The organism is Sulfurimonas sp. HSL3-7, assembly GCF_039645985.1.
Lineage (GTDB): Bacteria > Campylobacterota > Campylobacteria > Campylobacterales > Sulfurimonadaceae > Sulfonitrofixus > Sulfonitrofixus jiaomeiensis.
In genome coordinates this window covers 1,487,712-1,718,397 of the sequence record NZ_CP147919.1, presented here as the reverse complement: position 1 = coordinate 1,718,397, position 230,686 = coordinate 1,487,712, and the positions used below count along the sequence as shown (strand labels likewise).

The following is a 230,686-nucleotide window of genomic DNA, read 5'->3' as shown; positions in this document are numbered from 1 at the left end:
GACAGTTCCGGGCTTTGCCGGTGCAGCGGTACCGTATCCCATATTTTTACCGGTTGAAAACGTCCAGACGGGGATGACGTACTTGTTACATACCCTGACAATGGCGATAACTTCTTCTTTTGTCGAGGCCTGCAACGCCAGTGAAGGCATATGATCTTCGATCTTGACTGCCATCATGATTTTTTTGTAAGGGGCTATCTCCTCATCGCCGATCAGTACGTTATCGGCACCCAGGATTTTTACAAATTCTTCAATTGCTTTATTCATTGTTTCAAGAGAAACGGTTTCAGGTAATGCCGTAAGTTTCTTACTCATTTAATGCTCCTTTAGGCTTTAATTACAAACGATACGAAAGCGTTTTTCGTTGTGTGATTGGAAACAAAGTCAATCTGCTTTGCAACGGACAGCGTGTTGTGCGGGCCGAGAGTGTGGTACGATGAAAGCGCCGTTCCGTATTGGCCGTTCGCGATCGAGGAAAATGTATCAAATGCTTTTTTTACGGAGATACTTGCAAATGAGTTTTCTGTGTGACTGGTTCCGTTATGCGACGGGGTGTGTGCCGCTTCTGAAACAATCTTTGCCTTATGTGCTGCTGCGACATGGTGTAAAAGTGTAAAATCGCTATGCACTAGCAAACCACAGAACAGGGTACCCCGGTTTTCTTTCATTGCAGCCGACAGGATATGGAGATTTTTCAATCTGTCTGAGCCAAGAACGACGACGTCATCCACTTTGGTGGAGACGGCGTTGACGTACCCTGTCTCATATGCCGCTTCAGAGACAACCGCTATCTTTTTTTTAGTCGAACCGATACCGAATCCGGCCGCCGATAAAGGGATGCACATCGCGGCTACAGCTGCTGCAGACCCTTGAAGAAATGTTCTTCGAATCATCTGTTCTCTCCCTATTTTTCTGTTAAAGTGATTGTGCCGTCGGCCAGTTTTGTTGCCAAATCCTTCAATACCGCATCATCGATCTCTGATTTTCTAAAAGCAGGCATTGCGTTACTTCCATGTCTGACGGTGTACATAATCCCCTTCGCCCGTGCTTCGATCCCTGCTTGATCATCCATTTTTGTAAATATCGTATGGGGGGCGGTTTTTAGTGTATGACAGTGGGCACATACCTTCTGGTAGGCATGCTCTCCATTCTTAAATGCAAAGTTTTTCCCTAATTCCACCGCAAAGATGGAAGGTGTCACCAATAATAGACCTAAAGCCAACTTCTTCATGTAACCTCCTGGTAAATTTTGAACAAAACAAATATAAAATAAAAAAATCGCATAAAAATCGCATCTAAAGCGTAATGGGACAATTCGGCGTTAAATAGCGTAAAATTGACGATTGACGCTTCGTATAAGGTAAAATAATGCAATGTAAGTGTACAAATTGATTAAAAATGAGAGGAAGATTGTTGATACCCAGACGAGAGAGCGCACTCCTAAAAATATCAAATGAAAATCGGGTCAAACTTCAGGCATTGGGATTCGCTGTTGCCGGGGTGCTCGGCGTTGCTATCGTAGACAGGCTCTCGATGAATCTGGTTCATTCTGGAAATGACAATTTCGGACTGCCGTTTTTACTCGGGGTTGTCTTTTTTGTTCTCAGTGCACTTTTTCTCTATGTACTTCTCAGACGGACGGCCCTGGTCGCGGAAGATGCCCTGGTCAAACTTTCCAAATATCAGCAAAAAGAGAAAGAGAATCTTCAACTTTTTAACTTTGCCCTCGATAACAGTGCCGATGCGATTTATTGGTTTACCTTTGACACCCGTTTCTTTTACGTCAACGATGCGGCTTGTAAAATGTTGGGGTACAGCAAAGAAGAGCTGTTACAGATGAAACTAAGCGATATCGATTCCGATTACAATAAAAATACGGAAAAATTTTTAGAGCAGATCAAGCAGAAACAGTTTATCTGTTTTGAGAGCAGGCAGACGAGAAAAGACGGCAGTACCTTGCCGGTTTCCGTCTCAACGAACTACTTTCGTAACGGTGAAAAAGAGTTCATCTGTGCCTTCGGTCGGGATATAACCGAGCAGAAAGAGAGACGAAGAATTATTACCGCGCAGAATATGGCGTTGAAAAACTCGCTTCAGGATAAAGAAGTTCTTATCAAAGAGATACACCATCGCGTCAAAAACAATCTGGAAGTGATCTCTTCACTCCTTCAGATGCAGAGCCGAAGAGAGACGAATTCGGAAGTAAAAGATGCCCTCTCTAAAAGCCAAAGCCGTATCTACGCTATCGCTCTTGTCCATGAAATGCTCTACCAAAACAGCGACCTGGCAACTATCAACATGCGATCGCATCTCGAACAGCTCTCATCGGCGATGATCGATCTGTATGCTCAAAATAAAAAGATATCGGTATGTCTGGAGGCGGATGATCTCTTTTTGTCAATGGATTATGCAGTTCTCGTCGCCCTAATCGTGCATGAGCTGTTTTTAAACGCTATCAAACACGCCTTTATAAATACTGATACCGGTGTAATTGATATTTTTATTAAAAACGGGGCAGAAGGATCGATTGTGTTCGGTGTCAACGACAACGGCATCGGGATCAACCGTGACAAAGTCAGCACCTCCACATCACTCGGATGCCAGCTGATTAATACGATTACCGAATGTCAGTTAAACGGCGAGATCGAGACCGACTCAGAAAACGGTTTCAAATGCGCTATTACATTCATTCCGAAACAAAAAGGAAAGGCTTGAAAAGAAAAATTTTAATTGTCGAAGATGAAAGTATCATTGCTTTGAACATTAAAGAGACACTTATCCATTTTGATTACGATGTGGTGGGGATCGCTGCCAACGGGGAGAGGGCGCTTCATCTAGCCAAGACGAAAAACCCCGATCTAATCCTGATGGATATCACCCTCCAGGATAGAGAAGACGGCATTGCCGTTGCAGAAGCAATCTCAGGCACCCTCTCCGCCCCCATCGTCTTTTTAACGGCTAACGACAAAAACAAGACGATTGAAAGGGCGATCAATATCAAGCCCTACGGTTATATTCTCAAGCCGTTTAAAGAGATCGAATTGAAAACAGCTGTTGAAATTGCCCTGAAAACATTTTCCGAAAATCAAAAACTCTCTTCTGAAATTACCGATGTCAAGTCAGAAAATATCTCCCTGCAGAATAAGCTCGCCGTTGAGCAACAGGCCAGTGAACGTTTTATTACACTGCGTCACGGATATATTTATGATAATGAAAATTCTGTTTTGCTTTTCAACGGCGCAACGTTCAAATTAAAAGATAAAGAAAATAAACTCCTCAAGCTTCTGATGAAAAATCTCGGCAAAATTGTTACGGTGGAACGGATCGAGGATTTTGTCTGGGACGGTGAACTTGTGGGGGAGGGGGCTTTGCGTTCATTGATGTTCAGGCTTCGACAAAAGCTGCCGAAAGATTTTATTACCTGTCACTCTAAAATCGGGTATAAGATCACCCTGTAGGGCGAGCCGAAACCCGCTTCTCGATACACGACAAAGCAAAAGATCATACGACGGTCGTGCTGTATGATTGACAGGTTTTCTAATGAAGCTCCGAGGCTTCAATCACCACCAAAAAACCTTCTTGATCATGTTCTTTTACGATTTTACGCAAAACACGGATCGTATTGTTCTCGGCTACAAGCATCAAAATTTTACGGGTCTCTCCCGTATTGAATCCAACCCCTTCCATCACAACGTCTTCACTTCCGAGCTTTTCAATGATATTGTGACGCAGGAGGCTGACATTTTTTGAAAAGATATGGACCACTTTTTTCGAGGGCCTTCCCGAGATCAGCATGTCCAGACTTCGTCCTGTTGCATAGACGCTCATCAAGCTTAACAGGGCGTACTCGATACTTGCAAAAGCGATACCGGCAGCCAGGACGATCATCACATCCATTATGATAATGACGTTGTTCTGTCTCCATTCCATCTTATCCGCTATATACCTTGCAACAATAGATGGGCCTCCGGCCGAAGCATTGCCGGCGATGATAAATCCGAGCCCTATGCCGATGGCGATGCCGCCGAACAGACTGCCCAAAATGGGATCGTTCGTCCAGGGGGCGACCTGAATGTATTCGCGTAAAAAATCGACCATCGAAGATGAAACGACAATCGAAAAGACGGTTCGGACCGCAAACCCTTTGCTGATATATTTTATACTCATCAAGACGAGAGGTATGTTGATCAGAAACATCAGCATACCCGCCGGAATACCGGTCAAGTAGTTTAACAATATCGATATGCCGGGTGTTCCTCCGGCTACGATGTGATTTGGGAGTAAAAACAGTACAATGCCCAGGGCCAATGAAGAGGCCCCGATAAAAATAAAAATATATTTTTTCAACGCTTTGTTGATCGGGATACCCGATAATTTATTGATCATTTTGAAACCTATACAGTTAAAGAGTTAAATAGGATCCAGAGAGGCTCGATCCCAAAAGGGGGCAGGATTTTAAAAAGGGTAGTCCCTGTTACCTGCGGCTTCGACGGTTACCCATTTTAGTTCGGTCATCTCTTCGATAGCAAAATGACCTCCCTCGCGCCCCATGCCGCTCTCTTTGACGCCTCCGAACGGAATATGGGCTTCATCCTGGATGGTCGGCCCGTTGATGTGCACCATACCCGATTCGATCTCTTCGGAAAGTTGCAATGCGGCACTCAAATTATCGGTAATAAGTGATGAGCTGAGCCCGTAGAAGCTGTTGTTGGCAAGTTCGATAATGTGATCGATATCGTGTGCTTTGATGATCGCGGCAGCGGGGCCAAAGGCCTCTTCATGAAAGATCAGCATCTCTCCGGTCACATTGGCGACAACAGTCGGTTGATAAAAACATGCTTCATGCTCGCGCCCGGAGAGCAGCGTCGCCCCTTTCTCAACTGCATCATCGATCAATCCGTCTATAAAGTGGCATTGCGCCTCTTCGATAAGAGGCCCGATAATCGTGGTGGGGTCTTCCGGATTGCCCACTTTCAGCGTTTTAACCTTGGCAGTAAACTTTTCGCAAAACGCATCATAGATATTCTCTTCGACGATAATGCGTGAACCTGCCATGCAAATCTGTCCCTGATGGAGAAAAGTGCTGAAGATCGCGGTATTGACGGCATAATCAACATCGGCGTCCCCGAGTACGATGGTCGGCGACTTACCGCCGAGTTCAACGGTACATCTCTTCAGGTGCATCGCCGCCGACGCCGCGACCAATTTTCCGACATGCGTTGAACCGGTCAGGGTGATCATGGCAATACGCGGATCGGTTTGAAAGGTCTCTCCCAGGTCGCCGCTTGAACATGGGATGATGTTCAAAACGCCGTCCGGCAGACCCGCTTCTTTAAAGATCTCACCGAAAACAAGACCGCAGACCGGTGTATGGCTTGACGGCTTCAATACAAATGCATTGCCTGCAGCGATGGCCATGGCAAATTTCTTTGTGCTTAGAATCATCGGTGCATTAAAGGGCGATATCCCGGCGATAACGCCTAATGGACGGCGTGTGCTGTAGGAGAACACACCAGGATCGTTGGAGGTGAATGTCTGGCCGAAAACACGTCTGGCTTCCCCGGCAGCGACACGCAAAATGTCAGCAACGAGCGCGATTTCAAACATCGCTTTTGCATAGACCGAACCGCTTTCTCGCATCAGAATAGTCCTGATCTCATCTTCGCGGCTCTCGAAAATATCGGCGGCTCTTAAAAGTACCGCCTCTTTTTCTCTCGGCGTTGTTTTTGCCCAGAGCTTAGATGCCGCGTAAGCCGTACTGATGGCCTCTTCGATCTCCTCTTTACTTGCCAAATGCACTTTGGCAAAGACCTCTCCGGTCGAAGGGTTGACATCGTCGATTACCTTTCCCGGGTGTGAGGGCTTGTTCTTTCCATTGATAAACGGCATATACTCTTTCATCAGTTGATACTCCTGTATAATTAATGTGCGGCATCTATCTTAAAGAAAATAACTCGTAAAAAAATCGCAAAAGTGTAAAGAAATAAAAGATAATTGTGTCAGACATCATGATAGTAGTGATCAAGAACGCGTTTATACTCTTCATAGACCTGAACAGGGGGCAAGGTATTGCATTACATCTTCAGTACCTGACGGATAAAATCGATGGGATATTCGATGGTCAAACCGATGTTACGTTCGTATAGTTTTTCCAGTGTTCGATTCATTCCTTTGTAAATATCGGGTTCTTCTCTTCGGCCCTGTTTAATGACGCATCGTCAAACTCGCCCCGTTCATGGATCGTTGTTCGTATCTCAATATACTCCTTGAGACTTTTTTGGTGTTTGACATAGTCCGTAAAAATTTCTATGCGTAACATATCTATCTCCGATAAAAATTCATTCAGAAGATTTTATGTTGTAATCATCGCAAAAAAATCGTAAATCATAAAACAGCTGGTTTACAATACAAAAAATAGTGTTTACATCTTTTCCGTAATAATGGTGAGTGTCAGAGACCGCTACGGAAACAGGGATTAGGGAAGAGGGTGTTCAGGCCGAAAGGCCTGAACAGAGAAAGAAGGAATTACTTCCATCCTTTTTTAACGATAGTGTTAGACTCTTTGTAAGGATATTTCTTTACAAGGTCTTTGATCGATAGTTTCTGGTCACCTGAACGCATGAAGTGTGCAAGTGTTACAGAAGCCCAGTAATCTTTCTCGTACGCGGTACCGGTGAGTTGTACCGGAACACCTTTGTCATTGACACTGTGACATGCAGCACATGTTACCGGTCCGGCATATTCGCCATCCGGGCTGTACTGCAGTGCCTGCTCGTGCGTTGTTACATCAACTGAACGTTCAGGCCCGTCGAAGCGTGTACTGTAAAGCCCGTGCGTCGATTCGTGACATGTCTGACATGCCAGGTCGCCGTGTGCTTTAGAGTAACGATACAGCGACAGTTTGTTCGGCTGATCGATCGGGAAGTATTGGCCACCTTCGCTCTCGACAAACGGCGCGATGTGACAATCCGCACAGTGAGGCTCAGATGCACTCAACCACCAGTCGTTACCGCCGGAAGCTGCCGCGTATGGTACTTCACCGCCTTTAGGGTGATTCCACGGTTTAAGGTCAAGACCCTCTTTTGCCACGTTTTTAACCAGTGTCGCCGACTTATGCTCAGAGTAGTATTTCAGTACTTCGTTGTTACCGTCGGTTTTAGGGTCGGCAAGTGCGTTGAAACGTTTCGCATCGCCATCTGTAACGGCTTTGATCATCTCTTTAAGCGTGTTGCCGCGGATAGATTTCCCCTCTAGTTTTTGTGTCGCTTTAAGATCGTCGAGTTCGTACATCTTCTGCGCTACTTTAGTGTGACAGTTTGTACAGTAAAGACCGCGCATCTCTTTAACCGGTTTGCCATGTTCGTCTTTCATAGAGACCTCGTTAAGCTGGTATTTACCGTACTCATTGAGGAAGAAAGGCGGTTTGGCATCCGGGTTGGAGTGGGCGTCACGACGTACGTAACAGCCACCGCCGCTTTGACGGATATCCCCTTTGGAGAAACGGCCTTCGCCGTAACGGTCAGTCACACGGAACGGGTTGGAGTCGTCGTTCATCGCAGGATCCTGGAAGTGTGTCGGGTGACACGATTGACAAGCCTGTGAACGTTTTCCGCCATCCGGCATCGGTACCATTGCAAGGTGGAAACTGTGGATCGCTTCGGTCAGTGTTTTTGCCTTGACTGTTTTGTACCCTGTCGCACCTGGACGCGGCTCCTGGAGGTTACCCGAGACATTGTCACCGTGACAGTCGGCACAGTTGATCTCACCTGTCTTACCAAGGCGTGATGATGAGGCTTTGTCATTATAGTCCGAGAGGAAGGTCGTACCATGGTGCGCATCATGAAGCGAAAGGATATTGATCGAAGCTTCACTCAGGCGTGCCATATACTCACTCTCATCCGGGTAGGTTTTCCAGTATGCGTACTCTTTGTCCGACTGTGTCAGACCTTCGGCACGCGCCATCTCTGCTGCTTTACCCTGGCGGGAGTGACAAGCATAACAGTTCGGGATATCAACCGGGTTGGTACCGAAATACTCAATCAGTTGGCCATTTTTGTCTGTCAGCGGTTTGCCTTCGTTATTATGAAGTTGAACAGTTGATTTTTGAAAAGGTTGGAAGTCTCTCTCGGTCACTGAACGGATACTACCTCTACGGGTAGAGTCATTAAACGCAGTGAGAGGAAGACCCAGTGCATCCCAAAGGTGTGACGCTGTCAGAACAAGCGGAATGTCTGTAACAGCCGGTACCAAGGTATCGGTGAAAACAACGTTGCTGCCGTCTTTTCCAGAGTATTCAAGATAGCCGCCGGCGATGTGTTTTCCGGTCGGGCCTGAATCGATAGGTACTTTGATGTCTTTACCGACATAGAGACGGTTCTCTTTCGTCGCACCTGCCGGTTTAGTCCCTTCAAGGTCTTTATAGATAAAGAGGTGTTTCCAGACATAGTTGGCAACGTTGTCGCCCGGATCGTCCATGCGGCCGTTGCCGTCGACATCTTTCAGGACGCCCCAGTAGCGCATCTTGTTCCCTTCACTGTACGAGTTGTCTTTGGTGTAGTAATACATCTTGACATTATCGTTTGGTGTGAGAAGCTTTGGAAGGTCTCCTTTGGTTCCCGATCTAACCGCTTGTGATTGGATCGAGTTGTATGGAGGGATAACACAGCAGTAGCTCATTTCAAAGCCGACACAGTGCATACCAAGTTCATAGTTGATAAAAAGGTTGACATCATTGACAGGGTTATAGGATTTTACCTTTTTCCCGGCAACGTTAATCGTTTCACTTTTGAGTTTGCTAAGTTTGAATGGCGGATTCTGGTCATAACCTGTAGAAGCCGACGCCATAGACGCAGTTGAGATTGTCAGGGCACCCGCTAAAAAAGCAGAAATCCCCCATGTGTTTCGTTTCATCTTATGCACTCCTTGCATTAAAAATCTTTATATCTTTACATGTTGAGTTTAAATACAGCTTTAAGTGAAATATGTTTGATACCGTTGTGATAAAAAGTTGATATAAATAAGTAAAAATTATACACTACTTATATATGGTATTTTAATTACTTATAATATTACTTATTCATAATATAAGATATGCATATATTACATTGTTGCAGAAGAAAATGATTTGGATGCTAGAGGGGTTTATGCGGAAATTTACGGCTTCTGGCCGTAGACTATACAGCCTGGCGATCACCCGGGAACATGATCGATCCAAGACGAAGCATGTTGGAGCCACAGCTGATTGCAAGCTCAAAATCGGAGCTCATCCCCATGGAACAGATCGTGGCATTGTCGAGCTCTTCATAAATCTTGTAGGTGGTCTCGAAACTTTTTTTGATAACATCCTGATCATCGGTATGCGCACCGATACTCATCACCCCTTTAAGGTTGATGTTGGGGCAGTTCTCTCTGATGTATGCATAGGTATCTTTTGCTTTTTCAGGTGCGACACCGGCCTTTGTCGCTTCGTTGGCAGAGTTGATCTGCAGGAGGCAGTCCATCGTGGTATCCCGGTCAAGAAGACGGCGCTGAAGGGCATTGGCAAGTTCGACAGTATCAAGGGATTGGAAAAGGAAAGGGTCGGCTTTGATAAGGGCGTTGAGCTTGTTGCGCTGCAGATTTCCAATGTAGTGCCACTCCAGTGGAAGCTCATCGAGCACTTCCTGCTTGGCGATAAGGTCCTGTACCCGGTTTTCGCCGAAGGCGCGCTGGCCAATCTCATAGAGCCGCTTGATCGCTTCGGTATCGGAGTATTTGCTTACCGCAACGATCTTGACGATATGGTGCTCGCTTACTTTGATGCGCGCAGCCTCGATCTTTTCGATGATGGCGTCGATGTGACGTTTGTATTCCAGTTGGTTCATGGTCATCCTTTTACACACATAGGTAGATTATTACTGCATTAACCTGTTGATATCATTATAGATACCCAAGGTCATCAGCCCAAGCAGCAGGGCCCAACCCAAAATGGTGAGTTTGTATAAAACAGCTTCGCTCGGCATACGTTTAGTGATCATCTCATAGAGGTTGAACATGATGTGACCGCCATCGAGTGCCGGGATAGGTAGGAGATTCAGCACACCAAGGTTCACGGATATCAGGGCGGCAAAAAAGAAAACGGCCATCCAGCCGTTTTCGCTGGCATCGGCCGTGATCTTGACGATACTGATGGCGCCGCCGAGCTCTTTGGCCGGGACATCGCCGGTAATAAGCTTCTGCACCCCTTTAAAGATGAGTGTTGATGCTTTATAGGTCTCATGTGCCGCATAGCCTATGGACTCGAACAGATTCAGGTCAAGCGTCGTCGCAACGCCGGCCGAGCCGATTCCCACCATGCGCCGATGTACTCTTTCGTTAAAGAGGTTGGTCGTCTCCTGTATTGTCGGCGTGACCTGAAGATGTTGAATGTAATTTCCCCGTTCAATGGTCAGGTCGAGTGTGCCGCTGGACTCTTTGATGATAGTGGACATCTCTTCCCAAGTCGCTATCTCCCGGCCGTTGATAGCTTTGATGGTGTCATTGCTCTCCACACCGCCGACAAAGGCAGGGGAGTCTTTGACAACATCACCGACAACCGGCGCCAGTACCTGCGGTGATCCCAGACCGATAAAGAGGTAGAGAAAAAAGGCGATCACAAAGTTTGCCGCCGGACCGGCCGCCAGGATCATGATACGCTGCCATGGGGCCTTGGCGTTGTAAGAGTCTGAATCGCTGCTGATCGCGGTCGGGTCAAGGTCATCCTGACCCTTCATCCTGACATAGCCGCCAAGCGGGATCATCGCGATGCGCCACTCGGTGTTGAAAAGGCGGAACGAGGCGACCTTTTTGCCAAAACCGACACTGAAGACCTCGACATAGACACCGAAAAAACGGGCTGCTAAATAGTGGCCAAGTTCGTGAAAAAAGATCAGTGCCGAGAGTACGACTAAGGAGACAAGCCAGCCCATCTATACCGCCTTTTGTTTGAATGAGCCCCAGAACCCAATAAGGTACTCCAGGCCGGAATAGATAGTCAGGATGACGGCGATCCAGAGCAGCAGGTTTGCAAACGGCCAGTGCATCAGCAGAAAACCGATCGCGAACATCTGTGAGACGGTCTTGACTTTACCGGCCCATGAAGCGGAGACATCAATACCTTCCGAGACCGCAACGGTACGCAGGCCGGTAATAAAGAGCTCGCGCACGATGATGATGTAGATCGCCCAGACCGAGGCATCGCCGGCGACCATCAGACCTAGAAAGGCCGCCATAACCAACATCTTGTCGGCAAGGGGATCAATAATGGCACCGAGTACCGTCTTCTGGTCGAGTTCGCGTGCGATAAAGCCGTCAAAATAGTCGGTAATGCTCGCCAATACAAAGAGCAGGGAAGCGAAGTAGTAGCTCCAGCTGATGTCGTAGCCGTTGTCTGTGAAGAGTTGGGGATTCAGGATGATCCAAAACATGACCGGAGCGATAGCGAGACGAATAAGTGCCAAAATATTTGGAAGGTTCAAAATAGTCCTTTTATAATTGTCAGAAAATCTATAAATACAGTTCAAAGTAGATCGTTACAATGGTATCTACACTGAACAATAGTTATATCATGAAGATGCTCCAACCTGCATCAGGGCGTACATCTTCGACTTGGCAGCCGCAAGGCTGCTAGCACCTTACGAGGTAAAGGTTGTACCGCCGTCAACAATGATGGTTTGACCTGTCAGCCATGAAGCACCTTTGTCACAGAGGAAAAGGCAGGCGCCAGTAAGGTCTTCGCTCTCGCCCATACGGTTCAGAGGCGAACGTTTTGCGACCTCTGCTTTGACCTCTTCGTAGTTCGGGAAAGCTTTCAAGGCGTCGGTATCGATCGGACCGCCGCTTACGGCATTGACGCGAATACCCATTGAACCCAGCTCCGCGGCAGCATATTTGACCATGGTCTCTACTGCGGCTTTGTTTGTACCGTGACCGGCATAGTTCGGCGTGTAGACGAGGTTGCCCGTCGAGCTCATCGAGATGATCGAGCCGCCGCCTGTCTTCTCCATGCGTCTCGCCGCTTCCTGGGAGCCGACGACAAAGGCGTCTACCGTGGCTGTCCAGATGTTGTTAAGCCCTTTGGGCTTGAGACGCATGAACGGGCCGAACCCGCCGACGACGGCACGGCCCGAGATGATTGCGTTGGAGATGAAGTAGTCCAGACGGTCAAAATCCTCGTCAAAAAGCTTGTAGACATCTTTGTAGGTATCCGGCTGAAGGATGTCCAGTTTGTAGGCACGCGCTTTGATACCGAACTTTGCTTCAACGTCGGCAATGATCTCGTTCGCCGTATCGGCATTAGTTGCATAGGTAAAGGCGACGTTGCACCCTTTTTCCGCAAAAGCGTAGACGATCGCTTTACCGATCCCGCGTGTTCCACCGCTGACAAATAAAGTTTTTCCCTGCATTAATTCATTCCTTTGATAGTGTAGTTTTTCATAATCTCTTCGATCATTTTCATATGCCTGCTGCTTGGCGGTACCAATGGAAGACGGTACTCAAGCGTCTCAGTCAGGCCGGCGATGTACATCGCAGCTTTGATCGGAATAGGATTCGATTCGCAGAAAAGCACTTTGTTGATCGGGAAGAGCAGATCATTGATCTCTTTTGCCCCTTTGTAATCACCCTCCAAAGCATTGTGTACAAGCTCGCTTTTAAGATCCGGCAACAGGTTCGCCGTGACCGAGGTAATCCCCATACCGCCGTTGGCGAGGATAGGGTAGTCGATGGCATCGTCACCGCTGAATACGGCTAGACCGGGACGGCGGGAAAGCAGCTCGACTGTTCTTTCAAGACTCCCCGTCGCCTCTTTGACGCCATAGATGTTGGCGCAGTCATCAAAAAGACGGATTGTCGTATCGGCACTGATATCGACACCGGTACGGCCCGGTACGTTGTAGAGCATGAACGGCAGGTCTGCTACCGCGTCGGCGATCGCCTTGTAGTGCTGATAGAGCCCCTCCTGAGAGGGTTTGTTGTAGTAGGGACTGACGGAGAAGATGGCGTCTACACCGCTTTTTTGCGCATGCTTGGCGATCTCGATCGCTTCGGCTGTGGCGTTTGAACCTGAACCGGCAAGGACCTTGGCTGTTGTCCCCTTGCACACTTCAACGGCAATCTCGATACAGCGTTTATGCTCGTCATGGGTCAGTGTTGCGCTCTCGCCCGTCGTCCCGACCGGGCAGACCGCGTCGATACCGTTGGCGATCTGCCGTTCGATCAGTTTTGCATAGGTCGCTTCGTCAAGTTGTCCGTTTTTGAACGGTGTGATGAGTGCTGTTGTCGCACCTGTAACAATATTCATATTATTCACCTTTTCTTAATATAACTGTCGTTGACTGTGTAAAATCAAAATATTTGTTTGCTGTTTCCTGAATATCTTTTGCACTCAACGCGTTGATAGCGTCTTCATAGTTCAACAGAGGTTCGATGGAACCGCGGGCAAGGTAGCCGCCGAAAAGATCAGCGACAGACGATGAACTGTCCAGTGAGAAGATAAAGTCGGCTTTGGTGCTGATCTTGATCTTTTCAAGCTCCTCTTTGCTCACCTTTTCTTTCTTGATGCGCTCGATCTGCGCGATCAGCTCTTTTTCGACGGTCTCGGCTGTAACCCCCGGGTTACACGAGGCAAGGAAGATGAAGAGGCCCGGATCAATGTTCTCCATGTTGTAGGCATAGATCTGGTTGACCAGCTGTTTTTTGTCCACAAGCTCTTCGTAGAGGCGAGAGCTTTTGCCGGCACTGAGCATTTCCGAGATGGCAGAGAGCTTCGGCTGGTCCGGATGCAAATAGTCAGGAATACGGAAAGTAATGGCGACCATCTCCACTTCGCTCTCTTTGTAGATCATCACACGCTTAGGACCGTCCTGTTTCGGCTCGACGAATTTGACCTCAGGAATATCGGTGCTGTTCTTGATCTTGCCGAACTCTTTCTCCGCTTTGGCAAAGGCCTCTTTCGGCTCGATATCGCCCGTGATGACCAGGATGGCGTTCTGAGGTTGATAATAGGTCTTGTGGAATGAACGGATATCTTCGAGCGTCCAGGTACGGATGTCGTTCATAAACCCGATCGGCGTCCAGTGGTAGGAATGGTAGAGATAGGCGTTGTTGAACATACGGAAGTAGAGGTAACCCAGCGGGTTGTTGTCCGTACGCCAGCGGCGCTCTTCAGTGACGACGTCGCGTTCGGGCTGGAACTCTTCGTCTTTGAGCTTCAGGTTCTGCATAAGTTCTGCAAAAAGAGAAAGCGACTTCGTAAGGTTTTCCGTGCTTGACTTGATGAAGTAGTGGGTGTAGTCAAAACCGGTCGAGGCGTTGCTCAGACCGCCGATGCTCTTGACCTCTTCGTCGAACTGACCCGCTTTGAGGTTCTCGGAAGATTTGAAGTTCATATGCTCGAGCATATGCGCGATGCCGGTCTTGCCCATGATCTCGTTGCGGCTTCCGACCTTGTAGAAGATGTCACTCGAGATGACCTGGGTGTTGTTGTGCATCGGTATGACGACGACCTCAAGTCCGTTCTTGAGGGTCTTGGTCTCGTACTTTGGTAAGCTTGTTGCCATTAAGGCTCCTGACAGTAAAAATAGTAGCGCAAAGAGTCGTATCAACGCGCAGCACCGATCGCTTGGGTTATAGAGCTGTAGCCGTCGGCTTTGATCAGCTCGATCAGTCCGGTGTTGATATCTTTGATCAGCTCCGGTCCCTCGAAGATCAGCGCTGAGTAGACCTGCACCAGTGAAGCGCCTGCTTTGATGCGGCGGTAGGCCTCTTCGGCCGAGGAGATGCCGCCGACCGAGATGAGGATGGTCTTGCCGTAGAGCTCTTTGGCAACCGCATCGAAGATGGCGAAGCTCTTCTCGGTGAGCACGGCACCGCTCAGGCCGCCGATCTCTTTCGGTTCTTTGACCAGCGAGTAGTCGATGGTCGTGTTGGTCGCGATGATGCCGTCGGCACCTTTCTCAACGGCCATTGCCGTCAGATCGACCGCCTGCTGCGCTTCCATATCGGGTGCGATCTTGAGCAGGATAGGCTTCTCGGTCAGCGCCTTTGACTCTTCAAAGAGGCGGGTGATGAACGCTTCGTTCTGGAGGTCGCGAAGGCCCGGGGTGTTCGGCGAAGAGATGTTGATGACGAGGTAGTCACCCAGCTTATGCAGGGCTTTGATCAGCGTCGTGTAGTCGCTGATCGCGTCCTGCTCGCTGGTGGTCTTGTTCTTGCCGATGTTGACGCCGATAGGGGTCGTGAACGGGTAGCGCTCCTGAAGACGGCGCTGCACTGCCAGCATCCCTTCGTTGTTAAAGCCCATGGCGTTCTGGATGGTCTTCTCTTCGATATGGCGGAACATACGGGGCTTCGGGTTGCCCGGCTGCGGCTTCGGTGTGACGGTACCGATCTCGGTATACCCGAAGCCCATCGCCTGAATACCGCGGATCATCGTCGCATTTTTGTCAAACCCCGCGCCGAGACCGACAGGGTTCAAAAAGGTGCGGCCGAAAAGCTCCTGCTCCAGGACCGGATCGGTGATGAAGTGCTTTTGCGTCCAGTAGTTGAAAGCAGAAGGGCAGACATTGGCAAAACGCAGAAACGACGCGGCAAGGTGGTGCGCCGTCTCCGGTTCTAACTTGAATAACCACGGTTTAATGCTGTCGTATGCGATCATTTATCTGCCTTGTTCTGCCTATAGTTTTTGCGATTATACTGAAATTTGCGTAAATGTTTTGTTAGTGGTGAGGATGGGGCATTTTCTAAGTTTGGAATTAGGTTGGGAATACATATTGATGTTTTATAAGTTCACAAATCGTATTTGGGTTTTGAAGTCGATGTAGGCAGTCCCAAGTACAACTTGGAACTGTAGATTTATGTTGTTAAATTCCAATTATAGTTTCTCTTCCTTCATAATTCAAGGCATTGCCTCTTCATTCTGAGCGATGCTTCGGCTGATAGGGTCATAACGATAATAGAAGCTTTGAACAAATACACAGTAAAATGCTGTTACATATTGGACTAAAGGAAAAAAATGAAAACGCCAATGTTGATGTTGACAATGTTAGTAATGTTAAGCGGCTGTACAGCGGCAGGCACCAAACCGGATAATTCGTATGAGAGACAAAATGCGGCAGCTGCCAAAGCGCATAAGGATTTTGACAGGGAGTAGCAGGGCGGCCGGTAGTGATATGGATCTTGCCGACACTGATACCGGTCGGATAGGTTTTTTAGTGCGTTTTTACGATGATGCTTCCAAGGATAATAACTCCGGATATTTTTTATCTTTCCATCCCCCTCATATATTTATTGCTATATACTTTGTTGTATTATAAATTGCAGCCGGTACAGTGGGAAGTAATTTATTATTTCGAAACACTCCCCGAACTGCTTACCGAGCATCCGCCGGTTGTAAGCGTTTTATATGAGAAAATCTTCACTGCCTAAATAATAGGCATTTTTTTTCGTCTCTAATGAAATCATATCCTGTATTATTTCATTATGTTTTTTAATATATAACGATTGAGCAGATTGTGTCGGAACCGTGAGATGCTCGGCGTATACTTCCCGCTCATTCGATGCAACAAGGAGTTGTCATGTCCGAAGCATTGTCCCAAACCACCATTACCGATCAAAAAGAGTTTTTTTACGACGGCCTTCCGATGATCACTGAAACTGACCTGGGCGGTCGAATTACCTTTGTAAACCGGAAGTTCACAGAGATGTCCGGCTATGCCAGAGAGGAACTGCTAGGGCGTCCCCACAGCATCATCCGACATCCGGACATGCCTGCCGCCTGTTTTTCGCTGATGTGGCAGACGCTGCACGACGGGAGAAGCTGGCAGGGGTATGTTAAGAACTGCCGCAAAGATGGCAATTTCTACTGGGTCATCGTCCATGTCACCCCGAAACTCCTTTCAGACCAAATGGTTGGTTATATCGCTGTCCGAAAAAAGCCAGAACTGCCGGCGATCGGACGTATCAAGGAGCTCTACGCCAAGGCAAAACAGCTTGAAGAAGAGGGCGATTATCTCGGTGCCAAAGCCCTTGTCGGCGACACGGCGCGTATTGACGCACAGAGTTTTCCGCAAGAGGAGTATGTCACTTATGGAGCGAACGCTTTAAAAGTAATGTGACACCTCCAGTTTCTAAAAAATAAAAATCCACTTCTTCATCATTGAAATAGAATGCGGAAGAGGGCGGTTATATGCTTTTAGACTCATTTTGACCTCTTAGCGCTTAACAGCCCCAGCCCCAGTGCTCTTATCTCCTCTGTTTTGTGAAAATAAAAGGTCTTGTATGCTTTCGTTTCGGGTTCAAGAAGGGTGATGTTTTTGCTGCTGTGTCCGGTGTGTGAGCGGGTCTGGTTGTAGATGAGCAGCCTTATGGACTTTTCGAACATCTCCAGGACGTTCATCGTCTTGAAGAAGTTGTCGGGCATCTCCTTGTCGAAGGCATTTTTTCCGAGAACGTCCACGGCAAGGACGTTGTCAAACGTCGCTTCGTTGATGCCAAGGTTTTCGCACAGGAAGCCGTCGCCGTAGACCGTGCCGTCGATGAGATGCTCTTCGAATATCCCGGGAATCGCCATCGTCGCAAGTACGGCATCTTTGATGCAGACATCGTCCGAGGCGTCAAAGACTTTCTTGTCGCCGTTGAGAAGGTTCGTCGCGATAAGTTTTAGGGGGATGTCGGTATCTCGCATCTTCTTCTCTTTGAAGATGTTGTCAAAAATCCTGGCAATCTTTTTATTGTCCACTACCGCATTGCCGGAAAAGGAGAACTTCACCCAGTTGAATACTCCGGAAAAACGTCTTATCTGTTCATGTATCTCTTTCTCTTTCATGCCGACGGCCATACAGGCACCGATGATGCCGCCCATGCTGGTCCCGATGATCTCGCCTGGCACGATATGTTGCTGTTCAAGGTCATGCAGAACACCCAGGTGAGCGATGCCCAGGGCACCGCCGCCGGAGAGGACAAGGGTGAAGTCGTTTGCTTTGAGGTTTTTAGTCATGGGATATTATAGTGTAAAGATGTAACAACATGTTGTCATGCGTTCTGCTTTGCGCTGGTCTCATCCAAGGTAATGAGCACTTTTCCTTTTTTGTGTCCTTCTCCAAAATACCGCATCGCATCAGCAGTCTCGCTCAAAGGGTAGACCCTGTCTATGACAGGGACGACTTTGCCGGCTTTGAAAAGTGCCAGCAGTAGAGACATATTCTTGTTGGGTTTGTGCAGCAACAGACGCATCCTCTTGCTCCCGGTCAGGGAGATCAATGGCCCCAGTAAGATGGTCTGAAAAACCCGGGCATTAGTACCTCCGACCAAGAGATAAACACCGTTTGGTGTTAACGATCGTCTGCAATCGATGATGGAATGGTGTGCCTGCATATCCAGAATAAGGTCATAATGGTGTCCGTTTCTGGTGAAGTCTTCCTGCGTGTAATCAATGACATGATCGGCCCCGACGGAACGTACGAACGCCATCTTCTTCGTACTGCAGACACCGGTCACTTCAGCCCCGAAGGATTTGGCGATCTGCACCGCAAAGGTGCCTGCACCTCCGGATGCACCGTTAATCAGGACTTTTTGTCCGGGCTGCAGCTCTCCTTTCTCGCGAAGACCCTGAAGGGCGAGGAGTCCTGCCTGTGGAAGGGTTGCCGCCTGTTCGAATGTCATCTCTTCGGGTTTAAAGGACAGTGCCTTTTCATCGGCACAGACATACTCGGCAAAACCGCCGAAACCGCAACCCGAGAGGTCGCCAAACACATCATCCCCCTCGCGGAACGCTTGGACATTTTTGCCGACCGCTTCGACACGTCCCGCGATGTCACATCCGAGTATCCGGATCTTTGTCGGTTTTAGCAGACCGGCCATCATACGGTTTACAAAGGGTATTCCCTGTAGAAGCTGCCAGTCCCAATCATTGACGGAAACCGCATGGACTTTTACCAGTACCTCGTCGTCATTCGGCATCGGTTTATCGACCTCTTTAAGTTGGAGAACGTCGGTCAAACCGTATTTGTCATAGACAATTGCTTTCATAGACACCTCCATAATTGGCTGATTCAAAAGCAGGTATGTGCCACTACTCGACGTTGACACCTTTAAACAGGAGCCACAAGCTGAATGACAACTCCCCGATGACCCCGGGTACAGCAACGATAAGTAAAAACATCTCTTTGTAGTCGGCATAGTTCGGCAAAAGAATGTTGGCAAAACTGTCTGTCAGGTATCCCAACGATGCGACGATCAGCAAGAGGCCGAGGATGCGGGGGACGATACCTGACTTGACGATCAGATAACCGAGGACAAAGAGATGCAGGCCGAAAAAGATCAAGCCGATAAGCCATGTGTTGTTAAAGGCTTTGAGCAGCAACATCTCCTGGTCTGCCAACTGGCCTGCTGTATAGACCTGCAAGTAGGCCGCACCGCTTAAGAGCGGCAAAACACTGAACAGCTGATACAGGGCGACGGCAAAAATAGCACCGTTGACCAGCCTGAGCCATGCTGCAAACAGTGAAAGAGTCTGGTTTACCGGCCTAAACAGGACGTAGAGCGCCCAGGCCAGCACCAGGTCGAAAATGACCATGATTACAAAGGCGAGCATACCGAAACGAAAGAGCATCTCGTTGGCCATAAGATTGCTGGCGGTTGCTACAGCATCTCCCGGTACAATAAGACTTTCAAGCACAAAAAAGTTTGCGTAGATACCGGAAAAAAATATGATGAGATATCCGACTCCCGCTATTCTTGCCACATTCGGCAGTGTGATGTCTGCGATCTGCTTAGTCATTTCAAATCCTCCTTATTTTTCAGGTGCGTTATGTCCTATCGTGATGACGACGTTTCCCTTTTTGTGCCCTTTTTCAACGTACTTATAGGCTTCTATGATCTGCTCCAGCGGAAACTCTCTGTCTATCACTGCCTTGAATTTTCCCTGCTCAATGAGTTCTCTGACCAAGAGCATGCTCCCTCTAATATTGACGGGATTTGGGAATATTGTTATTTTGTTGCCGGTCAACGGTCTTATGAGCGGTGTTATGAGCGGCAGAAAAATATTCTGCGCCATATAACCCAGGTCTGAGGAGATATAGGCTCCGCCCGGTTGGAGCAGATGTCTGCATTTGAAAAAGGAGCTTTTGCCGACAGTATCGAAAACAAAGGCATATTTATTTTCATCCCTGGTGAAGTCTTCTTTTTTATAATCGATCACTTTTTCGGCTCCCAGTGATTTAACTAATGCTATGCTTTCCGTGGCGCAGACCGCTGTGACACGAATACCAAAAGAATTCAGAAGCTGTACGGCAGCCGAACCGATCGCTCCGGTCGCGCCGTTGACAAGAACGCTTTGTCCTTTTTTCAGAGCTACTTTGTTGATAAAGTTATAGGCATAATGGGCCCCTTCAAAACACCCTGCCGCCTCTCTGTACGAGAGGTCTTCGGGCATTGATATGGCACTCTCTTCATGGATCGTCATGTATTGGGCCTGCGACTCAGTGCCTTTGTCATCAAACCCGAAAACCTTGTCGCCGGCTTTCAGAGAGGTGACCTCTTTGCCAACCGCTTCGACCACACCGGCAAATTCGGTCCCGGGAATCTGTTTTTTGGGTTTGAAAACACCCGTTACTAGGCGCATAAAAAACGGTTTTGCTCTGATGCTTGCGCAGTCTGTTCTGTTGACTGTCGCTGCTTGGACCTGTATGAGGAGTTCATCGTCCCTGGGCGTCGGCTTTTTCACTTCCGCGAGACGAAGAAGGTCCGGAGGTCCGTATCTTGTCCATATGACAGCTTTCATGTCGTGTTGCTCCAAATGTACTTGAGATGCCTATTCCCGTGCGCCGGTAAGCTGGTCGGATCTGTTTTAGTATAGCATTTTTTTTGCACCCTAAAATTAGATATTATTATTAATTATGATGTAACACCTCTTATGAAACAATAGATCTAAATCAATTTACAGGAGTGTGTTATGGACCTTTTTTCACCTATAAAAATTGGTGGGTATGATCTCAAAAACCGTATCTTCATGGCGCCGATGACGCGTTGCCGGAGCGTGCAGGAGAATGTACCCAATGCGATGATGGCCGAATATTATGCGCAGCGGGCATCCGCCGGACTTATCATCACCGAGGGCAGCCAGATCTCGACGCTTGGGATCGGTTATCCGTGCACACCGGGAATACATACGCCGGAACAAGTGGAAGGGTGGAAGCAGGTGACCCGGGCAGTCCATGACAAAGGCGGTCGGATCTTTCTGCAGCTCTGGCACGTGGGACGTATTTCACACTCGGCGTATCACAACGGCGAGCTCCCTGTCTCTGCCTCGGCTGTCAAGCCGGCAGGTGAGACGTACACTCCGGAAGGGATGAAAGCATTTGAAACGCCGCGGGCATTGACGGTCGATGAGATCGCACAGGTTGTTCAGGACTATGTCGCAGGAGCTAAAAATGCTGTCGGAGCCGGTTTTGACGGTGTTGAAATACACGGGGCCAACGGCTACCTTATTGATCAGTTCCTGCGTGACGGCACCAACCGTCGTGATGATGTCTACGGCGGTTCGGTAGCGAACAGGGCACGGTTTCTGCTTGAGATCGTTCAGGGCGTTTGTGATGCTATCGGCGCCGGCAGGACCGCTGTCCGGCTCTCTCCGAGCGGAACTTTTAACGACATGTCCGATTCGGACCCGCAGAAACATTTTGCCTACATATGCAAACAGCTCAACGACTTCGACCTGGCTTACCTGCACATCATCGATGCTTTGGAAGGGGATATCCAGCACGGTGCCAAGGTCGTTGAACTGAGCGTATTGCGAGAAGCCTATAAAGGGGTGCTCGTCACGAACGGCGGGTACGATTTGGAACGTGCAAATGACGTGATCCAAAACGGCGGGGCAGATGCAGTTTCCTTCGGTGCACTGTTTTTGGCAAACCCGGACCTTCCGGAACGTTTCAGAAAACGTGGTGAACTTAATGTGCCTGATCCTGCCACGTTCTATACGCAGGATGAAAAAGGTTATCTGGATTATCCGGCATTGACGTAGCTGCCAGCGTCTGTTACACGTCGTTTTTTTGTTTGAACTCCTGCCGAAACGTTTCGGAAAAAGAGGTCGGCAGGATGGTCCGGTTGATCTTTCTGAAACCGATCTCAAGAAATGCAACAGCGATCGTACCTGTCGGCAAGGCGGCAATGACAAGCACGATACTGATCTTGACGATGTCTGCGGCCTGCTGGCGAATGAAGGCTTTCTCCTTCTCGCTCTTCACCTGCTTATAGAGCAGCCGCAGCATGATGAGCGTCTCTTTGTATTCGTTGTGCGACTGGGCTTTAAGTAGGAGCACCTTCTCTCTGATCTCCTCTTTGTTGAGCGTCGGGCGTTTGATGCGTTTGAGGTAGTGTCTCACCGTGAGACCGCCGTCAGAAAGATATACTCTTTGCCGCTGATGCGGACGGAAAACTTCTTCTGCTGGAGGTAGCGTTTTGCGTAGTCGATGTCGCCAAGCAGGAGCGAGAGGTCGGACTCGCGGTAGTTGCGCATCTTTGCCCCGTAGACCATCTCCCCGTCGATCCAGCGGGAGTTCGGAAAGCCCAGTATGAGGGCGCCGTCGTCGCTGAGGTGGTTCTGTACCAGTTCCATCAGAAAGGGCTTGTAGTTGATGCCCGGGCTCTGGAGGGTGCCGATGGAGATGATGAGGTCGAAACGGCCGAGCTCCAGCTCGCCGAGCGCGTTGATGTCGTGGCTGTAGAAGTGCATGTTAGGCGTCTCAAAACGGCTTTCGGCCTCTTGGATGGCGCTTTTTGAGTGGTCGATGCCGACGAACTCGATGCTCTCGAAGGACTCTTTCGGCAGCAGCTCACGGATGAGGGCAAATTCGTCGCCTCGGTTGATGCCGAGGTTCAAGACTCTCTTTTTAGTTGCTGTTTCGGCAAGGTCCAGGGCGTGGAGGTAGGCCGAGAGAAAGGCGGGCTCTTCGTTTTTGTTGATGGCGGAGAAGCTGGAGTCGGTGCCGTACTTCTCGGACCTCTCTTCGGGGTTCTCCTGATGAAAAGAGTACGTCTCCAGCTTCTGGAAACGGAGGATAACGGTCTCATCGGAGGCGATTCTTGGTGTCATCATTCGGCAGTTGAGGTTTGCGGCCAGATCGAGCCAAGAACGCAGCGATCGGTAAAGGTAGTTCCTGCCGCTTAAGCTCACCTCGCTGCCGGCGTAGCACCCGCTGCAGAGGTCGGGGTTAAGCACTTCGAACTGAACTTCTGTCTGCTCTTTCAACCGCTCTCTCAAAACATTGGTGACGGCAAGCATGCTCTCATCGGTAAAGCGGATGATGGTCTAGCCTTTCTGCTTCAGGAGCTTGTCGTATTTTGCTTTGAGCTCAAAGTAGGCTTGTTTGTAGTCGATGATCTCATCTTCTTTTACTGTTTCGGCCTTGGGTGCCTCGTCGCTCAGGATGAAGATCTCCTCTTTGCCGTTTATTGTACGTGTTTCGGAGGGGATCTGGCCGCTTTTCGCCATCTTCATAACATTGAAAAGGCTGATCTTGTTTTTGACAGCGTACTCTTTCAGTGTGAGTTCTTTCATGCTTTCCCTTTTTGGAAGATAAGGTTCTTGAGGCTGCGTTCGTCATCGCTTGACGGGAAGCTCTCCATGTTTTCCAGCCTCTCTACAAAGGTGAATTCGGGCGCGTTCTCTCTGAAAAGGTCTTTGATGAAGGCCGTGTCCAGCTCAGGGGCGTTGAGAGCCGAAAGAACGGTGCAGTTCTCTGCAGCCAGCTCATTTAGCCTGCGGATGATTTTTACATAGTCGCTGGTCGCGGCAAAGGAGCCTTTCTGGAATGAGGGCGGATCGATGATGATAAGGTCATAAGGGCCAGCTTTTCGAATGCGGCTCCATGACTTGAGGATGTTGTAGGGCATGAAACGGCAGCCGCGGATGTCGAGCCCGTTGTAGCGGTGGTTGTCGCGTCCCGTTGCCAGTGCCCCCTTGGCCATGTCGACATTGACCACGGCACGCGCGCCGCCCGCCATCGCCGCGACGGAGAAGGGGCAGGTGTAGGAAAAGAGGTTCAGGACGTTCTTGCCTTCGGCGTTGTCGCGGACGAATGCCCGGCCTACCTTCATATCGGGGAAAAAGCCGATGTTCTGGTTGCTGTGAAAATTGAGCCTGTACTTGAGCCCGTTCTCGAAGGCAAAGGTCTCCTCCGGCAGTTCGCCGGCAACCACTTCGGAAGGTGCCCCTTTGAGGTAGCGGCGCTGGATGACCATGGCCTGCCATTTCTTATCTGTCCCGTAAAAATCCTGAAGCATGGAAACGATCGCCCGCTCCTCGTCATCGGGGGCGAAGAAGGCGGCGTATAGCACCTTGTCGGCGCTGTCGACGGTGAGGAACTTGTAGTCGCCGTAATAGTGGCCGCGCCCGTGGAAGAGGCGGGTGTACTCCTCTGTTTTGTTCTTGGCATTGGTAATCAAAAGCTGGTGCAGATCTTCTAAGGTCATAAAATATCTTTGGTAATTTTGCTGGAATTATAGCAGTTCTTTAAGGCTTTGTCTCGCGTTGAATAGTGTCGTGATCTGAACTTCTTTTAAATGTTTTTAGATAGATAGGATGTTACTTTTTCTTCTTGCTGGCTCAAGAAGAAAACCTAACGAAAAAGAAGAAGAGCCAGACCCTCCGGCCAAAAGTCAGTGCTGTAACTTTCACCTATCAACCGATGGCATTCCGTCACTTCTGCCGGAATTAATCTTCGGACGAAAACAACACATATTATTCAAGCGTGCTTCTGACCTCTTTGGCGATTTTCTCTTCGTTAACGAAGTAGAGCAGAATACCTCCGGCCACAAAAAAGAGAGAAACCGAAGCGATCCCCAAACGCGAGCTCTCCGTCGTCACCGCGACAAAGCCGATCAACAACGGTCCGAAGATGGTCGCAAACCGCCCCAGAAAGTTGAAGAAGCCGAAGAACTCGGCGGCCTGGTTCTGCGGGATCATTCTCGCGTAGTAGGAGCGGCTGAGTGCCTGGATGCCCCCCTGTACCATTCCGACCATCGCGGCCAGCAGAAAGAACTCGTAAGCCTCCCGCATCATCGAGGCCCAGAGCGTGATAAAGAGGTAGGTGCCGATGGCGACAAAGAGTGCCTTTTTGGTGTCGTACAGCTGTGCCAGTTTGGAAAAGAGAAGGGTGGCCGGAAAGCCGATGAACTGCACGAGCAGCAGAGCAAGGACAAGCGCGTTTGGCTCGAATCCGATCGCCATGGCGTAGTCGACAGCCATGCGGATGATGGTGTCGACCCCGTCGATGTAGAGCCAGTAGGCGGCCAGAAAAAGCAGCAGCCCTCTGAGATGGCGGATCTTCTTAAAGGTGTTGAGCAGCTGTCGATAGCCTGCCAAAACGGTGGCGCTAAGGTTGCGTTTTTGTTGAGGGCGTTCCTCTTTGACAAAGAGCAGCAGCGGAAGCGAAAAAAGGGCCCACCAGAGGGCGACACTTACAAACGAGAGCTTTACCGCTTCGTTCATGTCGTCCAGTCCGAAAAATTCGGGCCTGTGTACCATGAAGACATTGAGGGCAAAGAGCAGCCCGCCGCCGAGATACCCCAGCGAGAAACCGAGACCCGAGACGAAGTCAAAGCTTCTCTCTTTGGCGACCGTGGTCAAAAGGGAGTCGTTGAAGATATTCGACCCCATAAAACCGATGTTGCCGAGGACATAGACAAACGCGGCCAGCTGCCACTCGCCCTGCTGCACCAGAGCGAGCGACCCGCTCATCAGGATGCCCAGATAGGTAAAGAGAAAGAGAAAACGTTTTTTATAGCCGCCGACATCGGCGATGGCCCCGAGAAACGGCGCCAGAAGCACGATGATCATGCTCGACAGTGAATTGGCTACTCCCAGTTGCGCCGTACTGGTGATGACATCGGTCTCGCTGCTGAAATAGCTTTTGAAGAAGAGGGGAAAAAAACCGGCCATGACGGTAGTGGCGTAGGCGGAGTTCGCCCAGTCGTACATGGCCCAGGAGTAGATCTGTTTATTTATCTGCATAACGATTATGATAGCACGGGTTTTGTAAAAGGGAGGCTCTAATGACTTGTGTCATTACTTTTAATTGATCATTTCATAGTGTATAGCCCATAAGCCTTATGGAAAAATGTAGCTTTATCGACTTCTCCCTTACTTTTTTACGACTTGCAATTTAGTTACTCCCTGCATAGTGCTTTAGCACTTATACACCGCAAAAAAAGTAAGCAAAAAAGCTCTCACAACGGCTTCGAGGTCGGTGGCTACCGACTGCTTCGCTTCCACTCTATTTTCCTCTAAAAATCCCTAACTCGCTACGCTCAGACAAAGTGATTTTTTTAACGAGTAAAATAGAGTTCCAGCTCACTCTGCAGATGTTGTGAAAAGAGCCAAGCGGTGACGCATCTATTAAATGTAAAAGCTGAAGCTTTTACAACTCGGCTGTGCCTCTTTGTAAAGAATAATAGACTGTCATACAATTCTATATTTTCAGTGAAGTTTGTATTTCTTTTGCGTATTGGCATCAATTCCGGCAGAAGTGCCGGAATGCCATTGGTTGACAGGTGAAAGTTCGGGTAGTTACTTTTGGCCGGAGGGTATCGCACTTTCTTTTTTGGTTACTTTTTCTTTGTGCGAGCAAAGAAAAAAGTGACATCCCTACTATCAAAAAACATTCAAAAAAAGAGAGTTTCGAAACTGTAAAAAATCGGAATTACAGTTCAGAGAGGTGCCCGGCGACATACCCGCTGGCAAAGGACCACTGGAGGTTGTAGCCCCCGCAGGGGCCGTCGAGGTTCATCACCTCCCCGCAGAAGTAGAGCCCCTTCATCTTCTTGGACTCCATCGTCTCGGGAACGATCTCCTTGAGGGTAACCCCGCCGCGGGTGATCATCGCCATCTTGAACCCTTCGTGGCCGTTGACGGTCAGCGGCGTCCACGCCAGGAGTTTGACGAGTTTGTCGCGGCTCGGACCGCTCTGTTTGTTGAAGCCCAGCTCCGGGTCGGCGTCGGCGAGCTTGCAGAACTCCAGCGAGAGGGCCTCGGGCAGCAGGGTCTGAAGCAGGGTGAGGGTGGTGTGATCCTGGTTTTTAAAGATCTCATCTTTGATATGGGCTCGGATCTGCTCTTCGTTCATCCCCTTGGTCAGATTCATCAGCAGCGGCACCTCGTCGTACTTGCTCAGCAGCGGAGTGATCTCGCGGGAGAAGTCGAGCACGACGGGACCGCGTATGCCGTTCTTGGTGAAGATAAGGTCCCCTTTGGCCTTGAGCTTTTTGTACTTGGGCAGGTTGACGAACATCTCGACTTTGGGGATGGTGTCGGCGCGGCAGTTCCCGACCCAGCTCTCTTTTGTCTTGAGGGGCATCATGGCCGGGTGGAGGGAGGTGACCTTGTGGCCGACACTCTTGGCCAGTTCGAAGCCGTCACCTTCGGCACCGAGCATGGGGTAACCCAGACCGCCGGTGGCGATGATGACGTTGTCGCTTCTATAACTGTTGCTTGCTGTCTCGACGCCTCTGACATGCGCCTCGTCATAGAGCAGGGCTTCGGCCTTCTGCGAACAGATGATTGTCACGCTGAGACGCAGAAGCTCTGCCTCCAGGGCATTGATGATAGTCTGCGATGAGTGGGTCTTGGGGAAGACGCGGAAGCCGTCGGGAAAGTGCGATTCAACGCCAATCTCTTCGAAAAAAGCGATCAGCGCCTTGTAGTCGAGGGCCCTGAGCGCGGGGGTCATAAAACGCCCCTCGCGCCCGAAACGGGCCATGAACGCCTCATTGGAAAGGGTGTTGGTCAGGTTGCAGCGCCCGCCGCCGGTCGCCTTGAGCTTGGCGCCGATCTTAGAGAGCTTTTCCAGAAGGAGAACCTTTTTGCCGCGGCGTGCCGCCGTGATGGCGGCGATCATCCCCGCCGCGCCGCTTCCGATTACGATCACATCATAGTTTTGCATGTCGTATGGTACATTTATTTTGCGCAGAGGCAGCTTTCTTGGGCGGCCGTATCAGCAAAAAGAGTTCGGCGGAATACGAAAGCATGTCGTCCCGCCGGGTAGATCATACCCATCGCTTCTTTTTAAAATAGACCAGCGAGAGTATTGTAAAGAGGATAAAAAAGAGCCAGACGGCTGGATAGCCCCATTTCCATGCCAGTTCCGGCATATACTGGAAGTTCATGCCGTAGACACCGGTGACAAAGGTGAGCGGTATGAAGATGGAGGCAAATACGGTCAGGACCTTCATGATCTCGTTCATCCTGTTGCTGACGCTTGATATATAGATGTCCAGCAGTCCGGTGAGCATATCCCTGTAGGATTCGATCTCGTCCGTGATGTGGAGGATATGGTCGTGGACGTCCCGGAAATAGATCTGGGTCTTTTTCCCGATCAAAGGGGTGTCGCTGCGCATGATCTCCGTCAGCAGCTCCCTGAGAGGGGAGATGGATTTTCGTACACCGATCAACTCCCGCTTGAGTTGCTGAATGCGCACAAGGGTCTGTGAGGTCGGGTTGCTTAGCAACTCGTCTTCGAGCGCATCGGTTGTGATGTCAAGCGCGTCGAGCAGGGCGAAGTTCTTGTCGACGATGATGTCGAGAACAGCGTACGCGAGGTAGTCGGAGCCCTGGCTCCTCAGCCGCGCTTTGTTGTTCTGGAGTCGTTTGTAAAGCGGCAGAAAAAGCGAGTTTCTTTTCTCCTTGAAGGTGAAGAGAAAGTTCTTGAAGACCAGAATACTGATCTGTTCGTAATTGACGGAAAAGGTGCCGTCCTCCATGGAGAGGCTTTTTAAAACGATATAGAGGTAGTCGTCGGCCTCTTCAAACTTGGGTCTGTGGTGGGCATTCAGTATATCTTCGAGGACAAGGGGATGGATGTTGAAAAGCTGCCCGACCGATTCGATGAGAGCAACATTGCTGAGCCCCTCTATGTTGACCCAGGTGAGGGTCTCTTTTTCTTTGTACTCAATGAGCTCGTCGATGCTGTCGATACGCTTTTCGACAAGATGCTCTGTGTTGTAGTCGACCAGCGAGATCGTGGATTCGGTTTCGAGTACATCGCCGACATGGACCAGCGTGCCGGGCGGCATTCCCGATTTTTCAGAGAGGTTGCTTAATGAATCGGCCATCGGTAGCTGCGCTTCGGCACGGTATGCCTAATGTTTGGTAACCGGTCGGACCGGAAACTCTTTGAGCATGGCGGCGACGGTCTTGTCGATGTAGTCGCTGCGGGCCTGCGGTGATTTGAAGTCACGGCGTTTTTTAGTGACTTCGGCGCGCCAAAAGGTCTTTTTGGTCGCGGGGTCGATCATGTTGATGACGAACTTCTCCTCATCGTCTGTGACATTTTGCGTTGTACTGACAGAAGTGCCAACACCGCGGGAGTAGGTGCCGAATCCGAATCCGAAGCTGAAATTGGAAGGGACATCCTCTTCGACGGCGCGCTGAAAGGTAATATGAAAATCTGCCGTATTCATAGCCGTGCTTTCATACCCTTTGGCCTGCATCTGACGATTTATCGCTTGATTGAGCCGTTTTTCATCGAGGGTCTCTACGCCGTCTTGGCTTTTATGGATGACGAAAAACGTCTTCAGCGGCTCGGTTGAAAATGACGGATCGTAGTCGGTATCAACTTTGCTGGAACAGCCGACCATCATAAGTAGAACAAGGGGAAGCAGGTATCGCAACATGTTGGCTCCTTCTAACGTCACAAAGTAACAGGGCTATAGGACGATTATACATAAAAATCCAGTAAATGCGGAACAACAGTTTTTTTAGGAAGCTTTCGATCGGCCCTTATTTCTTGAAGATAAAGAGCAGCAGGGAGAGCAGGATCGAGACCAGTAGCATCGTCGTCACGGGGAAGTAGAACCTTGTGCTGCCACTTTCGATCTTAATATCGCCGGGAAGGTTCCCGAACCATCCGAGAAGACCGAATTTGTAGGCGATACCGGCAAGCAGAAGCAGAAGACCGGCCGCGATCAGCAGATTACCTAGAGACATGGTCAGGACTCCTTTTTGTTTGGTGCGGCGTTTAGATCTTTGCCCTGCTCATAAGAGAGTGTTTTGATCGAGTGGTTGAGCGCATCGTCGAAAGAGTGGAGGATGTTGGCCTCGCCGATCATGGCGGAGAGGTGATGCTCTTTGAGATCTTTCATGACGGTAGGGTTGACGCCGGACAACACGATCTTGACGCCGTACGCCTGCAGTGTTTTGATCATGTTCTGGAGATTGTGCAGGCCGGTAGAGTCGACAAAAGGGACATGGCGCATGCGGATGATCAGGATTCTGCTTTTAAAGCCGATCTCCTTGATAGTCTGGGCATACTGTTTTGCGGAACCGAAGAAGAGGGGTCCGCTGATCTCGTAGATGGCAATGCCTTCTGGAAGGTGGGTGTAGTCTTCGAGGAGGTCGCTGTCGATGCGGGATTCTGTTTTCGCGCCTATGTCGGCCATCCTTTTCATGAAGAGCAGGGCGGAGAGCACAACGCCTACCTCGATAGCGATGGTCAGGTCGACCAGTACGGTCAGAAAAAATGTCGACAGGAGGACAATGACGTCAAAAGGGGAGTCTTTGAGAATGGCGCGGAAAGAGCGCCATTCGCTCATGTTGTAGGCGACGACGATCAGGATTCCCGCCAGGGCCGACATCGGTATGAGTTTGGCAAGGCTGCCGAAAAAAAGCATGATCATCAGCAAGGTCAGCGAGTGGACGATCCCGGCGATAGGGGTCCGCCCGCCGTTTTTGACGTTCGTCGCCGTTCGCGCGATCGCCCCGGTCGCGGGGATGCCGCCGAAAAAAGGCGTGACGATATTGGCAATCCCCTGGCCGATCAGCTCGGTGTTAGAACGGTGGTTACCGCTGATCATACCGTCTGAGACAACGGCTGAAAGAAGGGACTCGATGCTCCCCAACAGCGCAATCGTCAAAGCGGGCGCGATATAGACCGCAAGATTGCCTGGATCAAAATCGGGCAGGACAAATTCGACGGTGTTGGGGATATCACCGAAAAACGACTCGATGGTCGTGACCGGTACGCCGGCGATCTGCACAAGGGTGGTGATAAGAATAATGGCGACAAGAGAGCCCGGAACCTTTTTTAGAAACTTGACGGAAAAGAGCGTGATCAGGACGGTGGCGGCGGTGATGGCAAGGGCATAAACATTAATCTCATGCAGGTGCGTAAAATAGAGTGCCCATTTGTCGATAAACCCGGAAGGGAGTTTGTCGATCGGCAGACCAAGCGCGTCTTTAACCTGGGTCGAGAAGATGACCATCGCGATACCGCTGGTGAAACCGACGACCAGAGGATAGGGAAAATATTTTAACAGCGCCCCCAGCTTCAGCAAGCCGAAAATAACAAGGATGACGCCCGACATGACGGTCGAGATGATGAGCCCGTCAATGCCGTACTGTTCGACAATACCGTAGACAATGATGATAAAGGCGCCGGTTGGACCGCCGATCTGCACCCGGCTGCCGCCGAATACGGAGATGAGAAAACCGGCAATAATAGCGGTGATCAGACCTTTGTCGGGTGAGACCCCGGATGCGACGGCAAAAGCGATGGCGAGAGGGAGGGCGACAATACCGACGACAACACCGGCAAAGAGATCGGCAAGAAGCTGTTCACGGGTCACCCCTTCCTTGAGCACACTGAAAAGTTTAGGTTTATATAGATGCTCCACCTATAGGTTCCTTTGTTGTCTGTTCTATCTTTTTGAAGTGCCCTGAAGTGCTGTCCGCCGAGAATCAGGTACAAGGTGCCTTTTTGGCGGGAGAACCGGTGTCAAGACACAGTGTCCCGATAAGTGAAAGTCTGGGCATAAACCGAATTGCTTAGATAAGGATCGCAACTAGGTGTACTTGTGCTTGATCAAGAATAAACACTGTAAAGCGATCACTCGCACAGCTCGGGATAAATGGGTCTAATACCCTTTGCAGGGGGTATTTTAATATGTCAAAAGATAGTCAACCGAATAATACATCAGGTTCAATAAGTTATTCCATAAAAATGTCGTACTTAAAGTGTTTTTTTCTGGGGCTTGTTATTACTGTTGGATTGCGAAGCCTTGACCGGTATGAGGGCTTCCGCCCCGGGCGACTAGAGCACTATCAGATGGTTGGGAAGCTCATCCGTCTCTTTCGGATCGTAAGGGAAGTGCGGGGTCAGCAGCTCGCCGCTGCGCCCGATCGCCTCAAGGTAGCCCTCCGTGGTATCGCCTGCTTTGACATTGGCTATAAAACGCTGCACAATGGCCTCCCACTCGCTGTCGGGGATCTTGTTGGCGACTTCGATATCGGTGATGATCTCGACATAGTGCTCGGCTTCGCTGACAAAGAGCATGACACCCGCACGTTTTTTGGTGGTATGCAGCTGCAGGGCCATGAAGTGGCTCCTGGCAGCTCCGGCGGCGCGCCTGCGTTTGACGGAACGGGGGATCAGCGCCATCGTGAGACGCTCGAAACGCCCGATCAATACCAGCAGCAGGAAAATAAGAAGCTGCAGGCCGTAAAGCTGGATCAGGGGCAGTGCAACTCCCAGGGCCATCGTAACGGCCGGAACGGCGAGCGCGCCGAGCGCGGCCCACAGTATCGGGATAAAGAGGTAGTCGTCACTCCTTTTGGCGATGACAGTGACGATCTCCGCGCTGCTTTTACGCTCGAAAGCTTTGATCGCTTCGCTGATCTGCTCTCTCTCCTGTTCATTTATCGTGTGTTCCATTACCAACTCCCTGATGCGCCGCCGCCGCCGAAACTGCCGCCGCCCCCGCCAAAACTGCCGCCGCCGAAACTGCCGCTACCGCTTCCCCACGAACCGCCGGAGCTTCCGCCGCTGTAGCCGCCGCTGGGTGTTCTGAAAAATGTCATCAAAAAGACGAAAACGGCGGTAAACAAGGCGAGGATGACCTCATGGGTGAAGACCCAGGCAATGATGCCCGCAATGACAGCCGTGACCGAGCCGAAAACGACTCTGAGTCTCGATGAGACCCCTTCGAAAATATTAGATAATAAGCCGACGATAAAAAGAGCGAACATAAAGAATCCGGCGAAGTTAGATGAGGAGGAACCTTTCTTCTGCACAGGTTTCGGGCCTGTGTAGCTCCCCTCCAGTACGGAGAGGATCGCCTGGGTCCCCTGCAGTATCCCCGCGGTGTAATCCCCCTCTTTAAAGCGTGGGAGGATCACCTCCTGGATGATGTCGTGGGAGAGCTTGTCGGTCAGTGTCCCCTCCAGGCCGTAGCCGACTTCGATGCGCACTTTGCGATCATTGGGGGCGACGATGAGAAGCACGCCGTTGTCCTTTCCCTCCTGTCCGATTCCCCAGTGCCTTCCGAGCTGGTAGCCGTAGTCGGCGATATCGTAGCCCTGCAGGTTCTCAAGCGTGACGATGACGACCTGGTTGGTCGTGTTGGCTTCATGCTGTGACAGGAAGTGGACCAGCATCCCTTCCGATGCGGGGTTTAAGAGGCCGGCATTGTCGACGACCCTGCCGGTGAGCGGCGGAAAAGAGGGTGCCGCTGCGGCTTGTGAGGTAAAAAATAGAAGGAAGAGAAATGTGAACGTTCGGAGTGCTGATCGCATGGTTTAAAAGAATACCTTTGGGGCTTCCTGCTCGGCAGGCGAGGCGCTGAAACTCTCTTTTTGTTTGGCGTCGGGGTAGAAGAGCGCTGCCACCCATCGGCCCGGGACGGTACGGAGCTCGACGTTGTATTTCTGTACCGCCGCGATGTAATCCCTGCGGGCCACAGCAATGCGGTTTTCGGTCCCTTCAAGTTGTGATTGAAGGGCCTGGAAGTTCTTGTCGGCCTTGAGGTCGGGGTAGCGTTCGACAACGAGCAGAAGGCGTGACAGGGCCGAACCGAGGGCATTCTGGTTCGCCTCGAACTGCTTCATCGCGTCGGGACTGCTCAGCATCTCCGGCGAGATCTGCGTCTGCCCCACTTTGGCCCTTGCTTCGACGACGTCTGTGAGAACCTCTTTCTCATGGGAAGCATACCCTTTGACGGTCGCGACCAGGTTGGGGACCAGGTCGGCGCGGCGCTTGTACTGGTTCTGCACCTGGGCCCATGTAGCGTTGACCTCTTCATCGAGTTTTGGAACGTTGTTGATATGGGTCATGACGACCACCGCAAAAAGTATTGCAACAGCGGCAACCGTAATAAGCAGGAGTTTCTTCATTTGATGTATCCTTGATGGCAGCTCTGAGAACCCTGCATAGAGTGCAGAGAAACCTTCCGTATTCTGCGCTATTGTAACAAAAAAAACCGATATATACTATGGAGAGTGAGAATTCAGAGCAAAGAGAGTTTGCCGTTTTTGCCGCCGTCAGCCCGAGAGCGCTGCAAACAGAAACGCAACGCGGCCTGAAGGATGGCCCTGCCGTGAGGCTTCTTACTATGCTACCGACTGTTCAGCTCTATGGCTTTTTTGACACATGACTCGAGGGAGGGGGTGTCGGCTAAAACCGGCGAGATGTATCCGGGGAAATGTTTTGCCGTTGTCTTTCCGATCGCAACAGCTTTGAAAGTATCATCCCAGGCAAAGTTTTTGAGAAAACATTCTATGGTCGAGGGGGAAGAAAATATGATCGTTGCCCCTTTCGGGAGTCTTGTCTTGCGATCGAACGTTCTGCATACGGTCTCATAGACAACCGCCTCTTCGCAGACGATACTGTTGGCATTCAACGTGTTGACCAGGTCAGAGAGGACTTTTGACCCCCGGACATAAAGCACTTTTTTATCTTTCAGTTTTGCCAACAGTTCCATAGCGAAGGCATCCCCGTCGTTTGCTTTCCCGACAAAGGCCAGTCTGCCGCCGAGATCCTTTGCTGTTTTTGCCGTTTGGGGGGCGATAACATAGGCGGGTATGCCCGTCCAGCTTCTGTCGAGAGCATGTAGGGAAGTGACTGCATTTTTGGAAGTAAAGATCAGAGCGTCATAGCCGGAGAGATCAATCTCGGGCATGAGAGGCTTGATCTCAAATACCGGAATGTTTTTTGCCCATTTGACCTTTTTGTCGCTTAAAAGATAGAGGGGCATTCTGCTGTTTCGCATATGGGTGAAAAAGGATCCGAGATATCTTCTGATCTTCGCAGCCAATGTGTCCGAAGCCCCGAGGATAATGGATTTGTTCTCGTCAACAAAAAACGCTATATTGTGTTTACTGAGTGCATAGGTGATGCTTATAAGTTCTGTAAAAATATGCTCTTTCGACCAGTTCCTGTCAAGTCTGAGCAGACCTGCTTTTTTATCATACTCATAATAGATCAGATCCAACGGTTCCAGTAGGTCCTCAATGTGTTTCATTGCATCAACATTCCTTTCAATACTGATTATAAGCGTGTCATGGGCTAGATTGACACTATTATAGCACTTTGAAGTCTTATTTTTAACACAATATAAAGAAATATACTTGATGGTAAAAAACAGATATATTTAAAAAGAAAATAAAAGCGTTTGAAAAGAGGTTGCACGCTATATCGAGAAAGGAATGCGGCGGTTGTATCAGTTGAAAGATACTTGCGTTAGGGCCCAGAGGCCGTAGGCAGAAAAGCGGCAGGTTGACAAAATCGTCAAACGGAGGCGATAACCCGCTTTATTTCTCTTTTTCCGTCGCCTGGTTGATCGTTTTGTAAAAATAGCCCAAGGCAACGAACATGATGGTCGTTCCAAGCAGTAGGTAAAAGGCTGAGGACATCTTGGAATAGTCGTCCAGCGCGATCTTGAAGACCACCATCAGGGTCTCGATTGAGAGGGCGATGATGATGGAGATGATGAATTTCCCCAGCACTTTATACTGTTTGTCTTCGGGATGGTGGAAGGACTCATAGATCACTTCGTGTTCAAAGATCTGTTTTGCCATATCAAAGATCGCCAACCCCAGTGTTATGGCGATGATGGACTTGAAGATATCGTTGAGAAAGTTGGTCTCTGTAAACTCAACAAGAAGTTTGAAGAAGAAGTTGTAGCCGCCGTAGACGATGAGCGCTATCGAGACCAGTGTCAATAGAGATGAACCCAGAAAGTAGACACCCCGCTTGAACTTGTCATGTTTTTTGTTGTATTCGATCAGCTTCAGATCCTGCAGCAGCGCGATAAGATCGATATCGAAGACATAATAGGTGCCGTTCGAGTGATGGACGACCGATACACTCGCTTTACCGGTTCGGTAGTGGATGTAGGGGTTTGAGATATAGAAGCCGTCCTCGTCGAGCTGCATCTTCATGAAGTAGTGGCTTTTGTCGCTGCCTATCTGTTTCTCATCTTTTTCTCGGCGGCACACGATGGGGGTCTGTTGTCTAAAATTCTCATCCACACCGTAGATCAGCTGGATGAAATGGTGGGTTTTAAGGATAGAGTCTGCGTTTGCCAGATAGTCTTTCGGGAAACTCTTTATCAGTGTCTCGATATAACTGTCGACGGTGATTTTGTGCTTTTTGTAGAGATTGATCACTTGTTTCATAAGGGCGCTCTGTTTTGGGAATTAATATATAAGACCTGAGTATAGCATATATGTGAAGATTCGTCGTGTGATAAGAGCCGGTATTTTGATGGGAGAATCCTGTTTTTACGTTAGAGTGGGGTGTTTTCTCTTTACAGGGTTGTGTGCAGTTTTACAGTTCTCTTGTCGGATACTACTCTTTCTCTTCTGAGTCATCTTCTTCTATGAATTGGTTTTGGCTGTTGGTGTTTTTGGCGGCCATGATGAACCAGGCGAAGATGCTGATAACACTGATAATCGCAACGATCTCGAAGCCTGTCATTCAACACGCTCCCAGAAAGTCCCCTGGGCGGTGTCCATGATGCTGACGCCGTAGGCCATGATCTCGTCGCGGAGCGCATCGGATTTTTCGAAATTTTTTGCTTTTTTCGCTTCGCTGCGCTCTTCGACAAGGGCGTCGATCTTCGCTTTGGTCGCTTCGTCGAGGCCGAATTGAAAGTACTCGAAAGGGTTCTTTGTTCCGAAACCGAGTACTCTTTCGATGAAGGCGAGATCGGCAAGGGTCTGGCGTTTGATCAGTTTGTCTTTGGGGTTGGCGTCGAGGGTCTCGTTGGCATGGGCGACCATCTCGTCGATGACGGCAAGGGCCTGGGAGACGTTGAGGTCGTCGCTGAGGGCTTCGAGCAGTTTCGCCTGCGTTTGGGTCTTCTCATCGGTCACCTTCATGCCGAAGAGACGTTTTTTGAGGCGGTAGAGCTTGTCGAGGCGTTTTTTGGCGGCGAGCAGGTCCTTTTCGTTGAAGTTGAAGTTGGCGCGGTAGTGGGTGCTCAGCAGGTAGAAACGCAGCACTTCGCCGTCGTAGACTTTGAGGGCGTCCTTGATGAAAAAGCTGTTGCCGAGGCTCTTGCTCATCTTCTCGCCGTCGATATTGACGAACCCGTTGTGCATCCAGTAGTTGGCCAGCTCGTGGTCGGATGAACAGCGGGTCTGGGCGGCTTCGTTTTCATGGTGCGGAAAGAGGAGATCGGCGCCCCCGCCGTGGATGTCGATGGCGTATTGCCCTTCACCGGCAAGGTGCTTTTCGATCATCGCCGAACACTCGGTGTGCCAGCCCGGACGCCCTTTTCCAAAAGGCGAATCGAAGGTGACGGAGCCGTCGCTGACCGATTTCCAGAGGGCGAAGTCGGCCGGGTTGCGTTTTTCGCTGGAACTCTCAACGCGGTGCTGACGGTCCTCTTCGTTTTGCTGCTGGTGAGAGATACTGAGATACGCCTGGTCGCTTGCCGTGTCGAAGTAGACGTCGCCGTTGGCGGTCTGGTAGGCGTGGCCGTTGTCTATCAGTTTCCGGATCAGCTCGAACATCGCCTCCAGTGACTCGGTTGCCTTGGGTTCGATCGTCGGCCGCTCGACACCGAGCGCTGCCATGTCGCGATGGTAGGCTTCGGTATAGGTATCGGTGATCTCGCTGATGGTCAGCCTCTGTTCGGCCGCCTTCTTGATGATCTTGTCGTCGATGTCGGTGATGTTGCGGGCGTAAACGACGTTGTAGCCGTTGGCCTCGAGCACGCGGCGCAGCAGGTCGAAGACAAGGGCACTTTTGGCATGGCCGAGGTGGGCATCGTCATAGACGGTCGGGCCGCAGACATAGAGGGTGACACGTTCGGGGTTCAGGGGGATGAACTCCCGTTTTGTCTTGGCGACCGAATCAAATATATGCATGTATGAGTTCCTTGGCAAAGAGTAAAAAGAGTGTGAAAACAGCACTGCTCAGCAGCAGGATCACTGTTTTTTTGAGCGAGATTATAGCCAAAAACTCCTGCCTGCTGAAGGTGCGCGCCGTGGCGAAGAAGCCGATGAAACCGCTGATTGTGCTCGCAAGTGCCAATCCTACGCCGCCGAGCGGGGTGATGAGCAGCAGGGAGAAGAGAATGTTGGTCCCCAGTGTCAGGGTGGCGATCTTGGCCGCTTTCATCTGCTGCTGCCGGGCGAAGAGCCACAGCAACAGCAGCTTGTTGAGTCCGAAGGGGAGCAGACCGAGCATGTACATCTGGAGGATGGCGGAAGTGTTGAGCGTATCTTCACGGCTGAAGGCACCGCGCTCGAAGAGCAGCCAGGTGATCTCTTCGCCGAGCACAAAACCGCCGAGGGTGCTGAACGTCAGGATGAAGGCCAGGAACCAGAAGGCCTTGTGCATGTAGGCAAGCGCTTCGGTATGTTTGCCGTTTTTCAGATAACGCGATACCCGCGGGAAGAGGGCGATGGAGGTGGCGATGGCAAAGAGCGCGAGCGGCAGCTGGAAGATACGGTTGGAGTAATACATGTACGAGATCACCCCGGTAGCGAGGAAACTGGCGAGCCAGGTGTCCAGGAAAGCGGAGAACTGCGCCGTCGAATTTCCCCAGATAGCGGGGAAGAATTGGCGGTTGAAGTTTCTCGTCTCCTCTTTGATCCGGAGCGCTTTGACCTTGAAGTATTTGACCCCGCCGAAGAGCAGCCTGTTGAGGCCCAGCCGTTTCACCGCGGCAAGGTGGACAAAGAGCTGCAGAAGCCCGCCGGCAACGACACCGTAGCTCAGGTAGGTGACAATGGTCGCGTCGCTCTCCTCTTTTGAGAGCAGCAGGGCGGCGATCAGCGCGATGTTGAGAAGTCCCGTGGCGAATGCGGTGGTAGCGAAGTGGTGGCGGTATTGCAAAAAGGTGCTCAAAAAGGTGACGGCAAAGATGAGCGGCAGGTAGAAAAAGTTGATCGCGACATAGGGGGCGGCCAGGGTAATGGTCTCCTTTTCAAAGCCGACAGCGATAGCAACGGTGGCCGCTTCGGGGAAGAGGTTGACCGCCAGTGTCAGAAGGGCGATCACCAGAAAAAAGGTGCTGAAGATGTGGATGGAGAAGACCGCCTTGTTCTTGGAGCGGGTGAAGGCGGGGATGAAAGCCTGGGTAAAGGCGCCTTCGGCAAAGATGCGTCGAAAAAGGTTGGGGAGTTTGAAGGCAATGAAAAAGATATCGCTGTAAACATTGGCCCCCAGGACAGAAGCGGTCAGAAGATCGCGGGCAAAGCCGAGGATGCGTGAAAAGAGGATACCGAAACTGTTGGTGAATATATTTTTGAACATTATTACCTGCTAATAGAGCGTCGCGTCGCCGGGAAATTAAAAATAAGTGATGATATAAAGTGTTTGATTGTCTGCCCTTGCGCGAGTTTACGTTATTTTAACCCATCTTAGATTAAAATGTATCTTCTATTTTTTAAAGCTATATCTAAGACGGTTTTGCAGAGAGCACAGGGCGCTATGTGTAGAACTGTCGTAAAGGGCGGGAATGATCGTAGGAATCGAAGGATACCTCTGTACAGAAGTGGGTGAACCTCACTCTGGCTTGAGTAAAGTTGATAAGATGGAGCTTCTATGATCGTAGGCGTAGAAGGAACAATAGAGCATAAAGAGCCGACCTTTGTGCATATTAATGTGAACGGCCTCATCTACGAGGTCTTTATCTCGTTGCAGAGCTACGCTGCGATTACAAAAGAGCGTGTGAAACTGCAGACATCGCATGTCATAAGGGAAGATGCGCAGCTGCTCTACGGTTTTGTCGAGAAGAGTGAAAAGCTTCTCTTCGAACGCCTTGTCAAGATCTCGGGCGTGGGGCCGAAGGTGGCGATGGCGATCTGTTCGACCTTCTCGCCGTCGCAGTTCGGCGAGGTGATCGCAAGCGGCAACATCAACTCTCTCAAAAAAGTGCCGGGTATCGGTCCCAAAAGTGCCGGACGCATTCTGGTCGAGCTCAACGGTTTCGATGCGGTGCTGATGGAACAGGGCGGCGTTTCAGCCAACCCGGCCGTAAGTGAGGCGGCAATGGCGCTTGAGAGCCTGGGCTTCAAAAAAGAGCAGATCTCCAAGGTCTTAAGCCGCTGCAGTGCGACCGATACCGCCGGCCTGGTCAAAGAAGCCCTGAAACAACTACAAAAACTCTAAAGGATTATGGTGAAATTAGCAATACTTTTTGGCGGTGCCAGTTACGAACACGAGATCAGCATTGTCAGTGCGATCACGGTACAAGAGAAGCTGACGAATTTTGAACTCTCTTTTATCTTCTGCGACCAGGACCACCGCTTCTACAAGATCGAAGCCAAAGATATGATCGCCAAAACTTTCGCCTCGGGTGCCCACAAGAAGATGCCGCAGCTTTTCCTGGAGATCGGCGCGTTCAGCCACAAAAAGCTCTTCGGCAGCGAGCGGCTGGAAATGCCGGTGTTGAACCTTATCCACGGTGCGGACGGCGAAGACGGTACTATTGCGGCACTGCTGGAATTTTACAATATCGATTATATCGGGCCGCGCCCGGCCGCATCGGTGTTCAGTTTCGACAAGATGCACACCAAATGGTTCGCCGAAGCGATCGGGGTGAAGACCGTTGCCTACGAGAGCCTTAACGTCAACGACAAACGCGAGATCAAGACGCCGCTGCCGTTCATCATCAAGCCGGCGCGTCTGGGAAGCTCTATCGGGGTAAGCGTCATCAAAAAGGAGATAGAGATCGAATACGCGCTCGATGTCGCGTTTGAATTTGACGACAATCTCATCATCGAACCGTTCATCGAGGGTGTCAAAGAGTACAACTTGGCGGGTTACGGTGCCAACGGCGGTATCCACTTCTCTATCGTGGAAGAGCCGCAGAAGAACGAGTTTCTCGATTTTGACAAAAAATACCTGGACTTCTCCCGCTCTTCGGCTGTGAGCGAAGCGCAGATAGACGGTATCCTGGTGCACAACCTGGAACAGACTTTTACCAAGATATACAGAAATATGTTCGAAGGCGCACTGATCCGTTGTGACTTTTTTGTCGTTGACGGCGAGGTGCTGCTCAATGAGATCAACCCGATCCCGGGTTCGATGGCCAACTACCTTTTTGCCGATTTTCAAAGCGTTATCCATACGTTGCTGGCTAACCTGCCGCAAAAACGCCGTCCCCAGGTGAATTACCAATACATCCACTCCATCAATCAAGCAAAAGGGAAATAGCCGTGGCCATAAAGTCGATTCAATACAAACAGCAGACCTTTCAGATCTCCTATGAGCTTGTCAATCCCGAAAAAAGCAAGACACTTATATTTCTGCATGGCTGGGGTTCCAACAAGGAGCTGATGAAAAAGGCGTTTGAAAAGCAGCTGGATGCGTTCCGTCACGTCTATATCGATCTTCCCGGCTTTGGAAACAGCACCTGCAACCGTCCTCTGGTAACCGAGGATTATGCCAATATCCTGGAACTTTTTCTCGCACAGATCAATGCCAACCAGGACCATATCATCCTGGGCCACTCTTTTGGCGGCAAGGTGGCCCTGCTGCTAAATCCGCAGATTCTTATTTTGGTAGGCAGTGCCGGTATACCTGTACCAAAACCGTTTAAGATCAAGGCGAAGATCGCACTCTTCAAGATGGTCAAGTTTGTCGGTCTCTCTAAACTGCGTTCGCTCTTTGTCGCCGAAGATGCCAAAAAACTTTCCGAGATCATGTATCAGACCTTTAAAAACGTGGTCAATGAAGACTTCAGATCCGAATTCAAAGATTACAGCGGCAAAGCACTGCTGTGCTGGGGAAAAGATGATACGGCGACGCCGCTTTTTACGGCAGAGAAGATCAATAAACTGATCCGTGATTCACGTCTTGTCGTGTTTGAGGGGGACCATTACTTCTTTATGCAGCAGGCTGACGCCGTGGCCAAACAGATAGAGACGACGGTGCTCGCATCGCTGCACCAGTAGGATAGGGTGATGGATATCCTGGATTTAATAACCAATGTCATTTTCGTAATGGCCCTGGGCTTTTACCTTATAACCAATCTGCAGTGGTACGATTACAAGATATCGCGTGTCGTTCTAAAACACCACAAACCGCTTTGGCACTTTACGCTTTTTATCTTCCCTTTCGTACTCTATTATGTTGCGGCAGACTATTTTACGGCTGTGCTGGCTGTCTACCTTCTGGCGCTTGGGTTCTGGTACTATAGACTGGACAAAAAGCTGGTCTTCACCTGGCGTGTAAAACGCTTTTTGATCCTGCTGTTCGTGCTGACCTTCTTTCTCGATATGGTCACTGCTATCAAGGGGATGGCGGGACCATCATTTGTCTTTTTACCGCTTTTTCTGGCTTATGTAGGCTCCAAAGGAATTGAGAGCTTTCTCTTTATGGCGTATAAGAGAGAGGCGCAGAAAAAACTTATGGCCCGTAAAGAGCTCAAGATCGTCTGTGTGACGGGCAGTTACGGCAAGACGAGCATGAAGAACTTCATTTCGCAGGTGCTCTCCAAAAAGTACAAAGTCTACGCCACCCCGCGCAGCGTCAACACCATTGCCGGTCTTGTACGCGACGTCAACATGGAGCTGCCTGACGACTGCGAGGTCTATGTCTGTGAAGCGGGTGCGCGCCTGCGCGGCGACATCTACACGATCGCGCAGTTCCTGCATCCGCATATTGTTGTGGTCGGCAAGGTCGGTCCGCAACACCTTGAGTATTTCAAGACACTCGAGAACATTCAGCGTACCAAGCTTGAGATCATCCAGTCGGACCGTTTGCAAAGAGCCTTCGTGCACAACTCCGTGACATCGGAGCCGCATGAGAAGGTGACCTTTTTCGGTGACGGCGTCAGCAATGTCGAGGCGACACTGGAGGGGCTCTCTTTTGATATGCAGCTGCATGATGAGACGCTGCACCTTCAGACCGATGTTCTGGGCGCTTTTAATACGATCAACCTGGAGGCCACGGTTCTGGTTGCCGATGCTCTCGGTATGGAAGCCGGGGAGATCCAAAAAGGGGTGAGCGGACTTAAAAGCGTCGAACACCGTCTTCAGCGCATCGATGCCGGCGGAAAGATCATTCTCGATGACGGCTATAACGGCAACATCGACGGGATGCTCGAAGACGTCCGTCTTCTCTCTCTGCACCCCGGCCGCAAGGTAATCGTTACGCCGGGGCTGGTTGAAAGCACCAGGGAGCTTAACCTAGAGCTGATCGAAGCGATCAACAAGGTGTGCGATGTGGCCATTGTCACGGGTCAGCTCAACGCCGACCTCTTTGACAAACATCTCACTGTTGCCGAAAAGATCATGCTCGGTGACAAGAGTCAGCTTACCAAAGTGTTGGGTGAGCGTACCAGGGCAGGGGATATCATCCTCTTTGCCAACGATGCGCCGAATTTTATCTGATGGTCGATACGCTTTTCATCGTCAAAAAAATTGCGGGTGAACTTTTAGGACCGCTCTCTATCGGCTTGTTTATTGCCGCAGCCGGGTTTGTCGCACTCTATATCGGACGAATAAAAGCGGCGAAAACACTCTTGCCGCTTGCCTTTGTCTGGATTGCGCTGCTGAGTTATGCGCCTGTCAGTGACCTGCTTTTAAAACCCCTGGAACGACAATACCCGGCATTGATCGAGACACCGGTGAATGTTGACTATATCCTGGTGCTCGGCAGCGGCCATAACAGCGACAAAGCGCTTCCGATCACCTCGCAAGTCACTACAACGGCACTGACCCGTCTGAGTGAGGGAATACGCCATTATAACAGGCTGGCAGACGTAAAACTGGTAGTCTCGGGCTACGGCGGCCAAGACCCTTATAACCACGCTTCGATGCAGAAAAAAGCAGCACGCGCGCTTGGTGTGGAAAGTGATGATATCATCATGCTTGAGACACCAAAAGATACCTACGAAGAGGCGGTGGCAATGAAAAAAATGGCAGGTGAGAAGCCGTTTATTCTGGTGACATCGGCATCCCATATGCCGCGCGCATTCAAGATCTTTAAAGCACAGGGGTTAAATCCGATTGCCGCGCCGACGGGTTATCAGGTACGGGGCGAGAGCGAATGGCTTCAGATGCCAAACGGCAGGAGTCTACGGGGCAGTGACCTCGCTTTTCATGAGTATCTGGGTCTGGCCTGGGAGTGGGTAAAACAGTGATCGTAAAATCGTTTCATTTTCTGGAGTCGCTGATACGGTGGATAGGCTATATCGCCGCGACGGCACTGGCCGCATTGATAGCGCTGGTCGTCTATGACGCCCTGATGCGCTACCTTTTTCAGTCGGGTTCCATCGCCCTGCAGGAGCTGGAGTGGCACCTTTTCGATGTGGTGATCATGCTGGGCATCGCCTATACATTGCAGCGTGCATCGCATGTGCGGGTGGATATCTTTTATGACGGCTTCTCCGACAGGATGCGCCATATCGTCAACATTGTCGGCGCGCTCTTTTTCATCCTCCCTTTTTCACTGCTTATTGTCTATGTAGGGTTTGATTTTGTCCTGATAAGCTTTGAACAGATGGAAGCATCCTCCGATCCGGGCGGTCTGCCGTACCGTTTTATCGTCAAGTCGCTGATGCCGCTCGCCTTTATACTGCTGATCGTTCAGGCACTCAGCGAACTCTACAAAGAGCTGCAGCTGCTAAGGGGTCTGAAATGATCGCCATCGGCATGTTCCTGCTCGCTCTCGCTCTGTTGCTTTTGGGCATACCGGTCGCCTTTGTCTTCGGCGGGGTTGCACTTCTTTTCGCTCTCTTGATCCCCGAACTGGGTCTTGAGATCTTCAACCTCCTGCCGTTCAGGATCTTCGGGATCATGAGCAATTCGACATTGATGGCGGTGCCGCTCTTTATCGCGATGGGGCTGGTAATGGAGAAGTCGCAGATGGCCGAGCGGCTGCTGCTCTCGATGAGCCGGGCATTCCGGAGTGTCAGAGGCGGTCTGGCAATCAGTGTGGTACTTGTCGGTGCGCTGCTGGCCGCCTCAACAGGCATCGTCAGCGCTTCGGTGGTGATGCTGAGCGTCATCGCGCTGCCGCTGATGTTGAAAGCAGGGTACAACAAAGGGCTGGCATCAGGCACGGTGGCGGCCAGCGGTACGCTGGGGCAGATCATTCCGCCGTCCATCATCCTGATCATCCTTGGAGACGTGATGAGCGTAAGTGTTGGTGAGCTCTTTATGGGGGCGGTCCTTCCCGGGCTGCTGCTGGTCGGCCTCTATATCGCCTACATCATTGTCATCTCTTTGATCAACCCGTCGATGGCCCCTTCGAGTGAGGAGATCGAGCCGATCGGTTTACTTGAACTTATGCGTTCGATTTTTCCGCCGCTTCTTTTGATGGTAGCCGTGCTCGGTTCCATCTTCGCGGGCATCGCTTCACCGACCGAGTCGGCGGCCTTCGGCGTGCTGGGTGCAGTGCTTTTAAGTGCTATGAATAAGAGCCTGAACGTGAAGATGGTGCGCTATGCGATGCTGGAGACCGTCAAGCTCAGCGGGATGATCTTCATGATCCTCATCGGTGCGACCGCTTTCAGTCTTGTCTTCAACGAGCTTGGCGGTACCGATCTGGTGCTGGCATTTTTCAGCGAAGATATCGGCGATGTCTGGGTCTTCATTGCCGTTTCGATGGTAGCCATCTTTATTCTCGGCTTTTTTATCGATTTTATCGAGATTTCGTTCATCATCGTCCCGATTCTGGTCCCTGTCATGAACGCTTTCGGAATTGACCCGGTCTGGTTTGCCGTCTTGATCGCTTTGAACCTGCAGGCCTCGTTTCTGACACCGCCTTTCGGTCTGGCGCTCTTCTTCCTGAAAGGCGCGGCGCAAAAGAGCATCACGACGATGCAGATATACAGAGGGATCATCCCTTTTATTGCACTGCAGCTGCTGGCCCTTGGGTGTGTGATCCTCTTTCCGGATCTTGTCTTCGCCTTTTTATAGAGAGTACCGCATGGAGCACTTAGGCTCTTTGCAAAGAGAACTTTTTTCTTTCGATCGCTCATGTTAATATCAATCAAAAAGAGAACTTTGTTATACTTTGCCATTAATAAAAAGGCAGGTTATGCTCGATCAAAAAGATATTTTGTACGCGCCGTGGCGAAGTGACTATGTGAGCGGGGAGAAGATAGAGGGGTGTGTCTTCTGCCACATCAGTTCGCATGCGGACGATGATGAGAGTCTGCACGTGCTCTATCGTGACGACCGCTGTTTTGTAGTAATGAACCGTTATCCCTATACACCGGGACACTTTATGATCATACCGCATCACCATACTGACAGTCTTGAAGAGCTTGACAGTGAGACATGGCTGCACCTTGCCGATCTTGCCCAAAAAGGGGTGCGGCTTTTAAAAGAGTCCTTCAATGCCCAGGGGGTCAATATTGGTATGAATTTGGGCGGTGCTGCCGGTGCGGGGATCGCAGAGCATATCCACCTGCATCTGGTGCCGCGCTGGAGAGGCGATACCAACTTCATCACCTCTATCGGTGGAACAAGGGTCTATTCAAGCGATTTTGAGAAGATCTACCAAAAGATCCTCTCCGAGATACCAAACTATTTTAAGGAATGTTAATGAGTGTTTTACTGGAATTTGCGATGTTCCCGACAAGTGACGACTGCCGCGACGGCGCGTCTGTCTCCGAATATGTGAGTCGTATTATCGACATGATCGACCAGAGCGGGGCAGCCTATCAGCTGACACCGATGGGCACGATAGTAGAGACCGAGACAATGCGCGAGGCGTTGGAGATTGTCGAGAAGTCGTATGAAGCACTGGGTGATTGTGAACGGGTCTATTCTTCATTGAAGTTCGATATCCGTAAGGGAAAATCGAACCGCCTTAAAACGAAGATCGCCTCGGTTGAGCGGGAGATCGGGCGTGAAGTCAGGAAGTAGCGTTACTTCTTCTCTTTTTTCCCTTTTAATATAAAAAAAGCTGCGCCCAGAATTACAACCATTAAAACGATATTCATCGTGGTTGAAGTGACATCTAAATTAGGTAGCATTGTCTATCCTTTAAAAAGTGATATTGTAGCGTTTTTGTCAACAAAAAAATGAGAAGAGCTTTGGTACGACGCACCATTTTCTGAAAAAGATCCCTACGGAAGATATCTGTGTGGAAATGGGTGCGAAAAAGGATGTGAATTTTCAAAGCTGTTAATAAAAAGTCAGCTGCTTTGCTTTTTTAGGCGACGCGACATGATGATATGCGAAGCATCATCATGGCTGGTGACTTTAGTCGCAGGTGGAGTTTTTGAGTTTATAAAGTATTTGTATGAGAATTGTATTGAAGGATTGGTTGCGGAAACAGGATTTGAACCGCAAAAGCCGTTAATAAAAAGTCAACTGCTTGGCTTTTTTAGGCGACGCGACATGATGATATGCGAAGCATCATCATGGCTGGTGACTTTAGTCGCAGGTGGAGTTTTTGAGTTTATAAAGTATTTGTATGAGAATTGTATTGAAGGATTGGTTGCGGAAACAGGATTTGAACCGCAAAAGCCGTTAATAAAAAGTCAACTGCTTGGCTTTTTTAGGCGACGCGACATGATGATATGCGAAGCATCATCATGGCTGGTGACTTTAGTCGCAGGTGGAGTTTTTGAGTTTATAAAGTATTTGTATGAGAATTGTATTGAAGGATTGGTTGCGGAAACAGGATTTGAACCTGTGACCTTCGGGTTATGAGCCCGACGAGCTACCGAACTGCTCTATTCCGCGCCATTTGATTTTTTTGCTTTTTGCCTTATCACGATTCGGCATTTAGTGCTTCACTGTGACTTTGTTTTAACACTTGTCTGCGTTAGCTGTTCTTTCGGATAGCTGATGTATTCCTCAGTTTCAACTGCCTTGCTTAAGACGAAAATCAATAAAATTTAAAAATCTTGAGAAAGATAGATAAAAGTGGATGGGGTAGAGGGATTCGAACCCCCGAATATCGGTACCAAAAACCGAGGCCTTACCGCTTGGCGATACCCCAATATGTAGTAGATTGGTTGCGGAAACAGGATTTGAACCTGTGACCTTCGGGTTATGAGCCCGACGAGCTACCGAACTGCTCTATTCCGCGACACGATTTTGAAAACCAGTTGCTTTCAAAGGCCGAAATTATAGACAAAAACGAGGTGTTTGTCAAGACGCCATCGAAAAAAAGAGGAATTTCAACTAACTCTCCGACTTGAGATGACTTTATGATGAAATTGACTATAATCCACAAATATATTAAAAATATTCTTAGAAAAAGTGATTTGAATGACACCGATACAACGCGTACTAGATGCTATAGATGAGATTAAAAAAGGAAAGATGGTTATTATGGTCGATGACGAAGACAGAGAGAACGAGGGTGATCTTGTTTATGCTTCTGTCTTTTCAACACCGGAACATGTTAATTTTATGGCGAAGGAAGCACGGGGGCTTATCTGTGTGGCTGTCAGTAATGAGATTGCTGAGCGTCTTGAACTCAACCCGATGGTCAGTTCGAACAGCTCTCAGTATGAGACGGCGTTTACGGTTTCTGTCGATGCGGCATCCGCGTTGACGGGTATCTCTGCCGCTGAGAGAGATATGACCATTCAGATCCTGGCCAATCCTTTGAGCAAGCCGCAGGAACTGGCCCGTCCCGGCCATATCTTTCCTCTTATCGCAAAAGACGGGGGCACGCTTGTTCGAACGGGGCATACGGAAGGCTCAGTCGATCTTTGCCGTTTAGCCGGATTGAATGCTTCGGGTGTGATCTGTGAGATCATCAAAGATGACGGGACAATGGCGCGCCGCGATGATCTGGACCTGTTTGCCCAGAAGCACGGCCTTAAAACGGTTTATATCTCTGATATCGTCGAGTATCGTCTCGCCAATGAGATCCTGGTCAAGGCAACGAGCGAAGAGGAGATCGAGTTTTTCGGGATGCACGCCAAAAAGCGGACGTTTGTCGATCATGAAAAGCTGGAACATACGGCGATCTCTTTTCATCATATCGGCGAGACGGCCAATGTCAAAGTCCATAATGTCGTCTCCGATATGGAGCTTCTTCTTGATAAAAAGCGTTATAAACAGCTGATCGACTCCATCGATTACCTCAAACAAAACGGCGGGGTTCTTGTCTTTATCAACAACCCGGACCAGCATCACAGCAACATGAAAGAGTTCGGTGTGGGCGCGCAGATCTTAAAACTGTACGGCATTGAACATATGCGTCTTCTAAGCTGTTCTGCACTTCCTGAATTTGTTGGGTTGAGCGGTTTCGGCCTGGAAGTTTTAGAGACGATCAACCCTTCGGAAGGCTAGTGCTTGACACGTTCGGAGCGTCATCTACTGCGTGAGAGGATCACAAGCGATCTTGAATCGCTCGATAAAGAGCTCAAGGCGCTGGAACTTCAGCTCAGGCCGATAGCTCCTGACTGCTCCCTGGGTGATCTGCTGCGTTGCGAGATGATGCACGATCAGGAAGTTCTGAACAGGGCTTACATGGAAGCAAAAAAACGTTATAGCCGTCTGCTTTATGCCAAAGAGCATTTGGAAGATGAGAAATATGGGATATGCATAGAGTGCGAAGAGCCCATCGCTTTTCAAAGAGTGTTGTTGATTCCAGAATCAAGCTATTGTGTCAACTGTGCGAAGGAGAATAATTTATGATCAACATATTTAAAAATATCTTTTCTTCAGCACCACAAGAGCCCCCTCTCATTAAAACGGATCTGCATTCACACCTGATCCCCGGCATAGATGACGGTTCAAAGAGTATGGATGAGTCCATAGAGATGATCGAAATGTTTGCGGCGCAGGGTTATACAAAACTGATCACGACACCGCACATCATGAGCCACCGCTACCCCAATACAAGCACTGCCATAAAAGAGGGACTGCAAGCGCTCCAAGCGGAACTTCGTGTGCGCAATATTGCTATCGAGATAGAGGCAGCTTCAGAGTACTATCTTGATGAGACGGTAATGGCATTGGTCGACAAACGCGATATCCTAACCTTCGGCGATAACTACATGCTTTTCGAGATGTCCTACGTACAGCCGCTTCTTATGCTCGAAGAGATGCTCTTTGAGATCAAAGTCGCCGGTTACAAGCCGGTACTGGCCCATCCGGAACGTTATATCTATATGTATGAAGAGTTCGGAAAATACGAACGACTTAAAGAGAAAGGGGTGCTGATGCAGGTCAATATTCCTTCTTTCGGCAGTCACTACTCCAAATCTATTCAGCAGATGGCCAAAAAGCTTTCAGAAGCGGGAATGATCGATTTCCTAGGTTCTGATGCCCATAAGACCCCTCATCTTAAGGCTCTTGAACATGTGAAGACGCAGACGGTTTACAGCAGGATCTTTGAGCACAACACCATCTTGAACAATACACTTTAAGTAAGGCTCCCCATGAATTTTCATCAACTTTTTATGCTTTCTGTTTTATCCGTCTCTGTACTTTTTGCTCAGCCTGGCGAGGAAAAAAACGTCACACTTGATCGAAAGATCGCCTCGCTGATCGTTCTCGGTTTTCACGGTACGGCGATCACACCCAAGGGTACGATCGCCAGGGATATTGAAAAGGGTCTCGGCGGGGTGATCTTGTTCGACCAGGACCCGCTGAACAAGATGCAACGCAAAAATATCATTAACGCAAAACAGCTTAGAACACTCAATGCCGATCTTCAAAGCATCTCAGAAGAGAAACTGCTGATCTGTGTGGACGAAGAGGGGGGCAAAGTCGCCCGTCTGAAAGCAAAGGACGGTTTTGAGACTTTTCCAGCGGCGGAAGACGTGGCTAAAGGCAATGTTAAAAAAGCACAGGGATATTATGGCGCGATGGCAAGAATGCTTTCAGACAACGGCATCAATACCAATTTTGCGCCGAGCGTGGACCTGCTGTTTGACTACAACCCTATTATTGCCGGTAAAAAACGTGCTTTTTCAAGTGACCCTAAGGTCGTGAGCAGGTACGCCTCTATCTTCGTGGAAGAGCATCGCAAAAACCGTGTTTTAACGGTGATCAAGCATTTCCCCGGTCACGGCTCGTCAAAAGCCGATTCGCATAAAGGCTTTACCGATGTGACGAATACGTGGAGTGATAAAGAGCTGGAACCCTTTATGCAGATGATCGAAGCGCAGAAGGTCGATATGATCATGACCGCGCACATTTTCAACAGAAACCTTGATGAAAAGTACCCGGCGACCCTCTCTAATGAGGTCAACACCGGACTACTTCGCAGCAAAATGCATTATGAAGGTGTCATCATCACCGATGACCTGCAGATGGCGGCGATCCACAAACACTACACCCTGGAAGATACAGTCACCCTGGCGCTCAATTCCGGTGTTGACATCCTTCTGTTTGCCAACCAGCTTGCCGAACCGCTTGGGCTTGATGCGATCGTGAAGGTGGTAAAAGCACAGGTCCGAACAGGGAAGATCAGTGAAGAGCGCATAGAGGAAGCCTATGGGCGCGTTAAAAAATTAAAAGAGCGGCTGTAAGGGCTTGTTTGCAACCAATTGTACAGATCTGCAAAGTCGATTGAATCTTGCGGAAAGGATTGTTTCAGACCTTTCCTTGCACTAAATTTATTGACAAAAATACGCTTATCAAAACGCAAGTCCCAGGATGTTTTCGATCCCCTCTTTGTCTATCAACCGTTTCAGTTTAATGGCCACATTCTCTTCTGCTACGGCATAGCCCTGAGTCGATTGGCCGGTGATATTAAGCTTGTTGCTGCCTATGGTCGTTCCAAGATGGTCTTGCGTCGTCACACTGATGGCCGTGCGTGCCAGGTCAAACCCCATGCTCTGCACCCGGTCGATCTTCGCGGCGATGAAGACAGTCAGATGGTACCTGTCGTATTTATCCTGAACCAGAAGCTTTTCGGCGCTCAACCCCGCTTTGATCGGTTCAACAAGGTTCAAGGCGTCACGGTTGGCTTTAAAGCCGAAGGTCACCTTTGAACGGAGGTCATTATAGCCGCCCTTGTAACGTTCTGCAGCCTGTATGTAGGGTGCTGAATCAAAACGGTTGTTGAGGACATGCATGACATTGAGGGTATGTCTAACGGACGCGAAGTCGTTGTCAGCCTGTTTATAGAAACGGAGCTGTTCGATCACATTTCCGTTTTTTATACTGTTCTTTTGACCCTCCAAAAGGGCAATGTTCTCATCCAGCTCTTTTTTGAGGCTTTCAAAGAGCTGCTGCTTGTCACTCTTGATTAAAACAAGGTGGCGTCTGAAGCCCTGTTCGGTCGATTCCAGGAGCTGATAGCTGCTGATGCGTATCGGCTTTACATCTGCCTGAATTGCGCTCTCGACATCCTGCTGATAACTGTTGATCGAACCGCTTCGTGCAGTCGTATGGCTTTTGTACTCCGACGCTATTGTTACACTCAGTGTCGATGCCATCAGGTTGAGAGCCTTGGTGATGGCATCTTGCTTATCGACCCCCTCAGCTACTTCATAGAGAAAGCGCTCACTGCTATTGGGCGGGTTGGTATACCATGACGGCAGTGGTTTTGGTTCGTGAACAACCACCTTCTTCCCTGCAGAACAACCGTTAAAGAAAAGCAGGGTGAAAAAAAGGCTTGTCAGAATTTTGTGGGAAGAGGTTTTGTAGCGCATCATCATATCTATCTGGCTATCTGCTGCAGGGCAAGGGTCTCTTTTTCAATCAGACCTTGAATGCGGATAATAGCTTTGTTGATCTCTTTGACCGGCTCGACCGTCAGTGCATCTGCCGCTTCATAATAGTGTTGTGCCTCCAGAAAATCACCGCGTGCCTCATAGATGACGCCGATGTTATAAAAGGGTACATAGCTTTGTGAAGCCGTTGACTCTATAAGTTTGCGAAGCAGTTGTTCCGCCTTATCATAACGGCTCTGTTCGATGTAGAGCAGGGCACTGTCCAAAAGCTTTTCCTGGTAATCGCTGTACTCCATGTCGGGCTCTTCCAGCAGGGTCACGGAGATGTGACGGTAGTGCGGGGTCAGTTTGTAGGCAAAACTCCCGGCAATTGCATTGGCCAACTGCTGTGCCCCTGACTGTTTGGACGGAAGCGTCCTGGTGTCATCTGCACAGTGGTTCCACTGCTGCTGGCGGCTGAGATTGTCGGCATAGATGATCTCGCCGGTTGCGATATTGATCATGCGGATCTGTGCAGAGAGGGCGATAGTGCGTTTCTTACAGGCGACTTTGACCTCCCAGCAGTTCTCTTTTTTGCATTTGGTACGGGTGACATAGTAGAGGTCATCATGCAGAGAAGGAGGATTGACTGAACCCGAAATGATCGCCTGCGCACCTAAAAGATTGCCGACTTCGACAGCAGTCGACTCATCCATAAGACCGCTGTTCTGGATCTTCTGTTCATCAATGATTTTGGCAAGGTCCGTCCGATTGATCACGGTAAAGTAGGGTTTGTTGTCGATACGCTGCTTGGAGATCGAGACTTCGATTTTGTCGGCAAGGTTGACATAATCATGGTGAAAAGGGGTGACCGCGATCTGCTTGGTATCTGCAGCACCGCTGACCTCTGCCGGCTCCAAGGCCTTGACCGTAACTTTTTGGGCGCAGCCGCTGAGGAGAAAAGCTATTGAAACAGGCAGAAGAAGAGGGGATATTTTCATTATATAAGGACCTTGATATGCGTGGAAGTTTTTATGGGTGTAACTTATCATAATAGAGCTAAAAAAAAATGATAGGTCATGCAAGTGATAGTCGTTGGATTTGTAAAGAGTTGACATTAGACAAAAAAAGAAGAAACAATCTGCACTTAACTCAAGCAGGTTCTATCATGAACGCAAACAGACCGCTTTGGCAATACAACTTGTCAGAAGACGCCCAATAAAAAAAATGGTGCTGTTGCTTTTTATCACAATGTTATCACATAATGTACCATTCAGCCCACCTGTTTTTGAATTGATGAAAAAACATTCATATTTTCAGCTCATAAAGGTAGAATAAAAACTAAAATTCAATCTATTATTATTGGTGATTTTTTAAGTCAGGAAAGTCTGTATGCGATCGAAAAAAGTTCTATTGGTTTCTCTTAGTCTGTTAATAGGTATGAACAGCAATGCATTGACACTTAAAGAGAGTGTGATTGAGGTCTTGAACACCAACCCGGTGGTACAGGAGCGGTTGAAAAACTACCGGGCGACACAACAGGACTTGACGGTCTCCGAGTCGGAGTATTATCCGAGAGTAGATTTGAGGGCATCGGCCGGGTTTAACAGTCCGGGCAATCTGAACTCGGATGTCGATTATGATAAAAACTACAACAACTATGAGAGCTCTCTGGTCCTGACACAGAACCTTTTTGACGGTTTTTCCTCAATGCATAAAGTCAACTACCAGGAGACACGGGTTCTGGCGGCAGCGTATAACTATGTTGAAGTGGCCAATGACACGGTGTTTGAGATGACACAGGCCTACCTGAATGTCATGCGGGGCAGGGAACTACTGCAGATCGCCAACGAAAACGTCCAGATCAATATCGGTATCTACAATAAGATCAAAGATCTCTACGACGCCGGACTGACGACAGACTCAGAGGTCAAAAAAATTCAGTCGTTCCTTTCTCTCGCACGTTCAAACCTCACCGTCCAGAAAAACAATGCGCGAGATACCGAGTACATCTTCAAGCGTGTCCTCGGACGTATGCCGGATCCAAGCCAGATGGGGCTGCCTGAAGAAGAACTGCCTATGCCCGAAAGTATTCAGCGTGCGGCGATGTATGCGGTCGAACACAACCCATCCATTCTTGTGAGCAGTTACAATGTCAAGGGGGCGCAGGAACTTTGGAAGCAGCGCAAGAAAGAGTATTTCCCGACTATCGATCTTGAAGTGAGTCAAAACTACAACGATGTCAGCAGGTATCCCAACGGGTTTGACCAGCCGGATGACCGTTTCCGAGCCCGTCTGGTTCTGAACTATAACCTGTTTAGAGGTGGTGCGGACCGTGCTGAGACACGTAAACAGATCAGCAAAATCCACCAGGAGGTCGAGATCAAACGTGATATCAAACGCCAGGTCATCGAAGGACTCAGCCTCTCATGGAATGCGTATGAGATGATTACGGCGCAGCTGCATGATCTCCGTGATTACAAGATGTACAGTGAAAAGACATTGGCGCTTTACAAAGACGAGTATGACCTGGGACAGCGTTCGCTGCTTGACCTTTTGCAGTCGCAAACCGACGTCATCAATGCGCGTATGCAACTGATCAATGCCGAATATGACCTAAAGTTTGCAAAGTACAGGATCCTGGACGCGATGGGGCTGCTTCCTCTTGCCCTTACAGGAGACAGTGAAGAGTACACATCACGCGTTAATCTTTACAGTAACCAGGATGCACACGAGATTCTCGATACATTGCCGATAGAGTATGATGCGGATCATGACAAAATCACCGATAATCTCGATCTGTGCGACAACTCGCCGGAAGGGACCGACATCATGCCGGACGGCTGTCAAAAGCTTAACATCGACAGCGACGGTGACGGTGTCATCGATTCAAAAGATCACTGCCCGTTTACACCTGCCGGAGTCAAAGTACTCGCAAACGGATGTGCACTCGATACGGATGGCGATGGAGTCAAGGACAGCGAAGATATCTGTCCAAATACGCCTGCCGGCCATAAAATAAACAGCGAAGGGTGCAGTATCGGTATGGAAATGCGTGTCGGTTTTAGTAAAAACAGCGCAATATTGCCGTTTCACAGCTTGGCTGAGATCGAACAACTGAGTGCATTTTTAAGCAAGCGGTCCGAGTACAAGGTGACGGTAATCGGTTACAGCAACAGCAGTGACAACGCTGAAGTCAACGGAAAAGTTTCGAAGCAGCGTGCCGATGCCGTGGCCTCGGTACTGACCAAAAACGGTATCGCCAAAATGCGTATAACGACAGAGGGGAGGGGCGCGGAGAGACCTGTTGCCCACGGAGAGACACCTGCGGGATATACCATCAATCAACGTATCGAAATTGAATTGAGTAGGGATTGATTATGAACGGATTGTTAATGAAACTGCTTTTATTACCGCTGCTTTTTAGCGTTTTCGGTTACGCCGGGACGTACGACTACAGCTATTCTCCTCTCTCCTCAGCGCAGGAGAGCGGCAGTACGATGAAAGATCCTTTTCTGTACGGCGATTTTGAGAAGATTATACGTTTTACGGCTCTCCAGTTTGACGGTGAGGCACTTACGGCTGACTCACAAAAGTCCCTTGACACGATTGTTAAAACGATTGAATCGTATCAAGAAGATGGGAAAAAGATGGGTATCACTATCATTGCGCATACTGCCGCAACGACAGACGATCAGAATGAAAACACGATCGAGTCTGATACCTATGCCGGAAAGATCATACGCTGGTTTAGCAAGGATCTGGACCGTAATGCAAGTGTGCGTATCAGCGAAGGTTTTGCCGAGGAGGTGCAAAAGCTCTTAGCCGACAGGGGTGTTGACAAAAACATGACAACTTTGGAAAACCGTAACGGCCGGGACCAGGCCTTTAGTGATGCTACTTCCGAAGGACGCAACCTCTCTAACCGTGTCATGGTGACACTCTACCTCTTCACGCAGGAAGAGGTTGACAGTGACGGCGACGGCGTCTTCGACAGTCAAGATGTATGCCCGAAAACACCTCAGGGGGTGACTGTCAATTCAAAAGGGTGCCCGTTAGATTCTGACGGTGATGGAGTTTATGACTATAAAGACCAATGCCCCGGTACGCCAACAGGTGTCGAAGTCAACAGTGGCGGGTGCCCGTTTGACAGCGACACAGACGGCGTATCTGACTATGCAGACCAATGTCCGGATACCCCGCCATCATTTAAAGTGGATCCGCACGGGTGCCCGCTGAGTAAAAAATTGATGTTGACCTTTACGTTACGCTCATCCGATATCCGAGATGAATCCTACCCGGAAGTCAAGGCGTTTGCCGAGTTCTTGAAAGAGAACACGCAGTATAAGGCGGAGATCGTCGGACATACGGACAGTACCGGAAAAAAGGCATATAATATGGCACTCTCTCAAGCGCGTGCGAACGCTGTCAAAGAGGCCTTGATCAAAGAGGGCGTTGCCGCATCGCGTCTCAAATCACGCGGTCGAGGCGAATTTGATCCAATCGCCGACAACCGGACGCAAGAGGGGCGTCAGGCCAACCGCCGTATTGAGGTAAAACTTTATTATTGATTTTAGCAAGTGGGTAGTATAGTAGTGATGTTAAACCAAGTATCAAGGCCGGAAATTTGAGCGAAAATACTTTATCGATAAAACAAGACGCTCTGTTGGATGCCCTGGTGCTTTATACCAAGCTGTTTCATAAACCTTTCAGCGCCGAAGCATTGATGTCGGGGCTTCCGGTCCATAATATACAGGGTACACAGGAACTCTTCTCTCTGAAACGGTCAAAATCACTTTTTTCCCGTGCGGCAGGGCGTGCCGGACTGAAAAGCACATTGATCGAACGTTCTATTGCCGATATGCTGCAGCTTCAGCTGCCGATGATCCTGCTGCTCAGCCATGAAAATGCCTGTATTTTAGACCGTTTTTCCGATGACCGTTCCCAGGTAAAGATCATTTATCCCGAAGGGGACGGTTTGGAGCAGTGGGTTAGCGTTGAAGAGCTTGAAAAAGAGTACCTCGGCTTTGGTTTCATGCTTAAAAAAGAGTATGAATATAGCGATCAAGCCACGTGTGTTTTGCAACCTGAACGACGTCACTGGTTCTGGAGCACGCTTAAGCTTTCACTTCCCATCTATAGAGATGTTCTATGGGCGTCGTTTCTGATCAACCTCTTTGTCCTGGCGACGCCGCTCTTTACGATGAATGTCTATGACCGTGTCATACCAAACAATGCCGAAGAGACACTGCTGGTTTTTACGATCGGCATCGTCGTTGTCTATCTGCTGGACTCGTTTTTAAAGTTCACCCGTGCCTATATGCTTGAGCTGGCCGGCAAAAAAAGTGACATCATCATGTCCTCGATCATTTTTGAGAAGGTGATGGATTTGAAGATGGCGGTTCATCCGCGTTCTGTCGGTTCCTTTGCCAATAACCTAAAAGATTTCGAGTCGATCCGCTCCTTCTTTACGACGGCAACGATGACGGCCATGATCGATCTGCCGTTTGCCATTATCTTCTTACTGGTGATCTACTATATCGGCGGTCCGCTTGTCCTTGTACCGATCATAACGATTTTTTTAATTCTCTTTTACGCCATGATGATCCGTAAACCTCTGCAGGAGAGCATAGAAAGCTCGCATGAAGCGAGTGCGAAGAAAAACGGTGTTCTGATCGAAACACTGCAGAACATTGAGACGGTCAAAACGATGAACATGGCGGGGAAACGCCAATGGGAGTGGGAAGAGTCGACCGGGGAGATCGCCGAGAAAAACCTGAAGTCGCGTCTGCTCTCCTCGTCAATACCGACGATAACCAACCTGTTTATTCAGTTAAATACGATCTTTGTCGTTGTCTTCGGCGTCTACCTGATCAAAGAGTTTGAACTGACGATGGGCGGGTTGATCGCTGTCGTGATTCTGACGTCGCGTACGGTCGCACCGATGGGGCAGGCTGCCGGACTCATCTCCAACTATGCCGATGCGAGGGCCTCCTATGACACCATCAACAATATCATCTCGCAGCCGGCTGAACGCCCGGCGGGCAAGGCATTTTTGAAGCGTAGCGTATTTACCGGAAAGATCGAGTTCAAAGAGGTGAGTTTTACCTATCCGGATGCCGATATCCTGGCCTTGGACAAGGTCAGTTTTACGATAAATCCAGGAGAAAAAATCGCTCTTATCGGGCGCATCGGTTCCGGAAAAAGTACGATCGCCAAGTTGATACTGCGCTTATATGAGCCCGACAGCGGCAGTATTCTGATTGACGGGATCGATATTAATCAGATCGATCCGGCTGATCTTCGCCGCAATATCAGTTATGTCCCTCAAGATGTCAATCTTTTCAAAGGGACCATAAAAGAGAACATTATCTCTTCAGAGCGGCATCCTCATGATGAAGATGTCATTCATGCTGCCCAGGTGAGCGGTACGGATGCCTTTGTCCACACCCATCCCAAAGGCTATGAGATGCCTATCGGCGAACGCGGTGCAGGGCTTTCCGGCGGTCAGCGCCAGAGTGTCGGTATTGCCAGAGCCTTGATGCAGAACAGTTCCATCGTCTTGATGGACGAGCCGACAAATGCCATGGACCAGACGACGGAAACGGAACTGATCAACCGTTTGAAATCGGAGCTGGAAGAGAAGACGTTGATCTTGGTGACACAAAAGTTCTCAGTACTTGAGATCACGGAGCGTATTATGGTGATGCATCATGGCAAACTCATTATGGATGGACCGAAGCAAAAGGTCATCGCCAAACTTCAGGGAGGTCATGATGGCGATGCCTCCTAAGAAAAACCTCTCCAAACGCGATTATGAGTTTATGCACAGCCTTAGTGCGGCAGTTTTACAGGTGACACCGCGTCGGTCGCGAATAATACTTTTTTTCTGGGTCTTCACTGTTATGACGGCTATAGTATGGGCCTCTTTCGCCCAAATAGACGAGATCGTCAGAGGAGAAGGCGAGATTATTCCCAGCAGTGAAAACCAGATGATCCAAAACCTTGAAGGCGGTATCGTAGAAGAGATCCTGGTCAATGAGGGCGAACACGTCGAGGTCGGGCAGCTGTTGGTCAAGATCGATAACCAAAAGTCGGAATCAAGCTTCAGCTCCAACGAGATAAAGGCAAATGCGCTTGAAGCAAGAATTATCCGTCTCCAGGCTGAAGCCAGCGGCAGGAATTTTGAGGTCAATGCTTCCGTGCGTGAGTGCATGAAGGAGTTGATAGCCAATGAAGAGAGTCTTTACCGGACCAATATGCAGCAGTTGAACTCAAAGATCACCACGCTAAAAGAGCAACTGGTGCAGCGTCAGCAAGAACTTTCGGAAGCTAAAACACATAAGGTGCATCTAAAATCATCGTTGGCGATGATCACCAAAGAGATCCGAATGACGAAACCTATGGTGGCGAAAGGGGTTCGATCGAAAGTCGACTTCTTAAAACTTCAGCGTGAGGGCAATGAGATCGAAGAGCGGTACAATGCGGTCGATCTCTCCATCCCGCGTCTGGAATCCGCCATCAAAGAGGTGCAAAGCAAGATCGAAGAATCAAAGTTTCTTTTTCAGAGTGAAGCAAAGAGTGCTTTGAATGAGGCCGTTGCCGAGCTTCGCGGAATTCGTGCCACCAGTACTGCACTTGAAGATCAGGTAAAACGGACACTCGTCCGTTCGCCGATGAAGGGGATCGTCCAGACTCTCTACGTGCATACAGTCGGTGGTGTCATTAAACCGGGTGCCGATATTGTCGAGATCGTCCCAAGTGACCAGACACTGCTGGTCGAAGTGAAGATCAAGCCCTCAGACATCGCCTTTATCTATTACGGTCAAAAGGCCATAGCAAAGTTTTCAGCTTATGATTTTTCTATCTATGGCGGGCTTGAGGGAAAAGTCGTCCATATCAGTGCCGATACCATCACCGACCAGAATGATAATACCTTTTATACTATTCGTATAAAAACCGACAAAAACTATATTGGAGATGAATCAAAACCACTCAAGATCATTCCGGGGATGACCGTGAATGTTGATATTATTACCGGTAAGAAAAGTGTGATGGATTACATTTTAAAACCAATTTTGAAAACCAAACAATACACCTTTACGGAACGTTGATGAGAGAGATAGTACTCCACAGCGATGATATGGCGTTAACCGATTATTGGCAGAAAGCTTTAGGTAAACCATGCCGGATCGTTGACTCACTAGAGATCCTCAGGATAGTTTCAAATTGTATTGTCATTATAAACTATTCGGCATGCCAAGGGGAGCCACAGACGCTTTTACAACAACTTACACAGAACAGCAACCGTGTTTTGATCCTGCATCGCGTCCCTGATTTTGCAACGGCGAAGCAGCTTTTACGCTGGGGTGCAAAAGGCTATGGCAATACATTGATGCGGGGTCACTTCCTGGTTGCAGCCGTTGAGACACTGCAAGACGATATGGTCTGGCTCTATCCGGAATTTACGACGCAGCTTATTACACAGATGGATGGCGGTTCGAAGAATGATCCTGAACTGTACCTGGAGAAGTTGAGCGATCGTGAACGCGAGGTCGCTCTTTTGCTTAAAGAGGGTGACATCTATAAAACGGTAGCCGACAAACTGAACATCACGCCCAGAACCGTGAAAGCACACGCGCAAAATATATATGCAAAACTCAACGTTAAAGACCGATTAGGGCTTGCGCTGCTTCTAAAATAAACTGCCTTTATACCGCCACTGTCCCTAGGGACAATAGTATTTTAGTCTCTTTTTTACTAAAATATCTAACACTATAAATTAAGGCTGTTTTTATGGCAGAAACTATCGGCACGATCAATATTTCAAGCGGCAAATTTTATATCAAAGATCTTTCTGGCAAAGTGATAGAGCTTCAGCAGGGTGATATTATCAGCAAATGGATGACCGTATTCGGTGATAAAGACAATGCTGCATCAGATTCGATGGTCATCAAAATGTCATCAGGTGTCACTATTGTCCTGAACGGATCATACGAACAGCTTTTTGATGCGTCGACTATTGATGCTGCCGATGCGATAGATGGTGCGGTCGCTCCGGAAAATATAGAAGCGGCACTGGCTTTGACTGAAAATGTCTCAAAAGAGAAAGAAGAAACTGTTGATGAAGACAGTGCTGCGGAAGACGACGATAACGCTGATAACGAATATGAAGGCGAGGTCGTAATCGCTTCTCGAAGCGGCGAACTTGTCGATGTTGAGACTCAGACCCGCGATAGCAGCTTCTCTGAAGAGACGCAAGCCGGTGAAGATGAGACACAAAAAAATACCGATAAAGAAAGCGTACTTCTTGATCGAAATAACCCGACAGTTGACGTTGTCAGTGATCTGCGTGAAGACAGTTATGTACCACCGGTCAGCATAGCCACTGAAACAGTGCAGCCTATCCCGGATGTTGTTAATCCTGTTGTTGTCGATGCAACAGCATCGGATACCACAGCACCGAATGCACCAGTCGTAGCACTGACGACAGATAGCGGCACAGCGGCTGATCTGATTACCAATGATGGGGCCTTAACTGTCACACCAAATGAAGCGACCAGTACAATTGAGTACAGTACAGATGGTGGCACAACGTGGAGCACAACAGCGCCAACAGCCACTGAAGGGGCCAACACCGTCTCTGTAAGAGAAGTCGATCCAGCAGGTAACGCCTCAGCTGCCACCGATATTACCTTTACACTTGATACAACAGCACCAGTCGTCGATGTTAATGATATTCCACTGACTAATGACACAACACCAGAACTGACAGGTACAGTCGATGATGCTAATGCCACAGTCGTTGTAACGATTGGCGGCGTGGAGTACACAGCTGTCAATAATGAGGATGGGACCTGGACCTTAGCTGATAATGCCGTCGCCGCACTGGCAGATGGCACAACAACAGTCGCAGTCAGCGCCACCGATGTCGCTGGCAATGAAGGGACAGGGTCAGGCACTGTCGTGGTCGATACCACTCTTCCAGTCCCAACCATCACTCTAGATGCTAATATCACGGCTGATGATGTGATCAATGCAGCTGAGTCGGGTCAAAACATTGCGATCACTGGTGTAGTGGGCGGCGAGTTCAACACAGGCGATACAGTGACAGTCACTGTCAATGGTGTCGACTCAACTGGCACTGTCGATGCAGCTGGTCACTTCTCAATCAATGTCGCGGGGTCAGACCTAGCAGCTGATACAACTGTCAGTGCCAGTGTGGCAACGACAGATGCCGCTGGTAACCCTGGTAGTGCCACTGATACAGAGACGTACACAGTCGATACCACTCTTCCAGTCCCAACCATCACTCTAGATGCTAATATCACGGCTGATGATGTGATCAATGCAGCTGAGTCGGGTCAAAACATTGCGATCACTGGTGTAGTGGGCGGCGAGTTCAACACAGGCGATACAGTGACAGTCACTGTCAATGGTGTCGACTCAACTGGCACTGTCGATGCAGCTGGTCACTTCTCAATCAATGTCGCGGGGTCAGACCTAGCAGCTGATACAACTGTCAGTGCCAGTGTGGCAACGACAGATGCCGCTGGTAACCCTGGTAGTGCCACTGATACAGAGACGTACACAGTCGATACCACTCTTCCAGTCCCAACCATCACTCTAGATGCTAATATCACGGCTGATGATGTGATCAATGCAGCTGAGTCGGGTCAAAACATTGCGATCACTGGTGTAGTGGGCGGCGAGTTCAACACAGGCGATACAGTGACAGTCACTGTCAATGGTGTCGACTCAACTGGCACTGTCGATGCAGCTGGTCACTTCTCAATCAATGTCGCGGGTCAGACCTAGCAGCTGATACAACTGTCAGTGCCAGTGTGGCAACGACAGATGCCGCTGGTAACCCTGGTAGTGCCACTGATACAGAGACGTACACAGTCGATACCACTCTTCCAGTCCCAACCATCACTCTAGATGCTAATATCACGGCTGATGATGTGATCAATGCAGCTGAGTCGGGTCAAAACATTGCGATCACTGGTGTAGTGGGCGGCGAGTTCAACACAGGCGATACAGTGACAGTCACTGTCAATGGTGTCGACTCAACTGGCACTGTCGATGCAGCTGGTCACTTCTCAATCAATGTCGCGGGGTCAGATAGCAGCTGATACAACTGTCAGTGCCAGTGTGGCAACGACAGATGCCGCTGGTAACCCTGGTAGTGCACTGATACAGAGACGTACACAGTCGATACCACTCTTCCAGTCCCAACCATCACTCTAGATGCTAATATCACGGCTGATGATGTGATCAATGCAGCTGTGTCGGGTCAAAACATTGCGATCACTGGTGTAGTGGGCGGCGAGTTCAACACAGGCGATACAGTGACAGTCACTGTCAATGGTGTCGACTCAATGGCATGTCGATGCAGCTGGTCACTTCTCAATCAATGTCGCGGGGTCAGACCTAGCAGCTGATACAACTGTCAGTGCCAGTGTGGCAACGACAGATGCCGCTGGTAACCCTGGTAGTGCCACTGATACAGAGACGTACACAGTCGATACCACTCTTCCAGTCCCAACCATCTCTAGATGCTAATATCACGGCTGATGATGTGATCAATGCAGCTGAGTGGGTCAAAACATTGCGATCACTGGTGTAGTGGGCGGCGAGTTCAACACAGGCGATACAGTGACAGTCACTGTCAATGGTGTCGACTCAATGCACTGTCGATCAGCTGGTCACTTCTCAATCAATGTCGCGGGGTCAGACCTAGCATGATACAACTGTCAGTGCCAGTGTGGCAACGACAGATGCCGCTGGTAACCCTGGTAGTGCCACTGATACAGAGACGTACACAGTCGATACCACTCTTCCAGTCCCAACCATCACTCTAGATGTTAATATCACGGCTGATGATGTGATCAATGCAGCTGAGTCGGGTCAAAACATTGCGATCACTGGTGTAGTGGGCGGGCGAGTTCAACACAGGCGATACAGTGACAGTCACTGTCAATGGGTGTCGACTCAACTGGCACTGTCGATGCAGCTGGTCACTTCTCAATCAATGTCGCGGGGTCCAGACCTAGCAGCTGATCAAAACTGTCAGTGCCAGTGTGGCAACGACAGATGCCGCTGGTAACCTGGTAGTGCCACTGATACGAGAGACGTACACAGTCGATACCACTCTTCCAGTCCCACACCATCACTCTAGATGCTAATATCACGGCTGATGATGTGATCAATGCAGCTGAGTCGGGTCAAAACATTGCGATCACTGGGTAGTGGGCGGACGAGTTCAACACAGGCGATACAGTGACAGTCACTGTCAATGGTGTCGACTCAACTGGCACTGTCGATGCAGGGTCACTTTCAATCAATGTCGCGGGGTCAGACCTAGCAGTGATACAACTGTCAGTGCCAGTGTGGCAACGACAGATGCCGCTGGTAACCCTGGTAGTGCCACTGATACAGAGACGTACACAGTCGATACCACTCTTCCAGTCCCAACCATCACTCTAGATGCTAATATCACGGCTGATGATGTGATCAATGCAGCTGAGTCGGGTCAAAACATTGCGATCATGTGTAGTGGGCGGCGAGTTCAACACAGGCGATACAGTGAAGTCACTGTCAATGGTGTCGACTCAACTGGCACTGTCGATGCAGCTGGTCACTTCTCAATCAATGTCGCGGGGTCAGACCTAGCAGCTGATACAACTGTCAGTGCCAGAGTGGCAACGACAGATGCCGCTGGTAACCCTGGTAGTGCCACTGATACAGAGACGTACACAGTCGATACCACTCATCCAGTCCCAACCATCACTCTAGATGCTAATATCACGGCTGATGATGTGATCAATGCATGCTGAGTGGAGTCAAACATTGCGATCACTGGTGTAGTGGCGGCGAGTTCAACACAGGGCGATACAGTGACAGTCACTGTCAATGGTGTCGACTCAACTGGCACTGTCGATGCAGCTGGTCACTTCTCAATCAATGTCGCGGGGTCAGACCTAGCAGCTGATACAACTGTCAGTGCCAGTGTGGCAACGACAGATGCCGCTGGTAACCTGGTAGTGCCACTGATACAGAGACGTACACAGTCGATTCCACTCTTCCAGTCCCAACCATCACTCTAGATGCTAATATCACGGCTGATGATGTGATCAATGCAGCTGAGTCGGGTCAAAACATTGCGATCACTGGTGTAGTGGGCGGCGAGTTCAACAAGGCGATACAGTGACAGTCACTGTCAATGGTGTCGACTCAACTGCACTGTCGATGCAGCTGGTCACTTCTCAATCAATGTGGGTCAGACCTAGCAGCTGATACAACTGTCAGTGCCAGTGTGGCAACGACAGATGCCGCTGGTAACCCTGGTAGTGCCACTGATACAGAGACGTACACAGTCGATACCACTCTTCCAGTCCCAACCATCACTCTAGATGCTAATATCACGGCTGATGATGTGATCAATGCAGCTGAGTCGGGTCAAACATTGCGATCACTGGTGTAGTGGGCGGCGTTCACACAGGCGATACAGTGACAGTCACTGTCAAGTGTCGACTCAACTGGCACTGTCGATGCAGCTGGTCACTTCTCAATCAATGTCGCGGGGTCAGACCTAGCAGCTGATACAACTGTCAGTGCCAGTGTGGCAACGACAGATGCCGCTGGTAACCCTGGTAGTGCCACTGATAAGAGACGTACACAGTCGATACCACTTTCCAGTCCCAACCATCACTCTAGATGCTAATAATCACGGCTGATGATGTGATCAATGCAGCTGAGTCGGGTCAAAACATTGCGATCACTGGTGTAGTGGGCGGCGAGTTCAACACAGGCGATACAGTGACAGTCACTGTCAATGGTGTCGACTCAACTGGCACTGTCGATGCAGCTGGTCACTTCTCAATCAATGTCGCGGGGTCAGACCTAGCAGCTGATACAACTGTCAGTGCCAGTGTGGCAACGACAGATGCCGCTGGTAACCCTGGTAGTGCCACTGATACAGAGACGTACACAGTCGATACCACTCTTCCAGTCCCAACCATCACTCTAGATGTAAATCACGGCTGATGAGTGATCAATGCAGCTGAGTCGGGTCAAAACATTGCGATCACTGGTGTAGTGGGCGGCGAGTTCAACACAGGCGAATACAGTGACAGTCACTGTCAATGGTGTCGACTCAACTGGCACTGTCGATGCAGCTGGTCACTTCTCAATCAATGTCGCGGGTCAGACCTAGCAGCTGATACAACTGTCAGTGCCAGTGTGGCAACGACAGATGCCGCTGGTAACCCTGGTAGTGCCACTGATACAGAGACGTACACAGTCGATACCACTCTTCCAGTCCCAACCATCACTCTAGATGCTAATATCACGGCTGATGATGTGATCAATGCAGCTGAGTCGGGTCAAAACATTGCGATCACTGGTGTAGTGGGCGGCGAGTTCAACACAGGCGATACAGTGACAGTCACTGTCAATGGTGTCGACTCAACTGGCACTGTCGATGCAGCTGGTCACTTCTCAATCAATGTCGCGGGGTCAGACCTAGCAGCTGATACAACTGTCAGTGCCAGTGTGGCAACGACAGATGCCGCTGGTAACCCTGGTAGTGCCACTGATACAGAGACGTACACAGTCGATACCACTCTTCCAGTCCCAACCATCACTCTAGATGCTAATATCACGGCTGATGATGTGATCAATGCAGCTGAGTCGGGTCAAAACATTGCGATCACTGGTGTAGTGGGCGGCGAGTTCAACACAGGCGATACAGTGACAGTCACTGTCAATGGTGTCGACTCAACTGGCACTGTCGATGCAGCTGGTCACTTCTCAATCAATGTCGCGGGGTCAGACCTAGCAGCTGATACAACTGTCAGTGCCAGTGTGGCAACGACAGATGCCGCTGGTAACCCTGGTAGTGCCACTGATACAGAGACGTACACAGTCGATACCACTCTTCCAGTCCCAACCATCACTCTAGATGCTAATATCACGGCTGATGATGTGATCAATGCAGCTGAGTCGGGTCAAAACATTGCGATCACTGGTGTAGTGGGCGGCGAGTTCAACACAGGCGATACAGTGACAGTCACTGTCAATGGTGTCGACTCAACTGGCACTGTCGATGCAGCTGGTCACTTCTCAATCAATGTCGCGGGGTCAGACCTAGCAGCTGATACAACTGTCAGTGCCAGTGTGGCAACGACAGATGCCGCTGGTAACCCTGGTAGTGCCACTGATACAGAGACGTACACAGTCGATACCACTCTTCCAGTCCCAACCATCACTCTAGATGCTAATATCACGGCTGATGATGTGATCAATGCAGCTGAGTCGGGTCAAAACATTGCGATCACTGGTGTAGTGGGCGGCGAGTTCAACACAGGCGATACAGTGACAGTCACTGTCAATGGTGTCGACTCAACTGGCACTGTCGATGCAGCTGGTCACTTCTCAATCAATGTCGCGGGGTCAGACCTAGCAGCTGATACAACTGTCAGTGCCAGTGTGGCAACGACAGATGCCGCTGGTAACCCTGGTAGTGCCACTGATACAGAGACGTACACAGTCGATACCACTCTTCCAGTCCCAACCATCACTCTAGATGCTAATATCACGGCTGATGATGTGATCAATGCAGCTGAGTCGGGTCAAAACATTGCGATCACTGGTGTAGTGGGCGGCGAGTTCAACACAGGCGATACAGTGACAGTCACTGTCAATGGTGTCGACTCAACTGGCACTGTCGATGCAGCTGGTCACTTCTCAATCAATGTCGCGGGGTCAGACCTAGCAGCTGATACAACTGTCAGTGCCAGTGTGGCAACGACAGATGCCGCTGGTAACCCTGGTAGTGCCACTGATACAGAGACGTACACAGTCGATACCACTCTTCCAGTCCCAACCATCACTCTAGATGCTAATATCACGGCTGATGATGTGATCAATGCAGCTGAGTCGGGTCAAAACATTGCGATCACTGGTGTAGTGGGCGGCGAGTTCAACACAGGCGATACAGTGACAGTCACTGTCAATGGTGTCGACTCAACTGGCACTGTCGATGCAGCTGGTCACTTCTCAATCAATGTCGCGGGGTCAGACCTAGCAGCTGATACAACTGTCAGTGCCAGTGTGGCAACGACAGATGCCGCTGGTAACCCTGGTAGTGCCACTGATACAGAGACGTACACAGTCGATACCACTCTTCCAGTCCCAACCATCACTCTAGATGCTAATATCACGGCTGATGATGTGATCAATGCAGCTGAGTCGGGTCAAAACATTGCGATCACTGGTGTAGTGGGCGGCGAGTTCAACACAGGCGATACAGTGACAGTCACTGTCAATGGTGTCGACTCAACTGGCACTGTCGATGCAGCTGGTCACTTCTCAATCAATGTCGCGGGGTCAGACCTAGCAGCTGATACAACTGTCAGTGCCAGTGTGGCAACGACAGATGCCGCTGGTAACCCTGGTAGTGCCACTGATACAGAGACGTACACAGTCGATACCACTCTTCCAGTCCCAACCATCACTCTAGATGCTAATATCACGGCTGATGATGTGATCAATGCAGCTGAGTCGGGTCAAAACATTGCGATCACTGGTGTAGTGGGCGGCGAGTTCAACACAGGCGATACAGTGACAGTCACTGTCAATGGTGTCGACTCAACTGGCACTGTCGATGCAGCTGGTCACTTCTCAATCAATGTCGCGGGGTCAGACCTAGCAGCTGATACAACTGTCAGTGCCAGTGTGGCAACGACAGATGCCGCTGGTAACCCTGGTAGTGCCACTGATACAGAGACGTACACAGTCGATACCACTCTTCCAGTCCCAACCATCACTCTAGATGCTAATATCACGGCTGATGATGTGATCAATGCAGCTGAGTCGGGTCAAAACATTGCGATCACTGGTGTAGTGGGCGGCGAGTTCAACACAGGCGATACAGTGACAGTCACTGTCAATGGTGTCGACTCAACTGGCACTGTCGATGCAGCTGGTCACTTCTCAATCAATGTCGCGGGGTCAGACCTAGCAGCTGATACAACTGTCAGTGCCAGTGTGGCAACGACAGATGCCGCTGGTAACCCTGGTAGTGCCACTGATACAGAGACGTACACAGTCGATACCACTCTTCCAGTCCCAACCATCACTCTAGATGCTAATATCACGGCTGATGATGTGATCAATGCAGCTGAGTCGGGTCAAAACATTGCGATCACTGGTGTAGTGGGCGGCGAGTTCAACACAGGCGATACAGTGACAGTCACTGTCAATGGTGTCGACTCAACTGGCACTGTCGATGCAGCTGGTCACTTCTCAATCAATGTCGCGGGGTCAGACCTAGCAGCTGATACAACTGTCAGTGCCAGTGTGGCAACGACAGATGCCGCTGGTAACCCTGGTAGTGCCACTGATACAGAGACGTACACAGTCGATACCACTCTTCCAGTCCCAACCATCACTCTAGATGCTAATATCACGGCTGATGATGTGATCAATGCAGCTGAGTCGGGTCAAAACATTGCGATCACTGGTGTAGTGGGCGGCGAGTTCAACACAGGCGATACAGTGACAGTCACTGTCAATGGTGTCGACTCAACTGGCACTGTCGATGCAGCTGGTCACTTCTCAATCAATGTCGCGGGGTCAGACCTAGCAGCTGATACAACTGTCAGTGCCAGTGTGGCAACGACAGATGCCGCTGGTAACCCTGGTAGTGCCACTGATACAGAGACGACTACACAGTCGATACCACTCTTCCAGTCCCAACCATCACTCTAGATGCTAATATCACGGCTGATGATGTGATCAATGCAGCTGAGTCGGGTCAAAACATTGCGATCACTGGTGTAGTGGGCGGCGAGTTCAACACAGGCGATACAGTGACAGTCACTGTCAATGGTGTCGACTCAACTGGCACTGTCGATGCAGCTGGTCACTTCTCAATCAATGTCGCGGGGTCAGACCTAGCAGCTGATACAACTGTCAGTGCCAGTGTGGCAACGACAGATGCCGCTGGTAACCCTGGTAGTGCCACTGATACAGAGACGTACACAGTCGATACCACTCTTCCAGTCCCAACCATCACTCTAGATGCTAATATCACGGCTGATGATGTGATCAATGCAGCTGAGTCGGGTCAAAACATTGCGATCACTGGTGTAGTGGGCGGCGAGTTCAACACAGGCGATACAGTGACAGTCACTGTCAATGGTGTCGACTCAACTGGCACTGTCGATGCAGCTGGTCACTTCTCAATCAATGTCGCGGGGGGTCAGACCTAGCAGCTGATACAACTGTCAGTGCCAGTGTGGCAACGACAGATGCCGCTGGTAACCCTGGTAGTGCCACTGATACAGAGACGTACACAGTCGATACCACTCTTCCAGTCCCAACCATCACTCTAGATGCTAATATCACGGCTGATGATGTGATCAATGCAGCTGAGTCGGGTCAAAACATTGCGATCACTGGTGTAGTGGGCGGCGAGTTCAACACAGGCGATACAGTGACAGTCACTGTCAATGGTGTCGACTCAACTGGCACTGTCGATGCAGCTGGTCACTTCTCAATCAATGTCGCGGGGTCAGACCTAGCAGCTGATACAACTGTCAGTGCCAGTGTGGCAACGACAGATGCCGCTGGTAACCCTGGTAGCCCTGTATGCATGAGACGTACACAGTCGATACCACTCTTCCAGTCCCAACCATCACTCTAGATGCTAATATCACGGCTGATGATGTGATCAATGCAGCTGAGTCGGGTCAAAACATTGCGATCACTGGTGTAGTGGGCGGCGAGTTCAACACAGGCGATACAGTGACAGTCACTGTCAATGGTGTCGACTCAACTGGCACTGTCGATGCAGCTGGTCACTTCTCAATCAATGTCGCGGGGTCAGACCTAGCAGCTGATACAACTGTCAGTGCCAGTGTGGCAACGACAGATGCCGCTGGTAACCCTGGTAGTGCCACTGATACAGAGACGTACACAGTCGATACCACTCTTCCAGTCCCAACCATCACTCTAGATGCTAATATCACGGCTGATGATGTGATCAATGCAGCTGAGTCGGGTCAAAACATTGCGATCACTGGTGTAGTGGGCGGCGAGTTCAACACAGGCGATACAGTGACAGTCACTGTCAATGGTGTCGACTCAACTGGCACTGTCGATGCAGCTGGTCACTTCTCAATCAATGTCCGGGGTCAGACCTAGCAGCTGATACAACTGTCAGTGCCAGTGTGGCAACGACAGATGCCGCTGGTAACCCTGGTAGTGCCACTGATACAGAGACGTACACAGTCGATACCACTCTTCCAGTCCCAACCATCACTCTAGATGCTAATATCACGGCTGATGATGTGATCAATGCAGCTGAGTCGGGTCAAAACATTGCGATCACTGGTGTAGTGGGCGGCGAGTTCAACACAGGCGATACAGTGACAGTCACTGTCAATGGTGTCGACTCAACTGGCACTGTCGATGCAGCTGGTCACTTCTCAATCAATGTCGCGGGGTCAGACCTAGCAGCTGATACAACTGTCAGTGCCAGTGTGGCAACGACAGATGCCGCTGGTAACCCTGGTAGTGCCACTGATACAGAGACGTACACAGTCGATACCACTCTTCCAGTCCCAACCATCACTCTAGATGCTAATATCACGGCTGATGATGTGATCAATGCAGCTGAGTCGGGTCAAAACATTGCGATCACTGGTGTAGTGGGCGGCGAGTTCAACACAGGCGATACAGTGACAGTCACTGTCAATGGTGTCGACTCAACTGGCACTGTCGATGCAGCTGGTCACTTCTCAATCAATGTCGCGGGGTCAGACCTAGCAGCTGATACAACTGTCAGTGCCAGTGTGGCAACGACAGATGCCGCTGGTAACCCTGGTAGTGCCACTGATACAGAGACGTACACAGTCGATACCACTCTTCCAGTCCCAACCATCACTCTAGATGCTAATATCACGGCTGATGATGTGATCAATGCAGCTGAGTCGGGTCAAAACATTGCGATCACTGGTGTAGTGGCGGCGAGTTCAACACAGGCGATACAGTGACAGTCACTGTCAATGGTGTCGACTCAACTGGCACTGTCGATGCAGCTGGTCACTTCTCAATCAATGTCGCGGGGTCAGACCTAGCAGGATACAACTGTCAGTGCCAGTGTGGCAACGACAGATGCCGCTGGTAACCTGGTAGTGCCACTGATACAGAGACGTACACAGTCGATACCACTCTTCCAGTCCCAACCATCACTCTAGATGCTAATATCACGGCTGATGATGTGATCAATGCAGCTGAGTCGGGTCAAAACATTGCGATCACTGGTGTAGTGGGCGGCGAGTTCAACACAGGCGATACAGTGACAGTCACTGTCAATGGTGTCGACTCAACTGGCACTGTCGATGCAGCTGGTCACTTCTCAATCAATGTCGCGGGGTCAGACCTAGCAGCTGATACAACTGTCAGTGCCAGTGTGGCAACGACAGATGCCGCTGGTAACCCTGGTAGTGCCACTGATACAGAGACGTACACAGTCGATACCACTCTTCCAGTCCCAACCATCACTCTAGATGCTAATATCACGGCTGATGATGTGATCAATGCAGCTGAGTCGGTCAAAACATTGCGATCACTGGTGTAGTGGGCGGCGAGTTCAACACAGGCGATACAGTGACAGTCACTGTCAATGGTGTCGACTCAACTGGCACTGTCGATGCAGCTGGTCACTTCTCAATCAATGTCGCGGGGTCAGACCTAGCAGCTGATACAACTGTCAGTGCCAGTGTGGCAACGACAGATGCCGCTGGTAACCCTGGTAGTGCCACTGATACAGAGACGTACACAGTCGATACCACTCTTCCAGTCCCAACCATCACTCTAGATGCTAATATCACGGCTGATGATGTGATCAATGCAGCTGAGTCGGGTCAAAACATTGCGATCACTGGTGTAGTGGGCGGCGAGTTCAACACAGGCGATACAGTGACAGTCACTGTCAATGGTGTCGACTCAACTGGCACTGTCGATGCAGCTGGTCACTTCTCAATCAATGTCGCGGGGTCAGACCTAGCAGCTGATACAACTGTCAGTGCCAGTGTGGCAACGACAGATGCCGCTGGTAACCCTGGTAGTGCCACTGATACAGAGACGTACACAGTCGATACCACTCTTCCAGTCCCAACCATCACTCTAGATGCTAATATCACGGCTGATGATGTGATCAATGCAGCTGAGTCGGGTCAAAACATTGCGATCACTGGTGTAGTGGGCGGCGAGTTCAACACAGGCGATACAGTGACAGTCACTGTCAATGGTGTCGACTCAACTGGCACTGTCGATGCAGCTGGTCACTTCTCAATCAATGTCGCGGGGTCAGACCTAGCAGCTGATACAACTGTCAGTGCCAGTGTGGCAACGACAGATGCCGCTGGTAACCCTGGTAGTGCCACTGATACAGAGACGTACACAGTCGATACCACTCTTCCAGTCCCAACCATCACTCTAGATGCTAATATCACGGCTGATGATGTGATCAATGCAGCTGAGTCGGGTCAAAACATTGCGATCACTGGTGTAGTGGGCGGCGAGTTCAACACAGGCGATACAGTGACAGTCACTGTCAATGGTGTCGACTCAACTGGCACTGTCGATGCAGCTGGTCACTTCTCAATCAATGTCGCGGGGTCAGACCTAGCAGCTGATACAACTGTCAGTGCCAGTGTGGCAACGACAGATGCCGCTGGTAACCCTGGTAGTGCCACTGATACAGAGACGTACACAGTCGATACCACTCTTCCAGTCCCAACCATCACTCTAGATGCTAATATCACGGCTGATGATGTGATCAATGCAGCTGAGTCGGGTCAAAACATTGCGATCACTGGTGTAGTGGGCGGCGAGTTCAACACAGGCGATACAGTGACAGTCACTGTCAATGGTGTCGACTCAACTGGCACTGTCGATGCAGCTGGTCACTTCTCAATCAATGTCGCGGGGTCAGACCTAGCAGCTGATACAACTGTCAGTGCCAGTGTGGCAACGACAGATGCCGCTGGTAACCCTGGTAGTGCCACTGATACAGAGACGTACACAGTCGATACCACTCTTCCAGTCCCAACCATCACTCTAGATGCTAATATCACGGCTGATGATGTGATCAATGCAGCTGAGTCGGGTCAAAACATTGCGATCACTGGTGTAGTGGGCGGCGAGTTCAACACAGGCGATACAGTGACAGTCACTGTCAATGGTGTCGACTCAACTGGCACTGTCGATGCAGCTGGTCACTTCTCAATCAATGTCGCGGGGTCAGACCTAGCAGCTGATACAACTGTCAGTGCCAGTGTGGCAACGACAGATGCCGCTGGTAACCCTGGTAGTGCCACTGATACAGAGACGTACACAGTCGATACCACTCTTCCAGTCCCAACCATCACTCTAGATGCTAATATCACGGCTGATGATGTGATCAATGCAGCTGAGTCGGGTCAAAACATTGCGATCACTGGTGTAGTGGGCGGCGAGTTCAACACAGGCGATACAGTGACAGTCACTGTCAATGGTGTCGACTCAACTGGCACTGTCGATGCAGCTGGTCACTTCTCAATCAATGTCGCGGGGTCAGACCTAGCAGCTGATACAACTGTCAGTGCCAGTGTGGCAACGACAGATGCCGCTGGTAACCCTGGTAGTGCCACTGATACAGAGACGTACACAGTCGATACCACTCTTCCAGTCCCAACCATCACTCTAGATGCTAATATCACGGCTGATGATGTGATCAATGCAGCTGAGTCGGGTCAAAACATTGCGATCACTGGTGTAGTGGGCGGCGAGTTCAACACAGGCGATACAGTGACAGTCACTGTCAATGGTGTCGACTCAACTGGCACTGTCGATGCAGCTGGTCACTTCTCAATCAATGTCGCGGGGTCAGACCTAGCAGCTGATACAACTGTCAGTGCCAGTGTGGCAACGACAGATGCCGCTGGTAACCCTGGTAGTGCCACTGATACAGAGACGTACACAGTCGATACCACTCTTCCAGTCCCAACCATCACTCTAGATGCTAATATCACGGCTGATGATGTGATCAATGCAGCTGAGTCGGGTCAAAACATTGCGATCACTGGTGTAGTGGGCGGCGAGTTCAACACAGGCGATACAGTGACAGTCACTGTCAATGGTGTCGACTCAACTGGCACTGTCGATGCAGCTGGTCACTTCTCAATCAATGTCGCGGGGTCAGACCTAGCAGCTGATACAACTGTCAGTGCCAGTGTGGCAACGACAGATGCCGCTGGTAACCCTGGTAGTGCCACTGATACAGAGACGTACACAGTCGATACCACTCTTCCAGTCCCAACCATCACTCTAGATGCTAATATCACGGCTGATGATGTGATCAATGCAGCTGAGTCGGGTCAAAACATTGCGATCACTGGTGTAGTGGGCGGCGAGTTCAACACAGGCGATACAGTGACAGTCACTGTCAATGGTGTCGACTCAACTGGCACTGTCGATGCAGCTGGTCACTTCTCAATCAATGTCGCGGGGTCAGACCTAGCAGCTGATACAACTGTCAGTGCCAGTGTGGCAACGACAGATGCCGCTGGTAACCCTGGTAGTGCCACTGATACAGAGACGTACACAGTCGATACCACTCTTCCAGTCCCAACCATCACTCTAGATGCTAATATCACGGCTGATGATGTGATCAATGCAGCTGAGTCGGGTCAAAACATTGCGATCACTGGTGTAGTGGGCGGCGAGTTCAACACAGGCGATACAGTGACAGTCACTGTCAATGGTGTCGACTCAACTGGCACTGTCGATGCAGCTGGTCACTTCTCAATCAATGTCGCGGGGTCAGACCTAGCAGCTGATACAACTGTCAGTGCCAGTGTGGCAACGACAGATGCCGCTGGTAACCCTGGTAGTGCCACTGATACAGAGACGTACACAGTCGATACCACTCTTCCAGTCCCAACCATCACTCTAGATGCTAATATCACGGCTGATGATGTGATCAATGCAGCTGAGTCGGGTCAAAACATTGCGATCACTGGTGTAGTGGGCGGCGAGTTCAACACAGGCGATACAGTGACAGTCACTGTCAATGGTGTCGACTCAACTGGCACTGTCGATGCAGCTGGTCACTTCTCAATCAATGTCGCGGGGTCAGACCTAGCAGCTGATACAACTGTCAGTGCCAGTGTGGCAACGACAGATGCCGCTGGTAACCCTGGTAGTGCCACTGATACAGAGACGTACACAGTCGATACCACTCTTCCAGTCCCAACCATCACTCTAGATGCTAATATCACGGCTGATGATGTGATCAATGCAGCTGAGTCGGGTCAAAACATTGCGATCACTGGTGTAGTGGGCGGCGAGTTCAACACAGGCGATACAGTGACAGTCACTGTCAATGGTGTCGACTCAACTGGCACTGTCGATGCAGCTGGTCACTTCTCAATCAATGTCGCGGGGTCAGACCTAGCAGCTGATACAACTGTCAGTGCCAGTGTGGCAACGACAGATGCCGCTGGTAACCCTGGTAGTGCCACTGATACAGAGACGTACACAGTCGATACCACTCTTCCAGTCCCAACCATCACTCTAGATGCTAATATCACGGCTGATGATGTGATCAATGCAGCTGAGTCGGGTCAAAACATTGCGATCACTGGTGTAGTGGGCGGCGAGTTCAACACAGGCGATACAGTGACAGTCACTGTCAATGGTGTCGACTCAACTGGCACTGTCGATGCAGCTGGTCACTTCTCAATCAATGTCGCGGGGTCAGACCTAGCAGCTGATACAACTGTCAGTGCCAGTGTGGCAACGACAGATGCCGCTGGTAACCCTGGTAGTGCCACTGATACAGAGACGTACACAGTCGATACCACTCTTCCAGTCCCAACCATCACTCTAGATGCTAATATCACGGCTGATGATGTGATCAATGCAGCTGAGTCGGGTCAAAACATTGCGATCACTGGTGTAGTGGGCGGCGAGTTCAACACAGGCGATACAGTGACAGTCACTGTCAATGGTGTCGACTCAACTGGCACTGTCGATGCAGCTGGTCACTTCTCAATCAATGTCGCGGGGTCAGACCTAGCAGCTGATACAACTGTCAGTGCCAGTGTGGCAACGACAGATGCCGCTGGTAACCCTGGTAGTGCCACTGATACAGAGACGTACACAGTCGATACCACTCTTCCAGTCCCAACCATCACTCTAGATGCTAATATCACGGCTGATGATGTGATCAATGCAGCTGAGTCGGGTCAAAACATTGCGATCACTGGTGTAGTGGGCGGCGAGTTCAACACAGGCGATACAGTGACAGTCACTGTCAATGGTGTCGACTCAACTGGCACTGTCGATGCAGCTGGTCACTTCTCAATCAATGTCGCGGGGTCAGACCTAGCAGCTGATACAACTGTCAGTGCCAGTGTGGCAACGACAGATGCCGCTGGTAACCCTGGTAGTGCCACTGATACAGAGACGTACACAGTCGATACCACTCTTCCAGTCCCAACCATCACTCTAGATGCTAATATCACGGCTGATGATGTGATCAATGCAGCTGAGTCGGGTCAAAACATTGCGATCACTGGTGTAGTGGGCGGCGAGTTCAACACAGGCGATACAGTGACAGTCACTGTCAATGGTGTCGACTCAACTGGCACTGTCGATGCAGCTGGTCACTTCTCAATCAATGTCGCGGGGTCAGACCTAGCAGCTGATACAACTGTCAGTGCCAGTGTGGCAACGACAGATGCCGCTGGTAACCCTGGTAGTGCCACTGATACAGAGACGTACACAGTCGATACCACTCTTCCAGTAGTGACAGATCAAACATTTACTTATGTTGAGAACCAAGTAACGAATGCAATAGTAGCCACTGTAGTGGGAACAGATAATGTCGCTGTAACAGGGTACACCTTCGCTGCAACGGGTACACAACTTTCAGCAGATGGCTTCTATGCCATTAATAATACCGGTGAGATCTCAATCACAGCAGCTGGCGCGGCTTCAGGAATCAATGATTACGAAACAGCGCCAAACAGCAGTACATATGATGTCGTTGCTACTGATGCAGCAGGTAATGAGACAACCGCTGCTATTACACTCAATGAGAGTAATAGTAATGATAATGCACCGGTCGCCGTCGATGATGCCATTACAGCCACTGAAGATACATCATTTACTTCAACCATTGATTTAGATGCTAACGATACAGACTTAGACGGCGATGCGTTAACTGTTGTAGCCGGTACCTTCACAACAGCTCAAGGCGGAGAGATCGTTATTGCCACTGATGGCTCTTACACTTATACACCGGCGCTCAATTTTAGCGGTACAGATACAGTGGATTACACGGTAACTGATGGCACACTGACAGATATTGGTACATTAACGATAACAGTTACTCCGGTCGATGATGCTACCACGACAGTTTCAGATACTGGTAGCACAAACGAAGATACGACATTGACAATTACAGCTGCAAACGGTGTGTTGAGTAATGATAGTGATGTCGATACTGCACTATCGGTAGCGACCTTTACAGTGGCAGGGGATACAACAGTTTATACCGCCGGTACAGATACGGCGACAATCGCTGGTGTAGGTACATTGACAATGGGTACAGATGGCTCGTATGAGTTTATTCCAGCAGCCGACTATAGCGGTTCAGTACCTGAAGTAACGTACACCTTAAATTCAGGAAGTTCGGATACGTTGGACATCACTGTAACAGCTGTTGCAGATACACCAGTGATTACGATTGGTACTGCGATTGAAAGTACGTATGTTCCACCTGTAAGTGTGGGTCTCACCAAAGAGATATATCTAAATCAAACTTTCGGTACAGTCGACAGTAACCAATTAGAGACTATCACGGATGGCTTGACAGCTGATTCTACTGTCACAGTGACTCAGCCGTATAGCACAGGTATGGATGCTGCAGCAGCTGATGATCTTGCAACTGACAGTATAGAAGTCACTACCGGGCTGATCTACCTGGAAGCTGGAACAACGATATCTTTAGAGGGGTACTATGATGATTCGTTATATATTGAACTCGGTGGCCAGGTGTTGGTTGAGACGACAGGCGATTCCTGGGGAACGTACGATACAAGTGCTGTTGTAACTGGTGCAGCTCAAGGTAGCGGCACGATTACAACAACAGGTACATTTACTGCGACACAATCTGGATATTACACTCTGGAAACATATGTTTATAATGACAGTGGACAGGGTGACATGTCTATCAATGTCAGCGTGAACGGCGGTGCTACGGTACCATTGGATACTACGAATTTCAACATTTATTCAAGTACAGCCGATATTTCAGATTATGAAGCATTTGAGATGACCGCAGGCAGTGATGGCGGTGTGTACCCTGTCGTGACTACTATCGATATGGCACTCAATGTTGATTTGGCAGACACAGATGGTTCAGAATCCTTGACTATCGTTCTTTCTGCTTTCCCAGAAGGAACTACGTTCTCAAGAGGTGCATTGGATACCGCTAGCGGAAACTGGATCATTGCTTTAGCTGCGGGCGATAACTTAACTGATCTTCAAGCTGTTCTTCCTGAAGGCTATACCGGTGACTTTAACTACAGTGTAACTGCCACAGCCACAGAAAGCAGTAATGGCGATACGGCCAGTGCAACGGCTCATGTTGTAAACTCTACCCCTGTTGATGTGTTCATCAGTATGGATGAAGGGAATTTAGCTAATGGAACAGCTCCGGATGCAACGGCATTGGTCTCTAGCGGTATTTTAGAATCAAGTGTCGTCTCTGTTAATGGTGTCGTTGCTGATGCAGGTGGTCTGATTACCGTAACATCGGCACATGGTGAACTTGTGGTCGATACGGCAGATAACTCATATACGTATACATTGACGGGTGCAACGACTGAAGGGGTAGATGACAGCGATATCTTTGAGTACAGTGATGGTACGACAACTGGATATATAGGTGTTGCTATAGCTGACGATGCTCCTGTGACATCTGATGCCACTAATGAGATCGTCCTTCCATCAGTCGATACCAATATCCAGCTGATTCTTGATTTTTCAGGTTCAATGGCCTTTGCTATTGATGACGGAAATGGCGGAACGACAACGGCATTGGCCATTATGCAAACAGCAGTTACTGACATGCTAAACAAGTATGCGAACCTTGGAGATGTAAAAGTCAGTATAGTGACCTTCTCGGACAGTGCAACGACTTATCAGAGCAACGGTGAAGTATGGATGACGGTTGCTGAAGCTACTGCCTACGTCAACGGTTTGACAGATGCTGATATGGGTGGTGGTACATATTATGACACTGCCTTGACCCAAACCATGAGTACTTATGATACGGCAGGAAAAATAGTCGACGGACAAAATGTTACCTATTTCTTAACAGATGGCGCTCCTACATGGGGGCATGAAATTGGAACAGCAGAGGAGTCTATCTGGACGACTTTCTTGGATCTAAATGATGTGAACGCCTTTGTTTATGGAATGGGAACAGGTGCTTCGCAGGCCAATATTGATCCAATAGCATACGACGGCGTTACACCTGTTGATACAGACGGGGTCGTTGTGGCAAATGCAAATGACCTTCCACCTGTGTTACGTGATTCGGTCATTGATGCTTCGAGCGGTGGAATCGTTTCAGGCGGTGGCATTGGAACGAATGTCGGTTTTGGTGCCGACGGCGGTTATATTGAGTCCATTACAATAGATGGAAGTACGTATACTTACGACAGTGTTGCCAACACTATATCAGTTACAGGTGTTGATAACAGTACCTATGACAGTGTTACATACGAATTGACTATTGAAACTGCTTTGAACGGAAAATTTGTCATCAATGTCGATACGGGTGACTACACGTATACGGCATCAGGCGAACAGACGGTCAGAGAGACTGAAAGTATTGAATACAGTGTCATCGATGCCGACGGTGACACCAGCAGTTCGACATTGACCATCGGTATTAACCCTCCGGGAGGAATGCCATACATCTTAGAAACAGATACAACTGTGGTTGAAAACACGACCCAAGTCATCGGTACTGCTAAAGATGTCGACGGTACGATCGACAGCTCAACCTTGACAGCAACACACGGTACCGTTATACTCGAAACAAACGGCGATATTATCTATACGCCGGACAGCGGCTATCTGGGCAGTGATACGATCAGCGTATCGGTTACGGATAATGATGGCAATACCACAACTAAAGATATCGCTGTCTCAGTTCTTACGATTGCTGATAATGCTTTGACGATGAGTATCGATAATGGAACAGTTCTTACGGATACGGTTATTTATCAGGACACAACTGACTATGCATACAGTAATAATGGCGATACGCATACTTATAGCTCTTTTGGGGCAGATGGAAAAACAGTAACAATTGAAATTGATAATTATAGAGATAACAGAGATGAAGGTAGAATCATTTTTAGACAGGGGACGACAGTTGTCTATACAATAGAACTAGATGCTGCCACTACTGGTGGAAATAATCAACAACATTCATTTACTGTTGATCCCGGTGTTGCATTTGACAGTGTTGAAATTATTTCTGACGCAGATAGAAGTTTTGACATTTTAGATTTTAAAGTAAATGCAGATCTCTATAAATACGACTTGGCTTTAAATGCAGAGTTGCTGGGCAACAGCGGAACACTGTCAGATGTCACGCTTACAAATATTCCAACAGGTGTGACACTTCAAGACAGTAACGGAATCGAAATCGTGCAGAATGGCGATGGAAGCTATTCTGCGACACTTGATGAAAACGGTGCGGCCGTTGTTTCGATAACCTCTACGGATATGTTGACTACGGCAGAGAAAGATGCGATAACATCTTCGGTTACATCGACAGACAGTCTTGGGAATGAAGTCACTACAACGATAGGTGGTTCATTAGACGATAGCGTAGTATACGGTACAGGCGATATTGTAGATGGCGGTCTGGGCAGTGACACCATCACCATTGAAGCCGATATAAATCTCGACTTCTCCGATGCCAATATAGCCAATCATTTGTCAAATATTGAGCAGATCGATCTAACCAGTGGTGATCATGCGATTGTGAACCTGTCACTCGATGATATCTTGACCATGACAGACAGTAACAATACGTTGACTATTACCGGCGATGCTTCTGACAGTGTCGCAGCAGTAGATAAGAGTGGATGGACGCAAGATGCAATTAATGTTGGGAATGAAGATAACGGCGACGGTACAGCGACGTACGTCTACTCAAATGACACAACATCAGACAGTATCACCTTGACTATTGACGATAATGTGAACAATACTGCTCTTTAAGAGTTTCTCTTAGAGGCTCTTTTGAGCCTCTTCTCTCTCTTATATAGCAATGAGAACAGAAGAGACACTCTACTATAATCACCGTACATTTAAGAAACAGGAAAATGAATTGAAAATACGCGTTTACTACGAAGATACCGATCTCGGCGGGGTGGTTTACCACTCTAACTATCTGAACTTCTGCGAGAGGGCGCGCAGCGAGCTCTTTTTTTCCAAGGGGCTTTCGCCGGTCCTGGAGGAGGGGCACTTTGTCGCGAAGTCGCTGGAGGCCGACTATGTCAAGCCGGCGCTTTTTGCCGATCTCCTGGAGGTGAAGACGGAGCTGCTCTCGCTGAAGTATGCTTCGTTCACGCTGCAGCAGACGATCTATCGCGGTCAAGAGAAGCTTTTTGTTATGAAAATCAAGCTGGCTTATCTGACCCATGACGGTCAGGTGGGGCGCTTCAGTGACGAGACGCGCGGGATGTTGAGTACGCTTCTTTCGTAGGAACCTGCCGCCATCAGCGTTACTCTAAGGCAGGACCCCTTCTTCAACGACTTTAAAGCGGGAGCCGGAAGGTTTGACGATAGAGACCGGGTAGATGATCTGGTTGTTTACCATCGGAAGCTGGAAGGTGCGTTCTTCACCGGTAAGCTCATGGAAAAAATAGTCGGCGCCCACAGCAGAGGCATAGTTGATCCAGTCATAGGCGATATCATTGCTCAGCAGCGAATTGGTCTCGACAAGGAGGTCGCTGTTGCTGCTGATGGAGTTTGCAATGTAAAGTTTTTCGCGGTCCTCTTCCTGGGTCATGGTGAGCATCAGCGGGTCATAATTGGTCTGAGTCGAGAGGATATTGGCTGCATTGACTTGATAGAATGAAAGTTGCGAGACGATCATGGTGCTTTTAATGACCGGCGTGTTAAGAAAAAATGTTCCCGACTGGATCTCCTCGTTCTTTTCGAGAAGGTGTTTAAGATTGGTCGTCTCCCTGTCAATAGCATAGGCGATGACCTTTTCATTTCCAGCGCCCAGATAACTCTCTTGTGTCTCTTTTAGCAGCTGTTCGCCTCTGGGCGATTTGTCATACATGATGACAAGCGGTGAATCGGCGAAGGGGATAAGTCTTTCGATCTGTGCTTTGTGGTCAATGGCCCCGAAATAGATGTTCTGAGCAGTGGTGGTAAGATCATTTTTGTTGATGGTCGGGAAAAAGATATTGAGTTCACCTTCACTTTGTGTGATGACCCGTGCACCTTTTTGCGTCAAAGGCGCAATGACATAACGGAACCCTTCTGCTCTGATCGCACTTAGAACGCGTTCTATCTCTTCGGGGCTTTCATCATCGATCTGAAAGTTTTTAAGCGCAAAGGGGCATTCTTTCGCCAGAAAATAGGCAAAGACTGCATTTGAAGTAGTATGGGCATAGCGGCCGATCTGCTTGTAGGGCAGGATCATGGCGATCTTTATCTCTTTATCGGTCAGCTCGGGCAAGATGGCATGGGGCCTTGGCGCACAACTGCTGATGAACAAGGCAACTGAAAGAATTAGGAAGAGGTGGAGTCGTTTCATTAACAGAGACCTTGGTTTATATCGGCGTACTTTTTTAGTCGAAAGGAACTAAAAAAAACAGATGTGCAGCAACTATATAGTATAAAATTTTAGAAAAAACAGTGACATTGTAACATAAGGCGAATAATGTCAAGGGGAATCTGTATAGGTAGAGAGATCTCGTCAAAGGTATCGCACAGTTTAGAAGAGGGCGTTTTTTCGTGTCTCAGAGCTGCTTTTTACCCCGGAAAAGAGGCAGGTGAAAGCTTTTCTAAGGGCTCTTCAGCAGTAGCATTGCTGTCTAGCTGCGGCAGTTCCCCTTTTTCTACGACCTCAAAACGTGCGCCGGAAGGTTTAACGATCGAGACCGGGTAGATGACCTGGTTGTTGATCATCGGGAGCGGGTAGGTACGCTCTGCATTGGTGATTCTGTGGTAGAAGTAGTCTGCACCGATAGTGGAGGCGTAGTTGATCCAGTCATAGGCGATATCATTGCTCAGCAGCGAATTGGTCTCAACGAGGGTGTTGTTATTGACGCTGATAGAGTTGGCGATATAGAAATTGTTACGATCTTTTGTCTGGGTCATAGAGAGGATCAGCGGGTCATAGCTTATCTGCGTCGAGAGGACATTGGTCGCATTCGTATCATAGAGTGAGAGCTGGGAGAGGATCATCGTACTTTTGATGACCGGCGTATTAAGAAAAAAGCTGCCGAACTGGATCTTTTTGTTATTTTCAAAATGGTACTGCAGGTTGCTGGTTTTTCTGTCGATGCCATAGGCGATGACCTGCTTCTTTGTCGGCTCCAGTTCCGGGTCGTAAGGGAGATCCACTGTTAGTGAGGCTTCGCGGCGTGTTGTCGGCTGGAAAGGTTCGTCACTTCCAAGATAGCTCTCTTTTGTCATCTGCAACAGTTTTTTGCCTTTAGGCGATTTGTCGTACATGATGACCAGAGGGGAGCTGGCGCGGGGTGTCAGTCTGTCTATCTGTGTCTGGTAATCGATCGCACCGAAAGAGATGTTTTCTGCCGAGGTGTTGAGATCGTTCTTGTTGATGGTCGGGAAAAAGACCTTGAGCTCCTCTTCATTTTCTACGATGAACCGCGCCCCTTCCGGCGTCAGCGGTGCGATGACATAATGAAAATTTTCATCTCTGATCTCGTTTAAGACACGTGCCATTTCGTCTGGACCCTCATCATTGATCTGAAAGTTTTTGAGCACAAAGGGGTGGTTGCGTGTCAAGAGGTAGGCAAAGACGGCATTGGATGTCGAGTAGGCATAGCGGCCTATCAGTTTATAGGGAAGGATCATGGCGATCTTGAGCTCTCTGTCGACCATGTAGGAAGAGCCGATGTTAAAGAGACCGACGTAGACCATCCGTGCGTCATCCAGTGCTTCATTGTCCAGTTTGTCATGGGCAATTGCCAGAAAGGTAAAGATCTGGCCATCGTCGAGATAGGCCTGCAGACAATCATCATCACAATCCTCATCATAGTCGATAAGCTGAATATAGGTCGTCGGAAGCGGGATCGTCGAGACCTGAATGCCCCCGGCAGTGAGGAAAAAGGGAATAAGAAGCAATAAGAAATGTTTTATCATAGACAACTCTTTATGGTTTTAAGATCATTGAGTGTTTCACTTTTGAGTGAAGGGTTTCGCAATAAAAATTGCGGATGGAAGATAGGTACGATGGTGTAGTCGCCAAAGTTTATCTGATGCCCGCGGACCTGCTCAAAAGGGGTGTCGTCGCCGCTTAGTAGACGATAGGCATCCGGACCGAGTGTCATAACGACCTTGGGCCTGACGGCCTCCAGCTGTTTATAGAGGTAGGGCTTACAGCTCGTAAATTCGGATGAAGAAGGGGTGTTGGTGCCCAGCGGTTTGCACTTGACGGCATGGGTGATGTAAACATCTTCTATCTTCAATCCAAGGACGTTCTCTATCATCTTGACAAGCGATTCGCCGGAACGGCCGACATAGTGACTGTTGGAGGCATCTTCATTAACGGAGACATAGGCGTCGACAATCATCAGCTCGGCATTGGGATTACCCTGACCGCTCATGCTCTGCCTGCGCGATTTGCTCAGGTCGCAGAGATGGCATTCGCTGATCACAGCATGCAGCTGGGCCAGGTCGTCGGGCAGCTGCTGCGAAGCTGTCGCCCTGTTTGTCACAAAAGGGTCGCTATAGGTAAATCCGACTGCTTTTAACCGGTAGAGGTTCTGAAGCATGACAAGGTTTTGATAGGATTTCAGCATAGCTCCTTATTATGGGCACCTCTAAAAACCCTAGTTAGCTTCAGCAACACAGAGAAATTCATAATCAAGGCGGTACTTTGACAGCCTAGCCATAGCTAAGGTGAGAAGTACCAACGAAGAGTATGTGTTTCTCTGTGCTGCCCGCAGGGAGGGAAAAAGAGGAGCAATCTTGCACAAAATTTTCTATCGCCGTAGCTTCGGCTATGACTCAAGAAAAGTTTTGCACAATCTCACCCCTCTTTTTCCCTCTGAGGCAGACTAGGGCTTTTAGAGGTGCCCATATGTTTTGGTAAGTGTAATTAATGATGTGTTAATTTCTGATAAATCTGCGTGAAAGTGGTCGCATATGAGGCGGGTATATTGAGATTGCCGAACGATTGAAAAGGTTTTGAAAATGCTAAAATGAAAGAAGGGGCAGAAGCCCCTTGATTATAGAAGGTGTTGAATTACTCAGCAACTTCTACGACAACAGGAGTTGATTCCCAGATGCCGTGTTTTGTACAGTAACCATGCGCTACAAGGTTGAGTTTTTTACCCATTGGGCGGATGTTAAACGTTACTTCAGCGTGTGATTTTTCATTCCCAAGTGTACCGGGTACGAATGATGCTGATGCAAGCTTAGTCTCACCGTTGAAAAGAGTGATGCTTTCGATATAGTGGTCGAAATCATCCGGGTGTGTATACTCTTGACCCATTTTAACGTTTACAGCAAGCATCTCGCCTTTTTTAGCTTCACCTTCGACAGTGATAAATGGAGAGTGACGATCGATAAGATCTTTCTTTGCTTCGCGTTCTACTGTGTCGATATCAACGTATTTGTTAATCTTAGGCATGGTATTCCTTTTGTTTTTTTGATTTATATCGGGCATTCTACACCGAATATGTTTTAATGAAACATAATTGAGAGTAATAGTGTCTTAATTAAAATTTTTCTCAGTTACAAGTGAGAATGATTCTTAAATAAGAGCTGTTTTGCAAGAGCGAGAGAAGATCACCACCCGGTACCCGGCCGTTGCCGATGGCCGGAACTCTCCTGTGATAAGTAAAAACCGTCAGAAAACTATTGTATAATCCTACACATTAATATCCGGAGTTTGCGCCCATGACGAAACGCGTCCCATTCGCCAACCAGACAGCCGGCAAAAAAGAGGCTGTTTTTCTTGCCATCTATGTCGAAGCGATCTCACCGTGGAAATATTTCAAAGACGAAATTCTGAAGATCCAGTGTCCTGCGGTGATCATGATCGACCGTTGGGACGGGCGCATGGGGTTTCCGGGCGGAACACGCAATGAAGGCGAGTCCATTATGGAGACGCTGGTGCGCGAGATCAAAGAAGAGATCGGCATCACCGTCAAACCCGACAAAGTCCATCCCATCGCTTCGCACGAAGCGAAGATCGTTACCCATCTATACGGTCTCAAGGTCATGGAAATCGAGTTCCTGCATATTTACTACCACATTCTCAACAACTTCTCCCGCTCGATCCTGCTGCATGCCTATGAAGAAGGAGATGAATCGCACTTTATGTCGGAGATCACGGGTATCAAGATCGTTCCGCTTGTGGAACATGCGGGCAAGGGGATCAATCACTTTATCGGCAACCATTTTGCCGGTTCGTCAAGAGAAGAGCTGCTGATCCTGATGGACGAGTTCCTCAACATGGATATCTCGCCCTACTGCTGACGCCAACTACCCGGCTACGTTTTAACATGTCAAGGTGATGGTTACGCTTTTACAAAAGCGGCATTTAACCCGCAAAGCGCTAAAATCGCGTACTATAATTTATCAAATCAGGTGTTACGTATGATCCAACCTCTTTTAATTGAAATCGGTGTCGAAGAGCTTCCGGCTGTTCCGCTTTTAAACGAACTGAAAAATATCGAGACAAAATGGGCGGCTGTTCTGGAAGAGAACGCACTTTTGGCCGAGTTCGAGTTCTACTATACGCCGCGCCGTCTGGTGTTGTGGCATCCGGAGTTCAAGATGCGCCAGGACGACAGCGAAGAGGAGTTCTTCGGTGCACCGATCGCTATCGCCTATAAAGACGGTGAACCGACGAAGGCGGCAGAAGGATTTGCCCGTAAGTGCGGCGTAAGCGTCGATGCGATCTCAAAAGCGGAGAAGGGCGGCAAAGATGTCCTCTACTTCAAAAAGAGTGTTGAAGGTCAAGAGAGTGCCGAACTGCTTCCGGCGATGATCGAGAAGTGGATCAAGTCGCTCAGTTTCGGCAAGTCGATGCGATGGGGCTCCAACACGGAGAGCTTTATCCGTCCGATCCGCTGGGTAAATGTGCTGCTGGCCGAGAAAGAGGTCGAGATGAGCCTCTTCGGCGTTGCGTCTGCGAAGAAGACCTATGTGCACCGCATGGAGAGTTTTGAACCTCAGGATTTCGCGGGCACAAAAGACTATTTCGACAAGCTCAAAGCGGGTGCGGTGACACTGTTTCAAGATGAGCGCCGCGAGGCTATTCTGGCGGCATTTCAGAACATTGAAAAAGAGCACGGCGTCTTTGTACAGCTGGATGATGAACTGCTCGAGGAGGTCGTGGCGATCACGGAACACCCGACACCGCTTCTCGGCAGCTTCGACGAGGCTTTCCTGCGTCTTCCTCCGGAAGTGATTGTCACCTCGATGAAAGAGCATCAGCGTTATTTCCCTGTCTTTAAAGAGGGGAGACTGATCAACAAGTTTGTTGTTGTCAGCAATGCCCTGACGGACGACTTTTCAAAAGTGATCGAAGGTAATGAACGCGTGCTCCGTCCACGACTTGCCGACGGACTGTTCTTTTACGACAACGACCTTCGTAACGGCCTGAGTACTGACGGCCTGGAAAAAGTCGTCTTTATGAACGGACTCGGCAGTCTGCGCGACAAGATCGACCGCGAACACGACATCGCCGATTACCTTTATGAGCTTTACGGCGACGCCGTCTGCGAAGAGAACGGCAAGCACTACGAGATGAACCAGGAGCTTCTGCAGCGTGCTGTCGAACTGGCAAAAGCGGATTTAAGCAGCGAGATGGTCTACGAGTTTACCGAACTCCAGGGTTTGATGGGGTACTACTACGCCGAAGCCCTCGGAGAAGAGCCTGAAGTCGCCATCGCGATCAGGGAGCAGTACCTTCCGGATGGTGAAGACTCTGCGGTGCCGTCGACGAAGATGAGTGCCATTGTCGCGATGGCGATCAAGCTTGACACCCTGCTTGGACTCTTCAGCATCAACCAGATCCCGACCGGTTCGCGCGACCCTTTTGCGCTTCGCCGTGCGGTCGTCGGGCTGATCCGTATTACGAAAGAGCATGACCTGGCCTTTGATATCAATGCGGTGCTTCAAAGCCTTGGTCAAAAATATAAAGCGATCGATTTTGAGAAACTTGAGGCCTTCTTTTTGGAACGTCTCAACCAGTACTATAAAGTCAACCCATCCATCGTCAAAGCGGTCCTCTCAACGGGCGAACGCGAACTGCGTGCCATCGATAAAAAGATCGAAGCCGTTACGACGATCGCAGAGAGTGATGACTTTCCGACGATTTTCTCAACCTTTAAGCGTGTCGCCAACATCACTAAAGATGTCGATCTTGATGCTCTTGCCGATGTTGATACGTCACTGTTCGAAGAAGAGGCTGAAACAGCACTTTTTGCTGCCTATAACGAGGTCAGTGTCAAAGCCTTTGAAAACCTGACCGAACGTCTTGACCAGCTTTTCAGTCTGAAACCGCAGCTCGACACCTTCTTTGACAAGGTGATGGTCAACGCGGAGGACGAAGCCGTCAGAAACAACCGTAAAGCGCTTGTCGGTACAATCTACAAAGCGATCTTTGATATTGCGGACATTAAAGAGATCACCCTTTAAGGCCCGGTTGTAAGGCCATGCAGATCTACGACACAGCGGTCATCGGCGCCGGTATCAACGGCTGCAGCTGCGCCTACTTTCTCAAAGAAGCCGGACAAAAGGTTGTTTTGATCGACCGCGAAGGGATCGCTTCAGGCGGTTCCGGAGCAGCCGGTGCCTTCATCTCCCCCAAGTTCACCAAGGGCGGACCCCTTAAAGAGCTCCTCGAAGAGGCGTATCGTTTCTCTCTGGACTTTTATACGCAGAATTTTCCCGGACAGATCCAACGGGCAAGGCTTTTACAGATCGCCAACTCAGACGAAAACGCCCTCCGCCTCAATGCTTTCAAAGAGACAACGACCCTCCCGTTTTCCGAAGATATTTCCGACGTCGAACCGTTGCTGACACCCTACGCCAAAGCCTGCGCTTCGATCGTGTTGGAAGAGGGGGGCGTCGTCGATGCGCAGGCAATGTGCAAAGCGCTGGCAGCGGGGATAGACCTTAAAAACGAGCAGGTTGGAACCCTCGCTTACAGCGACGGCATCTGGCAGGCGGGCTCCGTCAAAGCGAAACGGGTTATCCTGGCGACAGGCTCTTACGACTTTGTCGTCGAGATGCCCTACCTGAAACTGCGCCGGGTCTGGGGACACCGGATCGATGTGAAGACAAGCACGAAGGTGCCGTTCAGCATCCATCACCATCTTTCCGTCTCGCCTTCGTCCGACGACGGGACGGTCGCCATCGGTGCAACGCACGACCTCCGTTTCGACCCTTTCGGCGACGAATCGTATGATTATGAAGCGGGGCGAGAAGAGCTGCTGCAGAAGGCGCTCAAAAGCGTGAGGCTGGAAGATGTCGAGGTGCTCAGAGACTACACCGGACTGCGTTCAGGCAGCAACGACTACCTCCCCATCGCGGGCAGGGTGGTGGACGCCTCCGGCAGCCTCGCACGGGGCCTTGACCTTATTAACATCAAGAAGATAGGTGACGAGCAGTTCGTCTACTATCCGGAGCTCTACATGATCAACGGCTCCGGCGGTTACGGCTTTGTCTTCGCTCCTTATCTGGCCAAGCAGCTCAGCGACCATATCTGCAAAGGCCAAGCCCTGGATCCCGAACTCTCCCCGAGCCGTTTTTTCAAGCGCTGGGCGAAGAAGAGGGCGCAGGCGTGATAACCGAACTGGTTGTGCTGGGACTCCTTCTTCTCTTTGTGATACCCTCCGTGCTTGTCTACCGGCTGCAGCACAAGATCATCTTTGCACCCCAATACTATAACAGACGCCGTCTTTTTGCCGAGTTCCCCGACCTTTACCGCCCGCTTGAACTGCAGGTTGAAAAGGGTATTGTTCTTGAAGGCGTCGTCTATGAGCCCGAAGAGAGATCAGCGACGACGATGCTCTATTTCGGCGGACGGGAGCAGGACAGCGTGACGCTGATCGGCAAGCTGTCGCTGCATTATCCCAGCGTTCGGATTATCGCCTTTAACTACCGCGCCTACGGTAAGAGCGGCGGAGAGCCGAGCGAAGCCGCTTATCACGGGGATGCGCTGAAGATCTACGACTATGTTGCCGGGCATTACGGAGACCCCGTACTTCTGGGATACAGCCTGGGATCCAATATCGCCGTCCACACTGCGGCACGACGTTTCCCGAAAGAGCTGATTCTGGTAGCGGTATTCGAGTCGGTGAAGGCACTCTCCTGGGCGAGATTCAAACCGGTGCCCCGTATGTTTATCAAACACCGTTTTGAGACGATTAGCGAGATCCCCGGGGTGAAGGTGCCTTTCTATATGTATGTGACAAGGGATGACGGCTTTGTCCCTATCGCCCAGCCGCGTAAGCTTAAGGCGAGGGCGAAAGAGGGAATGGTGGTTGACTATAAAGAGTATCAAGGTTATAATCACGCCCAATTACTCTTCAGCGAAGAGGTGACAAAAGAGATAGAAAAGGTATTGGCGAAGTGAAAGAAGCGATTATCCTACTGAACATGGGCGGGCCGAATAACCTCCATGAGGTCGAGATGTTTTTGAAGAACATGTTTAACGACCCCAACATTCTGACGATGAAAAGCAGCCTGCTTCGCAAGTTCATCGGCGGTATGATCACGCTGACGAGAACAGAGTCTTCGCAGGAGATCTACCGCCAGCTTGGCGGCAAGTCACCGATCGTCGGGCATACTAAAAACCTTGTCGCATCCCTGCAGGAGAAGCTCGCCGACGAGAACGTGACCGTCGATTTTGTGATGCGCTATACGCCGCCGTTCGCACCCGAGGTCATAGAACGTCTCAAGGAGCAGCAGGTCGAAAAGATCTATCTGATCCCCCTCTATCCGCAATACTCGACAACGACGACAAAGTCTTCACTGGAGGATTTTGAAGAGGCGTTCCATAACAGCGGGATGGATGCTGTTCTGGTCGAAGTCAAACACTATTATGAGAACGACCTCTATAACGAAGCGGTGATCGAACGGATCAAAGAGAAGATGGGTGACGGGGTCTATACCGATTTTGATATTATCTTCTCCGCCCACGGTCTGCCGCAGAAGATCGTCGATGCCGGAGACCCGTACCAGCGTCATGTCGAACGTCATGTCGAACTGCTCAAGAAAAAACTTCAGGAGCACAAGATGGACTTTCACCAGGTCCATCTGGCCTACCAGTCCAAAGTCGGGCCGATGAAGTGGCTTGAACCCTCGCTCGAAGACGCTCTGCAGCGTGTGCGAAACCGCGGGGTCATCATCTATCCTATCGCCTTTACGATCGACAACTCGGAGACGGATTTTGAACTTGAGATCGAGTACAGAGAGATCGCCGAAGAGATGGGTTTCAAGGCGTACCGCGTCTGCCGCTGCGTCAATGACAGCCCGAAGTTTGTCGAAGCCCTGATCGAGATCTATTCGAAGATGAAAAGTTAATTCCTCTCTCCGCTGTTGCAGCGGAAAACAGGCTATTAAGCCGCACTGCACAAGACAAAGACCTTCTATTTATTAGACTATTTGATATCAAAATTTTGATGTCACTGCTGCTGCTTTTTACTTTTTCTGTTTTCGGTGTAAACCGTTTTATCGGCGCTTCGACCTATGTTCCGTACTTCTCCGGCATTCTTTTCGGACTGGATCCAAAGAAATACACTTATCTGCAGGAGATCAATAACGCCGGTGCCTGGGAAGGGGTGATGCTTCTGGGTGCGCTGATGGGCGGTTTTTTCACGTCGGTCTTTATCACGAAAAGCTTCCGTCTGAGCGTGCTGCCGACCGCCTGGAAAAAGTTAAAAACAACTCGGTGAAATCGCGTCTGATCTGGAGCTTCGTCTCCGGTTTTTTCATGATCATCGGTGCCCGTCTTGCCGACGGTTGTTATCACCGGACGTCTCTTCTACCGCCGTGGGGAGATAAAATGATCGATCGTTTTGCAGGGATGTTCGAGACCGTTGCCAATCTCGGGCAGGGCTCGGTGTTGATGGTCTTCATCATCGGGATCTTCTTCGGCGGTATCATCCAGTACACCCGTGTGGACAAGTTTGAGAAGATCGCCGGTTTTGCGATGCTCAAAGACACCATTGATGCTCGACGGGCTTGTCGTGGGCGGGCTTCTCTTCGGTGTGGCCATGGCGATCATGGGAAAATGCCCGGGTACCGGTCCGATCTCTATCGCGGAAGGGCGTATCGACGTGTTTGTGGGCGCGATCGGCGGACTGGTCTTCACCCTCTATTACGAGCAGTTCACAGTCGTTATGGGCGAGAGCCTTGGCAAGATGAACCTTGCCAGCCTGGTGGAAGGCGACGCGACCGTCGCCGTGCTCATCTTCGGGATTGCCCTGGTGATTGTCAGTATCCTTATTCCGAAACTGGAACTGTTGGATGACGCCGACCTGAAGCAGCTGGAGAAGTAGCCCCCTTTGATGGGCTCTCTGATGCCGAAACGATGCCGTTTCCTTTCGCTTTCGGTCAACACACCGCTTCCCCTCTTTTTTTTCTTTTCTGTCTCTTAAAAACATCGCCGACATGCGAATGTGTATCCGTTCTGTTGCTTTAGTTGGTTAGAATACGCTCTATCTTACATCATGAAGCAAAGTGACACTATGACCGTAGTAATTTTTGATATGGACGGCACCCTCATCGACTCCCAGTACGACATCACTGTCTCAATCAACCATGTCCGCGAGACAAACCATGGACTGGCACCCTTGACCTGCGACTTTGTCGTTGAGGCGATCAACCGCGATAAGCGTAACCTGGCCCAGCTCTTCTACGGGACCGAACTCTACGAAGACCGCGACCGCATCTTGTTCGAGGCCCACTACCACAAGCAGTGTACGGAGTCCGCACGCCTCTATGACGGGGTTCATGAGCTGATCGTCGAGCTGAACGAACGCGGTGTGAAGATGGGTGTTGCGACCAATGCGCCCAGCCGCTTCGCCAACCGTATGCTGGAGCATGTCGGCGTGGCGGGTTATTTTGAACGTATCGTCGGGGCCGACATGGTGGCGCTGCCGAAGCCTGATCCGGAGATGCTGCATATCACCCTGGAACACTGTCAATATAAGAGCAGTGCGGACAGGGCCTTTATGGTCGGGGACAACTCCAAAGACATGGAAGCGGCTTTCCGTGCGGGGGTGACCTCTGTCTTCGCGACCTGGGGTTTCAGCCCGCAGGGCCACGGCGACCATATTCTCAGCACGCCCCAAGAGCTGCTCGACATCATCGTATGAGACACGCGCCTCTTTTCCTCTCCCTTATCTTTGTATTGTTACTGAACGCTTCCGAGCTGCTCGAGCGCACGCAGGTGATGATGGGCACCTTCGCGACAATATCGTTGCCGCAAGAGAAGACAAAAGAGCTGCAAAAAAGTTTTGAGATCTTGCGCGCTGTTGAAGCGTCGCTTTCGAGTTACGATGCCAACGCCGACATTTACAAGCTCAACCATGACCGTGTCGCCACTCTCTCCTCTTACAGTTATGAAGCGCTTCTTTTCTCGCAACGGTACTATGAAAAAAGCAACGGCTATTTCGACATTACGGTCGGCTCCGTCACCAAGGGGCTCTACCGTTTCGGGGAGGATGAACGCCTTGCCGATAGCGGTGCATTGAAAAATGCCAGGATCGGTTTTCAGGGGCTGCATTTCGATACCGAGCAGGCGCGGCTCGACGAAGGCACGGTCATCGACCTCGGCGGTATGGGGAAGGGTTTTGGGGTTGATAAGGCGGCGGCCTATCTGAGAGAGCAGAACGTTACCCGCGGTACGATCGCATTGAGCGGCGATATTCGCTGTCTGGACATCTGCAAAATGGGCATCCAAGACCCTTTCGGCGAGGGGACGCTTGCCGAATTCACGACGAAACATCCCGGCACGGCTGTCTCCACCAGCGGCAACTACCGTCGGTATGTGGAAAGCAGAGCGCACAACCATCTGATCGATCCCAAAAAGAAGCGGTCACAGCAGGAATTTGCCTCGATCACCTTGATCTCTCTGGGCAAGAACAGCGACATTGACGCCTATGCGACAGCCGCCTCGGTGATGCCTGTCGAAGAGGCCATCCGGTTTTTAAAGACGCTTGATGTCGCCTATCTCCTCGTCACCGCCAGCGGCGAACGGCACAGAAGCGATAACCTCGAACGGTATGTCAGTCACTTCACCTATTTGAAACAGCAGTAAATCGAACATAAAGTACCCTTAAGTATCAATATTGCCTGCGATGGCAAAGAGCGTCTCCAACTGTATTGGTATAAGATTTTCATATGACCGGTAACAGGAGGTGTACGATGAACAAGTATATAATTCATCGGGATATTCCGGGTGTCGGGTCGTTCAGTCCCGACGAGTATCGTGCGGCAGCGCAAAAATCCAACGAGGTGATAGCGGCGATGCAGGCAGAGCATAAAGCGATTCAGTGGGTCCATTCGTATGCTACGGCAGACGTCATGTTCTGTATCTATATCGTTGATGATGAGGCACTGATCTATGAACACAGCGAACGCAGCGGGTTCCCGGCAAACATTGTGCGCAAGGTCACGCATGTCGTCGATCCGGTAACAGCCGAAGGGGAATGAATTGCAGTGGTTAAACAAAAAAGCCTTTGATGCCGAGAAATACAGGGAAATGGTCCGTTCCCACCAGGAGAGCAATGATCCGACCGGGTGGTTTGACCACATCTACCGCAGTGCAGAAGGCGACCACAGTGCCGTCTTCTGGGCGGATCTTGCTCCAAACCCGTGCTTGGTCGAGTGGCTGAAAGTCAACCCAGACATTGGTCTGGGTAAAAAGGCGATCGCTGTCGGCTGCGGCGTCGGTGATGATGCGGAGATCATGACGAAGTACGGCTATAAAGTGACCGCTTTTGATATTGCGCCGAGCGCGATCGAACTGTGCAAAAACCGTTATCCGGAGAGTAAAGTCGATTACCTTGTCGCTGATCTTTTTGATTACCCGTCTGCGTGGTCTGAAGCCTTTGACCTTGTCTACGAGTGCAACACCATACAGGTTCTTCCGGGAAAATACCGAATACAGGCGCGCGACGCGATGATTAGTCTGTTGGCAAAGCAGGGCGACCTGCTCGTCTCCTGCCGTTCACGTCTGGCGGGGGAGCAGGAGAACGACATCCCGCTGCCGCTGGACCGCTACGAGATCGACGGCTTTGTCCGCAGCGGCCTGAGCGAGAAGAACTTCCTTGCCTACGACGATGACCAGGAGCCGCCGGTGCCGCACTTTTGGGCCTGGTACCGAAAAGCGTAGCGGGGCGGACAAGGCGCCGGCCGATGCCCGCACTCTACTTCATTCATGTGTCGGCAAACAGTCGGACAGCGGGTAAACTGCTACAATAGTAACAGCATAGTTTGAGAGGCGGCAGATGGTATCATCGACAGAGTTGAAAAAGGCGCTGATCCAGCAGCAGAACGAGATCAATGACCACGCGCTTTACCTGGCGCTTGCGCAGCGGGAAAAAGAGCCGCAGAACCGTGAAGTGTTTGTTAAGATCGCCGAAGAGGAACTTGAACATTACCGTTTCTGGGAGAAGATCACGGGTCAGAAACGCAAAGCGTCACCGCTTCTGATACGCTTTTATCTGCTGCTGGTGACGATCTTCGGCACGTCGTTCGCACTCAAGTGGGTGGAGCGGCGCGAAAAATGGGCGGAGGCGTTTTACTGTTCGCTCTTCGACGCGTATCCCGAGGCACGTAAGATCTACACGCAGGAGCAGCTGCACGAGCAGAAACTCGTCGGCATGCTGCAGGACAAAAAGTTGCTCTATGCCGGGGCGATCGTACTGGGGATGAATGACGCGCTTGTCGAACTGACCGGGACGCTCAGCGGGATCGCACTGGCGTTCGAGCATACGCAGACCGTCGGGATCACGGGCGCGATCATGGGGGTCGCCGCTTCGCTCTCCATGGCGGGCTCCTCCTATCTGGAAGCGCGGGAGAATCCCGACAAGACCATCCGTGCAACGGTCTACGCGGCCTATACAGGCATCTCTTACATCCTGACGACGGCGGTGCTGGTCCTGCCTTTTTTCCTCTTCTCCCGCATTGCGACGGCGCTGGCCGTGATGTTCGCCGGTGCCGTTGTTGCCATCATGGCCTATAACTTTTATATTGCGGTGGCCAAAGGGCAGTCGTTTGCACGGCGTACATCACAGATGCTGCTGATCACGCTGGGGGTGGCGCTCATCTCGTTTGCCATCGGGTACGGCGTGCACCGTTATTTCGGTATTGAGATCTAAAACGGCAAAAGGGGTCGGCATGGCGAAAAAGATCGGTTTTATCGAAGCGTTCAGCATCGGGGTCGGCGGCATGGTCGGCGGCGGCATCTTTGCGGTGCTGGGGCTGACGATCGTACTCGCAAAAGGCGCCGCACCCCTCGCTTTCGTTCTGGCCGGGCTTATCGCCCTGGTCACGGTCTACTCGTACGTCAAACTCTCTTTGCGCTACCCCAGCGAGGGCGGGACCATCGAGTTTATCGTACAAGCCTTCGGCAACGGGCTCTTCTCTTCGATGGTCAACACCCTGATGCTGATGAGTTATGTCGTTATGCTGGCGCTTTACGCTTACGCTTTCGGCAGCTACGGTTCGGCGCTGATACTGGGCAAAGACGTTGCCTGGCTTCACGATGCGCTTGCCGCCGGGGTGATCGTTCTCTTTACGGTGATCAACCTGCTCGGCGCCGTGATGACGGGCAAGACGGAAGACCTGATGGTCTTCGTCAAACTGGCAATCCTGCTTCTCTTCGCTGCGGCGGGCTATCTGAGCATAGACTGGGGGCATATGGCGCCGGTAGACTGGATGCCGCTCCCCTCTGTTGCGGCCGGCGGGCTGATCATCTTTCTCGCCTATGAGGGGTTTGAGCTGATCGCCAATACGGCACAGGATATCGAAGAGCGGGAGAAGAACCTGCCGCGTGCCTACTATGCCGCCGTGCTCTTTGTGATCGTCTTGTATGTCCTGATTGCCGCAGTTGCCGTTGGCAACCTTGGGTTTGAAGAGGCCAAAAATGCCAAGGATTACGCGCTGGCCGAAGCGGCTAGACCGTTCTTCGGCCAGGCCGGGTTCGTGCTGATCGGCGTCGCCGCGCTGCTTTCGACAGCATCGGCGATCAATGCGACCCTCTACGGCGGCGGCCGTACCGGCTACCTGATCGCCAAACTGGGGGAATTGCCGGAAGCCTTCGAGATGAAGGTCCGCCACGGGTACGAGGGGATGATCTTCCTCGGACTCTTCGGCATACTTTTTACCGTTGTGTTCGACCTGGACAACATCTCGGTAGCCGGAAGCCTAGGCTTCCTGATCGTTTTCATGCTGGTCAACCTGGCCAACTTCCTGCTCCATAAAGAGACGGGTGGCAACCGATTGATCTCGGGCTCGGGGACCCTGTTGTGCCTCGGTGCGGCAGTCGTTCTCATCGGCTACAACGTCCTGCACGATCCGACAGCATTGATCAGCAGCTTCATCCTCATATTGGCGACGGCGCTCTTTACCTTTGTCTATGTCCGCTTCAACAAAAAACTGTCGCTCTTTATGGACAAACGTCTTGAGCGCGATGAGGGTAAAGGCCGTACCAGACAATAGCCCCGCCGCATAGGGACTTGGCATTTCGACGTTTCACAATGTATAATAGACAAAAAAAGGAGTATGCCATGAAGTTTTTCATCACACTGATCGCCTTTGGTTCGCTTGCCTTCGGCGGCAACTTTACCCTCGAGAGCGACACCCTGAAGGGGCAGCTGACAAAAGCCGAAGAGTTCGGCGGGTTCGGCTGCAGCGGGAAGAACATCTCCCCTGAACTGCACTGGACAAACGCGCCCAAGGGGACGAAAAGTTTCGCGATCACCGTCTATGACCCCGATGCGCCGACCGGCAGCGGCTGGTGGCACTGGCAGGTCGTGAACATCCCTGCCGATGCGAAAGGCATCGCCGCCAACGCGTCGGCGGAGCATAAACTGCCCAAGGGGGCGGTCGAGACGATGACCGACTACGGTTTCAGCGGCTTCGGCGGCGCCTGCCCGCCTAAAGGGCACGGTCCGCATATGTATATCTTTACGGTCTATGCTCTCGACACGGACAAGCTGGATCTCAATGACAAGAGCGACAGCGCAGTGGTCGGATACAACATCAACGCCCACACCATCCAGAAGGCGACGGTCGTCTCGTATTATCAAAGAGACTGAGTCAAAAGAACCGAAGGTCAGGCTATTTTATGACAGTGAGGTAAACGAAGGGAGAAAAGATGACGAATACAGGACGCATCGTATTGATCGTCATAACACTTTTGGCGCTCGTACTGTTATGGGCGAAGGTGAGCTGGTACCAGTACACCTCGGCCCTCTTTGAAAAGGTCTACGCCGAAACGTCCGGGCAGCGTCACTACTTCGAAACAGAGGAGATAGATAATCTTCCTGACCCGGTACAGCGGTATTTTCGTTTGGTACTCCGAGAGGGTGCCCCGATGATCTCCCACGCCTTTGTCTCACAAAAGGGCGGGTTCCGTGCCGATCCCGAGATGGAGGGGTGGTCCGACATGGAAGCGGAGCAGTACTACTCCGTCCGGCCCATCGGTTTTGTCTGGAGCGCTTCCATAGCGATGCTGCCGCTTCTTTCGGTCAATGTCTGCGACAGCTACATCGAAGGGAAGGGGCATGTCAAAGGGCGGTTCATGTCACTCTTTCGCATTGTTGACGCCCACGGTCCAAAAGAGCTTGACAGCGGGGGGCTTCAACGCTACCTTGCCGAGGCCGTCTGGTTCCCGACGGCGCTTCTGCCGAGTCAGGGGGTTTCGTGGCAGGCCATCGACGACCATAAGGCAAAAGCCACCCTGTCGGACGGTAATAACAGTGTCTCACTGGAGTTCGGTTTCAACGATGAAGGCGAGATCGTCTCGGTGTACGCACCGGACCGCTACCGCGAGGTCTCGGGAGACTACATACCGACGCCGTGGCAGGGACGCTACGGAAAATATATCGATGTAGAAGGCTACCGCATCCCCTCGGAAGCCGAGGTCGAATGGCAGCTTAAAGAGCAGACCTACCCCTACTGGAGAGCAACGATAGCGCAGGTAAAATACGACTGAATAGTTGTGTTCTTTTCCTCGTTCCCACGGTTTCAGTGGGAATGCCTATATCAATCCCAACAAGTCACGACAAATTTCTCTGAGCGCTTCGTCCTTGCAGTAAGCGAAACCAACAGTAATAACGCGGTTTTGCTGAACATGCAAGCACCTTTACTGATGTTGGATTTTGATATGCAATTTCTGTTTGATACGAAAATGTTTGTATCTCATTTGCTATGGTTGCTGATTTTCACTTAAGAGCGTATTGTCAACTATTACCATCCCAATATGAAAAAAGTGCAGAGACTAGCAGGCAACGAGTAAAAAGGTATATGGTGACAAATGGAGAAGGGGAAAGAAAAATTGTCAGACTGCCGCTTAGTTAGACGACAGCCTTATTTGCTATAGATATCGCTTTTCTATGTATGAAGGCGTGTATCGGACACGGATGCTGTAACTGAAAAGCCTGGCATAGACAGAGATAGATTCAATGTCTTAGGCTGGGGTCTCTTCGACTTCCTCTAGATAGAGAAGATCGGGCACCCCTATTACACCTGCTTTCTGCATTACGGCATGCAGGTCCGGGGAATTGCTAAAAGCCTGTGCATGTTGGAAGTCCGGCCAACTTATAATGGCAACGACCTCGTTGCCGTCATTCGTATTACGCAGCAGCCGTGCTCCCTGAGACCCGGCGGCTTTACGGGCAGCCGCATGCTCGTCATACATGGATTTCCATGTATCATAATCTTCTACTTTATGGCGTATAAGCAGATAAACCATGGTCAACTCCTTTTCTAAGGTAGATCATAGAGAGGAATGGGACCTGGTTGCCGACTCTCTGGTCGCTACCTGTGATAAGCGGCAGGGAAGATTCTCCTGCCGTTGGTTGAGTTCGTTTCATACAAGATGCACGTTTATACCCATTCAAAACCGACACAATCCGCACATCCATGTTTAACTTTATTGTATCAGACCTGTCTGTACTGAAGCGATTAAAAAATAGAGGTTGCGATGATAAGAAAGGGAAATATTATAAAGCCGATCTGAAACCGGTGTGCACATAAGCCTTGTTTGCAGTGCGTTGTCGGGTGCGACGCACTTTGATGCTGCAGGCTAGGTGACAGTCGGTCCGCTGGGCACGATGACCTTGACCCCTTTTACGAAGAGCCATAGATAAAATGAGAGCTCCGCAACGAATGGGACGATTTATATTTGAAACAAATTATGTGGCACCAAGATCTTCAATTTAATTGGTACACTGTACCCGGAATTTCATTGGCATAGGTACACCTCACTACTGTTTTTTAGACAATCTACACATGTTGATATAATGCATTTTTGGCGCTAATCGAAGACTTTTTTTGTTGATCTGTTGATGAACTCGTTACAACACAAAAGGTGTTTGTATTGTTTTCCGCTGTCATGTCTTGCGTGGGCAGGGACGCCGGTACACGCAGAGGTGATTCTACGGTGCTTTTGTCTGCTTATTGTAGATCTTCCCATGGTTTGCTTGTACTGAAGTCAGTGACACCGTCGGCATCGGTGTCCACCGTGATGGCTGCGGTGCCGTCTGTGACCGTGAGATGGAGCGTACTGTTGTCATCGGCGGTCGTAGTGAAGGCGCCCGAAAGAGGGGAGTCAATGGCACTGCCTGCGATGGCAGTTTCAACAGCCAGTGTCAATGTCCCGTCGATACCGGTTACCGTAAAGTCGGCACTGTTGCCGTTCTGCCCGATGCTGTAGGTCGCAGCCGTTACTGTGTCGTTGATCACATAGGCGTTGAGCGAGACGGTGCTGTTGCCTTCTGTCTGCGACAACGGCGAAGCGGCCTGCTGCGAAAACTCGCTGAAGGTTCCGCCGGCAGCAGTCCGTGCGAACTGCGTTGCTCCGGCAATTGATAGTGAACCTGCCGAGTCGCTGAAGGTGATGGCGATGTCGTGCAGTGTAAAGCCGACACCGTAGTCAGCGGTACCGAGAGTTCCCGTAGTGTCTTGAGCAAAGGTCAACGTCGTGTTGCCGTTAAAAATCAACTGATCGATACCGCTGCCGCTGACACAGGCTGCCATCGTCAGGGTGTATGTCGCGCCATTAGCCGGGACTGCCTCCGTTACAGCCGGATTCCAGCTGTAGCTGCCGCCGCCATCACAGAACTCGGCCGGCGAGTCGCCGTTAAGTGCGTCGATGTAGCGCTGCAGGGCGAAGCTCCCGACCTCCTGCGGCAGCGTCAGGACTGTTTTCGCGCTTCCGGCAACATCGGCCGCGTTGGCATAGCTGATGGCAGTCAGCGTTTCGGGGACGGTCAGCGTAAAGTCCTTGTCCCCCAGGGTGATCGTGTCGCCGTTGGCATCGAATTTTGCCGCCATTATCCGTCCGTAGCCGCTGCCGGTGACGACAAAGCCGCCGTCGGAGGTGAGTGTCGCCGTTTGGGCGTTTTCATCGCTCTGAAACATCCCTTTCACCTTCTGCCAGACGGTGTTGCCTTCCGGGTCGAGCTTGATGAGGTAGATGTCCTGTCGCAGATGCGGCAGATCCCCGCTGCTAAAAGAGAGGGTGGTCCCCACGATGAGATAGTTGCCGTCATCGCTCAGCAGCACTTTTTTGCCGACATCGATATCTGCACCGCCGAAGGTCCTGCGCCACTCTTCGTTGCCGGCGGCGTCTGTCTTGATGACGAGCAGATCGTTGGTAGAGTGCGGCTCTCCCTCCCAGGGGGCGTTGATCCCGGTCAGAACGTAGCCGTCGTCTTCCGTCTGCTGAAGGGAGTGGATGCGGCCGATGCCGTAGCTTTTATGCCACTCTTCATTGCCCGAAGCGTCTGTCTTTACCAGATAGGCGGCCAAGGTGACCCCTTCGCCAGTATCCTCTACATTGCCGCCGGCGATGGCGTAACCGCCGTCCGATGTCGCAACGACATCATGCCCGACGCTCTCCTCCAGGCCCCCGTAGAGGCGTTCGGAACCGGGCAGAAAGGTTCCGTTATCATCCGTTTTAAAGCGCCAGATATACTGCCGGGGCGGGTCGTTGCGAAGGGATGAACCGACCATCAGGTACCCGTCCTGCGCTTTCAGCAGTGCATACCCCGCATCGTTTCCCAAACCTCCGCCGAAGTGTTTCAGCCACTTTTGCACGAAATCGGCATCGGTTGACAGGAGCACCAGGTCAATCAGCGCATCGCTGCCGGCGTAGCCTACGGCAGTCACATCCCCGTTAGCTGTTTCGACGATATCGTTAGCGACGGACCCGCCGGGCAGGTCGACCGTTTTTTCATGTGTGCTGATGCCGCTGCTGTCGGTCCGGATAAGGTGGATGTCCTGATGTGCAAAATCAAAATCATCCCCCTGACTGCCGGCGATGAGAAAGTCGTTGCCGGAGGTCTCCAAAACAGCCTTGGCTGTACCCACCGCACCCTCTGCAGATGGATAGTAGCGCCAGAAGGTGACGACTCCGTTGGCCCCGACGCCGGAGCCGCCTGTAAAGTCGCCGTTATCATCATCCACATCATTACCGCCGCCTCCGCCGCTGCAGCTGACGTAAGAGACCGAAAAAACAATGGCTAAGAGGACAAAAAGAGACTGAAAAGTGTTGGTTTCGAATTTTTTACTGACCTTTTTCATATGATACTCCTCTGTTTGAACGGGTAAAGAAAAAAGATTGGCTCCGACTTCAGTAATAGAGACCGGAGACTCTTCTTGACTGTTTTAAGAATATCAAAAATCAGGTTTTTGCTTTCTTAGCAATGACAAGATATGGTTTTGGAGGCGTCTCAACCTGGCAAGCCGCTTTCTCTTCTGGTCCGGATATTGATGCGTTGTCACATGATCCTAAAGTGTAAAGTTATCATTGCTCCCCTATGCGGACTAAAATGCGCTATACTGTCGACATGCGTTCGTGGTGAAACTGGTAGACACGCTAGATTCAGGTTCTAGTGGCTTAACGGCTGTGGAGGTTCAAGTCCTCTCGGACGCACCATCTTTCTTTCAAAAATTTTCCAAAACATATTACAGATTCTTTTGTTCTTCCCACCCGATCTACAATGTATGCATTCACACAACTTACCGACGCATCAGACACCCTCCGGCAGTTTCGAGCGCATCATCTTCTTTCGATCCAGCTTGTCACCGTCTATTATGAAAGTACCGTCACCGACTGCATGAAGCGTCCGCTTCTCTTTTTTTGAATTGTCGAAGTAGGCAGCGATGCCTTCGAGTACAACAATATTGTGCTTTTCGATGATATCGACAACCTTGCACTCAATATTTGCCAGGCACTCCTTGATTAAAGGAGCTCCGACCCGTTCCCCCTTTACGGGAGTCAGCCCGAACTTTTCAAATTTGTCCGTGTCGGCGCCGGAACATGTTCCCACGCCGACGACCTGGTCGATCATTTCGACAGTGGGAATGGCAATGACGCATTCCCCGGTTTCCTGAAGTGCGGTATAGGAGTAGTTCCAGGGACCCGTGGTTATGGCAAATATCGGCGTAAAGTCCATGACCATGGTCCAGGAGATGGTCATGATATTGCTCTTCTCTCCGTCGGCTGTCGTAATGAAGACAACAGGCCCTGATTCCATCAGCGTAAATGCTTTGGCGATCTGCATCTTTTTCATCATCGAATGTGTTCCCTTCTTGTTATTTAACGAATATAGTAGCATTTAATCAAAGGCTTTTTAGGTGTTGTTGAAGAGTTCGGGATGTCAAGAGACCGTATAAGAGAAGAGATGAGCGATGTTTTATTTCGTAGTGATCCCCTGCCAGACCGCGCTGAAAAGCAGCCAAAGCAGGTAGAGCCCCAATAGCTGAAGTATGCCAAAAGCCAGCAGTTTGACCCAGACAAAAAAGATCCACCCTCCGACGATCAGAAAGCCGCTGAAGATGTCAAGCAGTGCGGCGAGGAAGAGGAGGACGACCGTTTTTTTGGCAAGCCGCTTTTTCTCTTTGGTCGAAAAGAGGAGGAAGTGGCCGGTGACCATGATGAAGAGCCCCATCGAACCGAGGTGGGGAAGGGCGGTTTCGAGCAGGCCGTAACTGCTTTTCGGTGAGCTGAAGAGGGCTTCGCTGCCGAGGTAGTAGCTCTTCACTGCCTCGTAGGAGAAGCCGATCTTGCTGAAGAAAAGCACCATACCGCTTGAGAGCAGCAGTGCGCCGAAGAGGGTAAAGTAAGCAATGGAGATGCGGTAGCTCTGGTGCATCAGTTCAGATCGCTTTTCTGGGGCACGAAGAGGTAGAAGAGGGAGGCCAGCGTCATCATCAGTGCCATGAGGTGCCAGAGATAAAAAGCGGCGATGTAGGGCAGGATGAAGTGTGCCGAAAGGTAGTAGGCCAAAGGCAGAAAGAGAATCGCCAGCAGTGCCGCGATCATCGTCACATTGATGTTGACCAGGCGCAGCGTGTTGTTCTGACAGAGTCTGGCATAGACGGCACTGAGGGTCAGCAGCGTCATCATCATAAAAAAAATGTCGCTGTGCATCAGTTCAAGCAGGAAGTGTTCGCTGGCAGGTTCGATGAACTCCTCTTCGTTGCCGAAAAGTGTCTGCGAAAGGGTGGTCGGCGTCAGGCCGATATGGTCGTTTTTGAGAAAAATATCGGCTGTCAGAAAGAGGAAGATAAAGAGCAGCAGTCCGCCCAGAAGCGGGCGCATCAGGCTGTCGTGTTTGACATCTTTGACCAGGGTGAATTTCATCTACTGCTCTTTAAAGAGAAGCTCGAAGACCGCGAGGGCAAGGCGGGCACCGTCGGTGACGTTGCGTGCCCCCATGGTCGCGCCGGTCACGGTCGGGATATCCTTGCCGACACGGAGGGTGTCTTTGGACGATTTGCCTTTGAACTGGTCGACATAGGCCTTGGTCGGGGTGTACTCCGGCGGCTCGTTAAAGGCGATCACTTCGACGGCGTCGATAACACCTTCGGGCGAGATCATATAGAGGACCGCAGCATCTTTGGTTCGCACGACACGCGAGATCAGGATCGCATAGGCAAGGGGCTTGCCCTCTCTGGTGACCGTATAGGTACGAAAGATCTTGGAACCCTTCTTCATCTGGGCCTGTTTGTAGATACGTTCTGCTTTCTCGACTGTCAAAAGGACATTTTTCTTCTCGATCTTGACCTCTTTGCCGTAGACGGCGTGAAGGGCGTCAAAAGGCGAGACAAGGAGTTTGGCCTGCAGTGAAGCGATAAGAAGCAGGGGGAACAGAATATAGCGCATGGATGTCGTCTCTCTTTTTTCTTGGAAGTATAACATTTCCAGAGAGCGCATCCGGCTCTCTGGGAGGAGAAGGGTTTTGCCCGCTCCCTAGTCAGCAGGTATGAGGTGTTCGTACTGCTTGTCGGTCAACGTCTTCATAAAAGCGACGAGGGCATCTTCCTCTTCGTCAGTCAAGCCGAGGTCACCGAGTTCGTTGACGTTCTTGGTCGCGTCGACTTCCCCTTCTTCCCAAGCCTCCCCGGTCTCGGGGTTGATGGCACCCTCAACGTCGCGGGTGTTGTAGAAGTGGACGACGGTCTTGAGGTCTTTGAAAAGACCGTTGTGCATGTAAGGCCCGGTGACGGCGATGTTTCGCAGCGTCGCCACTTTGAAGGCACCGTTGAGGGCAGGGTCGTTGATCTCTTCGCGTCCGCCCAGACCGTTGTCGATGACCCCTTCGCCCAGGCCGTTGACCGCGCGCAGCTGGTGGTTGACCGGTACGCCCAGATTATCGTAGGTGTGGTCGGTAAAGAGCGGACGGCTGCCGTCCGCTGTCGTTGCCGGGTGGCAGGCCGAACACATCGCCTTGCCCTCAAAGAGTCTGAGCCCCTCCGCCTCGAGAGGGGTCAGGCTCTCCTCTCCTGAGAGAAAACGGTCATATTTGGAGTCGAACGGCGCGAAAACGTCGCTCATCTCGAAGATGGCAATGCTGTCGGCAAGCGCATCATAGGCTTTCAGGTCGTCATCGAAGATGTTTTCGCCGTAGATCGTCTTGAACTGTTCGACTCTTTCGCTGTTCTCTTTGACGCGCTCGATCACGGAACTCTCGTCCGGCATCATCATCTCGACCGGGTTCAAAAAAGGTCCCTTCGCTTGCGCCTTGAGATCTTTCGCGCGCCCGTCATGGAACTGTCCGCCGATGTAGAGCCCCTCGCCGCTGTCGAAGTGGAAGCTCGGCGTAAAAGCGGCGTAGGCCGCCGTCGGTGCATTCCTGTCGCTGCGGGAGAAGTCGTCATCGCCAAGCGAAGCGCCTACTGCGGCAGATTCGCGTGTGTCGATCATCGCACTGCCTGTCTGGTGGCAGGTGGCGCAGGCCATCGTTCTGTTAAGCGAGAGATTCGTGTCATGAAAAAGTGCCTCGCCCAGAGCGACCTTCTTCTGGTTTTGTGTAGCGTTGTCAACCTCGGGATCGGCCGGCGTTTCACAGCCCGAGAGGCCGAAAAGGACCGCCGTGAGGGCCAAGAGTCCCGATATGCTATGACGTGGATTCATCGTTTTGCTCCTGTTTTCCGTATCTGTTGTCTGTCTCAAAAAGCGCATTAGAAGATAAATCCAAGCCCCATGCTGAAGGTGTTGTAATCTTTGCCGGCATCGATGTCTGTCATCGCGTAATCCATCTTCAGCACCACCTGCTCATGCGGGAAGAAGTTGAGACCGACGGTCGTGGTCGCCTCTTTGGTGTTGGTACTTGCTGTCTTCACCAGGCCTGTAGTGTCGTCGATGTAGTCATAGCCGGCGACGGCATCGCCGTTTTTATCGACCACGTTCTGTGTCGGGTCGATGGCGTCGTACTGGACGAAGAGAGGGAGTCTGTAGCTTGTCCCTGCCTGTGCCAGCACATCATACTCTAGGTTGATGTAGTAGCCGTTGGCATCCTGCATGGAGAGGCCGTTCTGGTTGAGCGGGTCGTAGTTCGCACTGAGCGGGTTGCTCTGTCCTGCGGCGATCTTGTCGGCGTTTTCGATATGGGCGGCACTGTAGAGCGCCTTCGCTTTGAAACCGGCAATCTCATAGGTAGCATGAAGGTCGTAGATCAGGGCATCGGCACCGGAGATGCTCCCCTGCGTTGCGTCGCCGTAGTAGACCGAAGCGCCCAACAGAAGGCCGTTGATGCCCCGGTAGTCCAGGCGGCCGACAAGGGCGGCTTTGTTATAGGCTGTCTTACCCGTAGAGCCGGCAGGCGCTTCGTAGATCTGGTAGGCGGTCCCTGCAAATTCGTTATCGAGGTTGATGGCCTGGATGACGCCGGCGTTATAGCTGATGCCGCTCTCGCCCAGCGTACCGTAGGCCAGTGCACCGGTCGAGTGCCATGTTGACGGGATGATGTACTTCTCTGTCTTCGGTTTTTGGACCGTGTTGTAGAGTGTCGGTTCGTGGCGCATGTTAATGAGTCCCATCGGTACAAGGAGGTGACCCAGCTGTACATTGAAGGCCTGCTGCATCAAAAAGTCAAGGTACATGAACTCGACGATCGCATACCCCTCGGGCTCATCCATCTCGGGATTGGCCCCGCCGTGTTCGAACTCGAGCTCGGTGTTGAGGATGATGCTGTCGGTAAACTTGTAGCCGATGTACGGGACGAAGTGGTAAACGTCGGCGATGTTGTCGGCGCCTTTTTTGTCGCTGCTTTCGAAATACATGTCGCCGTATCCGCCGATGGAGAGTGGTGATGAGGATTTGTAGACCTTGGATGCCGCAGCCCCCATGCCGTTATGCGAGAAACTTGTGTCGACCGTCGTAAAACCGACCTGGGCATTGGATGTCTCATCGACGAGGGCTTCCTGGTTGGCTTGGAGTTCAGCGACCAGTTTTTTCAATTCGGCAATATCAGAGGCGTCGTCCGCCTGAACAATGGTCGAACACAGAGCAGCCGCGCTAAGTGCCAATACAATTTTTTTATTCATTTTCAGATCCTTAATTATTCTAATAATCGTTTTCACAATCATTTATATGGCGGTATGGTAGCAAATTGGAAACAGGCTGTCAATAGTTTTGAAACTTATTATCATTATTTAAATAAAAAACGTCCGGTTGATGTTACCTTATGTTACAATATTGATAATTACTTTCATAATTGATCAGGTGCCGTTTACTTGGAGTTATGCATAATACATTCTTTCTTTCTTTGCATGACTCTTTGAAAAAAGTATTTAAGATAGAAAATTGACCAGAAGGTTTTTGAACTGTCATTGAACAGGAAAAAAAAAGGGGGGGGGTATGATGACCTGCAAAGGGCAGATCATCGGTAAGAAGTGCTGGAAGCTGTTTAGATGTCACACTTTTTAGTGATGATGCAAAGCGGACAGAAGTTGACCATTCCCGCGATCAAAGGGGCGATACCAAGATAGAACCACGGGTTTCCTGTTACGACGGCTGTCGTGATCAATGCCAGACCGACGACGATACGGATAGGACGGCAGACTGCTCTTATTTTCATAATATTCATTTGGATGCTCCATAAGGATGTAAAGTTCCGGAATTATAGCAAAACCTCCAATTACATACAATGGAGTTATGAAGGTTATTATATTTAATTAAGCTACAAATCAAAATAGCTGAATCGGAGAGAGTGCGAAATAGACCAGTGGGGTATAGACCAGCACCGATAAATAGGGCATTAGAGGGTGCAACGGTGTGATCAGCATGGCCGACATCTCCGCGGTAAGTTCTCTCTTTTCAAAGACCTGCTGGATCAAAAGTATCTTGGTGGCGATGTCGACCGTCTTGATAAAGAGCAGGGCAATGGCACTGAACGCAAAGTCGGTGAGCATCACCAGGCCGATGCCAAAATAGAAGGTCGGGTGCATCAACAGAAAGAGGATGATGTTTTTGCTGTAGTAGCGGTACATCCTGCTTAACATGGCAAGCAGGTTCGCACCTTTTTGCCACTGCACCTCAAAGAGTTCCAGCGCAATATAAAAGATAATAAGCAGATAGATCGTTTCCATGACACTATTATAGCCGCTTTGTCCCATTATTTAGCGGGAATATACTCTCAAAAAGATAAAATACCGCACCTATAAACAAAGAAAAATATTATGATCGAATACTATATTGCAAACGATGAAGCGTCTTCCGTTATGACGGAAGTCGAGATGGACTATATTGAGACGGCGCCTCAGGAGGAACGTCCCTGGCTGCTGTGGGCTTTTTTCAAGATGAACGAGGTCGATGAGAAGGGGTTTCCGACCGCTTCGGAACTGAGCGGGCTTCAGGAGGCTGCAATGTCTCTCGAAGAGGCGTTGACCAAGGAGCTCGACGCCGTCTATGTCGGGCAAAGGTATGCGGAAGGGTGGATGGAACTCTACTTCTATGCGCCGACGGCCAAAAGGTTTCAAACCATTGTGACCGAACACGCTTCTGCGCGGTATGTCTTTGATTCAGGCTCTTCCAGAGACGCCAAGTGGGAACACTACCGCTACATGCTCTATCCCGACGCCTTGATGCTACAGCAGATACAGAGCCGCGATATAATCGCCGAGCTCAAAGAGGCCGGTGACGATCTTACCAAGAGCCGTGAAGTCGAGCATTACCTGCAGTTCCAAACCGAGGCAAATGCAAAACGGGCCGGTGAAAAGCTGGCCCTTGAGGGCTTTGCCGTCAAAGAGATAAGCTATGACAGCAGCGAAGAATATGCCCATGTGCTGACGCTGACCAAAGAACATCTCATCGATGAGGCGCTTTTGGAAAAGCTTGCCAGAATGCTTATCGAGGCGGCATCCAAAGAGCACGGCCTTTATGCCGGTTGGAGCACGGCGCTGGCTTCATGAAAGAGATGTTCAAAATCAGGGGTACCTACGCCTATATCATCGCCCTTTTTTTAAATGCCTTTACCGATCTCGGCCACAAAATCATCATCCAGAACACGGTCTTCAAGATCTACGACAACCAGGAGCAGATCATCCTCACGGCGATCGTCAACGCCCTGATCCTGCTGCCGTTCATCATGGTCTTTACCCCGGCAGGGTTTATTTCCGACAAATTTCCCAAGAACCGTGTCATGGCCTATGCGGCGGCGGTCGCTGTTGTTCTGACACTTGCGATCACCTTCTCCTACTATATGGGATGGTTTGAAGTGGCCTTCGGCTTTACTTTTCTGCTGGCGATGCAGAGTGCATTTTATTCGCCGGCAAAGTACGGCTATATCAAAGAGCTGGTGGGTAACAGGTTCATTTCGGCGGGTAATGCGGCGGTACAGGCGGCAACGACGGTCGCGATTCTTTCGGGGATCGTCGTCTATACCCTGTTTTTTGAGAGTATGCTCGGCACCTTTGAAACGGCGGACGACATCGTACGCGAGATAGCACCGCTCGGGTGGATGCTGGTCGCCGGTTCGGTCGTCGAGCTGCTGTTGATGTTGCGACTGCCAAACAGACAGCGCGTGCCCTCCGAACGCAGGTTTCATGCAGGAAAATACTTTTCGGGCTATTATCTGCGTAAAAATATGAAGACCATCACCCGTAAACGCCCGATACTCGATGCCATCATCGCGCTTTCGATTTTCTGGGGCGTTTCGCAGGTGGCGCTGGCGATCTTCGGGGCGTATGCCAAAGAGCAGCTTGGCATTACCAATACGATCTATGTGCAGGGTATTTTGGGACTTACCGCAATCGGCATCATCATCGGTTCGGTCATAGCGGCGCGTTTTTCGAAGTTCTATATCCATATGGGGCTGGTGCCGTTCAGTGCTGCCGGTATGGCACTCAGTCTCTTTCTTATTCCGACCCTGTTGCAGATCGAGCTGATTGCCGCTCTCTTTTTTCTTTTCGGTCTCTCTTCGGGGATGTTCATTGTGCCGCTTAACGCCTTTATCCAGAAACATGCCCCCGGTGTTCACCTGGGAACGATACTGGCGGGAAACAATTTTATCCAGAACATCTTCATGGTCTTCTTCCTGGGGCTTACGACACTCTTCGCCTACAAAGGGTTGAATGCGGAGGGGCTTTTTTATGCCATCGCCGCGCTGACATCCGCGATGGCAGTGTATATGATCAAAAAACACGATCTCATACTGACCTGGTTCATCGTCGAACTGGTGCTTTCGCTGCGCTATAAATTTGTCTATGAGGGGAGCGAGAACGTTCCGCCGAGCCGTGCGGTACTGCTGCTGGGCAACCATGTGAGCTGGATAGACTGGGTCATCGTCCAGTTGGCAGTAGAACGCCGTACGGTCTTTATGATGGACCGCGATATCTATAATTGGCCGCTGCTGCACCATTTTTTCAAATGGGGCAGTGCCATTCCTGTCTCGGCAAGAGCGTCCAAAGATGCTTTCAGACAGGCCAAAGAGCACCTCGATCACAGCGAACTGGTGACGCTGTTTCCGGAGGGTTCTATCAACCGCGGCGAAGAGCTCCAACCGTTTCTACGCGGTTTTGAACTGGTCGCGAGGGATGCCCATGGTGTGATCGTCCCGTTTTATATCGGCGGCATGTGGGGCAGCCGATATTCGCGTTCACCCAAAAAATATGTCGAAAGACGGTCCCGCTCCTTGCGCCGCAAAGTGACGGTACTGTATGGCGAACCGATGCCTATGCATTCGTCGGCAGACGAGGTCAAAACGGCCGTACAAAAACTCAAGGATGATTACTATGCACAATAAACCCAAATACACGCTGTTTAAAAACACTACCTATGCACTGGCCGGTCTTGTCGACGTTACGAAGCATGAGAGCTCATTCAAGCTTCAGCTGCTGCTTTTTCTCGTGGCGAGTGTGGCCGCATGGCTCTTGCCGATCGATATCGTCTATAAGTTTATTCTGAATATTTCGCTTTTCCTTCCTATTATGGCGGAACTTGCCAACAGTGCGGTCGAACGTGTCGTCGATCTGGTGACCAAGGAGTATCATCTCCTGGCGAAACAGGCCAAAGATGCCGGGGCGGCACTGGTCTTTGTCTCTTTGGTTACGACCGGCGCCGTGTGGATATGCACCCTTCTTTTAGCCTTTAAACTGGTATAATATCTGACAAAAACTTTTTTAAAAGGAAGCAGCATGGCAACTGTTTTAATTATCGGAGCCGGCGGTGTCGGCGGGGTCGTTACCCACAAATGTGTTTTGAACAAAGAGACGTTTACAAAGATCGTATTGGCGAGTAGACGTCTGGAGAGTTGTGAAAAGATCCAAAAACAGCTGCCTGAAGGTGCGATCGATATCGCCCAGGTGGATGCGGACAATGTAGAGGAGACCGCAGCCCTTATCGAGAAGGTCGGCGCAGACATCGTCATCAACGTGGCGCTGCCGTACCAGGATCTCAGCATCATGGACGCCTGTCTGCTGACCAAGGTCGACTATCTGGACACGGCCAACTATGAACACCCGGACGAGGCGAAGTTCGAGTACAAGCTGCAGTGGGCCAAAGACGATGCGTTTAAAGAAGCCGACATCATGGGCCTTCTTGGAAGCGGCTTCGATCCGGGTGCGACCAATGTCTTCTGCGCTTATGCGCAGAAACACTACTTCGACGAGATCCATACGATCGACATCCTCGACTGTAACGCCGGCGACCACGGCTACCCGTTCGCAACCAACTTCAACCCGGAGATCAACCTCCGCGAGGTGAGTGCAAAAGGGCGCTATTGGGAGAACGGCGAGTGGATCGAGACCGAGCCGATGGAGATCAAGATGGTCTGGGACTACCCTGAAGTCGGTCCGAAAGACAGCTATCTTCTCTACCACGAGGAGATGGAGTCGCTGGTCAAACATATAAAGGGGCTCAAACGTATCCGTTTTTTCATGACCTTCGGCGAGAGCTACCTGACCCATATGCGTTGCCTCGAAAACGTCGGGATGCTCGGCATCGAGCCGGTGATGCACAAAGGTCAGGAGATCGTCCCTATCGAGTTTCTGAAGACACTGCTGCCTGACCCGGCTTCATTGGGCCCTCGCACCAAAGGCAAGACCAACATCGGTATTGTCGCCGAAGGGATCAAGGACGGTCAGAAGAAGAAGATCTACATCTACCAGGTGAGCGACCACGAGAAGTGCTACGCCGAGGTCCAGTCGCAGGCGGTCTCATACACGACCGGCGTTCCGGCAATGATCGGGGCGAAACTGATGCTTGAGGGCAAATGGCAGGCCAAAGGGGTCTACAACATGGAGCAGTTTGATCCGGACCCGTTCATGGAAGAGCTGAACAAGCAGGGTCTTCCTTGGAAGGTCATCGAACTTAACTAAAGGGGTGCAAAGTCTGAGTAATCAGACTTTGCTTTTCAATTTTCAAACGTTTTCTACTCTCTCACTTATGACACGTATCTAAGCGATGTTTTATCTGTTTTTTACACTTCCGCCGTATTGACCTCTTGTACCTTTATCGGGACATCTTTTGAACGGTTTTGCTCTTTGGTATTATTGCGATCTTGAACCTTGTCATGGGAATGAGGAACATTCGTGATATGGGTGACGGTTGCGCTCTCTTTAGCTTTTTTAGGCAACACTGTTATATCCGGCACTCGCGAGCTGTTCCGCTCGCTGTTCTCAAGAGCGGGGGTGATGTCTTTTTTACATTTGTCGGCGACTTTGGCTGCAGGTTCCTCTTTTTCAGGAATCAGGTATTCGGCTCTGGCCGGTTCGATGTTTTTCCAGCCCGGCGGCTGATAAACCGGCGTATCGAGCTCATTGAACCTGTTGGACTTGATGACATAATAGAGACGTTTGACATACTCATGGCGCAGTTCGGAGTAGTGGTCGAGATAAGCGATGATCTCAAAAGGGTTGTTGGTGTGTAGGCGCGCTGTTCTGAACTGTTCAAAAGCACGTCCTCTGGCCATCATGCGGTAATAGCTTTCGATGGAAGCTTCCAGGTTTTTGTATTTTTTGACATAGATGGTCTTTTGCCCCTCTCGCGGTATGCCTGCCGCGATACGCGGTTCGTTGGGATTAAAAGACCAGACGCCGAAGATGTTGTTGGCTTCGCGGTAGAAGCGTGAACTTCCCCAGCCTGATTCCAGTGCCGCCTGGGCGATGACGATACTGATAGGGTGGGTATGCATACGTTTCAGCAGACAGGGAAAACCGCTGACTTTATAGCGTTTTTTAAGCCGTTCAATCTTTGCCTGCTCTTTTGGGGTAAGCTTCTCTTTGAGGCTGAGTTCATAAACAGCCTGGTATTCGGCATCGAGGCGCGCTTTTACCTTTCTGATGGCCGCGATCGTCTTCTTTAAAAAGAGACGCTTGGACTCCGGAGTGGAAGCAGGGGTCTTATAGCGTTTTCTTTCTGTATTGCTTGTGGCGGTTTTTTTCCCGGAACTGTTATGGGCCACGTCTGTATCACTATCTTCAACTGTTTTTGAGCTGTTCTGATCGAAAAACGGTATTATTTTGTTTAATTCGTTATAGACGGCATACATGCTTGCTAGCAAAAGGAGTGCGATTACGGCCAATACTATCTGTTTCATTTAACTCGCTTTTTAGATCAAACCCCCTGAATTTAGGGTAAAATTTGATATTAATGTTACGCCGTAAGAGCACTTATCGGGGTAATAATAAAGCGTTATAATAACAAAAAAGTCTGATAATGATAAATTACGATACTCTTCCCAGCCCTTCCTATGTCTGTGATCTGACCCGCTTGGAGAACAATTTGAAACTTTTGGCACGTGTCAAAAAAGAGACCGGCGCCAAGATCATACTCGCGCTTAAAGGCTTTGCAATGTGGTCGACGTTCGACCTTGTGCGTCAATATCTTGACGGAGCGACTGCGAGCGGTCTGCATGAAGCACTGCTTGCCTTTGAGGAGATGCGGGGCGAAGTGCACACCTATTCGCCCGCCTTCAAAGAGGAGGAGATAGAGCAGATCGCCTCTATCTCCGACCACCTGGTCTTTAACTCGCCTTCGCAGCTAAAACGGTTCAGCGCGATGGCCAAAAAGGTCAATCCGAGACTTTCTATCTCCCTGCGCGTCAACCCGGAGTTCTCCTCCTCTCCTGTCGACCTCTACAATCCCTGCGGGCTCTACAGCCGTCTGGGGACCACGCTTGCCAATTTTGACGAGAGCATCCTCGAGGAGCTCGACGGTCTGAACTTCCATGCGCTTTGCGAGCAGAATGTCGATGCGCTGGAGGGAGTGCTGGCGGCATTCGAGGAGAAGTTCGGCGACTATATCGACCAGATGAACTACATCAACTTCGGCGGCGGTCACCACATTACCCGTAAAGACTACGACGTCGACAGACTGATTGAGGTGATCAGGGCATTCAGGGCGCGACATAACAATATTGCCGTCTACCTGGAGCCGGGCGAGGCGGTCGGCTGGCAGACAGGCGAGCTGGTGGCAACCGTGCTGGACACCTTCCATAACGGTATGGACCTTGCGATCCTGGACACCTCTGCCGAGGCGCATATGCCCGACACGCTGGCGATGCCCTACCGTGCAGAAGTGAGAGGGGCAGGTGAAGCCGGCGAAAAGGCCTATACCTACCGTTTAGGCGGCAATACCTGTCTGGCGGGCGACATCATGGGGGACTACTCGTTTGATCAGCCATTGAAAACCGGCGACAGGATTATCTTCGAAGATCAGATCCATTACACTTTTGTCAAAAACACCACCTTTAACGGTATCAAGCTCCCTTCGCTTGTACTGGTGACGCAAGAGGGCGAGATAAAAGTGGTCAAAGAGTTTGGCTATGCCGACTACAAGATGCGTTTGTCATAAGAAAACCGTTCTCTAAATAACTGTTCTAGATAAAGATCTCTGCAGGAAAAGCGACAGGGATCGGATTGTGCAGCTGCATTGTGACGTCGTCAGATCCCGCATTTTTGTAGAGCGCATAGGGTACATACAAAAAGCGTGCACCGACCTTGCTGTCTGTTTTGTGGCGTTCTTCAAGATGGACGCGGATACCGTCGCTGACCGGCGGTTTGAAGTGGGCCGGAATAGTGACCCGGGCGATGATCGCAAGTGCCGTGATCCTGGGATCATCGGCGACTTTTTGTTTCAGCCTTGCCATCAGCGTTTCGTACTGCTCTTCATGTGCAGATGGGTCTGCCTTAAGGCTCTCTACGTTCCCGTCTTCAAAAAGTATCATGGCAAAAGGTCGCAGCGTCTGCTCCGACTCGAGCTCCGCTTTGGCAAATTCTACGGCTTCATTGACCATCTCAAATAGTTGTTCTTCGTGCATAATTATCCTTACTGGCGTTATTTTAACAAAACGCGGAGTGATAAAGAAGTAACAGTTGTTAAAAATTAAAATTAAGAAGTATAGAAGTCAGATTTAATTCCATCTTTTTTAAGTCTCAGCACCCTATACTTACAGCACTATGTAAAGGATAATCATGCAAAAAATAGATATGAGTTCACCTGAGTTTCTTAATGAGATGGAGAAAACAAAAAAATTCACAGACAAGGTCAACAAACAGTTCGGCTGGGTCTACAATCCGAATGAAGATGTAAACGAAGGTGTCCTCATGGGGCTTGCACGTCACAAGATGCTTTACGGCAAACGTTTCTGCCCATGTTTTATGGTCATAGAAGAGGACGGCAAGCATGTCAGTGCCGACAACCGTATCTGTCCGTGTCCGCCGGCAATCGAAAAAGAGATCCCTGAAGAGGGTAAATGCCACTGCGGTATCTTCTGTACACCGGAATACGCTGCCAACAACGACCAGTAACCCTTATAAGAGCCGCACCGAAGTGCAGCTCTCTTTCTGACTACCGATACCCTGATTTGATTTTACTACCGTAATCTGTTATGGAAAAAGGGATCGGTAGATCTTTCTGTTCCTCTTTTCGTTCTTATCGCCGACCTGCGACCAGAAGTGCGCTTCGTTGTCGCCGTCGTCAAAAATGAGATTGCCGATATCGTCCCACTCTATTGTTATTAACAGCATGTCGATATCGATCTCATACTGTGCTTTTTCATCATTGCTTGAGAGATGGAAGCTCTCCGGCAGGGGTGCGGTTTCGGCCAGAGAGGCATAGATCTCTTCCAGGCAGTACTCTCGGTTTTCCTCATCATTGAGTCCGGACCACTGTTTGGTGATAATACGGGTAATCTCATCTGTGTTGGCGTGTTGGAGAAGTTCTTGTTTTGTCATACGCAATTATACTCGCTTCTTCTCATCTGACGCTTATATCTGAGTATAGCCGCCATCTCTTTTTCAAAGTTAAGCATTTGATTTACGGGCCACTGTCGGGCATAAACATCTATGCCTGGATCGAAATGTAAAGAGAAGCATGACGATTGTTTTGCCGTTGCTGAAGGCTAAAGCGGAGAGGTGGAACAGGCCCTCTATAATCCTTTTGAAAATTATAGACAACCCGGGTTTAGGCGCGGCGCCTATGTTGCCGGAATAAACTTGATCGAGGTGTAGTTGACGCAGTGGCGCGTGTTCTTGGGTGTCATATGCTCGCCGACAAAGACATGCCCCAGGTGGCCGCCGCAGTTGCTGCAGACGATCTCGACACGGCGTCCGTCGGCATCGGGAACGCGCTTGACCGCTCCCGGGATCTCGTCGTCAAAACTCGGCCAGCCGCAGTGGGAATCGAACTTTTCCTTGGAGGTGTAGAGCGGGGTATTGCATCGGCGGCAGACGTAGGTGCCGGCCCCTTCGTTTTTAAACTTCTCGTAGTTCTCGCCGAAAGGACGTTCGGTCCCTTTGCGCAGGATGATATACTCTTCTTCAGGGGTGAGGGTGTTGTATTCGATAGGGAGTTCTTTCAATGTTTTTCCTTCATCTGCATGGGATATCAGGGCCCCCAGCAATAGTAGAAAAGATAATACAATGCGTTTCATAATAGATCCTTTTGCTTATCTGTCTGTTCGCATTATAGAAGGTTTTCATAAACAAACGGCGCGATACGTTGCTCTCCCGTATCAATCTTTACTTCGGTAGATCTCCGGATAATCCGTCTTCCAGCGCCGGTGCATCCAAAACCAGTATTTGGGATCATCGTAGATGACCTCTGTCAGCCAATCCGTCATCTTCTGGGTCGCGTCATTGATGTCCGCTTTTTCATCTTCCGTCTTCTGCATCTCTATCTCCGGAAAGAACTTGATGGTGTAGTGCTCATGATCGTCCGTGTAGGCTATCCCCGGGATCAAAGCAGCATTGAACTTCCGTCCCAAAAAGGCCGGTGTCGTGATCTGGCGGGTCGGCTTGCCCAAAAAGTCGACGATGGTGCCGTCACGCTTGCGAATATTGGTGTCGATAAGCAGGGCGGTCGATTTTTTCGCACGCATCTGTTTGACAAGCGCTTTAAGCGCACCGTGGCGCTCGGCATAACTCATTCGGAATTTCGCGCGTGAGCCTAAAAGGTACTCCTGGAAATCGGGATTGGCCATCTCCTTGTAGATGATCATGATGGGTTCGAGAAAGGCGCTTGTGGCACTGCCGATCAGTTCCCACTCCCCGTAATGGGCCGTCACAAAGACAATTGGCCGTCCTTCGGCCTGGGCTTTCTCAACGTACTCGATATTTTCAAATGTGACTTTTTTTCTCAGCTCCTCAAGGGTGATATAGCGCCCCTCGATGGTATAGAGAAAATTGAGGGCCAGGCTTTGAAAGCCATACAATCCCACCTCGTTGACGAATGTCTTATCAACATCATCACCGTAGACAAACCGCATGTTCTGTCTGATGATGCGGCGATGCTTTCTGTCGATGTGAAAAGCGACTCTTGCAAGTCCGAGAAAGAGTGCTTTGCGCCAGGAGTGGGGCAGCAGCATCAATAATTTTTCAAAGCCGAGAAAAAGATAAAAACTGATCATAAGTGACAGCGCCTTGGATATAAAGTGTATGATTATAACGATTTAATGATTAGTCCTCTGTTTAGCTATAATTGCGCTATTAAACGCTACCGAGGCAGTGATTTGAGGAGATATGATGAGCTTTGATACACTTGGCTTGAACAGTAACATTTTAGACGCGGTGAAAGCACAGGGTTACGAAAAGCCGACCGCCGTACAGTCCCAGGCCATTCCGGTAGCATTGGACAAAAAAGATATTCTGGTGAGCGCACAGACGGGCACGGGCAAGACGGCTGCTTTCGTCCTACCGATGCTGCAGCGTCTCTCCCAGGACAAGAAAAATGCAGGTACGCATCTGCTGCGTGCGCTGATCCTGGTACCGACGCGTGAACTGGCGATGCAGGTGGGTGAGAGCGTAGACGCGTACGGCAAAGGGCTACCTTTCAAGTCCGTCAAGCTTTACGGCGGTAAGAAGATCTCGACCGAGACCGAGCAGCTTGAACGCGGTGTGGATATCATCATCGCAACACCGGGGCGTTTGGCAGAGCACATACAAAAAGAGAGCGTCAGACTCGCCAACATCAACTATATGGTGCTGGATGAAGCGGACCGGATGCTCGATATGGGCTTTATCAACGAGATCAGAGCGATCGCCGAACTGACGCCCAAAGGGCGGCAGACCTTTATGTTTTCGGCAACGTTCACACCCAAAGTGGTCAATCTCGGGAAATCGCTGCTGAGAAAACCCAAGATCATAGAGGTCGCGCGCCAGAACAAAACGGCCGACACGGTCGAGCAGAAGGTCCATTTTGTCAACAGTGCCGACAAGAGCGACCTCCTGGCTTACATGATCGGGGCCAACAACTACAATCAGGTCATTGTCTTCACCCGTACCAAAGATGTGACGGACAAGCTCGCAGAGGAGTTGACGGCAGCGGGACTACCGGCAACGGCGATACACGGTGACATCACACAGGCAAAGCGCACCAAGGCGCTCAAGCAGTTCAAAGAGGGCAAGTTCAGGGTCCTGGTCGCAACCGATGTGGCGGGACGCGGGCTCGATATCAAAGATATGGACTATGTCATCAACTACGAGCTTCCGAGCGTGGCCGAAGACTATGTCCACCGTATCGGCCGGACGGGGAGGGCCGGAAAAAAAGGGCTGGCGATATCGCTTGTCTCTGCCTATGATGTTGCCTACCTTCTTGAGATAGAGAAGCTTATCGGGCTTAAGATGACCGAGATCAAGACGAAAGGGTATGAATTTACCGAACGTATCCCCGACCGTTCAGAGCAGCACAACCAGCGTGACCGACGCAAAAGCGCTTCGATCCGCAAGCATACCCCCAAGAAAGAGAAACCCAAAAGTGCGGCTGCTGCGCCTAAAAAGGTCAAGCAGACCAAACGCAACCGTTTTGGATCATAAAGGAGAGATATGAATCGTACATCAGCCGCTTCGGCAACGGCCAAAGAGGCCAATGCCATAGTTGAACATCTGCAGCTTTACTTTGTGGAGCGTCTGAACGCGCTGAGCAGGGAGTTCGGTGATGACAAGGCATTTGACGCCGTTGAGTGGTTCAGAGACGGGGGACGCCACGGCGGCGGTCTGCGATATATGGCAACGGACGACAGCCTGTTTAACCGCGGCTCAGTCAACGTCTCACAGGTCCATTACGATGACGACGCCGAGAAAAAGCTGGGTTCAGCTACGGCCCTTTCGACGATCATTCACCCCTTCAACCCCCTGGTGCCCTCTATCCACATGCACATCAGCTGGACGGAGATGAAGAGCGGCAAAGGTTACTGGCGTGTCATGGCCGACCTTAACCCCGCTATTGAGATCAAAAGCGCGACGCAGCAGTTTACGGCGTGTCTGAAAACGGCGGCGCCGGAACAGTTCGAAGCGGGTGCTGCCCAGGGGGACCGCTATTTCAACATACCGGCGCTTGGACGTCACCGCGGCGTGTCGCACTTCTATCTGGAAAGTTTTTCCAGCGGCGATGCGGCGGCGGACAAAGCGCTGGCCAGACATTTCGGTGAGAAGATGGTGGATTGCTATATCGACATTGTACGCAAAGCGCTTGCAGAAAACCCGAAACCGGCTAAAGAGGATTTTGAAAAGCAGCTTGCCTACCATACCCTCTATCTTTTTCAGGTCCTGACACTTGACAGAGGGACAACGTCGGGGCTTCTGGTTCATGACCAAAACGATGTGGGCATTATGGGCTCGATCCCCCGCTATGTGGATAAGTCGCTGCTCGCGTCGTGGAAAGCGCTGGTCCCGCCGCCGCAGGAGAAACTGGTGCAGGGGCTTGTTGATGCGCTCGAAGGCGAGGGCAGGGTTTTGGTCGACGATGCTGCGAAGCAGCGTCTTGCAAAGGTGGTGCGCGCGCACTACAAGGCACATCCCGAGGCCTTGAGCATGCAGGCCAGCGGCGACATCGTTCCTCCCACAGTCGACAACCACAAATAAATAAAAGTTCCAGCTTCGGCGCATCTTGCGTCCAACTCAGACTCTCTACGCACAGCAGTGCGCTATCGGTCTGAGTTAAACACAATCTACACCTAATCTGAAACTTTTGTAAGTTCAGTTTGTTGGAAGGTGAGCTATCGCCACCTTCTTTTTTCTTTTTTCTTTTTTCTTTTTTCTTTTTTCTTTTTTCTTTTTTCTTTTTTCTTTTTACGAATTCGGATCGAAGATCGAAAAGTCGACGTCCTCTTCTTCTATCGAATCATCCAGCTGTCTGAAGTTCCCCAGTGTTTCGCCCGCTCCTGTGATCGTTTTGAGATGGTAGAGGTTTGCCTTGTCCAGCAGGAACTCTTTTACTAGCTTGAAGCCGCCTTTGTCGAGGAGGGCGGAAGAGGTCTTCTGTTCAAGGTAGAGAAACATCAGACAGGTCGTGGATGAGGCGAATTCGGGTATAAAGGCATTTTCCGATTTGATGACATCCTCCTCCCACGCCTCAAGCTTTTCAACGCCTGTTGCCGTGACAAGCAGCGGCAGGTCACACCACCGTGCGATAAGACTGCTCAGTTCGTCTCTGCTCATCGGGCGTATGTAGTCCGTGTCATCGAGTTTTGCGGCCAGCATATAGCGTGCGATAGTGTTCATCACATAGGGAAGCACGTTCTCCTCGACGACCTGCGGGTTGGCATCGGCGAGGCTGAGCATGGTGATCTCGATATTGAGCGCCTCTTTGATCTGGTAGTTAAGCAGACTGGCCAGCCCTTCGATCCGGTCATTGATCGGGACGTTGGTGACCACGGCGGCCATGCGTAAAAAGGCGTCCGATTCGATGATATTCATACCCGGGTACATCGTTTGGTCAAAATGGAGGCGGTGATAGAGACTGAAATAGCGCTCACCCTCTTCTTCGGTGGTGATCAGCATCGCTTCAAGCGTGACGCCGGGTGAGACTGTCGGCAGCAGGAGGGCAAAATAGTGCGCTTTCTGGATCAGCTCAAGCGAAGGGTAGTTCTCCTGCAAAACCTTGAAAGCGAGGACGACGTCCGGGTTAAAGACCGTCGGGCGCGAGAGGATCAGTTTTTTTATAAAACTCCCCTCATCAGGGATCTGGAAAAGTCCGTTAATAATGTTTGTGCTGTTGTCGATCTGCATGCGTTTCCTTGTGTTCGAAATTATAGCAAAGCTTCATTAGCACCGCAGATAAAAGCAAATCATTAAACAGATACAAAGAAAAGCAGACGCTATGTGGAAACAGACTATATAAAATACTCAATAGTCTATTGCTGCCAAAAACGTTTAGCTACACTCTCTTTGCCAACCGTCCGACTTCGCGTTCGACGCAGCGCAGTGCGCCTTCAAGATACCCGCCTTCCTCAAAAGAGGACTCCGTCCCCAAAAAGATGAGTCTGTCGTCATAGCAACGGGTGTCATGCCCGTAGTCGGGGTGGGCCGAAAGCGGTCGACGGTCAGAGATGACGGAGGTATAGCGCTCTTGGCTCCAGTCCGTAATGTAGATCTTCGTTATCTTCTGCGCATCATCCCCGAAGAGTCTTCGCATCTGTCTCCTGACGGCCTGCTCGCTCTTGTCGGCTGCATTGGTGTTAAAAAAACCGAAGAGCGCGGCACCTGTTTGCGTACAGGCATCATGGATCTCGCCCAAGGGTCCGACCGGACTGAAGGCAAAACCGCTCAGCCCCTTTTTGCGCCAAAAGGCCTCTTCAAACACGACGGTACACTTTGCGGCGTAGCCCATCCAGGTCGGAATAGCAGAGAGTTTCTGTGTTAGTTTGGTCGGCAATTCGGGTGAATAGCTTATGCTTTCCATCGCAAGACGCGGCGGCAGGGTGTTTATGACGAGGTCTGCCTGATACGTCTGATTCTCCGTCTTCACAAGCAGGTGATCTGCACCGCTTTCGATGCCGATAACCGCAGAATTCAGTTTGATAGTGTCAGATATCAACTTTCTCTTCAAGGCCTCGAGAAGTGCGATGACACCGCCTTTAATGCGGCCTGATGGAGGCGATGGCGGCGGTGTGAACCGTTCAACACCTTGCGGTGCGTCATAGAGGGCATCCCCTTCGCCGTATTGGCCAAAAAGTTCAAGACCGTTTTCCAGAACGCATGACAGAATCTGTTTTTGATGCTGCCAGACCCAGGAAGGGCCCATGTCAAAACCGTCAACGGTCAAGACACGGCCGCCGATCCGCTCCCGTGCTTCCAGGACCGTGACGTCGTAGTTTTTTTGAAGGAGGGAGGCCGCGTAGATGCCGCTGAGCCCCGCACCGATAATCACAACTTTTTTCATGGTGTAGGTCTGGTGGGATTGTGTGAAGCACATAAGGTAAAAAGAGTTAGCTCAATCAGCTAAAAAATCTTTTTCCCAAAAAAATTCGATCCAGTCATCGGCTTCATGGAGTGCAAAATCGGGCTGGATGGTCGCGCTTTTTTTATAGTAGATCGACGCGATCTTGAATATGACATTGGGAAAGCTGGCCTGAAGATGTTCGAGTACCTCTTTGATGGTCTGTCCGCTGTCAACGATGTCGTCGAGCAGCAGTACTTTGTTTGCATGCTGCAGTTCGGGGACATTGAAGATCTCGCAGCTTGTACCGCGTTGGTCGCCTTCGTAAAGTATCGAGTTGACTGTCAAGAGCTGACGGTTCCCGGTGGCACTGGCATAGGCATGGCCGAGCGTGAGACCGCCTCGGGCAATAGCGATCAGGGTGTCGGGTTGATAGCTCTCTGTCAGTTTGACAAGGGCTTTGACATCGTTTACAAATTGTTCGTAGGGATAATAGATCATACTTTTCCTAGTTTTCTTTTTGAAAAACAGCACGTACCTTGAGTGAGGAGAGGTGCGACTGTTCTTCGTAGATGCTGAATTCGAGTTCTTTGCACTCTTTCATGGTAAAGAGGCGCAGTTCGTTGGTCGTCAGCGGCCACGGCGGTCCGTCAAAGTACTCGTCGTCGCGTTTGGCATTACAGACGGCGAGGACTTTCGCATAGGGTGCCATAAGCGAAGCGATAGCCGTGATGACACTGTCGCGAAGCGAGAGGGGCAGGGCCTGAATGGTAAAGGCTTCGAATACAAAGTCGAACTTGCCGAGCAGTTCCTGCGGAAGGTCGAAAAGATCGGCTACTCTGAAATCGATTGTGGTCTCACCGAAACGCTCTTTGGCCCATTTGATCGCTTCAGGCGAGATGTCGATGGCCGTGACGTCAAAGCCGGCCTCATAGAGGGCGTTGGCATCATCGCCAAGTCCGCATCCTATCACGATCGCTTTCGAAGGGACGGGATAAGAGGTCTCCAGATACTCCTGAAGCAGAGGGTTGGTTCTGCCCTTTGCCCAGGCAACAGCACTCAGCTCTTTGTTGGCCTCTTTATAGTGGTCGTCAAACCAGCTTGTTGCCTCTTGCCGGGCTTTTTGATGGTCGAATGGTTTTTGTTCCGTTTTTTTCATTCTGTGATTATGGCATTTTACAGAGAAAAACGGGTTGATATTTCACATTAATATCAAGATTTCAGTAACAAATCTGTATTATTAGTTGGCTTACTCAAGAGGTGAGTTAAAACAGGGCATGTAGAGTGTCCCTCAGGAGTTCCCTATTTTTAGCATGCCAGACGAGATATACAATCTCGAAAAAGACGATATTCACGATAATCTTCTCTATTATCAGTACGGTATCAAACATCTTCTCTCCCTTCAAAAAAAGGGAATGGCTGAAGACGAACCGCAATACATAAGCTCATACCGCTCTTTTGAGGGCGAAGCGTTTGAAAACTTTATTTATGAGCGACTTCTGCGCTGGGCTGTTACCCAGGATGATATCGCCAAGTTTATCTCAAAGGGACCCAACGCCCCCAAGACACACTCGCTCTCAAACACGCTCTCGGTCAATGCAAAAGGTCAGATCGTCTACCGCACAAACCGCAATGAGATCGGCGAGTTCGATGCGCTTTTCATCACCAAAGACAATACGCTCTATATGGTCGAGATGACCCTGACCAAATCGGTGACCAACCTGAAACGCCGTCTGCGCAAGAAGAAAGCGCTACTGGAGACGATATTCCCGCATTACAAGGTCAAAGCACTCCTGATCCTTAACGAGGGGGTGACGGGGACCAAGCAGCTGCAGGACTTTTGTACCGTCTGGATCACAAAGCCTTTTACCGCCAAAGATATTCTCAGTTGGCTCAGTGACATGAAAAACACCAAGCGCAAACCCTACCGTAAGGTCAATGACAAGCGTGTTATAGGGACCGACAAGCTTGAGATCCGTCCTTTTAAATACTACAATACCCTGACATGGCTGCTGAAACGTTCCCGCAGTGCTAAAAATGTCTGTCTGGACATGAACTTTTTGAACAAAAGCGATGTCGTGCGCAAGATCGATCTCTTTACAAAGTTTTATATCGGTTATATGAGTGCGGGGGATTTCAAGAAGATAGCACCTGCTGTAACACGGGAGATTCCCAAACGCGTGGTCGTTGCGTTGGAGAAAGAGCATACGGGCGAATTGGGGCTGATCTACTTTTTACAGCACAGCAGACGTAATATCGATATGGTCCATATATTGGATGATGAACGGGTGAAGATCGAGAAGAAAGACCCCTACGGCATCACTGTCAATGAGGTGCACCATATCCTGCGTGCGATGAAAGAGAGCGAGAGGATCACACCTCAGGAAAATACGATCATCAAAAATCTGATAAAACACGACTTTCACCACCAGGTCAAAAAAGACTGACCCCGCCTTTAGAGCAGTGCATCATGCCACTGTACCAGCGTAAGCCGATAGCCCTCGGTGACTGTTTTGACTTCATGGGTATAGATAGGGTTGCTAGCAAAGACGATCAGCGTCCCCATCTTCGGTCTAAACATAACCGTATTGTTTTCTTTGTCTTTAAAATAGTTGAATGTCAGCTCGCCGCCGCTGAACTGGTAGGGAGTATGAACATCGTCACTGTGTTCGCTTGTAAACAGTACGCTGCTGATCTTTCTCTGCGGCGCGACCTGTTTAAAACCCACAACCTTTCCGTCAGGATCGACCAGCATGTTTGAGTCGTCTGCATGCGCTTTGTAGAAAGAGCCGGGGGTGTATTCGAGTACCTGCACATCTGTTGATGTTGTCAGTGAGAGTGAAAAGAAGTGTTCTATCTGCGGACGGGCCCGGTTGAAAGACTGGGTATAGAGCTTTTTATGTGCGGGAGAGAGGGTGAGGATCTTCGTCTTTCGAATCTTCTGATTTAACTTTTTCCTTCTGCTCAGCAGCGCGGCATGTTTGGCATTTTTAGCTTTTTGCGCTGCATCGAGTATCGCTTTACAGCTTAACTCATCCATAAACCCCTCGATGACCAGAAACGGGAATTCCGCATAGGGTGAAGGGAGCAGGGGCGCTGCGATATCAAGGTCAAAGAGAAACGCTTCGGCGAATATCTTGTCACTGATCTGACGTACTTTAGGGGCAGATACTTCATGGTTTAACAGGGCGTTCATCATTTAGACCTTCAACAGGATTTTGTCGAGCCACGATGTCGGCAGTAAACGTTTGAACGTGCCTAAAAGGTGTGTTGCCGCGGTAATATAGTAGCGCGGCTTCGGTTGAGGCTTTTCAAGCGCCAGAACCACTTTTCTGATGACCTCGATAGGCTCTTTGGTAAAGGGGTCGTTCTCGCTTTTTTTCGCTTTGCGTGCCAGGACCTCTTCATGGTACTCTTTAGCAAAACAGCTCTTGTCGATGTCGACATAGTGCAGAAACTTCTCGGTCGCATTGTCGCGGAACCTGGAGTGGATAGGACCCGTGTTAAGCGTGACGACATGGATGTCGGTATCGTCAAGTTCCAGCCGGAGGGTATCGCAAAGCCCTTCAATGGCATATTTGCTGGCATTATAGGCACCGCGAAAACGCAGTGAGATGAGGCCGAGTACGGAGGAGTGCTGAATAATGCGCCCGTAGCCCTGTTGCCGCATCACAGGGATGATGCGTCTTGTCATCTCATGCAGACCGATGACATTGGTCTCAAACTGTTCGCGAAGGGCCTCTGCCGGTACATCCTCCAGGGCGCCGGGCTGCCCGTAGCCGGCATTGTTGAAAAGGGCATAGAGCGTGCCGCCCGTCTGCTCCAAGACGGCGGCCAGGGCGCTGTCGATGGAAGCGGTGTCGGTCACATCGAGTTGAAAGGCGTTGAACCCCTCCTCACGGAGTGTTTTGACATCATCCGCTTTACGTGCCGTGGCAAAAACCTCGTAGCCGTTGTTATGCAGAAAGTGTGCTGCCGCATAGCCGATGCCGCTGGAACAGCCTGTAATTAAAATGGATTTTTTCATAAACGAATTTTAGCCTAATAGAGATATGTTTGAGGCATAAAAATACGGTTAATTTTCCATTCGTCTCTTCATCCTACAATAGGGTAAGATATAGTGATATGACAAAAGGATGAAGAATGGGAAAGATACTCTTGATATTATTGACATTGGCAACGTCACTGCTGCTGCATGCAGAGGATAAAGAAGGACTCCAGAAGGCCTATTTTGCGGGCGGCTGCTTTTGGGGCGTTGAGTACTACATGGAGAAACTGCCCGGTGTTAACGATGTGGTCTCCGGGTTTATGGGCGGGCATCTTGCGAACCCCTCCTACCGGGATGTCGTCTTCAAAAAGACCGGCCATCTAGAGACGGTAGAGGTGATCTATGATCCGAAAAAGATCAGCTACGAGACCCTTGCCAAAAATTTCTTCGAGATCCACGACTTTACGCAGACCGACGGGCAGGGCCCCGATATCGGCGAGCAGTACCTATCTGTCATTTTTTACAGCGATGCGGATGAGAAGGCGGTTGCCGAGAAACTGGTCTCTATTTTGACGAAGAAGGGCTACAAGGTGGCGACAGCGATCCGCAAGGCCGAGACCTTCTACAAGGCAGAGGGGTATCACCAGGATTATTACGAACGTCACGGGAAACTGCCTTACTGCCACGGGTACAAAAAAATATTTGATTGAATGCAATGGGCTTTTGGCCTATAATATAGAGTGGCTGAATAGGCTTTATAAAGAGAAGGAGAGAAAAGATGGAGACCAATGCTTTACCCAGATACGATATGAGCGACAACCCTACAAACTGCTGCCCAAGGTTCAAGCCTGAAGGGTGGGATGAACAGGAGCTGCACTTTAAAGACAAACTTTTTCTCAAGGCGACAACCCGAAGTCTCTTCCACATCCCGCTGAACATGGGCTCTGTTTTCCCAAAAACCTTTGAAGCCATAGAAAAAGCAGAGGCGCAGGAGATGGAACAGTTTATTGTCCTCTCCTATGACCCCTCTGCCTGGCGGGGCGAACACTATTTCGCCGTCACCAAAGCAGTGCCGGGGCAGGAGATGGTAAAGATGAACGGCGATTTTCTGACAAAGGTCTTTGAAGGGCCCTACAAAGATGCTCCGAAGTTCGAAAAAGAGATGGAGATCTTTGTCAAAAGCCGGGGGAAAGAGGCCAAGAAAACGTACTTCTTCTACACGACATGCCCGAAGTGTGCGAAATTCTACGGCAAAAACTATATGGTTGCTGTCACCGAGGTCGAATAATCCGCGCACTGTATACAGACTGCAAAAAAATTGACAGATATAAAAAGATCTTTGATTGAAGTTAACAACCTTAAACACCCTTTCTGTAAAACAGACTCAACAACGCAGGCAACAACAACAGGTCCAACAACAGCGCAATATTTAAAGCGCTGACCGTCACGATTGAAAAATTGACGTTCGGAATAAAGCTGCTGACACCGAAGAGGGCAAATGTCAACGATAAGATAAAGGTGGTCAAAATCATTGCGTTGCCGCTGTGACTGATGACGTAATCGATGCTCTCTTCAAAACTTTTAGTTTTGATCGCATCCAGGTACTTGCTGAAAAAGTGAATAGTGTCGTCGACAGCTATGCCCAGAATAACAGCGGCCGAGATGGCTATGCCCAAATCTATATTTATCCCCAAATACCCCATGACGCCGGCTACCAATAGTACGGGTGCTATGTTCGGCAGGATGAAAAGCCAGAGCATCTTGATGTTTTTAAAAATGATCAGCATACACAACAGCACGATCAAAAGCGTAACGGAGATAGAGATCAAGAGCGTATCGGTTACACTCGACTGCATGTAGGCGAAAATAGCTGTCTGCCCCTGTACATCAGCGCTGTACCGACCGTTTTTCAGCCACCACTTTTTTATCCACGCTATCATTTGCAGATCTTTTGACGTATCCACAATATCGGTATGGATAGAGAGTCTTAGAAACCGTTCTGTCGTGTCGATCTTATCGTTGAGTTCCATCCCCTGAGGCAGGCTCATTGAGTACAGCAGCAGGTACTGCGCGACCAACTCCTGCTCTTGTGGCAGAATGCTCGGGGAGTCTTCGTTTAGTACCTTTTGCATGCGGACAACAATATCTTTCAGTGAGGTGCTGAACCGTACATTCGAAAATTTGGACTTAAGTGCTTTTTCAAACCTTGCTACCGTGTTCAAAAACTCCGGGTTTTTTACACCTTCTTTCTCTTTCGAATCCAAAATGATCTCATAGACTATCGATCCGGTCAGGTTTTTCTCTATAAAGTCGCTGCCGCTCCGCACGACGGTATCGGACGAAAAGAACTTGATACTGTTGCTGTCCACTTTGACAAAACTTATGCCGAAACCCAGTGTCAGGAGTACAACGGCAAAACCATAGATGATCTTTCTGTCATGTCTGACGACAAAAGCACCGTAGCCTTTTGTGCTCAACAGGTTTAAAAATGTTATCGGCTTGACCGCATAATCATCTTTCAGGGTCAGCAGAATAGCCGGAACAAGGGTGATACTGAAAACAAACGCCAGAACAGCCCCCGTTGTTATGGCAATACCCAAGGTCGAGATCGGTTCAATGGCGCTTAACCCCAGTGAGGCAAATCCGGCGGCTGTCGTGAAAGATGTCAAGGCTATCGGCAGAATATTCGTTTTTAACGCAATAGAGACGGCCTCTCTGTTGGCCATCTCTTTCATCTTGTAATAGACCCATGCAAGATAGAGGTGCATGGAATCGGCAATAGCTATGGCCGTAATAAAAGAGGGGATGTTTACTGTAAAGTTATTGAGTTTGTATCCCAGTATCATCTGCATACTGAGCACGGTCAAAAAAGTAAAAACGATTACGACTGACGGAACCAACACCCCGACGACACTTCTAAAAAGGATCGATAAGATACTCAATACCATAACAACGGCAAGCGGCATAAGGACCATGGCATCACTGCGTGAGACAGTCACAAGCGAAGCGGTGATCGCAGGGGCACCGGTGATATGGAATGTATAGCCGTTTTTCTTGGAAACGCTGCCGGTTATCTCTTCGAGCTTCTTCATCACATAGATATTGACCGCTTCATCTCCGCCCGTTGTATCGGAAAGCCTGACAGCTATCATGGTGGTAAGGGCATCACCGCTTATCAGTTGGTTCAGGATCAGCGTGTCCTGCAAAGCCAGCCGCTTTTTTTCTTGCAGGTGTTCCGGGGTGCTTATGAAATCTTCTACGATGATCTCATCATCTTCTGAGCGGATATACTGATAATTTGTCAGGCTGTCGACCTTTCTGACACCGTCAATATTTTTGAACTGTTCCGTTAAGGTCAAAATAGTATTGACGGCCTTTTCGGAAAATATTCCCTCCTCATCTTTAAAAGCGACGATGAATGTGTCATCGCCGCTGAAGGATGTCCTGAAATGCTCATAATCGTGTATGATCTTTGACTCTTTATCAAACCAGATTCGGTAGCTCCCCTCATATGCCAGATCTTTTAAAGAGATCGACAACAAGGCGACAGTGAGAGTCGCTAAAACTAAAAGCTTATATTTTTGCCGATCTAAAAAGTGCAGGTATCCATCCATCTTGCTCTCCTTTAAAATGTATAGGTCAAGCCAAGAACAACTCTTCTTGTCTCACCTAGTTGTGACAGAAGAGTGTTTTCAGAAGGCAATGGCTGTAAATATTCGCAATTCAGAACGAGGTTATCAACAATCCTTGATCTGCCTTCGGCTTTAATAATTTGCTCACCACTCTTGATGTCATACAAAACACCGCCCTTGAGCTGACTGCCGCTTGGATCGTTAAGATCCAATCTAAACGCTATAAAGATATCATTGTCATAGATCTCGGATATATCAACGTTCTCTATTTTCTCCTGTCTGTAGAGATAACGGTAGTACTCGGCATACACACTTATATCGGCACCAAAAATGTCATAAAAACCGTTTTCAGCCCCGAAAGAGAGTTGGGTATAGTCACTTATATCGTCATCGCGGATCACATCCGTGTAGCCCGCTTCACACTTGAAAATAGCACTCTTATAGACGACGTTTGAAAGCAACAGCACCTTGTTGACCCTGTAGGCATACTGTGAGAGGCTGTTTTGGCTGATCATCTTGAAATATCGTTTGTTGTCGTATCCATGAAGAAGGATGATCTTTGTTTCGCTGTCGGCAACGGTATCATCGGTAAAACTGTACATAAGATGCAGAGTAGGGGTGTAGCGCCCATCGCTAAAGAGCAAGGTGTCGTCATAATCCAGAAGAAACGGGGAATATGGTTCATCTACAGACGGATATTTTTGATCTTCTTCATAAAACCTCACACCGAATTCCAAACGGCTTTCATCAAAGTATTTCGATACGAAGAAGCCCCATGAACCCAGTTTGGCACTCTTGTCAAAGGGGTCAAGCAGATAGTTCTTTTGATTGTAGACGTCAGCTATATTGAACCCCTCTAATTCGCCCCAGTACCTGATCACTTTTCCGAGCGTAAAACTGTACTCTTCATACGCTTTGCTCACATAGAACTCATTGAGCAGAATGTATCTTCTATCTTTATACTCGCTGCTATAGAGGTACTCCAGCAACACGTTCGTCGTAAACAGATCATTCTGCAGTGTCAGTTTTGTATTGCCTGAAAGCACGGCTTCATCAGAAAATTCATCGTAGTTTATATACTCTAAAGAGAGATCGGATCTATAATCTGCGGCATGTGCATATATCACAACCATCAAAATCAATAGAACCCTTGTCATTTAAGTGCTCTTTTTGAAAAGTCGTAAGGCTTCAGTCCCGCTTTGATCTCATCCTGATCCCAGATCAGCAGACTGCTTTTGCCGCTCTGAACATTGTGCATGTTGATCTTTTGGATGCGATAGAGATTGTCAAGCTTTCGATACTCTGAAAAGGTCACTTCTTTCAGCAGTCTGTTCTGCTTGTCGTAATACTCTCCGAATCTTGCCAGGTAACTTTTGGTATCGATGTAGACAACCTGTCTGGAGTACCCGCTGTTTTTGTCTTTTGGAACTCTTGTGATCTGAAAATACTCGAGCCCGTCTTTGTTGATTTTTTGGGCTTCGCCCTCATAGGTATAGTTTTTATAGTTTTGCGAGGCGATGTCTTCGTAGCTGAACTCACTCGCCATAAAAGAGCCGGATCGGTTGCTTGCGCTGATCCGTTTCACCCTTTTAAGGGCAGGCAGGTAGAGCCACTGCCTGTCGTCTCCTCCTATCTGTTCGAAACTCAGCAGTTTGGTATTTTTAATATCAAGCGGGTATAAAAAACTTATCAGCGATCTATCCCCGTCATCTGTCTCCAGCTTTTTGATCTCCAGTTTCCTGGTATTCTCAACGCCTTGCGCATTTTTGAGAATCATCGTGGTCTTAGAGACACTGCTTCCATATCCCGATATCGCTTCGTACGACTTTCTGGCAATATCTGCAGAACTTTGGGCAAACAAGCCCACACTCAGTACCGACACTAGTAGTATGTTTTTCATATTTCCACCTCCAGAATTTAAATGTGAACAATGTTAACATAATAAAATTTAAATGTAAACACTGTTCACATTGGGTATTGTGATAAAATACTTTCATGATAAAAAACGACTACCATCATGGAAATCTGAGAGAAGAGTTTTTACGGACAGCTTTTGATTTTATTGCAGAAGAGGATGTCGAAAAACTGACGTTGAAAGTATTGTCTGATGCTACCGGTACTTCAAGGTCAGCAATCTATAGGCATTTCCGTTCGAAAGACGCGCTTATGGAAACTGTCATCGAAAAGGGCTTTGAAGAGTTCGATGACACGATATCGCCTATATTGGGCCTAAAAAGCAGACCTCTGATTGAGAGGTTCCATGAAAGCGGAAAAGCGTATATCGGTTTTGCAAAGAAAAATCCGAATCTTTACAGATTGCTTTTCGGACACAAGTACGCTGCAATCAGAGAAAGTATCATCAGTATAAAAGATGATGACTGCAGCGGTTTCGGCGCCTTGAAACTTGCCATAGAAGAGGGGCAGCAAAGCGGGGTGTTAAAGAAGGAGAGCAGTTTTAACAGAGCTATTGCCATCTGGTCATCGCTTCACGGATTGTCCCTGCTGATCATTGACGGTTTCATGGATGTCAGCAGTATCTCTGATGAGCTCTATGAGAATGTGTTTCAGGACATGCTAAGTGTTTCGGTTGCGAACAAAGTAAAACTTTTATCCGGCATACCCTTCGGTGAAAAAATTCTAAACCCCAAAAACAGATAGAATGGCAGAATGAGATGAAGAAATCCAAAAACAGATCAGGCGGTATAGTATGAAAAAGATAACCTCGTTGAGCCTGGGGCTCTCCTTTCTGATCATGAGCTACACCGGCATCATGCTCTTTCTAACGCCGCACGGGCGTGTCGCCTACTGGAGTGACTGGCATCTGTGGGGATTGACGAAGACACAGTATGCAGAGCTTCACACGACCTCGATGCTGACTTTCCTTTTCTTCGGTGCCTGGCATATCTACTATAACTGGAAGCCGATTATCAGTTACCTCAAAGATGCCAACAGAAAGATCTCTTTTACCAAAAGGGAGTTTGTGATCGCGCTTTTGATCAACCTCTTTTTCGTTGCCGGTACACTCTACCCGGTCCACCCGATGAAGGCCTTTCTTCAGATGGGGGACAAGATCAAAGAGTCCTGGGCCAAGCAGTACGGTGAGCCGCCTTACGGCCATGCAGAGGAGACGAAACTGCGAGTGTTATGTCAGAAACTGAACATAGACCTTGACCAGGCAAAAGAGATCCTGCAAAAAAACAACATTGTCTTTAAGGAAGACGAATCACTGCTGACCATTGCCGAAAACAACCATATGAGCCCCAGTGATATCTTCAAGCTGATCAGAACAGAGAAGCCGCATGGCGAAGATGAGAATATCCCCTCCGGGCTGGGCCGAAAAACCCTGCAGGAATTAAGCGACATGAAAAAGATCGATCTCAACCGCTCGATTGAACTTTTAAAGGCAAAAGGGATTGATGAGGTTACCCCCGACAGCAAGATAAAGAACATTGCCGACGAGTTGGGTGTGATGCCTGTGGAAGTGTACAAGTTGCTGGCTGATCAGAGCAGATGACAGAGGTTTTTGATAAGGACGTTGCAAAAAGTGCTTTAAGGGAAGATGGCCTACAATAGCCAGAGTGGCAGATGTGAGAAGCCAGGAAAGGAATACCCATTAAATATCTTTGGATCACTGTTTTCACTGCCGTCTTTGTCTGGTCGGGTATAGAGCCGAAAGACCGTCTTACCTGGGTTTTGGAGGTTCTTCCCGCCGTTATCGCGGTGGTTGTATTGGCATTTACCTACAGACCGTTCAGGCTGACTCCGCTGCTTTACCTGTTGATACTGCTTCATTGCATCATCCTGATGGTCGGCGGCCACTACACCTATGCGGAAGTCCCTCTGTTTGACGACCTGAAAGAGGTGTTCGGTTTTACACGCAACAACTACGATAAACTCGGCCACATCGCGCAGGGGTTTGTTCCGGCGCTGGTCGCACGGGAGATCCTCATACGAAAACAGGTGATAAACGGTGCTGCCTGGCGGACTTTCTTCATCGTAAGTGTCTGTCTGGCCATCAGTGCTTTCTATGAGATCATTGAGTGGTGGGTGGCGCTGGCCACAGGCGACAATGCCGAAGCCTTCCTGGCCTTGCAGGGGTACACTTGGGACACGCAGTCGGATATGTGGTTTGCGGTGGTCGGGGCTGTCGCCGGACTGCTCCTTTTAAGCAGGGTTCACGACCGGCAGCTTGCTGATATTGAGCATTAATGATCCTGGTTGAGAGAGTTAAGGGCATCTCTATAAACCCCAGTTATCCTCAGCGCTAGAGAAGTACACAATCAAGGCAACTCTTTGCACCCGAGGCAGGCTAACGCACAAGCCCTGGCCATTGCTATGGATATCTCCTAATAGAGTACTAAACGTACTCTTATTAAAAGTTAAGTCGTATATAGAATGTGTCTGCTTCTCCCTAGTGCCCACGGGAGAGATAAAGAGAGCGACCTTGTACATTAAGCGCAATGCAGGGCGGCACTAAATGCCGTATCGTAGAATTTTCTATCCTCATAGCTACGGCTATGACTCAAAAAAGTTCTGCACCATCTCATCTCTCTTTCTCCCCTCTGAGGCGGACTAGGGTTTCTAGAGGTGCCCATAAGCTTTCTTCGTTAAAATACAACGACTATTTTACAAGGCTTTTTATGTCTAAGACCATAACGATTATTGATACTTTCGGCTTCTTTTTCAGAAGTTTTTATGCGCTTCCGCCGCTCTCCAACAAAAAAGGGTTTCCGACCGGGCTGTTGACCGGTTTTACCCACTTCATCGACCGTATCGAAAAAGAGCATACGACCGATTATCTTGTTTTTGCTCTCGACTCGAAAGGGCCGACCTTCCGCAACGAAATCGATCCCAACTACAAAGCGAACCGTTCCGCACCACCCGAAGAGCTCTCGATGCAGCTTCCGATTGCGATCGAGTGGATAGAGAAGATGGGCTTTCACGCCATTGCAAAAGATGGCTTTGAGGCAGACGATATCATTGCATCGCTGACGATTGAGGCGAAGAAAAGAGGCTACACCGTACGGGTGGTCTCGCACGACAAAGACCTCTATCAGCTTATCGACGATGAGAAGGTGGTGCTTGTCGATGCGATAAAGCGTAAAGATATCAACGAAGACGAGTGTTTTCAGAAGTACGGCATTCATCCCTGTCAGTTCACCGACTACCAGGCGATACTCGGTGACAGCGCGGATAACGTGCCGGGTGTCAAGGGGATAGGAAAAGTCGGGGCGCAAAAGCTTCTCAGCCAATACGGCACCCTGCAAAACGTCTACGATCACATCGACGAGATTAAACCGCCTGGTATCCAAAAGAAGCTGCGCGAGTTTGAGACCGATGCCTGGATGTCGCAAAAGCTCGTCACCCTTCGCACGGACATTTTGGAGGGGATCGACTTTACCCCGTTCGCCCTGCCTGAAGAGAACCCTTTTATTCCGATCTATGACGAACTGGTCGAGTACGAGATGAACGGGATCCTGCGCACCCTGCATGCCAAAAAACTGGTCGATCCAGAAGCGCCTCCCGTCTCGCCGAAGCCCAAAACAGCCGACGAGGTGATGGCGGCGGCTAAACCCAAAAAGCTGGATCTCGACACCCGTCTTGTCACCGATGAAAAGGAGCTGATGGCACTGCTCGGCGGCCTTAAAAGCGATGATATCGTCGCCTTCGACACCGAGACCACGGGACTGGAACACACCAGAGACCACCTTGTCGGCTTCAGTTTCGCGCTGAACGACGAGGTCGCCTACTATGTGCCGGTCGCCCACTTCTACCTCGGTGTTCCCGACCAGGTCTGCAAAGAGACGGCGCAGAAGGCGCTGCGCAAGATCTTCGCTTCACGCGTTGTCGGTCACAATATCAAGTTCGATCTCCATTTTGTCGCGGATTTTCTCGGGGTCGAGACGCTCGACATTTACGGTGACAGCATTGTGCTCTCCTGGCTGGTGAACCCCGAGAGCAAACATTCGCTCGACCATCTGGCCCAGGAGTGGCTCGATCATGAGATGATCGCCTTCAAGGACACGGTCAAGAAAGGGGAGACCTTCGCTTCTGTCGAGCTGGAAGACGCGGCGAAGTATGCGGCGGAAGATGCCCTTATTACGCGCAGACTTTTTAACATTCTGCTCGAAAAACTCAAGCTGCAGGGTGCGGAACATCTTATCGATCTCGCCCACAGCCTTGAATTTCCGTTTATCACGACGCTTCTTGAGATGGAACGCGCCGGGATCATGAGCGATGCCAAAAGTCTTGAAAAGTTCAAAGAGGAGGCGAAAGAGAAACTCTCCGAACTGACCGCGGCGATCTACGAAGCCGCCGGCGGCGAGTTCAACATCAACTCGCCGAAGCAGCTCGGCGATATTCTCTTCGACAAACTGCAGCTGCCGGTGGGCAAAAAACGGAGTACCGACGTGAAGGTGCTGACTGCCCTGGCTGACGAGCACCCGATTATCGGCCTTATCCTGCAGTACCGGGAGATGTTCAAGCTCTACTCGACCTACATCGAACCGCTGCTGGAACTGAACCGTCAGAGCGAAGACGGGCGCATCCACACCTCGTTTGTTCAGACGGGAACCGCGACGGGGCGTTTGAGCTCCAAAAACCCGAACCTACAGAACATCCCGACCCGTTCGGAACTCGGCGCACGCATCCGCGAGGCCTTTGTCGCGCCGGAAGGCAAGGTGCTGATCGGCATCGACTATTCGCAGATCGAGCTGCGTCTGCTGGCCCACTTCTCGCAGGACAGCGTTCTGGTCAACGCCTTTAAAGAGGACAAAGACATTCACATGCAGACCGCTATCGTCCTCTTCGGCGAAGAGGATGCCCCGGCCAAGCGCAATATCGCTAAAACGGTTAACTTCGGGCTGCTCTACGGCATGGGGCAGAAAAAACTCTCCGACACCCTCGGCATCACGACAAAAGAGGCAAAAAGCATTATCGAGAAGTACTTTGAGAGCTTTCCGACGGTCAAAAGCTATTTTGCCTCCATTGTCGAACTCTCTAAAGAGCAGGGGTACGTTGAGACACTGCTGGGGCGCCGCCGCTATTTCGACTATGCAAAAGCGGTACCGATGGTAAGAGCGGCTTATGAAAGGGAATCGGTCAACACCGTATTCCAGGGCTCGGCTGCCGACCTGATCAAACTCTCCATGAACAAGATCGCCGATGTGATAAAAAAGAGACGACTTCCTGCAAAAATGTTGCTGCAGATACACGATGAGTTGATCTTTGAAGCCGATGCGGCAGAGGCCGAAGCCGTTGCGAAGGAGTTCAAAGCGATCATGGAGTCGATCGTGCCGCTCAATATCCCTTTGAAGACATCGCTTAACCTCGGCAGACATTGGGGTGAGCTCAAGTAGGGCGCGCAGTCAGGATCTCCCTGAAATACCACTTTTTTGGGGAGTTTCTTTACTTTGAGTTAACAAAAAAAATATAGAATGTGCAAACCAATTATCAGGGTGTTTTTAGAGCTCTTATCCGAAAGATCTCTAAAGATGCCCATCTAAGGAATATAATGAAAAAAATCATAGCAATAGTCGGGTCGATGAAGACGATGGCTATACTGATGCTGGTCTTTGCGGTCAGCGTCGGTTATGCCACCTTTATCGAGAACGACTACGGTACACCAACGGCCCAGGCTGTCGTCTACAAAGCGCAGTGGTTCGAGGCGCTGCTGATCATTCTGGCGATCAACCTGATGATCAATATCGTCCGTTTCAGGATGATACAGCAGAAAAAGATCCTTATCCTGCTTTTTCACGTCTCGTTTCTGGTCATCCTGGCCGGTGCCGCGGTGACGCGCTTTTTCGGTTTTGAAGGGATGATGCATATCCGTGAAGGGCAGGCCTCAAACCTCCTGACCTCTTCCGATACCTATCTGAAAGCAGTCTTTACCGATAAAGAGGGGAACAGAAGCCAATACAAGCAGCCGTTTTTACTCTCCAAGATGACGGAGAACAGTTTTGATGAGACCGTTGATCTTGACAGCGGCAAAGCGGTAGCGATCAAACTTCTGGAGTATATCCCCAACGCGACCTACTCGATCAAGGAGGACCCAAATGGCAAGCCTATTATCAACATGATGGTGACAAACGGCAGCCAGGGGCAACCGGTACAGCTGGAGCAGGGCGACTACTTCGAGAGCAACTCGGTCATTTTGAACTTCGGCTCAAAAGCGAGTTTCAGCAAGCCTGTCATCTCCTTCTATGTCGAAGACGGCACACTCTTTATGGACAACCCGATGGACCTCGCCTATCTGAAGATGGATGACCAGAGCCGGGGCGAGCTGAAAGCGTCGACCAGGGCCGAAGCGGCGAAACGAACCCTCTTTACGGCAGGGACAAGCAACTTCGTCATAAGAGATTTCTATCCTAAAGCATCGCGCACGCTGGTCTCCTCCGAATCGAAAAAGGGACCGATGATGCGCGCCAGCAACCGCGACGCCCTCCGTTTCGAAGTGCGTGTCGGTGACGCGCGCCATGAAGGCGTTGTCTTCGGCCAGAACGGTGTTGTCGGCGAACCGCTGAACCTCTCGTTTGACGGGCTCGAGGTGGCTCTGACCTACGGCGCCGAGTACATCAAGCTGCCGTTCGCGCTGAAACTGGTCGACTTCGACCTTGAGCGTTACCCGGGTTCAAACTCGCCGGCATCCTACGCCAGTGACGTCGTCCTGATCGATAAAGAGCAGGGGATCGAAGAGCCGTTCCGCATCTACATGAACCATGTCCTCGACCACCGCGGCTACCGCTTCTTCCAGTCGTCGTACGACCAGGATGAGAAAGGAACCGTACTCTCCGTTAACAACGACCCGGGAACCCTCCCGACCTACATCGGCTACCTGATGCTTGCCATCGGTATGTTCGGATCGCTCTTTGCCAAAGGGCGTTTTTCGAGACTGATGAAGCTTGCACGCGATGCAAGCGAAGCGCAGAAGGCTGCCGCCGCCGTTGCCCTGATGCTGGGTCTGATGTACACGCCGACTCTTCATGCCGAAGAGAACCCGCTGGTCACCGAGATCAAGAAATTCGACAAGACGCACGCCGCCAACTTCGGCCGACTGATTATCCAGGACAGTGCAGGGCGTATGAAACCGGTCGACACCCTCAGCACCGAGATCATGCACAAGATGAACCGCAAAGGTTCGATCCTCGGGCTCAATCCGAATCAGATTATTCTCGGTATGATGACCCGTCCGGAGGCGTGGCGCGAGATCAAACTGATCCGTACCTCGCATAAGGATGTCAACAAGCTGCTCGGACTCGGCGAGAAAGAGAAACTGGCGGCATTCTCGCAGTTTTTCGAATTTCCTGACGAGATGGCCGGTTACAAGCTGACCGAAGCGGTCAACGAGGCGATCCGCAAAGCGCCGGGCAAACGCGACAAGTTTGACAAGGCGGTCCTGCAGGTCGACGAACGCGTCAATGTCGCCTATATGGTCTTCTCGGGAGCACTGCTGCGCATGTGGCCTGTACCGAACGACGAGAACAACAAGTGGCTCGACACCATGGGCGCTCTGCAGGGAATGCAGGGCGGCGACGCCTATAAGGTGCGCGAGCTGGCAGTCAACTACTTTACCGCGGTCGACACGGGCCTGGCAACAGGGCACTGGGGCGAAGCGGACAATGCTCTGGTCGCGATCAGTGAATATCAACATGATGTCGGTGCCGCTGTCTATCCCGACAATTCGAAAGTTGCTCTGGAAATCTGGCATAACCATGCCAATATCTTTGAGCGCCTTTGGCCGCTCTACTTTCTGGTCGGTTTCACACTGCTGGTGCTCTCGTTCGTCAAGATCATCAAACCGCGTTTCGGATTGACCTTCTTTACGAAGGCAAGTTTCGCGCTGCTTGTGCTCTTTTTGATCTTCCATACGATCGGTCTGGCGATCCGCTGGTACATTTCGGGCCACGCCCCGTGGTCGAACGGGTATGAGTCGATGGTCTACATCGCCTGGGCAACGGTACTGGCCGGGTTCATCTTCTCGAAACGCTCGCCGATCACCCTGGCGGCGACGTCGATCCTGACAGGGCTTATTCTCTTCGTGGCCCACCTGAACTGGATGGACCCGCAGGTGACCAACCTTGTGCCGGTCCTTCAGTCCTACTGGCTGAGTATCCACGTTTCGATGATCACGGCGAGCTACGGCTTCCTCGGTCTGGGCGCACTGCTTGGCTTCATCACCCTTGTGCTCTTCATCCTCAAGAACAGCAGCAACGAGCGTCAGATCTCCCTCTCCATCAGAGAGCTTAACGCCATCAACGAGATGAGCCTGATGATCGGGCTGGCGATGCTGACGGTCGGTAACTTCCTCGGCGGCGTCTGGGCGAACGAGTCGTGGGGGCGTTACTGGGGCTGGGATCCTAAAGAGACATGGGCGCTTGTGACGATCCTGGTCTATGCGGTGGTGATCCACCTGCGCTTTATCAAGACGCTCTATACGCCGTACCTCTACTCAGTCATCTCGCTGCTCTCCTTTACGTCGGTGCTGATGACCTATTTCGGCGTCAACTACTACCTCGCGGGGATGCACTCCTACGCCAAAGGCGACCCGGTGCCGATCCCGGATTTCGTGCCGGTGACCTACGCGATCGTCTTCATCATCATCGCGTTGGCCTACCGCAAGCGCAAGCTCTTCGACCCGAAGAACTGCTAGACCTCTCCCTGCGAAAGCAGGGAACCTCCTACTACCTTTCATTCTGCTAGCTTTTTTGGCCCTTTTCGGCTCTTTCTGTATAATACCCCTATTGCAATCCAAAAGGGTACCCCTAAAAAAGGCTAAGAATGAAGGGAAAGATGATAATCACCTACAAAGTCCTCTGTCAAAAAGACACGAACCTGGAGATCACTGTTGAGATGCTCTTAAACAACGAGAAAGTGGCCAAGGCGATCAAAAGCGAGTTCGCCAATGGGGTACGCAACCTCGTGCTCAACAGCGACGATAAAGAGGCACTATTGACCCTCGCCACAGAGAAAGAGCTCTACCAGTTCGAAGTGAGCAAAAACGACTTCGCCGATATCCTAGACCTGGCCGAAGAGAACGCCAGAAGCCGCAAGCTGTTTAAGAAAGAGTGTGACAGGGTGGAGATCGTCGATATAGAGACGGTGTAGAATTCAGAGAGCAGACCTGTTTAGCCTTTAAACAACTTTGAGAGTCATTTAGAGCCTAAAACTCCGTACGATCAATGGCTGTACAGATTAATGATCTTTAAATTCCAAATAGCTTCATTACTTGTTTTTCCTGTCCAGAATGCTTGTCTTTGTGCCAGGTAATCATACGCTTCCTTCGTTCCCAGGTCCCCGATACTTTTTAAAGCCATCGCTCTATCTTGCCATAGTGTGGCATTCTTATTGATTGAGACCAGAAATGAAAACTGCGTTTTCTCCCCCAGTGTCCCAATGCCGGAAATGGCTGCCAGTCTAATGTACTCATCGGGGTCGGTCGTGAGTGTTTTAAGATAGTCTATGCTGTTTTTGTTGTTGGAAAATCCCAGTTCATACACATCCATATAGGTTGACCGGCCATGTGCTTTTGTCGCGATACTCTGTTTTAATCTTTCAACAGACTGATCACTCAGTTTATGGCCGAAATACGCTTGGTTGATCTTTGCAACAACCTCTTTGATCAACAAGGTAGTCGCTTCATTATAGCAAGGCTCAAAGACTTCGTTCATACTCCAGACCGGTGTCTTCGCTCTTTTTATTAAGGAAACAAAGCTTTTGGTCTCGTCACCGACCTTCATTTCTACTTTCAATGTTGATACGGTGACCAGCGGTGAAAATCCTGTTGCCCTGTGTGTGATGATCTCGAAATGGTCCAAGGTCAATTTATCGTCGGCAGGGCTTACAAACTTGAGGGGAATCTTTCGTGCGGCTATCTCATTTTGCAGTCCGGATTTTATAAAGTCACCGGCATCTATTTTTTCATGATTATGCTCAAGAATAAAGACCGTTGTTCTGTCTCCTGCAGCGACTTCATGGTCTTCATTTAGATCACTTTCAAACTCCACCTTCATTTCACTGCTGTTGGCATCCTGGTAACTTGTTTCTGACGGCTTGGGTGAGTCAACCGGAATTTTGATACTACATGCCTGCAAGAAAACAAGCACAAGGCTTACTGGCAGTAATGTAGTAAATCTTTTTATCTGTCCATTCATAACAGTTCCTTTTATTTACATCGTGATACAAGATATATAGCTATATTTACATATTTACTATAGCAAAATAGAATTTGTTTTTCTTGATGAATGTTGTGTGAAATAGAAGGTCTGCTCCTTTAAAAGAGGGGATAAAGGAAGTGTTGACGTAGGTTCGACTGCTGTTGGCCGAGGAGGTCGTACTGTTCATCTTCTCGCTTCCACCGTTCATGGACAAGTGGGAAGGAGGAAGCATCAATAATAACCGAATATCTCTTTTGACCTGCACAATATAGTGCTTGACGTACGGAAGTAGAATTGAAATTGCATTTGATGAATATATATATTTTTTTGAGTCATTATTACTGTTTCAGTCCGTACTCGAATATATTTAAATATAGTTCATGAGGTGTATAAATGGATACTCTAAAGATAGTCTGTCCCCATTGTGAAGCAACCAATGCCATAAAAATCGAAGAGTCAAAAGCCGATATCGCCTGTCAGGTCTGTACGCGATCAATGCTTGAAACAAAACCGGTAGATTGTGATCCGGAAATGTTTTATACGCATTTGAATGAAAATGATATTCCGGTCTTGGTGGACTTTTACTCGCCGTTATGCGCCCCCTGCATGAAGATGGCACCCGACTATGAAAGCGCTGCCGCTTCACTCGCGCTCGAAGTACGTTTTATTAAAGTCAACACGCTGGAGTACCCTGATCTTGCCTTGAAGTACGGTGTCAATACCTTGCCCACCCTGATCGCCTTCAAGCAGTCCAAAGAGCTGAACAGGTTTACAAGTGCACTGCCCGAATATCAATTGAAGATGTGGGGAGAGAGTCTGATACAGATGGTGATCTGAAATTTTTTAAGCACTTTTTCTTCTGTTTTCATCGCGGAGGGTGAGAACGGAATTACACCCCAGGGGTTGGAATTACACCCCAGGGGTTGAATCTCCACTTTTTATGGCAATACGGCATAGTCTACCTGTAGTAGTTTAAAATTATTGTAATCTATTTTATTTGTGACAGGAGATTGCATGCCTACACGTCCACGAATAGATCTAGCGGGTTACCATCACATCATTAACAGAGGGGTAAACCGTTGCGACGTTTTTAATACTCCGACAGACAAAGAGATGTTTTTAAAGATCTTTAATAAAATGGCACAAATACATCACGTAACGCTGCATGACTACTGCCTTATGGATAATCACTACCATCTGCTTGTCGAAACCCAAAAAGAGAATCTCTCGACATGCATGCGGATAGTCAATGCCAACTATGCCCAGTATTTCAACAAAAGGTATCAGCGAAGCGGTCACCTCTGGCAAGATCGCTATAAATCCAAATATATAACATCCGAAGCGTATCTCTATACACTTATACGCTGTATAGAGAATAACCCTATTGAAGCGGGCAAATGTGGAAGAGTAGGTGAATACCCTTTTACCTTGGCGGCATCTCTTCTAAATGCCAAAGCGTATCATCCCTGTTCCAAAGCATCGATCCTCATAAAAGAATTCGACATGCAAACACTCACAGAGCTGCTGGATGTGCCGATATCAGAAGAAGAGATGAATGTTCTCAAAAAAATGCAGAAGGAAAAAATAGAGAAAACCGACAAGGGCTTTAGGGTAAGCTGTTCCATAGCTTTTGAAGAACATTTTTATGAAGTTCAGAGCAATTAGGAAAGGAACACAGCGATTGTCAATGCCTATCTGGACGGATATACCCAGGCAGACATCGCACGCTATCTAAACCTTTCGAAATCGCTCATCTCCAAAGTCATCAAAAGTGGAGATTCAACCCCTGGGGTGTAATTTGATGATCTTCGTTGATTCCACTTATTTTGATTTTTGGGTGTATAGAAAAAATATGGTTATAGATTTGATTCATTGTTAAAGGTAAACCTTCAAACTTTGATGGTATATCTTTGACTTCTATACATTTTAGTTCCGTAATATAATTACTTGGTTTACGATTTACGAGTTTTACAGGGGCAGTTACAAACTTTATTTCATGGTTGAATATCTTTTGCAATTCGGAAAAATCTTTGATGTCCTCAGCTACAAAAATTTGAAATTCATGATCATTTAATTTGAATATTCTTGTATTTATATATGGATATCTAGATCTAAAACTAAGATCAATTCTTCTACACCATCCATCGTATTGCAAAGACATTTAATCCCTTTATGAACTTAACGGCCGGGCTGAGCACCAGTAAGTCACTTTTCATAAATCAGCTTGCTGATTTCTGGATAGTGGCTTGGTGTGTGACTCCTGCCAATTGTTGTTCGTAGCGTAGCGGAGAACGACAATTGGTTGGTGGCACGTTCAGTGCTCAGCCCGGCCGTTGTACGTTTTCGCTGCGCGGAAACGTACAACGTTTGTCGTGAGCGATAATTTTCCGCTCGTGGTAAATTATTGCGTTCCTCGTATTTGTTATGAAGCTTTCTATTTTATAATCAATGCATTTTACACTTTATATGTTTTATTGAAAGAGTTGGTTTTATCTCAGATATTAATAATTTAATAACTTCAAACAACTCATCTTCATCTTGTTCTGCAATTATCATTGCCCGAAGAAAATAGTAATATATTAATTCATCTCCATGAAAACTATAAGAAGACTTTCTACTAAGATGTGTGGCATCTGGCATTTCTACTGAATTTAAATTAAATCTATTTGACTCATAAGATAAGTCAAATAATATTCCTTTATTATAACTCTTATCAGTAATTAGTAGCTCACAACTTTTTATTTTTTTTGACTCTACACTGTTTATTAATAAATCAGCTACCTCAATAGCTCTTATTACATCTTCTCTTTTTGGTAATTTATATTCATGTTCAATAACGTTTCGGAGAAACCTTACTTCAGTAATTAAAATTGATGGAGCTAAACCGAGAGCATTGAATAACTTTAATGTATTAGGCATAATACCTTTATCTTTTCCATTAAGAACTTTATTACAAAAATTTAAAGCTTCTGGAGAAATATTATTTTCAATATTAATTGATAAGCCTTTTAAGGTACTTTCAATTAAACAATCTATAGATCTTTTTGCATTTGATAATGCATTGATTAATGCTCTGTTACTATTATCTTTTAAATCTTCTTTTGCAAACTTTAAATATTCTTTTGGAGTAATTTGAAAATTAAAATACTCAAAATTTACTAAATCAATCAATTCAATTGTTAAGTTTGTATAATCAAGTTCTGCTGCTTCAATTAATTCTAGTATTGATTTAGTTTCTTTGTCTATTTTTTATCCTTTGATTCATAACGTTTGGTTTGTTATATTGCATTTGCAAACCATGCCGCCGTGGATATAAATAATAAAAACAAAACTGATTGTATTAATGTCCAACGCAGCTGTGATGTATAGGCTTTGATAGCTATATGAAAACCTGCTTGGCGCTCACCAGAGGATTTATTGATCTTGCGAGCTATAAGCCACTTTACCCAAAATGGAAATGGTTTTGAGATTTCATTGATTACGTTTTCAAAATTAATTTCTGTTTGAATCTCAATACCCCTTTGATTGGCATATTCTAGAATTTTATCTTTATCTTCTTTATGCTTGTCAAAGACCGGCTTCGACAACTCAGAAAGCTTCGCTTGCACATTGTTCTGTATATTGCATCGGAGTGAATAATACTTCGCAATGAAGCCTGTGACCGCTGATATGACTAGTATAATTAAGCATGCTTTGTAGCCATGAACAGACAAGTAAGGCAGTATAGATTTGATCTGTGTAATGAGTAGAGCCCCAGTTGCACCGGTGCCTGCGAGTAGCCAAATTGAAAATTTATCAACTAACGGAGAAGTTTCAGCAAGGCTATGAAACAAAGCGGATGTGAAGCCTTGTTCGGTATTTTCTATATTTAAGCGATTCCACTCTAATAAAGGATCGTCCGATGTTGTTTTACTCATGCATTCTCCTAGGCAATATAACGTTTGTCGTGAGTGATAATTTGCCTTATTTATATTAGTTTTTATCTAGTTTTTTGCACTGATACTTCATTTTTATTAATGGAGATATCATTACAAGGTCTCCATTTGGCAAAAGTCCATAAGTAAAGGGATCTTTAGTATTAGGTTTTTTTATTGGAAAAAATATATCTACATAACCCCTTGGGCTAACAATATGAGCCTCTAGTTTTTCACCTTTTTTAGGAACAACAGTTATAGTATCATCCATATTACCAGTTCCTTTACCATCATTAAATATAAGCGTCAAATCATATTGTGAGTTTTTAGCATACTTAGTATTTACTTCATCTGTATAATGATCAGTTATATTTAACAATTGGCACTTTGCAACATATGATGGATTCCCTATAGCTGATGTAATCATAATAAATAAGCCTACGAATAAGATTTTCAAGAACAACTCCTTTTTATTTTGTCAACTAACGGCCGGGCTGAGCACCAGTAAGTCACTTTTCATAAATCAGCTTGCTGATTTCTGGATAGTGGCTTGGTGTGTGACTCCTGCCAATTGTTGTTCGTAGCGTAGCGGAGAACGACAATTGGTTGGTGGCACGTTCAGTGCTCAGCCCGGCCGTTGTACGTTTTCGCTGCGCGGAAACGTACAACGTTTGAAATGAGCAATAAGTCGCCGTAGGTGACTTATTGGCTCCTCTGCTTTGTTAGGCCATCTTTTCAATATACTTTGGCCATGTTTTGCCATATGGCATTAATTCATCTGCACACGAAACAATAGTTAAGTAACTTCCCTCTGTGTGTTTTTTCAAACGTGTTAATCCAGTATAAATAAGAGCCAATGATTTCTTGTCTGCTGATTGTCCAATAAAAATCACAATGGCTCTTGACTCCCAACCTTTAAAACTATGAAGTGTCGTTGCCTTGATACGCGCATCTCCCATATAAAAGCCCATTTTTTTTCTTCTTGACTCACTAGCCTCTTCAGAAAATGTATGGCATGATTTAACTCCCTTGGCTCCTAGTTCGGAAACTACAGCGATACCTCGTTTATTGGTGTCAGCTAGAAATGTTAAATCAGGTATAGATAAGAGGTCTGGTTCTGCATTGATTGCTAGTGAAAACAACTCTTCTTGACATACTTTAGCTGCAAATTCCATTTTTGTATGTACCCATTTGAGTGTGCAAGGAAAAAGATCTAATTCATCTTGTGGTGGCATGGGTAAATTTACACTTTCTTTTGGCAAAAACTGTTCTGCAAATTTTCGACAATATTCAAGAGCCAGCGTCGGTAGTCGATAACTAATTTTAAGTTCAGCCCATTTACCACCTGGAAACCCCGCTCCGATCATTGCCTCATCTGTCCATGAATTTGCAGTACCATAAACGTCCTGAGTTGCATCTGCAACAAGGAGCATTTCGCCATCTTCTTTGCAGACCTTTCTCAAAACATTCCACCAACCAGGCATGAAGTCCTGGCCTTCATCAACTAATACTGCATCATATTTTTTTGTGACGCAATAAGGGTCATCGAGAATTAAAGTGACAAGATTTGGTAAATCAATGCTTAGAACTTTATTTACATTCTTATCGTCTGACCAAAGAGCTTTATACTCTTCTTCACAATCATTTTCCTGACATACTCTTTTGCACCAGAAATGGAAATTGAGCCATGTAATATCTTTACGTGTCTTCCCACCTGATTGTGGCCAACGAACTGAAACATCCATCAGATAATGAAGTAGTGTAATATTAAATGTTACAACAAGTACCTCTTTTCCTTCACCGAGCAACTCAGCAGCTCTTGAAGCTAATATGAGAGATTTTCCTGACCCTGCAGGCCCCTTTATCCGACGATAACCTGATTCAGTTCTTGATTTAACAAATGATAGTTGTGTTCGATCAAGCTCAAGTGACTGTCTCTGTGTTGTAGCAAAATCAGGTTCAACTAACCAATTTCTCAAATCCTTTGCTAGATCATCGTTCATGAATTTTGAGTATTTTCTGACACTTTCAGGAAATATAGATTTTATATTTCCAGATTGGACAGAATCTACACCTGTTAATGGATTGTATTGTGGCCATTGATCCATTCCTCGGTAACTTAAACTCATAGAAAAAAGATTTCTTATCGAACTTTCTGAACTAAAAGGAAATATGACCCCGGCTGTGATAGCAGCGAATCCAGCTTTACCGTCAATTCTAGGACAGTACAATTCGTGAATTTCCTGTTTGTACCTATATATTTTTTCTATTGGGTTTTCACTCTGTAATGAGAATTGCTTTCCATCCTTTTCGCCAACTAGTACGGGTGATTTGCCCATACGTTCAATAACACTGTATTTCATTGCTTGTAGATTCCAGTCTTTTACTTCAAAAACAGCAATTCCTACTTTTGGGTGTAAAAGAACAAAGTCAGGACGTAGCCCATTAAGATGGGGCTGTACATAGATTTCCCATTCAATTGGTAAGTGATCATTAAAAAGATTAAATACAATTCGTTCACCATCAGTAAGTGGTTGACGCAGTTTTTCAAATTGATTTATTGGAGGTGATATAAATCTTGACAAGATATATTACTCCTTCATTGGCCTAACGTTTAAGTTCATAAATACATGCCGGTTGGCATCTATTTATGTGAGATGAGTTGTTAGTTGTCCATTCATTTAATTTTCTATAGGAGCTATTTGATCTTATAGTCCAGTTTGTTTGATAGCCCTTTTTCTTTTTTGAAGCTGTCTACTATTTCTTTTTCGCTTGTACAAATATTTTTATTTTTTATACAATAGATCTTTTGGGAATGGTTGTCTCTTTTTTGAACGAGATCAGATGTCTTCCATAAAATCTTTCCTTCGGAAGAAGTCTCATACTCATCCCCAAGAATTTGGTAAGCGTATGAATCAAAGATATCCTGATTAATATATACTTCGCCCGTTTTTGTATCCACTCTATAATTGAAAGAAAGTTTTTGCTTGCATGGGAGATTTTTATCACTCTCTACTCCCCATTCATCACACTTATTTCTGATTTTACCCGTCTCATCTACCCATAGCACTGCATCAGCTATAAATGAGTAATTTTCAATAACCGATTCATATTTACCAGTGTAATATGAGCTACATCCAAATACACCACAATTTCCTAAGTCGATATCGCTATTTCCTTTGATTTCAATATATTCTTGTGTGCCATTCCCACCCGAAAAGTTAAAGGTGGCTTTACCAATAAAAGGAAGAGTATTTGATTTTAGTTGCTTAAAAAAATTGTCTAAATCAATTTCTTTTTTCCTCGAACAATTATAATATTCAACAGAATCATATAAAAGTCCTTCCTCTACAATATTTATACGAAAGTCTTGCGGGAAACTATCATATGAGTAATTAGTAACATATGCAATCTTATGATCAGAAGTATGCATTTTTGCATCATATTCATAAGCATTTGGCTTTTTATTGATTAATTTCAGTTCAGAACCATTAAAGAAATATTTTTTCTCTCCAACATTTTTACCTTCTTCACTCCCAATAAAGAGATGAACAGTTTCACCTTCATAAACTTCTTTGTACTTTTGAGTTATTCCATTGGTTCCAACATGTAAACATTCATAGTTGAATCCCAAAAGTTCTGACTTAGATTGAGATTCAAAAAACAAAACAAAAACTATTATTAAGATGATGTTTTTCATTAATTTCCTTTTGCATAACGTTTAAAATGAGCCAATAAATTTCCCGTAGGGTAATTTATTGGCTCCACTGATTTGTTAAGTGCTTTATATTTCTTCATAAGTCCATTCTCCTGTTGCACTGGAATATACTTGCCCCGGTCCAAATGGGAACTCTATGAAGTATATAATGTATTTACCACCCAAAGGCTTATATATTATTTCGCTTGTTGGGAACAGATAAAATAACTTATCCATTTTATGTGGATTGGCAATGTCCTTAATGCTGCTTGGATAGTGTCCCTCCCTTTTTTTGTAAGCTGTTAATTCTTTTACGTAAAATTTCATTGATTCTTCTGCATTTGTATTTCGTGATTTTCCGTAATACAAAGCACTCTGAAAACATAGAAGCCCAAGTAGAATTAATCCAAGAAAGAGTTTTGCTAATAATCTGTATTTTTTCATTTTGTGAACTTAACGGCCGGGCTGAGCACCAGTAAGTCACTTTTCATAAATCAGCTTGCTGATTTCTGGATAGTGGCTTGGTGTGTGACTCCTGCCAATTGTTGTTCGTAGCGTAGCGGAGAACGACAATTGGTTGGTGGCACGTTCAGTGCTCAGCCCGGCCGTTGTACGTTTTCGCTGCGCGGAAACGTACAACTATTTATTGGTGCACATTTTATACGACTAAGGCTTAAAATAGGACTTAGCAGAACATATGAAAAATTGTAAAAAAATATGATTTTAATGCTGGTTGCGGTATTTGAAGTAGAATCAATGCGGAATTGTAGGTATGAACAATGTGTACTAAGTAATGGAAATGGACTTATTTGAACGAAAATGTGCTGCTAAGTCCGGTTTTAGGACTTAGTCAGCATTGTGAAGAGGGAAGTGCTAAGATTTAGCGGTTACTTGAACCAGCCCTTGACACGGTCGAAAGCGGACTCGAAGAGGCTTTCGTGCGGTTTTGACTCCACGCCGAAGCTCTCCTGGAGCTGGTCGAGGAGATCGTACTGGTCGTCCGTCAGCTTTTTAGGGTAGGTGAGGCTGACCTGTGCGATCAGCGAGCCTTTGCCGTGGCCGTGGACATCTTCGATACCCTCGCCGCGGAAAGTGAACTGCTGCTTGTCGCGCGTGCCGATGTCGAGCTTGAGCTCGAGTTCGCCGGTCAGTGACGGTATCTTGATCGTCTCGCCCATCACCGCCTGGGTGAAGAAGACCGGTACTTCGACATAGACGTCGTTGCCGTTACGGATGAAGGTCTTGTCCTCTTCGACGATGAAGGTGACGTAGAGGTCGCCGCGGCTGCCACTTCGGCCGATGTTCCCTTTGCCCGAGACTCGAAGACGGTTCTCGGTGTCGACGCCGGCCGGGACCTTGACGGTGACGGTCTCTTTGATCTCTTCGTACCCTTTGCCGTTACAGTCGGGGCACTTCTCGCCCGGCATCGTCCCTTCGCCGTGACAGACCGGACAGGTCTGCGAGAAGGTCATGAAGCCCTGGCGGACATAGACCTGGCCCTTGCCGCCGCACTGGCTACAGGTCTTGACGTTGCCGTCTTTCGCACCGGTCCCGTTACAGCTTTCGCACGCTTTTTTATAGGTAAACTTGACCTCTTTTTCGCAGCCGAAGATCGCCTCTTTGAAGCTCAGACGGATCTCGACCGCCATATCGAGCGGGTACTTCTCCTGCGGTCCGCGCGAACGGCGTCCGCCGCCGGCACCGCCGCCGAACATCTCCTCGAAGATGCTGCCGAGGTCTTCGAAGCCGCCGAAGCCGCCGCCATGTCTTGCGCCGCCTGCACCGCCCTGGAGCCCCTCTTTGCCGTAACGGTCATAGATGGCGCGCTGGTTGTCGTCGCTTAGAACCTGGTACGCCTCGTTGCAGTACTTGAACTTTGCCTCGGCTTCCGCATCGTCGGGATTGCGGTCGGGGTGGTATTGTTTTGCCAGTTTTCGATAGGCTTTTTTAATCGTTGATTTGTCCGCATTTTGTGAAACTTCTAAAATTTCATAATAACTTAGATCTTCCAATATGTTGCCTTTCTGATATTTGGTAAAATATTTTCGGAATTATACCATCTGATAGGTCGAAACAGTAAATGGCGATCGCCGGAAGGAGAGAGATGTCAGCTTCTTTGATAAAAAGCCTCTTTTTTGCTGCTGCAGTGATGCTGATAAGCGGCTGTGCGGAACGGTTGCAGAGTATCTCGCCGCAGAAGTGGAGCCGTGTCAATGGGACGTTTGTCACCTTCGGCGATCTTGCAGGGTGGCAGGAGGAGGCGCACGGTAAGGCGCTGCAACTTTTCCGGCAGCAGTGCCGCACTGTCAAGCCTGTGCCGGGGCTTGAAAAGCTCTGTTCAGAGGCAGAGGAAGCGGCGGACGGGCGCGCCTTTTTCGAAGAACACTTCCGTCCTTTCCTGCTGCATGGAGGCAAGGATGAAGAGCAGCTGCTGACGGGCTACTACGAACCGCAGTTCAAAGGCTCGCTGCAGCGGAGCGGGCGTTACCGCTACCCGCTCTACAGCCGGCCTGCCGACCTGCTTGACGTCAAGCTGGACGCACTCTATCCCGATCTGAAGAACCAAAGGGTGCAGGGGCGTCTGGAAGGGAATAGGGTAGTGCCTTACTATTCGCGCCGCCAGATCAACGCCGGGGCCATCAGGGAGAGGCCGCTCTTCTATCTTGAGAGCGACGTCGACCGCTTTTTTCTGCAGGTACAGGGGTCGGGGAGGATCCTGCTGGAGAACAACGAGACCCTTTATGTCGGTTACGGCGGTACAAACGGCCACCCCTACCGCTCCGTCGGCAAGGCGCTGGTGGCAAGCGGGGAGATAGCACAGGAGAAGATCTCGCTGCAGAACATACGGCGATGGCTGGAGGCACATCCGGAGGAGGCCCGGGCCACGCTGGAGAGCAACCCGAGCTTTGTCTTCTTTGAGAAGCGCCGTAAGGGGGCAACGGGTTCGCTGGGCATTGAGCTCACGCCGATGCGATCCGTTGCAGTCGACCGTTCGAAGATTCCGCTGGGGTATCCGCTCTTTCTCTCTGCGGCCGATCCGCTGATGCAGCGCATCGTCTTCGCACAAGATACCGGCGGCGCCATTAAGGGGACGGTACGGGCCGATCTCTTCTGCGGTTTCGGCAGGGAGGCGGAGCTCTTGGCGGGCGAGTTGAAGTCGCCGCTCCGGCTCTACCTGCTGGTGCCGAAATATGATGGCGAAAAGATGGACTCTTCATCCATACTGCGCTAAAATAGCAGTAATGAATAATACACTTGATAAATTTAACCGACTGGTCGATGCCCTGGAAGAGTTGCCGACCATCGGACAGAAATCGGCGACCCGCCTGGCCTACCACATGGTCATGAATGACAACTTCTCGGCGCTCAAGATCGCCCATGCCATCGAAGATGCGCTCGGCAGCCTTAAAAAGTGCCGCTCCTGCGGCGGTATGAGTGAAGACGAGCTCTGCTACATCTGCTCGGACGAGAGCCGGAACCATGAGCTGCTCTGCGTTGTCGAAAATGCCAAGGATATATTGACCCTTGAAGAGAACGGTCTCTTCGACGGACGCTACTTTGTCCTGGACTCCATGGAAGATCTGACAATAACGCACCTTCAGGAGATGGTGGAGAGCGGCATCACCGAGGTGGTCTTCGCTTTGACCCCCTCCATCGCCAATGACGCGGTCATCCTCTACATCGAAGACAAGCTGAGTGATTACGATGTCTTCTTTACCCGCATCGCCCAGGGCGTCCCGACCGGCGTGAGTCTGGAGAACATCGACATGCTTTCGCTTGCACGGGCACTCGAGGACCGAGTCAAAGTATGATCCGTTATTTGGAAACGGCTTTTCGGGCCTGTCAGCTTCAGGCTGTAAAAAGGGGAATGGTCCCCTTTGAAAGCGTTGACGCATGCGAACAGCACGGTCACTGCTGAGAAAAGAGGGGCAAGGGTGTTTGGTTTGATCAGAGGGCTTTTTCAGAAAGAAGAGCATATCGTGTATATCCGTTTTCGAAGAGGAAAGGTCACCCTCCACCATCTGCCAGGCGGGATACGCTATGAGGACGAGCCTATACTCGCGATCAAAAAAAAGGGCGCTGCCGACGTTATTACAGCGGTCGGCAGGGAGATCCAAGAGCTGAAACCCGAAGACCCCTCGGTGGTCGTGGCACCGTTTGATTCCTTGGAACATGACCCCGACAGCTTTTTACTGGCGTCAAAAGTGCTCAGTGCGCTTATACGAAAAAGCGCCCCCTCCGGACACAAACTCGCCGCCCCGCGGGTCATCATCCACCCTGAGAAAAGCTATGTCAGCGAGAATGAGGCAGAGGCCTACCGCGAGCTGGTACTCAATGCCGGGGCGGCAGAAGCGGTGGTCTACGTCGGCGATACACTGCATCCCGATGCCTTTGAAGCTATTCTACAAAAAAGCTGATCCCCGCTGGGAACCTTCTTCAGACCTTCTTTTTACCGATGGTGATGCTGCACAATGCGGCAAATCATACTAGTCTTTTTTTTGACAGAAAAGGGTAGTTGGAAATGTAAAAAGCTGAGGGGATGAAAGGGGTGTATCACCGAAGTGATACAAAACGCAGATTATACGAAATCTACGTTGGAGACGTGGTGTTGCAGACCAAGCTCTGCCGGCGTACAGCCGAGAGCAAGACCAACCATCTGCTGCATGTGCAGTACCGGCATTTTGACGTCGCGGCCGATCGCTACGGAAGCGTGGTGGTACTGTGTGTCAAGTTTGAGATGACAAAGCGGACAAGGCGTGACCATCCAGTCTGCATTTTGGTCCATTGCACCGGCAAGTGCATTCCCTGTCAGGGTTGCTGCTGTTTTAGGTGACTGAAGCTCTGCATGGAAGCCACAGCACTTGTTCTTCTCTTCATAATCAACATTAGTGCCGCCGCAAGCGATGATAAGGTCATCAAGAGAGGTCGGTCTGTAAGAGCTCTCAGGTGTCTTGTGCGTCTCGTTCTGAAGTTCAGAAGGGCGGATATTGTGACAGCCGTAGAACGGTGCGATGTTGAACTGGCTCAGCGGCTTTACGACCATCTCTTTGATCTTGTCAAGACCGAAGTCATCGATGATCGCGTAGAGGAAGTGGGTGATCTGTGACGTCCCTTTGTACTCAAGACCGACTTCGCCGAGTTTCTCGTTGACACGCGCTTTAAGCTCGGCGTTGTTGTCAAGACGGTGTTTTGTCATCGCCGTGTTAAGCTGACAGGTGTTACAGATGGTCACCATCGTAAGACCGTGCTTTTCAGCATAGGCGATGTTACGGGCATTCAAAACCAATGAAAGGAAATCATCATAGTCTTGAAGGTGGGAAGCACCGCAGCAAGAGGCTTCTGTAAGTTCGACAAGTTCGATACCGAGTTTGTCGGCAACGGCCAGGGTCGACATCATCTGTTCAGGTGTCGACTCTTTGGCAGTACAACCGGTAAATAGGGCATATTTTAATTTAGACATACCAGCTCCTAGAATTTCGTTGTTGAAGATGATTTGATGAGTTTCTGGATCTCATCAAGGTTATCCGATTTCGGCATGTTCCAAGGAAGGACGATCTTCCCTTTTTTGAACATCTGCAGGGCGACCGGAACATGTTTCAGGACGCCGATGTTGCCTTCTGAGTAACGTACGAGTTCACCTTCGTCAAGAAGACCGTGTTTCTTGATAGAGTGGGCAAAACCGACGGCATGGCGCGATGCGACGTTCTTGCGTACTTTGCCGCTTTCAAAGACCATATTGTGCAGTTTGGTGATCTTGTCGATCGGGTTGATCTCTTTCGGACAGGCGTCTGCACATTCGTAACATTTGACACAGTCCCAGACACCCTGTGCAGGTGTGTCGACTGTATCGAGGCGTTCACCCTGTGCATCGTCACGCGTGTCGATACCGAAACGGTAGGCGGCGACAAAGGCAGCCGGCCCCATAAACTGTTCGTTGATCTCTACCGCTGGGCATGAGTAGTGGCAGGCACCACACTGAATACAGAGATCGGCATCTTCGATCTTGTCGTTGTCTTCGATAGATACGAGGTTCTCCATGGTCGGTGTTTCGTCGATCTCGGCTTCGAGGTAAGGTTTTGCCTGCGCATGTTTTTCCCAGAAGTCGGACTTGTCGATGATGAAGTCTTTGACCGAACGTTTGATGCTTGAAGGCTCAAGCGTGATCTCATTGCCGAAAAGCTCGACCATCTCGTGCATGTTGACTTTACAGGCCAGTGTTGCTTTACCGTTGACTTTCATCGCACATGCCCCGCAGATACCGTGACGGCAGCTGCGACGGTATGAGAACGAGCCGTCGAAATCCCACTTGATGCGGTTCAGGATGTCAAGAACGACCTCTTCAGAGGTGACCTCCATCTTGTACTCTTTGTACGTCGGAAGATAATCCGTCTCGGAATTGAAACGAAAGACTTTGAACGTGACATCTTTGGTTGTAATAGAGTTGTTATTCACGTCGTCTCCTTAGTATGATCTTGCTTTAAGTTCATGTTTGCCGAGTACGACATCCATGTAGTCAAGTGTGATATTGCCTTCTTCGTCCATGTAGGCCATGGTGTGTTTAAGGAAATTTTCGTCATCACGTGTAGTGAAGTCTTCACGGTAGTGGGCACCGCGGCTCTCTTTACGTGCCAATGCACTCTCTACGATAAAGAGAGAGTAGTCAAGCATGTGGCCGAATTCGATCGCTTCCTGAAGCTCCGTGTTGTAGATCTTGGACTTGTCGTCAATACGGATGTTTTTGTAGCGCTTACGCAGTTCCTTGAGAATCTTGACCTGTTCTGTCAACGTCTCTTCCGTACGGAAAACACCGGCATTGTCCGTCATGCTCTGTTGAAGCTCTTCACGAAGACCCGGAACAGTCTCTGTACCGTTGTTGTTAAGAACCCATTCGATCTCGGCGTTCATACGCGCGGCATCTGCTTCCGTCGCCACTTTAAGCTCGATACCGTCAAGGTCTTTGACCATAGACTTACCGACGAAACGGCCGAAAAGCATCGCTTCGAGTACCGAGTTGGCACCGAGACGGTTCGCACCGTGTACACTTACACACGAACATTCACCGGCAGCGTAGAAACCTTCTACGAACTCGGTATTGTTTTTGCGGACATGACCGTCGATGTCGCAAGGAATACCGCCCATCGAGTAGTGCGCTGTCGCAGAGATAAGGATCGGCTCTTTGATCATGTCAAGTCCAAGGAAGGTGATCGCAAGATCGCGAAGTTCCGGCAGACGTTCCATAATAAGATCGGCACCAAGGTGGGTAAGATCGATATAGACCGCATCTTTACGCGGACCGACACCACGGCCTTCACGGATCTCCTGGATGATCGCACGCGCAACGACATCGCGTGAAGCAAGCTCCATCGCGTTAGGCGCATATTTCTCCATAAAACGTTCGCCCTCTGAGTTGAAAAGACGACCGCCTTCTCCGCGAGCCGCTTCAGAGATGAGAACACCGTTGCCCGAAAGGCCCGACGGGTGAAACTGTACAAACTCCATATCTTCCAAAGGAAGGCCGTGACGTGCAACGATAGAGAGGCCGTCACCGGTATTGGCGTGGGCATTTGAATTGATCTTGAATGAACGGGCGTAACCGCCTGTGGCGAACATGACCGATTTGGCATTGAAGATCACTTTTTCCATATTGCGGATATTGAAAGCGACAACACCGTACGCTTTGCCGTCTTCATAAAGGATATCGGCTGCGTAGTACTCATCCCAGAACTCAACGCCCTCGCGGTACGCCTGCTCATACATCGTCTGCAGCAGTGTCAGACCGGTACGGTCTTTTGCGTAACAGGCGCGCGGCGATGACTGTCCGCCGAAAGGACGCTGTGCGATCATGCCGTTTTCCTGGCGGCTGAACACGGCACCCATACGCTCTGCCCAGCGGATCGTCTCCGGTGCGTTCTTACACATGAACTCAACTGCATCCTGGTCTGCCAGGTAGTCAGCACCTTTGACCGTGTCAAATTCATGCAGCTCAACACTGTCTTCATCGCTGAAAGCAGCATTGACACCGCCTTGCGCAGCACCTGAGTGCGAGCGAAGCGGGTGGAGTTTAGTAATGACTGCAACTTTTTTGCCAGCTTTTTGTAGTTCGCGGGCAGCCGCGTTACCGGCTAAACCGGCCCCGACAATTACTGCATCATAGGTATGAATGGTAATACTCATTAACCGTCCTTCAATAGAGTGTACATAATAAAAATCGATTATAGCGTTTCAAATTCTTTTCTATGGTTAAAGAGAAAAATAGTGACGTAAAGTTACACTTTTTTGCGGGAAGTTTAGGCGGAGTGGGAAAAAATGTAGCAATAACAGCCGTACTCATACGGCTGAGCGCTACTTTAACGAAGTGCTTTTGTCACGCAGCTGCGCGATACGGTTGCCGCCATGCTGAATAGACATGCCGAGTACTTTGTTTGCTTTGGTGATTACTTCTTCAAGGCTCTGTGTTGAAAGCTTTTGAACAAATCCGCCGCTTAGCGTGATGGCAAGATTTTGACCGTCAGAGGTTTTGAACGGTGTATCTTCCACGCTTTTTCGTATGAGCTCACAGTCGCCAAACGCAGCTGCTTTGCTCTGGCGGGAGAGTATGATGGCAAACTGGTTGTGGTCCAAACGGCCGATTACGTCATTATGCTGGCGATATAGCGAGAGCATAAAACCCACTTTTTTCAAAACAGCTTCCAGAAAATCTTGCGAGTATTGCAGTTCGATTTCATTTAACCTGTCAATGGCAAAAATACAGATAGCCGTGTAATTACCGATTTTTTGAGATTTTTTCTCTGAAAATTCATGTATCAGACCCTTGTGGTTGTTTATCCCGGTCACGGCATCAAGGTAAGCAGGATTCTGGGTGGTGGAAGGTTTGGTGTTCCGGCTGATACGTTTGGCAATTGCATCGGCTTCGATGCTCTGAAATTTTTTCTCTTCAACGTTCTCGAGCGTAAAAAGTGCATTAATGTCACCTTGAGCTTGCGTCAGACGACGAAACATCGAGAAAAAGATATAGAGGATTAAACCGAGAAGGGCAAGAATAAGCGCTTGCTGTATGTAAAATCGTTTCTTTTCATACAACATATTCTGCGATATGATCGAGTTGATCTGCGCTATGAGGAGGTCATGTTTTCGTGTCAGATCTGATTGACGTACCTGAAGCTCCTCGTCAGACAGAAGTTCTTGGGTGTACCATTGTTCTGCGCTTTTGTTGAAGTTTTTAACTGCATTGTCGAGTTTGGCGACTTCATTGTGATAGTTCCCGCTTTGCACAAACTGACCGATGAAATCGTACGCATAAAGGTCTAGAAGCGACGCCTGCTCATGTTTAAGCATGCTGCTTTGCCCGCGATACTGAATAATAGAAAGGTCAAGGTCGTCTCGCCCCAGGGTATAGATCGTCGTTGCCAGCTCTTTTTCTTTTTGCAGGTTTTCTAATTTATAGAAAGAAGAGTATTCACTCAGGATAGCGGCGGTAAGAAGAATCGCTAAAAAGAGCAGTACCAAAAAAAAAGATTTTAGCATGGCAAAAATCTTGATAATCGATATTCGCATTGTGAACCTTTGTTATTAAGTGATAGTGTTACTTTGTGTTTATGGGCATTTTATTGTTAATGGGGTTAATAGCGACTTAAAAAAAAGTCATATTATCCTTGAAAAACAAGACCCCCTGGTTATGAACGTGCCGATTTTGGATAAAATACGAATAAAAAGATAAAGATGTGAACACTGAAAGTTATTTTATTAAACTTTTTTCAAACCATTCCCATCGTATTGGTGATGACGGTGCACTGATAGGCAAGCGGGTCTATACGAACGATGCTTTTTGCGAAAATATTCATTTTAAACGAAGTTGGATGACCTTGCGACAGATTGCCTACAAGTCGATGTTGATCAACATCTCTGATGCTGTGGCAATGAACGCAACGCCCCAATACGCGCTTTTGAGTATCGCTATTCCGTCACACTATACCCTGCATGATATGCGCGAGCTGCATGCCGGTTTTCAGGCTGCGGCAAGCGAATACGGCCTAGAGATCATCGGCGGTGATACCGTCTCTAACAGCAGGCTCGACATCTCTATCACTATTATTTCACATGCCGATCGTCCTCTGCACCGCAAGGGGCTTAAAAAAGGGGACCTGATCGCCTATACCGGTGAAGTGGGTAAAAGTGCGAGGGACCTGCGCTACCTGCTTAGCGGCGGCAAGGTCCATTCGCGCTCAAAATTTGTCCATTTCAGTCTTCGCCGCACGTTTATCGAAGAGACCGCGCCGTCGCTGACATGCGGTATGGACATATCTGACGGACTGGGCAGTGATCTTGAGCGGCTTCATAGCTTAAATAGGGTAGGATTTCTCTTTACTAAACCGATAGATAAGAGACTGTTTTGCAGCGGTGAAGAGTATGAGATGCTGATAGGGTTCGATCCGCGTCAGCGTAAGAAGATCGTACGGCTTGCCGCTAAAAACCGTACCCCTTTACAAATTATTGCCAAAGCGGCACGTCGAAGTTATAAAAACTGCTGTAAAGCACACCATTTTTAAACCGTATTCAGGACATTATGAACAGATTTTACTCCCTTTCCCACACGCCCATCGCTTTTCACTTCAGACAGACTCCCCGAGACTTTGTCGTTGACGAGATTCCACTTTATGACTTTAGCGGCGAGGGTGAGCACCTTGTATTGCACATGCGCAAGAAAAATCTCTCTACCTGGGATGCCTTGGGCCGGATCGCCAATCATCTCGGCATCAATGCCAGAGAGATCGGCTATGCCGGGCTCAAAGATAAAAATGCTTTGACCAAGCAATATATCTCTATTTTAAAAAAACATGAAGAGAAGCTTGAAAGTTTCAACCATGAAGATATCAAGTTCCTTGATCGGACCTATCATAACAATAAGATACGTCTGGGGCATCTGAAAGGCAACCGTTTCTTCATCCGCCTGAAAAAAGTGAACCCGACCGCAGCCAAAAAACTCTCGGAAGCCCTTAAGCAGATCAAAAAAGAGGGGATGCCCAACTTTTTCGGTTATCAACGTTTCGGCAGCGACGGTGCCAACTACAAACTCGGCGAGGCTATTCTGCTCGGCAAGCGAAAAGAGCGCAATGTCAAGCTCAAACGCCTCTATATCAATGCCTACCAGAGCCACATGTTCAATCTGTGGCTCAGCCGCCGTCTGGAGATCAATTCTCTTGTCTCCAGTTTCGAGGCAAAGGCACTGTGTGATGTTCTGAACATGCCAGAAGATGTCATCACGGCACTACAGGCACAGGCGCACCCTTTCAAAATATTCAAAGGCGATATCCTGAAACACTACCCGCACGGCGCTCCTTTCGAGTATGAAGGCGAAGCAGCGGATATCGAACGTATAAACAGTAAAGAGGTCGTTCCGACAGGTCTGTTGCTGGGCAAGCGTTCCCGCCGTGCGAGCGGCCTGGCCGGCGAGATCGAAAAAGAGTTCGACATGGATTATAAGCAAGTTGACGGCGACCGACGTTATGCCTGGGTCTATCCGGAAGATGTCGAATATGAGTATAAAGAGAATGAAGCGTGGTTTGAGATGCACTTTACACTGCCAAAAGGGTGTTACGCTACGGTACTCGTCGAAGAGCTGGCGAAACGTCCGTTGCAAGTCGAAAATTTTAGCAAGGAGTCATAATGGCACGACATCTAACAAGTCTGTTTTCTCAAGGGTTCGGCAAATTTGCCAATACCCGTTTCCCAAAACCGGTTCAGGACCTTATCAATAACGGTTACGTTAAGCTGATGGGTTTGGACATGAGCGAGTTTCGTGATCCGTCGACGTACGAGACACTTAACGCTCTCTTTACGCGTCGTCTTGAAACGCCGAGAGCGTTTTCCGAAGACCCGAAAGATTTTATTTCACCATGCGACTCCCTGATCACCGAATGCGGCCGTCTGCATGAAGATATTGCCCTGCATATCAAGGGGATGTACTACAATATCAACGATCTTCTAGGCGATAAAATCGAAGACGACAGGAAGCAGAAGCTGGTCGATGGCGACTTTGTCAACTTCTATCTTTCACCCAGCGATTACCACCGTTACCATGTTCCATGTGACCTGAGTGTTAAAAAAGCGGTGCATATTCCGGGCAAACTCTACCCCGTCAACATGCGCTATCTGAACAAACAGCCTAACCTGTTTGTAGAAAACGAACGTGTAGTATTGGAGTGTGAGAACAGCGAGGGTAAACTTTTTTACATGGTGCTCGTCGGAGCCTTGAATGTCGGTGTAATGCAGGTCTCTTTTGAACCGGCTATTCAGACCAATGCAAGCAGTACCGAGGTAAGTGTCTACGAGTATGAAGAGGGCGTTGCACTGGCCAAGAACGATGACCTTGGCTGTTTTGAGATGGGCTCGACAATCGTCATCATTGCTGAACCGGACATGTTGGCACTTTCAGTAGAACCGGGTGCAAAAGTCGCTTACGCACAGACGATAGCGACTGTAAAAGAGTAGCCTCAGCGCAATTATCAACAGATATGCAAACGCCTATCTGTTTTTAACTTCCAGCTTTGCCATCAGCTTCCCATCTTCTTCGTAGATACTCATCTTGGTGTCAATAGGTATCTTATGCTGGGCAATTTCGTTTTGTATCGAATGTAATATAGATGCAAAACGTTGAAACATCGGCACAATAATATAATCGATATGCGCTTTTTGTACCTGAAGCGTAAGGTTCTTGACAGCACTGTTGTAGAGCGTTTCATTTGTGATATATTGTAAGCGATAGTTTCGCATCAGTTCAATATTATTGATCAATGCATCCTGTTCGCTTTGCGAAAGTGCTTTATTCTCTTTTGCCTCTTTGATCTCATTGTCTATACGCTTGTTTTCTTTTCCAATATTTTCTTTTACTTTCGTGTCCAAATCGCCGCAATAGTCCCGTATACCGGCTAAGATCTCGTTGTCGTCAAGGCGTTTGGTATCGGCGGGATATTGGTAGGTGTTCTCTTCGAAAGAGTCACTGCCCAGCGCTTGCAAAAGCTGAACGATAATATTGAGGTAGGTATACCTGTCATCATGCTCAGGATCGAAAGTGATCCCGCTTTTTGAAATGATCGGTTTAGGACCAACATAGTTTATCTGCATCTCTGTACCTTAAAATAAGATCTATCCAATAAGCTCCTTATCAGGCTCTTATTGACGTTTTCTTTAAATATATGTGACTCTATTGTAACATAAGAGTTTTCTATAATTAGAATAATGTATAAAAAAATAGACTATTTCGGCGGAGTTGTTGAATATATTAACAGCGTGTCAAGATTACTTATACGATTTTATGTTACTCTAATTTTTCATAGTCTCTAGAGAGGCTTTATACTTTATGAAAGCAAGGATATACGTTTGAAAAAAAGTCAACTTCTTTTACTGGCAATGTTGATGGGTACATTTTCAACACTCTCTTCGTCGCCGCTGGATACGCCGCTGCAGGTACAGACGCAAACCCAAAAAGTCGAAAATCTCAAAGATGGGAAAAATATTGTTATAGGGAGTTTTGATAACAGGCAGGATGCTGATGTCCAGTTGAGCACCTTGTTGGATGTCATGGACAGCAGTTCAAAAATAGTCAATCTGGAATTGCTTCACGGGTTTGATTATGCTGTCAAAGATCAAAACGGCACCTACCTTGTAAGTATCGAACCTTTTGTGGAGGATAAGGTACTGTACGAAGTCCTTGCGATTGTCAAAGAACACTATCCGAAAGCGTATGCGGCGGAGTGTAAAGGGTGCGTTCGTGAAGAATTTATGCAGTGGAGTCTGCAGCAGAGAGAGGCTAAAGAACGCGAACTTCTAGAAAACGCGGTCGCGCAGGAGCATATGGGCGAACCGGTAAAGGTACGTGTGGAGAATGAGTCTGTCGAGGAAAAGCCTGCGCCTGTAGTGAAGCCTGCGGCGGCAAAAGAAGAAGCTTTCAGCCTGCCGTTTAAAACCGAATACCTCTTATACGGGGTAGGGGGATTGGCGCTTCTAATACTAGTCTATCTATTAATGCGAAAGCCGAAAAAACCTTCAGGCGAAGCGTTGAAAGAACTTTATGTCCAGGCTGAAGCACTTGAAAAAGAGATGGGTGCCGAAGCTGAACCGGCGGCCGCCACGGAAGAACCGGCGGTTGTCTCAGAAGAGCCTGAAGTTCAGCTAGAGAGTGATCTCACTGTTACCGAAGAAGCACCTGAAACCCTGCCGGTCGAAAAAGAGGTTGTTCCGGCAGTCAAAGAGGGCAAAGCGCTCAATCACAAGCTTCGCGAACCCAACAGTGCTGTCACAGAGATAAGCAAAGAGAACTTTAAAGAGTTTGCAGGGCTGCATCTGTTGATCGCGGAAGACAACCTGATCAATCAAAAAGTGATCGTCGGTCTGCTCAAAGAGTCCGGCATCAATATTAAAATCGCCAATGACGGTCAAGAGTGTCTGGATATTCTGCAAGAGGATTCGAATTATCAGATCATCCTGATGGACGCGCACATGCCGCGTGTTGACGGGCTGGAAGCGACCAGGCAGATCCGTGCAAATCCGGCCTACGATCACATCACGGTGATGGCGCTCAGCGGTGATACCGGTGTCGATGATATTAGAAAGATGCGTGATGCCGGTATGGAAGAGCAGTTGGAAAAACCGCTTAAAATCGCGGCACTTTACCAAGCGCTTTATTGTTACTTTGATCCGAATGCAACAACTGCTGCTGAAGAAGAGGCAGCGATCCATCTTGACAACTCTTTGGGCTTGGAGATGCTGGGCGGTGATGTCGAACTTTACCATGAGGTTCTTGCCGAGTTCCAGTCGCTCTATCATGACTCCGATGAAAAGATCGAAATATGGCTTAAGCATGGCGACTTTGACAAAGCAAAAGCACTGCTGCTCGATGTCAAAGGAATCGCTGAAAGTGTCGGTGCAGCTGCACTGACACAGACGGCTGAGGAGTTTAGAGAGGCGATCATTGCAGGGCAGAGTGATCAATACCCGAAATTGATGAAGCGTTATCAAACACAACTGCAATCTATTCTATCGGACATGGCAGAGGTGTAACGCCCCTGCAAACATAATCTTAACTAGGCAATTCCACTATGAACTATTTTTTATTACTTTTTTTGTCTCTATCCCTGACCCCTCTGTTTGCAGCGGATGAAGCAGTGCCTACACCGTATATCGTGACAGCATTTAGTGTCCTTCTCCTGCTTTTGATCTACTTCTTTGTACGTCATCGCAAAGAGGCGATCCATGCAAAAGAGGTGGAGGTAGAAAACAGCACTTTAAGCAGTGACAATGTAACGCTCAGTTCCGAAAACAGAGAGTACCGGCAGTCGATAGAGGAACACAGAGAACTGCTGGAGGGGATGACGAACAAGTTAAAAGATCCGACAAATGATATCCTTGGCAAGACAAAGAAGGTCCTGACGACGCAGCTCAATGACAAACAATCGATAGAGTTGCGCAATATTCAAGATTCGGGTCAAGTTCTTTTTGCTATCGTGGATGATCTTCTCGACTTTATGAAGATCCGTTCGAATAAGCTGGAGATCGAAGAGAAAGCTTTCGATATCAATGAGTTGCTTGATCTCATCGTCCATTCTGTCGTAGAACGCATTGAGAAGAAAGATGTTGAAGTGATCTTTGACATTGACAAAAGTGTGCCGCCGCGCATCATAGGCGATCCTATCCGAATCGGTCAGATCTTGACCAACCTGCTTGAGAACGGGATCAAGTTTACCCACTCAGGTGAAGTCAGACTTCACGTCAAGCGTTTGGGCCAAGAAGCTGAGAAGTTGCAGTTGATGTTTGAGGTGGTCGATACGGGTATCGGCATTCCCGAATCGAAGCTCGATGACATTTTTACCCCGTTTTATCAGATCAAAAACAACAATAATGCCGGTCTGGGGCTTTCCATTTCCAAGGCGCTGGTAGAGATGATGGGCGGAGAGATTCTGGTCTCTACCGAATTGAACAGAGGCTCGACCTTTACCTTCGTGTTGGGGCTGCAAGAGCTTGATGCCGATGAGCAGCGCCATTACCACTTGCCGGACAAGGCCTACAGCAGACGCCGTGTCTTGATCATTGATTATCACGACAGTGCGGCGGCGGCCATGAAAAAACTGTTGGAGTATTTTCATAATGATGTGGATATGATCCCGCAAGCCGATCTCGATACTATGGCACCGGATCTGGGGCGTTATGACATGCTTTTCATTTCTGAAAAGCTTTTGGGGTTTGATCTGGTCAAGAAGGTGGATGCTTTAAAAGCGGAAAAAGAGATCAAACTTGTTGTTGTCGGCAGTATGCTGCATAAATCGGTCAACAGCAATGTGGTTGGAAAACTGGCGGACAAGCGTATTATGAAGCCGGTCAATCAGCAAAATATTTTTGATCTCCTGGTTGACTTTTACGGTCAGGATGAAACGATCGTTTCACCAGAGATACCTGGCAAGACAACGCTTTCAATGCCGCGCATCGTCATTGAACGTACGCAAAAGAAGAATGTGACGAAAGAGGACTTCAAATCTTTCAGCGGGGCAAATATCCTTCTGGCCGAAGACAATATTATTAACCAGAAAGTTCTGTCGAGCCTGTTGAAAGACAGCGGGATCCATATTGATATGGCAGAGCACGGTAAGACGGCTCTTGAGATGGTCAAAGACAAAGAGTATGATCTTATCTTAATGGATGTCAATATGCCGGTCATGGACGGATACGAGGCAACCGAACGGCTGAAGGCATCGACACATACGGCACATATTCCGATAGTCGCTCTCTCCGGCAACACGATGCCAGAAGAGATCGCAGAGATGAAAGCATGCGGCATGGATGACCGCCTTGAAAAACCGATCAAAGTGCATTCGATCTACTCTGTTTTCAGCAAGTATCTTGAGTTCCATCCGCTTCTGGAAGAGCCGGTTGACACCTCACTGCCGGACAGGCTCTACCTTTTTGAAGAGGGGTTAGAGCGCGTCGGCGGCGACAAAGCGCTCTATAAAGAGATCGTCAATGAGTTCATAAAACTCTACGGGGATTCGGACAAGATGCTTGAGCAGTATCATGTCCAAAAAGAGAGTGCAAAGCTCAAAGCTTTGAGCCTCGATATTAAAGGGGTCAGTGCCAATATCGGGGTATATGCACTTGCCAGCGCTGCCAAAAAGATCAATGAGTCAAGTTTATCGAGTACCAGCATGCCAAAATTTCTCGATACGTATAAAAAAACACTCTACAAGACAATGGAAGTCCTGACGACAAAAGTAAATAGTCTGTGATTGGGTTCCTCTTTCACATCCTTTTTAGCTCACTTTTTCTACAATACCGGTACAAAATCCATACGCTTTATAGTGAACAGAAGTGTTTAAAAAGTAAGAAAAATGCGAATAGACAAATATTTAAATGCTGTCAACATTACCAAACGCCGGAGCGTGGCTCAGGATATGATCAGTTCGGGCGTTGTTTATATTAATGATAAAGCCGTCAAAGCAAGCAAAAACGTAGAGATAGGCAATATTATCACGATCGCCTATCTTAAAGGGGCCAAGCGTTATGAGGTCCTGGCGATACCGACGACAAAATCGACACCCAAGTCGGAACAAGAGAAATATATCAAGGAGCTTTCATGAACTATGAAGAGGCTTTCAGCGCTTTTACCTCACTCTTTAACCATGAGATGAGTGATGAACAGATGCGGGACTTCCTGGTCTCGATGAAACTTGACAGTGAGACATCGGTGGATGCGCTGGCAGCCGCAGCCGCGGTGATGCGCTCCCATGCTGTTGCGCTGCCGGTAGCCGAGGAGCTGCGTCCTAAACTGCTTGATATCGTGGGTACGGGCGGCGACAAGATCGGAAGTTTCAACATCTCTTCGACTGTCGCGCTGCTCTGCGCGTCGATGGGCTCTTATGTGGCCAAACACGGCAGCCGCTCCGTTACGTCAAAATCGGGCAGTGCCGATATGTTTGAATCGCTCGGTGTGCGTCTGGACCTCAGTATAGAACAGAGTGCACGGCTGCTTGAAGAGTGCGGCTTCACTTTTATGTTTGCTCAAAACCATCACCCTGCGATGAAGTTCATTATGCCGATACGCAAGACCATCAGCGAAAAGACGGTCTTCAATGTCCTTGGCCCGTTGACGAATCCCGCCGGTGTCCAGAAGATCATGCTGGGCGTGTTCGACAGGTCGTTCGTTCCCAAGATCGCCAAAGCCCTTCAGATCAACAATGTCAAGTCGGCGATCGTTGTCAGTTCCAAAGAGCATATGGATGAGATCAGTATCTCTGATATCACCTATGCGGCGCGTCTGTCGGAAGAGGGGATCAACGAGTACGAGATCGATCCGACTGCGTACGGCATAGAACGCCAGCCGCTTGAGACGATCGTCGGCGGTGATGCTAAAGAGAACGCGCAGATCCTGCACAACATTTTCAATAATCGTGCGACGACAGCGCAGCGCGATATCGTCATGATCAATGCGGCAAACGCCTTTATCGTCGACGGCAAAGCACGCGATATCCAGGATGGGCTGGAGATGGCTAGCGAAGCGCTGCTCAGCGGAAAAGCAAAGGCAAAACTCGAAGAGATCATTAAAGTGAGCCAGAAACTGTGACCGAGTTAACATGCTCCCTTGAACAGCTGCAGGATGTCTGTCAGGCTATCGTCGATCTGCTGCCCGAAGGCGGGGTTGTCATACTGAGGGGTGACCTGGCTGCCGGAAAGACAACACTCACACAGGCCTTTGCAAAACATCTGGGGCTGAGTGAAGCGGTAACATCGCCGACGTTCTCTTTGCAGCAGTGTTACGGCGACAGGCTGTTCCATTACGATATCTACAATCAGGGGATGGACCATTTTCTCTCTTTGGGTATGCTTGAGGAGCTGGAACGCGAAGGATACCATCTCGTCGAATGGGGTGATGAGTCGCTTGCACGACTTTTAAAAACGGCAGGGATACCGATGATTACCGTGGTAATCGATAAAGCAGATAAGAACAGACGAACCTATAGGATAGAGGATGCATAAGTTAATAGCCAAAGATCTTGTCAAGACGATAAAGGGGACGGAGATCGTCCGCGGCATGTCGCTTGAGGTTAATTCGGGCGAGGTCGTCGGACTGCTCGGTCCAAACGGTGCGGGGAAGACGACCAGCTTCTATATGATCTGCGGGCTTGTCGAGATGACAAGCGGCGAGGTCTTTCTTGACGGCGAAGACATCTCCCATATGCCGCTGCACCAGCGTGCGGTCAAAGGGATCGGCTATCTGCCGCAGGAAGCGTCGATCTTCAAAGACCTGACGGTGGAAGAGAACCTGATGGTTGCGGCCCAGGTCAACATCAAAGATGAAAAAGCGCAGTACGAACGGATTGAAGAGCTGCTGGACATGTTCAACATCGAACCGATCCGCTACCGTAAAGGGATCTCCCTCTCCGGGGGTGAACGCCGCCGCGCGGAGATCGCCCGTGCACTGATCAATTCGCCGCGGTTTTTACTGTTGGACGAGCCGTTCGCCGGGGTTGACCCGCTGGCGGTCAGCGATATTCAGGAGGTCATCCATCAGCTGGTCCAATATGATATCGGCGTTTTGATCACCGACCACAACGTGCGCGAGACTCTGGACGTATGCGACCGTGCCTATGTCATCAAAAGCGGTTCGCTGTTGGCCTCGGGAACAAGCGACGAGATCGGCCAAAACGAAGATGTCCGTAAACACTATCTCGGAGAGTCGTTTAAGCTTTGACCGACTTGCCGTCAGGAAGTAGAACGTATGAAGAGCTCCCTTGAATAACCGTCTTCAAACAGTCAAGATGCGCTTGGATTTGGAAGTCGCTAAACGCAATTCCCTCGATGAACTGCATTCGAGCCGTCCCGACCCCATCATGCCGGCCCGCGAACACAGAGAGGAGTACCGTGCACTGATCTGTGCTCTTTTTGGCTACGGCAGGGCTGACAGCATCATTAAATTTCTCTATTCCCTGGACCTCTCTCTGCTCGAAAGCTCGGAGAGCGAGATCGGAAAAGCTCTCTCAGCCTACTATTACCGTTTTCAAAACAGCCAGGATGTCATTGAGATATTCAGAACCTTGCATCGCCTTAAAAAAGAGGGGAGCCTGGAATCCTTTTTTTATGAAGGATATCGCAAAGAACAGAACGTATTGACGGGGCTCAATACCCTGATCGGTGCCATGTCAAAAGTCAACACCTATAAGAGCAGAGGGTATGACTTCCTGGTCGGAAAGCCCATTGTCAAGAGCAGGGGGAACTCGGCGATGAAGCGCTGGATGATGTACCTGCGCTGGATGGTCCGAAAAGACAATATCGATATGGGGCTGTGGACAACGGTCGATAAAAAAGACTTGATCATGCCGCTGGACACCCACACCTTCAATATCTCGAGAAGACTCGGTCTTCTGCAGCGAAAGAGTTATGACCTTGAAGCCGCCCTCGAACTGACAGAGACGCTGCGGGGTTTTGATAAAGAGGACCCGGTCAAGTATGACTTTGCCCTCTACCGTATCGGACAGGAAAAAATGCTATAATCGCGACAATAGAATACCGAGGAGCCAATTATGGAGTGCGAATTCCCGACGGTCAATGCCGATGACGACCAGGTGAAAGAGATATTTGAGAGTGTCAAGACAATTGCCGTGTTAGGTCTTTCTCCGGATGAGAGTAAAGACAGCAACATGGTGGCGCGTTACCTTCAAAACAAAGGCTACAAGATCATTCCTGTCTACCCGAAAGATAACGAGGATATATTGGGAGAGAAGGTCTATACCTCTTTGGCTGATATACCGCAGAAGGTGGATATGATCAATATCTTTCGTAAACCGAGTGCCCTCGGTGCGATCGCTGATGCCGCGATAGCGCGTGGTGATGTCAAAGTCTTTTGGTCGCAACAGGGGATTGTCAACAATGCCGCAGCACAAAAAGCTGAAGATGCCGGAATGACAGTGGTCCAGAACCGCTGTTCGATGGTCGAACATCGTAAATTGATAGGTTGAATATTGTTTCCATTAGAAAAGATCAAACAAGCGCAAAAGCGTATTAGTGAAGTCGTCGTACACACACCTTTCTCTTATGCCCCGTTTTTAAGCGAGCAGAGCGGTGTCACTGTTTACCTGAAAAAAGAGAACCTGCAGATGACGGGTGCCTTCAAACTGCGCGGCGCTTTCAACAAGATCGCATCGCTCAGTGAGGCCGAACGCTCAAAAGGGGTCGTAGCGGCAAGCGCAGGAAACCATGCACAGGGGGTTGCCTACTCGGCCCAGCATTTCGGCATTAAAGCCGTCATCGTCATGCCTGACTCGACCCCACTGACCAAGATCAACGGGGTCCGTTATTTCGGTGCGGAAGTGATCCTCGCCGGAAGCAACTATGATGAGGCCTACGCCTATGCGACAAAATACGGCGAGGAGAACGGGCTTGTCTTTGTCCACCCGTTTGAAGACGACGAGGTCATCGCCGGGCAGGGGACCGTTGCCCTGGAGATACTCGAAGCGGCATCGGACCTGGATGCCGTCATCGTGCCTGTCGGAGGCGGCGGTCTGATCTCGGGTATCGCAGCCGCGGTCAAAGGGATCAACCCGGAGATCGAAGTCATCGGCGTCAGTGCGTCCGGTGCACCGGCACTGAAAAACTCCTTTGACGCCAAGACACCGATCGATTCACTTTCGGTACGTACTATCGCCGATGGTATCGCCGTACGCGACTGTTCGCCTGTCACACTGAACTATATGCTCGAGACAGTCGACACCTTCATAACGGTGGACGACAACGAGATCGCAAGCGGTATTCTTTTTCTGCTGGAGAAACAGAAACTTGTGGTTGAAGGTGCAGGTGCGGTCGGCATCGCTGCGCTTCTGCACAAGAAGCTTCCGCACCTTACCGGTAAGAAAGTGGCCGTTGTACTGAGCGGCGGTAATGTCGATGTGACACTGTTGTCGGTCATTATCGAAAAAGGTCTTATCAAGTCCAACCGCAAGATCAAACTGACGGTGACACTGGTGGACAAGCCGGGCTCACTGATGCAGCTTACAGGTCTGCTCAGAGATCTCAATGCCAACATTGTCCATATCGCCTATGACCGTACGTCGACCGATCTTGATTACGGTGATGCCAATGTGACCATCCACCTGGAGACCAAAGGCAAAGAGCATCAAAGCGAAATCATCAAGGTCCTGCACGACAACGGCTATCTGAGCAACGAATTCCATTAAGTCGGCTTCCGTGACGGCTTTTGCCGTCGACTCCCATAAAAGGTGTATATCATGATAGCGATTGACTTGGGTTCCAACAGCTGTCGCTGCATCGAATATGACTGCGACACAAAAAAGTTCGGCCGCAGTTTTGAACGTATTGTCAAAACGGCTGATCAGATGCATGAAACAGGCAAGATTTCCGAAGAGGCACTTGAACGTGTTGTCAAGGCACTTAGAGCGGCAGATCTTGAACTCGGCTTGCGAAGTGATGCCGTTCGGGCGGTGACGACCCATGCGATGCGTATGGCATCGAATTCGGAACAGATCCTCAAAAGTATCAAAGAGCAGAGCGGTGTCGAGTTTACGATCATCTCATCCGACGATGAGGCCTATTACACACTGATCGCGGTTGAGGCAAGGCTCAAAGCCCTGCAGATCGAAAGCAGACATTTTGTACTTATCGATGTCGGCGGCGGTTCGACAGAGATCATCTTTTATAAAAACGGGAAGATGGAGAGCAGAAGCTTTCCGATCGGTATTGTCACCACCGCGCAGATCTGTGATGAACACAGAGATATCAACCGTTACCTGGATCTGCAGTTCAGAGAATTGGTCGCCTATGTAGAGGAGTACTATACAAACAACGGCAAACCCGACTCCTTTGTGACAACGGCCGGAACACCGACAACAATGGCAGCTTTTTTGCTGGGGATGAACTACAAAACTTATGATGTCGAGAAGATCAACGGCTACTGTCTGACCTATGAAAATACACAGAAAGTACTCGATGAACTCATCATCATGTCGCCGCAGCAGAGAGCAGAGATTGTCGGTGTCGGGCGTGAAAGCTTGATCATTGCCGGGATCGTCATCATACAAAAACTCTATAATGTTTTAGGCTTTGAAGAGGCAACCGTTGTTGATGACGGTGTTCGAGAAGGTGTGGCAATCGCGTATTGTAAAGGGTACCTCTAAAGAAATCCATAACGGCGATCTGCCTGGTTAAAGTTAAAGTAATTTGAAAGATGGATTCAGGCGAATTTTTAACAAAAAATATAGTTAAAGTTGCCTATAATAGGCGAATTTTTTTCTCTAAGGCTCTTAGAGAAAGCCCATAAAGAGTTGGGATTTTATTAGAGGAGACGCTATGCAGATCAGCGGAGCGCAGATGGTCATCGAGGCATTGATCGCCGAAAATGTTACAACCGTTTTTGGATACCCGGGCGGAGCGATCATGAATGTTTATGATGAGATCTATAAGCAAGAGGGTTTTGAACATATCTTGACGCGTCATGAACAGGCTGCTATTCACGCAGCAGAGGGATATGCAAAGGTCACCGGCAAGGTCGGTGTCGCCATGATCACTTCAGGCCCCGGTTTTACCAATGCGGTAACCGGTCTTGCCGATGCTTATATGGATTCGATCCCTTTGGTCGTTATCAGCGGACAGGTGCCAATGTCCCTGATCGGAACGGATGCATTTCAAGAGATCGATGCCGTCGGTATCAGTCGGGCATGTACGAAACACAACTACCTTGTAACCGATGCAAAAGATCTTCCCCGTATCTTAAAAGAGGCGTTCTACATCGCTGCATCAGGACGTCCCGGTCCGGTGCATGTGGATATTCCGAAAGATGTGACCGCTCAGATCGAAGAGTTCGTCTATCCTGAAAATGTGGATATCCCAACCTACAAGCCTACAGTCAAAGGCAACAAGCGTCAGATCAAAAAAGCGGTTGAGGCGATCGCCGAGGCCAAGCGACCGCTTTTTTATCTCGGCGGGGGTGTTATCAACTCCAATGCTGCCGAGGAAGTACGTGCATTTGTAAAACAGACGGGGATTCCTGCCGTTGAGACCTTTATGGCGCGCGGAACACTTCGCTATGACGATCCGTTGCTTATTTCGATGCTTGGAATGCACGGTTCATACGCAGCCAACATGGCGATGAGCGAGACGGACCTTGTTATCGCCTTGGGTGCCCGTTTTGACGACCGTGTAACAGGTAAACTGTCCGAGTTCGCTAAACATGCCGGTATTATCCATGTCGACATCGATCCGGCGAGCATCTCAAAACTGGTCAATGCCGACTATCCGATCGTCGGGGATGTCAAAGGTGTTGTGGCCGAGATGATCGAGTTGGCCAAAGAACAGGTTGATCCGAAGCGTTATCTGCCTTGGCTGGAAACGGTCGATCATTTCGATAAACTCCACCCTCTGCGTTATATAGAGGATACGGATCGTATCAAGCCGCAGTGGGTCATTGAGCGTGTCGGCGAGCTTCTCGGTGATGATGCCAATATCTCAACCGATGTCGGACAGCACCAGATGTGGACAGCACAATTCTATCCGTTCACGCGCCCACGTCAGTGGGTCAGCTCCGGCGGTCTGGGAACGATGGGCTTCGGTTTTCCTGCAGCGCTGGGTGTAAAACGCGGCGCAATGGACAAGATCAGTATCAACTTTACCGGTGACGGTTCGATCCTGATGAACATTCAGGAACTGATGACAGCGGTTGAGAAGAAGCTGCCGGTCATTAACATTATCCTGAACAACAACTATCTGGGGATGGTACGCCAGTGGCAGACACTCTTTTACAACAAACGCCACTCTGAGACAGACCTCTCCATGCAGCCAGACTTTGTGATGCTGGCTGAGAGTTTCGGCGGCGTCGGTTATCGCGTCTCGACAAAAGAGGAGTTTGATGCTGCGCTTAAAGATGCCGTTGAAAAAAATGTCGTCGCCATCATCGATGTGAAAGTGGAACGCTTGGAAAACGTTCTGCCTATGGTGCCGTCGGGCGGATCGCTGTTTAATATGATGCTATTAGAGAACAAGGAGTCGTAATGCAGGAAGAAAGAAGAGTAATCTCCGTTATTGTTGCAAATGAAGCGAGTGCCCTTTCTCGTATCTCCGGGCTCTTTTCCGCCCGTGGTTATAATGTTGTTTCATTGACAGTGGCACCGATTCCAGAGAGTGACTATTCGCGTTTGACGATCGTTACTGTCGGTTCTGTACGCGTCATCGAGCAGATCACGAAGCAGCTGCACAAACTTATTCCGGTACTGCGTGTAAGCGATACCCAGGAGATGATCGAAAAAGAGATGGTTCTTACCAAGTTTCCTATTACGGAAGATCTGAACAACATCTCGGTACTGGCAAACGCCTATAACGGCAAGATCGTCAATGTCGGCACCGACACCATTATTGTTATGATAGCGGATGAACCAAAACGTGTTGAGCACTTTTTGACGGCGATTAGACGTTACCACCCGCTTGAGATCGTTCGCGGCGGTACGGTTGCCGTTGACCGTTAAACAGAGTAGGGAGGCAATGGCGATGATAGAACTAAACGACCTGTTACAGGCAATCGGCGTTGACTATAGAGGGCGCTCTTTCGCTGTCTCCGGACTCAATACCCTGGGTGATGCCAGTGCCACCGAAGTAAGCTTTCTTCAAAACAAAAGCTATGTCGCACAGCTTAAAACAACAAAGGCGGGTGCCGTCTTTGTGACGTCAGATATGGCGGAACATGTACCCGCGTCATCTGCTGCGATTGTTGTTGATGAACCTTATCTGAGTCTGGCCCTCAGCAGCAAACTTTTTGCACCGGCGTTGATCGATACGGCTGCCTCCGATGCCGTCGTAGGTGAGGGCAGTTATATTGCCGAAGGTGCGCATCTGGCAAAAGGGGCGATAATCGGTAAAAACTGTACTGTTATGCCGGGTGCCTATGTGGGCAGAGGTGCTGTTATCGGTGATAATACCATCTTGCATTCAAACGTCTCTGTCTATCATGACTGCAAGGTCGGCTCCGACTGTATCATCCACGCCTCAGCCGTGATCGGCAGTGACGGGTTCGGTTTTGCCACGACGAAGACGGGGACGCATGTCAAGATCTATCAAAACGGCAATGTCGTCATTGACGATGACGTCGAGATAGGTTCCGCTACAACGATAGACAGGGCGGCTTTCGGTTCGACGCATATCAAGGAAGGTGTGCGCATTGATAATCTTGTGCATGTCGGTCACAACTGTGTCATCGGCGAATATTCGGTTTTGGTCGCCCAGTCCGGTATTGCCGGTTCGACGACATTTGGACGCAACGTCGTTCTCGGTGCACAGGGCGGTACGGTAGGGCATATCTCCATCGCCCCTTTTACAACCCTGGCGGCGCGTTCGGGTGTGACCAAAAGCATTACGGAGAGCGGAAAGACCTTTGCGGGGTTCCCGCTGATGGAGCACAAGCTGTGGCTGAAGCTTCAAGGCAAACTTGCGCGTTTACTCAAGTCGTAACCGCTTTGTCATTTTTCTTATTCGTTTGAAGCTGTCAAGTTAAATACTATTTCTTCAAGAAAAAAGAGATACACTACTTTGTATTCTAACTATAAGGAAATAAAATGAGTTCAAAAGCGACACTCGAGACAAGTATCCCTTTATCAGGCACTAAAAACGGTGTGATCTCAATCTCCAAAATAGAAGAACCGTATGGGACAGGCTCCAATACCGTTGCCAGTATCGGTATCTCTCTTGCGGGCAATGCAGAAGAACCGGAATGGAAAGTACATCTTCCTTTAGATAATTTAGATGATGTTATAGAAGCCCTTCAAAAACTACAATAACAAGAGGATGCACCGTGAAGGTGTATTTTCTTTTGACTTTCAACCGCTATTTTTGGCATCAACAAAAATATTTCAACCTTTTTCTGACATAGAAGAGGCGTGATACAGATTAAACAACGCAGAATATCATCACAGAAATTAGATATTACCTTACAGCTATTTTACAGATTAACTGTCTTATACTGAATAAAATAACTATTTGGAAATGTTATGAAACTTTGGTTAGCTATGGTTATATTAATCGCTATTATCCTCTCGACGACGATGTATTGTGTCCTCCCTCGTTCGCAAGGCGAACACGTCATGGTATTTCCAAAATGGAAAAAGTATTATAACCTGACGCCGGAGATCATTGACTCGGATGCCCATAATGCCTATATCGAGATCTATCTTAACGATATAGCGAAAGATGCCTATATCAACGTTGATCCGGTCTTCAAGGAAGGTGCGAAGGTCTTTAAACCTCTTTATGCCGACCCTGACGGCAAAGAGTTCGCCCGTCTTGTCATAATGGTGAAGATGGAGGCGGGTTATGACAGTGAAAACGGTGATTGGTGGTACGGTGTGTATGATGAGAGCGGCATGAAGATGTGGTATGAAGGACGGATACCTGAGTGCATAGCATGTCATGCTATGGCCAAAGAGACGGACTATATGTTTTCCCGCAGTGTGATGAAAAGGATAACGGGGATAGATACGAACGAGTTTGAAGAGTATTTAAAAGAGTAAAGGCGCTAAAAGGCGGGACCTTTTAGCAAAAAAATATCTATTTCTTGTAGTTTTTGACAAAGGCCTCAATACGATTGATTCCCTTTGTGATGTTTTCAAGACTGGTTGCAAACGAGAAGCGGAAATAGCCTTCTGCACCAAAACCGACACCCGGAACGACAGCGACCTCACTCTCCTCCAGCAGACGTTTACAGAACTCCAATGAGTCGTTTGAAAGTGCTTTGATGTTGACAAAAAGGTAGAAGGCACCGTCGGGTGAAAGCACCGAGAGACCGTCAATGTCATTAAACATCTTGACCGCTGCATCACGGCGCTCTTTAAAGGCTTTGCGCATCATCTCGATGTCTGCGTCAGCGCTGCCGTCCAGACCAGCAATAGCTGCGATCTGTGTAATCGAATTGATGTTGGATGTGCTTTGGCTCTGGAGTTTTTTCGTCGCTTTGATGAGCTCGGTGTCGGCTGCCGCCATGTAGCCGAAACGCCAACCTGTCATCGCGACAGACTTGCTTAGTCCGTTGATCGTTATCGTGCGTTTATACATATCGTCACTGATCGCAGCTGCGGAGGTAAACGTGCCTTCATAGACCAGTTTCTCATACATCTCATCACTTGCCACCAGGATATCGGTTCCTTTCAGGACTTCGGCAAGTGCAGTAAGCTCCTCTTTCGAATAGACAGCACCGGTCGGGTTTGAAGGTGTTGTCAGGATCAGCATCTTTGTTTTCGGTGTGATTGCCGCTTTAAGCTGTTCGGCAGTGATCTTGAATCCGCTTGCATCATCGGTCGTGATCTCGACCGGTGTGCCGCCGCTGTAAAGGACAAGTTCCGGGTAGGTGACCCAGAACGGCGCAGGGATGATCACTTCGTCTCCCTCTTCAATGGTCGCTTGCATCAGGTTGAAAAGAGAGTGCTTGGCGCCGTTGTTAACGATGACCTGGTTTGGCGTATAATCGAGACCGTTATCGCGTTTGAGTTTTTCGCAAACCGCTTTTTTAAGCGCAGGAATACCGTCAACAGCCGTGTATTTTGTGAAGTCGTCGTTGATCGCTTTTATTGCAGCATCTTTGATGACCTGCGGCGTTCCGAAGTCAGGTTCGCCTGCGGAAAAACTAAGTACATCTCTACCCTGTGCGCGTAACTCCTGGGCCAGAGCCGTAACAGCGATGGTGATGGACTCTGAAAGTACATTGATACGTTTGGTTAACATAGAGCGATCCCTTGATATATCTATCGGTCCGGGCTGAGAGGCCGCGGGGTAACAGAAACAAAAATAATGGCGAAATTATAGCATCTATTGCATGTTAAATTTTTAAAAATTTCTGACGAATATTATATTTTTGCAGAAATGTCTATTCGGTAAAGATATCTTTCGTGATTGATAGTTTATTGAGAAGAATCATAAGAAGGTAGCCCGTCAGTAAGCCTGCTGCATCGGCTCCCAGATCACGCCAGGAAGCAGAGCGGGTCGGAAGAAAATACTGAACTGCTTCAATTCCCAGCGCATAGGCAAAGAGGAGAATGAATGCTCTGTTTACTGCAAGAGAAGGGTAGGTACCTTTCAGGAGCACAAAGAGTATACAAAAAGCGATAAGATGGTTAATTAGATAGCTAAACGAGACAATGGCGGGCAGGGCACTGTAATCAGGTATAAAAGCAAGGAGGGCACCGGCCGGCAGTGCAATAGAAAAAAACAGTTTAAAGACAATGTTTTTGCTAAGTGGCTTCATTTTGGTCTGCTAAAACAGAGTGCAAGCGCACTGTTTTTATGTTTTGATCGCTTTCAGGAAGGAGTCGTAGATCTGCTCGAGTTTTAGATCTTCATCTAGAAGTTCCTGATTGTCTTTCATCAGGATATGTTCCAGGACGGCAACACGTTTGATCAGGTATTCAAAAAGTTCTTTATTGATGTCGGGGAGTTTATTGTGGCTGAACTGATCTTTATCGCGTCCTTTTTCAATAACATGTGCCGGTATACCGATGGCAGTCGAACCGTCCGGCACTTCCCGTACGACAACAGAGTTGGCACCGACCTTGGCATACTCGCCGATGACAATATTGCCTAGTATTTTGGATCCGGCCCCGATAACAGCGCCTTTTCTCACGGTTGGGTGGCGTTTGCCTTCCGTTAGACTGACCCCGCCAAGCGTTACTCCCTGATAGATAACGACATCGTCTTCAATAATGGTTGTTTCACCGATGACAACGCCGATGCCATGATCGATAAAGACGCGGCGGCCGATACGGGCAGCCGGATGAATGTCAATATTGGAGAAAAACTGGCTGATACCCATGATCAGACGGGCAGTTATCTTCCAGTTGGCACGGTGCAGCCGATGCGCAAGACGGTACCATGCAATAGCCCACACACCGGGATAGTTGAATATAAATTCAAATTTACTGCGAATGGCGGGGTCGTTTCTATATACGTTGTCAAAATCTTCTTTTATTTCAGAAAAGAGTCCCAAGTTCTGCCTTTTAGTGTTATCTTGCTGAAAGCCCATAGCGAGATAGTAAAAAATTTAATTTGTCGTACGCAAATATCCGTTCTGATAGAGGTACAATTCTAGTTGTTGAAGTGTATCACTTTTTTCTTCTTCTGTCGTAAAGGGGCTATTTGCCAAATTATTTTTAAGTTGGATTAATATTTGTGACTTATCGTACCCGATATCATCGAGAATATCCAGAATATTGTCCGACTCTTCAATATCATGAAGTTCATACCCCTCTTCAGTAATTTCGATACTGCACTCACTCGGATGGGTAAAGAGGTTGTGGCTCATGCCGAGGGTTTCCTGGTAGGCACCGATATTGAAAAAGGCGAGGAAATACTCCTCTTCATCCAGATCGACATCATGCAGGTAGAGCGGTGCGTTCGGATTGAACAGTATTTCGCCGTCACTGTCGCAGGTGATATCCCAGAGCGAAGCGGCACGAATCGCCGGCTCGTCGAGCTTGTTCAACGGCATGACCGGGAACTGCTGTCGAAGACCCCAGTAATCCGGCATACTCTGAAAGATCGAACTGTTAATAAGGTAGCGCTCCTGAAGACGCTCCTGAAGACGGTTCAGTTCGGCGGTACGCGACCCCTTCATCATGCGAAGTGACTTTTTGATGATCTGGTGAACCAGTATCTCTGCATTGGAGCGGTCCTGAAGGGTAATATAACCCAGATCAAAGAGAGTAAAAAGAGATTCGAGGTGATCCAGCGCATCGTGGATATACTCAATACAGTTCTCTTGTTTCAGAAGGTTGTTCAGTTCGCGAAGCTCTTCTATAAGCGGGGCATTCGTATCTGAAAACTTGAGCGACTTCTCCTGATAGTCCTGTGAAAAGAGCTCAAGAACGGGGGTGATAAGTATGGCATGCGATGCAATGATAAAACGTCCCGATTCGGTGTAGATATTTGGGTGTTCTACCCCTTTGGCGTTCATGATCTCCCGCAGTACATAGACGACGTCATTGGCAAACTCTTTAAGCGAGTAGTTGCGAAGACGATGCTGCTCATGCTGGGAATACTCAACGGCCAGTCCCCCGCCTATATTGATAGAATTGAGCGCATCAGAACCCATTCTTTTGAGCTCTGCATAGATGTTCCCGGCTTCACGAAGCGCTTTCTTCAAAGGGGCGATATCTTCCATCTGCGAGCCGATATGAAAGTGGATCATGGTAAAGTGGTCGATCAGTTGCTGCTCCTGGAGCATGGTGATCGCTTCAAGCAGTTCCGTCGCTGTCAGACCGAACTTGGCGTCCATACCGCCGCTTTTCGCCCATGAGCCTGAACCGCTGCTGTGCAGGCGGACACGGATACCGATATTCGGCGCTTTGAGATTCGAGGTGTTCGCCACTTCGATGATAGATTCGAGCTCGCCGAGCCCCTCTATGGTGATCGTAATGTTGTGTCCCATCTGTGCCGCCATAAAGCAGAGCGTCGTCATCTCGGTATCTTTAAAACCGTTGACCGTGATCGGCGAACCGATCGGGGTGTGGGCTATGGCCAATACAAGTTCCGCTTTGGAACCGGCTTCAAGACCGTAGTTGTAGGATGCGCCATACTTGATGATTGACTTGACGGCTTGCGGGTACTGGTTGACCTTGAGCGGAAAGACGGCATTAAAGGAACCGGTGTAGTTGTTCTCTTCAATGACACGTTCGAAGTTGGCATAGAGACTCTCGATCTGTTTGCCGATAAGGTGAGGAAAACGCAAGATGATCGGCCCTCGCAGACCGCTGTTTCGGATATCTTGCGTAATTTCCATGAGAGAGGGCTTAGAACCTCTGTTGATACAGACTTCGCCCTCTTTGATGATAAAGTTTTCGTTGCCCCAGATTCCAAGACCATAGTCTTTCATAGTCCAACCTCCGTGTTGGTATTGTTGTCGCCGGGTTGCGGCACTGCGAAGACCCTGCTCTCTGCGTTGATCTGCAATGCTGTAAAACCGGTCATAAGATTCCAGACAAAATGCATTCTTCTCTCCATGTCAGATGGCATCAAGCGGCAGGGTCTCTTCCGTTTTTGAAACGAGATCCTTGATCCAGATGGTCCCTTCATTGCGTTCGTTTTCACCGATGACAGCGCAGTAGCGTGCATTCACTTTGTCCGCACCCTTGAGGTGGTTTTTTAGGTTTTTGGACTTGTATTCGACAATGACCTTGTCGCTTTTTCGCTTGGCCTGTGCCGCCTTCATAATGATCGGCAGCCCCTCGTCATCCATGGTCCCCATATAGTAGCCGCTGCGCTCTACTTCCGGCATCTTGATCAACTCCAGCAGACGCTCGATGCCGATCGCAAAACCGACAGCCGGCGTCTCTTTGCCGTCCAGGAACTCGACCAGTCTGTCGTAGCGGCCGCCGCCTGCGATTGCAGACTGGGCGCCGATCTCGTCACTGACAAACTCGAAAGCGGTCTTGGAGTAGTAGTCCAGGCCGCGTACAAGGTGGGTGTCGATCTCGAAGTCGATACCGTTTTCGCTTAGCATCTTTTGCAGCACGCTGAAATCGACATCACAGCATGAACAGAGGTTGTCTATCAGTTTCGGTGCTTCGATATAGCGCTCCTGGCAGCTGCCGTTCTTGCAGTCGAGGACACGGATCGGGTTTGTGCCCTTGCGGCGGACACAGTCTTCGCAGATCTCCTCTTCTACTGCTTCGAGGAAGCTGACGAGTTTGCTACGGTAGGGCGGCATGCACTCCTGGCACCCGAGTGAGTTGAGTTTTAGTTTGTAGCTGATCCCCAGGGTGTCGAGGATATCGGCAAGCATCATGATCAGCGTAGCATCCTCAACAACCGATGCAACACCGAAACTCTCGATACCGAACTGGTGAAACTCTCTCAAACGTCCTTTCTGCGGCCGTTCATAACGGAACATCGGCCCGTGATAAAAGAAACGGTGAATGCCGCCCTGTTTGTCCAGTTTTTTCTGGATAAAAGCGCGTACGACGCCGGCAGTACCTTCCGGACGGAGGCAGATATCGTTGTCGCCTTTATCCAAAAACTGGTACATCTCTTTGCCGACAATGTCACTTGATTCGCCGACCGAGCGTTTGAAAAGGGCGGTCTCTTCCAGAAGCGGCGACTCGAAGTAGCTGAAACCGTAACGCTTTGCGATGGTCGTCGCTGTCTCAATAAAATATTCGAATCGTTCGGAATCCGGGGCGAAAATATCATTCATACCGCGAAGGGATTGAATCATTTGGTCTCCTTAATAGTGTTAATAATTTCTTGCGTGATGGCTTCTATCGGCTTGGAAGCATTGATAATGATCAGTTCTATCTCAAGTAGTCTTGCCGCCTCGATCAAAGCCTCCTGAATACCCAGCAGGTAGGCTGTACCGCGAGCTTCAATGCCGTCAAGCTCTTTTTGGGAGAGTCTGAAAGCGAGCGCTTCTTCCGATAACTGCAGCAAAAACAGTTTTTGCGGGTAGATACCGTCCGTGGCAAAGGCGTTCAGAGCAAGAATCTCTTCTTTTGAGATACTCTTTTGGACAAGAGCGTAGGCGACGCCCGAGACGACGCTGCGATCGGAGATGATCAGCTTGTCGAGATTGGGTTTGATGACCTCTTGCATATGTTCGGCGCGGTCCGCCAAAAAGAGCAGAAACTCCGCCTTGGCGCTTTGAACGCCGCCGTTTAAAACGATATCACGAATGCGCTCGCCGATCCTGGTCGCACCGGGCTCTTTGGTGATGACGGCATCCCGGCAGGCCTCTTTGAGACGCGCTATCTGCGTACTTTTGCCGGCGGTGTCGATCCCCTCTATTGCAACGTACATGATCGCATCTCTCCGATGATGGCCTGGACCGCTTCAGGCAGAAGATGGTCTGTCCTTCCGTTGAACTTCAGCAGGTTCCGTACGATAGATGAGCTGACAAAAGCGTGCTTGAGATTCGGCATAAGATAGACCGTTTCAAGGCTTTTGTCGAGCGAGTTGTTCAGGTATCCGAGCTGAAGTTCATACTCAAAATCACTGACGGCGCGCAGCCCTCGGATAATGATCTTTGCCTCAAGGGATGCCGCAAGATCGACGGTAAGGTTATCGAAACCGACCACCCGGACATTAGCCAGCTCCTCTACGGACGCTTTGACCATCCTGACGCGCTCGTTCAGCGTGAACATCGGCTTTTTATCGCGTGAGTCGGCTACCGCGACGATCACTTCGTCAAAGAGGTCGCATGCACGTTTGATGATATCGAGATGTCCGTTGGTAATGGGATCGAATGTACCGGGGTAGAGGGCAATTTTAGGATTCGTCATGATCACTCCAACGTTTATATAAATTATTTTCAATCCCGATCAGGTCAAACCACTTCCCGATCATGAAATCCTCCATCTGATCCAGGCTGTCCTGTTCGGAGTAGTAGGCCAGTACAGGCGGTGCGATAATGATGCCAAGTTTTGAAAGCTTAAGCATGTTCTCTAAAGCGATAGGCGAAAACGGCATCTCCCTTGGGGCTAAAAGCAGTTTTTTCTGCTCTTTGATCATGACGCTTGCCGCCCGTGTTGTGAGGTTGTCTGCAATACCGACGCTGATCTTCGCCAGGGTGTTCATGCTGCAAGGTATGATCAGCATCGCATCAATGCCGAAAGATCCCGAGGCTACAGAAGCCCAAATGGCTTCGTCATGGTGGCGTATAACTCGTTCTTCTTTTTCCAACACGATCTGGGCATGATCTGAAACAATAAGATGTTTTTCAACATCTGCCGGGAGAGCACGAAGCGCTTTTAGTCCAAGACTCGCACCGCTCGCACCGCTGATAGCTATAAGAACTTTCATCACACCTCGAAATCCGTCTATTGATTTTATCTGCAATAATAGCATTTTAAGCTTGATTTCCGGGCTTATTCACAATGCTAACACGATTTTTTTCTACTCTTTGCAAAAAGGAGAAAATATGGAGATGTTTCTTGAAATATGGCTGCCATTATTTCTGGTAATCGTAATGCTGATCGGGTTCATGTGGGTCGCGCAAGGTGGAAAAGGGAAGAGCCGCTAGGGTGATGCTTGTTCAGCCTGCTCCTGCAGTATCTCCAAAAAAGCCTTGATATAGTGGGCAGGGATGCTGATGTCAGATGTCAGATTATGTCGATTGACAAGTAAAAGGTCAAGACCGGAGTCCTTGACACCCGTAAGCTGCTCATAAGTAAAATCGATAGTGTACTCTTCGTAGAACTTTCCGTGACGGATAGCAGAATAGTGGGCGTCTATGTCCAATGATGCCTCTATGGCGGAGTGGACCGCTGTAAAATCCCGCCAATTATCCGACATCCTCTCCAGCCAGAGATAGTAAACCGGTTGAGCCGACTTGAAAACAGAGGCGCCGTTTTTGTCCGGCAGACGAGCAACCAGATAGAGAAGATAGCTCTCTTCAAAGCGTTTGATCTCATAGGGGAGGGTGGTGACTGTTTTTTCCTGGAACTTAGGTGCATAAGATATAATGCGATGCTCTAAAAGATAGGCTGTTGTGATCTCAGGCAGTGGCGTTGTCGTCGCCGGTTCAGGCGTCTTCTCAGCCGTGCATCCAAGCAGGAGCGGCAGGATAAGAAAGAACAGAAGTTTCTGTACGTGAGAGTGAAACGTTTTAGCCACAACACCATCCCTGCTTTAAGTGCCAAATCATACCATATCAAGAGAAAGCGACGAAATCAAATGAATAGAACCATAAGTCAGTATGTGGCGATCCTGCTGCTTGCGTCTATGCTGCATGTCACGCTTCATGCGGAATCGATCAGCAACAAGGTGTACGGCTCGGCTGTTGTCTCGGAGGTGACCAGTATCTATGACGGTGACACTTTCCGGGCTAACCTGAAGGAGTACCCCGAAATTATCGGTTATCGAATCGGGGTGCGCATCAACGGCATAGATACCCCCGAGATGCGCGGTCAGTGTCAAAAAGAGAAAGATCTGGCCCGCCAGGCAAAAGAGCTGACCGTGACACAACTGCGCGGCGCCAAAAAGATCGAACTGCGCAATATGAAACGCGGCAAGTATTTTCGTATTGTGGCGGATGTCTATGTGGATGGGAAGAGTTTGGGTGATATGCTCATCAAGCGTTCCCTTGCTGTTCCGTATGACGGCGGTCATAAAGGTAAAGACTGGTGCCAATAGGGCACTATATAGTAATCTATATACCCGGTATATTTTTTTTGAAAAATTTACACAACTTTAAGTAAAGTGTCTCTATACTTTCGTCCTCTTAAACAAGCCTGCGTGATGGAATGGTAGACATGACGGATTCAAAATCCGTTGGCGCAAGCCGTGGCGGTTCAAGTCCGCCCGCAGGTACCACCCCATAATTTTCAAGCAAATTTATATTATTGTGCAGTTTAGTAACATCTTAATCTACAGTTCTGTTCGATGTAACTACAGTGTACATTTGCCTATAAAAGCCACTTTAAGCACTCTTTTTGCTATACTCATACGAATATTAAAACAGACATTGTAGGGCACCTCTAAAAACCCCAGTCTGCCTCAGAGGGAAGAAAGAGAGATGAGATGGTGCAGAACTTTTCTTGAGTCATAGCCGTAGCTATGAGGATAGAAAATTGTGTGCAAGATCGCTCTCTTTATCCCTCCCGTAGGGCGATAGAGAGAAATCCACACTCCGCGTTGCCCCTTTTCGCCTTAGCTATGGCTAGGGCTTCAAAGGAGCGCCTTGATTGTGAACTTCTCTTTATCGCTGAGGCTAACTGGGGTTTTTAGAGGTGCCCTATACTTTAAAAGGACCTTCCCATTTTACGCGACGCACTTTTTATTACACTTTTTGGGGTTGTTTTCTATTTGGCGATGGCAACCATTCTTGGCGATTCCGGCATAATCGGCCGTTTTGGCGCTGATTTTGCCAGTTTAAATCAGGATCTTTTCGGCTACCTCTCTTATGTCTATCTGTTTGTTGCCGGTATCGGACTCTACTTCCTCTATCGTCGTCCAGGATTTGACGTAAGACGCGCGGAGATCACGGTTGCTTACATCCTTCTTTTTTTCTCTCTGCAGATCTTTCAGGCGATGGTCAGTTTCGGCGAACTCCGTGGCATTCTTGGCGCCAGCTTTGTTGATTTTACGGTTGAGTACATCGGTTTTTTCGGGGTATGGGTCTTCTTTTTGATGTCGTTTATCCTTTCGCTTGTCATGATCTTTGATAAAAGTGTCGGTGAAATGGCGCAGCCGTTGACGAGTGTACGTTTTCGCATTCCTGTACCGAGCCTTCCTGCACCGTCACATAAAGAGAAGGAAGAGGAAGAGGCGATCGATGTCAAACCTGTGCGCAAAAAAAGGACAAAGGCCGTAAAAGCAACCGAAGAGGCTATTGAAGTAGAGGCGTTTGAAGATGACCTTGATATGCCTGCTTATCTGCGAAACAGAAGCGAAGAGGAGAATGCGGTCGAACCGGTTATCCGCCGGATCAAACGTGATGAGGCCAATGACGTTCAAACGGAAGAAACAGAGCCGGAAACAGATGCGGCAGTTGACGACGGGCACCCCCACACGATAGTCGAAGCAGCGAAAAAAGTAAAAGAGCAGAAACAGGCGGTCGTTGTCAGTGAGCTTGAAGAGAACAAAAAACTGCTTGAGCAGATCGAGACAGGCAAGACGGAAAAACCGAAAAACTTCAAACTGCCGTCACTGAACTTTCTGCAAAAAGCGCCGAAGCAGGGCAATAAGGTCGATGAAGCCGAACTTGATGCCAAGATCAGCGATCTTATCGACAAGCTCCAGCACTTCAAGATCGAAGGGGATGTGACCCGCACCTATGCGGGACCGGTCGTCTCGACATTTGAGTTCAAACCGGCCGCCAATATCAAAGTCTCAAAGATCCTGAATCTCCAGGATGACCTTGCCATGGCCCTGCGGGCCGAGACGATCCGTATCCAGGCACCGATCCCGGGCAAAGATGTCGTGGGTATAGAGATTCCCAACCGTACGGTGGAGACGATCTACCTGCGGGACCTTCTTGAGAGCAAGATCTTTCAGGAAGCCTCGTCACCGCTGACGATCGTACTGGGCAAGGATATCGTCGGCAAGCCGTTTGTCACCGATCTCAAAAAGCTGCCGCACCTGCTGATCGCCGGGACAACGGGTTCGGGCAAGTCGGTTGGTATCAATGCGATGATCCTCAGCCTGCTCTATCGCAATTCGCCCGATCAGCTGCGTCTGATGATGATAGACCCCAAGATGCTCGAGTTCTCTATCTATAATGATATTCCGCATCTCCTGACACCGGTCATCACCAAAGCCAAACAGGCGATCGCTGCATTGAACAATATGGTCGCGGAGATGGAACGCCGTTACCGCATGATGAGCGAAACACGTACCAAAAATATCGAAAACTATAATGAAAAGGCGAAGAGAGAGGGGTTTGAAAGCTTCCCGTACATCGTCGTTATCATCGATGAGCTGGCTGACCTGATGATGACCAGCGGCAAGGAGGTCGAATTTTCCATCGGCCGTCTTGCACAGATGGCACGGGCTTCGGGTATCCACCTTATCGTTGCGACACAGCGCCCTTCAGTGGATGTCGTCACGGGTCTTATCAAGGCGAACCTGCCGTCGCGTATCTCCTACCGCGTGGGACAGCGCATCGACTCGAAGATCATCCTTGACCAGCAGGGCGCCGAATCGCTCCTTGGACGCGGCGATATGCTCTTTACCCCTCCGGGTGCGACCGGTCTTGTACGGCTGCATGCCCCGTGGAGTACGGAAGAGGAGATCGAGAAGATCGTCGACTTTCTGAAGATGCAGCGTGAACCGCAGTACGATAACCGCTTCCTGGCCGAAGAGGGCGCCTCCGGTGCCAAAGGCGACATCAGTGCAGAAAGTGACGAGAAGGATGAGCTTTTCGAAGAGGCCAAACAGATCGTTCTGACAGACCGCAAGACCTCGATCTCCTACCTTCAGCGCAAACTTCAGATCGGATACAACCGTTCTGCCCGTCTGATCGAACAGCTAGAGTCCCGCGGCATCCTCTCCGAACCCAACGCAAAAGGCAACCGCGAGATCGTCGGCGGCTGAGATGGTCATCCTTGAACTGCGCCAAAAGGCCACGATGGCCGACTTCTTTATTAAGAACTTCAACGACCTTGACGAAAACGCCATTCAGGAGCTGATAGAGTTCGCCGAGACACGCGGAGGGTTCTTCCGCGAGGACCTGAAGCGGTTTTCGATACGCAAGCGCGCTTCAATCGAGTATCTTGAAGAGATATTCAAGCGTTCAGGCATCGATGTCCGTATTATGGAACCGCAACATGTGTTCAGGTCAGCCGGAAATATGCCGCCGAAAGAACTTGATGAGACAATCAACTTCGGCAAATACAAAGGGGAGAAGTGGGGTGACCTGCCTCCCGATTACCTGATGTGGATCAAAGGTGCGATGCAGGGTCATAATGCGGATATCGCTACATCAATTATCCTTTACCGAAAAGAGCAGGAAAAGAGAGAGAAAACAGATCAGAGCTAATATTGCAGCCGTTTGAAAAATCTTGTTTTGCCGCTTTTTGTATGTGTAGAAAAGTTACAATTGCCTTTCTCTAATATCTTCTTTACATCTTTTACAGCCCCATACCACAGTGTGCGGCTTGAGTGTATCAAAAATACACAATGACCGAAATTAGTGTGTTTAGATTTGTAACATAAGCTTTTATATTGTGTAAAGGTTCGATATACTTATTCAAATTTTGAAAAGAGGGGTCTTTTATGTCTTTTATGGAAGAGTATAAAGCACACATCGCTGAGCGTGAATCACTTGGCGTTCCACCACTACCACTATCGGCTGAGCAGACAGCAGCTTTGATCGAGATGATCAAAGCTGGTGAAGGTAACATGGATGAAAATATTGATCTTTTAACAAACCGTGTTTCCCCGGGTGTTGATGATGCAGCGTATGTCAAAGCGGCATTTTTAAATGATGTAGCAGCTGAAAATGTAAAAGTTGACGCTATCGCTCCGGAAAAAGCGGTTGAGATCATGGGGATGATGCTTGGCGGCTACAACGTCAAGCCAATGGTCGACGCACTAAGTTCTGGCAATACAGCTGTTGTCGAAGCGGCCAAAGAAGCGCTTAAACACACATTGCTTGTTTACGATGCGTTCAATGACGTAGAAGAACTTCACAAAGCTGGCAACGCGGCAGCGACTGAAGTGATGACTTCTTGGGCAAATGCAGAGTGGTTCACTTCCAAGCCGGCGCTTGCTGAAGAGATCACGATCACTGTCTATAAAGTTCCGGGTGAGACAAACACGGATGACCTTTCACCGGCTTCTGAAGCATTTACACGTTCTGATATCCCGCTTCACGCAAACTCTATGCTGGGCGCGAAGATGGACGATCCTATCAACACGATTAAAGCCCTGAAAGAGAAAGGTCACCCGATCGCATACGTCGGTGACGTTGTCGGTACCGGTTCATCTCGTAAGTCCGGTGTGAACTCTGTGCAGTGGCACATGGGTGAAGATATCCCGGGTGTTCCTAACAAGCGTACGGGCGGTGTTGTCATCGGCGGTATCATCGCGCCGATCTTCTTCGCAACTGCTGAAGACTCAGGAGCACTTCCACTTGAGATGGACGTAACGGCTATGGAGACAGGTGACGTTGTCACTATCTATCCTTACAAAGGTGAAGCGCACAAAGACGGTCAGTGTATCGCGACTTTCAACCTTCGCCCGAACACGATCACTGACGAAGTGCGTGCCGGCGGCCGTATTCCGTTGATCATCGGTCGCGGTCTGACGACAAAAGCACGTGCCGTTCTTGGCATGGGTGCTACCGATACTTTCCTGACACCAGAGCAACCTGCCGATACAGGCAAAGGTTACACGCTTGCTCAGAAAATGGTCGGTAAAGCATGTGGTATGGAGGGTGTACGTCCGGGCATGTACGTTGAGCCGGTTACATCGACTGTCGGTTCTCAGGATACAACGGGTCCAATGACGCGTGACGAGATCAAAGAACTTGCGGCACTCGGTTTCTCTGCAGACCTTGTTATGCAGTCTTTCTGTCACACAGCGGCGTATCCGAAACCTTCTGACGTTACAATGCACCACACACTGCCGGACTTCATCTCTAACCGTTCGGGTGTTGCACTCCGTCCTGGTGACGGGGTTATCCACTCATGGTTGAACCGTATGGTCCTTCCGGACACTGTCGGTACGGGTGCGGACAGCCATACACGTTTCCCTATCGGTATCTCTTTCCCTGGCGGTTCGGGTATCGTTGCGTTCGCAGCAGTTACAGGTTCTATGCCGTTAACAATGCCAGAGTCTGTTCTTGTCCGTTTCTCGGGTGAGTTGCAGCCGGGTATCACACTGCGTGACCTTGTCAATGCGATCCCTTACCAGGCGATCCAGGACGGTCTTCTTACGGTTGAGAAAAAAGGTAAGAAAAACATCTTCGCCGGCCGTGTTCTTGAGATCGAAGGTCTACCGGATCTTAAAGCAGAGCAGGCATTCGAGCTTTCTGATGCCTCTGCCGAGCGTTCTGCAGCAGCTTGTACTGTTCTTCTTAACGAAGCGCCGGTTGTTGAGTACCTGAAATCAAACGTCGTTCTTCTTGAAGCGATGATCGAAGACGGTTACGAGGACAAGCGTACACTACAGCGCCGTGTTGACAAGATGAACGAGTGGTTGGCGAAGCCGTCACTTATGAAACCGGATGCAGACGCTGAGTATGCAGCGGTCATCAACATCGATCTTAACGCGATCACAGAGCCGATCCTTGCATGTCCGAATGATCCGGATGATGTCAAGAAACTGAGCGAAGTTGCCGGTACGAAGATCGACGAGGTCTTCCTTGGTTCTTGTATGACAAACATCGGTCACTACCGTGCGGCGGGTGAAGTTATGCGCGGCGAGTCTGACATCAACGTCGAGAAGTTCTGGATCGTTCCGCCGACCCGTATGGACGAGCGCCAGCTGATGAACGAAGGGTACTACGATGTCTACAAAGGTATCCACGCGCAGACTGAGGTCCCGGGATGTTCACTCTGTATGGGTAACCAGGCAAGTGCACGTGAGAACGCAACAGTCTTCTCAACATCGACACGTAACTTCGACAACCGTCTAGGTAAGGGAACTCAGGTCTACCTTGGTTCTGCAGAGCTTGCAGCCGTATGTGCCAAACTTGGCCGCATCCCGACGGTAGAAGAGTACATGAGCATCGTTCCTGAGAAACTTGCAGGTAAGACAGACGATGTTTACAAATACCTGAACTTCAACGAGATCGCGAACTACCACCTTGAAGCTCGTGACGAAGCGGAAGACAAATACGGCGTAACAATCAAGCCGGTATAATTCCACACCTTCTAACAGTGCCTTTGGGCGCTGTTTCTCACTTCAATATTTTCTAACATCACACTCTTTTTTACATATAACTAGCTTCTTAGTTTCCCATTTTCATTTAGACAAACCCATTTCTGTACTTAAACAGCTCGAGCTATACGGTAAAACCCGTGTATGTTTTTCCAGTAAATTGGTCACGGTGCAATAGAATAATATTTTTAAATAAATATTAACCTGTTCGGATAAGTCCACATTTAAGCCTTAGTTGTATAAAATGAGCACCAATAAATAGTATGTGTCGAAAAATTCTAAGTAGGACGTGCAATGATTATAGGGACATTCATAAGATTCTTTAAAACTTATCAAGGAATCAATTTTATACCAATTACAGATAATGATCAATTTTGTGGTTTGGTCGGTGAAAATGGAATAGGTAAAAGTTCAGTCTTAGAAGCTTTGGATACCTTTTTTAATAGTAAAAGTTGGAATTTCAATATTGCCGCTAAGAGAAGTGGGCTTACATCTTCAAACCCATATATTGTTCCTATTTTTTTGATAAAAAGAAGTGAATTTACAGGGGATCTTTTTGACAAGGCTAGTATGCTTAACGATGTGGCATTGAGCCTGCAAGAATCAGAAGTAAATTTATCTCATAGACCTCATTTAAAATCCTTCAATTCTTTAGCATCAAGAGTAAAAGAAAATATAGATCTTGAAAATTATTTTGTGTTACCAATAGGCAATAATTACAATATGGAAATAAATATTTCAATATTTAACTGTGAGAAACTTGTCAGAAAAGTCCTATCACAGGGAACAGGAGAAGTTGCATCATCCCTGACACAAGAAGAACTAGAACAGTTTGTTCCTTTGTTAAACCACATAAAGAAAATAATAGACTATATATATATTCCCAGGGAAATTGATCCGGAGCAGTTTACAAATTTAGAGACGAAAGAAATTCAAATATTAATGGGGGAAACACTAACTCAAATTTTGAGCCAACGAGTTCCGCAAAGTCAAATTTCAGAAATAAATACTAGTCTTAATGCATTTATAGATACTTTGGCAGAAGAACTAGATATATACTCTTACCGAACACCTACTGACAGACAACAAAACCTAAAAAAAGCGGATGTTTACAATCTTATCATTCAAGCTTTCTTCAATATTCGTAAATTGCACAAAAAACAAGGGGATAGCTGGCTCGAAATAAACGCACTAAGTTCTGGAGAAAAGCAAAAAGCCATTATTGATGTTGCACATAGTTTACTAAGTCAACATAGAGAAAGTGGATCAAATCTAATTATTGCTGTTGACGAACCAGAGTCTTCACTGCATATGTCAGCATGTTTTGATCAGTTTGACGCACTATATGATATTAGTCGAGATTGTATGCAAATTATTTTTTCATCACATTGGTATGGTTTTTTGCCGACAATTGAATCTGGAAGTGCCACTGTAATATCCCGACAGGATACGAATCATATATTTGATCAGATTGACTTAGCTAGATATCGAGAACAAATTAAACAGATGGGTGCTGAATCACGGGGGAAATTGCCTTACGATATTAGGCTAAAGAGCATCAATGATTTTGTGCAATCAATTATAACGAGTGCAATAGGAGATAGCCCATACAACTGGCTCATTTGTGAAGGGTCTTCTGAAAAAATTTATTTTAGTAAGTATTACGAAGATCTTCTAGAAAGCAAAAAGCTTAGAATTGTACCAGTTGGTGGGGCAAAAGAAATAAAAAGACTATACAAGCATCTATCTACATCATATGAAGATTTTAAAGATGAGATTAACGGAAAAATTATTTTAATTTCAGACACGGATTCAGAACTTGTAAGATATGAAGTAAACAATTATGATAATTTAATCTGTAAACGAATTGTAAATTGCAGTAATAAAGCCACAACTACACTAGTAAATATTCAGTCGAATCCAGTCTCTCCTGCTACTGAAATAGAGCATTCCCTAAATGGACGTCTATTTTTGACAACGTTAAGGACTTTTCAGGAAAATTATCCAGAGTTACTTTCTTTTTTAGATGAAATCACTGAAGAAGTCACAGAGAACAGTACTCATTTTTCTCTCGATCTAAAAACGAGTCAATGGACACAAATAGAACAGTTTTTCGATACAGACAATAATAAATTTCTTTTTGCAAAAAAATATGTTGAAAATATGGATGACTCTTATGCAATCCCAGCATGGATACAAGAAATTCGGATATGGATAGAATAGCTTATAACAAATCAGAGGATCCAATCAAAAACCCGTGGGCGGCTTTTTGATTGCTCATTTTAAACGTTAAATATAAATGACTTTAAGTAGACATGCAATAAGTATAAGGTGTTCAATATGGAAAATGATTTACTCAAGGAACAAGCAATGTTTTTTGAGTTCATACAAAACTATGAATATATAAATGAACAAGGCCGCTTAGATCTCGAAGCATTTTGCACGTATTTATCCATATCTTTCTCTTGTGATGGGATACAAGAAATATCTCCGCACCCAAAAGATATGTACAACTTATTGATTGATATCCTTAAATCGTATGCAAAAAATGACGAGATGAGCCTATGGGTTCAGACACAAAATCTGATTGATTGGACCCCTGAGATGGCTTATATGTATCCAGACAAATATAGAACATATATCCACATAGCAGGATTGCTTTATGCAATGCCTGATTGGATATATCAAATTGGACATTTTTTGATTCAAATTCCTGAATCAGAAACAACTGGAAAATATTTTGACTGGGTCAAGGATGAATGGAAATTTGTATATACGTTTGTTGACAGTAATCACAAGTTTTTCCATAAATTTTTAAAAGATTTTGATAGTAAAGATATTAAGAACAAAGGATATTCGAATTTCGAAGCTCTCCATTTAGCAATAAACAATTCTATGGACTATGATGATGCTGTCGACAATTTGATTTCAAGATATGAGATTTACAATCAAGCACTATCAAGAATTTCAAATGCAATAAATGATGGCTGTTTTTTAGAAGCAATTACATTGGAGGAGTCTTTGATTACACATTGTTTTTATAATTTTTTGAAAGCAAAAAAAGTCAAAAAAGTCGATACGTCATTTTTTAAATTACTAGAAACATATAAAAAAGGTAGATTTACTACTAAAATATCTATAGCTACTCTGGTTGATGATTTAAATACATGGCGAAAAAATCGAAACACTTCAATACATGGTTTTGTGACATCACGCGACAATACCTTTGCAAAATCTCAAGAACAATTTATTTCTTTTTCTGAAGAGACAGCGAAGAAAGGATACTTATTAACACTAAAAGTTATTGACTGGTACCGAGAAGAATCTGTAAATTTCATACAAACTGATTTTCCTAAAAATATTTAACAAACCAAAGGAAACCAATCATTTTAGAAGTTATTCGTAATGAAGAAGTTAAATTACGAGGAACAACTCACATGCAAGATCCCGGCAATATCAAAGAACTGCGACGGCTTTTTCACATAATATTTTGCATCTATTTCTTGTGATTTAATTATTTGACAGAACATCCCTTGAATGTGGTGCCGTAATAACAGCCTTGTACTTTCAGTCGATCCATCGCCTGTTCATAATTCAGGTCAGCGTCCTTGGTCAGTTCAAAGGTTTCAACAAAACCTTTGATGTCATAGCCATCGGGCATTTCAAATTTCTCTATATCAGTACCGTGTTCAACGATAACCCATATGGAAGCACCTGACTCTGCTGAAACATCATATTTATCGACTTTCATGTATTACCTTGTGATAATTTTATATAGTTAGAGAATTGTATCAGAAAAAGGGACGACACGTTCATCATAAGGGGTGCGTCATCACTTCCTGCAGCTCTTTAATGAGGGTATAGTTGCTTTTTTCTAACTCATAGACCAACTTTTGCATACCTCCTTTTATGTGATGCAGGAGGATGCTGATGCAACTGGATAGACTGGAACGATATTTTAATGACTACACCTACATAAAAAAAGGCCATTATGCAGTGACTGACATGGTCGTCTACTGGTACATGGGTGAAGCGTGGACCGTAGCAAACAAAGAAGAGCAGATCGCTGTCAGCGAAGGACTGCTGCGGTCCATCGAAGCAAAAGGTTTCGAACTTAAGCAAGAAGATGTTGCACGTCTTTTTGAGCTCTACGACCTTCGGAGCAGAGCAGAGCGCGGTGCGCTCCCGGACGAAGCAGTGCTCCAGGCGGCGTTTACCGAGATCATCGAAAAACACCGCTTGTCGCACTAAAAAGTAAAAATTACGATGAACAGCTTACGTGGGAGATCCCGGCAATGTCGAAGAACTCCGACGGCTTTTTCGCGTAGTATTTTGCTTCTGTCTCTTTCGACTGCTCATCATAGGGGTGCGTCATCACTTCCTGCAGCTCTTTGATAAGGCTATAGTCGCCTTTTTCGGCCGCTTTGTAGGCAGGGACGAGGAACCACTCCCGCAGGGTGTATTTCGGGTTCACCTTCGTCATCTGCTCCGATAGCTTTGCTCGGGACTCGACTGTCGTCACATCGATGTTTGATTGCCACTTCTCCAGCCACTCTGACCAGCGTTTTAGCAGTTCCTCATCGTTGGCGGCGTCACCGTAGAAGCTTTTCAGAAGAGGCGTGATCTCTTCGGGAAGGTGCGAGAGCTCGCGGAAGAAGATCGTGTAGTCGACCTGCGTCTTGATCATCAGCATCATCAGCTCATTGTAGAGCTCGTTATCAAAGCTCTCCAGTCCGAGTTTCGATGCCCACATTGCTTCCACCTGCTTTTGCATGGCTTTGGGAAAGCCGTTTAGAACCTTCTCCAGCTCTTGTACCGCCATCGTGTCGGACTTGATCAGCGGTAGAACCGCTGTGGTGAACATGTAGAAGTTCTGCATGGCCGCCTGGGGCTGGTTGAAAAAGGAGAAGTGGTCGCCGCCGCCCGTCCACGGCTGGTATTTGGGGTCGAACCTGTCCATAAACCCGAACGGCCCGTAGTCGAGGGTAAAACCGCCGAGGGCGGTGTTGTCGCTGTTGAAGTTCCCCTGGCAGTAACCCATGCGGACCCAGTCGGCGACGAGCGCGGTGAGACGGCTGCGGAAAGCCTGAGCCAGCAGCAGCACCTTTTCCATCAGCGGCAGGCTCCGGTCGATCTCGTCGCTGTACTCGCGGTCGATGATGTGCAGTACGATCTTCTCCAGCTCCTCTAACGCTAGCGGGTGTTCGTTTTTACGGGCGCGGCGGCCGAAAAGTTCGATCTGACCTACGCGAAGAAAGGAAGGTGCCACGCGTGTCGTGATGGCGACGTTCTCCTCGATCATCACTTCGGGGTCTCGTGAGTGGGAGCCCGGGTTAAACCAGGGGCGTCGGACGGTCTCCGTTTTGGAGGTGTAGAGCGTCAACGAACGTGAGGTCGGTATGCCGAGGGCGTGCATGTGCTCCTGTGCCAGAAACTCTCTTATGCTCGAACGCAGTACCGCCCGTCCGTCGGCGCCGCGGCAGTAGGGGGTCTGGCCGCCGCCCTTGAGCTGCATCTCCCAGCGTTTGCCGTTCAGGACACCTTCGAAGATGGAGACGGCGCGGCCGTCGCCGTAGCCGTTGCCGGTCTGGAAGGGGCACTGGTTGTAGTATTCGGTCCCGTAGATGGAGAGGGCGTAGCCCGTTGCCCAGCCATGCGTTTTAAGCGGCTCCGGCAGCGCCGAGGCGTCGCCCGAGAACATCCGCATAAACGCTTCGTCGGTTGCCAGGCTGTCGGCGAGACCGAGCTCCTTAAAGAAGGTCTTGCTGTGGGCGATGTAGTGGGGCGCCTCGATCGGGGTCGGGTTGACGGGGACATAGTGGCCGCTGAAGACCTGCCGAGGGGCGTGGTCGACACCGTCCTTGGTTGCTTCGGGGTCGGCGTTAAGCGTCTCCATGAGCGAGTAGTCCGCCAGGCCGGCAAGATCGCCCAGCGTCTCGACCATGCTAGAACTCTCTTCTGTCGTGTTCATGTATCTTCCTCGTTTTAGAAGCGAATATCACTGTTATAAGTTTTCGTGTATTGTATAGAAGTTTGGTCAAAGAAGGGACAGGGAAAGAAGTTAATAGTTTTGTGCAAGATTCGCATGGGGTTACATCGGCAGCGGTTGAATGTCTACCTGTTTCAATCGTCATAATCTTCTATATCCTGCGGCGTTATGTCATCACTTCCCAGTATATGTTCGAGCTCCTCCAGACAATCCTCAAGTACCTCTATTTTATATTCTAACTCCTGGCGGGTGACCTCTATCTCTTCCGATTCCGACCATACTCTTACGCGCGATATTCTGCCGTACCAGGCATTATAGGTGTTGAGATAGTCATCGCATGTATATATCTGTCCTAACAGCGTTACATTGTAGTCCGTCCATTCACTGAAGGCACTTTTTAATGCTGTAAGTTCTACCTGTTTACCGCTGCTTTTGAGTAGCGCATGACCCAGTTGGATGCGCAATTCCAGTTGTTCTTCCGCTTCAGCCCGTGCTACAGCAAGTGCACAGAGTGTGTCTGTATTCGCAGGTGTTTGGCTTTGTTGCATAGGCTCCCTTTGTTGAATTCTCAATTGCATTTTAGATGATATACAAATTTTGTTCGCTTTATTATAAGGGCGCTTGTGAACGTAGAGTGCACTCTGTTTAAAAAGGAGTTGCCGTGGTTATTAAAGCTAAGGTCCGTTTATATAGCTTTACGCCGAAAGCAGCGGAAGAGAAATACGGCGTTACAATCAGCTGCTATTCACCCTCTTTATGAGGGTGTGTCCTCCATCTTTACCTACTCAGACTAATTAATATAAATCCCTGTATTTCTACGGAACAAGCTTTTCCTAAATAAGCGGACAACAATTAACATATTCATTGCAAAGTTATTCGGAAGTGCCTGCGCGATACGCTCTTTTTCTATTGATGTCCAATATAATTCTTTTCCTGCTGACTTGACAAAAATATGATAGACTGGGAGTATATTTTTATCGTACAGGTATTGTGTCTTTGGCCGGTAATGCCAAAGCGCCTGATCTCAGATTCATAGTAGGGGATAAAAGATGGATAAGTTTCTGGAAGCAGCAATAGAGGAAGCAAAAAAGGGGATGGCCGAGGGCGGTATCCCCATCGGATCGGTTCTGGTCCTTGACGGCCAGATAGTCGGGCGCGGTCACAACCGGCGGGTTCAGAAAGGAAGTGCGATACTGCATGCAGAGATGGACTGCCTGGAAAATGCGGGACGCATGCAGGCTTCCGATTACCGCAGGGCAACGCTCTACTCGACCCTGTCCCCCTGTGATATGTGCAGCGGCGCGGTGCTGCTCTACGGGATAGGGAAGGTGGTCGTCGGAGAGAACCGCACCTTCCGCGGGCCGGAGGATCATCTGCGATCGCGGGGCGTCGAGGTCGAGATTGTTGATAATCATGAATGCCAAGAGCTGATGGAGGCATTTATCGAAAAAAATCCGGAACTCTGGAATGAAGATATCGGCGTGTAAAATGCCGTGTAGCAGGATTTTTAACAGGATATTAGAGCGTAGAAAACGAGAAAAAGATGCGTCTTTTTAATCAGTTGTTTTGGCTGACGGTATGGGGCATTGCCTTCGCCTATATCGAAGCATCGGTCGTTGTCTATCTGCGAAAGATCTACTATCCGGAAGGATTTGCCTTTCCAGTTGTTATTGCTGAAACAGGTATGGTTATTGTTGAAATAATCAGGGAGCTGGCGACATTGATCATAATGTGGGCAACCGTCAGCCTGGCTTATGAAAGGCTGCAAAGCAGGATGGCAGCCTATATGGTGCTTTTTGGAATCTGGGATATTTTTTACTATATTTTTCTCAAACTGATTCTGAACTGGCCGGAGGGGGTCGGAAGCTGGGACCTTCTCTTTTTGATTCCCATGCCGTGGGTCGGCCCTGTCTGGGCGCCTGTCGTTGTTTCCCTGGGGCTTGTCTATGCGGGCACAGCTATTCTGCTGCGTAACAGAGAGGACAGTTTTTTCCATTTTAGCAAGAGGTTTATCTGGCTCGAACTCATGGCTGGTGCCGTCATTATCCTCTCCTTTCTGATCCCGGGCTATGCCGTTATAGAACAGGGCATACCGGACCATTTTCCATACTATCTCTTTTGGACAGGTTTTATAGCGGGTTTTGGTGCATTTTTAAACCAACTTCACCATTCCTGATAGCGAGTGGCAGAGGTTTGGAAACTTGATGATTGGCTGATTGGCATTAGGCGATGCTAAAGCCGAACACTCTTGTTCCCGTACTCTGTTACCCCTTTTGTAAAGAGTAAAGGCGTGTTTGATGCTATTGTCTCGATTCTCTCTTGTCAGCCTGCTGCAGTTTGCCGGGTGCGCATCGCAAAATTCGCCATCCGAGTCGGGATGCGTAAAAAAGAGGGGTGTGCAGACGGCATCTGCGTATGAATCGGCATTGGTCACCATTTTTAGATGCTGTCTACCCTAACGTGTCCGACTTTTGACCTGCACGTTTAAGGTATAATGGATTTAGATTATCAACGGGATTTCAGAATGGACAGAAACATACTGGATGTGGCAGGGCTGCATGTCGCTGTCGCCGACAAAGAGATCATCAAAGGGGTCGATCTTACGATCAAAAAAGGGGAGGTCCATGTCCTCTTCGGTCCCAACGGGTCCGGAAAGTCGACGCTGCTATGCGCTCTGATGCAGCTGCCGGGCTATGCCGTTACTTCAGGCAGCGTACGACTTCATGATACCGATACCGGTGGTCTGACGACGGATGCCATAGCCAATCTGGGTGTCGGCATCTCCTTTCAGCACCCGCCCACAATCAAGGGGGTGACGCTCCGCCGTTTCCTTGACAACATCAATCGTTCCAGCGACCTTGAGAGGGCGATAGATGCGCTCAACATGGAGCCTTTCCTTGACAGGGAGCTCAACGTCGGCTTCTCGGGCGGCGAGCTCAAGCGGGCCGAGATCCTTAAACTTTATGCCCAGAGTCCGGATCTGCTTCTGATCGATGAACCCGAGTCCGGGGTCGATTTTGAGAACATCGCCGTCATCTCCAATGCCATCAATGTCATGCTGCAAAAAGAGTCGCCGATAAGCAGCCGCGAACGTTCGGCGCTTATCATTACCCATACCGGCCATATCCTCAACTATATTCATGCCGACGTCGGACACGTCTTTATGGACGGGAAGATCGTCTGTACGGGCAACCCGATGGATATCATGGAAGATATTAGAAAGAAAGGTTTTGCCGGCTGCGTACAGTGTATCAACGAACAGAAGGAGAGCAGATGAGCCGTTATGATGAGAGTACCTTGCAGACACTGAAAAATGTTGCCTTTGACCCTTCTCATGAGAAATCGGCGAGTTTTCTTGCCAGCGATATGGAGGTACTCGATGCCCACTCGGCAAACGAAGCGATAGAGGTGCTTCCGATCGCGGTCGCCCTCGAAAAGCATGAATGGCTCGCAAAGCTGATGTATACGCTTGTACCGGCTGACAAGGACGAGTATGTCAAAGAGGTGGCCCGAAGCAGCCCGAAGCTTGGTTACTTCATCCGCGTAAGGGCGGGAGAGAAGGTCTCTCTTCCCGTCTATACCTGTTATATGATCAACAGCAACGACTTCACCCAGTGCACCCACAACATCGTCATCGCCGAAGAGGGTGCCGAACTGCATCTAATCAGCGGTTGTACGAGCAGTGCCCATGCGCTCTCAGGCCGCCACCTCGGCGTCACGGAATATTTCATCAAAGAGGGTGCTACGGTGACCAGTACGATGATCCACAGCTGGGGCAAAGAGGTCGAGGTCTATCCGCGTAGCGCCGCGCATGTCGGAAAAGATGCCAAGTTCGTCTCCAACTATGTAGCGCTCAGCAGCGTCAAAAGATTGCAGATGGACCCGCTTGCTATTATAGAAGAGGACGCTCTCGGCGAGTTCTATTCGGTCGTCTATGCTCCCGAAGGCTCCTCTTTTGATGTCGGTTCGACGGCGATATTGAGCGGGAAGCGGGCCTCTTCGGAAATCGTCAGCCGCGTTGTTTCGAGCGGCGGCGAGGTGGTGACACGGGGGAAAATCGTCGGCAAAAAAGCCGGTGGGCGGGGAACGATGGCCTGCAACGGGCTCCTGTTGGATAAAAAAGGGATGATCCACGCCATCCCGGAACTCCAGGGCGAGGACCCGCTGCTTGAGCTTTCGCACGAAGCGAGCGTCGGCATGATCTCCCGAGAAGAGCTCGCCTATCTGATGGCGTCGGGCATCGAGGAGGAGAAAGCGAAGTCGCTCATCATAGAGGGATTTCTGGACCTGCACATCCCCTCGCTGCCGGATCACCTGCAGCGCCAGATCAATGCCATCGTCAAAAAGACAAAGGCCTATGAGACGATTTAGCCGTTTGCAGCCATGATCTGGACTGGGAGTGACGTCGGGGCAATCATCTGAATTTTACATTTTTTTTACACTCTTTCATTATCATTGCGCAAAAAAGCAGGGAAAGGAAAAAATTGTACAATACAGATGATTTTGAACTTTATCACACCGTTAATGTTTTTGCACTCATTATCGGTTTGGCTTACGGAATGATTGCCCAAAAAACACAATTTTGCTTTAACGGTTCGATCAAAGATTATGTGCTCAGCAGGTCCACACGAAGAGGGGCCTCTATCTTGACCGCGATGATCGCGGCTATCTTCTCTTCCCAACTGTTCTCTTATCTCTATGCGATAGACTTTAGCACAAGTATCTATCTGCAACCCGATATAAACTTTTTTGCGATCATCTTCGGGGGGCTCCTCTTTGGGGCAGGTATGATGAGAGCTGACGGATGCAGCAGTCGTCATCTTGTCAAGTTTTCACAAGGTGATCTGCACTCTTTGGTGACCCTGCTGTGTATCGCTATCTTTGCGTATATGACCTCAAAGGGTCTTTTTTCGTATGGCGCGGCACTGCTTCAGACGAACCCGGTTTTATTGGATATATCATCATTTATACCAAACAGCCCGATGTCGATCCCTATCGTCATCGGGCTGTTGCTGCTTGCCCTATGGAAAGCCGTTCCAAAGGTCAAAAATCTTTTAGCCTGCAGCGACGGTCTTGTTGTCGGTACGCTTATCGGCCTCTCCTGGTTTGTGACCGGTGTGGTAGGGTTCGATGCCTTCGATGCCACTCCTTTGGAGAGTCTGAGTTTTGTCTATCCATCCGGTAAAACTCTGGAGTACCTCATGTTTTTCAGCGGCAGTACCTTGTCGTTTAGTATCACCGTGATTTTTGGCATTGTAGCAGGTGGATTTATCATGTCGCTTTTTAATAAAAAGTTCCGGTTTAATTGTGCCGCACCGCAGAACAGCAATAAATTGAAAAACAGTATTTTAGGCGGTGCCATGATGGGCATTGGCGGAATACTGGCTATGGGATGTACCATAGGCCAAGGCCTCAGCGGTATCTCCACCCTGGCCGTAAGCTCTTTTGTCGCTCTGCTCTCCATTGCCGTTTCGGCCTATATCACCGCGTTATATATGGCAAAAAAAGAGGATTTGCCCAGCTGTTTCAATTTTGACTGGGATCGATAGGGATCTGTAGAGTGTATCCAATGGACACCACCCAGTGCGGGCACAACCGCTTTTTTATCTGGATGGGGCAGATGTGATTTATGCCAGAGATAAAAAGAAGAGGTTGATCAGTTACTCCTGTTCGAGGAGCAGTGCTTCAAACGCTTTTGCAGAGACAGGTTCGCTCTGTAAAAAACCTTGATAAATAGTACACCCGATGGATTTGAGGTACTCAAGCTGTCTGCTGTTTTCTACCCCTTCGGCAATGACTTTGAGATTGAAGTTCTGTGCTACCGATACGATGGTATCAGTGATCATCTTGTCATCTTTATCATTCATCATATCACTTATAAACGATTGATCGATCTTCACATAGTCGACAGGAAGGCGTTTCAGGTAGGCGAGAGATGAATACCCGGTTCCGAAATCATCCAAAGCAAAGGTGATTCCCAGCTTTTTAAGGTCTTCGATCTTCTGAATGGTCTCTTCGATGCTGTAGAGAGCGACACTTTCGGTTAGCTCCAGTTCAAGATACGCCGGATTGATCCCATATTTTGCAATAATGGATGAGATCTGTGCGACGAAGTTTATCTGTGCAAAATGAATGGCACTGATGTTGATGGCGATGCGGTCGATTTTCAGCGGGTTATTTCGTTCTTTCCACTCCAGCATCTGTATGATCGAGGCCTCAAAAATCCATTCACTTATAGGAAGAATAAGGCCGCTTGTTTCGGCAACGGGTATGAAGGTTTTAGGCATAATATAGCTACCGTCGCTATTACGCCATCGGATAAGGACTTCTGCTGACACGATGGTGTCATTGGCAATATCGACCTGTGGCTGAAAAAACAGTTCGAACTCATTCTGTTTGATAGCCGCGCGCAATCTGTTCTCGATATCGAGAATGGCAGATATCTCTTTGTCCATGCTTTCGCTATGCAACTCGATGCGGTTTCTTCCCAGTTTTTTTGCATGGTACATGGCTGTTTCGGCTCGTTTGAGTACATCATAAGCTGACTCTTTAGCGTTTGGAAAAAATGAGATGCCCAGACTGACACTGATATGGTACTCTTTGCTGCCGATCGAAAAAGGTTGTAAAAACTGATCTTTATAACTTCTTGCGATGAGCATAACAAGTTCAATGGCACTCTCCATTTTATAGGGGAGGTCCGCGACCAATATTACAAAATCATCACCGCTGAGTCTTGCCACGGTATTTTCTCTTCTACCGAGGTCACCGATTCTCTTTGCAATTTGTTTGAGAAGGATGTCGCCGTTCTGGTGACCGAGGGTATCGTTAAACGATTTGAAATTGTCGATATCGATGTAAATGACTGCACCTCTGGTGTGTTTGTCTTGCGATGTCAGCAATGCGCGCGCAAGGCGGTCCATGAAGAGTGTTCTGTTGGGAATGTTGGTCAAGATATCATAATAGGCCTGGCGGATCATCTCATCTTTGGCATTCACCTCTTCGGTGATATCTTCCAATATGCATATGCCGCCGTTGACCTTTCCGGAGTTGTCCATCAAGGGAACGGTACTGAATTCAACATAGAGCTTATCTTTGGACTCCAAGGGTGTAAAAGGACCCCGATAGTGCCCGGTACCGTCTGTAAAAACGGTGTTGAGCTGATCGATGATCTCCTGATTTTTAAGCTGATGAAGATCTTTTTGAATGAGAGACGATTTATCGATATCATGCAATTTTATAAAACGGGTGTTGGCATCGAGCAAAAGGAGTTTTTCATCATAATAGAAGATACCGACCGGTGCTCGGTCAAAAAGCGAAAAAAACCGCTCTTTAAGCGTATTATGCTCATGTTGGATCTGAACAAAATATTGGTGGTTGGACAAGGAGTTGTTGATAATCGATCCAAAGATCTTGGCGACAAAGAACAGCAGGACGACCAGGGCTAAAACAATCATGATTAGATTAAAAACATACGGTTCATCCATAATTATCAACCGGAAGAGCAGGGGAGCAAATGTGACGCTGATATATAGAAGAAGAAGGTTGAACTTGGATGCCAGAGAACTGATGGTGGCAAAACTGATGGCAAAGATGAAGATAATAACGATGATCTGGCCCATAAAATTATCTTTTGGGAACAAGAGCAGGGCGCTGAAACCCCAAATTGCACCGGTGGCAATGACATCGATGTAGTAATGATGCAGCCAGGTTTGGGCCTGTTTGAGTTTATAGATCTCCTTTAGGCCTTTGAACTTCAGGTAGTGGTAGAAACGCCATGAAATTACAATGGTACTTAGCGAAAGCCAAACGGTAATCGAAGAGCTGTCAACAACCTGGTACTGCAGTGCACCGAAAAGCAGGGAACTGAAAAAATGGCCTGTCATTACAAACGGCAGGGACATATATAAAAACGTTAATTTGTCATAGTCAATGCGCTGTTCCAGTGTTAAGGAGAAATCTTCAACAGCTTGATTGAGTTCGCTATATTCACTTTTTTGCATAATAACCTACGTAATAGTCGTATATGTATTGATTATACAGCAGAAAGTGTCGTAATGTCTTAAAATTATGCAATCTGCAGTTAACAGTAAGACTTTATATTCGCGGCTTTGACTAAATGCAGTTCAGTGTAGCTTCAGATTTGGATAAAACAGGTCAAACGTCTGCACGATGAACCTGATCGGTGAGCGTGTCAACCGTTAACACGACAACTGTCGCCGGTACAGAAACGGCTCTCTATGCCGTCACTGCAGCTAAAACCGCTCCAGTCTATCTTTGAAAGTCGGGCCCGGCGTTTGTTGTACATCTCTTCGGTTATTCCCTCGTAAGGCATCTGTGCGTAAGCACCTTTCTTGGTGTGCGGCAGCATGGAGACGGACTTGATGACGGGTGCGAATTGGGCGAGCATATGTTCTATTTGGCTGCCTTCGGTCTCAGGGTCGAAATAGACGGTGCAGCTGACCATGTTGTCGCTCCACTCGCGTTGAAGCATGGCCAAAAAGGCGAACTGTTCCCAGGCAGAGACCGTCGTTGCTTTTCTAGTTTTTCCCTGATCAATGGGAAACTCAAAAACGGTTGTATTGGGACTGTAGTGATCCGGCTCATCAGGGATGCCTGCCGCTTTGAGAACAGCACAGATAGGGGAGCTGTTACCTACGCGCATGCGGCGGATAGCATACTGGAAGGTTGGAAAATGCATTCCGGAACTGACACCGACAAGCTGGCTGATAGTGCCCGAAGGTTTTATTGTGGTGACCCTTACCGAAGCGGGTACGCCTGCCTTGGCGGCAAGGTCCCGGTTGGTCGATCGCACCAGTTCATAGCCTTTTCGCAGGCGCCGTGTCAACTCTGTTGCTCCGAAGGCATCGAGCATCTCTGCCACGCCAGAGAGGCTCACGCCGATCCGACGGTTACGTACGGTAATCGCATTGGTCTCCGGACGATGGGTCGGCAGCAGTGCCACGGTAGACGCGTAAAAAGTAGCGAACTCCAGTGCTTCATAGAACGCCGTTTCACTCGGACAGCGTGCATCGAAGACTTCGGCAAGGTTGCATAGCTCAAAACTTTCCAAAGGGATCTCAGAGCAGGGGTTTGCCAGTGAAGCCTTGTCGTCCGATCTGTCGCCGTAGCGGGCGTATTTCTGAACGTTGATAAGGTTCATGATGCCGGGTTCGCCATTGTCTCGGATATGCTCGGCAATGACGGGAAGTTTCTGAAAGTCTTCGCTTTTTTTCAGTATCACCGTGTTATTGGATATCCAACCGATCTCGGTACGCTCCGGGTGCTTTTGATAGTCTTTGAGTTCAAGGAAGCTTTGGTCATCTGCAGAGCCAAGTGCGATCTCCGCACTGCGGCGCACATTGCCTGCAACGACACAGGCCCCAATGGCATTCATAATATCGGCTACGGTACGGGTTTGGTCGGTTATGCCCTGACAGTAGGCGTCGAGATAGCTTTCAATACGTTTATGCAGCTCTTTTAGAGGATCCGGGCCGGAGGCTGTGCCGCCAAAACCTCTGATCGGTGAACCTTCTGGGCGGATCTGCGTATAATCGAAAATGAACCAGCTGCCGCCTTTTGTATAGCTCTCGATGAGCAAACGCACCGAGGCGACCCAACCTTCACGGCTGTCCGGGATAATAAAGGGGCGGGGGTGCGATTTGTCGGGCATGAAAACGTTCTCGCCTTTCCATACCGTATTGAAGCCCACGCCGACCCCGCACATCAGCATATCCATCGTCCAGTCCGCTGCCAAAGCAAGCTCTGTCGTATCGACCGCACCACAGTTGTTGAGTGCCGCACTGCCACGCTCAAAGACATAGTCGGTTCCCATGACCCACAATCCGCGTCCCGGCGGCAGCCACTTCATATCAAACATAGCCAGGGCGAGACGCCGTGCATAGCGCTGCCACTTTGCATCATCCCACTCCAGGCTCTCGACCGCGTAGTGGTGTTTGCGTACGGACATGACGCCGTTGATGACGCGAATCACCGTGTCGGGCCAATGCTCCTGTGTACCGTCGGGTTTAATTCGGCTGTACGTGCGGTAATATGTCGCCTCCCCGAAGCCTCCGAAACCAAAACGCACGGTTTTTGCACGGAGCTCGTCGCAAAACGCCTCTTCGAGCGCAAACCGCTCTGTTACCAGCATCTTTTGGTCTTTCTGCGTGTCAGCTTCAGTCATAGGGAGCCTTTCTATAAGTAGTGCATAAGCTATTATAGATTTTTCAGAGCAATAAGTCCATGTTGCAGATTAAAACCTCATGCGAGGTCAGGCCAGAAAGGGATTTTATTTAGGCTTGTTTAAGCATCCGAAAGCTGTCAATAGGATGAAGTCTGTAAGGAGGATGATAGGATTTCAGGGACAGTCTCTACTCAGAGATGATGTCGAAATCCTGAGGGATGGTCGCTTTAAAGCGGCTGTCTTCTATTTTTTGATTGATCTGTTGTTTATCAAAAACGATGCTGACCCGGTTATCAAAAGCATCGGTATAGCTGATGGTATCGATCTTGTCGTCTTTGATACTGATAAGGTACTCTTTGCCGCTGTAGTAGGCTCTGTAACTGTTCTTGCCCACATGCTCTGCAGCGCCAAGAATAGCAAGGATGTCGACGCTTCCATTTAGTTTTTTTATAATGACCTGTTCGAGTTCGGGTTCGATGACGGTGACATTCCGCGCCGTGATATAGACACTTTTCTGGACAGGCTCTTTATAGTGCCATAGTGCCATATTCGGGCGTTTTGCAAGCATATCGCCTCTGTAGGTGATCGTGCTGTTCTTATCATCTGTAATGGTCTGAACAAAATCGGCTTGCATGGTGTCGGTCTTTTCACTGATAGCAAAAAGTGACGTGATAGAGAGCAGGGCAGCAAAGAGAAGACGCATTGAGTTCCTTCGGATAATGATTGCGGTATTATAGCAATAAAGCTGTAACATCGGTAATTAATATTAATTAATATTTCAATATCTTTTTCACGTAGACAAAGGGTTTCATCTAAAGCATAGATTTGCTGGGCTATAATCCCTTAACTTTACAGATAAATGGATATAGACAGCCCATGATTCAAACGACCTTCGGAAAGATTTTCGGTACAAAAAACGACCGTGAACTTAAAAAATATAATAAACGCGTCAAGCAGATCAACAGTTTGGAAGAGAAGTATGCCGCTCTTGGTGATGAGGAACTTAAAGCGGCTTTTGAGGCGATCAGGCAAGAGGTGCTCTCAGAGCAGAAAAGTCTCGACAATGTGCTGGTCGATTCGTTTGCAATAACACGCGAAGCGAGTAAGCGTGTGCTTGGCATGCGCCATTACGATGTCCAGCTTATCGGCGGTATGACGCTGCATGAAGGGCGTATTGCCGAGATGAAAACAGGTGAGGGGAAAACGCTTGTTGCGACCCTTCCGGTTGTCCTGAACGCGATTACAGGCAAGGGTGTCCATGTCGTCACAGTCAACGACTATCTTGCATCGCGAGATGCACGTGATCTTGAGCCGCTCTACAACTTTTTGGGGCTGAGTGTCGGTACGATCCTCGAGAAAAGTCATGATCCGGCTTTGAAAATTGCCGGTTATGAGGCAGACATCACCTACGGCACCAACAATGAATTTGGTTTTGACTACCTGCGCGACAATATGAGCTTTTCAAAAGAGCAGATGGCGCAGCGCGGCCACCATTTTGTCATCGTCGATGAAGTGGATTCGATCCTCATCGATGAGGCACGTACACCGCTTATCATCTCCGGCCCTGTCAGCCGCACGCTTGAGAACTATGCGCGTGCCAATGAAGTCGCCCTGAAGATGGAAAAAGATGTCGACTTTACCGTTGATGAGAAAGACAAGGTCGTCCTGACAACCGAAGAGGGGATCGCCAAAGCGGAGGAGCTGTTCGGTGTAGAGAACCTCTACGCGATTGAAAACTCGGCACTGTCGCACCATATGGACCAGGCGCTCAAGGCAAACTATCTCTTCGTCAAAGATGTTGACTACGTGGTCAAAGAGGGTGAAGTGGTTATTGTTGATGAGTTTACGGGCCGTCTGAGCGAAGGGCGCCGTTTCTCCGAGGGGCTTCACCAGGCGCTTGAGGCGAAAGAGGGCGTCTCCGTAAAAGAGGAGACGCAGACCCTTGCGGACATTACTTTCCAGAACTATTTCAGGATGTATGAGAAGCTTGCCGGTATGACGGGTACGGCTCAGACCGAAGCGACGGAGTTCTCACAGATCTATAAGCTGGATGTCGTCTCCATTCCGACCAATGTACCTGTTCAGCGTATTGACCAAAACGACCTTATCTATAAAACGGAACAAGAGAAGTTCGACGCTGTTATCGCCGAGATCAAAGCCCTGGCAAAAATCGGCCGCCCGGTACTGGTGGGTACGGCATCGATAGAGAAGTCCGAAGTGCTCCACGAACTTCTGAAAAAAGAGAAGATCGCGCACACGGTCCTGAATGCGAAGAACCACGAGCAAGAGGGTGAGATTATTAAAAATGCCGGTGCAAAAGGGGCTGTTACGATTGCGACCAACATGGCCGGACGCGGGGTCGACATCAAGATCTCGGATGAGATCAAAGCGCTCGGCGGACTCTGTATCATCGGTACGGAGCGTCACGAGAACCGCCGGATTGACAACCAGCTGCGCGGCCGGGCCGGGCGTCAGGGTGATCCGGGAAGCTCACGCTTCTACCTTTCACTCGAAGACAACCTGCTGCGCATCTTCGGAAGCGACCGTATCAAAACGATCATGGAACGCCTCGGTGTCGAAGACGGTGAGTACATCGAATCGAAAATGGTGACACGTGCCGTTGAAAAAGCGCAGAAAAAAGTAGAGAATCTGCACTATGAAGGGCGTAAAAGTATCGTCGAATACGATGATGTCGCCAATGAACAGCGCAAGATTGTCTACAGGTTCAGAAATGAGCTTCTGGACCAGAATTTCGATATCAAGTCCAAGGTCGAACAGATCAGAAGCGAATATGTCGAAGTGGCACTCAACCGCATTGAGATCTTTGACGGCGGTACGCGTGAGGATTTTGATCTTGAACGTTTAGTGCTTGCTATCAAAGAAGAGTGTAATTTTGATCTTGATCTCAATGCCTTGGAAAACAGAGAGTACGATGAGCTACTTGAGAATGTCGAAGAGCAGCTTAAAGCGGATTATGAGAAGAAGATGGCACAGGTGCCTGACGACGTACAGCGTGCTATTGAACGAGAGATCTATCTTAAAACGCTGGACAGATCATGGCGTGACCACCTCTACCAGATGGACAGCATGAAAACCGGTATCCGTCTGCGTGCCTATAATCAAAAAGATCCGCTTGTGGAGTTCAAAAAAGAGAGTTTCAACCTCTTTACCGAACTGGTTGAAGTGATCAAGTATGAAACGATCAAGACACTTCAGATTATTCAGTTCTCAATGCAGGACCCGGAAGAAGAGGCGGCTGCACTGGCCAGACAGCAGGAGATCGAGCAGAAACAGCTGGAGATGAGCATGGAGCTTAACCTTCATGAAGATGATGCGCCGCTTGTAGAGAAGAAAGTTGCACGTAATGACCCTTGCCCGTGCGGTTCGGGTAAAAAATATAAAAACTGCTGCGGCCAGAGCGGTCCGAAAAAAGGTGCTTTCGCAACAGTCTGATGAATAAAACATCCATTGTTCCCTACCTTGTCAAACGTTTTCTGCGTTTTGACATAGATCAACCCTTTATCTTTCTATCGGCTCTCTTGGCTTTTACAGGCATTGCTATCGGCGTGATGGTGCTTATCATTGCGATGGCATTGATGAACGGCTTTGACAACGAGTTCAAGAAAAAACTGACGGTGATGAACTATCCGCTTACGGTCTATCCGCGTTTTTACGGCTCTGTCAACGAAGGGCTGCTGCTTGATCTTGAACAGAAATTTCCTGACCTCGCAATGAGCCCTTATATCACCTCTTCAGTGATCGCACGCAGCGGAAGCGTCCTGGAAGGCGGCTATCTGTTCGGCGTTGATTTTAAACATGAGGTGAAGGTCAATGCTGTACTCAAAGAGGCGTTGCAGGACAGAGAGGTTAAAAAGTTCCAGGTGGTTATCGGCAAGTCGCTCAAAGATGAGTTTGATCTCTACGTCGATGACAAGCTGACCTATATCTTTACGGAGATGGACCCGGGCGGCCTTGCAGTGACACCTAAACTCAAGCGCTTCACCATCAAAGGGGTCTTTGATTCCGGTCTCAGCGCCTATGACAAGGCCTACGCCTATACGACGATGGAGTCGATGCAGCGCATCATGCATCTGCCGTCAAATCAATATGACGGCATCCATATCTATACGGAACATCCGCAAGAGCTGATCGAGGTGATCCGGGAGGCATTGCCGGTAGGTGCGACGATCAAAGGGTGGTGGCAGGACAATATGAACTTTTTTGCCGCACTTGAACTTGAAAAGCGCTCCCTTTTTATTGTGCTGATGCTGATCATCCTGATCGCTGCTATCAACATCATCTCATCGCTTCTGATGACGGTGATGAACCGCCGCAGCGAGATCGCACTTTTGATCTCTCTCGGCACTTCTGCGGGTGAGATACGAATGGTCTTCTTATATCTGGGCATCGTCATAGGTATCAGCGGTATCTTTATCGGTTCGATCCTCGGATTGAGCGGCTTATGGGTTTTGAGCACGTTCGATATTGTCACACTACCGAAAGATGTCTATCCGACATCAAAGTTGGCTTTGGATCTCAGCCTGGTTGACTTTTTCTCCATTTTGGGAGGCGCCTTTGTCATCGTGTTGCTTTCAGCATGGTACCCGGCTAAGAAGGCGAGTGAAGTGGACGTACTAACAGTGCTTCGTAACGAATAGTGCGCTAAATCTTTCTTTCGTGAGTCAGCTGATGGCGTGTTTCGCCTTCGCTGCACTTCTGATGCTGATCAGTTCGAACTTCGTTCGTTTGATTAGTACGTCAGCGTTAAGGTAGTTTTGATCATCTTTTTATAATCGCTTCACGCTTCACGCTTCACGCTTCACGCTTCACGCTTCACGCTTCACGCTTCACGCTTCACTGTTCGCTTTTCTTTTCATCGATCGCTTGTTGGGCCTTGTCGATATAGTGTGCCGGAAAAGTAAGGGCGCGTTTAAGAATATTGAACGGGGCTATGCCGATATCTTTAGCCAGGGTATTTTCAATTTTCGGATCTGTTATAGCGCCTGTCAATGTGATCGTTGTGGTCGCTTTGTTGTCTTCTTTACCGACAAGAATATAGCCCAGAAATGGGATTCTGGCGAGATTTTTAGTCGCATCCGTCACGAGGGAGGTCTCCACATCGAGTGTCCTGGTATTAAGGTCGACAGTGCCTTTACCATTAAAGGCGAGTTCTTCTGCATTGACATGAAAGCCTTTGATCGTCAACATGTTCTCTTTCAGAGAAAATCCCGCATAGGCATCATTGACCTTGAGCCCTTTTGTTGTGTAGTGCGGAACGGAAAACGTGACCAGGGCCGGGATGGTGTTGATGAAAGCAAAGATGTTGCTTATGATCTTGTAATCTTTTACAATCGTTTTTTTGATCTGTATTACACCTTCAAGATCATCCGTACTGCCCGAGATATAAAAACTGAGTTCGCCGCCTTTAAAATCAGAAAACTCTGCAAGTTCGTTCATAAAGGCGTCGTTAAGGCCATCCCCGTAAATAAAGAGCTTTTTGTTGCTGTATTCAAGTGCTATACCGCCTTTTTCGCCATGCAGCAATTGTGTATTCAGATCTTTGTTTGCATACTGTAAAAGAAGTCTGTCCGCCGGTATGCGACGTGCTTCGTTAAGATAGAGATAACTGTTGTCCGCTTCTATTTTGACCCTGAAACGGCTCTTCGTAGTGTTGGTGTCTACGACAGGATGGTCTTTGATCAGGTCAGAGATAGCAAAGAGATCAAACCCGATATCCTTGGCTTTAATAGCCAACCGGTTATTTCGCAAATTTGCCTGGATATCGTCATTGATCGTCAAGGCAAGCTGATCGTTGTCATAGGTACCGCTAAAGCTGAACGTATTGAGGGGTACATTGTTTTTGACGAGGATGCTGTAGGGGTAAGGGAGATTGCCATGAAGATTGATCGTATCGGAATCGGTACGTGAACGAAGATGCATCTCTCCTTTAGTCATGTTGTACTCTGTCAGAAAAGGGGATAGTGCTGATAGATTATTGATATTGTTGATGTCCACGCTCCAGCCGGCTTTGTCTTTTTGATAGTTAAGGTCAAGGGCCGGGATTGTGACTAAATGTTCGTTGCCTTTTTTTTTCAGGAAGACTTTCAGATCTCTTCGTGTCGCAAGCAAGACCGTATCATCCGTTTTTGCCTGCAGTCCTTTAAGGGTGAACGTTCCTCTATCATCGAGAGTGTTGTAGGCACCGCTAAGATAGGAATCCAGAATGTTGTTGAGAGAGAAATGGGCATCCTGGATATAGAGGAGATCCTCTTTGTAGGATAAGATGGACGGAAAGAGAGTGAACCTATTGTTGCCAAGTTTCCACTCCGACTGCTTTTTGACATTAATATAGAGACCGTCCTTATACTTTATTTCAAGTGGAATATAGGTCTGCTGCAAAGAGAGTAAAGGCGTTTTCAATGTTAAAAGATCGACAGTAAGATCGGTTTGAAGTTTTTTAATATTGAATTGCCCTGTAACATAGCTTTTAAAAAGATTCCCACTGCTGACTAAAACGGTCGGTACATGACCGCTGAGGCTTGAAAAATCGAAAGGGGCATGAAGAGGATTGATCGTGATAGGGCTTTGGTTGAAAAGCCAATAGCTTTTTGGAATAGTCAGTCTGTCCTTGTTTGGTTTAATAAGATACGAAAAATTCAGCGGTGCATATTGCGGGTCCATCTCAAATACATTGCCGCCATTTTGAAAATGAAGTCTGTGCAGTGCAATAGTGAATTTTCCTGTCTGCTTCACCGGGTTGATTTTTCCTTTGAATTCGGCATTGATGGCATTGTCAAGCAGTGATGCATTGAGCTTTTGAATATCAACATCTGTATCTTTTAGATTGACAAGGACATTTTTGACATCAATATCGGTATTAGAGAAGTTAAACGTTGCTTCATCTGTCTTGAAATACCCTTCGGCGTTGACATGAATGTGATTTAATGCAACAGCTATGGCAAGTTTGACGGTGGTTGTCCCTTTTGTCTGATAAAAAGGGAGGGTGATACCATAGCCTTTGAGCCACGGGAGCATCTCCTTTGTCAATTGTGCGTTTGTATCGACATCAACCGTCAAAACAGGATGGGAAGGATCGGTAAAGTCAATCTTCAACCAGGTCTTTTCACCAGGCTGACCATAATAGGTCGCTTCCCTGGGATAGATGTTCAAGACACGGTCTTTGAAAGTGACATCGGTATATTTGGCGTAAACAGGAGCATATCCTGGTGCAAAGGTGTATTGCATATCATCATAGCGCAGTCTGGCATCAAGTGTATCAAGTAGGGTAATTGGATCGTCATAGACGAGGGTACCTTTAAAATACTCCAGAGTAACCGTTTTGCCGCTATGGTAGTCTGCAACCCACGGTTCGACTTTTGGATGCAGATGTGCGATACGAATAGCCGGCTTGATGGGTTTTGTAAAAGGTTGCGCCCCTTTCCCCCACAATCGGACTTTTTCCTGGTCTGCCAGAAGATAGAGTTTAAGCGGCATCACATCGCCGGCATTGATATTGAGATCGCCGTAGAGTTTACGTTCGTTAGTGTCGATCAAAATTTTGCCGTTCATACTGCTCTTATTCGATAACTCCTGAAGGTCTTTGATGTTGATAAGCAGATGATCGTCATTCATAGTGACAGCAGTCGTTAGTTTTAACATCGGGCCGTCAATGTTGACATAGCCCGCATCGTGCTCTATGTAACGAAAAGTAGCATTTATATCATTGTAATGGATGTTTTTGATGGTTATGTCTGAGAAGAGACTGTCCAGAATTCTAGACTGTTTTAATAGGCTTTGCGGGTCAATGCTTTTAATATTGAATGTACTTCTTGTGTTACTTTTTGTAATCTTTATCGATTCGATATCGACAACTATCTTTTCATCCCACTTTATGTATAATTGCTCAATATTAATGCCGGGTAGGATGAAATTGTCCATTTTTAGCCCGATGTGCAGTGTAAAATAGATTGTAAAAAGAGCAGCGAAGATGAAAATAAGCAGATCAATGATGGTGGAGTGGATCTTGGAGATGGCTCTGATAATAGCGCTGTCGTTCATGTACTACCTAAATCTGGGCCTCACGACCTCGAAAGTGCTTTATGTTCCCCAAGGATCAATTACCAAAATTATAGCACATATGCAACATAAAAATATCGACGTTTCTCCTCTGGACGCCTTTTTTATGCGCTTTGTCGGTATGCCGCAGCAAGGTTGGATCAACATGGGCAGGACGCACTTGACGCATGCCGATTTTCTTTATCGGCTCTCAACAGCCAAAGCAGCGATGATCAACGTTACATTGATACCCGGGGAGACGACTTATATCTTTTTACAAGAGATGGCGAAAGAGTTGTCCCTTGATCATAAAACGCTCATGCTGGAGTTCGGAAAACAGTCCCGCTTTAAAGAGGGCGCTTTTGTACCTGATACCTATAAACTACCGCTTGGCATAACAGAGGAGGCGGTGATCGAACTTCTTTTGAACCGTTCGCAGAAAAAGATGCGGGAGTGGTCGAAGAAGATCTTCGGCACCTATAATGAGGCCAAGTGGTATAAGTATCTCATATTGGCTTCAGTGATACAGAAGGAAGCTGCATCAATAGATGAGATGCCGATCGTGAGTTCCGTTATACAGAACCGTCTCAATAAAAAGATGAAACTGCAGATGGACGGCGCTCTGAACTACGGCAAGTATTCGCATATTAAGATCACACCGGCGCGTATTCGAAATGACAAAACCACCTATAATACGTATAAATATAAGGGTATTCCAAATGACCCTGTTTGCAATGTCAGCTTGCCGGCTGTTCGTGCTGCCATCTTTCCAGCCAAGACCGATTACCTCTATTTTATGAAAAACAAGAAGGGTAAACACGATTTCACACGTTACTATTCTACACATATTGGCAACATAAAGCGTGCTACCAAATGAAACAGTGTGTTTGATTTGAGTCTGAAAAGGGTGCGAAGAGGTAATGATTTACCTTTTGTAGTGTTAGAATGTTCTATCTCAAAAAAACAGAGGACTTAACATGTCAAAAATCATTTGGTCGAAAATTGACGAAGCCCCGGCTTTAGCTACGTATTCTTTCTTCCCAATCGCAGCAAAATTTTGTGCAGCGGGTGGCGTAGAACTTGAGCAAAGTGATATCTCCCTTGCAGGTCGTGTACTTGCAGCGATGGGTAAAGCAGAAGATGAACTATCAAAACTAGGTGAAGTAGTACTTCAACCAGAAGGTAACATTATTAAGCTACCAAACATCTCTGCTTCAGTTGGTCAGCTTAAAGATTGTATCGCTGAACTTCAGGGACAAGGTTACGATATCCCTAACTATCCTGAAAACCCGGCAAACGATGAAGAAAAAGCGCTTCAGGCTAAATACAGTTCATGTCTTGGTTCAGCGGTTAACCCGGTACTTCGTGAAGGTAACTCTGACCGCCGTGCAGCAAAAGCTGTTAAGAACTTTGCACAGAAAAACCCGCACAGACTTAAGCCTTTTGCTGAAAACTCAAAAGCGTATGTTGCTCACATGGAAGGTAAAGGCGATTTCTACGGCAATGAGAAGTCTGTGACTATGGACAAAGGTCAAAAAGTTACTATCGCTCTTAACGGTAACGAGCTGGCAACTATCGATGCACTTGATGGTGAAGTACTTGACGGCACATTCATGTCAGTTAAAGCACTTCGTGCATTCTACAAACAGACAATCGAAGATGCAAAAGCAAAAGGTGTGATCTGGTCGGTTCACCTCAAAGCAACGATGATGAAAATCTCTGACCCGATCATGTTCGGCCACGGATTTGAAATCTTCTTCGAAGACGTATTCAAGAAGTATGCTGATACTTTTGCAGGACTTGGTGTCAACCCTAATCTTGGTATGTCTGATCTTGAGAAAAAGATTGCGGGTCATGCACAAGAAGCTGAGATCAAAGCGGCATTCCAAGCAGTTGTTGAGGCAGACAGCCCGAAAATCGCAATGGTTGATTCCGATAAAGGAACGACGAACTTCAACGCGCCAAACGACATCATCATCGATGCTTCTATGCCGGTAGTTGTACGTGAAGGCGGTAAGCAGTGGGATCGTAACGGTGATGCATTAGAGTGTGTGGCTGTTATCCCTGACAGTACTTACGGAATGTTCCACCAGGAGATGGTTGCTGACTGTGTTAAAAACGGTCAGTATGATGTAACGACTATGGGTACAATGCAGAACGTCGGTCTTATGGCACAAAAAGCGGAAGAGTACGGTTCTCACCCGACGACTTTCGAACTTGCTGAAGCTGGTAAAGTAACTGTAACAGCTGAAGACGGTACAGAGCTTATGAGCTTTGAGTGTGAAGCAGGTGATATCTGGCGTATGTCTCGTGCAAAAGACATCCCGATTAAAGACTGGATCCGTCTTGCATTCGAACGTGGCCAAATCGAGCAGATCCCTGTCGTCTTCTGGTTGGATGAAAACCGTGCGCACGATGCTCAAATGATCGCAAAAGTAAACAAGTATATGCCGGAGTTCAACACTGAGGGTCTTGAAATCCACATCATGGATGTCGCAGCTGCTACACGTTTCACTAACGAGCGCATCCGTAAAGGTGAAAACACGATCGCTGTAACAGGTAACGTCCTTCGTGACCACCTGACAGACATGTACCCGATCCTTGAGCTTGGTACATCGGCTAAAATGCTTTCGATCGTTCCACTTCTTGCAGGCGGCGGTCTGTTCGAAACGGGTGCGGGCGGTTCTGCTCCTAAACACGTTGACCAGTTCCTTGCAGAGGGTCACCTTCGCTGGGATTCACTGGGTGAATTCCTTGCGCTTGCAGAGTCTATGCGTTATATCGAGCAAAAACATCCAAGTGCTGCACTAAAAGCGGTTACTGCGGCATTGGATACAGCAAACCATGGTTACCTGGATAACAATAAAGCGCCTGGCCGTAAAGCCGGTGAGCCAGATAACAAAGCATCTCACTTCTTCGTTGCACAGTACTGGGCGAATGCACTTGCAACGTGTGGTGATGCAGCACTTGAAGCGAAATTTGCTCCTGTTGCTAAAGAGCTGACTGAGAAAGAAGATCAGATCATGTCTGAACTTATGGCAGCGGAAGGGAAACCTCAGGATATCGGTGGTTACTTCCACCCGGATGATGCAAAAGCAGAAGCTGCTATGCGTCCATCTGCGACACTTAACGCGATTATCGATGCTATCTAAGTAAGTTGGAACTCTCCGTAGGAGGGTTTCTCCTTTCCTCTTTTTTATGAAGCTTTCGAGTTTTATACAAAAGACGAAAGTCTTTATTGTTGATCGGCGTTTTCTTAGCAGTTATACTTAATAATTACGTGTTCGCACCTGGTGTTTAAGTGTATTGCTTGAAGGGACGCTAACTATCTTATACCTTAGGAGTCCTAATGAATCAAGGAAAACGTGTTGGTATTGTCGGCGCCGGCAATGTCGGGGCCACTGTAGCTTATTCTCTAGCAATGCAAGGTGCGTGCCATGAGATTATATTGCGTGACAATAAGATTGATGTAGCGAAAGGCAAAGCGCTTGACATGTCCCAGGCAGCTTCAGCGGTACGTTCACATACGGTTGTAAAAGTCGCAGAAGAGATGTCAGATCTTAAAGACTGCGATGTTGTTGTTATTACGGCAGGTAGTCCTCGCCTCCCGGGCATGAGTCGTGATGACCTTTTGATGATCAATGCCAATATCACTAAAGATGTGATTGAAGGGGTTGCCAAATACTCTCCTGACGCAATCATTATTATGGTTTCCAACCCTCTTGACGCAATGACTTATGTTGCCCTCAAAGAGTCAGGTTTCGATAGAAGCCGTGTCATCGGTATGGCGGGTATTTTGGACTCATCACGTATGGCTTCGTTCATTCAAGAAAAACTGGGTTACGGCGGCGGTCAGATCCGTGCTTCCGTTATGGGCGGTCACGGTGACGATATGGTCCCATTGGCGCGTTACTCTACCGTGGCCGGTGTACCGCTTACGGATGTGCTCTCTGATGAAGAGATTGAAGAGATCGTTACTCGTACACGTCATGGCGGTGCCGAGATCGTCGGTCACCTTAAAACGGGTTCAGCTTATTATGGTCCTGCAAAATCGACAGCGATCATGGTTGATGCTATTTTGAAAGATACGAAGCAGATCCATCCTTGTGCCGTATTGCTGGAAGGCGAATACGGTTATTCCGACGTGGTTTGCGGTGTACCGGTAATGCTGGGTGCAAACGGTGCTGAGAAGATCATCGAAGTAACCCTTGACGACAAAGAGAAAGAGATGTTTGCGGGTTCATGTGCATCGGTACAGACATTGATCGATACGCTAAATACTAACAACTTTTTTGAAGGAGAATAAGATGGCGACACGTATTGAAAAAGATACTATGGGTGAGATCAAAGTCCCTGTAGACGCTTATTGGGCGGCACAGACACAACGTTCTATTCAAAACTTTGCGATCGGTGAAGAGACGATGCCGTATGAGATTACACGTGCATTCTCATATCTTAAAAAAGCAGTTGCTCTAGTCAATAAAGACCTGGGCAAACTTGATGCTGTGAAAGCCGATGCAATCGCACAGGCTGCTGATGACATGCTTGCCGGCAGACTTGACGGAAATTATCCTCTGGTCGTTTGGCAGACAGGTTCAGGAACACAGTCGAATATGAATAACAACGAAGTACTCGCCAACCGTGCAACTGAGATTCTCGGCGGCGATTTCAGAACAGAGAAGTTGGTCCATCCAAATGATGACGTTAACAAATCACAGTCATCTAATGACACCTATCCGACGGCACTGCATGTCGCTTCTGTCATCGCGGTTGAAGAGAGACTTCTGCCGGCGATAGCCAAACTGAAAGCGACGCTGCAGGCAAAAAGTGATGCCTTCTCTGATATCGTGAAGATCGGCCGTACGCACCTTCAGGATGCGACACCGTTGACACTTGGTCAGGAGATCAGCGGCTGGGTCGAGATGCTAAACAAATCTGAAAAGATGGCAAAAGATTCACTTGATGCCGTACGTGAACTGGCACTTGGCGGAACAGCCGTAGGTACAGGTCTTAATGCTCACCCCGAACTTGGAGAACGTGTTGCCGCAAAACTGTCAGAGCTTACAGGGCATGATTTTGTGACCGCACCAAATAAATTTCATGCATTAACATCGCACGATGCGCTTGTATTTGCACACGGTGCGCTTAAGGCATTGGCAGCTGACATGATGAAAATTGCCAACGACGTGCGCTGGTTGGCGAGTGGTCCACGCTGTGGATTGGGAGAGATCACTATTCCGGAAAATGAGCCGGGTTCGTCGATCATGCCGGGTAAAGTCAATCCGACACAGTCTGAAGCAGTGACAATGGTAGCCTGCCAGGTAATGGGTAATGACGCAACAATCGGTTTTGCTGCGAGTCAAGGGAACTTTGAACTTAACGTGTTTAAGCCGGTTATTGCGTATAACTTTTTGCAATCAGTCAGACTGCTTAGTGACTCTATCGTATCCTTCAATGATAATGCAGCGGTTGGTATTCAGCCTGTCAATGCGAAAATCGATCATTATCTGCATGACTCATTGATGTTGGTAACAGCGCTTAACCCGTATATCGGATACGAAAATGCGGCTAAAATTGCGAAAACAGCGCATAAGAACAACTCTACACTCAAAGAGACGGCAATAGAGCTGGGCCTTTTGACTGCAGAAGAGTTCGATAATTACGTTAAACCAGAAGAGATGATTTCGCCGAAGGCGTAGTCTGTTCATTTTAAATTAAGGAGAGTAGATGAATATTCATGAATATCAGGCAAAGCAGATCTTTGCTAAGTATGGTGTTCCGACACCTAGAGGAATCGTTGCCAATACCCCGGCTCAGGCTGCAACTAATGCACAAGAGCTTGGTGGGAACATCTGGGTAGTAAAAGCACAGATTCACGCAGGTGGTCGTGGTCTTGGCGGCGGTGTCAAGCTTGCCAAATCAATTGATGAAGTCAAAGAGCTTGCTTCTGAGATCCTAGGTATGACCCTGGTAACACACCAGACAGGCCCTGAAGGTAAACTGGTTCAAAAGGTTTACATCGAAGAGGGTGCGGATATTAAAGACGAGTATTACCTTGGTGTGGTTCTTGACCGTGCTAAAGAGATGCCTGTTATTATGGCATCTACAGAGGGTGGTATGGAGATTGAGAAGGTTGCTGAAGAGTCTCCAGAGAAGATTGTTAAAGTAGCGGTTGATCCGGCTATCGGTTTCCAGGGCTTCCACGGACGCGAACTCGCATTCGGTCTCGGTCTTGCTAAAGAAGAGCAGGGCAAGTTCATCAAGTTTGCTTCGGCACTTTACCGTTGCTACATGGAAAATGACGCTGAGATGATCGAGATCAACCCGTTGATTAAGACAGGTGCAGGTGACTTCCTTGCGCTTGACGGTAAAATGGGCTTTGATGATTCGGCTCTTGGCCGTCATCCGGATATTGAAGATATGCGTGATATCTCTGAAGAAGATGCTGATGAGCGTGAAGCAAGCCGATACGGTCTTTCATACATCTCACTTGACGGAGAGATCGGTTGTATGGTAAACGGTGCCGGTCTTGCAATGGGTACGATGGATACGATCAATTACATGGGCGGTACTCCGGCCAACTTCCTGGATGTCGGTGGATCTGCGAACGCGGAAACCGTTGCAAAAGGTTTTGAGATCATTCTTAAAAACCCAAATGTCAAAGCGATCTTCGTGAATATCTTCGGTGGTATTGTTCGTTGTGACCGTATTGCCAACGGTATTTTGGAAGCAACTAAACTTGTTGATGTTCATGTACCTGTTATCGTCCGTCTTGACGGTACAAATGCACCTGAAGCAGCTGAGATCTTGAAGAATGCAAATATCCCTAATGTCATTGCGGCAACAGATCTTGCAGATGGCGCAGCAAAAGCAGTTGCAGCAGCGAAAGGAGAGTAATTAATGTCTATTTTAGTAAATAAAGATACAAAAGTCATCGTTCAAGGTTTTACCGGTAAAGAGGGTTCTTTTCACGCTGAGCAGTGTATCGCTTACGGTACAAATATCGTAGGCGGTGTGACACCGAACAAAGGTGGGCAAGAACATCTTGGCAAGCCTGTTTTCAACACGGTCAAAGATGCGGTGGCACAAACAGGCGCTACTGTCTCTATGATCTTTGTTCCGCCTGCTTTTGTTGCTGATGCGGTCATGGAAGCGGCTGATGCAGGTATCGAACTTTCTGTTATCATTACAGAAGGTGCGCCGGTTCGTGATATGCAGGCGGCTAAAGCCTATGCTGTCAAACACGGCATGATGACAATCGGGCCGAACTGTCCGGGTATCATCACGGCTGAAGAGTGCAAGATCGGGATTATGCCGGGTATGATCTTCAAAAAAGGAAATGTCGGTCTTATCTCTAAGTCCGGTACATTGACTTATGAAGGTGCTAACCAGGTTGTTAAAGAGGGTTACGGTATTACGACAGCTGTCGGTATCGGCGGGGACCCGATTATCGGTCTTTCGTACAAGCAGCTTCTTCCAATGTTTGAAGCAGATCCGGAAACGGAAGCGATCGTCATGATCGGTGAGATCGGTGGCGATCTGGAGATTCAGGCAGCTGCCTACATCAAAGAGAACATCACCAAACCGGTTGTAGCTTTTATCGCAGGTCAGACAGCACCTGCCGGTAAACGTATGGGTCACGCGGGTGCGATCATCTCCGGTTCTGCCGGTACAGCAGCTGAGAAGATGGCGGCATTGGAAGCGGCAGGCGTTAAGGTTGTTGTCTCCCCGGCCGATATCGGTAAAGCGGTAGCCGAGGTTCTTTCCAAGTAATGCTGGAGACAATAGAGGTAGCCAATGTTCGTTGCAGCGGTTGTGCAGCAACGATAACCAAAGCTTTGAAAGAGGAGGGTTTTACAGATATCTCTGTGGACCTTTCGTGTGAGCCTCGTAAAGTAACAGTTAATGTTACGGATGAAGCGCCATCAGCACAGTTCAAAGCAGTCTTAAGAAAACTTGGTTATCCTCTATATAATAAGGAATCTAGTTTAATCGAGTCGGCTGGATTAAAGGCTAAGAGCATTGTCTCTTGTGCTGTCGGCAAGTTTGTGGTTAACAATGACACTAAATAATTTAACTTTAACGAGGAGAACAGATGTTTAAAACTGAAAACCCTGGCGATCAACCAGTATGGGTAAATACTAGTAACTGTAAAGCGTGCGATATTTGTGTATCAGTATGTCCTTCAGGTGTACTTGGGATGCGTTATGATTCAACATCAACGCTTGGTGCGATGATCTCTATTGATCATCCGGAAGCTTGTATCGGTTGTAACGAATGTGAACTTACATGTCCAGACTTTGCTATTTACGTAGCTGATAAAAAAGATTATAAGTTTGCTAAATTGACTGACGAGTCGAAAGCACGTCAAGAGGCAATTGTTGCAAACAACTATATGTCACTAGATAATTAAGGAAGGATGAAAATGAGAGAAGTAATTTCTACAGGTAACGAACTGGCTGCAAAAGCAGCAGTCGAAGCTGGTGCGATGTTCTTTGGTGGGTATCCAATTACACCATCATCAGAAGTAATGCACGAAGCATCTGACTTGCTTCCGGCAGTCGGCGGTACAGCAATTCAAATGGAAGACGAGATCGCCGGTATCTCTGCTGCACTGGGTGCATCAATGACTGGCGTCAAATCTTTTACAGCGACTTCAGGTCCTGGTATTTCACTAAAAGCTGAGCAGATCGGTCTTGGTTTTATCGCGGAGATCCCGTTGGTTATTATCAACGTTATGCGTGGCGGTCCGTCAACAGGTCTTCCGACGCGTGTATCCCAGGCAGATATCGGTCAGGCACAGTACCCGACACACGGTGACTTTGCTTCGATCACACTATGTGCAGGTTCACTGACAGAGTGTTATACGCAGACAGTTCGTGCTTTCAACCTTGCTGAAACATACATGACACCGGTCTTCATGCTTCTGGATGAAACAATCGGTCACATGCACGGTAAAGCAGAGCTTCCTGACCTCGAAGAGATCCAGGCGAACAACGTAACACGTGCTACAAACTACTGCGATCCGAAAGATTACCTTCCGTACGAGGCAGAGATGAACAAACCTGCGGTACTAAACCCAATGTTCAAAGGGTACAGATACCACGTAACAGGTCTTCACCACGGACCAACCGGTTTCCCGACAGAAGATGCACAGCAGTGTGATTTCAACATTAAACGTCTTGTCGGTAAGATCAACGCGGTTTCTCAGGAGAAGGGCGGTCTTGACGATCACGCTGACTATGAAGAAGTCTTGTTGGATGATGCTGAAGTATGTATCATCGCCTACGGTTCGATCGCACTTGGTGCTTACGAAGCGGTTCAAAAACTTCGTGCAGAAGGGATCAAAGCAGGTCTTTTCCGTCCGATCATGATCTGGCCAAGTCCGGCATACAGATTGAAAGAGATCGGCGAGCGTTTCAAAGACAAGATCATGGTAACTGAGTTGAACATGGGTCAATACTCAAAAGAGATCGAGAGAGTTATTAAAAGAGATGACTTTACAACGCTACTTAAAGCTAATGGTCGTCCAATCGCGCCATCTGAAATGGTAGAAACAGTTAAAGGAATGATGTAATGGCATTTAATTATGATGAATATCTACGTGTAGAGAAGATGCCGACACTTTGGTGTTGGGGTTGTGGTGATGGTGTTATCCTTAAAGCAACGATCCGTGCTATCAAGAAGATGGGATGGGACATGGATGAAGTCTGTGTCATTTCTGGTATCGGTTGTTCAGGGCGTTTCTCGTCATATATTGACTGTAATACGATCCATACGACGCACGGTCGTACCGTTGCGTATGCTACCGGTGTAAAGCTTGCTAATCCGAATGCAAAAGTGATCGTTGTCGCCGGTGACGGTGATGGTCTTGCTATCGGCGGTAACCACACGATTCACGGATGTCGCCGTAACATTGATATGAACTTTATTCTAATCAATAACTTCATTTACGGTCTTACCAACTCTCAAACGTCACCAACGACACCGCAGGGTATGTGGACGGTTTCTCAAAAAGCCGGTAACATCGACCCAACGTTTGATGCATGTAAATTGGCAATGGGTGCCGGTGCGTCATTTGTTGCACGTGAGAGTATGCTTGATCCTAAGAAGCTTGAGAAGATCCTTGTCAAAGGTTTCCAGCACAAAGGTTTCTCATTTTTTGACATTATGTCAAACTGTCATATCAACCTTGGCCGTAAGAACAAGATGCTATCGGCAATGGATAACCTTAAATGGATCGACAGCATTACTATGCCACTGAAAAAATGGGAAGCGCTTTCTGAAGAAGAGCAGCTTAACATTTTCCCGACAGGTGTACTTCGCCAGGTCGAGCAGGAAGAGTATACAGAGATGTATGCAAAAATCATTGCTGCGCATAGAGACGGTGCTCCTAAGATCACTCAAGATGATTTCGCGAAAAAAATATAAAGGTTTGATAATATGAGAAATTCTTTACGTTTTACCGGTGTAGGTGGTCAAGGGGTTCTACTAGCAGGCGAGATCATGGCTGCATGTAAAATTAAAAATGGTGGTTTCGGTCTTAAGACCGCTACCTACACATCACAAGTGCGTGGTGGTGCAACGGTTGTTGATATTACACTTGACGATAATGAGATCCGTTACCCGTACGCGAATGAGGGTGAGATCGATTTCATGCTTTCGGTTGCCAACGTAAGTTACAACCAGTTCAAAAACGGTGTTAAGCCAGGCGGGATCATCGTTGTTGACCCCAACCTTGTTCACCCGACTGATGAAGATCGAAAAAAATGGGTAATCCACGAGATTCCTATCATTACGATCGCAAAAGAAGAGGTTGGTAATGTTATTACACAATCGGTTGTTGCATTGGGTATTACCAATACAATGACTGAGGTACTTCCTGAGCAGTCTCTAATCGACGTAATGCTTTCAAAAGTACCGCCAAAAGTTCACGAAGCGAATAAAAAAGCATATGCGCTTGG

Annotated in this window: 216 protein-coding genes, 5 tRNA genes and 2 pseudogenes (2 of these 223 only partly in view); 124 read left to right on the top strand and 99 right to left on the bottom strand. The window is 48.7% G+C overall.

What is annotated here, in order from left to right; all coding sequences use genetic code 11:
• The 3 genes in view from WCY20_RS08635 to WCY20_RS08625 are tightly spaced (at most 11 nt apart) and all read right to left on the bottom strand, a layout consistent with a single transcriptional unit that may run on beyond the window.
• Positions 1–315: the 5' portion of an FAD-binding oxidoreductase gene (locus WCY20_RS08635; RefSeq protein WP_345974381.1), read on the bottom strand. Its footprint begins 1,233 nt before the window's first position; 315 of the gene's 1,548 nt are visible here — the first part of the coding sequence; it begins with the start codon at positions 313–315; its stop codon lies beyond the left edge, outside the window.
• An 11-nt stretch (positions 316–326) separates the two neighbouring features.
• Positions 327–893, bottom strand: a complete 567-nt coding sequence (locus WCY20_RS08630) for a hypothetical protein (protein WP_345974379.1) — start codon at positions 891–893, stop codon at positions 327–329.
• Positions 894–904: 11 nt separating this feature from the next.
• On the bottom strand, positions 905–1,231 hold the full coding sequence (locus WCY20_RS08625; protein ID WP_345974377.1) for a cytochrome c: 327 nt from the start codon (positions 1,229–1,231) through the stop codon (positions 905–907).
• A gap of 182 nt (positions 1,232–1,413) precedes the next feature.
• On the opposite strand from WCY20_RS08625, the gene WCY20_RS08620 reads away from it, so the two are divergent.
• Positions 1,414–2,715 (top strand): histidine kinase dimerization/phosphoacceptor domain -containing protein, encoded by a 1,302-nt coding sequence (locus WCY20_RS08620; RefSeq protein WP_345974375.1) that lies wholly within the window; start codon positions 1,414–1,416, stop codon positions 2,713–2,715.
• Positions 2,712–3,458 (top strand): response regulator, encoded by a 747-nt coding sequence (locus tag WCY20_RS08615; RefSeq protein WP_345974373.1) that lies wholly within the window; start codon positions 2,712–2,714, stop codon positions 3,456–3,458. The genes WCY20_RS08620 and WCY20_RS08615 overlap by 4 nt, the downstream gene beginning before the upstream one ends.
• A gap of 79 nt (positions 3,459–3,537) precedes the next feature.
• Here the strand turns inward: WCY20_RS08615 and WCY20_RS08610 are convergent, their stop codons facing one another.
• The 11 genes from WCY20_RS08610 to WCY20_RS08560 all read right to left on the bottom strand — a co-directional run bounded on the left by WCY20_RS08610 (position 3,538) and on the right by WCY20_RS08560 (position 15,673).
• A complete protein-coding gene (locus WCY20_RS08610; RefSeq protein ID WP_345974371.1) occupies positions 3,538–4,386 on the bottom strand; it encodes a YitT family protein in 849 nt (282 codons plus the stop codon).
• A gap of 69 nt (positions 4,387–4,455) precedes the next feature.
• The gene (locus tag WCY20_RS08605) at positions 4,456–5,901 is read right to left on the bottom strand and encodes an aldehyde dehydrogenase family protein (RefSeq protein WP_345974369.1); all 1,446 of its coding nucleotides are present in this window, start codon (positions 5,899–5,901) and stop codon (positions 4,456–4,458) included.
• A gap of 262 nt (positions 5,902–6,163) precedes the next feature.
• Positions 6,164–6,319 carry a hypothetical protein gene (locus WCY20_RS08600; protein WP_345974367.1) on the bottom strand — a complete coding sequence of 52 codons (156 nt, stop codon included), beginning with the start codon at positions 6,317–6,319 and terminating at the stop codon, positions 6,164–6,166.
• Positions 6,320–6,525: 206 nt separating this feature from the next.
• On the bottom strand, positions 6,526–8,910 hold the full coding sequence (locus WCY20_RS08595; RefSeq protein ID WP_345974365.1) for a hypothetical protein: 2,385 nt from the start codon (positions 8,908–8,910) through the stop codon (positions 6,526–6,528).
• A 263-nt stretch (positions 8,911–9,173) separates the two neighbouring features.
• Positions 9,174–9,863, bottom strand: coding sequence for a YggS family pyridoxal phosphate-dependent enzyme (locus WCY20_RS08590; RefSeq protein ID WP_345974363.1), 690 nt, complete (start codon positions 9,861–9,863; stop codon positions 9,174–9,176).
• A gap of 30 nt (positions 9,864–9,893) precedes the next feature.
• Positions 9,894–10,946: an RIP metalloprotease RseP gene (gene rseP / locus WCY20_RS08585; RefSeq protein ID WP_345974361.1), complete on the bottom strand. Its 1,053-nt coding sequence runs from the start codon at positions 10,944–10,946 to the stop codon at positions 9,894–9,896.
• The gene (pgsA, locus tag WCY20_RS08580; RefSeq protein ID WP_345978240.1) at positions 10,947–11,498 is read right to left on the bottom strand and encodes a CDP-diacylglycerol--glycerol-3-phosphate 3-phosphatidyltransferase; all 552 of its coding nucleotides are present in this window, start codon (positions 11,496–11,498) and stop codon (positions 10,947–10,949) included.
• Positions 11,499–11,651: 153 nt separating this feature from the next.
• Positions 11,652–12,422, bottom strand: coding sequence for an enoyl-ACP reductase (locus WCY20_RS08575; RefSeq protein ID WP_345974359.1), 771 nt, complete (start codon positions 12,420–12,422; stop codon positions 11,652–11,654).
• The gene (gene dapA, locus WCY20_RS08570; RefSeq protein ID WP_345974357.1) at positions 12,422–13,318 is read right to left on the bottom strand and encodes a 4-hydroxy-tetrahydrodipicolinate synthase; all 897 of its coding nucleotides are present in this window, start codon (positions 13,316–13,318) and stop codon (positions 12,422–12,424) included. Before dapA ends, WCY20_RS08575 begins: the two co-directional genes overlap by 1 nt.
• A gap of 1 nt (position 13,319) precedes the next feature.
• Entirely contained in the window at positions 13,320–14,576 is a 1,257-nt protein-coding gene (locus tag WCY20_RS08565; RefSeq protein WP_345974356.1) for a pitrilysin family protein, read from the bottom strand.
• A 41-nt stretch (positions 14,577–14,617) separates the two neighbouring features.
• On the bottom strand, positions 14,618–15,673 hold the full coding sequence (locus WCY20_RS08560; RefSeq protein ID WP_345974354.1) for a quinone-dependent dihydroorotate dehydrogenase: 1,056 nt from the start codon (positions 15,671–15,673) through the stop codon (positions 14,618–14,620).
• A 357-nt stretch (positions 15,674–16,030) separates the two neighbouring features.
• On the opposite strand from WCY20_RS08560, the gene WCY20_RS08555 reads away from it, so the two are divergent.
• The gene (locus WCY20_RS08555) at positions 16,031–16,168 is read left to right on the top strand and encodes a hypothetical protein (RefSeq protein WP_345974352.1); all 138 of its coding nucleotides are present in this window, start codon (positions 16,031–16,033) and stop codon (positions 16,166–16,168) included.
• A gap of 424 nt (positions 16,169–16,592) precedes the next feature.
• The gene (locus tag WCY20_RS08550; protein ID WP_345974350.1) at positions 16,593–17,132 is read left to right on the top strand and encodes a PAS domain S-box protein; all 540 of its coding nucleotides are present in this window, start codon (positions 16,593–16,595) and stop codon (positions 17,130–17,132) included.
• A gap of 83 nt (positions 17,133–17,215) precedes the next feature.
• Here the strand turns inward: WCY20_RS08550 and WCY20_RS08545 are convergent, their stop codons facing one another.
• From WCY20_RS08545 to WCY20_RS08530, 4 genes are read right to left on the bottom strand one after another with little or no spacing between them, the layout of a single operon-like run.
• On the bottom strand, positions 17,216–18,013 hold the full coding sequence (locus WCY20_RS08545) for a patatin-like phospholipase family protein (protein WP_345974348.1): 798 nt from the start codon (positions 18,011–18,013) through the stop codon (positions 17,216–17,218).
• 35 nt (positions 18,014–18,048) lie between these two features.
• Complete coding sequence (locus WCY20_RS08540; RefSeq protein WP_345974346.1) at positions 18,049–19,044, bottom strand: NAD(P)-dependent alcohol dehydrogenase; 996 nt, start codon at positions 19,042–19,044, stop codon at positions 18,049–18,051.
• A 43-nt stretch (positions 19,045–19,087) separates the two neighbouring features.
• A complete protein-coding gene (locus WCY20_RS08535; RefSeq protein ID WP_345974344.1) occupies positions 19,088–19,795 on the bottom strand; it encodes a DUF4386 domain-containing protein in 708 nt (235 codons plus the stop codon).
• Positions 19,796–19,807: 12 nt separating this feature from the next.
• Positions 19,808–20,797: an NAD(P)-dependent alcohol dehydrogenase gene (locus tag WCY20_RS08530; RefSeq protein WP_345974342.1), complete on the bottom strand. Its 990-nt coding sequence runs from the start codon at positions 20,795–20,797 to the stop codon at positions 19,808–19,810.
• 171 nt (positions 20,798–20,968) lie between these two features.
• Here WCY20_RS08530 and WCY20_RS08525 point away from each other — a divergent pair, with 171 nt between their 5' ends.
• On the top strand, positions 20,969–22,039 hold the full coding sequence (locus WCY20_RS08525; protein WP_345974340.1) for an alkene reductase: 1,071 nt from the start codon (positions 20,969–20,971) through the stop codon (positions 22,037–22,039).
• 13 nt (positions 22,040–22,052) lie between these two features.
• Here the strand turns inward: WCY20_RS08525 and WCY20_RS08520 are convergent, their stop codons facing one another.
• From WCY20_RS08520 to murJ, 18 genes are all read right to left on the bottom strand, one after another.
• Positions 22,053–22,400, bottom strand: a complete 348-nt coding sequence (locus WCY20_RS08520) for a hypothetical protein (RefSeq protein WP_345974338.1) — start codon at positions 22,398–22,400, stop codon at positions 22,053–22,055.
• Positions 22,397–23,299, bottom strand: coding sequence for a methyltransferase domain-containing protein (locus WCY20_RS08515; RefSeq protein WP_345974337.1), 903 nt, complete (start codon positions 23,297–23,299; stop codon positions 22,397–22,399). The genes WCY20_RS08520 and WCY20_RS08515 overlap by 4 nt, the downstream gene beginning before the upstream one ends.
• Before the next feature lie 27 nt (positions 23,300–23,326).
• Entirely contained in the window at positions 23,327–23,575 is a 249-nt protein-coding gene (locus tag WCY20_RS08510) for a hypothetical protein (RefSeq protein ID WP_345974335.1), read from the bottom strand.
• A complete protein-coding gene (locus WCY20_RS08505; RefSeq protein ID WP_345974333.1) occupies positions 23,572–24,489 on the bottom strand; it encodes a class I SAM-dependent methyltransferase in 918 nt (305 codons plus the stop codon). The genes WCY20_RS08510 and WCY20_RS08505 overlap by 4 nt, the downstream gene beginning before the upstream one ends.
• Before the next feature lie 268 nt (positions 24,490–24,757).
• Positions 24,758–26,029 (bottom strand): MFS transporter, encoded by a 1,272-nt coding sequence (locus tag WCY20_RS08500; protein WP_345974331.1) that lies wholly within the window; start codon positions 26,027–26,029, stop codon positions 24,758–24,760.
• Between the two features lie 688 nt (positions 26,030–26,717).
• A complete protein-coding gene (locus WCY20_RS08495; RefSeq protein WP_345974330.1) occupies positions 26,718–27,956 on the bottom strand; it encodes an NAD(P)/FAD-dependent oxidoreductase in 1,239 nt (412 codons plus the stop codon).
• A gap of 103 nt (positions 27,957–28,059) precedes the next feature.
• Positions 28,060–29,124, bottom strand: coding sequence for a magnesium/cobalt transporter CorA (gene corA, locus WCY20_RS08490; protein WP_345974328.1), 1,065 nt, complete (start codon positions 29,122–29,124; stop codon positions 28,060–28,062).
• Positions 29,125–29,151: 27 nt separating this feature from the next.
• Positions 29,152–29,685 (bottom strand): DUF4136 domain-containing protein, encoded by a 534-nt coding sequence (locus tag WCY20_RS08485; RefSeq protein ID WP_345974326.1) that lies wholly within the window; start codon positions 29,683–29,685, stop codon positions 29,152–29,154.
• A 106-nt stretch (positions 29,686–29,791) separates the two neighbouring features.
• On the bottom strand, positions 29,792–29,998 hold the full coding sequence (locus WCY20_RS08480) for a DUF2905 domain-containing protein (protein WP_345974324.1): 207 nt from the start codon (positions 29,996–29,998) through the stop codon (positions 29,792–29,794).
• 2 nt (positions 29,999–30,000) lie between these two features.
• Positions 30,001–31,683 carry a SulP family inorganic anion transporter gene (locus WCY20_RS08475; RefSeq protein ID WP_345974322.1) on the bottom strand — a complete coding sequence of 561 codons (1,683 nt, stop codon included), beginning with the start codon at positions 31,681–31,683 and terminating at the stop codon, positions 30,001–30,003.
• 416 nt (positions 31,684–32,099) lie between these two features.
• Complete coding sequence (locus tag WCY20_RS08470; RefSeq protein WP_345974320.1) at positions 32,100–32,720, bottom strand: TPM domain-containing protein; 621 nt, start codon at positions 32,718–32,720, stop codon at positions 32,100–32,102.
• Positions 32,720–33,580, bottom strand: a complete 861-nt coding sequence (locus tag WCY20_RS08465) for a TPM domain-containing protein (RefSeq protein WP_345974318.1) — start codon at positions 33,578–33,580, stop codon at positions 32,720–32,722. Before WCY20_RS08465 ends, WCY20_RS08470 begins: the two co-directional genes overlap by 1 nt.
• Before the next feature lie 3 nt (positions 33,581–33,583).
• A complete protein-coding gene (locus WCY20_RS08460; RefSeq protein WP_345974316.1) occupies positions 33,584–34,177 on the bottom strand; it encodes a LemA family protein in 594 nt (197 codons plus the stop codon).
• 221 nt (positions 34,178–34,398) lie between these two features.
• Positions 34,399–35,304 (bottom strand): uroporphyrinogen-III synthase, encoded by a 906-nt coding sequence (locus tag WCY20_RS08455; RefSeq protein ID WP_345974314.1) that lies wholly within the window; start codon positions 35,302–35,304, stop codon positions 34,399–34,401.
• Between the two features lie 289 nt (positions 35,305–35,593).
• Positions 35,594–36,460: a hypothetical protein gene (locus tag WCY20_RS08450; RefSeq protein WP_345974312.1), complete on the bottom strand. Its 867-nt coding sequence runs from the start codon at positions 36,458–36,460 to the stop codon at positions 35,594–35,596.
• A 172-nt stretch (positions 36,461–36,632) separates the two neighbouring features.
• On the bottom strand, positions 36,633–36,761 hold the full coding sequence (locus WCY20_RS08445; protein ID WP_345974310.1) for a hypothetical protein: 129 nt from the start codon (positions 36,759–36,761) through the stop codon (positions 36,633–36,635).
• Positions 36,758–38,158, bottom strand: coding sequence for a cysteine--tRNA ligase (gene cysS / locus WCY20_RS08440; protein WP_345974308.1), 1,401 nt, complete (start codon positions 38,156–38,158; stop codon positions 36,758–36,760). The genes WCY20_RS08445 and cysS overlap by 4 nt, the downstream gene beginning before the upstream one ends.
• Positions 38,145–39,551, bottom strand: coding sequence for a murein biosynthesis integral membrane protein MurJ (gene murJ, locus WCY20_RS08435; protein ID WP_345974306.1), 1,407 nt, complete (start codon positions 39,549–39,551; stop codon positions 38,145–38,147). Before murJ ends, cysS begins: the two co-directional genes overlap by 14 nt.
• Before the next feature lie 291 nt (positions 39,552–39,842).
• Between murJ and ruvA the strand changes: the two genes are divergently transcribed.
• From ruvA to WCY20_RS08390, 9 genes are all read left to right on the top strand, one after another.
• The gene (gene ruvA, locus WCY20_RS08430; protein WP_345974304.1) at positions 39,843–40,409 is read left to right on the top strand and encodes a Holliday junction branch migration protein RuvA; all 567 of its coding nucleotides are present in this window, start codon (positions 39,843–39,845) and stop codon (positions 40,407–40,409) included.
• A gap of 9 nt (positions 40,410–40,418) precedes the next feature.
• Entirely contained in the window at positions 40,419–41,456 is a 1,038-nt protein-coding gene (locus WCY20_RS08425; protein WP_345974302.1) for a D-alanine--D-alanine ligase, read from the top strand.
• 2 nt (positions 41,457–41,458) lie between these two features.
• Positions 41,459–42,196: an alpha/beta hydrolase gene (locus tag WCY20_RS08420; RefSeq protein WP_345974300.1), complete on the top strand. Its 738-nt coding sequence runs from the start codon at positions 41,459–41,461 to the stop codon at positions 42,194–42,196.
• Between the two features lie 9 nt (positions 42,197–42,205).
• Complete coding sequence (gene murF, locus WCY20_RS08415) at positions 42,206–43,636, top strand: UDP-N-acetylmuramoyl-tripeptide--D-alanyl-D-alanine ligase (protein WP_345974298.1); 1,431 nt, start codon at positions 42,206–42,208, stop codon at positions 43,634–43,636.
• A complete protein-coding gene (locus tag WCY20_RS08410; RefSeq protein WP_345974296.1) occupies positions 43,636–44,388 on the top strand; it encodes an ElyC/SanA/YdcF family protein in 753 nt (250 codons plus the stop codon). Before murF ends, WCY20_RS08410 begins: the two co-directional genes overlap by 1 nt.
• Positions 44,385–44,888, top strand: coding sequence for a TRAP transporter small permease subunit (locus tag WCY20_RS08405; protein WP_345974294.1), 504 nt, complete (start codon positions 44,385–44,387; stop codon positions 44,886–44,888). Before WCY20_RS08410 ends, WCY20_RS08405 begins: the two co-directional genes overlap by 4 nt.
• Positions 44,885–46,168: a TRAP transporter large permease subunit gene (locus WCY20_RS08400; protein WP_345974292.1), complete on the top strand. Its 1,284-nt coding sequence runs from the start codon at positions 44,885–44,887 to the stop codon at positions 46,166–46,168. The genes WCY20_RS08405 and WCY20_RS08400 overlap by 4 nt, the downstream gene beginning before the upstream one ends.
• Before the next feature lie 121 nt (positions 46,169–46,289).
• Positions 46,290–46,799, top strand: a complete 510-nt coding sequence (locus WCY20_RS08395; protein WP_345974291.1) for an HIT domain-containing protein — start codon at positions 46,290–46,292, stop codon at positions 46,797–46,799.
• Complete coding sequence (locus tag WCY20_RS08390) at positions 46,799–47,122, top strand: MTH1187 family thiamine-binding protein (protein WP_345974290.1); 324 nt, start codon at positions 46,799–46,801, stop codon at positions 47,120–47,122. The genes WCY20_RS08395 and WCY20_RS08390 overlap by 1 nt, the downstream gene beginning before the upstream one ends.
• Positions 47,123–47,870: 748 nt before the next feature.
• On the opposite strand, the gene WCY20_RS08385 is transcribed toward WCY20_RS08390, so the two are convergent.
• From WCY20_RS08385 to WCY20_RS08375, 3 genes are all read right to left on the bottom strand, one after another.
• Positions 47,871–47,947: transfer RNA gene (locus tag WCY20_RS08385), tRNA-Met, on the bottom strand.
• A gap of 184 nt (positions 47,948–48,131) precedes the next feature.
• Positions 48,132–48,206: transfer RNA gene (locus tag WCY20_RS08380), tRNA-Gln, on the bottom strand.
• 13 nt (positions 48,207–48,219) lie between these two features.
• A tRNA-Met gene (locus WCY20_RS08375) sits at positions 48,220–48,296 on the bottom strand.
• 182 nt (positions 48,297–48,478) lie between these two features.
• Here WCY20_RS08375 and WCY20_RS08370 point away from each other — a divergent pair.
• From WCY20_RS08370 to WCY20_RS08355, 4 genes are read left to right on the top strand one after another with little or no spacing between them, the layout of a single operon-like run.
• On the top strand, positions 48,479–49,513 hold the full coding sequence (locus WCY20_RS08370) for a bifunctional 3,4-dihydroxy-2-butanone 4-phosphate synthase/GTP cyclohydrolase II (RefSeq protein ID WP_345974288.1): 1,035 nt from the start codon (positions 48,479–48,481) through the stop codon (positions 49,511–49,513).
• A gap of 3 nt (positions 49,514–49,516) precedes the next feature.
• The gene (locus WCY20_RS08365) at positions 49,517–49,861 is read left to right on the top strand and encodes a TraR/DksA C4-type zinc finger protein (protein ID WP_345974286.1); all 345 of its coding nucleotides are present in this window, start codon (positions 49,517–49,519) and stop codon (positions 49,859–49,861) included.
• Positions 49,858–50,595 (top strand): CpsB/CapC family capsule biosynthesis tyrosine phosphatase, encoded by a 738-nt coding sequence (locus tag WCY20_RS08360; RefSeq protein ID WP_345974284.1) that lies wholly within the window; start codon positions 49,858–49,860, stop codon positions 50,593–50,595. The genes WCY20_RS08365 and WCY20_RS08360 overlap by 4 nt, the downstream gene beginning before the upstream one ends.
• A 12-nt stretch (positions 50,596–50,607) precedes the next feature.
• Complete coding sequence (locus WCY20_RS08355) at positions 50,608–51,702, top strand: glycoside hydrolase family 3 N-terminal domain-containing protein (protein WP_345974282.1); 1,095 nt, start codon at positions 50,608–50,610, stop codon at positions 51,700–51,702.
• 108 nt (positions 51,703–51,810) lie between these two features.
• Here WCY20_RS08355 and WCY20_RS08350 read toward each other — a convergent pair whose 3' ends face one another.
• Both WCY20_RS08350 and WCY20_RS08345 read right to left on the bottom strand, forming a co-directional pair.
• Positions 51,811–52,836, bottom strand: a complete 1,026-nt coding sequence (locus tag WCY20_RS08350; protein ID WP_345974281.1) for an LPP20 family lipoprotein — start codon at positions 52,834–52,836, stop codon at positions 51,811–51,813.
• A gap of 2 nt (positions 52,837–52,838) precedes the next feature.
• On the bottom strand, positions 52,839–53,831 hold the full coding sequence (locus tag WCY20_RS08345; RefSeq protein ID WP_345974279.1) for a CsgG/HfaB family protein: 993 nt from the start codon (positions 53,829–53,831) through the stop codon (positions 52,839–52,841).
• A 391-nt stretch (positions 53,832–54,222) separates the two neighbouring features.
• Here WCY20_RS08345 and WCY20_RS08340 point away from each other — a divergent pair, with 391 nt between their 5' ends.
• The 24 genes and pseudogenes from WCY20_RS08340 (at position 54,223) to WCY20_RS08225 (ending at position 83,686) form a co-directional block, all read left to right on the top strand.
• Positions 54,223–56,208, top strand: coding sequence for a TolC family outer membrane protein (locus WCY20_RS08340; RefSeq protein WP_345974278.1), 1,986 nt, complete (start codon positions 54,223–54,225; stop codon positions 56,206–56,208).
• A gap of 2 nt (positions 56,209–56,210) precedes the next feature.
• Complete coding sequence (locus WCY20_RS08335; RefSeq protein WP_345974276.1) at positions 56,211–57,401, top strand: OmpA family protein; 1,191 nt, start codon at positions 56,211–56,213, stop codon at positions 57,399–57,401.
• Positions 57,402–57,457: 56 nt separating this feature from the next.
• Positions 57,458–59,623 (top strand): type I secretion system permease/ATPase, encoded by a 2,166-nt coding sequence (locus WCY20_RS08330; protein ID WP_345974274.1) that lies wholly within the window; start codon positions 57,458–57,460, stop codon positions 59,621–59,623.
• Positions 59,604–60,944 (top strand): HlyD family type I secretion periplasmic adaptor subunit, encoded by a 1,341-nt coding sequence (locus tag WCY20_RS08325; protein ID WP_345974273.1) that lies wholly within the window; start codon positions 59,604–59,606, stop codon positions 60,942–60,944. Before WCY20_RS08330 ends, WCY20_RS08325 begins: the two co-directional genes overlap by 20 nt.
• Entirely contained in the window at positions 60,944–61,534 is a 591-nt protein-coding gene (locus tag WCY20_RS08320; protein WP_345974271.1) for a response regulator transcription factor, read from the top strand. Before WCY20_RS08325 ends, WCY20_RS08320 begins: the two co-directional genes overlap by 1 nt.
• Before the next feature lie 92 nt (positions 61,535–61,626).
• Positions 61,627–63,648 carry an Ig-like domain-containing protein gene (locus WCY20_RS08315; RefSeq protein ID WP_345974269.1) on the top strand — a complete coding sequence of 674 codons (2,022 nt, stop codon included), beginning with the start codon at positions 61,627–61,629 and terminating at the stop codon, positions 63,646–63,648.
• Positions 63,649–63,674: 26 nt separating this feature from the next.
• Entirely contained in the window at positions 63,675–63,965 is a 291-nt protein-coding gene (locus WCY20_RS08310; RefSeq protein WP_345974267.1) for an Ig-like domain-containing protein, read from the top strand.
• A complete protein-coding gene (locus WCY20_RS08305) occupies positions 63,889–64,080 on the top strand; it encodes a hypothetical protein (RefSeq protein ID WP_345978288.1) in 192 nt (63 codons plus the stop codon). The genes WCY20_RS08310 and WCY20_RS08305 overlap by 77 nt, the downstream gene beginning before the upstream one ends.
• 117 nt (positions 64,081–64,197) lie before the next feature.
• Positions 64,198–64,395, top strand: a complete 198-nt coding sequence (locus WCY20_RS08300) for a hypothetical protein (protein WP_345974265.1) — start codon at positions 64,198–64,200, stop codon at positions 64,393–64,395.
• A 33-nt stretch (positions 64,396–64,428) separates the two neighbouring features.
• A complete protein-coding gene (locus WCY20_RS08295) occupies positions 64,429–64,578 on the top strand; it encodes a hypothetical protein (RefSeq protein WP_345974263.1) in 150 nt (49 codons plus the stop codon).
• A gap of 19 nt (positions 64,579–64,597) precedes the next feature.
• On the top strand, positions 64,598–64,939 hold the full coding sequence (locus WCY20_RS08290) for a hypothetical protein (RefSeq protein WP_345974261.1): 342 nt from the start codon (positions 64,598–64,600) through the stop codon (positions 64,937–64,939).
• Between the two features lie 283 nt (positions 64,940–65,222).
• Complete coding sequence (locus tag WCY20_RS08285; protein ID WP_345974260.1) at positions 65,223–65,669, top strand: Ig-like domain-containing protein; 447 nt, start codon at positions 65,223–65,225, stop codon at positions 65,667–65,669.
• Complete coding sequence (locus tag WCY20_RS08280) at positions 65,670–65,939, top strand: hypothetical protein (protein WP_345974258.1); 270 nt, start codon at positions 65,670–65,672, stop codon at positions 65,937–65,939.
• 116 nt (positions 65,940–66,055) lie between these two features.
• Positions 66,056–66,316, top strand: coding sequence for a hypothetical protein (locus tag WCY20_RS08275; RefSeq protein ID WP_345974256.1), 261 nt, complete (start codon positions 66,056–66,058; stop codon positions 66,314–66,316).
• A 233-nt stretch (positions 66,317–66,549) separates the two neighbouring features.
• Positions 66,550–66,879 carry an Ig-like domain-containing protein gene (locus WCY20_RS08270; RefSeq protein ID WP_345974254.1) on the top strand — a complete coding sequence of 110 codons (330 nt, stop codon included), beginning with the start codon at positions 66,550–66,552 and terminating at the stop codon, positions 66,877–66,879.
• Positions 66,880–66,882: 3 nt separating this feature from the next.
• The gene (locus WCY20_RS08265; RefSeq protein WP_345974253.1) at positions 66,883–70,605 is read left to right on the top strand and encodes an Ig-like domain-containing protein; all 3,723 of its coding nucleotides are present in this window, start codon (positions 66,883–66,885) and stop codon (positions 70,603–70,605) included.
• Positions 70,596–71,108 (top strand): Ig-like domain-containing protein, encoded by a 513-nt coding sequence (locus WCY20_RS08260; RefSeq protein WP_345978239.1) that lies wholly within the window; start codon positions 70,596–70,598, stop codon positions 71,106–71,108. The genes WCY20_RS08265 and WCY20_RS08260 overlap by 10 nt, the downstream gene beginning before the upstream one ends.
• A gap of 26 nt (positions 71,109–71,134) precedes the next feature.
• Positions 71,135–71,542, top strand: coding sequence for an Ig-like domain-containing protein (locus WCY20_RS08255; protein WP_345974251.1), 408 nt, complete (start codon positions 71,135–71,137; stop codon positions 71,540–71,542).
• Positions 71,488–72,042, top strand: a complete 555-nt coding sequence (locus tag WCY20_RS08250; RefSeq protein ID WP_345974249.1) for an Ig-like domain-containing protein — start codon at positions 71,488–71,490, stop codon at positions 72,040–72,042. The genes WCY20_RS08255 and WCY20_RS08250 overlap by 55 nt, the downstream gene beginning before the upstream one ends.
• A gap of 26 nt (positions 72,043–72,068) precedes the next feature.
• Positions 72,069–72,893, top strand: coding sequence for an Ig-like domain-containing protein (locus WCY20_RS08245; RefSeq protein WP_345974248.1), 825 nt, complete (start codon positions 72,069–72,071; stop codon positions 72,891–72,893).
• Positions 72,890–73,027: a hypothetical protein gene (locus WCY20_RS08240; protein ID WP_345974246.1), complete on the top strand. Its 138-nt coding sequence runs from the start codon at positions 72,890–72,892 to the stop codon at positions 73,025–73,027. The genes WCY20_RS08245 and WCY20_RS08240 overlap by 4 nt, the downstream gene beginning before the upstream one ends.
• 18 nt (positions 73,028–73,045) lie before the next feature.
• Positions 73,046–73,480: pseudogene (locus tag WCY20_RS08235) on the top strand (Ig-like domain-containing protein); the annotation flags it as partial.
• Positions 73,480–83,199, top strand: a complete 9,720-nt coding sequence (locus tag WCY20_RS08230) for an Ig-like domain-containing protein (RefSeq protein ID WP_345974244.1) — start codon at positions 73,480–73,482, stop codon at positions 83,197–83,199. The pseudogene WCY20_RS08235 and the gene WCY20_RS08230, both read left to right, overlap by 1 nt.
• 109 nt (positions 83,200–83,308) lie before the next feature.
• Positions 83,309–83,686 (top strand): YbgC/FadM family acyl-CoA thioesterase, encoded by a 378-nt coding sequence (locus WCY20_RS08225; RefSeq protein WP_345974242.1) that lies wholly within the window; start codon positions 83,309–83,311, stop codon positions 83,684–83,686.
• A 24-nt stretch (positions 83,687–83,710) separates the two neighbouring features.
• Here the strand turns inward: WCY20_RS08225 and WCY20_RS08220 are convergent, their stop codons facing one another.
• The 4 genes from WCY20_RS08220 to WCY20_RS08205 form a co-directional block, all read right to left on the bottom strand.
• Positions 83,711–84,751: a hypothetical protein gene (locus WCY20_RS08220; RefSeq protein WP_345974241.1), complete on the bottom strand. Its 1,041-nt coding sequence runs from the start codon at positions 84,749–84,751 to the stop codon at positions 83,711–83,713.
• A 218-nt stretch (positions 84,752–84,969) separates the two neighbouring features.
• Positions 84,970–86,328, bottom strand: coding sequence for a hypothetical protein (locus WCY20_RS08215; RefSeq protein WP_345974239.1), 1,359 nt, complete (start codon positions 86,326–86,328; stop codon positions 84,970–84,972).
• Positions 86,325–86,987, bottom strand: a complete 663-nt coding sequence (locus tag WCY20_RS08210; RefSeq protein ID WP_345974238.1) for a uracil-DNA glycosylase — start codon at positions 86,985–86,987, stop codon at positions 86,325–86,327. The genes WCY20_RS08215 and WCY20_RS08210 overlap by 4 nt, the downstream gene beginning before the upstream one ends.
• A gap of 446 nt (positions 86,988–87,433) precedes the next feature.
• Complete coding sequence (locus WCY20_RS08205; RefSeq protein WP_345974237.1) at positions 87,434–87,820, bottom strand: class II SORL domain-containing protein; 387 nt, start codon at positions 87,818–87,820, stop codon at positions 87,434–87,436.
• Positions 87,821–88,089: 269 nt separating this feature from the next.
• Between WCY20_RS08205 and WCY20_RS08200 the strand changes: the two genes are divergently transcribed.
• The 15 genes from WCY20_RS08200 (at position 88,090) to WCY20_RS08130 (ending at position 101,377) form a co-directional block, all read left to right on the top strand.
• Positions 88,090–88,671: an NUDIX hydrolase gene (locus tag WCY20_RS08200; protein ID WP_345974236.1), complete on the top strand. Its 582-nt coding sequence runs from the start codon at positions 88,090–88,092 to the stop codon at positions 88,669–88,671.
• Between the two features lie 120 nt (positions 88,672–88,791).
• On the top strand, positions 88,792–90,840 hold the full coding sequence (gene glyS, locus WCY20_RS08195) for a glycine--tRNA ligase subunit beta (protein ID WP_345974235.1): 2,049 nt from the start codon (positions 88,792–88,794) through the stop codon (positions 90,838–90,840).
• Between the two features lie 17 nt (positions 90,841–90,857).
• A complete protein-coding gene (locus tag WCY20_RS08190) occupies positions 90,858–91,991 on the top strand; it encodes an FAD-dependent oxidoreductase (protein ID WP_345974233.1) in 1,134 nt (377 codons plus the stop codon).
• Positions 91,988–92,782 (top strand): hypothetical protein, encoded by a 795-nt coding sequence (locus WCY20_RS08185; protein ID WP_345974231.1) that lies wholly within the window; start codon positions 91,988–91,990, stop codon positions 92,780–92,782. Before WCY20_RS08190 ends, WCY20_RS08185 begins: the two co-directional genes overlap by 4 nt.
• The gene (hemH, locus tag WCY20_RS08180; RefSeq protein ID WP_345978238.1) at positions 92,770–93,732 is read left to right on the top strand and encodes a ferrochelatase; all 963 of its coding nucleotides are present in this window, start codon (positions 92,770–92,772) and stop codon (positions 93,730–93,732) included. The genes WCY20_RS08185 and hemH overlap by 13 nt, the downstream gene beginning before the upstream one ends.
• A gap of 98 nt (positions 93,733–93,830) precedes the next feature.
• Positions 93,831–94,103, top strand: coding sequence for a hypothetical protein (locus tag WCY20_RS08175; RefSeq protein ID WP_345974229.1), 273 nt, complete (start codon positions 93,831–93,833; stop codon positions 94,101–94,103).
• A 234-nt stretch (positions 94,104–94,337) separates the two neighbouring features.
• The gene (locus WCY20_RS08170) at positions 94,338–94,709 is read left to right on the top strand and encodes a YeeE/YedE thiosulfate transporter family protein (protein WP_345974227.1); all 372 of its coding nucleotides are present in this window, start codon (positions 94,338–94,340) and stop codon (positions 94,707–94,709) included.
• 189 nt (positions 94,710–94,898) lie between these two features.
• Entirely contained in the window at positions 94,899–95,528 is a 630-nt protein-coding gene (locus WCY20_RS08165; protein WP_345974225.1) for an HAD family hydrolase, read from the top strand.
• Positions 95,525–96,472, top strand: a complete 948-nt coding sequence (locus tag WCY20_RS08160; protein ID WP_345974223.1) for an FAD:protein FMN transferase — start codon at positions 95,525–95,527, stop codon at positions 96,470–96,472. The genes WCY20_RS08165 and WCY20_RS08160 overlap by 4 nt, the downstream gene beginning before the upstream one ends.
• A gap of 107 nt (positions 96,473–96,579) precedes the next feature.
• On the top strand, positions 96,580–96,867 hold the full coding sequence (locus WCY20_RS08155) for a DUF4242 domain-containing protein (protein WP_345974221.1): 288 nt from the start codon (positions 96,580–96,582) through the stop codon (positions 96,865–96,867).
• A gap of 1 nt (position 96,868) precedes the next feature.
• Positions 96,869–97,549 carry a class I SAM-dependent methyltransferase gene (locus WCY20_RS08150; protein ID WP_345974219.1) on the top strand — a complete coding sequence of 227 codons (681 nt, stop codon included), beginning with the start codon at positions 96,869–96,871 and terminating at the stop codon, positions 97,547–97,549.
• 115 nt (positions 97,550–97,664) lie between these two features.
• Positions 97,665–98,537: a VIT1/CCC1 family protein gene (locus tag WCY20_RS08145; RefSeq protein ID WP_345974217.1), complete on the top strand. Its 873-nt coding sequence runs from the start codon at positions 97,665–97,667 to the stop codon at positions 98,535–98,537.
• Between the two features lie 19 nt (positions 98,538–98,556).
• On the top strand, positions 98,557–99,879 hold the full coding sequence (locus tag WCY20_RS08140; protein ID WP_345974216.1) for an APC family permease: 1,323 nt from the start codon (positions 98,557–98,559) through the stop codon (positions 99,877–99,879).
• Between the two features lie 68 nt (positions 99,880–99,947).
• Positions 99,948–100,478 carry a YbhB/YbcL family Raf kinase inhibitor-like protein gene (locus WCY20_RS08135; protein ID WP_345974214.1) on the top strand — a complete coding sequence of 177 codons (531 nt, stop codon included), beginning with the start codon at positions 99,948–99,950 and terminating at the stop codon, positions 100,476–100,478.
• A 59-nt stretch (positions 100,479–100,537) separates the two neighbouring features.
• Entirely contained in the window at positions 100,538–101,377 is an 840-nt protein-coding gene (locus WCY20_RS08130; RefSeq protein ID WP_345974212.1) for a DUF6544 family protein, read from the top strand.
• A 474-nt stretch (positions 101,378–101,851) separates the two neighbouring features.
• On the opposite strand, the gene WCY20_RS08125 is transcribed toward WCY20_RS08130, so the two are convergent.
• Together WCY20_RS08125 and WCY20_RS08120 are read right to left on the bottom strand one after the other, a co-directional pair.
• Positions 101,852–102,136, bottom strand: a complete 285-nt coding sequence (locus tag WCY20_RS08125; protein WP_345974210.1) for an antibiotic biosynthesis monooxygenase — start codon at positions 102,134–102,136, stop codon at positions 101,852–101,854.
• A 704-nt stretch (positions 102,137–102,840) separates the two neighbouring features.
• Positions 102,841–104,970 (bottom strand): hypothetical protein, encoded by a 2,130-nt coding sequence (locus WCY20_RS08120; RefSeq protein ID WP_345974208.1) that lies wholly within the window; start codon positions 104,968–104,970, stop codon positions 102,841–102,843.
• Positions 104,971–105,238: 268 nt separating this feature from the next.
• On the opposite strand from WCY20_RS08120, the gene WCY20_RS08115 reads away from it, so the two are divergent.
• Positions 105,239–105,325, top strand: a tRNA-Leu gene (locus WCY20_RS08115).
• Positions 105,326–105,419: 94 nt separating this feature from the next.
• Here the strand turns inward: WCY20_RS08115 and WCY20_RS08110 are convergent.
• From WCY20_RS08110 to WCY20_RS08075, 8 genes are all read right to left on the bottom strand, one after another.
• On the bottom strand, positions 105,420–105,965 hold the full coding sequence (locus WCY20_RS08110; protein ID WP_345974207.1) for a flavin reductase family protein: 546 nt from the start codon (positions 105,963–105,965) through the stop codon (positions 105,420–105,422).
• 120 nt (positions 105,966–106,085) lie between these two features.
• Complete coding sequence (locus WCY20_RS08105) at positions 106,086–106,544, bottom strand: hypothetical protein (protein WP_345974206.1); 459 nt, start codon at positions 106,542–106,544, stop codon at positions 106,086–106,088.
• Positions 106,544–107,035 (bottom strand): hypothetical protein, encoded by a 492-nt coding sequence (locus tag WCY20_RS08100; RefSeq protein ID WP_345974204.1) that lies wholly within the window; start codon positions 107,033–107,035, stop codon positions 106,544–106,546. The genes WCY20_RS08105 and WCY20_RS08100 overlap by 1 nt, the downstream gene beginning before the upstream one ends.
• Complete coding sequence (locus tag WCY20_RS08095) at positions 107,036–107,557, bottom strand: FMN-binding protein (protein ID WP_345974202.1); 522 nt, start codon at positions 107,555–107,557, stop codon at positions 107,036–107,038.
• A gap of 87 nt (positions 107,558–107,644) precedes the next feature.
• The gene (locus WCY20_RS08090; RefSeq protein ID WP_345974200.1) at positions 107,645–108,808 is read right to left on the bottom strand and encodes a cytochrome c peroxidase; all 1,164 of its coding nucleotides are present in this window, start codon (positions 108,806–108,808) and stop codon (positions 107,645–107,647) included.
• Between the two features lie 47 nt (positions 108,809–108,855).
• On the bottom strand, positions 108,856–110,220 hold the full coding sequence (locus WCY20_RS08085; protein WP_345974198.1) for a hypothetical protein: 1,365 nt from the start codon (positions 110,218–110,220) through the stop codon (positions 108,856–108,858).
• 362 nt (positions 110,221–110,582) lie between these two features.
• Complete coding sequence (locus tag WCY20_RS08080; protein ID WP_345974196.1) at positions 110,583–110,762, bottom strand: DUF2892 domain-containing protein; 180 nt, start codon at positions 110,760–110,762, stop codon at positions 110,583–110,585.
• Between the two features lie 100 nt (positions 110,763–110,862).
• Positions 110,863–111,264 (bottom strand): hypothetical protein, encoded by a 402-nt coding sequence (locus tag WCY20_RS08075; RefSeq protein ID WP_345974194.1) that lies wholly within the window; start codon positions 111,262–111,264, stop codon positions 110,863–110,865.
• 90 nt (positions 111,265–111,354) lie between these two features.
• On the opposite strand from WCY20_RS08075, the gene WCY20_RS08070 reads away from it, so the two are divergent.
• From WCY20_RS08070 to WCY20_RS08055, 4 genes are read left to right on the top strand one after another with little or no spacing between them, the layout of a single operon-like run.
• The gene (locus WCY20_RS08070; protein WP_345974192.1) at positions 111,355–112,086 is read left to right on the top strand and encodes a DUF695 domain-containing protein; all 732 of its coding nucleotides are present in this window, start codon (positions 111,355–111,357) and stop codon (positions 112,084–112,086) included.
• Positions 112,087–112,091: 5 nt separating this feature from the next.
• Complete coding sequence (locus WCY20_RS08065) at positions 112,092–113,918, top strand: MFS transporter (RefSeq protein WP_345974190.1); 1,827 nt, start codon at positions 112,092–112,094, stop codon at positions 113,916–113,918.
• Positions 113,908–114,276 (top strand): diacylglycerol kinase, encoded by a 369-nt coding sequence (locus tag WCY20_RS08060; protein ID WP_345974188.1) that lies wholly within the window; start codon positions 113,908–113,910, stop codon positions 114,274–114,276. Before WCY20_RS08065 ends, WCY20_RS08060 begins: the two co-directional genes overlap by 11 nt.
• A gap of 33 nt (positions 114,277–114,309) precedes the next feature.
• Positions 114,310–115,491, top strand: a complete 1,182-nt coding sequence (locus WCY20_RS08055; protein ID WP_345974186.1) for a saccharopine dehydrogenase family protein — start codon at positions 114,310–114,312, stop codon at positions 115,489–115,491.
• Between the two features lie 101 nt (positions 115,492–115,592).
• Here WCY20_RS08055 and WCY20_RS08050 read toward each other — a convergent pair whose 3' ends face one another.
• Positions 115,593–116,711, bottom strand: a complete 1,119-nt coding sequence (locus WCY20_RS08050) for a glucosaminidase domain-containing protein (RefSeq protein WP_345974185.1) — start codon at positions 116,709–116,711, stop codon at positions 115,593–115,595.
• A 119-nt stretch (positions 116,712–116,830) separates the two neighbouring features.
• Between WCY20_RS08050 and nspC the strand changes: the two genes are divergently transcribed.
• Positions 116,831–117,967, top strand: a complete 1,137-nt coding sequence (nspC, locus tag WCY20_RS08045) for a carboxynorspermidine decarboxylase (RefSeq protein WP_345974183.1) — start codon at positions 116,831–116,833, stop codon at positions 117,965–117,967.
• 25 nt (positions 117,968–117,992) lie between these two features.
• On the opposite strand, the gene WCY20_RS08040 is transcribed toward nspC, so the two are convergent.
• Positions 117,993–118,433 carry a hypothetical protein gene (locus WCY20_RS08040; protein WP_345974182.1) on the bottom strand — a complete coding sequence of 147 codons (441 nt, stop codon included), beginning with the start codon at positions 118,431–118,433 and terminating at the stop codon, positions 117,993–117,995.
• A gap of 154 nt (positions 118,434–118,587) precedes the next feature.
• Between WCY20_RS08040 and WCY20_RS08035 the strand changes: the two are divergent.
• Positions 118,588–118,905 (top strand): annotated as a pseudogene (locus WCY20_RS08035) (ferredoxin-thioredoxin reductase catalytic domain-containing protein); the annotation flags it as partial.
• Between the two features lie 96 nt (positions 118,906–119,001).
• On the opposite strand, the gene WCY20_RS08030 reads toward WCY20_RS08035, so the two are convergent.
• The 3 genes from WCY20_RS08030 to WCY20_RS08020 all read right to left on the bottom strand — a co-directional run bounded on the left by WCY20_RS08030 (position 119,002) and on the right by WCY20_RS08020 (position 121,022).
• A complete protein-coding gene (locus WCY20_RS08030) occupies positions 119,002–119,349 on the bottom strand; it encodes a hypothetical protein (RefSeq protein ID WP_345974180.1) in 348 nt (115 codons plus the stop codon).
• A gap of 242 nt (positions 119,350–119,591) precedes the next feature.
• Entirely contained in the window at positions 119,592–119,960 is a 369-nt protein-coding gene (locus WCY20_RS08025; protein ID WP_345978237.1) for a methionine-R-sulfoxide reductase, read from the bottom strand.
• 168 nt (positions 119,961–120,128) lie between these two features.
• A complete protein-coding gene (locus WCY20_RS08020) occupies positions 120,129–121,022 on the bottom strand; it encodes a lipid A biosynthesis lauroyl acyltransferase (protein WP_345974178.1) in 894 nt (297 codons plus the stop codon).
• Positions 121,023–121,137: 115 nt separating this feature from the next.
• On the opposite strand from WCY20_RS08020, the gene WCY20_RS08015 reads away from it, so the two are divergent.
• Both WCY20_RS08015 and WCY20_RS08010 read left to right on the top strand, forming a co-directional pair.
• Complete coding sequence (locus WCY20_RS08015) at positions 121,138–122,427, top strand: DEAD/DEAH box helicase (RefSeq protein WP_345974177.1); 1,290 nt, start codon at positions 121,138–121,140, stop codon at positions 122,425–122,427.
• Positions 122,428–122,436: 9 nt separating this feature from the next.
• Positions 122,437–123,474 (top strand): coproporphyrinogen III oxidase, encoded by a 1,038-nt coding sequence (locus tag WCY20_RS08010; RefSeq protein ID WP_345974176.1) that lies wholly within the window; start codon positions 122,437–122,439, stop codon positions 123,472–123,474.
• Between the two features lie 207 nt (positions 123,475–123,681).
• Here the strand turns inward: WCY20_RS08010 and WCY20_RS08005 are convergent, their stop codons facing one another.
• The 4 genes from WCY20_RS08005 to WCY20_RS07990 form a co-directional block, all read right to left on the bottom strand.
• Entirely contained in the window at positions 123,682–124,620 is a 939-nt protein-coding gene (locus WCY20_RS08005; protein WP_345974174.1) for a hypothetical protein, read from the bottom strand.
• A 148-nt stretch (positions 124,621–124,768) separates the two neighbouring features.
• Positions 124,769–125,773, bottom strand: a complete 1,005-nt coding sequence (locus WCY20_RS08000) for an FAD-dependent oxidoreductase (RefSeq protein ID WP_345974172.1) — start codon at positions 125,771–125,773, stop codon at positions 124,769–124,771.
• A gap of 51 nt (positions 125,774–125,824) precedes the next feature.
• On the bottom strand, positions 125,825–126,271 hold the full coding sequence (locus WCY20_RS07995; RefSeq protein WP_345974171.1) for a phosphoribosyltransferase family protein: 447 nt from the start codon (positions 126,269–126,271) through the stop codon (positions 125,825–125,827).
• Positions 126,272–126,278: 7 nt separating this feature from the next.
• Positions 126,279–126,929 (bottom strand): class I SAM-dependent methyltransferase, encoded by a 651-nt coding sequence (locus WCY20_RS07990; RefSeq protein ID WP_345974169.1) that lies wholly within the window; start codon positions 126,927–126,929, stop codon positions 126,279–126,281.
• Positions 126,930–127,083: 154 nt separating this feature from the next.
• On the opposite strand from WCY20_RS07990, the gene WCY20_RS07985 reads away from it, so the two are divergent.
• Positions 127,084–128,217 carry a hypothetical protein gene (locus WCY20_RS07985; RefSeq protein WP_345974168.1) on the top strand — a complete coding sequence of 378 codons (1,134 nt, stop codon included), beginning with the start codon at positions 127,084–127,086 and terminating at the stop codon, positions 128,215–128,217.
• Between the two features lie 8 nt (positions 128,218–128,225).
• Here WCY20_RS07985 and WCY20_RS07980 read toward each other — a convergent pair whose 3' ends face one another.
• Together WCY20_RS07980 and WCY20_RS07975 are read right to left on the bottom strand one after the other, a co-directional pair.
• Entirely contained in the window at positions 128,226–128,966 is a 741-nt protein-coding gene (locus WCY20_RS07980; protein WP_345974166.1) for a 2OG-Fe(II) oxygenase, read from the bottom strand.
• Positions 128,967–128,969: 3 nt separating this feature from the next.
• Positions 128,970–129,797: an SDR family NAD(P)-dependent oxidoreductase gene (locus tag WCY20_RS07975; RefSeq protein ID WP_345974164.1), complete on the bottom strand. Its 828-nt coding sequence runs from the start codon at positions 129,795–129,797 to the stop codon at positions 128,970–128,972.
• Between the two features lie 116 nt (positions 129,798–129,913).
• Between WCY20_RS07975 and msrA the strand changes: the two genes are divergently transcribed.
• Positions 129,914–130,468, top strand: coding sequence for a peptide-methionine (S)-S-oxide reductase MsrA (gene msrA, locus WCY20_RS07970; RefSeq protein ID WP_345974162.1), 555 nt, complete (start codon positions 129,914–129,916; stop codon positions 130,466–130,468).
• A gap of 68 nt (positions 130,469–130,536) precedes the next feature.
• Entirely contained in the window at positions 130,537–131,046 is a 510-nt protein-coding gene (locus WCY20_RS07965; protein ID WP_345974160.1) for a hydrolase, read from the top strand.
• A 70-nt stretch (positions 131,047–131,116) separates the two neighbouring features.
• On the opposite strand, the gene WCY20_RS07960 is transcribed toward WCY20_RS07965, so the two are convergent.
• Genes WCY20_RS07960 through WCY20_RS07950 form a run of 3 tightly spaced genes read right to left on the bottom strand, consistent with a single transcriptional unit; the run spans position 131,117 to position 135,290 of the window.
• On the bottom strand, positions 131,117–133,372 hold the full coding sequence (locus WCY20_RS07960; RefSeq protein ID WP_345974159.1) for an MMPL family transporter: 2,256 nt from the start codon (positions 133,370–133,372) through the stop codon (positions 131,117–131,119).
• Positions 133,373–133,383: 11 nt separating this feature from the next.
• Positions 133,384–134,526 carry a hypothetical protein gene (locus tag WCY20_RS07955; RefSeq protein WP_345974157.1) on the bottom strand — a complete coding sequence of 381 codons (1,143 nt, stop codon included), beginning with the start codon at positions 134,524–134,526 and terminating at the stop codon, positions 133,384–133,386.
• A gap of 17 nt (positions 134,527–134,543) precedes the next feature.
• A complete protein-coding gene (locus WCY20_RS07950; protein ID WP_345974156.1) occupies positions 134,544–135,290 on the bottom strand; it encodes an outer membrane lipoprotein-sorting protein in 747 nt (248 codons plus the stop codon).
• 95 nt (positions 135,291–135,385) lie between these two features.
• On the opposite strand from WCY20_RS07950, the gene WCY20_RS07945 reads away from it, so the two are divergent.
• From WCY20_RS07945 to WCY20_RS07920, 6 genes are all read left to right on the top strand, one after another.
• Positions 135,386–136,048 (top strand): TetR/AcrR family transcriptional regulator, encoded by a 663-nt coding sequence (locus WCY20_RS07945; RefSeq protein WP_345974155.1) that lies wholly within the window; start codon positions 135,386–135,388, stop codon positions 136,046–136,048.
• 49 nt (positions 136,049–136,097) lie between these two features.
• The gene (locus WCY20_RS07940) at positions 136,098–136,904 is read left to right on the top strand and encodes a DUF4405 domain-containing protein (protein WP_345974153.1); all 807 of its coding nucleotides are present in this window, start codon (positions 136,098–136,100) and stop codon (positions 136,902–136,904) included.
• Positions 136,905–137,083: 179 nt separating this feature from the next.
• Positions 137,084–137,599: a DUF2238 domain-containing protein gene (locus WCY20_RS07935; protein ID WP_345974152.1), complete on the top strand. Its 516-nt coding sequence runs from the start codon at positions 137,084–137,086 to the stop codon at positions 137,597–137,599.
• A gap of 431 nt (positions 137,600–138,030) precedes the next feature.
• Positions 138,031–140,748 carry a DNA polymerase I gene (polA, locus tag WCY20_RS07930; protein WP_345974150.1) on the top strand — a complete coding sequence of 906 codons (2,718 nt, stop codon included), beginning with the start codon at positions 138,031–138,033 and terminating at the stop codon, positions 140,746–140,748.
• Between the two features lie 155 nt (positions 140,749–140,903).
• A complete protein-coding gene (ccsA, locus tag WCY20_RS07925) occupies positions 140,904–144,041 on the top strand; it encodes a cytochrome c biogenesis protein CcsA (RefSeq protein ID WP_345974148.1) in 3,138 nt (1,045 codons plus the stop codon).
• Between the two features lie 128 nt (positions 144,042–144,169).
• On the top strand, positions 144,170–144,496 hold the full coding sequence (locus tag WCY20_RS07920) for a hypothetical protein (RefSeq protein ID WP_345974146.1): 327 nt from the start codon (positions 144,170–144,172) through the stop codon (positions 144,494–144,496).
• A 71-nt stretch (positions 144,497–144,567) separates the two neighbouring features.
• On the opposite strand, the gene WCY20_RS07915 is transcribed toward WCY20_RS07920, so the two are convergent.
• On the bottom strand, positions 144,568–145,542 hold the full coding sequence (locus tag WCY20_RS07915; RefSeq protein ID WP_345974144.1) for a HEAT repeat domain-containing protein: 975 nt from the start codon (positions 145,540–145,542) through the stop codon (positions 144,568–144,570).
• A 396-nt stretch (positions 145,543–145,938) separates the two neighbouring features.
• On the opposite strand from WCY20_RS07915, the gene WCY20_RS07910 reads away from it, so the two are divergent.
• Together WCY20_RS07910 and WCY20_RS07905 are read left to right on the top strand one after the other, a co-directional pair.
• Entirely contained in the window at positions 145,939–146,382 is a 444-nt protein-coding gene (locus WCY20_RS07910; protein WP_345974142.1) for a thioredoxin domain-containing protein, read from the top strand.
• 177 nt (positions 146,383–146,559) lie between these two features.
• Complete coding sequence (locus WCY20_RS07905) at positions 146,560–147,210, top strand: transposase (RefSeq protein ID WP_345974141.1); 651 nt, start codon at positions 146,560–146,562, stop codon at positions 147,208–147,210.
• Between the two features lie 100 nt (positions 147,211–147,310).
• Here WCY20_RS07905 and WCY20_RS07900 read toward each other — a convergent pair whose 3' ends face one another.
• From WCY20_RS07900 to dnaJ, 8 genes are all read right to left on the bottom strand, one after another.
• Positions 147,311–147,706, bottom strand: a complete 396-nt coding sequence (locus WCY20_RS07900; RefSeq protein WP_345974139.1) for a hypothetical protein — start codon at positions 147,704–147,706, stop codon at positions 147,311–147,313.
• A gap of 284 nt (positions 147,707–147,990) precedes the next feature.
• Positions 147,991–148,716, bottom strand: coding sequence for a hypothetical protein (locus WCY20_RS07895; RefSeq protein WP_345974137.1), 726 nt, complete (start codon positions 148,714–148,716; stop codon positions 147,991–147,993).
• A 107-nt stretch (positions 148,717–148,823) separates the two neighbouring features.
• Positions 148,824–149,462: a hypothetical protein gene (locus WCY20_RS07890; protein ID WP_345974135.1), complete on the bottom strand. Its 639-nt coding sequence runs from the start codon at positions 149,460–149,462 to the stop codon at positions 148,824–148,826.
• A 55-nt stretch (positions 149,463–149,517) separates the two neighbouring features.
• A complete protein-coding gene (locus tag WCY20_RS07885) occupies positions 149,518–149,916 on the bottom strand; it encodes a hypothetical protein (RefSeq protein ID WP_345974133.1) in 399 nt (132 codons plus the stop codon).
• Positions 149,917–150,181: 265 nt separating this feature from the next.
• Positions 150,182–152,044, bottom strand: coding sequence for an NERD domain-containing protein/DEAD/DEAH box helicase (locus tag WCY20_RS07880; protein ID WP_345974131.1), 1,863 nt, complete (start codon positions 152,042–152,044; stop codon positions 150,182–150,184).
• 113 nt (positions 152,045–152,157) lie between these two features.
• The gene (locus tag WCY20_RS07875) at positions 152,158–153,159 is read right to left on the bottom strand and encodes a hypothetical protein (RefSeq protein WP_345974130.1); all 1,002 of its coding nucleotides are present in this window, start codon (positions 153,157–153,159) and stop codon (positions 152,158–152,160) included.
• An 84-nt stretch (positions 153,160–153,243) separates the two neighbouring features.
• Positions 153,244–153,600 (bottom strand): hypothetical protein, encoded by a 357-nt coding sequence (locus WCY20_RS07870; RefSeq protein ID WP_345974129.1) that lies wholly within the window; start codon positions 153,598–153,600, stop codon positions 153,244–153,246.
• 443 nt (positions 153,601–154,043) lie between these two features.
• Positions 154,044–155,168, bottom strand: a complete 1,125-nt coding sequence (gene dnaJ / locus WCY20_RS07865; protein WP_345974127.1) for a molecular chaperone DnaJ — start codon at positions 155,166–155,168, stop codon at positions 154,044–154,046.
• Positions 155,169–155,260: 92 nt separating this feature from the next.
• Here dnaJ and WCY20_RS07860 point away from each other — a divergent pair, with 92 nt between their 5' ends.
• From WCY20_RS07860 to WCY20_RS07850, 3 genes are all read left to right on the top strand, one after another.
• Positions 155,261–156,388 (top strand): MltA domain-containing protein, encoded by a 1,128-nt coding sequence (locus WCY20_RS07860; RefSeq protein ID WP_345974125.1) that lies wholly within the window; start codon positions 155,261–155,263, stop codon positions 156,386–156,388.
• Between the two features lie 10 nt (positions 156,389–156,398).
• The gene (recR, locus tag WCY20_RS07855) at positions 156,399–156,968 is read left to right on the top strand and encodes a recombination mediator RecR (protein WP_345974123.1); all 570 of its coding nucleotides are present in this window, start codon (positions 156,399–156,401) and stop codon (positions 156,966–156,968) included.
• Positions 156,969–157,091: 123 nt separating this feature from the next.
• Positions 157,092–157,574, top strand: coding sequence for a hypothetical protein (locus WCY20_RS07850; RefSeq protein WP_345974121.1), 483 nt, complete (start codon positions 157,092–157,094; stop codon positions 157,572–157,574).
• A 161-nt stretch (positions 157,575–157,735) separates the two neighbouring features.
• Here WCY20_RS07850 and WCY20_RS07845 read toward each other — a convergent pair whose 3' ends face one another.
• The 4 genes from WCY20_RS07845 to WCY20_RS07830 all read right to left on the bottom strand — a co-directional run bounded on the left by WCY20_RS07845 (position 157,736) and on the right by WCY20_RS07830 (position 162,711).
• Complete coding sequence (locus tag WCY20_RS07845) at positions 157,736–158,617, bottom strand: CoB--CoM heterodisulfide reductase iron-sulfur subunit B family protein (RefSeq protein ID WP_345974120.1); 882 nt, start codon at positions 158,615–158,617, stop codon at positions 157,736–157,738.
• Between the two features lie 8 nt (positions 158,618–158,625).
• Positions 158,626–159,609 carry a succinate dehydrogenase iron-sulfur subunit gene (gene sdhB / locus WCY20_RS07840; protein WP_345974119.1) on the bottom strand — a complete coding sequence of 328 codons (984 nt, stop codon included), beginning with the start codon at positions 159,607–159,609 and terminating at the stop codon, positions 158,626–158,628.
• 9 nt (positions 159,610–159,618) lie between these two features.
• Complete coding sequence (sdhA, locus tag WCY20_RS07835; RefSeq protein ID WP_345974118.1) at positions 159,619–161,331, bottom strand: succinate dehydrogenase flavoprotein subunit; 1,713 nt, start codon at positions 161,329–161,331, stop codon at positions 159,619–159,621.
• A 168-nt stretch (positions 161,332–161,499) separates the two neighbouring features.
• Positions 161,500–162,711 (bottom strand): diguanylate cyclase, encoded by a 1,212-nt coding sequence (locus tag WCY20_RS07830; protein ID WP_345974116.1) that lies wholly within the window; start codon positions 162,709–162,711, stop codon positions 161,500–161,502.
• A 167-nt stretch (positions 162,712–162,878) separates the two neighbouring features.
• Here WCY20_RS07830 and WCY20_RS07825 point away from each other — a divergent pair, with 167 nt between their 5' ends.
• The 3 genes from WCY20_RS07825 to WCY20_RS07815 are packed head-to-tail and all read left to right on the top strand — an operon-like array spanning position 162,879 to position 165,645.
• Positions 162,879–163,703 (top strand): thiamine-phosphate kinase, encoded by an 825-nt coding sequence (locus WCY20_RS07825; RefSeq protein WP_345974114.1) that lies wholly within the window; start codon positions 162,879–162,881, stop codon positions 163,701–163,703.
• A 17-nt stretch (positions 163,704–163,720) separates the two neighbouring features.
• Positions 163,721–164,821, top strand: coding sequence for a tRNA pseudouridine(13) synthase TruD (truD, locus tag WCY20_RS07820; protein WP_345974112.1), 1,101 nt, complete (start codon positions 163,721–163,723; stop codon positions 164,819–164,821).
• Positions 164,821–165,645 carry a phosphatidylserine decarboxylase gene (locus WCY20_RS07815; protein ID WP_345974110.1) on the top strand — a complete coding sequence of 275 codons (825 nt, stop codon included), beginning with the start codon at positions 164,821–164,823 and terminating at the stop codon, positions 165,643–165,645. The genes truD and WCY20_RS07815 overlap by 1 nt, the downstream gene beginning before the upstream one ends.
• 33 nt (positions 165,646–165,678) lie before the next feature.
• Here the strand turns inward: WCY20_RS07815 and WCY20_RS07810 are convergent, their stop codons facing one another.
• Positions 165,679–166,278, bottom strand: a complete 600-nt coding sequence (locus tag WCY20_RS07810; RefSeq protein ID WP_345974109.1) for a hypothetical protein — start codon at positions 166,276–166,278, stop codon at positions 165,679–165,681.
• Positions 166,279–166,533: 255 nt separating this feature from the next.
• Between WCY20_RS07810 and WCY20_RS07805 the strand changes: the two genes are divergently transcribed.
• The 15 genes from WCY20_RS07805 to WCY20_RS07735 all read left to right on the top strand — a co-directional run bounded on the left by WCY20_RS07805 (position 166,534) and on the right by WCY20_RS07735 (position 180,701).
• A complete protein-coding gene (locus WCY20_RS07805; RefSeq protein ID WP_345974107.1) occupies positions 166,534–168,213 on the top strand; it encodes a response regulator in 1,680 nt (559 codons plus the stop codon).
• Between the two features lie 38 nt (positions 168,214–168,251).
• Positions 168,252–170,429, top strand: a complete 2,178-nt coding sequence (locus WCY20_RS07800; RefSeq protein ID WP_345974105.1) for an ATP-binding protein — start codon at positions 168,252–168,254, stop codon at positions 170,427–170,429.
• Positions 170,430–170,531: 102 nt separating this feature from the next.
• Positions 170,532–170,780 carry an RNA-binding S4 domain-containing protein gene (locus WCY20_RS07795; RefSeq protein ID WP_345974104.1) on the top strand — a complete coding sequence of 83 codons (249 nt, stop codon included), beginning with the start codon at positions 170,532–170,534 and terminating at the stop codon, positions 170,778–170,780.
• On the top strand, positions 170,777–171,763 hold the full coding sequence (gene trpD, locus WCY20_RS07790; RefSeq protein ID WP_345974102.1) for an anthranilate phosphoribosyltransferase: 987 nt from the start codon (positions 170,777–170,779) through the stop codon (positions 171,761–171,763). Before WCY20_RS07795 ends, trpD begins: the two co-directional genes overlap by 4 nt.
• The gene (tsaE, locus tag WCY20_RS07785) at positions 171,760–172,176 is read left to right on the top strand and encodes a tRNA (adenosine(37)-N6)-threonylcarbamoyltransferase complex ATPase subunit type 1 TsaE (protein WP_345974100.1); all 417 of its coding nucleotides are present in this window, start codon (positions 171,760–171,762) and stop codon (positions 172,174–172,176) included. Before trpD ends, tsaE begins: the two co-directional genes overlap by 4 nt.
• Positions 172,169–172,891 carry an LPS export ABC transporter ATP-binding protein gene (lptB, locus tag WCY20_RS07780; RefSeq protein ID WP_345974098.1) on the top strand — a complete coding sequence of 241 codons (723 nt, stop codon included), beginning with the start codon at positions 172,169–172,171 and terminating at the stop codon, positions 172,889–172,891. The genes tsaE and lptB overlap by 8 nt, the downstream gene beginning before the upstream one ends.
• A 40-nt stretch (positions 172,892–172,931) precedes the next feature.
• Positions 172,932–173,690 (top strand): TIGR02757 family protein, encoded by a 759-nt coding sequence (locus tag WCY20_RS07775; RefSeq protein WP_345974096.1) that lies wholly within the window; start codon positions 172,932–172,934, stop codon positions 173,688–173,690.
• A gap of 30 nt (positions 173,691–173,720) precedes the next feature.
• Entirely contained in the window at positions 173,721–174,155 is a 435-nt protein-coding gene (locus tag WCY20_RS07770; protein WP_345974094.1) for a CoA-binding protein, read from the top strand.
• Positions 174,156–174,158: 3 nt separating this feature from the next.
• Entirely contained in the window at positions 174,159–175,370 is a 1,212-nt protein-coding gene (gene ilvA, locus WCY20_RS07765) for a threonine ammonia-lyase (RefSeq protein WP_345974093.1), read from the top strand.
• A gap of 51 nt (positions 175,371–175,421) precedes the next feature.
• Entirely contained in the window at positions 175,422–176,327 is a 906-nt protein-coding gene (locus WCY20_RS07760; protein WP_345974091.1) for a phosphatase, read from the top strand.
• A 172-nt stretch (positions 176,328–176,499) separates the two neighbouring features.
• A complete protein-coding gene (locus tag WCY20_RS07755; protein ID WP_345974090.1) occupies positions 176,500–178,197 on the top strand; it encodes an acetolactate synthase large subunit in 1,698 nt (565 codons plus the stop codon).
• Positions 178,197–178,667 (top strand): acetolactate synthase small subunit, encoded by a 471-nt coding sequence (gene ilvN / locus WCY20_RS07750; RefSeq protein WP_345974088.1) that lies wholly within the window; start codon positions 178,197–178,199, stop codon positions 178,665–178,667. The genes WCY20_RS07755 and ilvN overlap by 1 nt, the downstream gene beginning before the upstream one ends.
• Before the next feature lie 16 nt (positions 178,668–178,683).
• Complete coding sequence (lpxD, locus tag WCY20_RS07745) at positions 178,684–179,646, top strand: UDP-3-O-(3-hydroxymyristoyl)glucosamine N-acyltransferase (protein WP_345974086.1); 963 nt, start codon at positions 178,684–178,686, stop codon at positions 179,644–179,646.
• A gap of 104 nt (positions 179,647–179,750) precedes the next feature.
• Positions 179,751–179,972 (top strand): hypothetical protein, encoded by a 222-nt coding sequence (locus WCY20_RS07740; RefSeq protein WP_345974084.1) that lies wholly within the window; start codon positions 179,751–179,753, stop codon positions 179,970–179,972.
• Between the two features lie 210 nt (positions 179,973–180,182).
• A complete protein-coding gene (locus tag WCY20_RS07735; protein ID WP_345974082.1) occupies positions 180,183–180,701 on the top strand; it encodes a cytochrome P460 family protein in 519 nt (172 codons plus the stop codon).
• Positions 180,702–180,738: 37 nt separating this feature from the next.
• Here the strand turns inward: WCY20_RS07735 and WCY20_RS07730 are convergent, their stop codons facing one another.
• The 9 genes from WCY20_RS07730 to WCY20_RS07690 form a co-directional block, all read right to left on the bottom strand.
• Positions 180,739–181,908 carry a pyridoxal phosphate-dependent aminotransferase gene (locus tag WCY20_RS07730; protein ID WP_345974080.1) on the bottom strand — a complete coding sequence of 390 codons (1,170 nt, stop codon included), beginning with the start codon at positions 181,906–181,908 and terminating at the stop codon, positions 180,739–180,741.
• A 142-nt stretch (positions 181,909–182,050) separates the two neighbouring features.
• A complete protein-coding gene (locus WCY20_RS07725) occupies positions 182,051–182,428 on the bottom strand; it encodes a VanZ family protein (protein ID WP_345974078.1) in 378 nt (125 codons plus the stop codon).
• 36 nt (positions 182,429–182,464) lie between these two features.
• Complete coding sequence (cysE, locus tag WCY20_RS07720; RefSeq protein WP_345974077.1) at positions 182,465–183,166, bottom strand: serine O-acetyltransferase; 702 nt, start codon at positions 183,164–183,166, stop codon at positions 182,465–182,467.
• A gap of 54 nt (positions 183,167–183,220) precedes the next feature.
• Positions 183,221–185,050: a biosynthetic arginine decarboxylase gene (speA, locus tag WCY20_RS07715; RefSeq protein ID WP_345974075.1), complete on the bottom strand. Its 1,830-nt coding sequence runs from the start codon at positions 185,048–185,050 to the stop codon at positions 183,221–183,223.
• A 129-nt stretch (positions 185,051–185,179) separates the two neighbouring features.
• Entirely contained in the window at positions 185,180–186,391 is a 1,212-nt protein-coding gene (gene hisS / locus WCY20_RS07710) for a histidine--tRNA ligase (RefSeq protein ID WP_345974073.1), read from the bottom strand.
• Positions 186,388–186,969 (bottom strand): dTMP kinase, encoded by a 582-nt coding sequence (tmk, locus tag WCY20_RS07705; RefSeq protein ID WP_345974071.1) that lies wholly within the window; start codon positions 186,967–186,969, stop codon positions 186,388–186,390. Before tmk ends, hisS begins: the two co-directional genes overlap by 4 nt.
• On the bottom strand, positions 186,954–187,451 hold the full coding sequence (gene coaD / locus WCY20_RS07700; protein WP_345974070.1) for a pantetheine-phosphate adenylyltransferase: 498 nt from the start codon (positions 187,449–187,451) through the stop codon (positions 186,954–186,956). Before coaD ends, tmk begins: the two co-directional genes overlap by 16 nt.
• A complete protein-coding gene (locus WCY20_RS07695) occupies positions 187,438–187,971 on the bottom strand; it encodes a UbiX family flavin prenyltransferase (RefSeq protein WP_345974068.1) in 534 nt (177 codons plus the stop codon). Before WCY20_RS07695 ends, coaD begins: the two co-directional genes overlap by 14 nt.
• Positions 187,972–188,187: 216 nt before the next feature.
• The gene (locus WCY20_RS07690) at positions 188,188–188,784 is read right to left on the bottom strand and encodes a hypothetical protein (protein ID WP_345974066.1); all 597 of its coding nucleotides are present in this window, start codon (positions 188,782–188,784) and stop codon (positions 188,188–188,190) included.
• A 60-nt stretch (positions 188,785–188,844) separates the two neighbouring features.
• On the opposite strand from WCY20_RS07690, the gene WCY20_RS07685 reads away from it, so the two are divergent.
• The 7 genes from WCY20_RS07685 (at position 188,845) to WCY20_RS07655 (ending at position 198,861) form a co-directional block, all read left to right on the top strand.
• Complete coding sequence (locus tag WCY20_RS07685) at positions 188,845–189,303, top strand: thermonuclease family protein (RefSeq protein ID WP_345974064.1); 459 nt, start codon at positions 188,845–188,847, stop codon at positions 189,301–189,303.
• A 96-nt stretch (positions 189,304–189,399) separates the two neighbouring features.
• Positions 189,400–189,483: transfer RNA gene (locus tag WCY20_RS07680), tRNA-Leu, on the top strand.
• A 498-nt stretch (positions 189,484–189,981) separates the two neighbouring features.
• A complete protein-coding gene (locus WCY20_RS07675; RefSeq protein ID WP_345974062.1) occupies positions 189,982–192,204 on the top strand; it encodes a DNA translocase FtsK in 2,223 nt (740 codons plus the stop codon).
• Position 192,205: 1 nt separating this feature from the next.
• Positions 192,206–192,649: a hypothetical protein gene (locus tag WCY20_RS07670; RefSeq protein WP_345974060.1), complete on the top strand. Its 444-nt coding sequence runs from the start codon at positions 192,206–192,208 to the stop codon at positions 192,647–192,649.
• 236 nt (positions 192,650–192,885) lie between these two features.
• Positions 192,886–195,477 (top strand): bifunctional aconitate hydratase 2/2-methylisocitrate dehydratase, encoded by a 2,592-nt coding sequence (gene acnB / locus WCY20_RS07665; RefSeq protein WP_345974059.1) that lies wholly within the window; start codon positions 192,886–192,888, stop codon positions 195,475–195,477.
• A 312-nt stretch (positions 195,478–195,789) separates the two neighbouring features.
• Positions 195,790–197,718, top strand: a complete 1,929-nt coding sequence (locus tag WCY20_RS07660) for an AAA family ATPase (RefSeq protein WP_345974058.1) — start codon at positions 195,790–195,792, stop codon at positions 197,716–197,718.
• Between the two features lie 117 nt (positions 197,719–197,835).
• Positions 197,836–198,861 carry a hypothetical protein gene (locus WCY20_RS07655; RefSeq protein ID WP_345974056.1) on the top strand — a complete coding sequence of 342 codons (1,026 nt, stop codon included), beginning with the start codon at positions 197,836–197,838 and terminating at the stop codon, positions 198,859–198,861.
• A gap of 148 nt (positions 198,862–199,009) precedes the next feature.
• Here the strand turns inward: WCY20_RS07655 and WCY20_RS07650 are convergent, their stop codons facing one another.
• A complete protein-coding gene (locus WCY20_RS07650; RefSeq protein ID WP_345974055.1) occupies positions 199,010–199,246 on the bottom strand; it encodes a hypothetical protein in 237 nt (78 codons plus the stop codon).
• A 179-nt stretch (positions 199,247–199,425) separates the two neighbouring features.
• Between WCY20_RS07650 and WCY20_RS07645 the strand changes: the two genes are divergently transcribed.
• Complete coding sequence (locus tag WCY20_RS07645; RefSeq protein WP_345974053.1) at positions 199,426–199,746, top strand: hypothetical protein; 321 nt, start codon at positions 199,426–199,428, stop codon at positions 199,744–199,746.
• A gap of 10 nt (positions 199,747–199,756) precedes the next feature.
• On the opposite strand, the gene WCY20_RS07640 is transcribed toward WCY20_RS07645, so the two are convergent.
• Both WCY20_RS07640 and WCY20_RS07635 read right to left on the bottom strand, forming a co-directional pair.
• Positions 199,757–201,466: a protein adenylyltransferase SelO family protein gene (locus WCY20_RS07640; RefSeq protein WP_345974051.1), complete on the bottom strand. Its 1,710-nt coding sequence runs from the start codon at positions 201,464–201,466 to the stop codon at positions 199,757–199,759.
• Between the two features lie 152 nt (positions 201,467–201,618).
• Positions 201,619–202,032 carry a hypothetical protein gene (locus WCY20_RS07635; protein WP_345974050.1) on the bottom strand — a complete coding sequence of 138 codons (414 nt, stop codon included), beginning with the start codon at positions 202,030–202,032 and terminating at the stop codon, positions 201,619–201,621.
• 501 nt (positions 202,033–202,533) lie between these two features.
• Here WCY20_RS07635 and WCY20_RS07630 point away from each other — a divergent pair.
• From WCY20_RS07630 to WCY20_RS07610, 5 genes are all read left to right on the top strand, one after another.
• The gene (locus WCY20_RS07630; protein WP_345974049.1) at positions 202,534–202,971 is read left to right on the top strand and encodes a nucleoside deaminase; all 438 of its coding nucleotides are present in this window, start codon (positions 202,534–202,536) and stop codon (positions 202,969–202,971) included.
• A gap of 56 nt (positions 202,972–203,027) precedes the next feature.
• Positions 203,028–203,660 carry a hypothetical protein gene (locus WCY20_RS07625; RefSeq protein ID WP_345974048.1) on the top strand — a complete coding sequence of 211 codons (633 nt, stop codon included), beginning with the start codon at positions 203,028–203,030 and terminating at the stop codon, positions 203,658–203,660.
• Between the two features lie 348 nt (positions 203,661–204,008).
• Positions 204,009–204,761, top strand: coding sequence for an ABC transporter ATP-binding protein (locus WCY20_RS07620; RefSeq protein ID WP_345974047.1), 753 nt, complete (start codon positions 204,009–204,011; stop codon positions 204,759–204,761).
• Positions 204,758–205,855 (top strand): SufD family Fe-S cluster assembly protein, encoded by a 1,098-nt coding sequence (locus tag WCY20_RS07615; RefSeq protein WP_345974045.1) that lies wholly within the window; start codon positions 204,758–204,760, stop codon positions 205,853–205,855. Before WCY20_RS07620 ends, WCY20_RS07615 begins: the two co-directional genes overlap by 4 nt.
• A 113-nt stretch (positions 205,856–205,968) precedes the next feature.
• Positions 205,969–207,033, top strand: coding sequence for a YeeE/YedE family protein (locus WCY20_RS07610; RefSeq protein WP_345974044.1), 1,065 nt, complete (start codon positions 205,969–205,971; stop codon positions 207,031–207,033).
• Positions 207,034–207,144: 111 nt separating this feature from the next.
• On the opposite strand, the gene WCY20_RS07605 is transcribed toward WCY20_RS07610, so the two are convergent.
• The 3 genes from WCY20_RS07605 to lolA form a co-directional block, all read right to left on the bottom strand.
• A complete protein-coding gene (locus WCY20_RS07605) occupies positions 207,145–209,484 on the bottom strand; it encodes an EAL domain-containing protein (protein WP_345974043.1) in 2,340 nt (779 codons plus the stop codon).
• A gap of 191 nt (positions 209,485–209,675) precedes the next feature.
• Positions 209,676–211,667, bottom strand: a complete 1,992-nt coding sequence (locus WCY20_RS07600) for a fused protease/ribonucleoside-triphosphate reductase (protein ID WP_345974041.1) — start codon at positions 211,665–211,667, stop codon at positions 209,676–209,678.
• A 187-nt stretch (positions 211,668–211,854) separates the two neighbouring features.
• Entirely contained in the window at positions 211,855–212,370 is a 516-nt protein-coding gene (lolA, locus tag WCY20_RS07595; RefSeq protein ID WP_345974040.1) for a LolA-like outer membrane lipoprotein chaperone, read from the bottom strand.
• A gap of 173 nt (positions 212,371–212,543) precedes the next feature.
• Here lolA and secA point away from each other — a divergent pair, with 173 nt between their 5' ends.
• Complete coding sequence (gene secA / locus WCY20_RS07590; RefSeq protein WP_345974039.1) at positions 212,544–215,120, top strand: preprotein translocase subunit SecA; 2,577 nt, start codon at positions 212,544–212,546, stop codon at positions 215,118–215,120.
• The gene (locus WCY20_RS07585) at positions 215,120–216,325 is read left to right on the top strand and encodes an ABC transporter permease (RefSeq protein ID WP_345974038.1); all 1,206 of its coding nucleotides are present in this window, start codon (positions 215,120–215,122) and stop codon (positions 216,323–216,325) included. The genes secA and WCY20_RS07585 overlap by 1 nt, the downstream gene beginning before the upstream one ends.
• A 196-nt stretch (positions 216,326–216,521) precedes the next feature.
• Here the strand turns inward: WCY20_RS07585 and WCY20_RS07580 are convergent, their stop codons facing one another.
• Positions 216,522–219,725 (bottom strand): AsmA-like C-terminal domain-containing protein, encoded by a 3,204-nt coding sequence (locus tag WCY20_RS07580; RefSeq protein ID WP_345974037.1) that lies wholly within the window; start codon positions 219,723–219,725, stop codon positions 216,522–216,524.
• Here WCY20_RS07580 and mltG point away from each other — a divergent pair.
• The 11 genes from mltG to WCY20_RS07525 all read left to right on the top strand — a co-directional run.
• The gene (gene mltG / locus WCY20_RS07575; protein ID WP_345974035.1) at positions 219,697–220,599 is read left to right on the top strand and encodes an endolytic transglycosylase MltG; all 903 of its coding nucleotides are present in this window, start codon (positions 219,697–219,699) and stop codon (positions 220,597–220,599) included. The genes WCY20_RS07580 and mltG overlap by 29 nt on opposite strands.
• Positions 220,600–220,699: 100 nt before the next feature.
• Positions 220,700–222,874, top strand: coding sequence for an NADP-dependent isocitrate dehydrogenase (locus tag WCY20_RS07570; RefSeq protein WP_345974033.1), 2,175 nt, complete (start codon positions 220,700–220,702; stop codon positions 222,872–222,874).
• A 197-nt stretch (positions 222,875–223,071) separates the two neighbouring features.
• Entirely contained in the window at positions 223,072–224,028 is a 957-nt protein-coding gene (gene mdh / locus WCY20_RS07565) for a malate dehydrogenase (RefSeq protein ID WP_345974032.1), read from the top strand.
• 1 nt (position 224,029) lies between these two features.
• Positions 224,030–225,421, top strand: coding sequence for a class II fumarate hydratase (gene fumC / locus WCY20_RS07560; protein WP_345974031.1), 1,392 nt, complete (start codon positions 224,030–224,032; stop codon positions 225,419–225,421).
• 28 nt (positions 225,422–225,449) lie between these two features.
• Positions 225,450–226,619, top strand: coding sequence for an ADP-forming succinate--CoA ligase subunit beta (gene sucC, locus WCY20_RS07555; protein ID WP_345974029.1), 1,170 nt, complete (start codon positions 225,450–225,452; stop codon positions 226,617–226,619).
• A gap of 3 nt (positions 226,620–226,622) precedes the next feature.
• The gene (gene sucD / locus WCY20_RS07550) at positions 226,623–227,495 is read left to right on the top strand and encodes a succinate--CoA ligase subunit alpha (RefSeq protein WP_345974027.1); all 873 of its coding nucleotides are present in this window, start codon (positions 226,623–226,625) and stop codon (positions 227,493–227,495) included.
• Positions 227,495–227,794 (top strand): heavy metal-associated domain-containing protein, encoded by a 300-nt coding sequence (locus tag WCY20_RS07545; protein ID WP_345974025.1) that lies wholly within the window; start codon positions 227,495–227,497, stop codon positions 227,792–227,794. The genes sucD and WCY20_RS07545 overlap by 1 nt, the downstream gene beginning before the upstream one ends.
• Positions 227,795–227,817: 23 nt before the next feature.
• Positions 227,818–228,135: a 4Fe-4S dicluster domain-containing protein gene (locus WCY20_RS07540; RefSeq protein ID WP_345974023.1), complete on the top strand. Its 318-nt coding sequence runs from the start codon at positions 227,818–227,820 to the stop codon at positions 228,133–228,135.
• Positions 228,136–228,147: 12 nt separating this feature from the next.
• Positions 228,148–229,299, top strand: a complete 1,152-nt coding sequence (locus tag WCY20_RS07535) for a 2-oxoglutarate synthase subunit alpha (RefSeq protein WP_345974021.1) — start codon at positions 228,148–228,150, stop codon at positions 229,297–229,299.
• Positions 229,299–230,153, top strand: coding sequence for a 2-oxoglutarate ferredoxin oxidoreductase subunit beta (locus tag WCY20_RS07530; protein WP_345974019.1), 855 nt, complete (start codon positions 229,299–229,301; stop codon positions 230,151–230,153). The genes WCY20_RS07535 and WCY20_RS07530 overlap by 1 nt, the downstream gene beginning before the upstream one ends.
• A 12-nt stretch (positions 230,154–230,165) precedes the next feature.
• Positions 230,166–230,686, top strand: partial view of a 2-oxoacid:acceptor oxidoreductase family protein gene (locus tag WCY20_RS07525; RefSeq protein WP_345974018.1) — the 5' portion only. Its footprint extends 34 nt past the window's final position; 521 of the gene's 555 nt are visible here — the first part of the coding sequence; it begins with the start codon at positions 230,166–230,168; the stop codon falls past the right edge of the window.

What these genes read in the sequence shown, in the direction of transcription:
- WCY20_RS08630 (WP_345974379.1), bottom strand. Translation starts at nt 893, where the DNA reads ATGATTCGAAGAACATTTCTTCAAGGGTCTGCAGCAGCTGTAGCCGCG.
- WCY20_RS08625 (WP_345974377.1), bottom strand. Translation starts at nt 1,231, where the DNA reads ATGAAGAAGTTGGCTTTAGGTCTATTATTGGTGACACCTTCCATCTTT.
- WCY20_RS08610 (WP_345974371.1), bottom strand. Translation starts at nt 4,386, where the DNA reads ATGATCAATAAATTATCGGGTATCCCGATCAACAAAGCGTTGAAAAAA.
- WCY20_RS08605 (WP_345974369.1), bottom strand. Translation starts at nt 5,901, where the DNA reads ATGAAAGAGTATATGCCGTTTATCAATGGAAAGAACAAGCCCTCACAC.
- WCY20_RS08600 (WP_345974367.1), bottom strand. Translation starts at nt 6,319, where the DNA reads ATGTTACGCATAGAAATTTTTACGGACTATGTCAAACACCAAAAAAGT.
- WCY20_RS08595 (WP_345974365.1), bottom strand. Translation starts at nt 8,910, where the DNA reads ATGAAACGAAACACATGGGGGATTTCTGCTTTTTTAGCGGGTGCCCTG.
- WCY20_RS08590 (WP_345974363.1), bottom strand. Translation starts at nt 9,863, where the DNA reads ATGAACCAACTGGAATACAAACGTCACATCGACGCCATCATCGAAAAG.
- rseP (WP_345974361.1), bottom strand. Translation starts at nt 10,946, where the DNA reads ATGGGCTGGCTTGTCTCCTTAGTCGTACTCTCGGCACTGATCTTTTTT.
- WCY20_RS08575 (WP_345974359.1), bottom strand. Translation starts at nt 12,422, where the DNA reads ATGCAGGGAAAAACTTTATTTGTCAGCGGTGGAACACGCGGGATCGGT.
- dapA (WP_345974357.1), bottom strand. Translation starts at nt 13,318, where the DNA reads ATGAATATTGTTACAGGTGCGACAACAGCACTCATCACACCGTTCAAA.
- WCY20_RS08565 (WP_345974356.1), bottom strand. Translation starts at nt 14,576, where the DNA reads ATGGCAACAAGCTTACCAAAGTACGAGACCAAGACCCTCAAGAACGGA.
- WCY20_RS08560 (WP_345974354.1), bottom strand. Translation starts at nt 15,673, where the DNA reads ATGATCGCATACGACAGCATTAAACCGTGGTTATTCAAGTTAGAACCG.
- WCY20_RS08555 (WP_345974352.1), top strand. Translation starts at nt 16,031, where the DNA reads ATGAAAACGCCAATGTTGATGTTGACAATGTTAGTAATGTTAAGCGGC.
- WCY20_RS08550 (WP_345974350.1), top strand. Translation starts at nt 16,593, where the DNA reads ATGTCCGAAGCATTGTCCCAAACCACCATTACCGATCAAAAAGAGTTT.
- WCY20_RS08545 (WP_345974348.1), bottom strand. Translation starts at nt 18,013, where the DNA reads ATGACTAAAAACCTCAAAGCAAACGACTTCACCCTTGTCCTCTCCGGC.
- WCY20_RS08540 (WP_345974346.1), bottom strand. Translation starts at nt 19,044, where the DNA reads ATGAAAGCAATTGTCTATGACAAATACGGTTTGACCGACGTTCTCCAA.
- WCY20_RS08535 (WP_345974344.1), bottom strand. Translation starts at nt 19,795, where the DNA reads ATGACTAAGCAGATCGCAGACATCACACTGCCGAATGTGGCAAGAATA.
- WCY20_RS08530 (WP_345974342.1), bottom strand. Translation starts at nt 20,797, where the DNA reads ATGAAAGCTGTCATATGGACAAGATACGGACCTCCGGACCTTCTTCGT.
- WCY20_RS08525 (WP_345974340.1), top strand. Translation starts at nt 20,969, where the DNA reads ATGGACCTTTTTTCACCTATAAAAATTGGTGGGTATGATCTCAAAAAC.
- WCY20_RS08515 (WP_345974337.1), bottom strand. Translation starts at nt 23,299, where the DNA reads ATGCTTGCCGTCACCAATGTTTTGAGAGAGCGGTTGAAAGAGCAGACA.
- WCY20_RS08510 (WP_345974335.1), bottom strand. Translation starts at nt 23,575, where the DNA reads ATGAAAGAACTCACACTGAAAGAGTACGCTGTCAAAAACAAGATCAGC.
- WCY20_RS08505 (WP_345974333.1), bottom strand. Translation starts at nt 24,489, where the DNA reads ATGACCTTAGAAGATCTGCACCAGCTTTTGATTACCAATGCCAAGAAC.
- WCY20_RS08500 (WP_345974331.1), bottom strand. Translation starts at nt 26,029, where the DNA reads ATGCAGATAAATAAACAGATCTACTCCTGGGCCATGTACGACTGGGCG.
- WCY20_RS08495 (WP_345974330.1), bottom strand. Translation starts at nt 27,956, where the DNA reads ATGCAAAACTATGATGTGATCGTAATCGGAAGCGGCGCGGCGGGGATG.
- corA (WP_345974328.1), bottom strand. Translation starts at nt 29,124, where the DNA reads ATGGCCGATTCATTAAGCAACCTCTCTGAAAAATCGGGAATGCCGCCC.
- WCY20_RS08485 (WP_345974326.1), bottom strand. Translation starts at nt 29,685, where the DNA reads ATGTTGCGATACCTGCTTCCCCTTGTTCTACTTATGATGGTCGGCTGT.
- WCY20_RS08480 (WP_345974324.1), bottom strand. Translation starts at nt 29,998, where the DNA reads ATGTCTCTAGGTAATCTGCTGATCGCGGCCGGTCTTCTGCTTCTGCTT.
- WCY20_RS08470 (WP_345974320.1), bottom strand. Translation starts at nt 32,720, where the DNA reads ATGGAACACACGATAAATGAACAGGAGAGAGAGCAGATCAGCGAAGCG.
- WCY20_RS08465 (WP_345974318.1), bottom strand. Translation starts at nt 33,580, where the DNA reads ATGCGATCAGCACTCCGAACGTTCACATTTCTCTTCCTTCTATTTTTT.
- WCY20_RS08460 (WP_345974316.1), bottom strand. Translation starts at nt 34,177, where the DNA reads ATGAAGAAACTCCTGCTTATTACGGTTGCCGCTGTTGCAATACTTTTT.
- WCY20_RS08455 (WP_345974314.1), bottom strand. Translation starts at nt 35,304, where the DNA reads ATGAAACACATTGAGGACCTACTGGAACCGTTGGATCTGATCTATTAT.
- WCY20_RS08450 (WP_345974312.1), bottom strand. Translation starts at nt 36,460, where the DNA reads ATGAAACAAGTGATCAATCTCTACAAAAAGCACAAAATCACCGTCGAC.
- WCY20_RS08445 (WP_345974310.1), bottom strand. Translation starts at nt 36,761, where the DNA reads ATGACAGGCTTCGAGATCGTTGCGATTATCAGTGTTATCAGCATCTTC.
- cysS (WP_345974308.1), bottom strand. Translation starts at nt 38,158, where the DNA reads ATGCATATATTTGATTCGGTCGCCAAGACAAAACGGGAGTTCATCCCC.
- murJ (WP_345974306.1), bottom strand. Translation starts at nt 39,551, where the DNA reads ATGTTCAAAAATATATTCACCAACAGTTTCGGTATCCTCTTTTCACGC.
- ruvA (WP_345974304.1), top strand. Translation starts at nt 39,843, where the DNA reads ATGATCGTAGGCGTAGAAGGAACAATAGAGCATAAAGAGCCGACCTTT.
- murF (WP_345974298.1), top strand. Translation starts at nt 42,206, where the DNA reads ATGGATATCCTGGATTTAATAACCAATGTCATTTTCGTAATGGCCCTG.
- WCY20_RS08410 (WP_345974296.1), top strand. Translation starts at nt 43,636, where the DNA reads ATGGTCGATACGCTTTTCATCGTCAAAAAAATTGCGGGTGAACTTTTA.
- WCY20_RS08400 (WP_345974292.1), top strand. Translation starts at nt 44,885, where the DNA reads ATGATCGCCATCGGCATGTTCCTGCTCGCTCTCGCTCTGTTGCTTTTG.
- WCY20_RS08395 (WP_345974291.1), top strand. Translation starts at nt 46,290, where the DNA reads ATGCTCGATCAAAAAGATATTTTGTACGCGCCGTGGCGAAGTGACTAT.
- WCY20_RS08390 (WP_345974290.1), top strand. Translation starts at nt 46,799, where the DNA reads ATGAGTGTTTTACTGGAATTTGCGATGTTCCCGACAAGTGACGACTGC.
- WCY20_RS08370 (WP_345974288.1), top strand. Translation starts at nt 48,479, where the DNA reads ATGACACCGATACAACGCGTACTAGATGCTATAGATGAGATTAAAAAA.
- WCY20_RS08360 (WP_345974284.1), top strand. Translation starts at nt 49,858, where the DNA reads ATGATCAACATATTTAAAAATATCTTTTCTTCAGCACCACAAGAGCCC.
- WCY20_RS08355 (WP_345974282.1), top strand. Translation starts at nt 50,608, where the DNA reads ATGAATTTTCATCAACTTTTTATGCTTTCTGTTTTATCCGTCTCTGTA.
- WCY20_RS08350 (WP_345974281.1), bottom strand. Translation starts at nt 52,836, where the DNA reads ATGATGATGCGCTACAAAACCTCTTCCCACAAAATTCTGACAAGCCTT.
- WCY20_RS08345 (WP_345974279.1), bottom strand. Translation starts at nt 53,831, where the DNA reads ATGAAAATATCCCCTCTTCTTCTGCCTGTTTCAATAGCTTTTCTCCTC.
- WCY20_RS08340 (WP_345974278.1), top strand. Translation starts at nt 54,223, where the DNA reads ATGCGATCGAAAAAAGTTCTATTGGTTTCTCTTAGTCTGTTAATAGGT.
- WCY20_RS08335 (WP_345974276.1), top strand. Translation starts at nt 56,211, where the DNA reads ATGAACGGATTGTTAATGAAACTGCTTTTATTACCGCTGCTTTTTAGC.
- WCY20_RS08325 (WP_345974273.1), top strand. Translation starts at nt 59,604, where the DNA reads ATGATGGCGATGCCTCCTAAGAAAAACCTCTCCAAACGCGATTATGAG.
- WCY20_RS08320 (WP_345974271.1), top strand. Translation starts at nt 60,944, where the DNA reads ATGAGAGAGATAGTACTCCACAGCGATGATATGGCGTTAACCGATTAT.
- WCY20_RS08315 (WP_345974269.1), top strand. Translation starts at nt 61,627, where the DNA reads ATGGCAGAAACTATCGGCACGATCAATATTTCAAGCGGCAAATTTTAT.
- WCY20_RS08305 (WP_345978288.1), top strand. Translation starts at nt 63,889, where the DNA reads ATGGTGTCGACTCAACTGGCACTGTCGATGCAGCTGGTCACTTCTCAA.
- WCY20_RS08300 (WP_345974265.1), top strand. Translation starts at nt 64,198, where the DNA reads ATGGTGTCGACTCAATGGCATGTCGATGCAGCTGGTCACTTCTCAATC.
- WCY20_RS08275 (WP_345974256.1), top strand. Translation starts at nt 66,056, where the DNA reads ATGGTGTCGACTCAACTGCACTGTCGATGCAGCTGGTCACTTCTCAAT.
- WCY20_RS08270 (WP_345974254.1), top strand. Translation starts at nt 66,550, where the DNA reads ATGCTAATAATCACGGCTGATGATGTGATCAATGCAGCTGAGTCGGGT.
- WCY20_RS08250 (WP_345974249.1), top strand. Translation starts at nt 71,488, where the DNA reads ATGCATGAGACGTACACAGTCGATACCACTCTTCCAGTCCCAACCATC.
- WCY20_RS08220 (WP_345974241.1), bottom strand. Translation starts at nt 84,751, where the DNA reads ATGAAACGACTCCACCTCTTCCTAATTCTTTCAGTTGCCTTGTTCATC.
- WCY20_RS08215 (WP_345974239.1), bottom strand. Translation starts at nt 86,328, where the DNA reads ATGATAAAACATTTCTTATTGCTTCTTATTCCCTTTTTCCTCACTGCC.
- WCY20_RS08210 (WP_345974238.1), bottom strand. Translation starts at nt 86,987, where the DNA reads ATGCTGAAATCCTATCAAAACCTTGTCATGCTTCAGAACCTCTACCGG.
- WCY20_RS08205 (WP_345974237.1), bottom strand. Translation starts at nt 87,820, where the DNA reads ATGCCTAAGATTAACAAATACGTTGATATCGACACAGTAGAACGCGAA.
- WCY20_RS08200 (WP_345974236.1), top strand. Translation starts at nt 88,090, where the DNA reads ATGACGAAACGCGTCCCATTCGCCAACCAGACAGCCGGCAAAAAAGAG.
- glyS (WP_345974235.1), top strand. Translation starts at nt 88,792, where the DNA reads ATGATCCAACCTCTTTTAATTGAAATCGGTGTCGAAGAGCTTCCGGCT.
- WCY20_RS08190 (WP_345974233.1), top strand. Translation starts at nt 90,858, where the DNA reads ATGCAGATCTACGACACAGCGGTCATCGGCGCCGGTATCAACGGCTGC.
- WCY20_RS08175 (WP_345974229.1), top strand. Translation starts at nt 93,831, where the DNA reads ATGTCACTGCTGCTGCTTTTTACTTTTTCTGTTTTCGGTGTAAACCGT.
- WCY20_RS08165 (WP_345974225.1), top strand. Translation starts at nt 94,899, where the DNA reads ATGACCGTAGTAATTTTTGATATGGACGGCACCCTCATCGACTCCCAG.
- WCY20_RS08160 (WP_345974223.1), top strand. Translation starts at nt 95,525, where the DNA reads ATGAGACACGCGCCTCTTTTCCTCTCCCTTATCTTTGTATTGTTACTG.
- WCY20_RS08155 (WP_345974221.1), top strand. Translation starts at nt 96,580, where the DNA reads ATGAACAAGTATATAATTCATCGGGATATTCCGGGTGTCGGGTCGTTC.
- WCY20_RS08145 (WP_345974217.1), top strand. Translation starts at nt 97,665, where the DNA reads ATGGTATCATCGACAGAGTTGAAAAAGGCGCTGATCCAGCAGCAGAAC.
- WCY20_RS08140 (WP_345974216.1), top strand. Translation starts at nt 98,557, where the DNA reads ATGGCGAAAAAGATCGGTTTTATCGAAGCGTTCAGCATCGGGGTCGGC.
- WCY20_RS08135 (WP_345974214.1), top strand. Translation starts at nt 99,948, where the DNA reads ATGAAGTTTTTCATCACACTGATCGCCTTTGGTTCGCTTGCCTTCGGC.
- WCY20_RS08130 (WP_345974212.1), top strand. Translation starts at nt 100,538, where the DNA reads ATGACGAATACAGGACGCATCGTATTGATCGTCATAACACTTTTGGCG.
- WCY20_RS08125 (WP_345974210.1), bottom strand. Translation starts at nt 102,136, where the DNA reads ATGGTTTATCTGCTTATACGCCATAAAGTAGAAGATTATGATACATGG.
- WCY20_RS08120 (WP_345974208.1), bottom strand. Translation starts at nt 104,970, where the DNA reads ATGAAAAAGGTCAGTAAAAAATTCGAAACCAACACTTTTCAGTCTCTT.
- WCY20_RS08110 (WP_345974207.1), bottom strand. Translation starts at nt 105,965, where the DNA reads ATGATGAAAAAGATGCAGATCGCCAAAGCATTTACGCTGATGGAATCA.
- WCY20_RS08105 (WP_345974206.1), bottom strand. Translation starts at nt 106,544, where the DNA reads ATGCACCAGAGCTACCGCATCTCCATTGCTTACTTTACCCTCTTCGGC.
- WCY20_RS08100 (WP_345974204.1), bottom strand. Translation starts at nt 107,035, where the DNA reads ATGAAATTCACCCTGGTCAAAGATGTCAAACACGACAGCCTGATGCGC.
- WCY20_RS08095 (WP_345974202.1), bottom strand. Translation starts at nt 107,557, where the DNA reads ATGCGCTATATTCTGTTCCCCCTGCTTCTTATCGCTTCACTGCAGGCC.
- WCY20_RS08090 (WP_345974200.1), bottom strand. Translation starts at nt 108,808, where the DNA reads ATGAATCCACGTCATAGCATATCGGGACTCTTGGCCCTCACGGCGGTC.
- WCY20_RS08085 (WP_345974198.1), bottom strand. Translation starts at nt 110,220, where the DNA reads ATGAATAAAAAAATTGTATTGGCACTTAGCGCGGCTGCTCTGTGTTCG.
- WCY20_RS08080 (WP_345974196.1), bottom strand. Translation starts at nt 110,762, where the DNA reads ATGAATATTATGAAAATAAGAGCAGTCTGCCGTCCTATCCGTATCGTC.
- WCY20_RS08075 (WP_345974194.1), bottom strand. Translation starts at nt 111,264, where the DNA reads ATGGAAACGATCTATCTGCTTATTATCTTTTATATTGCGCTGGAACTC.
- WCY20_RS08070 (WP_345974192.1), top strand. Translation starts at nt 111,355, where the DNA reads ATGATCGAATACTATATTGCAAACGATGAAGCGTCTTCCGTTATGACG.
- WCY20_RS08065 (WP_345974190.1), top strand. Translation starts at nt 112,092, where the DNA reads ATGTTCAAAATCAGGGGTACCTACGCCTATATCATCGCCCTTTTTTTA.
- WCY20_RS08060 (WP_345974188.1), top strand. Translation starts at nt 113,908, where the DNA reads ATGCACAATAAACCCAAATACACGCTGTTTAAAAACACTACCTATGCA.
- WCY20_RS08055 (WP_345974186.1), top strand. Translation starts at nt 114,310, where the DNA reads ATGGCAACTGTTTTAATTATCGGAGCCGGCGGTGTCGGCGGGGTCGTT.
- WCY20_RS08050 (WP_345974185.1), bottom strand. Translation starts at nt 116,711, where the DNA reads ATGAAACAGATAGTATTGGCCGTAATCGCACTCCTTTTGCTAGCAAGC.
- nspC (WP_345974183.1), top strand. Translation starts at nt 116,831, where the DNA reads ATGATAAATTACGATACTCTTCCCAGCCCTTCCTATGTCTGTGATCTG.
- WCY20_RS08040 (WP_345974182.1), bottom strand. Translation starts at nt 118,433, where the DNA reads ATGCACGAAGAACAACTATTTGAGATGGTCAATGAAGCCGTAGAATTT.
- WCY20_RS08030 (WP_345974180.1), bottom strand. Translation starts at nt 119,349, where the DNA reads ATGACAAAACAAGAACTTCTCCAACACGCCAACACAGATGAGATTACC.
- WCY20_RS08020 (WP_345974178.1), bottom strand. Translation starts at nt 121,022, where the DNA reads ATGATCAGTTTTTATCTTTTTCTCGGCTTTGAAAAATTATTGATGCTG.
- WCY20_RS08015 (WP_345974177.1), top strand. Translation starts at nt 121,138, where the DNA reads ATGAGCTTTGATACACTTGGCTTGAACAGTAACATTTTAGACGCGGTG.
- WCY20_RS08010 (WP_345974176.1), top strand. Translation starts at nt 122,437, where the DNA reads ATGAATCGTACATCAGCCGCTTCGGCAACGGCCAAAGAGGCCAATGCC.
- WCY20_RS08005 (WP_345974174.1), bottom strand. Translation starts at nt 124,620, where the DNA reads ATGCAGATCGACAACAGCACAAACATTATTAACGGACTTTTCCAGATC.
- WCY20_RS08000 (WP_345974172.1), bottom strand. Translation starts at nt 125,773, where the DNA reads ATGAAAAAAGTTGTGATTATCGGTGCGGGGCTCAGCGGCATCTACGCG.
- WCY20_RS07995 (WP_345974171.1), bottom strand. Translation starts at nt 126,271, where the DNA reads ATGATCTATTATCCCTACGAACAATTTGTAAACGATGTCAAAGCCCTT.
- WCY20_RS07990 (WP_345974169.1), bottom strand. Translation starts at nt 126,929, where the DNA reads ATGAAAAAAACGGAACAAAAACCATTCGACCATCAAAAAGCCCGGCAA.
- WCY20_RS07985 (WP_345974168.1), top strand. Translation starts at nt 127,084, where the DNA reads ATGCCAGACGAGATATACAATCTCGAAAAAGACGATATTCACGATAAT.
- WCY20_RS07980 (WP_345974166.1), bottom strand. Translation starts at nt 128,966, where the DNA reads ATGAACGCCCTGTTAAACCATGAAGTATCTGCCCCTAAAGTACGTCAG.
- WCY20_RS07975 (WP_345974164.1), bottom strand. Translation starts at nt 129,797, where the DNA reads ATGAAAAAATCCATTTTAATTACAGGCTGTTCCAGCGGCATCGGCTAT.
- msrA (WP_345974162.1), top strand. Translation starts at nt 129,914, where the DNA reads ATGGGAAAGATACTCTTGATATTATTGACATTGGCAACGTCACTGCTG.
- WCY20_RS07965 (WP_345974160.1), top strand. Translation starts at nt 130,537, where the DNA reads ATGGAGACCAATGCTTTACCCAGATACGATATGAGCGACAACCCTACA.
- WCY20_RS07960 (WP_345974159.1), bottom strand. Translation starts at nt 133,372, where the DNA reads ATGGATGGATACCTGCACTTTTTAGATCGGCAAAAATATAAGCTTTTA.
- WCY20_RS07950 (WP_345974156.1), bottom strand. Translation starts at nt 135,290, where the DNA reads ATGAAAAACATACTACTAGTGTCGGTACTGAGTGTGGGCTTGTTTGCC.
- WCY20_RS07945 (WP_345974155.1), top strand. Translation starts at nt 135,386, where the DNA reads ATGATAAAAAACGACTACCATCATGGAAATCTGAGAGAAGAGTTTTTA.
- WCY20_RS07940 (WP_345974153.1), top strand. Translation starts at nt 136,098, where the DNA reads ATGAAAAAGATAACCTCGTTGAGCCTGGGGCTCTCCTTTCTGATCATG.
- polA (WP_345974150.1), top strand. Translation starts at nt 138,031, where the DNA reads ATGTCTAAGACCATAACGATTATTGATACTTTCGGCTTCTTTTTCAGA.
- ccsA (WP_345974148.1), top strand. Translation starts at nt 140,904, where the DNA reads ATGAAAAAAATCATAGCAATAGTCGGGTCGATGAAGACGATGGCTATA.
- WCY20_RS07920 (WP_345974146.1), top strand. Translation starts at nt 144,170, where the DNA reads ATGAAGGGAAAGATGATAATCACCTACAAAGTCCTCTGTCAAAAAGAC.
- WCY20_RS07915 (WP_345974144.1), bottom strand. Translation starts at nt 145,542, where the DNA reads ATGAATGGACAGATAAAAAGATTTACTACATTACTGCCAGTAAGCCTT.
- WCY20_RS07910 (WP_345974142.1), top strand. Translation starts at nt 145,939, where the DNA reads ATGGATACTCTAAAGATAGTCTGTCCCCATTGTGAAGCAACCAATGCC.
- WCY20_RS07905 (WP_345974141.1), top strand. Translation starts at nt 146,560, where the DNA reads ATGCCTACACGTCCACGAATAGATCTAGCGGGTTACCATCACATCATT.
- WCY20_RS07900 (WP_345974139.1), bottom strand. Translation starts at nt 147,706, where the DNA reads ATGTCTTTGCAATACGATGGATGGTGTAGAAGAATTGATCTTAGTTTT.
- WCY20_RS07890 (WP_345974135.1), bottom strand. Translation starts at nt 149,462, where the DNA reads ATGAGTAAAACAACATCGGACGATCCTTTATTAGAGTGGAATCGCTTA.
- WCY20_RS07875 (WP_345974130.1), bottom strand. Translation starts at nt 153,159, where the DNA reads ATGAAAAACATCATCTTAATAATAGTTTTTGTTTTGTTTTTTGAATCT.
- WCY20_RS07870 (WP_345974129.1), bottom strand. Translation starts at nt 153,600, where the DNA reads ATGAAAAAATACAGATTATTAGCAAAACTCTTTCTTGGATTAATTCTA.
- WCY20_RS07860 (WP_345974125.1), top strand. Translation starts at nt 155,261, where the DNA reads ATGTCAGCTTCTTTGATAAAAAGCCTCTTTTTTGCTGCTGCAGTGATG.
- recR (WP_345974123.1), top strand. Translation starts at nt 156,399, where the DNA reads ATGAATAATACACTTGATAAATTTAACCGACTGGTCGATGCCCTGGAA.
- WCY20_RS07845 (WP_345974120.1), bottom strand. Translation starts at nt 158,617, where the DNA reads ATGTCTAAATTAAAATATGCCCTATTTACCGGTTGTACTGCCAAAGAG.
- sdhA (WP_345974118.1), bottom strand. Translation starts at nt 161,331, where the DNA reads ATGAGTATTACCATTCATACCTATGATGCAGTAATTGTCGGGGCCGGT.
- WCY20_RS07830 (WP_345974116.1), bottom strand. Translation starts at nt 162,711, where the DNA reads ATGCGAATATCGATTATCAAGATTTTTGCCATGCTAAAATCTTTTTTT.
- truD (WP_345974112.1), top strand. Translation starts at nt 163,721, where the DNA reads ATGAACAGATTTTACTCCCTTTCCCACACGCCCATCGCTTTTCACTTC.
- WCY20_RS07815 (WP_345974110.1), top strand. Translation starts at nt 164,821, where the DNA reads ATGGCACGACATCTAACAAGTCTGTTTTCTCAAGGGTTCGGCAAATTT.
- WCY20_RS07810 (WP_345974109.1), bottom strand. Translation starts at nt 166,278, where the DNA reads ATGCAGATAAACTATGTTGGTCCTAAACCGATCATTTCAAAAAGCGGG.
- WCY20_RS07800 (WP_345974105.1), top strand. Translation starts at nt 168,252, where the DNA reads ATGAACTATTTTTTATTACTTTTTTTGTCTCTATCCCTGACCCCTCTG.
- WCY20_RS07795 (WP_345974104.1), top strand. Translation starts at nt 170,532, where the DNA reads ATGCGAATAGACAAATATTTAAATGCTGTCAACATTACCAAACGCCGG.
- trpD (WP_345974102.1), top strand. Translation starts at nt 170,777, where the DNA reads ATGAACTATGAAGAGGCTTTCAGCGCTTTTACCTCACTCTTTAACCAT.
- lptB (WP_345974098.1), top strand. Translation starts at nt 172,169, where the DNA reads ATGCATAAGTTAATAGCCAAAGATCTTGTCAAGACGATAAAGGGGACG.
- WCY20_RS07770 (WP_345974094.1), top strand. Translation starts at nt 173,721, where the DNA reads ATGGAGTGCGAATTCCCGACGGTCAATGCCGATGACGACCAGGTGAAA.
- WCY20_RS07760 (WP_345974091.1), top strand. Translation starts at nt 175,422, where the DNA reads ATGATAGCGATTGACTTGGGTTCCAACAGCTGTCGCTGCATCGAATAT.
- WCY20_RS07755 (WP_345974090.1), top strand. Translation starts at nt 176,500, where the DNA reads ATGCAGATCAGCGGAGCGCAGATGGTCATCGAGGCATTGATCGCCGAA.
- ilvN (WP_345974088.1), top strand. Translation starts at nt 178,197, where the DNA reads ATGCAGGAAGAAAGAAGAGTAATCTCCGTTATTGTTGCAAATGAAGCG.
- lpxD (WP_345974086.1), top strand. Translation starts at nt 178,684, where the DNA reads ATGGCGATGATAGAACTAAACGACCTGTTACAGGCAATCGGCGTTGAC.
- WCY20_RS07740 (WP_345974084.1), top strand. Translation starts at nt 179,751, where the DNA reads ATGAGTTCAAAAGCGACACTCGAGACAAGTATCCCTTTATCAGGCACT.
- WCY20_RS07735 (WP_345974082.1), top strand. Translation starts at nt 180,183, where the DNA reads ATGAAACTTTGGTTAGCTATGGTTATATTAATCGCTATTATCCTCTCG.
- WCY20_RS07730 (WP_345974080.1), bottom strand. Translation starts at nt 181,908, where the DNA reads ATGTTAACCAAACGTATCAATGTACTTTCAGAGTCCATCACCATCGCT.
- WCY20_RS07725 (WP_345974078.1), bottom strand. Translation starts at nt 182,428, where the DNA reads ATGAAGCCACTTAGCAAAAACATTGTCTTTAAACTGTTTTTTTCTATT.
- speA (WP_345974075.1), bottom strand. Translation starts at nt 185,050, where the DNA reads ATGAAAGACTATGGTCTTGGAATCTGGGGCAACGAAAACTTTATCATC.
- hisS (WP_345974073.1), bottom strand. Translation starts at nt 186,391, where the DNA reads ATGATTCAATCCCTTCGCGGTATGAATGATATTTTCGCCCCGGATTCC.
- tmk (WP_345974071.1), bottom strand. Translation starts at nt 186,969, where the DNA reads ATGTACGTTGCAATAGAGGGGATCGACACCGCCGGCAAAAGTACGCAG.
- coaD (WP_345974070.1), bottom strand. Translation starts at nt 187,451, where the DNA reads ATGACGAATCCTAAAATTGCCCTCTACCCCGGTACATTCGATCCCATT.
- WCY20_RS07695 (WP_345974068.1), bottom strand. Translation starts at nt 187,971, where the DNA reads ATGAAAGTTCTTATAGCTATCAGCGGTGCGAGCGGTGCGAGTCTTGGA.
- WCY20_RS07685 (WP_345974064.1), top strand. Translation starts at nt 188,845, where the DNA reads ATGAATAGAACCATAAGTCAGTATGTGGCGATCCTGCTGCTTGCGTCT.
- WCY20_RS07675 (WP_345974062.1), top strand. Translation starts at nt 189,982, where the DNA reads ATGGCAACCATTCTTGGCGATTCCGGCATAATCGGCCGTTTTGGCGCT.
- WCY20_RS07670 (WP_345974060.1), top strand. Translation starts at nt 192,206, where the DNA reads ATGGTCATCCTTGAACTGCGCCAAAAGGCCACGATGGCCGACTTCTTT.
- acnB (WP_345974059.1), top strand. Translation starts at nt 192,886, where the DNA reads ATGTCTTTTATGGAAGAGTATAAAGCACACATCGCTGAGCGTGAATCA.
- WCY20_RS07660 (WP_345974058.1), top strand. Translation starts at nt 195,790, where the DNA reads ATGATTATAGGGACATTCATAAGATTCTTTAAAACTTATCAAGGAATC.
- WCY20_RS07655 (WP_345974056.1), top strand. Translation starts at nt 197,836, where the DNA reads ATGGAAAATGATTTACTCAAGGAACAAGCAATGTTTTTTGAGTTCATA.
- WCY20_RS07650 (WP_345974055.1), bottom strand. Translation starts at nt 199,246, where the DNA reads ATGAAAGTCGATAAATATGATGTTTCAGCAGAGTCAGGTGCTTCCATA.
- WCY20_RS07645 (WP_345974053.1), top strand. Translation starts at nt 199,426, where the DNA reads ATGCAACTGGATAGACTGGAACGATATTTTAATGACTACACCTACATA.
- WCY20_RS07640 (WP_345974051.1), bottom strand. Translation starts at nt 201,466, where the DNA reads ATGAACACGACAGAAGAGAGTTCTAGCATGGTCGAGACGCTGGGCGAT.
- WCY20_RS07635 (WP_345974050.1), bottom strand. Translation starts at nt 202,032, where the DNA reads ATGCAACAAAGCCAAACACCTGCGAATACAGACACACTCTGTGCACTT.
- WCY20_RS07630 (WP_345974049.1), top strand. Translation starts at nt 202,534, where the DNA reads ATGGATAAGTTTCTGGAAGCAGCAATAGAGGAAGCAAAAAAGGGGATG.
- WCY20_RS07625 (WP_345974048.1), top strand. Translation starts at nt 203,028, where the DNA reads ATGCGTCTTTTTAATCAGTTGTTTTGGCTGACGGTATGGGGCATTGCC.
- WCY20_RS07620 (WP_345974047.1), top strand. Translation starts at nt 204,009, where the DNA reads ATGGACAGAAACATACTGGATGTGGCAGGGCTGCATGTCGCTGTCGCC.
- WCY20_RS07615 (WP_345974045.1), top strand. Translation starts at nt 204,758, where the DNA reads ATGAGCCGTTATGATGAGAGTACCTTGCAGACACTGAAAAATGTTGCC.
- WCY20_RS07605 (WP_345974043.1), bottom strand. Translation starts at nt 209,484, where the DNA reads ATGCAAAAAAGTGAATATAGCGAACTCAATCAAGCTGTTGAAGATTTC.
- WCY20_RS07600 (WP_345974041.1), bottom strand. Translation starts at nt 211,667, where the DNA reads ATGACTGAAGCTGACACGCAGAAAGACCAAAAGATGCTGGTAACAGAG.
- lolA (WP_345974040.1), bottom strand. Translation starts at nt 212,370, where the DNA reads ATGCGTCTTCTCTTTGCTGCCCTGCTCTCTATCACGTCACTTTTTGCT.
- secA (WP_345974039.1), top strand. Translation starts at nt 212,544, where the DNA reads ATGATTCAAACGACCTTCGGAAAGATTTTCGGTACAAAAAACGACCGT.
- WCY20_RS07585 (WP_345974038.1), top strand. Translation starts at nt 215,120, where the DNA reads ATGAATAAAACATCCATTGTTCCCTACCTTGTCAAACGTTTTCTGCGT.
- mltG (WP_345974035.1), top strand. Translation starts at nt 219,697, where the DNA reads ATGGCTCTGATAATAGCGCTGTCGTTCATGTACTACCTAAATCTGGGC.
- WCY20_RS07580 (WP_345974037.1), bottom strand. Translation starts at nt 219,725, where the DNA reads ATGAACGACAGCGCTATTATCAGAGCCATCTCCAAGATCCACTCCACC.
- WCY20_RS07570 (WP_345974033.1), top strand. Translation starts at nt 220,700, where the DNA reads ATGTCAAAAATCATTTGGTCGAAAATTGACGAAGCCCCGGCTTTAGCT.
- mdh (WP_345974032.1), top strand. Translation starts at nt 223,072, where the DNA reads ATGAATCAAGGAAAACGTGTTGGTATTGTCGGCGCCGGCAATGTCGGG.
- fumC (WP_345974031.1), top strand. Translation starts at nt 224,030, where the DNA reads ATGGCGACACGTATTGAAAAAGATACTATGGGTGAGATCAAAGTCCCT.
- sucC (WP_345974029.1), top strand. Translation starts at nt 225,450, where the DNA reads ATGAATATTCATGAATATCAGGCAAAGCAGATCTTTGCTAAGTATGGT.
- sucD (WP_345974027.1), top strand. Translation starts at nt 226,623, where the DNA reads ATGTCTATTTTAGTAAATAAAGATACAAAAGTCATCGTTCAAGGTTTT.
- WCY20_RS07545 (WP_345974025.1), top strand. Translation starts at nt 227,495, where the DNA reads ATGCTGGAGACAATAGAGGTAGCCAATGTTCGTTGCAGCGGTTGTGCA.
- WCY20_RS07540 (WP_345974023.1), top strand. Translation starts at nt 227,818, where the DNA reads ATGTTTAAAACTGAAAACCCTGGCGATCAACCAGTATGGGTAAATACT.
- WCY20_RS07535 (WP_345974021.1), top strand. Translation starts at nt 228,148, where the DNA reads ATGAGAGAAGTAATTTCTACAGGTAACGAACTGGCTGCAAAAGCAGCA.
- WCY20_RS07530 (WP_345974019.1), top strand. Translation starts at nt 229,299, where the DNA reads ATGGCATTTAATTATGATGAATATCTACGTGTAGAGAAGATGCCGACA.